Genomic DNA, 227,460 nt, shown 5'->3' with positions numbered 1-227,460 from the left:
ACCATGTCTTCAACGAACTTGCCAAGCGCAACGGCGCGGTAACCCGGATCACAGCCATAGCCGCGAACCAAGGCGTCGGCGCTGGTCCGGCCAGTCGATTCACAGTCCGAAATTCGTCACCTATTTCAGAAATTGTTGCCGGAAGCATTTCAGGAGGAGATGCAGACGCGGCACAAGCACCCGAATGGAAAAAGATATGACCGTTGTGCCGCTACCCGCGCCACCGTCCCCGATGCCGAAGCCGATACCCTTGCGTATCGCGGGCGTGACGTGGGCCGGATTTGCCATCATGTTCCTGTTCTTCGGCATGGCCGGAGGTTGGGCGGCACTGGCGCCGTTGGACAGCGCCGCAGTGGCACCGGGCGTTGTCAAGGTCGCCGGCGACCGCAAGCTCATCCAGCACCTTGAGGGCGGCATCATCGCGGAGTTGAACGCCGCCAACGGTGACATCGTCAAGGCTGGCAAGGTTCTGATCCGGCTCGACGACACGCAAGCCAAAGCACAACTGGACCTGGTTCAGAACCGGATCACAACGCGCGAGGCGCTGGCCGCGCGGCTCAGGGCGGAGCGTGACGACAAGGCCGAGATCGACTTTGATCCGGCGCTGCTCGCAAACCGTGCGACCGCTGCCAAGGACGCGGTGGCCACGCAGCGCGACGTGTTCGCGGCAAAGCGCCACAACTTGAACGACGAGCGGACCATTCTCGGACAACGCCGCCACCAGGCCGAGGAGGAGATAACCGGACTGGAGAGACTCGTTGCGACCGAGGACAAGCAGATCGAGGCTCTCGAAGGGGAGACCAAGGATCTTGAAACTCTGCTCAAGAAAGCACTCACCACCCGCGCACGGAACCTGCTGCTCAGACAACAACAGCGCGAGATCGAGGGGGAGCGCGCTACCAATATCGCGGCGATCGCTCGTGCCAGAAGCGCCATGGCCGAAATTGACGCGCAGATTTTGAACCTTAACACCGTGCGGCTGAAAGATGCTGTCGAGGAATTGAGCAAGGTCGAGGCGGATTTGTTCGACCTCAAACAGCAGGAGCGTTCCGCCAACGACGTGCTTGCCCGCACCGACATCGTCGCACCGGTTGACGGTATCATCATGGACCTGAAGGTCCACACGGACGGCGGTGTCGTGAAGCCCGGCGAAACGTTAATGACCATGGTGCCTCTCGGACAGCAACTCGTGGTCGAGGCTATGGTCAGGCCGGAGGATGTCGAGACGATCGCCCCCGGACAGGCGGCGCGTGTCAGCTTTCCAGCCTTCGCACGCTACAACCTGCCGCCACTCGACGGCGTCGTGGAGATCGTATCGGCTGACCGCATGGTAGAGGAACGCAGCGGGGTGCCATACTTCACCGCAACCGTGTTGATTGACAGACACGAACTCGCCAAGCTCGAGGGTCGCAAACTGTTGCCCGGCATGTCGAGCGAGGCAATGATCCGGACGGGTGTCCGTACCGTGCTTGCCTACCTTGCAGAACCAATCACGCAGAACTTCCGCCGGGCGCTACGGGAAAAATAGGGAGCCAGCCCGGTTGCGGTAGAAGAGCGACGAACGGGTTCGTTTGGCTTTGGGCGAGCAAGAAGGCACGTGATGAGCCTCTGGTCGTTTCAACCGAGCGGATGATGCGCGGATAGATTTGCTCCTCAAATGCAATGCGACGCCCGACATCACGGTCCACCATCTGCCAAGAAAGCCCACGCCACGCGCGTCGTTGCCCGATAGTCGTTCCGACCTCAATTCTCCCGCATAGCCCTACGAAACGTTCGTGTTCGACCGACCGAGCTCAGAGGTCTGTCCCTTATTCCGATGGGGAGCCCAACGGGTGCACTTGATTGGCGCAGTGGTCGATTTTCGGGGGGGCATTTCTTTGAGATCTTATCAGACCTAGGTCTGGTGCGCTCTGGCAAAGGTCCTAGCGGCGTTGCTCATTCCGAATCCGCTCGCCATGCTGTTTAAGCGCCAAAGAGCCAAGGACTGCCCTCCGTCATTGGCGCTAGTGATCCCAGAGCGCTCGCCCCAGTCCCATTCGACTAAGCGCTCTGGGATCCCCCCACTCCTCGTTCCGGCACAAACGCGTTTGGTCATTGGAGGGCCGAGACGCGGCTGTCGAGCGAGTGACCTCGGCAACATCACTCTTGACGCTACTGATCTCACTGGTCGGATTGAGGGTTTCCATCTCGCGGTCCTGCCGCGCTCAATTGCCGCTACAGAGCCTGCACGGTCATATTCATGTTGCTACCCCTCGGATTGTGGAGGACACTGGCCTTCAGGCGTTACCTGAAGGCGGAAACGATGGATTTTGAGAAGATCGGACGGGCACGCCTGATGATGCGGTTGCCGAGGCATCGGCAACAGCTTGCGGAGCTAAGGTTCCTTTCCCTGAGTACCCTGTTAGAGGCTTATGGCATCGCGGTGATCACCCGGGATGAACTCCGAGAACACGCGATCTCAGGCGAACCTCTGACCGCCCGATACGAGAACGACTGTCAGGCGATCGAAGACAAAGTCGTGAGTTTGCTTACCAATGTTAGTCCTCGCTTTGTCAATTGATTGCTCGCCTCTTGGCTCCTGAAGGGATCGAACGGTCGCAATTTCTGGGTGCCGGCTAAAAGCCACCGCCCCAAGGTCCGTGATGGCTGTCGGCGCCATCGATGCGGTCGAAGCCGTGGGCGCCGAAGAAGTCGCGCTGCGCCTGGATGACGTTGGCCGTGCCGCGGCCACGGCGGTAGCTGTCGAAGTAGCCGAGTGCCGAGGCAAGCGCCGGTACCGGCAGACCACCGAGAACGGCAGCCGAGACGACGCGGCGCAGGGCGGCGTCGGTTTCCTTGACCATGGCGGCAAAGGCCGGGGTGACGATCAGGTTGGCGGCATCCGGCGCCTTGGTAAACGCGGTGGTGATCTCGTCGAGGAACTGCGAGCGGATGATGCAGCCGGCACGCCAGATCTTGGCAATGGTCGGCATCGGCAGGTTCCAGTTGAACTCCTTTGATGCCGCCGACATCACGGCGAAGCCTTGCGCATAGGCGCCGATCTTGGCGGCCAGCAGCGCGCTTTCGAGATCCCTGATGAAGGCTGCCCTGTCGGCTACCTTGAACTCGCCGACCTCAGGCAGCCCGAGGATCTTTTCGGCCGCTTCGCGTTCGTCCTTCATCGAGGAGATGCTGCGCGCCGCAACCGCCGCCTCAATGCCGGTTGCCGGCACGCCCATGTTCTGCGCTTCGATCACCGACCACTTGCCGGTGCCCTTCTGGCCGGCCTTGTCGAGGATCAAATCGACGATCGGCTTGCCGGTCAAAGGATCGGCCGCCTTCAGCACCTTCTCGGTGATCTCGATCAGGTAGGAGTTGAGGCGACCCTTGTTCCAGGTGCCGAAGACCTCGCCGATTTCGGTCGCCGACATCTTCAGGCCGTCGCGCAGGATGCCGTAGATTTCGGCGATCATCTGCATGTCGGCATATTCGATGCCGTTGTGGATGGTCTTGACGAAATGGCCGGCGCCGTTTTCGCCGAGCCAGGCAACGCAAGGATCGTTGTCGTATTTCGCGGCAATCGAGGTCAAAACGCTCTCGACGCGCTTCCAGGATTCTTCCTTGCCGCCGACCATGATCGACGGGCCGTGGCGCGCGCCTTCCTCACCGCCGGAAACGCCCATGCCGATGAAGGTCAAGCCACTGTCCTTCAGCGCCTCGAAGCGGCGCATCGTGTCGCGGAAGTTGGCGTTGCCGGCGTCGATCATGATGTCGCCCTTGGAAAGGTAGGGCTCGAGGATCTTCATCTGCTGATCGACCGGCTCGCCGGCCTTGATCATGATGATGATCGGGCGCGGCGGACGGATGGCGGCGACGAACGCTTCAATGGTGTCGCAGGGCACGATCTGGCCCTTCAGTTCACCGGCTTCCGCGTAGAACTTGTGCGTCGCCTCGACGGTGCGGTTGAACACCGCGATCTTGTTGCCCTTTTCAGCGATGTTGAGCGCCAGGTTCGAGCCCATGACGCCGAGACCGATTAGGCCGATTTCCGCCTGTGACACGTGATTGCTCCTCAGGAGATTGAACGCGAGCTGACGTTTTCGCGCGCTCGACGTGGAGGCTCCATCGATCGGGGGACCGGTCGACCGATGAAGCAATGGCGACTAGAAGGCGAGTTGCACCTTCATCGAACGACTGCGGTCGCCAGCAGTCTCGAAGGCGCGCACCGCGTCTTCCAGGGGGAAGATCCCGGTCAACAGTGGGGTTAGGTCCACCCGGCCGGCGTTGATGAGATCGACGGCCAGCCCGAACTCCTCGTGGAACCGGAACGTGCCGCGCATCTCGATCTCCTTTGCCACCACGAGGTTTTGCGGGATGGCGACGTCGCCGCCAAGCCCGAGCTGGACGAGCACCGATCGGGGTTTGAGGACGTCGAGACCGGAGCGCACCGCCTGCGCATTGCCCGAGGCCTCGAACTGAACGTCAAAGGTACCCTTGTTGGCGCCGTAGGCGGCAAGCTGATTGGGATTGCTGGCAACGTTGATCACTCGGTCCGCGCCGATCGATAGCGCCTTGTCGAGCACACCGTCCATGACGTCGGTCGCGACGATCTCACGCGCGCCGTGCGCTCGGGCGGCGATGATCGCCAGCGCTCCGATCGGCCCGCAGCCGGTGACCAGGACCCGCTTGCCGAGTAGCGAGCCTGCACGCGCCACGGCGTGAAGCGTCACGGCAAAGGGCTCGGCCATTGCCGCTTCGTTGCTCGAGACACCGTTAGAAATCTTGTGGCACTGCCACGCCTCGGCAACCAGCCGCTGCCGGAACGCCCCCTGGATGTGCGGCATCGGCATGGCGCTGCCGTAGAAGCGCATGTTCAGGCAATGGTTCTGCTGACCGCGCTGGCAATAGTCGCAGGACCCGCAGGGGCGGCTCGGTGACACCGCCACCCGGTCGCCGACGGCCAACGTCGAGACACCGTCGCCGAGCGCCTTGACGGTGCCGGCGACCTCGTGGCCGAGGATCATCGGTTCGCGCAGCCGCACCGTGCCGAAGCCGCCATGGTTGTAGTAGTGGAGATCCGACCCGCAGATGCCGCCGGCCTCGATCTGAACCTCGACCTGGCCCTTTCCAGGCGCCTGCGTCTCCCGATCCTCGATCCGCAAATCCTTGGCGGCGTGAATGACAACGGCTTTCATTTCAGGACCTCAAGCGACAGGGGTGGGCAGTGGCTCGCCGGCAAAATGCGCGGCGAGATTGTCGCGTACCAGCTTGCCCATCGCCTTGCGGGTCTCGATTGTGCCGGAGGCGTGGTGGGGCTGCAGTAGGACATTGTCGAGCTTCAGGAAGCGGGGATTGAGCATCGGTTCACCCTCAAAGACATCGAGAGCCGCCGAGCCCAGCGCACCGCGCTCGAGCGCATCAAGCAGCGCATCCTCATCGATGTTGGAGGCCCGCGAGATGTTGATCAGCATGCCCTCGGGGCCGAGCGCCTCGATCACCTGCCTCGAGACGATGTGGCGGGTCGCGGCAGAGGCCGCGAGCGTCACGAACAGGACATCGGATCGGGCGGCAAGAGCAACCGGATCGGCGACGAAGGCCATGCCATCCGCATAGGGTTTTTCGGAGACGTCGCTATAGGCGATGTCCATATCGAAGCCCTTGAGGCGCTTGGCCACCTCGAAGCCTATACGGCCAAGGCCGAGCACACCGGCGCGCTGCCCCCAGACCCGCCGCTTCAGCGGATAGAGACCCTTGGCTGCCCAGCTGCCGTCCTTCACCCAGCTTTCCGCGCCGATCATGCCCCGCGACTGGCAAAGCATCATGGCGACGCCGAGATCGGCAACGTCGTTGGTCAGCACGTCAGGGGTGTTGGTGACGTGGATTCCGCGCTCCCGGCAGGCCGCGAGATCAACGGCATCATAGCCGACACCATAGACGGAGACGATTTCGACCTGCGGCAGCTTGCCGATCAAATCCGCCGATGCACCGAGTTCGCCTCGGGTGGCGATCGCCTGGATCTTCGGCCCATGCGCTGTTAGGAAAGCGTCCCGATCCTCGGCCTCGTAGATCTTGTGGACCGCGTAGCGCGCTTCCAGTTCCACCAGGTCCCAATCCGGATAGGGGCCCATCAGCAGGATGTCCGGTTTCGTCATCAGTTCTCTCCCGTGGGTTGTTCACTGGTCGCGCGATCGGCGCGGATCGCCAGCGTGTTCATCGCCAACGCAACGATGCGCTCCAGCGACTGATCGATTTCGATGGTAACGACGTCCGCCTCCCCCGAGGGCAGTTCGAGGGTGGCAAGCTGGCTATCGAGCAGCGACAGCGGCATGTAATGGCCCTTTCGCTCTCCGAGCCGCGCCGCGAGCAGTGCCCGGGTGCCCTGCAGAAAGACGAAGGTGATCGGCTGCCAGGCGACTTCCCTCAGCCGTTCGCGATAGGCTCGCTTCAACGCCGAGCACGACACGACGGTCGCGGCCGGACTGGCCAGCCGGCCGCCGATCTCGTCGAGCCAGGGCCAGCGGTCAGCATCGGTCAGCGGGGTGCCGCTGCGCATCTTCTCGACATTGGCGGCCGAATGCAGGCTGTCGCCCTCAATGAAGCGCGCGCCGAGATAGCTGGCGAGCCGTTCGCCGACCGCGGACTTGCCGCAGCCGGATACGCCCATGACGACGACCGGACCAAGGCCGCGACGGAGTTCAGAGACTGGTCGTGATGCCGCCATCGACATAGAGCGTGTGTCCGTTGACAAAGGAGGAGGCGTTGCTCGCCAGGAAGATCGCTGCACCCACCAGTTCTTCGACATCGCCCCAGCGGGCCGCCGGCGTGCGCTTTTCCAGCCAGGAAGAAAACTCGGCGCTGTCGACCAGCGCCTGGTTCAAGGGCGTCTTGAAGTAGCCGGGCGCGATAGCATTCACCTGCAATCCATACTTTGCCCAGTCGGTGCACATGCCGCGCGTCAGGTTCCTGACTGCACCCTTGGTCGCCGTGTAGGGCGCGATCGATGGGCGCGCGAGTTCGCTCTGTACCGAAGCGATGTTGATGATCTTGCCGGCGCCGCGACCGATCATGTGTCGTGCGACCGCCTGGCCGACATAGAAGACGCTGGAGACATTCGTCTTCAGCAATTGCTCCCAGCGCTCGGCGGGAAAGTCTTCAAGCGGCGCGCGAAACTGCATGCCGGCATTGTTGACGAGGATGTCGATGGCGCCGATATCCTGCTCGATCTGATCGACGCCGCGCTTTACCGCGTCCGCGTCCGTGACGTCGAAATCCGCGACATCGACAGTGTAGCCGGCATCCTTCAATGCGGCAGCGGCCGCCTCCAGCTTTGAACGGTCGCGACCGTTGAGGACAAGTGCTGCGCCGTGTTCGGCAAGACCACGCGCCAACGCCAAGCCTATCCCTTGCGACGAGCCCGTCACCAAGGCGCGCCGCCCTTTGAGGTCAAAAAGTGGAAATGACAAACCTACTCTCCTTTACCGCCGGGCGCTCGCACGAGACGTCCCGGCCCTTGGTCAGCCTTCAACCACGAGCCCTTTTGCCTTCAGCACCGGCTCGAGCTTGCTGACTTCGATGACCGATTTTCCTGCCTTGTATGCGGCAATGTACTCGGCTTCGGCATCCTCGCGCGCCTGAGACAGCTTCGCGACCTCAAATGCTTCTTCCCGCTGCACCACCACCAGGCCATCAGCGTCGCCGACGATGATGTCGCCGGGATGGACAACCTCTCCACCGATGATGATCGGGTCGTTGGTCGAGGTCAGGGTTTCCTTGACCGTGCCCTTGATGCAGACGCTGAGCGAAAACACCGGGAAACCGAGTTCGCGCAGTTGCAGCGTGTCGCGCACGCCGCTGTCGGTCACAAGACCGCCAATTCCCTTGGCGAGGCAGGCGTTGGCTAGCACGTCGCCAAACGATCCGGCCTCTTCGTATTCGCCCGCCGAAACGACGATGATGTCGCCTGGCTGAGCGTAGTTGATTGCAAGCTGCAGCATGATGTTGTCGCGCGGTGCGCAACGGACCGTGAAGGCCGGACCGCAGAGCTTCATGCGGTAGTCGACGGGCTTGATGCGGGAGGACAATGCCCCCCGGCGTCCCTGCGCCTCATGGATCGTTGCCGGCGAGAATTTGGCCACCGCTTCCACTTCGGCGGCACTCGGACGAACGGGCATTTTCTTGATATGCGTCATGATTTTTCCCATGGGTGGTCGCGGCGGGCGCGACGCCCGCCGTTTGCGTTGTTCAAGACATTTGGAAAAACGGGGGTCGCTTACGCGCGACCCGGCCCCATCAGGGGATCGGGTCGAATTTCAGTTCGGAGAGCGGTGCAACCTTGTCGGTGCGAGCCATCTTGTATTCGGTGTTCGGGCCGAGCCACTTGTCCCAAATCTGGTTGATCTCGCCGCTATCATCGAGCTTGTGCAGCACTTCGTTGATCTTGGCCGTCAGTGCCGGTTGATCCTTTGCCATGCCGACGCCGATCGGCTGGAACAGCATGGGGTCAGGGATCATACGCATTTCCTTGCCGCGGGTCTTCGATTCGTTGACCAGCTTGGTGGTCGTCATCGTGTTGGCGACCATGCCGCGGGCCTTGCCCTGCTGCACGGCGAGATAAGCCGACGCCGTGTCCTGGAAGGTGAGCGGCTCGGACTTGTTGAGCTTGATCGACATTTCGGAGGTCGAACCCTTGGTGGAGGCAAGGCGCTGGCCGGCATAATCGGTCTTTGCCTTGCCTGCATCGTCCGCCGGCACGATCAGCATTTCCTTGGCGAGGTAATAGGGATCGCTGAACTGGATCTGTTCGGCACGGCTCTGCGTATAGGCAAGATTGGCGACGGTGATATCGACCCGGCCGAGTTTCACCTCCGGTACGCGTGCTTCAACGGAAACCGGTTTGACCTCGGCCTTCACGCCGAGTTCACGGGCGATTGCGCCGCAGAGATCGACGTCGAAGCCGACCATTTCACGCGTCTTTGCGTCCGGAGCGGCGAAGGGCGGCACGTCTGCGAAAGTCGCGCACCGCAGTGTCTTGTTGGCGAGGATGTCTTCGAGTTGATCGGCCTTCGCCGGACCTGCGAGCGCTGCCGCCGCGGCGGTCATTCCAAGAAATAGATGGCTGCACTTCATTGCTGTTCTCCTTCGTTGTTGGTCTTGCTTGTTCTAGTGGCGCAGGTCGGCGAGAAACCGCTGCGCACGCGGATGCCTGGGGTTCTTGAAGAATTCCTCAGGCGTCGCGGTCTCGATGATCTGGCCTGCGTCGATGAACCAGATGCGGTCAGCGACATCGCGGGCGAAGCCCATTTCGTGCGTGACGCACATCATGGTCATGCCTTCGGCGGCGAGCGACTTCATGACGTTCAGCACTTCTCCGACCATTTCCGGGTCGAGCGCGCTGGTCGGCTCATCGAACAGCATCACGGGTGGCTCCATTGCGAGCGCGCGAGCTATCGCCACGCGCTGCTGCTGCCCGCCGGACAATTGGCCCGGATAGGAGTTTGCCTTTTCGCGAAGGCCGACACGGTCGAGCAGCTTTAACGCCTTCTCGTGTGCCTCTGCCGGGGCCACGCCCTTCACCCGGATCGGGGACATTGCGACATTGTCGACCGCGGAGAGGTGCGGGAAAAGATTGAAGCTCTGGAAGACGAAGCCGATGCGGCTGCGCAGGCGGTTGAGGTCTCGCCCGCTCATCTGTGCATGAACGTCCTGCCCTTCGAAGAAGATCGAACCACTGTTGATCTCCTCGAGCCGGTTCACCGTGCGGATCAAGGTCGACTTCCCCGAGCCGGAGGGACCGCAGATGACGACCACTTCGCCCCGCGCGACTGTCGCGTCGATGCCTTTCAAGACGTCATAGTCGCCATAGCTCTTGCGGACATCGGCGAGCCGGATTGCCTGATCCTTTGCAATAGTGGAGGTTGACGCGGTCATGGCTGCTCCGTGGCGTTCGGTGTCAGGGAAATCGGCAACTGCCCACGGCGTTTCGGGGCGATAAGGCCAGCGCGACGGCGTGTAATGCGCCGCTCGACGACATTGGTGAGCCAGGTGAGCGACCAGCAGATCACGTAGTAGGTCAGCGCCAGGATGAGGAAGACCTGGAAGGGTTGCGTGAGGAGCTGGTTGTTGACCTGGCTGGCAGCGAAGGTGAGATCCGGCACGTTGATGACGTAGCCGAGCGTCGTGTCCTTGATGGTTGCGACGAAGGTCGACAGCATGCTCGGGATCATGTTGTAGAGCGCCTGCGGCAGGATGACGTAGCGCATCGCGCTGAAATAGCTGTGACCGAGCGCACGAGCTGCATCCATCTGGCCCTGCCCCAAGGCAACGATGCCTGCCCGGATGATCTCGCTCAGGAACGCGCCCTGGTAGACAACCAGGGTCGTCAGCATGGTGAGGAAGCTCGGCACATCGGCGCCCGTGAGCAGCGGCACGAGGAAGTAGCTCCAGAGCACGAGCATCAGGAGCGGCACGCCGCGCGTCACGTAGACGAGTACGGTCACCGGCCAGCGCAGGACCCGGTATTTAGAGAGCCTGGCGAAAGCGAGAAGGATCGCGAACGGAAAGGCAATCGCGATGCTAAGCGCCGAAAGGATCAGCGTATTGGCAAGGCCGCCGAGCGGTCCGTTCGGGTACTGCCCGATAAGGAGCAGCAACCAGTATTGGTCGACGATGGCGATCAGGTCATGGATCATCGTCTCGCTCCATTCGCCGGATCAGCTCGCCAGGTGAGGTAGGCACCAGCGGCCATGATTATCAGGGTGAAGAAGAGATAGAGGACCGTACCGACCAGGTAGATTTCGAAGGTTCGGAAGGAGAGGTTCTCGATCTCCTTGACGGCATGGGTGAGCTCCGGCGCGCCGATCACGATGGCAAGGCTGCTGTTCTTGAAGAGCGAAACGCTGTGATTGACAAGCGCCGGCAAGGCATTGCGAACACCCTGCGGGATCAGCACGAAGCGCATCGCAGAGAGATAGCCATGACCCAGGGCACGTGCCGCCTCCATCTGGCCGGGATTGACGGAGCGCAGGCCGGAGCGCAGATCCTCGCTGAAGTAAGCCGCCTGGCAGAGGCCAAGGCCGACGACGGCGAAGATCATTTCGGCCGAATGCGCAGAGAGCCAGTCAGCCAGCCCGGAGGGCAGGATGGTGTAGATGCCGAAGTACCAGAGCATGAGCTGCACGAGCGTCGGCACATTTCGGTGATAGGAGACGTAAGCTGCGACCACCGCATTGCCGATGCGGCCGGGAGAAAAACGGACGGCGAGCAGGATGACCGCAAGTGTCATCGCCAGGGTCCACGAGCACACGGCGATGATGAAGGTCATCTCGATGCCATGCAGCAGCATGGCCACGTATTCCGGGTTCCCGAGGATCGCGGCGAGTTCGAAGCCCTTCACGACCGTGGTTCCTTCCGCTGCGGTTTGGCCGTCTGCAGTCCACCCATCACCTGAAGCGTCGGGGTGATTTCCATGTGCCCGATGTTGACAGCGACGGGTGCGGCGATCGCAAAGGCGATCGCATCGGCGATGTCGCTCGCCTGCGGCAGTTCGAAACCGTCGATGAAGCGCTCGCGGATGGAAGGATCGTTGCCGTGAACATGGTTGAAGATGTCGGTTGCGACCCGACCCGGGCAGATCTCGGTTACGCGCACGCGCTTGCCGAAGGTGTCGATGCGCAGCTGGTTGGACAGCATGCTGACGCCGGCCTTGGTTGCGTGATAGGTGGAGTTGCCATTGAAGTTGTAGTTGCCGGCAATCGAAGAAATGTTGATGACATGGCCGCGGTCGCGTTCAGCCATGCCAGGCACGATCAGCCGGCAGAGATGGAGGACGGCGCGCAGGTTGACATCGACGAGGAGATCGATGTCGCCATCCTCTGCTTCGAGAAATTTCTTCGGCCGGTCGACGCCGGCATTGTTCACCAGAATGTCGAACTCAACTTCACCGGCAAGCTTCGCCAGTGCGGCACGGTCGGTTACGTCGATTGCGTGAGAAATGCAGCCGGTGCGCTCGGCAAGTGCCTTCAGCGCATCGGCGCTACGGGCAACCGCATGCACTTCGAGGCCCTCGCGGCGGAGCCGCTCGACGACCGCAGCACCGATCCCGGAGGATGCGCCCGTCACGAGTGCGGTTCTGTAATCGGAAAAGGACATTTTGGTTCCCCTGTTGTTGAAAGAGAGAGTAGCGAAGCTTTCCGGCTCTGAATAAGACCGTTTGAATCTGGATGGATAAGGATGGCTTATGGACTTGCGGCGAGCCCGTTGCTCTGTAACATCTGGGGCGAACAGGCAGGCAGGGCATATGGATATCAGGCGTCTCAAATCCTTCATCGTCATCGTCGACACCGGTAGCATCACGCGGGCAGCCGACGTTCTCCACATCGCCCAACCGGCCCTCAGCCAGCAGCTTGCCGCGCTGGAAGACCATTTCCGCCAGAAGCTTCTGATCCGCAGCCAGCAGGGGGTCTCGATGACCGAGGCCGGCAAGGCCGTTTACCGTCACGCCCAAATCATCCTGCGGCAAATGGACCAGGCACAGGCGGACGTAAAGGCAGCCGGCGATACGCTTGTCGGGCGCGTCTCGGTTGGTCTCGTGCCCTTTTCGAGTGCGGCCACGCTCTCCGTCGAGCTGTTGACAGAAACGCGTAAGCGCCATCCCGGCATCTTACTGCATCTGACCGAAAGTGTGGGTCAGACCTACAGCCAGATGATCATGAATGGCCGGCTGGAAATGGCACTGATCCATGGTACCGGACCCATCAAGGGTGTTCGGTTCGAGCCTGTGTTCGTGGAAGAATTTCACCTTGTGGCGCACCGCGATTTCGGCATCGAACCGGGTGACGCGCCGCTGCCGTTGAGTGCTCTCAACGACGTTCCGCTGCTCCTGCCGCCGCCCTACAATTTCGTGCGCCGGGCGATCGACCTTGCCTTCACGCGCGCCCGCTTCTCGCTGAATGTCGTGGCCGAGGTCGAGATCGTCCGCACACTCGCGCGCGCCGTCAGCGGCGGGGTCGGGGCGACCATCATGCCACGCGCCATAGCTGAACGGATCATTGCAGAGTCGCCAGAACCTCTCGTCTCGCGCATGGTCACGCCGAAGATCGAAGAGACCCTTTCGCTCTGTGTTTCCGATCAGAGCGAACTGTCGGAGCCGGCACTGGCGGTGAGATCTATCCTCATGGAGCTCACCGCCCGCCTCAAGGTTTAACTGCTGAGCGTTTACTTCAAACCGGCGCAGAAATCAGCGATGCGGTCGCAGGCCTCGCTCAGCTGTTCCATGCTGGTGGCATAGGAAATGCGGAGGAACGGGCTCATGCCGTAGGCAGCCCCCTGCACGGTCGTCACGTGTTGTTCGTCGAGCAGCGCCAATACGAAATCCGTGTCGTTCTCGATCCTGCGACCCTTCTTGCTGGTCCGGCCGATGAGCTCGGAAATGTTCGGGAAAACGTAGAATGCACCTTCCGGCTTATGGCAGCGGATCCCTTCGATTGCACTCAGTCGCTCAACCACGAAGTCGCGCCGCTTCCGGTAGATGGCCGCCCGCTCCCTAAGGATGTCCTGCGGACCGTCGAGCACTGCGGCAACAGCGGCCTGCGTGATCGTCGACGTGCCGCCGCTGTTCTGGCCGTTGACGTTGCTGATCGCCTTGATCAGGTCCTTCGGGCCGCCGCAGAAGCCGAGGCGCCAGCCGGTCATCGCATAGGCCTTCGATGCACCGTTGACCGTCAGCACGCGATCCTTAAGGCGCGGTTCGACCTCGGCAATCGTGCAGAATTCGAAGTCGTCGTAGATCAGGTGCTCGTACATGTCGTCGGTCATGATCCAGACATCCGGGTGCCTGAGCATCACCTCGGTAATCGCTTTCATCTCGGCGCGTGAGCAGGCAGCACCGGTCGGGTTGTTTGGGAAGTTCAGAAACAGCCACTTAGTGCGCGGCGTGATCGCGGCTTCGAGGTCTTCGGCCCTGAGTTTGAAGCCGTTCTGTTGCGGGCAATCGACCGGAACCGGTACCGCGCCGGCGAATTTCACGATATCCGCATAGCTGATCCATGAGGGCGAAGGGATGACGACCTCGTCGCCGGGATTGCAGGTGGCAAGGACGGCGTTGAAGATGATCTGCTTGCCGCCGCCGGCCACAACGATCTCGGAGGGATCGTAGTCGAGGTTGTTGTCCCGCTTGAACTTGCGGGCGATGGCCTGCCGAAGTGGCGGCGTTCCGTCGAGTGGTGGATACTTCGTGTCGCCTGCAAGAGCTGCTGCATGGGCCGCCTCGACGGCGTTGGCGGGCGTCGGAAAATCCGGCTCGCCTGAGGAGAGGCTGATAACCTTGATGCCGTTTGCTGCAAGGTCGCGGGCGCGCTGGCTCATGGCGGCAGAAGCGGAAACGGAAACGTTCTTCAAGCGGTCGGCAATAGCGGGCATGATCGTTGCTTTCGATAGGGACGGATAAGGTTTTGCAGTGTGCGAGGGCTCAACCCAGAAGCTTGGAGACGGGCGTGACCACGCCGCCAGCCGCCTCGATTTCGCTGCGGACGGTACGGGCAAGTTCGAGCGAACCCGGCGTATCGCTGTGCACGAGGATGGAACGAGCCAGCATGGGGATCACGGTCCCGTCGATGGCGGTCACGGTCCCCTCGATCAGAAACTTCCGCACCCTCGCGCGCACCAGGGCCTCCTCCTTGACGAGGGCACCGGGCTTGCCACGCGGCACGAGTTTGCCTTCGGCGTCATAGGCGCGGTCCGCAAGGAAGAGGGTCAGCGTCTTGAGCCCGGCATCGAGCGCCGCGCGTTCAATGGTGCTGCCGGACGTGCCAAAGACAATCAATTCGGGATCGACCGCACGGATCGCCGCCATCACCGCAGCCGCCAGGGTCGGGTCGCGATTGACCATGTTGCCCATTGCAGCATGAAAACTGACATGGGAGACGCGCACATCTTCCGCGCGGGCGATCGCAATCAGTGCGCCCAGCTGGTAGAGCATCTGCTGGCGCAGCTCATCAGGTCCGAAGGGCAGTTCGCGGCGACCGAAACCTTGCCGGTCCGGCAAGCCCGGATGCGCACCGACATCAACTCCCCTCGCCCGTGCGAGACGCACCATCCGGGCCATCGTCTCGGGGTCGCCGGCATGAAAACCGCAGGCGACGTTGGCGGAGGTCACGACATCCATCATCGCCTCATCGTCGCAAAGCGAATAGGGTCCGAAGCCCTCGCCCATATCGGAATTGAGATCCACCTTCATGAATGTCTCCTAAGCCATGGCGGCGAGCGCCTTGCGGACGAGGCGCGCGGTATTTCTGATGTCTTCGACATAGGCGGCGAGCGCCTTCTCAATGGCCCGAGCCTCAGCGTGCGTGGCCGGCACGAAACGCAGCGTCGAACCGATGCGAGCCTGCCCCATCCGCCAGAGATCCGCCTCGATGACGCCGGCGATCTTCGGATAGCCTCCGGCCGTGTTGGCATCGCTCATCTGGACGATCGGTTCGCCTGCAGGCGGCACCTGGATGACACCGGGCACGACGCCGTGCGAACGCATCTCCACCACCTCTACCGGATGGATCGGATCTCCGCTGAGACGGTAGCCGGTGCGGTCGCTGCGCGACGAGATCTTCCACGGCTGGCGCCAGAACCGGTCCGCGTCGGCTCCGAAGAGGTCGTGTTCGCCGGCCGGGAGTGCGCGAATGAGAAGCGCACCATGTTCGTCGACAGGAAACACATCCTTCAAAGCAACCGCTGGCGGCACAACGCCGAAACCACCTTTCGGCAGGACAGCGGGTTCAACCGGACCGGTCGCGATGCCGTCGCCGGCGGCGAGGGTCCTGCCCGCAAGCCCGCCGAAGCTTCCACGCAACGACGTGCTGCGCGATCCCATCACCTGCGCCACGTCGACCCCGCCAGCCAGGCTTACATAGGCCCGCGCATGGCGAAGCGGCGGGAAGAGCTCCAGCACCTGACCGGCCTCAGCTTCCGCAGCCCACCAGGGCGGCAGGGCGACACCATCGAGCTTCGCCCTGCAATCGGCACCCGTGAGCGCGTATGCGCCACCCTTGGCAAAACATAGCCGGAAGGGGAAAGTCTGGACCTCGATGACGGCGGCACCCTGCGGATTGCCAAGGAGAATGTTGCCGATCTCCAGTGCCACGGGATCCATTGCTCCTGAGGCCGTGACCCCGATATTTCGATAGCCCGGACGCCCCCGATCCTGGACAGTGTTCAGCGGGCCGGTTTCGAGGATTTCGATCACAAGTCGATCCTTTCAGGGCGGAAGCGCACGGTATCGCCAGGCGCCATCAAGGCGGGCACTGCAGCCAGCGGATCGAACATCTGAAGTTCGGCAAAGCCGATCGAATTCCATCCGTTCGGGCCGGTCAGCACGGCAACACCGGTTTGCATGCCGCCGATCGTGACGCAGCCCCGCGCCATCTTGAGCGAGGGCACGGTCTTTCGCGGCATGTGGATGCGTGGATCAAGCCCGTGCAGGTACCCGAAGCCCGGCGCACTGCCGAGGGCGAAGACGCGATAGATGCCTTCGTGGTGAATGCGCACGACTTCCCGGTCGCAGAGACCGCTGAGGTCACAGAGCGCCGGCAGGTCGGTGGCATGTTCGCCGCCATAGGTGACGGAGATTTCAATTTGCCGACCGGCAAGTTCGATGCCCTGCGAACGCTGCCATTCGTCCTGCAGGTGCCGGACGACAGCTTGCGGATCGTCCGGGGTCTCCTTCAAGAGGACCAACAGGTTGGTCATGCCAGGAACGATTTCGGCGACGTCTTCGTGCGTCTCGAGCGCGCGGGAGAGCGCCCAGATGCGCCTCTGGTTCGGCAGGTCGAAGGCCCCGGGTGCTTCGAGCAGAAAGGCACGCGTGCCGATGAAGGAAATCTTCGCCAGCGCCTCGGTATTCGGGACGATTGAGGCAGGCGACGGGAACGGGGCCTGTTGCAGGAGGCTCATTGGGCGTGTTCCATGGTCAAAACGGGATCTCCGTAGCCGATCAACTCTCCGGCACGGGCATGAACGCCTGCGACGATCGCGGTTGCCGGCGCGACCACCGGGACGAGGATGGGCCCGACCTCGACAAAACCGGCGATATCGCCGGCTTCGAGCGCTCGGCCCTCACCGGCAAGCGGTGAAGCGTCCGATCCAGCGGGATGCCGGTCGCGAAAAACCCCGGCAAGCGGCGCCTTGACGGCCCGGCCTTCGGGCACCAACGAGGTCACATCCTGAGCCTCTTGACGACGCTCGACCGGGCTGGCGTCGGGGGCCAGCACGATCTTCAAGGCGTGACCGTCCTTCGTGCTGATCTCCAACTCGCTCGCGCCGGAAGCGCCAAGCCAGGTGGTTAGAGTGGAGATGAGGGCCGGATCGGAGAAGTCACCGATCCCGGATCTGCCTGACGAGCGGTCACGCCTTGACACCGGCTTCCTCCCTCAAACTTTTTTCAAGATGATGGATATCGACGCAGCCCTGCATGAAATCCGGATCTGCAAAGATCCTTTCGTGCAGCGGGAGGTTGGTGGAGATGCCTTCGATCCTGGTTTCCGAAAGCGCGACCTGCATGCGCCGGATCGCCTCGTCGCGGGTCGGGGCGTGGACGATCAGCTTGGCAATCAGGGAATCATAGTATGGGGAAACCCGGTATCCGGCCGAGATGTGGGTATCGACGCGAATGCCCGGTCCGCTTGGAAAACGAACCGCTGAAATGCGGCCGGGAGCGGCCACGAAAGTGGTCGGGTCCTCTGCATTGATACGGCATTCGAAGGCGTGTCCTTGCGCCTCTCCGTGGAAACGGCGCGTGTCGAGCACGTCGCCCTGGGCCGAACGCAGCTGCTCGTGCACGAGATCGACGCCCGCTGTCGCCTCCGTCACGGGATGTTCGACCTGCAGCCGGGTGTTCATTTCGATGAAGTAGAACTCGCCGTGCTCGTAAAGGAACTCGAAGGTCCCAACCCCACGATAGCCGATCTGCCGGCAGGCCTCTGCGCAGCGCGCGCCGATCCTCTCTGCGAGTTCCGGTGCGATACCGGGTGCCGGCGCCTCCTCGACGACCTTCTGGTGCCGTCGCTGAACGGAGCAATCGCGATGACCAACCCAGACTGCATTGCCGTGATTGTCGCAGAGCACCTGGAATTCGACATGGCGGGGGTGCTCCAGAAACTTTTCCACGTAGAGCTCAGGCTTGCCGAAAGCGCGGCGCGCCTCCTCGCGCGTGATCACGACCGCATCGGCTATATCGGCGCCATCGCGCACAACGCGCATGCCCCGCCCGCCGCCGCCGCCGGCCGCCTTGACGATGACCGGGTAACCAATGGCCTCAGCGGTGGCGCGCACGGCATCTATGTTATCAGGTAGCGGCTCGCCCGGTCCCGGCACGCAAGGGACGCCGGCCGCCATCATCGCGCGCTTGGCAGCGATCTTGTCGCCCATGATGCGGATTGCCGAGGCCGGCGGGCCAACGAAAACCAGTCCGGCCCTTTCGACCGCTTCGGCGAATTCCGCATTCTCCGAGAGAAACCCATAACCCGGATGGATCGCCTCCGCGCCGGTCACACGCGCTGCAAGCAGGATCGCCGCCTGGTTGAGGTAACTCCTTGTTGGTGTCGACGGCCCGATCGAGAGTGGACCACCTTCGCCCGGTGCTGCCGCGCCGGCCCTATCCGCCTCGGATGCAACACGGATCGCGCGAAGGCCGAGTTCCTTGCAGGCCCGTTCGATCCGGACGGCGATTTCTCCTCGATTGGCGATGAGGACGGAGTGAAATGGATGACCGGTTTTCCGGCCGGGCTCGAAAGACGCATCCATCACCCGATCTCCACGAGCAGGTCGCCGAAGGCGACCTCCTGGCCGTCCGCAAAGAAGATGCGCTTGACGATGCCGCCGAACGGAGCCGATATAGTCGTGAAGACCTTCATCGCCTCCACGATGCAGAGAGCCTGACCCACCTCTACCGGATCGCCTTCCGCCACGATTGGAGCGGATCCCGGGCTGTTTGACTGATGTACGATGCCTGAGGTCGAAGCACGAACAAGCTGCGTTTGCGGCTGGTCGTCCAACCTTGGCGGCTCGACCGTCGATGGCGTTGCCTGCACTGTGGTTGGGATTTCCAGGTTGGCTACACGAGCCGGATTGCGAATGACGACAGTCGTGTCCGCATCGCTGACTGTCAGCTCCGAGACACGCGAACGCCCGACAAAGTCGAGAAGCGTCTTGATCTTTTGCAGATCCATTGTTTTCCCCACGGAACGAAGATCACCGGGGTGCGGCCCTGAGAGCCTTGATCCGTCCGGTGCAGTTGGGGAAATCTTACACAGCATCCCGTTTGATGGGGGCAGACAAACTTTGAATAGAGAGAACCACCGCCCCCTCTCCCGCTGCTCCACGAGGACTCTTGGACGAATGGCCGGCACGAGTTGGTCTCGAACATCACAGATAATCCGGGCCGCTGTCACAACATCGTCACGAAACACACGAACAACTCGCTGCGTATTGATGGCGGAGGCTCAGATGGACTACTTCAGGCGCTTCACCTTTTTATTCGCGACACCCGCCTTCAACAGCGAGGACCTGGAGGGGGCCCGCTATAACCAAATCGTCGAGGAGATCGAACGATCCGGTTTCGAGGTGGTGCGCGCGCGCAATCTTGAAGACGCCGAAATCGCCGTCCAGACGGACGCGGCCATCGGTTGCATGATGGTCGATTGGGGCAAGAAGGGCATGGAGGGCAAGACAGCCTCCCTTATCAATCTGATGCGCCGTCGCGGCCTCGAATTCCCCATCATTCTCTTGATCCGCCGCAAGCGCTTCGAGGATGTGCCGGTAGAAGTGCTCGACTTCATCGACGGTTATGTCTTCCTGTCCGAGGAGACCCCCGCCTTCATCGCAAAGAACCTCATCAGCCGCCTCAAGCAGTATGCCGAGACGATGAAGACACCTTTCTTCGGCGCGCTGGTGGATTACGCCGAGGAAGGCAACCAGCTCTGGACATGTCCCGGCCATAATGGCGGCGTGTTCTATAGCCGCAGCCCGGTCGGCCGCGTGTTTATGGAGCATCTGGGCGAAGCGGTGTTCCGCGACGATCTCGACAATTCGGTGCTCGACCTTGGCGATCTCCTGACCCATGAGGGCCCGGCGCTCGCGGCGCAGAAGGAAGCCGCCAAGATTTTTGGCGCGGAGAAGACCTATTTCGTCCTCAACGGCACCTCGACCTCCAACAAGGTCGCGCTCTCCGCCCTCGTCACCGATGGCGACCTGGTTCTGTTCGACCGCAACAATCACAAAGCGGCGCATCACGGCGCGCTGATGATCTCCGGCGGTATCCCGGTCTATGTGCCGACCGCGCGAAACGCCCATGGTCTGATAGGCCCCATGGATTTTGGCTCCCTGAACGAGGAGGCGCTGCGGGAACGCATCCGCACCCACCCATTGGTCAAAGACCCTAACGCCTGGCAGAAACCGCGCCCGTTTCGGGTGGCGGTGGTGGAACAGTGCACCTATGACGGCACGATCCACAATGCGGAGATGATCCTGAAGGCCATCGGGCATCTGTGCGACTACATCCTGTTCGACGAGGCCTGGGCGGGCTTCATGAAGTTTCATCCGCTCTATGCCGGACGTTTTGCCATGGGCCTTGCCGAACTCGGACCCGATGCGCCGGGCATCATCGCCACGCAATCCACTCACAAGCAGCTTGCGAGCTTTTCACAGGCTTCGCAGATCCACATGAGGGATCGGCACATCACCGGCCAGAAGCGCCGGGTCGAGCACCGGCGCTTCAACGAGAGTTTCATGCAGCACGCTTCGACCTCACCCTTCTATCCCCTCTTCGCCTCCCTGGACGTCGGCGCGCAGATGATGAAGGGCCGCTCTGGCGAAGTGCTGTGGGACGATACGATCCGCCTCGGCATCGAACTGCGCAAGAAGATACGGGCTGTGCGCCGGGAGTTCGAGGAGAAGGAGCGTCGGCCTGAGCGCCGCTGGTTTTTCGAGCCCTTCGTGCCGGACCGTGTGGCGATGCCGGATGTGGCAAGCCCTGGAGCGGTGCACGACGTGCCCTGGGAGAGTGTTGCCACCGATCAACTCGCCACCAACCCGGCCTTCTGGCACCTAGCCCCAGGTGCTGCGTGGCACGGCTTTTCCGATATGGCGCCGGGCTTCGCAATGACCGATCCCAACAAACTCACGCTGCTCACGCCCGGATTCGACAGGGCGACCGGCGCATATGCCGAGCACGGCATTCCGGCGCCGATTGTCGCGCAATATCTGCGTGAGAACCGGATCGTCGCGGAAAAGAACGACCTGAATTCCCTGCTGTTCCTGCTCACACCCGGCGTCGAGGCAAGCAAAGCGGGCACGTTGATCAGTGGTCTCGTAGCATTCAAGCGGCTTCATGATGACAATGCGCCTCTGGAAGAGGCAATCCCGGAATTTTATCGCCGCCGACCCGGTCGTTACGCTGGCGTGCGGTTGCGCGACCTGTGCGGCGATATGCATCGCTTCTTCCGCGACGCCAATGTCAGCGCGCTGCAGGCGAAGCAATTTTCCGAAGCGCACCTGCCTGATATCGCCCTTTCGCCCCACGACGCGGCGCGCTGCCTCGTGCGCAACGATGTGGACTATCTTCCGATCGACGCCATCGCCGGGCGGATCGCAACGACGCCTTTCGTCGTCTATCCGCCGGGGATCGCCACCATCGTGCCGGGCGAGCGGTTGACCGAGCGAGCGCAGCCGATGATCGACTATCTCAAGATGTTCGAAGCCTGTTTCAACGCGTTTCCCGGCTTTGACGTCGAGATCCAAGGTCTCTACCGTGAAACGGACGCATCGGGCCGCGTACGACTTCATACCTACGTCGTCGCCGAATAGGATTTAGGAATTTCGGATCCCTCATGCAGCAGGACAAGTCAATCGTCATTCGCCCGTCGCGGGACGGCGACGTGGACGCGATGCTGGCGATCTATCGCCGCCACATTCGCCGCGGCATCGAGGAGGGTGTGGACGAGGGCGACACGCCGCAGCCGGACGATCTGCGCGAGCGGCGGAAGAACTTGAAGAGCCGCCGCTTCCCGCACCTTGTCGCGATCAAGGAGGGCGCAGTGGTCGGCTACGCCTATGTCGTACTGTTTCGCAAGCGACCTGCCTACCGCTATACCGTCAAGCACTCGATCTATGTTCATCATGAACATCTCGGCCAGGGCATCGGAGGTCTGCTCATGCGCGGCCTGATCGACGCTTGTGCTGCAGCCGGCTTCCGGCAGATGATCGGCTATATCGATGCCGAGAATGTTGCCTCGCTGTCGCTGCACGAACGGTTCAACTTCGTTCGCGTTGGCCTCCTGCAGGGGGTAGCCTATCGCTACGGGCGCTGGGCGGACAGCGTCATGGTCCAACGCTCGCTCGGCACCGGCGCGACGACGCCACCGCCTCCCCCGCCCCTCTCCACCCGTTGACGATCGAAGTTGGAAAACCCGGGTGGGCTGCGCCCGCTCAAGCCTCCCCGAGAGGCGGCCGCGACTCCCTGGCCTTCATTCAGCACTCGATCTCTGACGCCGGCTAAAGGCCTTTGCGTAAACTGAGGGTGTCTTTCCGACATAACCAAAGAACGCACTTGAAAATGCGGAGCTCGAAGAGAAACCGGCTTCGAAAGCAGTCTCCGTTATGCAATGTCCCTCTTTGCGCAGAAGTTCCATCGCCCGGTTCATCCGCTGTTCACGGATGAGTTGTAACGGATCCGGAAATCGAGAGGGCCGCATAGCCGGGTCATGCGCGGCGCCGCCCAAACAAGTCTGACTACCGGATGGGCTGTTCCCCGATCGCCAGCTCGCACCTCTCAAAACCTTCGCGTGCGCAAGCTAGTTGGCCTAAGCGGTGCTCAAGGTGGCCGCCCCTTAGTCCCGCCGTTCTGTCGCTCGAAGCATGATATCACGCCGCTCGCCCTCCGGACCTGGTTCGACGAGTTCGATCAGCACGTTGTCCGGGCCCTTTAGATAGACAACCCGCCGCCCCGCCCAGTGCCCGTTTGCCACGACCTGCGGCGCGCCGAAGGCGCTCCACCCGTAGGGCGCTGCCATGCGCAGAGTAGCATCAACGTCCCGCACCATGAGTCCGATGTGCGATGCCCCGCTGTCGCATGCCTGGAAGGCAAGCGCCTTTCGCCCTAAAGCCGTCTTGTACTCCAGAAGTTCGACGATATGCGGCCCCTTTGCTAGCATGGCAAGCTCAATGGACCCGTCACGAACTCCCGTCACGTCGCGAACGAAATCACGGTCCTCCAAAACATCCCTTCCAATGAGCTCGAAGCCGAGAACGTTGATCCAGAAATTCAGCGACGTTTTTAGGGACGAGACCGTAATCCCGAAATGATGGACCACTATGCCTGATACATCCTCAGGCATAGCGGTCCTCCCGAAACAGATACAGCGCCTGTTGAACGGGCCGATCCGAGAAGGAGAAGAGCACACTGTCCTCGTCGCTCTCATGGCGTACGTCGTGCCACGAGGGCACGACGAAGATGTCGCGCTTGCCCCATTCGACCACGGTATCGCCGATATGTGATCGCCCGCGCCCTTCGATCGGTACGAAAACGGTGGCATCGGTCGAGCGGTAACGGGCGGTTGTAAACCCCTTTGGCAAGAGCTGGATGAAGGTGCCGATGGTCGCCATGGCGTGGTTTCCGGTGATCGGATTGGTGTAGCGCATCTTCAGTCCGTGACACGGATCCCAGGCATCGTGGCGGCGCATGCGTTCCAGTGCGCCGCGTGTGCGCTCGTAAGGGTAGTTGAAGACGGGGGACGTGCCTCCGCCAACACCATGGTCGACTGGCAGGAGGTTGGCGCCGTAGCGGGCGTCGCTGTCGCCGATCGGGCGGTCCAGCGGCTGCTCGTCCTGGTCTAGATGTTCCGCGAACGAGGCGTCGAGGAACTGCACGATGGGGATGTCGAGCCCGTCGAGCCAGAAGATCGGCTCGGAACTCTGGTTGCCGTGATCGTGCCAGGCCATCGGCGGGGTGATGATGAAATCGCCCTCGTGCATGATAGTCTTTTCGCCGTTGACCGTCGTATGGGCACCGCTGCCTTCCAGCACGAAGCGGAGCGCGCTTTGCGTATGGCGGTGGGCCGGCGCCACCTCGCCGGGCAGTACGAGCTGCACCCCGGCGTAAAGATCGGTGGTGATTTTCGATTGCCCGCGCAGGCCGGGATTTTCGAGCACGAGGACGCGCCGCTCGGCTTCCTTGGCGGTGATCAGGCCGCCGGCTTCGAGGATCGCCTCGCGGATCGTCGGAAAGCTCCAGTGCGCCGGACGGCAATGGCTGCGTGGCGTTGGTGTGACGAGATCGGCCAGTGACGTCCACAGCGGCGTCATGTTGCTCCGGCCAATCCGGTCGTAGAAGTCCTGGCGCAAGGCCTCCGTCGAGGCGGTCGCTCGATGATCAGCTGACATTGACGCCTCCTGTCGCGATGGATTCGACCACAGCCTTGGCGCGAAGACGGACGGGAGCGGTTTCCTTGAGAAGCAGGATGACGACGATGCCAAGGCCGAGGGCATAGAGTGGGACCGCCGCGGCATGCTCGATGCCGTAGTGTTTTGCGATGGTGCCGGCGATGGCGGGCGCAAAACCGCCGCCGAAGATTTCACCGATGCCGATGACCATCCCGGAGCCCGTGGCCATCAGTCGAGCGGGCACGGATTCGGCCGTGATCGGACCGACCGTCAGCGTGAGGAGCGCATAGAGGCTGCCCATCGTCACCATCATGCAGAGGAAGAGCACGGTGACGTTCGCGCCTGCTCCGCCGAAAATCCAGAAGGCGCCGAAGGCCAGCACGGCCGACAGGAGCATGACGGGCTTGCGACCGACCCGGTCGGACAGCGCTGGCAGCAGCAACGCGCCGATTGCCCCGCCAAAACCCATGGAGGAGAGGATGAAGCCCATCTGGTCCATGTTGAGGTGCAGATGGTCGACAAGGTAGCTCGGGAACAGGGCGGCGACGACGATGATGCAGGTCAGCCAGAACAGCTGGCAGAGAATCGCGAGCGGCACGTTGCGGTAGGAGAACACCTCGTACCAGCGGTGCGTTCCGGCATCATGCGTCGTACTATGGGTTGCGATTTCCGAAGGCGCCGGCTGCTCCAGGGTCCGGTGCAGGAGGTAGGCGACGACCAGCCCCGGAATAGCGACCATCAGGAAGATCCACGGCCAATCGACGACCTTGAGCAACTGCGTCACCGCGAGCGGCGCGAGGCCGAGGCCGAGCAGTGCCGGCATGGTCTGCTGAATGCCCACGTTCAGTCCGTGCCGCTTGGGAGGCGAGGCATCCATCGTCGCGATGATGCTGGCCGGCGTGAACGCGCCTTCTGCCAGACCCATCAAGACGCGGGCAAGCACCAGCGATGCGAGGCCCGTCGCAAGGCCGCTGAAGCCTGCGATCAGCGAGAAGATGAAGAGGGCCGGCACGATGATCTTCTTGAAACCGAAGCGATCGGAGAGGTTACCGGTGAAGAGCGAGGACAGACCCCAGGCCACCGCGAGCGCCCCGGTGATAATGCCGAGGTCCTGGTAATCGAGGCCGAGATCGCGGGCGAGAACCGGCATCATCGGCACGATGATGAAACGGTCGACACCGACGAGACCGAGGCCGAGCGACAACAGCGTCACCGCCTTCCACTCGTAGCCCTTCGGCCGCCCGGATCGGTCGACCGTATCGGTTGCATTCGTTACGACGGGTATCATTCTACGTCCTCCTGGTTGGCTGGCAAAGCGCGTTCGAAAGCGGGCAGCAAGAGCGCCGCATCCGCGATGCGTTTGACTGTGGGAAAGGGAGAGAGGTCCAAGGCGTAGGTCTTCGCGTTGATGATCTGCGGCACGAGGCAGACATCGGCGATCGAGACTGTGTCGCCATGGCAGAACCGTCCGGTATGGCGGCTCTTCGAAAGCAGGGCCTCGAGCGCTTGAAATCCTTCGCCGATCCAATGGTTGTACCAACGGGCGACGGCCTCGTCCGGCTGACCGAGTGGCCCGCGCAAGTAGTTAAGCACCCGCAGATTGTCGATCGGATGCACATCACTGGCGATGATCTGCGAGAGCGCGCGCACGCGAGCACGGCCAGCGGCATCTTCGGGCAGCAGCGGCGGATCGCGCCGCGTCTCGTCCAGATACTCGATGATCGCCAGCGACTGCGTGAAGATCTGGCCGTCGATCTCCGCTGCCGGAACCAGCCCTTGCGGATTGATGTGGCGGTAGTCCGGTAGATTCTGTTCACCGCGCCTCAGGTGATGGGGCACGGTCCGGTAGGCCACCCCCTTGAGATTGAAAGCGATGCGGACCCGGAACGAAGCCGAAGAGCGGTAATAGCCGTGGAGGGTGACGGGCGCGCTCATGTGATCGACACCCGAAGCGGAGGCAGGCCGTTGATGCGGGCCTCGAGCCTGTCGCCGCTCACCACGGCACCGACGCCCTCGGGCGTGCCGGAATAGATGAGGTCGCCGGGGGCGAGGTCCATGTAGCGCGACAGCCAGTGGATGATCTCGTCGACCGACCAGATCAGCTTGGAGAGCCGGCTTTCCTGCCGGCGCTCGCCGTTGACGTCGAGCGTCACCATCGCCTCCGCAACCGCATCCCATCTTGCGACGGGAACGATTTCGCCGATCGGTGCGGAGCGGTCGAACGCCTTGCCCATGTCCCAGGGCCGGCCTTTTTCACGGGCGGCGATCTGCACGTCGCGGCGCGTCATGTCGAGGCCGACGGCATAGCCGAAGATATGCGACGCGGCGTCCTCGATCGGAATGTCAGCGCCTGCCTTGCCGATGGCGACGACAAGCTCGACCTCGTAGTGATAGTTGCCGGTCATGCGCGGATAGGGAATGCGCGCACCGTCGAGCTCCACCGTGTCGGCAGGCTTCAGGAAGAAGAACGGCTCCTCGCGGTCGACCGCAAAACCCATTTCCCGCGCATGGGCCTCGTAGTTCCGGCCGACGCAATAGATGCGCCGGACCGGAAAGGTGCCCCCGCCGACGATCGGGACTGCCGGAACGGCCGGGGGCTGGAAGACATGGCTGTTTGTCATGACGCGCTCCGTCGAGATCGGGGTCTCACCAGGCCGTGAGGCCGCCATCCACCTTGATGTCCGTGCCGGTGACCCAGCTCGCTTCGTCGGAGACGAGGTAGACGATGGCCCAGGCAACATCCTCGGGCTTGCCGTGGCGGCCGATCATCGTGTTGGCTTTCATCGAGTCCTCGAAGCCCGGAAGGTTGTCGAAGGCGAACTGGGCGGCGGGCGTGTGGATGATGCCGGGCGAGACAGAGTTGGCGCGGATGCCGTGCGGCGCGCCCTCATAGGCCATCTGGCGCGTCATCGAGAGCACGCCGCCCTTGCCGGTGGAATGGGCAATGGCGCCCATGTTGCGGGTCGCGCCCCAGGCGGAGATCGAAGCGAAGTTGACGATGCTGCCGCCGCCGCGCTTGATCATGTGCGGCCAGGCAGCACGCACGGGCAGAAACACGATGTCGAGTTCGCCCTTCAGCGTCTTGTGCCACTGCGCCAGCGTCATCTCGGGCACGGATGCGAACTCGACGAACCCCGCCGCCGTCACCAGCGTGTCGATGCCGCCGTATTTTTGCGCGACATAGTCCATGAGGGCCGCCGCGCCCTCTTCGCTGGTGAGGTCATAGGAGACGTCGTCGATCTCGAAACCGTCGGCCTTAGCGGTGGCGACGGTGCCGGCCAGCGCCTCCTGATTGACATCGACGCCGATGACGGTCGCGCCTTCCCTGGCGAACAGCAGCGCGGTTCCCTGGCCGATGCCGCTGGCGGCACCCGTGACAATTGCGACTTTTCCCTTGAGACGATTGGGCATGTCCTGCTCCCTGAATGGTTGGTGATGGGGTCCCTGCCCCCGTTTTCGGGCGCAGGCATTCGCCGCCGCCGCTTTCGCGGCGGGATCGATGTCTTGAAGATCGTTCGGTATTCGCCTGTGGCGGTCAGGCCGCGACGGGCTGTCCGGCCTTATCCGTCAGGAAATCGAGGAGAAGATCGCCCACGATGTCCGGCCGTTCGATGTTAGCGCAATGGCCGCAACCCGTAATGACGGCAACCTTGCTGTCGGCAATGCGCTTTGCAACGTCAGTGGCGTACCCGGGCAGACGCAGCTTATCTTCGGCGCCGGCGATCAGCAGCGTCGGGACGCCGATCGCTTCGTAGTTGGTCGCGTCCGCCTGGCCAAACTCCTTGCGCTCCGGCGCATTTGGCGACCGGAATCGGGCGGCGGCCACCGCCTCCCAGGCACCCGGCGCGATGCTCAGGGCATGGCGGCGGCGCACATAATCCTCGTCGGCGTGCCAGACACTGCCCTCGAACAGAGACTGTAGGATGCCGACCATACCGTCCAGGCTGCCGTCGTAATCCGTGAGACGTTTGCGTGCCGCATTCTCCGGCATCCAGCCGCCGCCGCTGATTGCAACAAGCCGGTCGATGGCAAAGCCGGGATGCCGTTCCGCCGCGATCTGCAACAGGAAGGTCGCGCCCATGGAATTGCCGACGAATGAGGCCCGGCCGATCGCCAGCACCGCCAGGAAGCGCGCTATATGCGCGATCATGCGCGCCCGCTTGCCCTCGAAATCATGGAGCTTCGCCGTCTTTCCGAAACCCATCCAATCCGGGGCGATCACCCGGTAGCGTTCCGCAAGCCTCGGGATCAGATACTCCCAGCTCAGCTCCGCGCAGCCGCCGAATTCGCCGCTGTGCAGTAGGACGACGATGGGTCCCTCGCCGGCCTCCAGGTAATGTGTGCGGATCCCGTCGACATCGACGAAACGGCTTCGATAGGCCTTTTCGACTGGCGGAACTTTTTCGGCGGCGTTCACGGCCGAGCCTCCGGCAAGGGGCGCAGGCGGCGCAGGCGGGCCGTCGCGTCCGGGTGCATCATGTCGGGCATCCACTGCGCCCGGCCGTTCAGCGCGCAGACCACGCTGTCGACCTCCGGCAGCGCACCGACCGCCTTCTCGACGATGGCGATGATGTTGGCCGCCTGCCAGCAGACGGGGCTTGTCAGCCGGAGCGTCACCCGCACCGCGCCGCCATCGATGTCGATTGCCTCGATCATGCCCATTTCCCGAAGGGTGATCGGCGCGCCGGTCGCGATCGAGCACGGGTCGACGACCCTTTCGAGGGCGCCATAGATTGCTGCCTCGTCAAGCATGGGTCGGCTCCTTCATGGTCGAGAAGGGTGCTGCGACGCCGGCACGCCGGCGCTTGGCGAATTCGTCGTCCTTCGTCGCGGCAATGCGCGATTCCAGGTCGAGGCCGGTCATGCGGGCGTAGTTGTCGAAGAGGATCTTTTTCTTCGCCGCCCGGTCGATCTGCGGCAGGCCCGCGCCGGAGACGAGTTCGTCCGGGAAGGCGAACTTGTGCACGAAGGCTTCCAGAAGAGGCTGCGGATGGAAGGCCATCGCGCCCGTTCCCCATAAAATTCGGTCGATCGCATTTGGTCCGCCGGGGCCGACGAGCGACGCCATGATGTGCTGGAAGGCGGCGGGCCGGGTCGCGGCGAGCGCGCAGGTGATTTCAAGATTTACGTAGACATTGGGGAAGCGCGCGAGCTGCCAGGCGGTTTCTTCCGCAAAAGCCATGCCGCCGTGGATGATCTCGAAATTGAGGTCCGGGAAGGCCATGCAGGCGCGGTCGATGTCACTGACACGATAATGGTCGATGGCGACCGGGCCGAGCGGCAGCGCCTTGTGGATCGCCACCACCTTGATGCCGAGTTCCTGGGCACGCTCGAACAGCGGGAATGCCACCTCCGGATCGTCCATCTTCCAGCCCTGGATTTCCTGTCCGACCCAGCTATTTGGGTAGAGCTTCAGGCCGACGGGCTTCAGGATCTCAACCTGGCGTTCGAGTTCGTCGAGCGCGGCGGCACCCATCAGCGGATCAACGCCACAGTAGGTAATCATCCGGTTCGGCCACCGCTCCTTCGCCTCGACGGCCTTTTCGAAACTACAGAGGCCATCGTGGAAGGAGTAGATCGGCAGGGCGTGGTAAACTGCCAGATCGGTGTCGCTTTCGACGAAAACCTGGTCGACCGTCTCCTCGATACTCCAGTCCCGGTAGAATTGCTTCTTCGTCGGCGCATAACCGGGAAGCGCGGATGCTATGACCGAGTCATAGACAAGATCGCACAAAGGTTTTGCGAAGCGATTGGCAAAATTTTTCTCATCCATATTGTAGGCATGGATGACCGCGTCTATCACGTTCAGACCGTCTATCATTGGAATCCTCCCATCTCAATTTTGCGTTGCTTGAAGTCTTCTTGGTATTGCGATCGCCGTCCAACGAGGATTAATGACCTCGTGATCAGGATTTGAGATCAGGGCCTGCCAGTTCGCGACGTACCGCTGAGGATCATCTGCACGACATCACGCGCCACCTCACGGAAAGTGACGGCGGACGGGTTCGATTCGTCGTCCTTCCAGGCAAGCAGCAGTTCGTAGGGCGTGGAAAAATCGGCGAGGTCGCGGAAGACGACTCCGGGCTGGGGAAGCTGCGCCACCCATTTTGGCACCAGCGTCACGCCGAGCCCGGCGCTGACGAGGGAGAGCAGCGTGTGCAACTGTCCCCCTTCTTGAGCGATGCGCGGAGCAAAACCCGCCCCCGCGCAAGCCGTCTTGAGCAGGTCGAGAATGCGGCTGTTCATCTGCAGGGGAAAGGTCACGAAGGGCTCGGCGGCGAGCTCGGCCATCTCGACTTTCGCCTTCAACGCCAGCACGTTCGCGGATGGAAGGGCGACCATCAGCGGCGCGGAGATTAGAACCTCGGTCCTGACGGCCGCGGCAAGATGGGAGGGCGCCGGGATAATGCCGATATCGACCGTGCCGGCGGCGATGGCCTCCACCTGAACGTCCCGGTCCATTGGGATCAGCTTGAGATCGACATGCGGCCAACGCTCGCGAAAGTCGCGGATGATCGGCGACAGCAGCGTCCACAGCACGTTGTCGACGAAGCCGATGGACAGGCGCCCGACAATGCCGCTGGCCGATGCCTTCAGCCGGCGCACGGCCTCTTCCGTGCGCTGCAGGATCTCGCGCGCCTCGGGAAGAAAGACCTCGCCGAGCAAAGTGAGGCTGACATCCTGGCGCGAGCGCCGGATCAGGGTGAAGCCGAGTTCGTCTTCCAGAAGTTTCAGTTGCTGGCTGACGGCCGATTGCACGACATGCACCCGCTCGGCGGCCCGGCCGAAATGAAGCTCCTCGGCCACGGCAACGAAATAGCGAAGTCTGCGCAAATCCATGTCCGCCTTCCCTTCCCAAGCACACTCGCTTGCTTCCCGCAGAACGCTACACGTCTGAAATTTCGGCAAAAGCGGCAAAGATTCGAGGATTACGGTCGAAGAAATCGAACGGTCTGGCCAACGCATCTTGCGCTATATCGTTCGATTTTCTCGACCGTAACCAATCATTTTATTCGACTATTCCCTCAAGCTATTTGATGCGAGCCTTTTCCCAAGCCGCAAGGGCGACTGCTTCAAACCAACGGAGAACAACAATGGCGAAAGTACTGGTCCTGTATTATTCAGCCTACGGACACATCGAGACGATGGCCTATGCCGTTGCGGAGGGAGCCCGAAAGTCGGGAGCCCAAGTCGACGTCAAGCGCGTTCCGGAGACCGTTCCGGAAGAGATCGCGCGCAACAATCATTTCAAGCTCGATCAGGTAGCTCCGGTCGCCACCATTGCCGAGCTTGCGGGCTATGATGCAATCGTGGTTGGGACCGGCACGCGCTTTGGCCGTATGTCCTCGCAGATGGCTGCGTTTCTCGATCAGGCGGGCGGCCTGTGGGTCAAGGGGGCCTTGCATGGAAAGATTGGTGCGGCCTTTTCTTCCAGTGCAACCCAGCATGGCGGACAGGAAACCACCCTGTTCTCCATCATCACCAACCTCCTACATTTCGGCATGATGATCGTCGGGCTTCCTTACAGCCACCAGGGCCAGATGAGCGTCGACGAAATCGTCGGCGGCGCTCCGTACGGCGCAACCACGGTGGCCGGCGGCGACGGATCGCGCCGGCCGACCGCAATCGACCTCGCCGGTGCCCGCCACCAGGGCGAACTGGTAGCCGTTGCTGCCATCAAGGTCTTCGGCTAGGCCGATCCGTCGGAGGCTGGTGCCTTCGACTTCGGATCACAACCCCGACAATTCCAAGGAAACATCGTCCCGCGCGCGGGCGAGGAGCGAAGCCATGTCAGCGGATTTCGACGGCAAAGTGGTCCTGGTCACCGGTGCAGGCTCGGGGATCGGCCGGGAGGCGGCAAGGCTGTTTGCCGAGCGCGGTGCCCGTGTTTTCGCGGCCGACCTCAATCAGAGCGGCCTTGAGGAAACGAAGGACCTCGCGCCGGCAGGAAAGATCGAGGCCACCCGTGTTGACGTTTCGAGCGAAGAGCAGGTGAAAGCCCTCCTCGTCCGCATCGAAAAGGATGCCGGTCGGCTGGATGCGGCGTTCAACAATGCCGGCATCACCGGCGGCACCCACCGGATCGAGGACTACCCGACCGACGATTTCGACCGGGTGCTGACCGTCAACCTGCGCAGCGTGTTCCTCGGCATGAAATACGAGATCCCGCTGATCGCAAAAACAGGTGCGGGCGCGATCACCAACACGGCTTCCGTCGCGGCGCTGACCGGGCCGGGCGGCATGAGCGCCTATGCCGCCTCCAAACACGGCATCCATGGCCTGACCCGCGTCGCGGCGATGGAGAACGCCAGCCGCAACATCCGCGTCAACGCGCTTGCCCCCGGCTGGACCGAAACACCGATGGTGGTGGCCAACAGCGCCCAGAACCCGGCTTTTGCCGACCTTGCCCGAAAAGCCATCCCCGCCAAGCGGGGCGGCCAGCCGCGCGAACTCGCCGAAGTGGCCGTGTGGCTCAGTTCTCCGGCCGCAAGCTACGTCTTCGGCCAGATGATCGTCGTCGATGGCGGCATGACCATCGGCGGTTTCGAACTTTAACCCCTGACATCGAAGGATACGATCATGACCAGAAGTGCAGAAAGCGAAGCCGCGATCGCAGTGGTTCGCCGGAACACCGAGGAAGTACAGGGAAAGGGCAATTTCGCCGTCTTCGACGAAGTGTTTTCCGAAGATTTTCTCGACCACACGCCGCAACCGAACATGGTGCCAGACAAGGAGGGTGTGCGCGGCCTTTATGCCGGCCTGCGCAAGGCTTTCCCGGATTTCCATGCGGTCATCCACTGGCAGACGGCCGACGGCAACCTCGTGACGACCTTCAAGACCTATTACGGCACGCACAAGGGAGCCTTCCTCGGCATCGAGCCCACCGGCAAGACGATCCAGTTCGAGACGGTCGATGCCATGCGCGTCGTCGACGGCAAGATCACCGAACACTGGGGCGTCGCCAACCTCTATTCGCTCGTCGGCCAACTCGGCCTCCAGCTTCAGCCGAAGAGCTGAGCCATCCCATCTTGCCGAAGGAAACGTGCCATGAGTGACATTCTGAAGAACAAGGTGGTCGTCGTGACCGGCGCTTCGAGCGGCATCGGCCGCGCCATCGCCATCCGCGCCGCCGAACATGGGGCGAAAGCCGTGATCGTCGCCGATATCACCGAGGCGCCGCGCGAAGGCGGCCGACTGACGGTCGCGGAAATCGAGGCGATCGGATCGGCCGCCCGCTTCGTCAAAACCGACGTCAGCAAACGCGCCGACAATGACGCCCTCATCGAAGCGTCGGCCGAATTCGGCGGCGTCGATGTCATGGTCGCCAATGCCGGCATCACGCTGCGCACCGACGGCGCGGACGTACCGGAGGAAGATTACCACCGGTTGCTGTCGATCAATCTCGATGGCCCGCTGTTCGGCGCGCAGGCCGCCGCCCGCCAGATGAAGGCGAACGGCAAGGGCGGCAGCATCGTGCTGATGGCCAGCATGGGCGGGATATCGGGTGCCGGCATCACGGTTGCCTATTCCACCAGCAAGGGCGGCGTCGTTCTCATGGCGAAATCGCTTGCCGACGCGCTCGGCCCCGACGGCATCCGCGTCAACGCGGTCGCACCGGGCACCATCGACACTGAGCTTTTGCGCACCAGCCCCGGCATTGCCGAGGCATCGGAAGGGTTTCGCAAGCGCACGCCGTTACGCCGCCTCGGCCAGCCCTCCGAGGTGGGCGACGCGGTCGCCTATCTCGGCTCGGATCTCTCCAGCTACGTCTCGGGCATCGCGCTTCTCGTGGACGGCGGCCTGCTGGCAGTCCTCTGACCCCTAAAGGAACTCGACAATGAAAGCCCTTCGTTTCGAACAATGCGGCACGCCGGATGTGCTTGTTCACCGGGATATCCCCACCCCCGCCCTCAATGCCGGCGAGGTTCTCGTCAAGATCCACGCTGCGGCGATCAATCCGAGCGACGTCAAGATCGTCAGCGGATTGTTTGGCGGCGCGGTTCCGCGCACACCTGGGCGGGATTTCGCCGGCGTGGTCGTCGAAGGCAACGCACTTGTCGGCAAACATGTCTGGGGCAGCGGCGCCGGCTTCGGGTTTCGGCGGGACGGTGCGCATGCCGACTATGTCGTCCTGCCGGCAAGCTGGTTGTCGGAGAAGCCCGCGAGCCTGTCGATGGCCGAGGCGGCCGCGGTGGGAGCCCCCTTCGTCACGGCCTGGCATGCACTCGTCGATGTCGGCTCGCTGAAGAAGCGCGAGACGCTTCTGATTACCGGAGGTCTCGGAGCCGTCGGTCGGGCCGCCACACAGGTCGCTCGTCATCTTGGCGCCCGCGTCATCGTGGCCGCCAGAAGCGAAGCTGCAAACGACGCCGATGATCTCATCGACCTATCGAAAGCGAACCTGCCAGACGCCGTCCGCAAAGCGACCTGGGGCAAGGGAACCGATCTGGTTCTGGATGCGGTGGGCGGCGCCATGTTCGAGCCGTCGCTCAAATCACTGGCTGTGGGCGGCCGCCATCTTGCCATCACCAGCGTCGGCCAGAAGCGCGTCGAGTTCGATCTCGCCGATTTCTACCACAACCGTTCGGCGCTCTTGGGGGTCGACACCGCAAAGCTGTCGGGTGAAGAGGTCGCAGGCATCCTCGACCGGCTAAGGGCCGCGTTCGACGATGGTTCCTTCAAGAAACCAGCCTTGCGGCAATGGGCATTCGACCAGGCGGTCGATGCCTATCGCAGCACCGCTTCGGGTGAAGCCGCAGCCAAGAATGTCCTCATCATGAATTGACCGTGGTGGCCGGTGCGCTCAGCGGTAGTCGGTTCACTTCTCGTCGACCGATGCCCTGACCCGCCCGGTTGACTGCCAGGCTCAGCTCTGCGTGAAGAACGCTCGAAGTGCGACGGCTACCAACGGTTGGAATAGACCATGTCGTCGCCTTCGGCTTGGCCTTCGAAATGAGATATCAGGAAGCGGCCGGCGGGACCGGGAGGGACATCCGTGCGGTGGACCGCCTGGAGCCGATAGGGACCGCCCTTGCAGTCCGGTAGGTCGAGATGAACCAGGCGGCCGGTTCGAATGTCTTCTCTGACCATCGGCTCGGGCATGTTTCCCCAACCCATCCCCTCTTTCAAGAGCATATGCTTGGAGCCGAGATCGGCCAGACGCCATGTTCTGGCGCCGACAACGCCCAGCTCAAACCCTTCTGTCAATTTCGAACGATCGGTGAGAACGAGCTGGACGTGCTCGCGCCCGGCGCCCGGAAGGTTCCTGCCCGCCTTTGCCAACGGATGGGATGGTGCTGCCACGGGAATAAGCTGGACGAAGCCGGCGCCGATCCGCTCAATGCCATCAATCTCGATATCGAGCGGCCCGCTGACGCCGATCACCGCCTTGCGATCCAGCACCATCTGCGCGACCGCGCCCAACGCTTCCACATAGAGATGGAGCGTGACAGACGGAAACTCTTCGCTGAACGCCTTCAATGCATCGGTAACGCGTGCAGCGGGCAGCATGACGTCCAGCGCCACATGAATCTCGGGCTCAACGCCCTCGAGCATTGCCCTTACCTTCGCCCGCAGACCGCTGACGCCGTTCGACACGATCCTCGCCTCGGCGAGCACCGTGCGTCCTTCGGTCGTCAGCTGCGGCTTCTTCGTCGTGTCGCGATCGAACAGGGAAATTCCGAGCTGTGCCTCAAGGTTCGCGATCGAGTAGCTGATGACCGATGTGGCCCTGCCCAGCTTGCGCGCGGCCCCCGCGAAACTGCCGACATCCACCACGGTGAGAAACACCTTGAGTTGATCAAGGGTCGGCATGCCCGGATTCTGCATATCTATTTCCTCGAACGTTTGCCTTGATTTTATGTCAGTTTTTTCCACAAGCGACCAGCGGTAATTTCGAACTCGACAGCAACGTCCCCCTCGCCTCCCGGCTGAGACTGGATCGTTGAAGGAGCGAAAATGACTTATGCCTCGAATACACGAATAGAACAGATCATCCTCCCGGCGACGCGCGACCTTGGCGGGTTCTCGGTCAAGCGTGCGCTTCCGTCACCGCTGCGACGCACGGTTGGTCCCTTCATATTTCTGGACAGCTTCGGACCCGTGACGTTCGGTCCCGGCGCCGGGATCGACTCGCGACCGCACCCGCATATCGGGCTGTCGACGATCAGCTATCTGATCAACGGAGAAATCATCCATCGCGACAGCGAGAACTATGTCCAGAAGATAAGGCCGGGTGAAGTCAATGTGATGACCGCAGGTAGGGGGATTGTCCATTCCGAGCGCAGCAGCGACACGCTACGCCAGACAGGAGGACGTCTGTTCGGCTTCCAAAGCTGGGTGGCGCTGCCGACCACGCACGAGGAAACGGACCCTGGCTTCCAGCATATTGCGGCGGATGCGCTTCCGCGCATCGAGGGGGAAGGCGTCGACATGCGCCTGATCGCAGGCTCGCTTCATGGCGAGCGCGCGCCGGCAAGAATGTTCTCCGACATGTTCAATGCCGACGTGGCCCTTGCGGCCGGGGCGCGCTTCCGTCTCGACGGCGAGCACATCGAGCGGGCCGTCTTCGTCATCAGTGGAACGATCGAAGTCACCGGACAGCAAGAGCGGTTCATGCAGGATCAACTGGTTGTCTTCAAACCCGGCTCCGAAATCGTCCTCAAGGCGATTGGCCCAGCGCGGCTCATGGTGCTCGGCGGCGAACCGCTCGCCGAGAAACGGCACATTTTCTGGAACTTCGTGTCGAGCCGCCGCGACCGCATCGAGCAGGCGGCCCTCGACTGGCAAGACCGGGTGTTCCCAGGTGTGCCGGGAGAAACGGAGTTTACGCCGCTGCCCGATGGGCCCAGAAACATCACCTAGCCCCATCCCAAACAAGGAAACTGAAGGAAATCGAAATGACCTACGCAATCATCGGATCCGGTGCCATCGGCTCGGCGCTCATCGCACATTTCGCGTCAAAGGGCATACCTGTCAAAGTGGCCAACAGCCGAGGACCCGCATCGCTTGCCGCCGCCAGGAAGTCCGGCGACACGACAATCCCCGTCGAGATCGACGAAGCCGTGGCGCAGGATATCGTCATCCTCGCCCTGCCGTTCACGGCGGTGCCCGACCTGGCAAAGGTTCGCAAGGACTGGACGGGGACGATCGTCATCGACGCCACCAATGCGATCACCTTCCCCGAATTCCGCCCCGCCGACCTCGGCGGCAGGCTATCGAGCGAGATCGTCGCGGAGACGCTTCCAGGCGCAAAAGTGGTCAAAGCCTTCAATACGCTTCCGGCCGCCGTGCTGGCCGCAAATCCCGCCGAGGCGTCGGGGCGCAGGGTGGTGCTGCTGTCCGGCAACGATGAGGGCGCCAATGCCAGCGTCGCAGGTCTTATTGAGAACCTGGGCTTTGCAGCGCTCGATGTCGGTGGCCTCAAGGCCGCCGCGCCCATGCAACAGTTCGGCGGTCCGCTGGTGGCGGTCAATCTGATCAAGAAGGGCTGACGGAGCCCTTTCACGGCCCGCCCATACTCAGCGTCAACGCCCTCATCGCGCCAGCGATGGGGGTTTTCGCATGGGAATCCGTGGCTGGAACGCAGCCCAAAACGTTCGAAATTGTAGAGCGTTATCGTCTATTTTATTCGGCTTTTACGATGAGTTCGATCGCGGCATAGTTGTTTCCACAGAGCGGCCATGGTGGCTGCCGATTTCAAAGGAAACCAGTATGTCGCATATCGCAACCGCTCGTCAGAACGAAGACCTGACGTCCTCCGCCGCCGTTCAGGCCGTTCTGCCGGCCGTCGGCCGCGTCCTCATCAGCCTGATCTTTCTGCTGTCAGGCTTCAGCAAGCTCACCGCCCCGGCGATGACGATCGGCTATATCGAATCTGTCGGCCTGCCGTTCCCGACGCTGGCCTATGGCGCAGCACTCGCCGTGGAACTCATCGGCGGCGCCGCCCTTGTCCTTGGCTACCAGACGCGCCTCGTCGCAGCGGGTCTTGCCGTGTTCTCCGTCGCCACAGCAGTCAGCTTCCACAACGATCTCGCAGACCTGAACCAGTTCGTTCACTTCTTCAAGAACGTCGCCATGGCCGGCGGGCTCCTGCATGTCGTCGCTTTCGGCGGCGGCAAGTTCAGCATCGATGGCTGGCGCCGCTAGGCGGAAGGACCGCGCCGGCTTTCGAGCCGGCGCTCCTTTGGCAGCTTCCACTCCAAGCAAGAAAGGCAGATCCCATGCGCGTCCTGAAGATCCTTCCGTTGGTCGCTTCGCTGCTTGCCGGCGGCTGGGCAATGGCAGCACCGCAGAACGATGAAACGGCAATCGCCGTCAAATGGTACGAAGCCTTCGACAGAGCAAGCCGGAGATCCTTGAAGCCATTCTCGCCGACGGTTGGCGTGACATTCCCGATGCACCCGACGCCCCTCGGGGAGCGCAAGCCGCGAAGGCTGTCCTGAAAATGCTTCACACCGCCTTCCCGGACTTTCAGATCACGGTCGAGGACATCATCTCCGACGGAAACAAGGTCGTCGTCCGATCGACAATCTCGGGTACCCACAAGGGATCATTTGCCGGGCTCCCGGCATCCGGGCGGAAACTGCTCATCCAGGCCGTCGATATTCACCTTGTCGAAGACGGCAGGATCCAAAAGACCTGGCACACCGAGGATTGGATGTCCGGTCTCACCCAGCTCGGTGCGTTCAAGCGCTGACGCTGTAAGCCGAAATACCAGCAAACGCATTTTTGCGACCGCACTCACCCCGAAGTCCGATCAACAGGTCGGCAGGCCCCGCCTGCCCATGGAGAAAGCCATGACCTACGTCGTCAAATACAGCCAGTGGGGCGGTCCATCCGTCCTGCGCGTCGAACAGGAAAATGCCCGCGCACCCGGCGCCGGCGAAGTGCTGATCAGGCAGGAAGCAATCGGCGTGAACTTCGTTGACACCATGTTTCGCGACGGCACGTTCAAGGCCGGCCTGCCTGCGGTGGCGGGAGTGGAAGGCGCCGGCATAGTCGAAACTGTCGGTCCGGGCGTCACCCGCTTTGCCGCCGGCGACCGGGTCGCCTATTTCTTCGCACCCGGCAGCTACGCCGCAGAGCGCGTTGTCAGCCAGGACCTACTCGTGAAACTGCCCGACGACGTCTCGGTCGAAACGGCAGCGACCATCCTCACCAAGGGCCTGACCGCCTGGATGGCGATCAACGCCATGGCGAAACCCGGCGAAGGCGACCACGCGCTCGTTCAGGGTGCGACCGGCGGCGTCGGAAACCTGCTTGCCCGCTGGCTGCGGGCGCGGGGGATCACGGTGATCGGAACCGGGTCGCAACGTAAGCTCGCCGATCTGGAACAGGCGGTCGACCACGCATTTGCATATGAGACCGTCGCGCTCGACGAGCACATCCGCACCCTCGCCCCCAATGGCGTCGATATCGTCTATGAACTGGTCGGCGCAACGACCTTCGCCACGACGCTCGGCGTGATCCGCGATGGCGGAACGATTGCTGTGATCGGCGCGGCATCGGGTGGCGCCGCCATCGATGAGACGGGACTCAGCCGCCGCGGCATCCGCCTGGTGCGTGGCAGCACCGGCCAGCATGTGACGAAGGACAACCTTCAGGCCGCCGCAGACGAAGTGTTCGATGCCTGGCGGAACGGAGTGTTCGGCACGGTCAGCGCCCGGAAATATCCTCTGCCGGAAGCGCAGCGCGCGCATGCCGACATTCTCGAACGCCGCGGCGACGGCCCCATGGTGCTCGTCCCCTGATCGGCTTAGAAGGAAACCGTCATGTCCGGGCTCGCGCCGCAGCGGTCGTCCTGCTGCTCGTGTTTGCGGTCAACTTCGATCGGTGGACGGGCAATGCCAATGCCCTAGCGCCCTCGGCGCTAGCCGCTTTCGACGAGACCGGGCCGGAACTCGACCATTGCCGAGGGGCTTTCCAGCCCGGCGACTGCTAAGACGGCGATGGCGTCACCTTGGAAGGTGACGCCATTTCACCATATGCTCGCTGAGATCGAGCACATCGCCATCGGCGGCAAAATGACCGTCGCCGCGATGATGCAGGGTCCGCCGCTCCTTGCGGTCCGAGTCGATCCACAGCCGTTCGGCCTGCAGGATGAAGAGGCTATAGGCCTCGACGGTATCGACCACCCTGCATTCGATGTTGGCAAGGCACTCGCCGATCAGTGGCGCCGCGACACTGCGTGCCGGCTGCGGCGTCAGGCCGAAACGCTTGAACTTGTCGACGGTGTCGCCCGAGCAATTGCCGATATCGACGACCGCCCTTGTAAGATCGATGGTCGGGATGGCGATGACGCATTCGCCGGTCCCCCTCAGAGCGCGGTAGCTATGATCCCAGGGACCGATGACACAGCCGATCAGCGGCGGCGCATGCTGGATCATCATGTGGAAACCCATCGTCATGACGTTGGGCGTTCCTTCATAGCTGGTCGTCACCAGCACGATCGGACCCGGTTCGAGCTGACGAAAGGCCCCAGAGGCCGGTACTTCCTTCATAGGAAATCTCCTTGATCGTCGGCCTCCCCATCCCGGACGGGAAGGCCGATGGTTCACGACTACCAGCCCTGTTCAACCGGCAGGACGAAGAGCTCGGCCACATTGACGTGCGCGGGTGCCTGGGCCGCAAACACGATCGTGTCGGCCACGTCGGCGCTTTGCAGGAAGGTCATCTGCTTGGCGAGATCGTCCATCTGCTGGCGGTAGCCCGGATCCGTGATCTGGTCATAAAGTTCGGTCGCGACCGCGCCGGGCTGAATACAGGTGACGCGGATGTTGTGCTTCTGGCCGACCTCCATGCGCAGACCGTCGGAGAAGGCGGTCACGGCATGCTTCGTGGCGCAATAGACCGACAGTCCCTTGAAGACCTTGCGGCCGGCGATCGAGGAGGTGTTGAAGATATGGCCGGAATGCTGCTTGATCATCTGCGGCAGCACGGTCGCCGTCGTGTTCAAGAGGCCCTTCACGTTGACGTCGACCATGCGAAGCCATTCGGCCGTCTTGAACTGGTCGATGTCGGAAAGCGGCATCAGGCCGGCATTGTTGAAGAGAATGTCGATCGCACCATAGGCATCGATCAGCTTCTTCACACCGGCTTCGACGGAAGCCGGATCGACCACGTCCATCTCGATGACCAGGGCTTCACCACCCTTCTCAGTGATTTCGGCCTTCAGCTCTTCCAGACGATCGGTGCGCCGTGCCGCGATGCCAACCTTTACGCCGGCTCCGGCAAGCGCAAGCGCCGTTGCTGCACCAATGCCGCTAGAAGCACCGGTGACCAGTGCGACTTTGCCGTTGATATTCGTCATGATGATATCTCCTTGTTGCTTGCAAACCCGCTCCGGAAGCGGAGAGGTGTTTGCTTTCGGCAAGGAGAACCCTATGAAATCCGGGATTTTTCCTCTCCCGGTGGCTTGCCTAGGCTATTGGGATTTTGCTCCATTCTGTGTGCCGAATGAGCCTAGCCCCTGCGATAGTCGCTCGGCGTAAGCCCCGTTTCACGGCGGAAAATCTGGGCGAAGTGGCTGGGACTGGAATAGCCGACCATGAGGCCGATCTCGATGATGCTGGTGTCGGTTTCCTGCAGCAGCTGCTGGGCCTTGGCCACCCGCTGCCGGATGAAATAATGCGAGGGAGGAAGACCCGTCGCCTTCTTGAACAGCCGGCTGAAATGGAATTCGCTGATGCCGACCTCCTGTGCCAGGCGGCCGAGATCGAACGGTTCCTCGAGATGTTTCTCCATGAAGGCGATCGCTCTCCTGAGCTTTGCGCCGGGCAAGGCGTTCTGCGCACGCATCTCGGCATTGGCGACCGCATAGCGGCGCACGAGATGGACGGCAAGGCTTTGCGCCAACCCTTCGACATAAAGCGGGCTGCCACCGCCATCCGCTGCCAGTTCCTCGTTAAGGAGAGTGAGGATATGCGAGAGCGTCGCGTCGCGGCCGCCGGAGACGTCCTTCAGCGTCACGTTTCCGCCGTCCTTGCCGAACATCGCCTCGACCACCCGCTCGAACAGGGGCACGGAAACGTAAAGGTGCATGACGCGGAAGGGCTGGTTGCCCTCGGCCTGCCAGCGCATTTCATAGGGCACCGGCGAACAGGTCAGGAAAAAATCGCCGACCTCGACGCGGTTTGCCATCCATTTTCCGCCGAGATCCCGTTCCTCGACAACGGCACTCCCAGACATGATCCAGACGATAAGAGGCTCGGCGACGGCGGGCACCAGGAAGGGATGTTGAGCGCGATGGCGCGAAAGCACCTGCACGAAGACATCTCTCCACGCCGGACCGTCGCCGCTGACCAGCGTGTTTCCGCTGATGTAACTTTCAAGACCGACCGGGGAGGTTCGCTCAGGGATGGGCAGACACGCGGATGGTTCGTCCAAAGCCATGATCGTCTCCCTCCCCATGGATCGCTCAAGCAAATGTGGCGCCGGGATCAAGGATATCCGGCGCCAGGGAAAAGGGAAGAACGAAGACTTCGCCGCTTAGTCCGGTTTCTTTCCGTCGCGATAGAGGATCATGCCGGCATGGTGCAGCATTCCGTCGATGAAGTCGCCATCGGCGGTAAATCCGGTATCGTCCCAGTAGTCGATGTGATTGCCGCGGACTTCGTATCGTCCCTGATAGGCGCTCTCCCGACGGCCGCGCGCCTCGTCGTAGCGGCCACTCGGCATCAGGTTGTGACGAATACGGCCATCCGCGGTGATCCACATACCGACATAGGGATGCGTCTGGTCTGGTGGAGTTGGGTTCCGGATCATTTTCATCTGGGAATATCCTTCCTGGGCGGAGGCCATGCAGAACAGCATCGCGGCAAGGCCCGCCGTTGCAAGTCCAGATCGGTTCGACATCCCGTCCTCCGATCACATGCTTGCAGTGGGCCGAATGACGATGTCGCTGGTATCGACATCCGCGGGTTGGCCGATCACATGCACGATCGCGTCAGCGATGGCCTCCGGCTTCAGGGCTATCTGGCGATAGGCGACCATCGCTTCGGCGGCAGTCGGATCAGTGATGCTATCGGCGAGTTCCGATTCCACGACGCCCGGATAGACGCAGGTCACGCGGATCCGATCGTTCTCCTGCCGCAACCCGTCGGAAATGGCCCGCACGGCATATTTGGTGGCGCAGTAGACGGCGGCCGTCGGCGATACCGAAAGGCCTCCGACGGACGAGACGTTGATCACCTGCCCGGCGCCCTGCCGGTTCATGGCGGGCAGCACGGAGGCGATGCCGTAAAGCACGCCCTTGATGTTGACGTCGACCATCCGGTCCCATTCATCCACTTTCAGCGAAGCCATCGGCGAAAGCGGCATGACGCCGGCATTGTTGACGATCACGTCGATGCGCCCAAAGGCATCGAGCGCGGTATCGGCGAAGGCCTGGACATCCGCGCGGGATGTGACGTCGAGGCTCCGGTAGAGTGCCTTGCCGCCTGTGGCAGTGATCTCGGCGGCCAGGGTTTCGAGGCGATCGATGCGTCGTGCCCCAAGCACGACCACGGCGCCGGCCTTGGCAAGGGCACGCGCCGTCGCCTCGCCGATGCCGCTGCTGGCACCGGTGACGAGAACGATCTTGTTTGTGATGTTGCTCATAGGAATGTCCTTTCTTGAGGTGTGATGGTCATGTTGCGGCTTCGCACCAACGATCGTCACGCCGGCTCGAAGCCGCGCAGGGCGATGATCCGCGAGCCCGCCGCAGACTGTCTTTGTCTTGCGAGAGGCGCATAGGCCGGCGACGCGAAAAGATCGCGGATCGCCTGCATGTCGGGGAATTCGATGATCAGCATGTTGCTCGCCTCCCAGCCTTCGAGCTGGAGCGGGGCATCATCAAGGGCAATGAGCCGGCCGCCGGCTTCGGCGACGAGCGGCAGGGCCTTGGAACGGTAATCGGCAATCGCGTCATGGTCTTGAATGTGGAGATCGACAACGAGGTAGGCTGACATGGGTGGCTCCTGTTTGCTCCGGCCTCATCCAATCCGGATGGCTCGACTGAACCTAGGCCGTCACCGGCAGAACTCTCTTGCCGGCTTGCGCGAGCGGTCGGGATCTTGCGCAAGGCGCTTCTCTGGCTATGCCGCAGGCGCCTGTCTGGCAACGAACAGCGACATGCGCTCCTGCGCGACCAGCAGAGCTTTTTCCTCCAGCGGATAACCGGCATGGCGAATGACGTTGGAAAAGCGTTTCGACGATTTCTTTCCGGGAAGCCCCAAGGGACGCTTTGTGGCCATCCTGCGGGCAAGCGGCATCCTGAGCGGCAACCTGGCCGGCAAGTGCGCCGACGATTGCCCCGGTGGCAAACATGATCTTCAAAGAGGTCATCGTACTTCCTTTCATCGCGGGTGCCGTTTCGATCCCCATTCGCCGTCTGAGCCGTGGGATGAAGGAAGAATAGATGCGGTTGATTGTCGTCGGTACTCCGCTATAACTAATCAGATTGGTTAGCATGGTGCGACAATGAATCTGGATCTGAACCTGCTGCCGCTTTTCCTCGCGGTGGCCGAGGAGGCGAATTTCGCGGCCGCCGCCGCCCGCCTCGGCGTCACGCGCTCGGCCGTCAGCCAGGGCATCCGGCGGCTGGAAGACGGCTGCGGGATAGCGCTCGTCACCCGCACCACGCGCAGCGTCCGACTCACCGAAGCGGGTGAGCGCCTGCGCGACACGCTTTCGCGTCCAATGGCCGACGTACTGTCTGCGCTCGAAGATGTCGGCGGCAACGCCAACCCCCACGGTGTGCTTCGCATCGCGGTGACCTCGATTGCCGAAGATTTTCTCTCCGGGCCGCTTGTCGCCTCCTTTGCCGAGGCCTACCCCAATATCATCGTCGACGTGACGGTGACGGACGATACGTTCGATATCGTCGCCGGGGGCTTCGATGCAGGGGTGCGGCTGGGGGATGTCATCGAGCAGGATATGGTGGCCGTTCCGCTGTCGGGCGAACAAAAGGAAGTCGTCGTGGCGAGCCCCGCCTATTTCGAAGCCCACGGGTTTCCGACACATCCGAGGGACCTGATCCATCACCGCTGCATCGGATGGCGTCCGTCACCGGACACGGCACCCTACCGGTGGGAATTCGCCCAGGAAGGGGAAGCCTTCGACGTTTCAGTCGAACCCCAGATCACCACGAATGACCTGCGCCTTATGATACGGACGGCGCTGGCCGGCGGCGGCATTACATTCGCGCTAGAGGAGACCTTTCGCCCCTATCTCGAACGAGGCGAGTTGGTTTCATTCCTGGAAGACTATCTGCCGCCCTTCCCTGGCTTCTTTCTCTATTTCCCCAGCCGGCACAATATGGCGCCCAAGTTGCGCGCCCTGGTCGACCACGTCCAGCGTTTCAGACGCGAACGCCTTATGACCAAAACAAGTCCTACGCCCTTGGCATGAGCCATCCGGTTTCCAGCAAGATCGGCATTACCAGGCGGACGAAGAAGCATCGGACCACTCCACTCGTTCCACACCGCGAGTAGCGGCGCTCGTCTTCCCGAGACGCAAATTCCCGCGCATGAGACGGATCTGGGTGACGACCTGAGGCGTATCAGGCGGGAAACCCGCAAATCCGTATTTGCCTCACCTTTCGCAATGCACCATATAGTGGGGCCGTTTTTTAGCGGTTCGATCCAGGAGACCTCATGCCCACCTCGCATAGCGAAGCTTTCGAACCTCAAACGGAGATGCGAAGCTTTCTTGTTCTCCTTATTGGCTGCGTTGGCGTGGTCTATGGCGACATCGGTACGAGCCCGCTCTACGCCTTTCGGGAGGCACTTCGTCCCTTTTTGAATGAAGGCGTGCAAGCAGACAAGGTTATCGGCCTCATTTCACTGATGGTCTGGACGCTGACAATTATCGTCACATTCAAATACGTGCTCTTCCTGCTTCGCGCCGACAACGACGGGGAAGGCGGAACCTTGTCGCTTCTCGCGCTTCTGATGAAGAAGACGGGCAGCTTCATGCCGGTTTTGTTCTTCGCCGGCTTGATCGGGGCCGCACTTTTCATCGGCGACGCCATGATTACCCCTGCCCTTTCGGTCATGTCGGCGCTTGAGGGTATGAAGCTCGTCACGCCCACCTTTGACGACTACGTACTCCCTCTGGCCGCGGCCGTCATGGTCGCGCTCTTCGCGGTCCAGTCAAAGGGTACTCAAGCGGTCGCAAAGTTCTTCGGGCCGATCACGGTGGTATGGTTCCTCGCGATGGCCTGGGGCGGTCTCATCCACATCGGCGATGACTGGACGATCCTGCAGGCTCTCAACCCGATCAATGCCTTTTGGTTCATCACCCACGCGGGCTGGGCAGGCCTGATCGTGCTCGGCGCCGTCTTCCTGACGGTCACGGGAGCAGAAGCCCTATACGCGGATCTCGGTCACTTCGGGCGCAAGCCGATCAGCACCGCATGGTTTGCGCTTGTGTTCCCCGCATTGGCGGTGAACTACCTCGGACAGGGCGCGCTCGTGCTCAGTCACCCCGAGGCGGTGCACAATCCTTTTTACCTTCTCTATCCGGACTGGGCTCTGCTGCCGATGGTCATCCTCGCCACCATGGCCACAATCATTGCCAGCCAGGCGGTCATCACGGGGGCGTTCTCGCTCGCACGGCAGGCGGTTCATTTGGGCTTCCTCCCTCGGCTGCTGATCAAGTTCACCTCCGAGACCAACACCGGGCAGATTTATGTGCCTGCCGTAAACGTGCTCCTGTTTGTTGGCGTCATCGTGCTCATCTTCTCGTTCGGCGACTCGGAGTCCCTTGCCACCGCCTACGGGATCTCGGTCACCGGCGCGATGGTCGTCACCACGTTGATGGCATTCCAGTTCCTTCGCTCCGTCTGGGGCTACTCCACGGTTGTCGCAGCATTGCTGCTTGCGCCCTTGCTTGTCATCGAGACCGTCTTCCTGCTTGCCAACTTGCTGAAGATCCATGATGGTGGCTGGGTACCGGTGGCGCTGGCATTGTCCATCATGATCGTGATGTGGACCTGGACGCGCGGGTCACAAATGCTGCGCGAGAAGACCGCGCGAAACGACATCCCACTGGAGACATTTATCCGTTCCATCGAGAAATCGACCCATGCGCCCCAGACGGTTCGAGGAACCGCCGTCTTTCTGACAAGCGTGGGCGACAAGACTCCCGCCGTCCTCCTTCACAACATCAAGCACAATCACGTCCTTCATGAGCAAAACGTCATTCTGACCGTTCGGACGTCCGAGCACCCGTATGTCGCGGAGAAAGAGCGCGTTACGTTGACGGAACTTTCGGACCGGTTTGCAAGGCTCGAACTTTGCTTTGGCTTCATGGACGAGCCGAACGTCTCGAAATCGCTCTCGCTCTGCAAGAAGGCAGGGTTCAAGTTCGAGATCATGCAGACGTCGTTCTATCTGGGGCGCAGGACCCTTATCAGTGATCCAAACTCCGGTCTGCCGGGCTGGCAGGACAAGCTCTACATCGCGCTCGCGGGGCTCGGCATTGATCCGTCGTCATACTTCAAGCTGCCCGCCAATCGCGTCGTCGAGATCGGCGAGCAGGTCACGATTTAGTCGTCTCCGCTCAGACGCTGAACGCGCGACCAACGCAATTTCGGAAAGCTTAAATGACAGTCGTCGCCTCCTATCTGTATCGTTTGGGCAAGCGCGCCGAAGAAGTGCCCCTTGCTGCCCAGCCATTCGAAGCGCCAGACGGCGAATTTGCGTGGATTGGGCTGACGGATCCCTCCATAGACGAAATGGCGAGCCTTCAGGCAATGTTCGGCCTTCATCCCTTGGCGGTTGAGGACGCCCTCAATGGCAATCAAGTGCCGAAGGTGGACGTCTACGGAGACCAGTTGTTCGTCGTCGCCAAGACGGCGCATCTGGAGGGTGACAAGATTGCCTACGGCGAAACCTGCATCTTTGTCGGGAAGCACCACCTGATTTCCGTTCGCCATGGTTCAGCCCGCTCCCACAAGGAACTGCGCCTGCAACTCGAGCAGTCCCCACGGCTACTTGAACACGGTCCCGACTACGTCCTTCACGGCATCATTGACTTCGTTGTCGACGGCTACTTGCCGGTGGTCGAGACACTCGAGGACAAAGTTTTGGAGCTCGAGAAACACGTGCTCGTGTCGCTGCTGCAGCCCGAGCAAATCCGGCGCATCTTCCGCATGCGTCGCCAAGTGATCCGCTTTCAGCGAGTTCTCGGACCCATGGGGGAAGTGGCGGGAAAGCTCAGCCACCTCGAACTCCCCTGCATCGACGACAATGCGAAACCCTTCTTCAAAGATGTGTATGACCATGTGAGGCGCGTTGAGGGGTCGGTCGGCGGCCTTCGCGAGGTGATGACGTCCGTGTTCGAGGCCTCCAATCTCTTGGAGCAGCAGCGCCAGGGCACCATTACTCGGCAGCTTGCGGCCTGGGCGGCAATCCTCGCCGTGCCGACAGCCATCGCCGGCATCTACGGGATGAACTTCGAAAACATGCCCGAGCTTGCGACGCGCTACGGCTACTTTGCCGTCCTCGGCGTTATCGTCACGCTTTGCGCCATCCTGTACTGGCGTTTCAAAAGGTCTGGCTGGCTTTAGGAAGTCTGTTGGCGATCGAGTGCCAACGCCAAGATGCTACTGATCGATCAATGTCTCCGGTATGTCGGGCGCCGGTCGGGATCGAACGCGAGCCCAATCACGGCGCGCTGCCCGGACGCCGTTGCAACAGGCCAAAAGTCAAAACGCGACTCCGGATGGACCTCGGCAAGTTGAACGGTTCCCGGAGCCGCTGACGACAGCGCCGCGTCGAACTTTGCCTCTTACAGCGAAATGTCCCCAACGCTCTCGAAGAAAGCCGCCTTATCCTCCGCAACGAGAATAACGACCGCAGGAACGTCGAAGAGCGCGGCAAGCGCCCGGAGGTTATCGTGACTGAGGCCTTTGTATTTCGCGCCATTACGATTTCGCGGCTATAGTCCTTGCGTGGCCGACGAGGTGTCGAATCCGATATACGACCACAACGAGCCATTGGAGAAGAAGTAGTCGATCGTCTTTGGCACTCATATGTTCCTGTTTGCGAGGCCTCATCTCGGAGGACCCTCGTTTCTAGGCCGCTTTCTGGTCGGCGGGCTGCCACCCGAGCTGCGGAGCAATGCGAGCAACAAAGTCATGGACGATCTGGCGGTAGTCCTCGTCCTCGAATTCGTAAGGGAGCTCGAGCCTGAGTTCGCGGACATGCGGCAGGATCGGGTCTGCAAACAACCGTTCAAGGATTTCATCCGAACTACCGACGAGGTCGCGGGCGTAAAGCGTGCGCCGATCGCCCTGCGGCGCCAGCGTTCGCTCGGTGCGTCCGGCCGCGTAGTCGAGATAGCGCTTGCGCGTTCTTGCGTCCGCACCATCCAGCGGAACAATGACCCGGCCAAGCGCGACCCTCCTCTCCGTACCGCCCGCCGCGCGATAGGTCTCGAGCTGGCGCTGCTGCGCGAGGAAGAAATCGTCGGTGCCTTCCCCGGTCGTAACATTGCCGATCAGGAGATTGAGATCACTGCGCCCTGCCCATCCGGCAGATTTCAACGAGCCGCCGCCGTACCAGATCCGGTCTGTCAGTCCCTTGGCATGGGGCTGGAGCCGGGGGCGCTGCGGGCCAAACGGCGTCTTGATGAAGGTGTTTTCATCGCCGATCGGGCGACTGCGTAGATTTTCGACAAAGCGCAGCACACGTGCGTGCGTGAAGTCGAAACCTTCCCAGCCATCGTCGAAGACAAGCCGGCCGATCAGATCGGCATGCAGTGGACGTCCGGCGCTGAGGCCGATGTTCAGACGACCCCGCGAGAATACATCGACGGTCGAGAGATCCTCTGCTAGCCGGTACGGGCTTTCGTAGCCAATTGGAATAACCGCAGTGCCGAGTTCGATGCGGCTTGTCCTTTGGGTCGCCGCCGCAAGAAAGGCGGCGGCCGACGATATCCCGGGTTCGAGGTGTCGCTGGCGAACCCAGGCGCTGGCAAAACCGAGCGCCTCGCCATATTGCAGCAACGCCAAGGTCTTCTCCAGCCCATCCAACGGGTCGTCCGCCGGGTAGTTGCCTGGGCTCAGGAAGCCGATATGGCTGATCGATATCTTGTTCCGCGTCACGCCAAGGCTCCTTAGAATTTCGGAAGACCGGGTGGGTTGGTCTCGGACTTCGGTAACGCCTCCTCCCGGAGGTGCCAGCGTTCCAGAACCTTGCCATAGGTGCCATCCGCAATCAGACCGTTGGTGGCGATCGTCAGAGCGTTGGCGAGCCCACTGCCCTTGCGCGTTGTGATCGCCACGTCCGAACGCTCCGGCCAGCCGGCGCTCAGCGTACCGACACGCTTGATGTTGTTGTCTCGGGCGGCAATGAAGACGAGCTGCGCATGCGGCTGTACGATGACGTCGGCCCGCCCGGAAGCGAGCGCCACGAGGCTCGTCGCCTCGTCGTCGTAATATTGCAGCTCCAGCGGCTTCAGGCCGGCGGCGACATCCTCGTCGCTCCATTTCAGGAGGATGCGCTCCTGGTTGGTGCCGGCGCCGACGATGATCCTCAAGCCCGCCGCATCCTTCGGTTCCTTGATCGAAGTTATGCCGCTATCGGATTTGACGAAGAAGCCGTGCAGCCCCTGCCGATAGGTCGAGAAGTCGAACTTCTCCTTGCGCTGCTCGGTGACCCCGACATTGGAGATCACGGCATCGTACTTGCCGGACGTCAGCCCCAGTGGCCAGTCGATCCAAGCAGTGGGCACGAGCTCAAGCTCGAGCCCCAAGCTGTTGGCGATCGCACCGGCATATTCCGGATCGGCCCCAATGACCGTACGCGCGTCGGTAGCGTAGGTGGCAAGCGGCGGCCCGCCCGGACTGACGGCGACCGTGAACTTGCCTGGCGTGACGAATTTGAAGTCCGCTGGGATGGCCGCAATTGCGGTTTCGTTGCGAACGGCTTGGACGCGGCCGGGCTGTTCGGGGCTGAGATCAAAGGCAGTGTCGGCCTGCGTCGAGCCGACATGAAGAAGGGCCGCCGCGGCGGCAAGAAGAGTGCGAAATCGGGTCGTGCCGTTCATGCTGTTAGTCTCCGGGTGAAATGCAGGAGCTGAACCGGCGGCGCCGCCGCCGATCCAGCGAGGCCAGATCAGGAACCACTCTTAGGCAGGCCGGGCGGGTTGGTCTGGGCCTTGTCGACCGCCTCGGCACCCAGGCTCCAGCGCTTCAGCACCTCGCCATATTTGCCGCTCTTGATCAGATCGTTGAGCGCGACAGTGACGGCATCGGCGAGACCGCCGCCCTTGCGCGTCGTGACGGCGATCTCGGCCGTCAGCGGCCAGCCGCCGCTGGCGATGCCGACCACCTTGGTGTCATTCTTGATCGACGCGGCATAGGCTCTGGTGGCATTCGGGTTGAACTCGACGTCGGCGCGGCCCGACTGCAGCGCGAGATCGCCGGCGGCGCGGTCGTCGTAATATTGCACCTCGATTGGCTTTAGCCCGGCGGCGACGTTCTGCCGGTCCCATTCCAGAATGATCTTCTCCTGGTTGGTGCCGGCACCGGTGATCACCTTCAATCCGGCGACGTCCTTCGGTTCCTTGATCTCATTGATCTTGCTGTCGGACTTGACGAAGAAGCCGAGCACATCCTTGCGATAGGTGGAGAAATCGAACTTCTCCTTACGCTCCTCGGTCACCGTCACGTTGCTGATCACGGCGTCGTACTTGCCGGAGCTGACGCCGAGCGGCCAATCCGCCCAGGCGACGGGCACGAGTTCAAGCTCAAGGCCGAAGCTGTCGGCGAGCAGCGAAGCGATATCCGGATCGGCGCCGACAACGGTCTTGGAGTCCGATGCGTAAGTGGCAATCGGCGGGTCCCACGGGTTGACGGCAACGGTAAACTTGCCCGGATTGACGAACTTGAAGTCAGCAGCGATCGCCTTGATCGCCGCTTCGTTCTTTTCCGCGCGGATGCGGTTGGAGGTGTCGGGGCTGAGATCGAATTTCTCCTCGGCCTGGACGGGACCCAAGCCGAGGGTCACGGCTGTGACGGCACCGGCGAGAAGCAACTTTGCAGTGTCGAATATTGTCATAGTGCTCTCCTTTTCAATCATTGAGTGTTGATGATGGCAAAGCTTCCCCATCGGGAAAGGCGGACAGCTTTTTCAGAGAACGCGCGCGAGGAATTCGCGGGTGCGCGGATGGCTTGCTTCGGCGAAGATCTGCGCCGGCGGTCCGGCCTCGAGCAGGCGCCCCGCCTCCATGAAGATCACGGTGTCGGCGACCTCGCGGGCAAAGCCGACTTCGTGGGTGACGATGACAAGCGTCGTGCCGGTGCGGGCCAATTCCTTGATGACGTCGAGCACTTCGCCGACGAGCTCCGGATCGAGAGCCGACGTCGGCTCATCGAAGAGCAGCACTTTCGGGCGTAGCGCCAGCGCACGGGCAATCGCGACGCGCTGCTGCTGTCCGCCGGAGAGCTGACGCGGATAGGCGTTGATCTTGTCGCTCAAGCCGACGCGGTCCAGCAGATCCCGAGCGAGGCGCACCGCGTCATCCCGGCTGAGACCACGCACGTGGATGGGCGCCTCAATCAGGTTTTCAAGCACGGTCAGGTGCGGGAAAAGATTGAAGTTCTGGAACACCATGCCGATGTCGGCACGCCGTTTCAGGATTTCCTTTTCCTTCAGTTCGTAGAGCGTGTCGCCCTTCTGGCTGTAGCCGACAAGCTCGTCATCGATCGCGATGAAACCATCGTCGACGCGCTCGAGATGATTGATGGCGCGCAGGAGCGTGGACTTGCCCGAACCGGACGGCCCGAGGATCGCCGTGACGCTGCCGGCCGGCAGGTTCAGCTCGACCCGATCGAGCACCTTCAGCGGCCCGAAGTTCTTGGAAATGCCGTGCACATGCACGGCGCCGCCGGAGCGCAGGACCTGGGCGTCGCGAAAGCCCACTCTTGCGGCTGCACCAGAAGGGCCAGCGACCGCGGGCAAGGGCCGGCGGAAGCGCGCGACGAGTGCCTGAAACGGCAGCGGCACCGGATTGCGCACCGCGCCTCTCGAATAGTAGCGCTCGATGTAGTGCTGGGCGATCGAGAGCCCGGTCATGATCACCAGATACCAGACGGTCGCGACCATCAGGAGTGGGATGACCTCGAGATTGCGGCGATAGATGACCTGAACCGTGTAGAAGAGCTCGGGCAGCGCCAGCACGTAGACCATCGAGGTGCCCTTGGCGAGACCGATGATCTCGTTGAAGCCGGTGGGCAGGATCGAGCGCATGGCCTGTGGCAGCACGATGCGGAAGGCTTGGCGGCGGCGCGGCAGGCCCAGCGCCGCGGCCGCCTCGTGTTGCCCCTGATCGACGGCGAGAATGCCGCCACGCACGATCTCGGCGAAGAAGGCCGACTGATTGAGCGTAAGGCCAAGGAAGGCGGCGGCAAAGGGCGTCAGCAGCTGGGTCGTCGGATAGTTCAGCCAGACGGTGTCGGTGAAGGGCACGCCGATCGCGATCGTCTCGTAGAGGTAGCCGAGATTGTTGAGCACCAATAGCAGAACAATCAGCGGGATCGAGCGCAGCAGCCAGATATAGCCGAAGGAGAGGCTGGCAAGCAGCGGCGACTTCGACACGCGGGCAAGCGCCAAAGCGGTACCGAGAAGTGAACCCGAGACGGTGGCAAGCGCCGTCAATAGCAAGGTTCGACCGAGGCCCGCGATCACCGGTTCTGCGAAGAACCATTCGGCAAAAACCGGCCAGCCCCAACGCGGGTTGGTCAGCACCGAATAGAGCACGCTGGCAATCACGAGCGCCGCAAACAGCGTGCCGAGCGCGCGGCCCGGATGGCGAGCCGGTACGATGCGGTAGTGCGCATAGGCCGGATTGGGCTCACTGGTCCGGCTGACACCGGGCGCGCCGGCGAGATCGCTCAGAACTGCCATGTTGGATCCTCTCTTGAAAGTCGGTTGGCGGCCGGACTCGCGACCGGCGCGATCGCTCGGGGTCAGGCGTGGCTTGCGGTCTGGGGATGGGAAGGCGGCACTTCGCCGAGAAACGCAAGCGTCGTGACGAGGTGGGTGACGTCCTTCTCGAAGGGCAGCGTCTTGTAGACCTCCGGGTCGGCCTCGACGTCGAAGAGCGCGGTATAGCCGTTGGCGAGATAGAGGCCGACCGCTTCCGGTTGACGGAAGCCGGTGGTCAGATAGATGCGCGAATAGCCTTGCCGCGCCGCCTGCGCCTCGAGCTCGAACAGCACCTTGCGCGCCAGGCCTTGGCGCCGCAGATCGGAGCGGGTCCAGATGCGCTTGAACTCGGCGGTGTGGTCGTCATAGTACTTGAAGGCGCCGCCGCCGATGGTTTCGCCGTTGCGGATCAGGAGCACGAAATTGCCGTGCGGCGGCGCAAAGGCCTCTGCCGGATAGCGGTTCATCTCCGCCGCCGCCCCTTCTTCGCTGAAGTAGTTGCCGTAGCGGCTGTCGTATTCCACGATCAGTTCGTCGATCAGCGGCTTGGCGCGCGGGTCGAGGGGCGTGGTGTAGAGAAACGTGTCGCTCATGTCTTTCGCCATCCCATGGTCGTCATGCGAGAAAGGTTTCCACCAGCCGGATCCAGTAGCGGGCGGCCGGTGCGATGATCGCGTCGTTGAAATCGTATTCGGCGCTGTGAAGAGGCGCGCTGTCGCCGTTGCCGACGAAGGCGTAGTTGCCCGCCTTCTCCTCCAGGAAGAATGCGAAGTCCTCGCTGGCGGTGCGCGGCTTGAAGTCAGCAACGACCGCTTCGGGGCCAAAGGCCCTAAGCGCGACATTGCGGGCGAAATCCGTTTCACGCCGGTGGTTGACCAGCGCCGGGAAGCCGAGCCTGTAGTCGACCTCGGCCCTCGCGCCAAAACTTTCGGCCTGCGCCCGGGCCAGCGCCTGGACACGTTCGCCGAGCAGGCGACGGACCTCGCCATTGAAGGCACGCAAGGTCAGCTTCAGCGAGACGCTCTCGGGAATGACGTTCGACGCCTGGCCGCCGTGGATGGAGCCGACCGTAACGACGGCCATGTCCTGCGGGTCGACATTGCGCGAAACCAGGCTTTGCAACGCGGTGATCAGCGACGCCGTCGCCAGCACCGGATCGACGGTCAGATGCGGCTCAGCCCCATGCCCGCCCTTGCCGACGACCGTGATGTTGGCCTGATCGACCGAGGCCATGGCTGGACCGGCGACGAAGCCGAAGCGTCCGGCGGGCACGCCCGGCCAATTGTGCAGGCCGAAGACGGCGTCCACGGGGAAGCGCTCGAACAAGCCCTCCGACAGCATCTTGCGTGCGCCGGCACCGATTTCCTCGGCGGGCTGGAAGATCAGCCGCAGCGTGCCGTCGAAACGGCCCTCGACCGCCAGAAAGTGCGCGGCGGCGAGCAGGATCGCCGTGTGCCCGTCATGACCGCAGGCGTGCATGACGCCCTTGTGGCGGCTGGCATAGGCAAGCCCGGTCGCCTCCTCGATCGGCAGCGCATCCATGTCGGCGCGAAGGCCGATCACCTTCTCGCCGCTTCCGCGCCGAAGTGTTGCGACGATACCCGTGCCGGCGATGCCGCGGCTCACCTCATAGCCCCAGGCGGCGAGCAGATCGCCGACGAGACCGCTCGTCCGCTTCTCCTGAAAGGCTAGCTCCGGATGCTGATGCAGGTCGTGGCGAATGGCGACGATCTCATCGAGAAAGGCGGCAAGGCCTCGCTCCACGGCGGCGGACCTCTGGGTGTCGGTGAGAATGAGGTTCATGTGCGCAGCTCCGCCGATGCCATCAGGCCCCGACGGCCCTTCCTCGTTCGACATCCGCTGCCGGCGCGGCGTAGCGGCTCTCGCGGTAGGAGAGCCCGAGGTGGTCGCGCAGCGTTTCGCCTTCGAGCTCGCGCTTGAAGTAGCCGCGGCGCTCAAGCAGCGGCAGGACATGTTCGGCGAAATCGGCGAGCCCTTCGGCGATCACCGGGAAGCCGAGAATGAAGCCGTCTGCCGCATCCTCTTCGGTCCAGCGGATGATCTCGTCGGCGATATGCCCGGCCGTGCCGATGAAGGCGGTCCTTGGCGTTGCGACATCGAGCGCGATCTCGCGCAGGGTCGCCCCGGTTTCGCGCGCCGTCTTCTTGATGCGGTCGGTCGTTGCCCGGAAACTGTTCTTGCCGATGTCGCCGATATCGGGGAACGGCGCGTCCAGCGGATAGGCGCTGAAGTCGTGGTGGTCGAAGAAGCGGCCGAGATAGAGAAGCGCCTCTTCGATCGTCACCAGATCGCGAATGGCACGGTACTTCGCCTCGGCTTCCTCGGCAGTCGCGCCTACGATTGGGCCGATGCCGGGGAAGATGCCGATCTCGGCGGCGCGGCGCCCTTGAGCCACCGCACTTTGCTTGACCTGCTTGTAGAACGCTTTCGCATCCTCGATCGGGCCGCCGTTGGTGAACACCGCATCGGCGTGCTTGCCGGCAAGCCGAATACCGGAATCGGAGGCTCCCGCCTGGAACACCACCGGCTGTCCCTGTCTGGAGCGTTCGATATTGAGCGGCCCCTCGATCCGGAAGAACCGTCCCTTGTGGTTGAGCCGGCGCAGCTTCGACTTGTCGGCATACACGCCGGACGCGCGGTCACGCACGAAGGCGTCGTCGTCCCAACTGTCCCAGAGCCCCTTGATGGCGTCGAGATATTCGTCGGCAATCTCGTAGCGCAGCTCGTGCTCCGGATGTTCGCGCCCGTAGTTGCGGCCGGAACCTTCAAGCGGCGATGTCACGGCATTCCAGCCGGCGCGGCCACCACTGATCAGGTCGAGTGAAGCGAACTGGCGGGCAGTGGTGAACGGATCGCTGTAGGAGGTCGATACCGTGCCAACGAGACCGATCTTCGACGTCGAAGCGGCAAGGGCAGACAGGATCGTCAGCGGTTCAAAGCGATTGAGAAAATGCGGGATCGACTGCTCGTTGATGTAGAGGCCGTCAGCGACGAAGGCGAAGGCGATGCCGGCGGCTTCGGCCTTGCGCGCCGTTTCGACGAAGAAGCCGAAATTGACGCTGGCATCGGCCGGCCCGCTCGGGTGTTTCCAGGCATTCATGTGCCCGCCCGGCCCCTGCAACATGATACCGAAAGTCACATTCTTCTTGGTCATGACAGTTCCTTCCCGGAATGATTAGGCGGCGAGAGACAGTCGTTCTCGTGCAATGAGTTCGATCGAGGCGAAGCGTTCGGAAGCAGCAACCGAAGGCGTATCGATGATGAATTCCTGGACGCCGTAGCGACGATGCAAGTCGTCGAGCTCCCGGCGCACCTGCCGAGGCGTTCCGGTGAGCACGCTCGGCGTCTTTTTCTCGACGCGGTAGTCCGTGATGCCGGCCTGGCGGGCGTATTCGGCTGCCTGCTCCTCGCTGCCGACATTGACGCTCTGGCCGTTTGCAAGCAGCACCTTGAAGATCTTCAGATCGGCAACGCGTTCGCGCGCCCGCTGTTCGCTTTCAGCCGCGAAAGCTGCGAGAGCGAGGAGCGGCCGCTCGCCCTTCGTTGCGCGATCATAGGCGTCGAAGGTTCTTTGCAGATTGTCCGGATCGCCGTTGAGATGGCCGGCAAAGACAAGCTTCCAGCCTTTTTCGGCAGCCAGCAACGCGCTGTCGACGCTCGCTCCCAGCAGAAAGCGTTCCGGTGCGACGGGCGGCAGCGGCGTCGCCAACAGCTCCGAATCCGCGCCGCCCTCCGCCAGGAAATAACGGTTGAGATCGCTCAATTGCTCCGGGAAACTCGGCCGCAATGCCGGGTCAACTCCGACCTGCAACGCTTTGGTGGAGAACGGAAAACCACCAGGTGCCTTGCCGACGCCGAGATCGACCCGGGATGGTGCGAGACTGGCAAGCAGGTTGAAGGTCTCGGCGACCTTGTAAGCACTATAGTGCTGCAGCATGACGCCCCCGGAACCGATGCGGATCTTCGACGTCTTCGCCAGGAGGTACGCGATCAAGGTTTCCGGCGCGGAGCTTGCGAGGCCGGCTATGTTATGGTGCTCCGCGACCCAGAAGCGATGGTAGCCCCATTCCTCGGCCTTCACGGCAAGGTTGGCCGTCGCATGCAGGGCGTGTGTCGGCGTGCCTCCGGGATCGACGGGACTCTTGTCGAGAAGGCTGAGCAGATAGGACATGGGTTCTGAGTTCCGGCACAGTGGACAACATAACATCATTAAATACATAATTTTTATAGATTATAGGAATGACGTTCTCTTTCGCTGCCCAAAACAAGAAAAGTTGCCGCTTTCGTTGACGTCCCAAGAGGCGCCTTTCTCCAATCGTGGATCGGGCCCGGATGACTGCCGATGTTCAGGGCATCTCAAGCGTCCGTTGTTAGACGAGGGGACACCTTATAGATTGGAACGCCACCCTGGAGATTGGAAACATGGCGCTCAAGCGGATGGACAACGTAGGAATCGTCGTCGAAGACCTGGCAGCGGCGATTGATTTCTTTCGCGAGCTCGGCCTCGAGCTCGAAGGCCAGGCAACGATCGAAGGAGAATGGGCCGGACGCGTCACTGGACTGGGTGATCAGCGTGTCGAGATTGCCATGATGCGCACACCGGACGGCCACAGCCGGCTCGAGCTCTCCCGCTTCCTCACGCCACTTGTGGTCGCAGATCACCGGAACGCCCCGGTCAACGCCCTGGGCTACCTCCGCGTCATGTTCGCCGTGGACGACATCGACGAGACGCTTGAAAGGCTCTTCAAGCGCGGCGCGCAGCTGGTAGGCGAAGTAGTCCAGTATAAGGATGCGTATCGGCTCTGCTACATCCGTGGACCTGAAGGGCTTCTCATCGGACTCGCCCAAGAACTCAGCTGAGCTCAATACCAAGACGAATGGTAAAAAGTGTGCAATGTCAGCGGGCGCGTCTTGGGCCGACCCGCCTGTTCAAAGAGAGGACAAGGGCCATTGCGTACGACCTTCAAATAGCACATGCTCTCATCTTCAGTAGCCATTTTCAGGGCGCTGCTGCTTCGGGGCGTTAGTGTCCTGGCCCCAACGAAAGGAGGACCGCGTGTCTTCCGAGCTTCACCTTCACATTACCGCGCGTAATCTCGTCAACGTTAGCGGGTTTGGATACCGCGAACGCGGTCGGCTTCAGCAAATATGCAAAGGTGAAACTACGGCCGCACTCCGTATCAAGCGGTTCAGTTCGGCAGCACGAGGCCCCAGGCTTTCCTGCCTTCGTGGCGGAACGTTCCGTCCTTGCTGAGTGGACACAAAGGCACGGTCATGTCGCAGCATTGAAATACTGCAACCCACAATCAACCGAAAATCCAGGAGGATCAGATGGCCAAAGGCCAGGTAAGAAGCAATCGCGAAGTTCGAAAGCCGAAAAAGGACAAGTCCGTGGCACCGGCCGCCGCCGCCGCGCCGGGCAATCAGGTCAAGTTCGCCACGAGCGCGCCCAGCGTAGGCAAGAAGCAGAAATAGCTCTAGTGGAGCAGAGGCGACTTGCATGCCGCCTCTGCCACAGCTGATGACGCCAAGGTTATCGGCTTATCGACGGCGAGCGGTGGGCAGCTTTGATTAAGGCGGTGGCTCATCTATGGAGCTTCCGTTTTCATCCGTTCGGCTCCCTGATCCGGCCGGCACGCGCGGGGGTGCGTGGCGATCCCGGATTCGCAAGCTTTTCGAACGCCGCCCTGCAGGAGATAATTGCGGTCAACGCTATTGCATTGCGCATCCACTTCGTAGGATACGTTCCGGCACGCAGCGCCCGAAGGTTCAATGCTGCCAAGCTATGGCACCCTCCCGCGACATTCACCTTGCCACCAGAAGCGCACCCATGACGACATTTTGACCGACGAGGCCGAGCGCGATCGCCGTTATGCGGCGCGCATGGCTCGTCGGGCCCGACACTCTCCACCATTGCGCTTGAAACTCCGGCGCAAGCCATAGGCCTGGCAGGTTATTTGCGAGGCTAGGAAATACGGACCAGTTTTGATGAACACACATGTCTACTCACCGGCATCACTTGTGGAAAATGATGCCCGAGCGTGGTTGAAGATCCTCGCGAAATACCGTCAGCCCCGCATTGGGCGCAGCGCCTTGGAGCTCCTTGTCACAGTCGTGCCGTTCGCCGGCTTCTGGGCCATCGCCTATTTTGCCCTCGCGTATGGGTTCTGGTACGGGCTGATCGCAATCATTCCCGCCGCAGCCTTCCTCCTGCGCCTTTTCATGATCCAGCACGATTGCGGCCACGGTTCGTTCTTCGCCCGTCGCGGCCCCGACGATTGGACAGGTCGTGTCATCGGTGTGCTTACGTTGACGCCTTACGACTACTGGCGCCGGGCGCACGCCGCTCATCACGCCTCGGCTGGCAATCTGGACGAGCGGGGTACCGGCGACATCACCACGCTCACGATCTCGGAATACCGTGCACTTTCACCCGTGAAACGCCTGGGCTATCGCCTGTACCGGCACCCGCTTGTGATGTTCGGCATCGGCCCTGCCTGGCTCTTTCTCCTTAAGCAGCGTATGCCTTTCGGGATGATGAAGGAAGGTGCCCTGCCCTGGGTCTCCACCATGGCGACGAACGCTGCGATCCTGGTGTGCGCCGCCTTGGTGGCTTGGATGGTTGGGCTCCTGCCTTTCCTTGTGATCCACCTGCCGATCGTGCTGTTGGCCGGCGCCGCCGGCATCTGGCTCTTCTACGTGCAGCACCAGTTTGAGGAGACGCACTGGTCGGCCGGCGAGGATTGGCAGTTTCCCCAGGCAGCCCTCCATGGCGCATCCCACTATGACCTGCCGCTGGTGCTGAGATGGCTGACCGGCAATATCGGCATTCATCACGTGCATCACCTGTCGAGCAGGATCCCTTACTACAGATTGCCGGAAGTTCTGCGCGACCACCCCCAACTCGCGGATATCGGCCGCATCACTTTTTGGGAAAGCTTGCGCTGCGTTAGGCTCGTCTTGTGGGATGACGGACGCAAGAGACTCGTCTCATTCCGCGATGCCGCCAACAAGGCCATTCACCCTTGACAGGTGGGTTCCGGTTTCGTCTGGGCGTTGTTCACCCGCAAAGGATCCCGCGATGATCTCGGCATTCGCCGTAAAGCACAGAGCTGGAAGGAGCAGCTTGTCCACAGCCGCCGTTTCGTGAGAGAATCGAGAAATCGGAAGTACCGAAGCGCTCAACGGGTAAGCTGGGCCAAGTCCAGTCGTGTTTCAGCCTGTTGACTAGTTGGCCGCGGAACATGGAACTTCTCTTCGCCCTTGGCCTGATCGCCATCAAGATCGCGTTGCTGATCGCAATGCTGCTTCTTTTGCCTTTGCCGCTGACCTGGCTGGAACGCAAAATTGCCGGCCATATGCAGCAGCGGATGGGTCCCATGCGCGTGGGGTGGCACGGGTTGTTGCAGCCCGTGGCGGACGGTATCAAGCTTCTGACGAAAGAAGACCACATCCCTGCAGAGGCTGACCGCTTTCTGTTTAAGCTGGCGCCGATCCTGGCGCTCGCTCCGCCCTTTGTCGTATTCGTCGCGATCCCCTTCGGGGAGACAGTTTCAGTGCTCAATGCCGAGATCACGCTCTACGTTTCCAACCTGAACGTGGCACTGCTTTTCGTCTTCGCGGTGATCGGGTTGGAGGTCTATGGCGTCATCTTCGGCGGCTGGGCCGCCAACAGCAAATACGCGGTTCTAGGCAGTCTCAGGACCTGCGCGCAGATGATCAGCTACGAAATCCCCATGGGTTTCGCGGTCATCGGCGTCGTCATGCTGGCACAGTCGATGAGCCTCGTGGACATCGTGCGCGCCCAGAGCGATCTCTGGAACATCGTCTATCAGCCGATCGGGTTCTTCGTGTTCTTCGTCGCGGGCTTGGCCGAAGCGCAGCGCATTCCCTTCGACCTGGCCGAGGCGGAAGGGGATCTCGGCGCCGGGTTCCACACCGAGTACAGCGGAATCCGTTTCGCGCTCTTCATGGTCAGCGAATACGTCATCGTGCTCTTGGTATCGGTTCTCTCCGTCATCCTGTTTTTCGGCGGCTGGAACGGTATTCTGATTCCGCTGCCACCGCTTCTCTGGTTTGCGCTCAAGGTGGCATTCTTCATTTATGTTTTTATGTGGTTCCGCTTCACTTTGCCTCGCTATCGCTATGACCAACTGATGGCGATCGGATGGAAGGTCTTGCTTCCTTTGTCGATGGCGAACATAATTATCACTGGTATTGCTTTCACTTAGGGGCCATGGCGGCTCCTCCGCGTGCGTTCCTGGATCGGTGTCGATCCGAGGAAGGTACGTACAGCGATCGAAGGGACTACAGCGACCCTCCTGCGTCGGAATAAACGCACGCCGCTGTAGAATGGCGCGACGATGTCACGCGTAGTCGACAGAGCTGGAACATGGATCGGCTGGGCGCTTTTTGCGGATCTGCTAAGCGCCTTCACGCTGACCTTTGGCTATATGTTCTCCAAGCCGGTGACCATGCAGTATCCGGACAAGGAGAAATGGCTCCCCTACTCGCGCTATCGCGGGCATCACTTCCTGAAACGGGACGAAGAGGGCGAAATCAAATGCGTCGCGTGCGAACTCTGCGCTCGCATCTGCCCCTGCGATTGCATCGAAGTCGTTCCTTATGAGGACGAGAAGGGCAACCGCCACCCAGCAAAATTCGAGATCGACACGGCCCGGTGCCTGTTCTGCGGCCTGTGCGAGGACGCCTGCCCTGCGGACGCCATCGCACTTGGCCAGCAGTACGAGTTCTCGAGTTTCTCGTCACGTGACCTGGTGATCGGACGTGACGATCTGCTTGGCAAACCTGGAAAGGCAATGACCGGCGGTGGCGTCGTCGCCGCACGCCTGAACACGGAACAGGACGTGCTGGTCGAGACGAGCGAGCCGCATGGCTATAACTGGTGGCGCAACATCCGGCGAACGTGAGGAGCAACGATCAAACCGGCGCGCGCAGATAGGAGGCTCAGATGCTTGTCGGTGAAATCGTGAAAGACAAGGGCGCTGGAGTGATCGCGGTCGCTCCCGACCAGACGATGGTGGAGATCCTGCGGCTCTTTCGTGACAACAATATCGGCTTCGTGGTCGTCAGCCACGCGCCCGGAAGGTATCTGGGCACGCTGTCGGAACGGGACTGCTGCAACGCACTTGCGGAATACGGGCCCGAGGCGGCGCTGATGCCGGTCGCCGATATTATGAACCGCAACGTGGCGATTTGCTCGGCTGTCGACGGGCTACCCCTGGTGATGTCGATCATGACCCAGAGACGGACACGTCACGTGCTGGTCATAGAGGAGGAGGCCATTGTGGGCGTCGTCAGCATCGGCGATGTGGTCAAGCATCGGCTGGACGAAGCGCAGCGCACGGAGCGGCACCTGCACGAATACATTGCCGGGGCCGGTTACCACTGATGAGGTCCGCGCCGGCCGAATGGCGAGAATGCAGGGAACAGTGCCTCGCGCCCAACCTCACGCTCCACGCCAGATTCGATTCGTACCCTTGATTTCGTGGGCGGCTTGCGCCTTTTGAACCTCGACCGGACACGGGTATTCACCCCGCTGCATCAAGCTGTTGAGGCGCAGAGACCGATAGTTTTCGGGGATAAAGACGAGGCCCTTGGGAAACGGCTTCTCGACCTTAAGCTGCGCGCTCAGTTCGCCACGGGTTGACCGAACGACAACCTGATCACCATCTGCAAGGCCAAGCTGCGCAGCATCCTCGGCGCTCATCGCGACATAGGGGTCGTTGGCGACCGTATTCAGAATCTCCGAGCGCTCCGAAAGATAGCCATTGTGGAACAAACAGTTGCCAGTGACGAGCATGAGCCCGTCGCTCGCCCGGGAAACAGCCGGCGGTGCATAGAAGGCGCCCAAGGGTGGCGTCGGGCTCGCCTTGGTGAAGGCACCGTCGGCGCCAAGCCCGGCCCAGGTCAACGCCTGATAGGCCGGAAGCAGCCGGGCGATCTCATCGAAAATCTCGACGTGTGTCGAATGCTGCAATGTTTGGCCGCGCAGTGCTGCGACAAAATCGAAGATAGCGAGATTGCCCCGCGCCTCGAAGACCGGTTCCCGGAACTTGCGGACCTGCTGGATGCGACCCTCGTTGTTAGTAAAGCTGCCGTGCTCTTCACCGTAGCCCGCCGCTGGCAAAACGACCTCGGCCAGTGCGGCCGTCTCCGTAAGGAAACTGTCCTGCACGATCAGCAGATCAGCAGCCCCAAGGGCCCGTGCCACGAACTCCCTGTCCGGATAGGCGATCAGCGGGTCGGTTCCGACAAGGTAGAGGGCGCCCATCTGCCCAGCGACGCACAGATCCAGCATCGCGTCGAGATCAGAACCCGGCTCGTGAGGGATTTCGGTGCCCCAGTTCCGGGCAAGAGCGCTGCGCACCGTATCGTCGGCGGCCAAAGCCCCCATATCCCACGCGCCCATCTGGTTGGCGCGGTCGAAAAGGATCTGCAATGTTGGGGTCTTGCCGAGGAGGCGGAGCAGTTGCAAGAGGTTGTTGAGCTGGTGCAACACCACCCGCGCTTCGGACGATCTCAGGAGGTCGACACCGACGAGCACGGTGACGGTGTCGCCTTCGTTGAGCGCGGCGGCCAGGCGATCTGGTCCGCTGCCAATGCGAGCTGCCGGGCCGCCGATCGTTGCCCCGATCTCTGCAAGAACGTCACCCGACAGTTTCTCGCCGGCTGCCACCGCCAGTGCGGCGACAACGGACGCAAGGCTCGTCGCCTCGCCACCGGGCGGTACGCGAACCACAGCCTCGGCATCGGCGTCGAGGCGGGACGGTCGCGTTGTGAGGATGAGCAATCGGGTGCCGCGCCGCCGGGCGGCATCCCGCAGCAGATATTCTGTGACCGGGTTCTCCTCGGTCACGTTGCCACCGATGACAAGCACGCGGTCGACACCGATCACCTCCTGCAGCGGCGCACGCGTGTAGCTCGCCATCAGAGGGGCGAGTGCATCGAAGGGCGTAGACCAGCGCGACGAGCAGTCGATGTTGTTGGTCCGGAAGACCGTACGCATGAGCTTCTGGAACTGATAGAGCACCTCATTGGGCAGGCGCGGCGAGACAACTCCGCCAGAAGCCTTGCTTTCGACCGCCGCCAGCCGCCGGCGCAGATAGTCTCCTGCTTCGTCCCAGGAAACCGGAACCAGCGCGCCATCGCGGCGGATCATTGGTCGTTTGATCCGGTCGTGGCCTTCGATGAAGTCAAGGCCGAACCGGCCGCGTGCGCATAGCGTTTCGCGGTTGACGCCGTGCTCCTCCTTGGAGCGAACCCGCATGAACTCGCCCTTGCGCGCGCCGACCGTCAGCTGACATCCGGTGCCGCAATGCGGGCAGATCGTGTCGACCTCGGCGAGATCCCAGGGCCGCGCCTTGTAGCGATAGGGAAAGCTCATCAGCGCGCCGACCGGGCAGACTTCGATGCAGTTGCCGCATTGGTCGCAACTGGCGAGACTGCCCTCGAAGCCGGTGACGGCCGTATCCATGCCCTTCTCGACGGTGCCGAGGGCGACCGCGCCGACGACCTCCTCACACATCCGCACGCAGCGCTGGCACTGGATACAGCGGTTGACGTTCATGATGACGACGGGGCTGAGGCGAATATCGCGAGAATGGAAGACGCGCTTGGGATCATGAAAGCGGCTTCTCCCCGGACCATAGGCCATCACCATGTCCTGAAGCTCGCATTCGCCACCCTTGTCGCAGATCGGACAGTCGAGCGGGTGGTTGGCGAGCAGCATGTCCAGCATGGAAGAACGCGTTTCATCAATCAGCGGCGTGTCTGTTCGCACGACCATGCCTTCAGTGACAGCTGTGGCGCAGGACGGCTGTAGCCGACGCAGCCCCTCAATCTCGATGAGACACATGCGGCAGGAGGCAAGCGGCGGCAGGCGCTTCAGGTAGCAGAAGGTCGGAATTTCGATGCCCAATCGCTGGGCGGCCTGCAACACAGTCGAGCCGGCCTCGACTTCCAGTGTTTGCCCATTGATCGTAACGCTAACCATGGCCTACTCGCCCGCGCTAGAGCGCTCCTCAGTGGAACGGACACTTCCGCTCCTCGATATGGGCGACGAACTCCTCGCGGAAATGCGCCAGCGAGGCCCGCAATCCCATCGCCGCGCCGTCACCCAAAGCACAAAACGTATTGCCGAAAATGCCTTTGCAGAGCATATCCAGCTGCTCCATGTCGCCGGGGGCGCCCTCGCCCGCTTCGATCCGGCGCAGCACTTTCACCACCCAGTTCAGCCCCTCGCGGCAGGGTGTGCACTTGCCACAGGACTCGTGGTGAAAGAACTCGATGATGCGGGTGGCGACCTTGACCATGCAGGTCGTGTCGTCGACGACGATCACCCCGGCCGAGCCCAGCATCGTGCCGGCGGCAGCAAGCGAGTCAAAGTCCATCCCGACGTCCAGGCCAGGCTCAGGGATCACCGGCGCGGAAACACCACCTGGGATCACCGCCTTGATCTTGCGACCGGCCGGCGGCCCGCCGGCATGGTCCTCGATGAGTTCGCGAAGCGGAATTCCCATCGGCAGTTCGTAAAGCCCGGGTTTGCGCACCTGCCCGCTGACGCAATAGAGCTTCGGTCCGGGGCTCTTCTCCGGTCCGATGCTGCGGAACCAATCGGCGCCCCGAGCCACGATATGCGGCACGCAGACCAGCGTCTCGACATTGTTGATGACAGTCGGGCTGGCATAGAGCCCGGCAACCGCCGGGAAAGGCGGCTTCAGGCGCGGCTGCGCCCTCTTGCCCTCCAGCGAGTCGAGCATCGCGGTCTCCTCGCCACAGATATAGGCACCCGCGCCGCAATGGACGTGGACGACGAAATTGAAATCCGAGCCCAGTATCCGGGTTCCGAGATACCCTTTGGCCTTGGCCTCCGCGATCGCCTGTTCCAGCCGCCGGATCGCCAGCACATACTCTCCGCGAATATAGACATAGGCGACCTCAGCCCCGATCGCGTAGGCACTGATCGCCATGCCCTCGATCAGCTGGTGCGGGTCGCGCTCCATGACGATACGGTCCTTGAAGGTGCCGGGCTCCCCTTCGTCTGCGTTGCAGCAGAGATATTTCGGTTTGTCGGCCCGCTTCGGCACGAAACTCCACTTCATGCCGGTCGGAAACCCGGCTCCGCCGCGGCCGCGCAGGTTCGATCTTTTTATGAGCTCGATGATCTCGTCGGGCGTGTATTCCTTGAGGGCTTTGGCAAGCCCTCGGTAGCCACCGCCGGCCTCATAGGTGGAGAGGAGATGTCCATCCGGCACGTGCACGTTCTTCAAAAGAACCGGTTCGTACATGGCGCTATTCCCCCGGTGGTTCGGCGGCAGCAAGATCGGCGCCGGTCGTCTCAGGCACCGTCGCGCGCAGCCGGGCGAGGAGCGCATCGATCCGCTCGACGTCGAGATTGCCGTGATAGTCGTCGCCGACCTGCATCACCGGGGCCATCTCGCAGGCACCGAGGCATTCGACGGTCGAGAGCGTGAACAGCCCGTCGGGGGTCGTGCCGCCCTTCTTGATCCTAAGGACCTCCTCCAGATGCGTCAGCAGATCCTCGGATCGCCGCAACATGCAGGAGACGTTGTCGCAGAGCTGTAGATGGAACGTCCCCACCGGCTCGGTATGGAAAAGCGTATAGAAGGTCGCCAGCTCGTAGACCCAAATCCGCTCGACGCCGAGGAGGTCGGCGACCTCTTCCAGCACCGGCCCGGGCAGATGGCCATGTTCCCGCTGCGCGATCAGAAGCGCGGGCATGATCGCCGAGCGCTGGTCGGGGTACCGCGCTGCCGCCTGTTCGATCTTTTCACGCAACGTCATCACGTCCAAATCCCTGCTACTTGTCCACCTCCGCCATCACAGGATCGAGGCTGCCGAGCACGGCGATCATGTCCGCCAGATAGCGAGCGTTCGTCACTCCGAAGATCGCCTGGAGGTTGACGAACGAGGGTGCCCTGACCTTCATGCGAAACGGTTTCGGCGACCCGTCGCTGATGATGTAGAACCCCAGCTCACCCTTGGGTGCCTCGATTGCCGAATAGACCTCCCCCTTCGGCACGTTGAAGCCGTAGGCCGACAGGTCGAAATGCTGGATCAACGCCTCCATCGAGCAATGCACGCGCTCCTTGTCGACGGGGAAGGCGATCGTCGGCATGTCGACCTGGAACGGCCCCTCGGGCATCTGGTCGATGCATTGTTCGATGATCCGCATGCTTTCGCGCATCTCGTCGACCCGGCACCGCCAACGCGCATAACAATCGCCCTCGGTGCGGGTGATGACATTGAAATCGAGCCGGTCGTAGATCTCGTAAGGCTCGTCACGGCGGATGTCCCAGTCGACGCCGGAGGCCCGCAGGTTCGGACCGCTGAGGCCCAGATCAATGGCGTCTTCGGCAGAGATCACGCCAATCCCCTGAGTGCGTTTGAGGAACACCCGGTTGTCTTCGAGCAGCCGCTCATAGTCGCGGATCCGGTTCGGGAAGATCTCGCAAAACTCCCGGATCTTCGGGAAGAATTCGTCAGGAAGGTCCTCGCGCACGCCACCAACCCGGCAGAAGGAAGTGTGCATACGCGCACCGGTGATCATTTCCATGAGATCCATGATCATTTCGCGTTCGCGCATCACGTAAAGCAGCGCGGTCATGGCGCCAAGATCCATCGGCAGTGCGCCGGTGATCAGCAGATGACCGGATATGCGCGCGAGTTCCGCCATCATCACGCGGATATATTGCGCCCGGATCGGGGCCTCGATGCCAAGGAGCTTCTCAACCGCAAGCGCGAAGGCCAGGTTGTTCGAAGGTGGGCAGAGATAGTCGAGCCGGTCGGTCAGCGGGAAGATCTGCGTATAGGTGAAGCTTTCCGCCAGTTTTTCGGTGCCGCGATGCAGGTACCCGATGTGGGGGTCCACACGCTTGACATATTCGCCGTCCAGTTCGAGGACGAGCCGGAGGACCCCATGGGTGCTGGGGTGCTGGGGCCCGAGATTGAGAAGCACTTCCTTGCTGTTGAGCGCTTCTCCTTCCGGCCTCGTGAGCTCGGTGACTTCGGTCATCTCAACTCTCCAGCGTCGATCGGTCTCCGTAGTTCATGATGATTTCGGATCGGTCCCAGCGGAAATCCGCCCGCACCTTTCCTCCCTCCCTATGGAATCTCCCGCGTGGCGAGGTCTGGCTGTGTCGGCGGCGGGCCTTCGGCACCAAACGGGTTCAGCTTGTCCTTGTAACCCCTGAGCGGGAAATCCTTGCGCTGAGGAAAGCCCTCAAAGCCCTCCCACATATAGATCCGGCGCAAATCGGGATGCCCCTGGAACCGGATGCCATACATGTCCCAGGCCTCGCGCTCATGCCAGTTGGCGGTGCGCCAGACCGGGGTGACCGAGGGGACCTCGGGCGGATCGCCAAGCCGACACTTGATGCGGACCCGCCAGCGGTTGGGCAGCGAATAGAGATGATAGACCGCCTCGAAGCGCGGCGTTTCGGGATAGTGGTCGACGCCGCAGATGTCGGAAAGGAAATTGAACCTGAGCTCCGGATCGTCTTTCAGGAACCGGCAGAACTCGACGATCTTTTCGGGCGGAACCACAAAGACATCGATGCCATGCGCAGTGCCGAGATCCTCGATCGTTTCCCCGAAGCGCTCCAGGATCGGAGCGCGATTGAGAGACGGTTCGACACTCATGATGCCGCAGCCCGATCGAGAGGCGTTCCGGCCAGCGCGCGGGACCTCTTGATCTTTTCTTGCAGCAGCAGGAAGCCATGCATCAGCGCCTCGGGGCGCGGTGGGCATCCGGGGACGTGCACGTCAACCGGAACGAAGGTTTCAGACCCTTGCACCACGGCATAGGTGTTGTAGACGCCGCCCGATATGGCGCAGGTACCCATGGCGATCACCCAGCGCGGTTCCGGCATCTGGTCGTAGAGCCGGCGCACGACGGGCGCGAACTTCCGGGTCACGGTGCCGGCGATGATCATCACATCGGACTGCCGCGGCGAAGGGCGGAACACCACACCGAACCGGTCGAGGTCGTAGCGCGCGCAACCGGCCGAGATCATTTCGATGGCACAACAGGCGATACCGAAGGTCTCGGGCCACAAGGCCGAGCTTCGGCTCCAATTGATGACGCTCTCGGCCGTGGTGAACAGCACGCTGTCCTGGATCGTGTTTCCTACTCCTCCCATTCCAGCGCTCCCTTCAGCCAGGCGTAGGCGAAGCCCACGAGAAGCAGGACGATGAAGACGAACATCTCAAGATAGCCGACGATACCGATCTCTTTGAGGACGACCGCCCAGGGAAAGAGAAACATCGCCTCGACATCGAAGACGACCAGGAGGATCGCGAGGATGAAGAACTGCACCCTGAAGCGCCCCCCGGCGGCTTCGCCTGCCGGGTCCATGCCGCATTCATAGGGCATGTTCTTTTCGAGATAAGGATTGGACGGCCGCAAGAGCGAGGAAACAAAAAGCGTCGCCCCCACCACCAGAACAATTCCGGCGATCATGAAAAGAACCGGGAGGAATTCCGCTGCAGACATATTGCGCAGCCCGGTCACCCATCGGGGACGTTGCTCAAGCCGCGATCGGCTCCTTCGGGCCGGTAACGCGGTCGCCCCGGGAAGCGACTAAGGGCATTCCTTTCCTAAACCGCTAGTTTATTCCGTCGCATAGGCCAATGCAAATCCGATCGCTCAGCCGCCGAAGGCCGACTGCTGAGCGAGCTTCAGAAACCATGCTGGAAACAGACCGATGCCGACCGTGCCGGCGGCAGTGACGGCGAGAGCGGCGCCGACCAGAGGCGTCAGCGCCGGCTCGAACACCCGTTCCGGCTCGCGCATGAACATCACCATGACGATGCGGATGTAGAAATAGGCGGCGACAGCGCTCAAGAGTACTGCGATCACGGCGAGCAGGACAAAACCACGCTCGACGAGCGCGACCAGCACGTAGAACTTGGCAAAAAAGCCGGCCGTTGGCGGAATACCCGCGAGCGAGAACAGATAGAGCAACATCAGTAAAGCCAGCCCCGGATGCAGCTTGGCGAAACCGGCATAGTCCTCGATAACCTCGCCCGAGAAATTGCCGTTTCGCATCATGATGACGGCGCCGAAGATGCCGAGATTCATGAAGGTGTAGATCAAGAGGTAGAGCATCACGCTGGCGACCCCGTCGGCACCGCCGGCCACAATGCCGAAAATGGCAAAGCCGGCATGGGCGATGCTGGAATAGGCGAGCAGACGCTTGAAATTGTCCTGCACCAGCGCCACGAAACTGCCGAGCGCCATCGTCACCACCGCGATGACGGCCAATATGATCCAGACGTTGGAGCCGGCGACCAGCGGGTTGAGAAACACCCTGAGGATCACCGCGAAGCCCGCCGCCTTCGGCCCGACGGACATGAAGGCGGTAATCGTCGTCGGTGCACCCTCGTAGACATCCGGCACCCACATGTGGAACGGCACCGCGCCAATCTTGAAGACCAGTCCGGCGACGATGAAGACCACCGCCAAAAGCAAGCCCGGATCGAGCGGATCACCGGTGACTGCCGCCGCCATCCGGTCCAGTTGCGTCGTGCCGGTGAGGCCGTAGACCAGCGAGACGCCATAAAGGAATATCCCGGTCGAGACTGCGCCGAGGATCACATATTTCAGCGCCGCCTCGTTTGACCGTTGCTCACGCCGCAGGAAGCCGGTCAGCACGTAGGTGCAGAGCACCATCAGTTCGAGACCGACATAGATCGACAGGAGATCGGTCGCCGAGGCCATGATCATCATGCCGGAAAGCGCAAGGAGCAGCAGGACGTAATATTCACTGCCGCCAATCCCTTCGATGTCGGCATAGTTTCGCGAGAGCAGGAACGTCAGGACGATCGCCAGGTAGAACACGGACTTGAAGAAGACAGAGAACGGGTCGGCGACGAACATGCCCGCATAGGCCGGCTGCGCCCCACCCGACAGTGTGAATGTCCCCAGGGCGGCAAGCAGCACGATTGCGACCGAGGACCAGACAAGGACCGCGTCCCGCCCCTTCGGTACGAACTGTCCGGCGATCAGCAGGATGCAGGCCCCCGTAACCACGATGATTTCGGGCAGGCTCGCGAGGATCGACGGAAGGAGCGCTACGGCTGTCATGGGCCGTTCCCCTTGTCGTAGACCTGCTGCAAGAGATGCGTGACCGAGCTATCGATGATGGCGAGAAAGGGTTTTGGGTAGAGCCCGACCCAAAACACGAAGACGGCGAGCGGCAGGATCGCCACCATCTCGCGGCCGTTGACATCGCGGACCTTGAAGCGCGCACCGACGCTCGCCGGACCAAGCGCGACCTTCCGGTACATGCCGAGCAGATAGGCTGCGCCCAGCAATGCGCCCAAAACCGCGACCGCGCCGAGGGCAAGGTTGGCCGCAAACCCGCCCGACAGCACCAGCAACTCACCCACGAACGCGTTCGTTCCCGGTAGCGCCATCGAGGACAGCACGAACAGCGCCAGAAACCCGGTGTAGACAGGCGCGACCTTCATCAAGCCGCCATAGTCGGCGATGCTGCGGGTGTGGGTGCGCTCGTAGATCAGGCCGACGAACAGAAACAGGGCGCCGGTCGTCACGCCATGATTGAACATCTGCAGGATGCTGCCCTGGAGCCCGAGCGGGTTGAGGGCAAAAATCCCAAGCGTCACGAATCCCATATGGCTGATGCTGGAATAGGCGACGAGCTTCTTCAGGTCGTCCTGCGCCAGCGCCAGCAGGCCGCCATAGACGATCGCGAGCGCCGAAAGCGCCATCATCAGGGTCGAATAATGGACCGAGGCCTCCGGCAGCATCGGCAGCGAGAACCTCAGGAACCCGTAGGCGCCCATCTTCAGGAGCACGCCGGCAAGGATGATGCTGCCTGCCGTTGGAGCCTGCACATGGGCGTCCGGCAGCCAGGTATGGAGCGGGACCATCGGCACCTTGACCGCGAATGCGACAAGGAAGGCAAAGAACAGCCAGGACTGAACCTCGAATGGTAGGTCGAGTTCCATCAAGACAAGGATGTCGAAGGTCCTGCCGCCCTCGAAATACAGCACGATGATGCCGATCAGGAACAGGAGGCTGCCCGCCAGGGTGTAGAGGAAGAACTTGAACGCCGCATAGACCCGGCCGTCGCCGCCCCAGATACCGATGATCAGATACATCGGGATCAACATCGCCTCCCAGCAGACATAGAACAGAAACAGGTCGAGCGCCGAGAACACACCCAACATCAGGGCCTGCATGGTGAGCAGGCTGACCATGAACTGCTTCACTTTGCGGTCGATGGCGATCCATGAGGCGAGCACCGAGATCCAGCCCAACAGCGCAGTCAGGAACACGAAGAGCGCACTGATTCCGTCGACACCGAGCGCAAAGGTAATGCCGAGCGCCGGCACCCACGGGCGCTTCTCGACGAACTGCATCTCGGAGGTCCCGGTGTCAAAACCGGCGAGCATCGCGATGGCGAGCGTTAAGTCGAGCACGGTGAAGCCGAGCGCCACCCACCGCACGAGATCGTCGCTGCGCAAGAACATCACGACCGCTGCCCCGGCGGCAGGTACGAAGACGATGAGGCTGAGCAGCGGGAACGCCATCACTCCTCCTCTACTGCCACACGACGGCAAAAACGGCGATCGCCGCGATCACACCGGCGATCATCGCCAGCGCGTAGTGAGTGACGACACCGGTCTGCAGACGCCGCAGCGCACCGCCGCCAACAAGGATGGCACGCGCGAAGCCATTCACGGCGGCATCGACGCCGTTGAGGTCGACCCGCAGCCCGGCGCGCGCCGTCCCGTGCAGAAGCGGCAGCGCTAAGGTGTCGGACACGTTGCTCACCGCCTTTTCATAGCGCGCCAGCGGCTTCTCTGCGAGCCACAGGAAGGCACGCGCACCCTTGCGGTAGAACCAGTCCGTGTCGATGCTGATTGTGTTTTCCGGATCGAGCGCTTTCAAGAACAGGACGAAGCCCAGCGCGGTAAACATCAGCAAGCCCAGGCTCTCGGTGACATGGACGCCCGTATAGGGCTCAAAAGCGACCGGATAGGGAAGCAGCGCGTAAAGCGGTTCCGGGAACACGCCGATCACGATGCAAAACACCGCCGCTATCCCCATGGCAACCAGCATGTTGCGGGGCGGCTCCCGCGCCTCCAGCTTTCGGTCCGTGCCGAAAAACATGTAGTAGGGCAGCTTGAGTCCGGTGTGCAGGAACGTCCCTGACGATGCCATCGTGAGCGCCAGAACCACGAGCGCCCGGTGGTCCTGCCCGGCGGCGGCTATCACCATCGACTTGGTGACGAAACCCGAGAAGAACGGAAAGGCCGAGATCGCGAAAGCGCCGACCATGTAGAGGGCAACCGTCAGCGGCATGATTTTATAGAGGCCGCCCAACTCGGTGAGCTTACGCCGCCCGGTGACCTCAATCACCGCCCCCGCGCCCATGAAGAGAAGCGCCTTGTAGAGGATATGGGCAAACGCGTGGCTGGTGGCTCCGTTCACGGCCATCTCGGTGCCGATGCCGATACCCGCCACCATGTAACCCACCTGGCTGACGATGTGATAGGCAAGCAGCCGCCGACAGTCGTTCTCAAGCACCGCGTAGATGACGCCGTAGAGCGCCATCACAGCGCCGAGCCAGACGAGAAGCTCGGTTCCAGGAAATGCGCGCGCCAGCACGTAGACGGCCGTCTTGGTGGTGAAGGCGCTCATGAACACCGCCCCCGTGACGGTCGCCTCGGGGTAGGCATCAGTCAGCCAGGCATTGAGCGGCGGCACCGCGGCATTGAGCAGGAACCCTGCCAGGATCAGATAGCCGCCCGTATCCATTGTTCCCGCGAGAGCGCCGCCCCCGATCGGGCCAAAGAGCAGCGAGCCGGCCGCGAGCCCGTGAAGCACGATACCGCCGAGCAGAGCGACGCCACCCGTGAGATGCACCATCAGATAGCGGAACGCGGCACGGATTGCCCGTTCACCCCCTTGCGCGAAGACCAGATAGGCCGACGCAAACGCCATGCCCTCCCAGAAGAGGTAAAGGGTGAGGTAGTCGCCGGCGAAGACAACACCGAGCGCGCTGCCGACATAGACGAAGGCGGCCACATGCTGGCCAGCTTGCGACAGATGCAGCGCGTAGACCATGCCGATCAGCGCCATGATGGTGAAAACGGTGGCGAAAACGATGCTGAGCTTGTCAACCTTTGCAAACAGGATTTCCTGTCCGATGAAGCGCCCCGCGCCATAGCTGCCCGGCTCCATCGCGAGGACCGCGGCGATCGCCAGAGCCGGGATTAGCACCAGGTAGGTCTTGCGGATGGATCCCTTCAGGAACGGGATCGGCACGGCACCGAGAATGAACAGAAGGGCGGGATGGACGAACTCAATCATAATAGTCCTCGCGCCGCATGAGCCCGCCCTGATGGCCGAGGAACTTGGAAACGAAGATGAGCAGCAGGCAGGAGCCGAAGCCATAGACGGCAGACCAGCCAGGCAAACGGTCCCAGAGATATTCGGCGTGTTCGCGCGGAACCAGAAAATCGGCGACGACGATGAGAGCGAGCACGATATAGAACAACCGGCGGCGCGACCGCGCATAGCCCTCGTCACCAAAGAAATCGACGAGCCGCTTGATCATCTGACCACTCCTTCCGCCAAGGCGAGGAAATAACCGGGGAAGATGCCCATCAACACCGACAAGGCAGCGGTCGCGACCAGTGGGATCGTCACCAGCGGAATTTCACGGACAGGTTCCGCCGCTCCCGGCGCCTCCGCTTTGAAAAAGGCGATATAGCTGACGGGCAGGAAGTAGGCGGCGTTGAGGACCGAGCTCGCCAAGAGGACGGCCAGGAACGCCATCTCGCCTGCTTCGACCGAGCCGAGCGTCAGATACCACTTGCTGATGAAACCGGCGGTTGGCGGCACGCCGATCATGCTGAGTGAAGCGACGAAGAATGCCCCCATCGTCCAGGGCAGCCGGCGGCCGATGCCGGCCATGTCGCTGATGTTTCGTTTTCCCGAGGCGCAGTAGATCGACCCGGCGCAGAAGAACAGCGTGATCTTGGAGAAGGCGTGCACTGCGATATGAAGGATGCCGCCAATCATCGCCACGGGAGACAAAAGCACCGCGCCCAGCACCACGTAGGAGAGCTGGCTGACCGTCGAATAGGCGAGCCGCGCCTTGAGGTCGTCCCGGGTCAGGGCATAGATCGACGCCATCAGGATGGTGAAGGAGACGAGGTAGGCCGTCGCAATGCCGAGACCCAGCCTGCCCACCAGTTCCACGCCGAAGACATGGAACACCACCCGCAACACGCAGAATACGCCCATCTTGACCACCGCCACGGCATGCAAGAGCGCGCTGACCGGCGTCGGTGCAACCATTGCAGCAGGCAGCCAGGCATGCATCGGCATCACTGCGGCCTTGGCGAAGCCGAACAGGTAGCAGAAATAGATAACCGTCAGCAGCGGCGCCGAGGCATCGACCCTCGCCAGCAACCCTCCGGGTACAAAGTCGAGGGACCCGGCAATTTGATAGGTCAGCGCCAGCGCGGCGAGAAGCACGCTTTTCGACGCGCCCATCAGGTAGACGAGGTACTTGCGGCTGCCCGACCAGGCCTCTTCGTCCTCATGGTGGTAGACGAGCGGATAGGTCACGAGGCTCAGCACCTCGTAGAAGATCACCAGCGTGAACAGATTGGCAGCAAAAGCACCACCGACGGCGGCGGCGAGACTAGTGGCAAAGCAGGCGAAGAAGCGGGTCTGCGCGTGCTCGTTCAGGTGCCGCATGTAGCCGATCGAATAGACCGCTGCGACGATCCACAACAGCGACGAGACGGTGGCAAACACCATGCCGAGCGCGTCGACCCGGAAAACGAAGTCGATCCCCGGCAGGATCTCGAACAGGCGCAGTTCGACGGTGCCGCCCGCCAGCACGATGGGCGCCATCGAGATGACGATCGCGAACATGGCGACCGCAGCCAGAGGCGAGACGGCATCCCGGATTTTCTCGTGCTTGTTCAGGAGGAGAACTGCAAGTGCCGCCAGCCCGGCGATGGCGACGGCAAGTAGCGGCCGGACTGATAGCACCGGTTCCAAGCCGCTATCCTTTCATCGCCGTCACGTCGTCGATCTTGAGGGTGGACTTGTTCCTCACGAGGGCGACCAGAATGCCGAGGGCGACGGCAACCTCCGCCGCGGTGATGGCGATGACGAAGATCGCGAAGATCTGCCCGCGAAAATCATCGTAGTAACGTCCGAACGCGATGAAATTGATGTTGACCGAGTTGAGCAGCAGTTCGAGCGACATCAGCACGACCAGGATATTGCGCCTGAGCAGCACACCCGCGGCTCCGATCACGAACAGGACCACTGCGAGTGAAATGTACCACCAGAGCGGAACCATCACCCGGACTCCTTTCGTGCCAGCACAATGGCGCCGACAAGTGCCGCGAGAAGGATGATCGAAGCGACTTCAAACGGCAGGAGATAGTCGGCGAAAAGTGTCGTGCTGAGCTGCCTGACTTGATCACCGGCGCGCCGTGCTATCGGCTCAACCGCCGAGAAGCGGCCGCTCCAGAGCACCAGTGCCAGCATCTCGACCCCAAGCAGGACGAGCAGGGTCAAAGCAGGCAGATTTCGCCCCGGCATAAACCGCTGCAGCACCGCCTCGCGCACGTCGATCATCATGATCACGAACAGGAAGAGGACCATGATGGCGCCGACATAGACGAAGATCTGCACGACCGCGAGCAGCGGCGCCTCGAGCAGGACGAAGATTGCCGAAATCTGCAGGAAACATGCCATCAGCGCCAATGCGCTGTGAACAGGGTTGCGCGCCAGGACGACTGTCAGGGCGGTGATCACGGCCCCCGCAGCAAACAGAAGGAAGAACCCCTGGCCCATTGACGCAGCCTCTCCCGCGCGAACCGTTCCGCGGCGCGTGACGGCCGGAATTCAGATAGCGCCGCACTTCGGTTGCGTTCATAAATTGTGCCTGAGGGAAGGATTTTTCACAAGAATATTGTCGGCAACATAATCGAATGAGGCCGCGCGGAGCCCAAACCGGCTTCGTATGGGCGACTTGCCAGTGCGCGACCCTCAGGGTGGCTCCCTTCTTGGCAGTCTGCGCACATTCCGGAACAGATGATTTCATGAGCCCGCAAACAAACTTGCGGCCCCGTCGCCGGCTTTAAAGCGAGCAATGTCAGTAGATTCATTGAAGAACTGGGATGCTTCGGCGGGACACCACTCACCGCGTAACGGCTGGCTTGCGTCGCAATCCCATCCCCTTCTGCAGTCCTCGTGAGAATTCACGCACCAGTGTAGAGGAAGACTGAATGCTACTCGCTCTGGCGGAAATTGCGGATACGATCGAAAAGAACTGCGAGGATAGTCGCGCTGCCGATGAACGTACCCTGCCAGAAGGCGTTGATGCCGAGAAGCCCGAGGCTATTGCGGATCACCTCGATCAGTGCTGCGCCGACGAGCGCGCCGAAGGCAGTGCCGACGCCGCCAGCGAGATTCGCGCCCCCGATCACGGCCGCGGCGATGACCTGCAGTTCCATGCCGGCGCCGATATTGGTCGTCACCGCACCGAGCCAGCCGGTTTGGATGATGCCGGCGACGCCGGCCGAGAGCGCCGAGATCATGTAGACACAGACCTTGATCGGCCGCACGGGGAGGCCCGTGGCCGTGGCCGCCTTCTCGTTGCCGCCGATGGCGTAAATGTAGCGGCCAATCCGGGTCCAGCGCAGCACGAAACCGGTGAGCAGTGCCAACATGATCATGTAGATCACCGGGTTGGCGATACCGAAGACGGATCCGCCGCCGAGCGACAGCAGCTTGTCGTGGTCCGGGCCGAACTCGAAAACCACCGTATTGTTGGACGCGACCATGGCCAGGCTTCGGGCAATCGAGAGCATGCCGAGGGTCACGACAAAGGGCGGAAAGCCGAGATAGGCAATGAGGATGCCATTGAACGCACCGATCACCAACGCAGTCGCGATTGAGACGGCAATACCTGTCTCGATGCTGTATCCCGCGTGCATCGTGACGGCGAGCACCATGCTGCACAGGCACAGCACCGAGCCCACCGAGAGGTCGATCCCGCCGGTGATGATGACGAGCGTCATGCCGAGGGCGATGATTGCGACGAAGGTGACGTTGCGGGTGATGTTGTAAAGATTCTTTGCGGTCGCGAAGCTGTCGGTGGCAAAGGACAGAAAGATGCAGGCAAGGATGACAGCGATCAGAACCCAGAAGGTCTGGTTGCCGAGGATCGTTCCTCCGAGCGTGCGCTGCCTGCGCTCGATCGTCTGGTCCAGCGTCGTTGCCATCGTTCCTCCCATTCCTCCGGTGCAGAAGATCGAGCTCGCTTGTCCCTCATCCAACCTCGATGGCGCCAGTAATCAGCCCCGTCACCTCCTCCGGCGAGGTCTCCGAGATCGGCTTGTCCGCCACCTTGCGGCCCCGGCGCATGACGACGACGCGATCGGCGACATCGAAGACATCGGGCATACGATGGCTGATGAGCACAACCAGGATGCCGCGATCGCGCAACTGCCGGATCAGATGCAGCACTTCGGCCACCTGGCGCACGGAAATTGCCGCCGTCGGCTCGTCCATCAAGACGATCTTCGCCTGCGAGATCATCGTACGCGCAATCGCCACCGCTTGCCGTTGGCCACCCGACATCTGCCGCACGAGGTCGCGTGGCCTGGTCTCCGAGCGGAGTTCTTTGAAGATCTCCCCGGCGCGGCGGTACATAGCCTTGTAGTCTAGCACGCGCAGGGGGCCGATACCGCGCCTCAGTTCGCGGCCGAGGAAGACATTCGCGGCCGCGGAGAGGTTGTCACAAAGGGCCAGATCCTGGTGAACAATCTCGATGCCGAACTGCCTTGCCTCGATGGGGCGATGCAGCACGATATCGCTGCCGTTAAGGCGAATGGTTCCGTGGCTCGGACGGAAATTGCCTGCGATCATTTTGACAAGCGTCGATTTGCCGGCGCCGTTGTCGCCCATCAGGCCGACAACCTGACCGGCCTCTAACGACAGCGAAATGTCATTCACTGCCTGTATGGCCCCGAAATGCTTGGAAATATTGCTGAGCTCTAGCAGCACGATCAGCCTTCCAGACTCGCCAACACGCGCCAATCCGCCAGGACGCCTCGCCGCATGTCCGCCCCCTCGCGATCCAGCGACTGCTTATTTACGCAAATCGTCATGAACGCGTCAATGATCTCTCACCCGATAAACCTGTTTTGTATGACAAATAGACATTGAGGCGAAGCGATCATATATTAGCTAATTCTTGGGAGATAAGCATGCTTATCCTTGTCACCGGGGCAACTGGCAAGGTCGGGCGGCACCTCATAGCAACGCTGCTTGATCGGCCACGTTTTTCGCAAGCGCGCGTTCGCGCGCTCTGCCATAACCGTGTGCTCGATCCAGCCGAGCGGCTTGATATCATCCGCGGCTCTATCGCCGATCGTGCGGTCGCGGAAGACGCGATTGCCGGTGTCAGCCACGTCGTGCATCTGGCGACTTGCAAGGAAACACCGGCCGACGTCATGGACGTGACAGTCAAGGGCCTCTTCTGGCTGCTCGAAGCGTTCAGAACGAGCCCCACGGCACGGCAGTTCATCCTGATCGGCGGCGACGCCGCGGTCGGGCATTTCTTCTATTCTCATGACGGACCGATAACGGAGTCGACACCGCACCGCGCCTATCCCGGCTGCTACGCGCTCTCGAAAGTGCTCGAGGAAGTGGTCGTCGAGCAGTACGCGATCCAATACGGGTTGAACGTCTGTTGCCTCCGGGCTCCGTGGATCATGGAGAAGGACGACTTCAAATATTCGCTTTCCTTCGGTGACGACGTGTTCGGTGGACCCGACTGGAAAACGCTTTTTGCGCCCGACGAAGCCAGGCGCTACGCAGAGGCCGGAACGGTTCCGTTGCTGCGCGATGCCGACGGAAGGCCGCTCAAGCGCAACTTCGTTCACGTCAGCGACCTCGTCTCGGCAATACTCAACACGATCGACAATCCGCGCGCAGAACGCCAGCGCTTCAACGTCGCCATGGATCGCCCGGTCGACTACGGCGAGGTCGCAAGCTACCTCAGGCGCACGCGCGGTCTGCCGTCCGTCGACGTTCCAAGCCACTTCCACTCGAACTGGTTGGACAACAGCAAGGCGAAGTACCTGCTGGGCTGGCAGCCGGAATACGATCTTAAAAAGCTTATCGACCAGGCCTGGCAATACGAGCGGCCGTCAAGCGACCCTCGCATCGTCTGGTATCCGGGTTGATTTGTGCCGCGGACAGATAGTGTCCGCTTGTTCAACGGGAGGATAGAATGAGGAAAGCATTGGTGCTTGCAGTTGCAGCGCTCGCGCTGGCCGCCGGCTCCGCCGGCGCCCAGACGAAGAAGCAGCTCGTCATTGTCGTCAAAGGCCTCGACAATCCGTTCTTCGAGGCAATCAACCAGGGATGCCAGAAGTGGAACAAGGAAAACACAAGCTCGGAATATGAGTGCTTCTATACCGGCCCGGCGTCGACCTCCGACGAAGCCGGCGAGGCGCAGATCGTCCAGGACATGCTCGGCAAGCCCAGCACGGCTGCGATCGCCATTTCGCCATCCAACGCCAAGCTGATTGCCCAGACACTGAAAACCGCCAATCCGACGGTTCCGGTCATGACGCTCGACGCCGATCTCGCCAAGGAAGACGCGGGTCTGCGCAAGACCTATCTCGGCACCGACAACTACACGATGGGGGCGCGGATCGCCGATTACATCAAGAAGGCCAAGCCGAACGGTGGCAAGATCTGCACGATCGAGGGCAACCCTGGTGCCGACAACATCCTGCGGCGGGCCCAGGGCATGCGTGACGTGCTCACCGGGAAAGACGGGCTTGCCGAACTGAAGGGTGAAGGCGGGTGGACGGAGGTCGCAGGTTGCCCGGTCTTTACCAATGACGACGGCGCCAAGGGCGTACAGGCGATGACGGATATCCTCGCTGCCAATCCCGACCTCGACGCCTTCGGCATCATGGGCGGTTGGCCGCTTTTCGGCGCGCCGCAACCCTATCGCGACCTGTTCAAGCCGATGGCGGACAAGATCGCGAAAAATGAATTCGTCATCGGCGCGGCGGACACGATCGGCGACGAGGTGGCGATTGCCAAGGAAGGTCTCGTAACTGCGCTCGTCGGCCAGCGCCCGTTCGAAATGGGCTACAAGGCGCCGTCGGTCATGCTGGACCTGATCGCCGGCAAGCCGGTGGAGGATCCGGTATTCACGGGTCTCGACGAATGCACCAAGGACACGGCGGATACCTGCATTCAGAAGTAAAACCGCCGCCGGGGCGCCCTTTACCGAGCGTCCCGGCCTTCGCCCTATCCGCGACAACCGGGGTCAGCGCGCACTCTTGCCGGCTGGCCGCGGCAACCTGCAACGACCCCGCTTGGAAGATCTCCCTTACGAACTATCATCGATAGGGATCATCCCCCAATCTTGCAGGACATGGAGAACACAATGACCAAGCGGATCATCTTCACCGGAGGGAGCGGCAAGGCCGGCCGCCATGTCGTGCAATACCTCGTCGAACAGGGCCACCAGGTGCTCAACCTCGACACGAAGCCCCTCGACAACCCGAAAGTGCGCACGCTGATCACCGACATCACGGACAGCGGCCAAGTGTTCAATGCACTGTCAAGCTACACGGGCCTGCACGAATTCGACCCTTCGCTCGCGCCGCAGCCGATCGATGCCGTTGTCCACTTTGCCGCGATCCCGCGCATCCTGATCGCCCCCGACAACGAGCTCTTTCGCGTCAATGCGATCGGCACCTACAATGTCATCGAGGCGGCGGTGAAGCTTGGCATCCGCAAGATCGTCATCGCATCGAGTGAGACGACCTACGGCCTCGTCTTCGCCAACGAGCCGCGAAACCCACGCTATTTCCCGCTCGACGAGGACTATGACGTCGACCCGATGGATAGCTACGCACTCTCCAAAGTCGTCAATGAAAAGACCGCGCGCGCCTTTGCACTCAGAAGCGGCGCCGACATCTATGCCCTGCGCATTGGCAATGTGATCGAGCCCAACGAATACCATCTCTTCCCCGGCTGGTTTGCCGATCCGGGCTTTCGCAAGCGCATTGCCTGGAGCTATGTCGATGCGCGCGACCTCGGCCAGATCACACTGAGGGCCGTGGAGACGGACGGTCTTGGGTTCCAGGTCTTCAACGCAGCAAGCGACGATACGTCCTCCGACATTCCAACCCGCGAACTGATCGACCGGTTCTACCAAGGCGTTCCTGTCAAGGGGCAGATCGGCGAATACGAGACGCTCTTATCAAACCGCAAAGCCCGCGCGATGCTCGACTTTGAGCCGCAACACAGCTGGCGGAAATATGTTGACGTCGGGTGACGCTCTGCGCGGCTGAGCGTTACAGACGCGAGAAAAGACGAAAATGGCTGAACGACAATCAGAAAAAGTCTCCGCCGGTTCGACCACGGCAGAGGCGAAGCGTGCGAGCCGACGCCTCGATGCGCCGCGTATGTCGGGACCCAGCGTCCACATGTCGCTTGCCGATGACATCGGGCTCAGTATCGTGCGTGGCGACTATCCGCCCGGAACGATCCTGCCGAACGAGACGCAATGGACGGAAATCTTCAACGTCAGTCGCACTGCGGTGAGAGAGGCGATCAAGATATTGATGGCCAAGGGCTTGCTCGCCTCGCGCCCGAAAGTCGGCAGCTGGGTGGAGCCGAGGGAGCGTTGGAACCTGCTCGATCGCGACGTTCTGAGCTGGTATGCGGTCTCACCGGACCATCTCCAGTTCCTCAAGACCGTGCAGGAATTTCGCCACATCCTGGAGCCGGAGGCGACGGCGCTCGCCGCCACCCGCCGGAACGAAAAGCAGATGACCGAAATCAGCGCCGCATTGGAAGACATGCAACAGGCGACAACGCTGCAGACCCGCATCCAGGCCGACACACGCTTCCACCTTGCAATCCTGCGCGCGTCGGGAAACGATCTCCTGGTGCCGCTGGGCGCGCTGATCGAATCTGCACTCAACCACCTTTTCCTGCTGGTGACCCGGGAGGACAGCAGCTCCGTCCACGCGCTGAAGCTCCACGAGAACATCGAGAAAAGCATCCGCCTCGGACGCCCGAACGCGGCTCGCAATGCCGTGCGGCGACTTCTAGCCAATACCGATGAGCTCATAGCGCAATCGGGGCGCAATGTATGATCGTCAGGTCGGATGGCATGAGGCCCCCGAGCGCACCTCCGCTTGTGTGAGAGTTCACTGCCCCGCCGCGCGATATCGTGCGCGAAAAGTCGCAGCGTTCGCCTTCAATCATTAGGCACCGTCTACGACGGGCACGGCAGTGGCCGCAGGCGGCCTTCGCCAACACGACACGAAAGAGCTCGACCGCGCGCCGTCCGAGCCGCGAATCGCGTGAATGCGCGGTTGCGGGAGGGGGCAGCCTTGAATAAGCTGCAGTGGCAATTTGCAGGCCACTCAGCTGACGAGGATAATCATGGCAATCGGTACCGTTAAGTTTTTCAATCAGGACAAGGGCTTTGGCTTCATCACACCGGACAACGGTGGAGCGGACGTCTTTGTCCATGTGTCAGCGGTGGAAGGCGGAAGCCCACTTCGAGAGGGTCAAAAGGTCAGCTACGAACTTGGCCAGGACCGCAAGACAGGAAAATCGAAAGCCGAAAACGTCAGGCCAGCTTGAACGTCTCGACCTACCGGACTTCTTTTGGTCGGGCGATCTCGGTAATGGCAAGCTGAGCCATCAAAGCGGAAAGCAGATCACCGCTTTAGGTTGGTTTAAAGCCAAGCACGAAATCGACGACCTTCGACGAGGACATTTCGCAGGGCTTGAGCGTGGTGCTCGCACCAGAAAGCACATAAAAGTTGAAGCTGACGACATCCGCTCCGCCCAGTTCCTCGCCATATAACCAGATCCGCCTGCCATCGGCCGAGCGCCTGACGGTCACGCCCCATGGGCGACCTGCGAAGCTTCCCTGTCCATAGCCGTCGGGAAGCTGCGCAAGCGCCTTCTCAAACTTGACCAGCACCTCAGACGATAGCTCTGGCACCGACGGCGTCATGGCGCGAGGCACTCGTCACAATTGCAGCGACCGTCGGCGTCCATTCGCGAGGCCGACCGCTTCTTTTGACAACAGAGGCCTATCATCGCGTTTCCGGACTGGCCTCCGTCGCGCTCTGGCGGGATGACTTCGATGTCGATGTCGATGTCGATGTCGATGTCGAAGTCGGAAAGGACATTCGGGGCAAACTGATCCATCTCGAGGTTCCCATGTCGGGGACGGCAATCTTAGCAGGATCATCATCTGTCCGAGATCGATATGGCCCGGAGATCCGGATCAGCGCTTCACGTCGTGTTCCTGAAAGAGCCGGATCGTCAGGTGCTGAAGCAGAATGATCGTTTTGGCGTCGCGAATCTCACCACGGTCGATCATCTGGATCGCGTCGGACAACGAAATTTCCAGTACGTCTATGTCTTCTCCCTCGTCAGGAGCGCCGCCGCCAGTTCCCACCCTGTGTTTCTCGGTATATTCGCCGTAGAAAAATGCCAGGTATTCCGTGACCGATCCGGGGCTCATGTAGATGTCGAAAAGATGCGTCAGCTCGGAGACATCATAACCAGTTTCTTCAATCAGTTCTGCACGCATCCGCGTTGCCGGCTCGGCACCATCAAGCAGTCCCGCCGGGGTTTCGATCAGTGACTCCAGACCACCATTCAAGAAAACCGGCAAACGAAACTGACGGGTCAGCAGAACACGGCCACTTCCGGGATTGTACAACAGACATGTCGCCCCGTTGCCACGATCGTAAGTCTCTCGGGTCTGCCGCTGCCAACCTCCATCCCTGAGCCGAAGTTCAAATTCGTACTTGGTCAGCCGTCCCCAATCATCCGCCAATACACGCTCCGCGATCGGCCGGAAAACACTCTCGTCCATCAAGTCACCACTCTCTTGTTTGCCGCTTCAATGGCCATGCAATTGGCCTCATACAGTCTGTCTAAGGCTACAAATGCCTCTGCTCGCTGATCTTGAACCAGGCTTTGGCAATCTTGCCGTTTTCAACTTCGTAGATACAAACGACATCGACCTCGCCCTTCCCTTCCGGAAAAGTTCGCGCAACCGTTTCGTGGTCGATGACGACATTGCCGACCACGATACGTGTCAGCACCGTTCCGTGTAGATCAGGCTCTTTGAACCGCTCGATATGTCGCTCTCGAATTTCGACAGCACCCCCTGCCAGAAGCGTGGAGGGAAATGCGTAGTACTGGCAATCATCAGCCCACCAGGGCATGAATGCCTCAATGTCTCGGGCGTTGTAGGCTTCGAGCTGTCTTTGGACGGGGAGCTCAATTTCTGCCCTATCGATTGTACCCAATGAAACACCTCTTCTTTCCCTTTTCAAAGGCCGTGTAGCCGGCCTTCGACATGCGTGCGCGTTTCGCCACCTACCCAAATTCGGCCAACATCATCGCGGCCCACATGAATTCGGCCATGGCGCCCAAGACGGGTCCCCTGGGCGGCGACATAGTCCTCCTCAACCACACTTCCAGCGAACAACCACTGTGCGATCGAGGCATTGAGGCTTCCGGTGACGGGGTCTTCGACGATTGCACCCAGATGGTCGCTGAAGAACGCACGAACCTCGAAGGCTGCATCGCCACCCTTTGCACGCGGACCAACCACACCAACGTCGATCCGACCGGCCCAGTTTCGGAGCGGATTGAGCGAAAGCACTTTCTCCGCCGATGCCAATCTGATCCCCAACCATCCAGGCCCATTGTCGATCCAGGCGGCATCAAGGATATCGCAAGGTTCAATGCCCAACAGTTGACGGGCCCCATCCAATTCACCCTGTGTTGGCGCGCCGGAACGGATCAGCGGCGGGGCGGCAAACGAAATCCGCCCATGCGCACGCCGGATCGTGACCAGACCGGCGCGGCATTCCTGAATGATTTCCGTCGCCTTCTTCGGCACCCGACCCGTCGAGAGCCAGACATGACAGCTTCCAAGCGTCGGGTGCCCGGCAAAAGGCATCTCCCTGTCCAGCGTGAATATCCTGACCCGGTAGTCAGCATCTGGATGCGTGGGCGATAAGAGGAAGGCGGTCTCCGACAAATTGAACCACCGCGTCAACTGCTGCATTTCATCCGTCGACATGGCATCTGCGCCGATGACGACCGCCAGCGGGTTACCAGAAAACGGCCCGGCGCCAAACACATCGACCATATGGACGGCAAGGGTCATGACATCGCGCTTTCAATTTGGGTCACTTCATTGGGGCATCGACGGACCGGATATCAGCTCTGCGAAACAAGCAGTTTAAGTCCCGCCCCCGCGAACACCGCCGAGAGCACACCTTCAATCCAGCGCCGCAATCTGGCGTATAGGGCAATCATGGAGGCCGTCGAAAAGACGATGGCGTAACCACCGAACACCAGGACGCCGAGGATGGCGCAACCGCCAATGATCACCGGTAGCGTGCCTGCGGGAGCATCCTGACGGAACCCCAACGACATGATCGCTATCCAGGCCAGAATCGCCTTCGGGTTTCCGATATGCATGAGAATGCCCTGCCGATAGAGCGATCGATAACAAGGCGTGGCAGGCCTTGCGTCCTTCTTCGTGATGTCGGAGATCGGCTTCAGAGCCGACTTGCCCGCACGAAAAGCCAGATAGAGCAAATAGACACCGCCAACGATCTTGATGACGAAAAGCGCCTCTGCATAGGCGGCCAACGCGGCGGAAATGCCCGTCGCCGCCAGTACTGCCCAGAAGAGTGAGCCCGTGATAACGCCCGCCGCCAAGACGAGCGCGGGCAGGCGACCGTCGCGCATCGCCGTTCCCATGATCGCCATGTTGCTCGGCCCAGGACTGGCGGTGGCGACGAGATAGGTGCCGTAGACGAGTGCTATCTGACTGCCGATCATTCGAAATTCTCCAGAAACAGGAGGCTTCTCCAGCACTAATGCTGGAGGTCTCCGCGGTGGACGATGTGGACCTTGTTTCCATCGGGGTCGCGCAGATACGCACCGAAGTAACCGTCGCCGTAGTGTGGGCGCGGGCCTGGTGCGCCTTCGTCCGTCCCGCCGTGCGTGAGACCCTCCGTGTAGGCCGTCCTCACGGCCTCCTGCGAGGGGGACAGAAAGGCGGCCATGCAGCCATTGCCGGCCGTCGCCAGCTCGCCATCGAAGGGGATGTAGACATAGAAGCGCGGCAGTGGCGCTTGAATAGCCACCCAGCAAAGCGCCGGAGGCCCGCCATCGGAGGCAACGACGCGGCGTTTCAGGCCGAGCGGAGCGAGCACGGCGTCATAGAAACGACCCGCCCGCTCAAGATCGCGCGCCCCGACGGTAACATGACTGAACATCTGGCTCTCCATGCGCCCGTCATCGCGGTCAGGCGCCTCCTGCAAGTGTGTATTTCGTTCAGCGTCGTCATAGCGTATGTTACACTTGCTGTTTATCTGAATAGTGTCATGTGACACTTTTATCGAGGTGGCGAACATGCTCCTTCAATCGCCATGGGCACCACGTCTCGCCGACATAGAGGCGAATGCCGCCGAGCGGCTGGTCCTCGCTCTCGCCGACGACATCATCGAAGGGCGGCTGACGGGAGGCGACCGCCTGCCGGCGCATCGCGATGTCGCATGGAAACTGGGGATTGGCCTCGGCACGGTGACGAAAGCCTATGCCGCTCTGGAACGTCGAGGTCTGACGCGTAGCGTCAAGGGCCGGGGAACGTTCGTGGCGATCCGCCACGCACACAAGGATCGGCAGATCGATCTCTCATCCAACGCCCCGCCAGCAACGCTCAACGCACGCCTGCTGGCGCGGACATTGACCGGGATCGCGCGCAAGATCGATGCGGATCATCTCAATCTCTACGCCCCACCCGCCGGACATCTGGAGCACCGCCGCGTTCTGGCCCGCTGGCTCGAAACACTGGGTCTCATCGTCGATCCGTCGCATCTGGTGCTGACGAGCGGCGCCCGCCAGGCGCTCTCACTGGCCTTCGACCTCGCCTGCGGTCCGCAGGGACTGCTTCTGACCGAACGGATCACCTATCCCGGCGCGATCGCGCTGGCCCGGCGCAAGGGATATCGGATGCAGGGTGTCAGGATCGACGCAGAAGGGATGGTGCCAGAGGCACTGGCAGAGGCGCTCGACAGGGCCGCATCGGCCGGCAGAAAGGCAGTTTACCTCACTCCGACGCTTCACAATCCGACCACCGCCACGATGGGCGGGGAGCGAAGGCAGGCCATCGCGGAAATTTGCCGTCTGGCGGGCGCATGGATCATCGAGGACGGCGTCTATGCGCCGGCCGAGCCGGCTTTGCCTCCGCTGACGGCATTGGCGCCCGAGATCGCCTTTCATGTGAACGGGCTGTCCAAGTCGCTTGGCCCCGGATTGCAGATCGGCGTGCTCGCGCTGCCGGCTGGTTTTAACGAAGCAGCGGAAGACGCCTTGCAAGACATGCCTCTGGCCCCCTCGCCGCTCTCCTGTGCAGTGGTCGAGGAATGGCTGATCACCGGCGTCATCCCTTCGATCCAGCGCGATCTGCGCCATGAGGCGCGGCGTCGATCCAGTCTGGCTGTCTCGCTTCTCGGTACGGCCGAACTTGTCTCTGATCCCGATGCGTATAACGCCTGGCTGCCGATGCCGCGCGACGCTGCCAACCGCTTCGTATCCGCCGCTGCGGAGGCCGGCATCAAACTGACCCCACCGGATTCCATGATGGTGGACCGAGAGGATCGGGCGAGCGGAATTCGGCTTTGCCTTGGCGGCGCATCGTTCGAAGATCTGACCGAGGCACTGACACTTCTGGCGCAGTGGCTAATCGAGATGCCAAGGCAATCTGCGAAATAGGACCCGCGAACGCCCCACCTCACGCAACCGCCTGGGCGCCCGTTATTTCGACAAGCGGGCCACAAATGAACGCGGCTTCCTCCAACACGACGACTTTAGAACAGATAACTTCCGATTTGCCGTTGCGAGCCTAAAGCAAACAGATTGCTTTGGGCGGGCCTAAGTTGCGATTACGACTTCAGAGGTGCTTCAACATCCGAATAGGCCTGGACAGCGTCTGGCAGCCTCGCGCCACGGATTTCGATCACTGATACGGAGGCGTTCAGTTCGGCGATTTCGGCGGGCGAAAACTGGATTGCCGGCGCGCCGATGTTCTCGATCATATGCGCCATCTGCGTCGTTCCGGGGATCGGCACGATCCATGGCTTTTGAGACAGCAGCCAGGCCAGAGCGATTTGCCCCGGTCTGGTCTGTTTGCGTTCGGCCCAAACTTTCAGGAGCTCGACGATTGCCAGGTTGTGGGGCAGGTTTTCAGGGGCAAAGCGGGTCTCGATGCCGCGGATATCGCCGGGGGCAAACCGCGTCTCCGCGTCGATCGCACCGTTGAGGAAACCCACACCAAGAGGGCTCCACGGCACGAACCCTATGCCGAGTTCCTCGCAAACCGGGATCGCACCGGTCTCCGGGCCGCGCCAAAGCATCGAATATTCACTCTGAACCGCGGTCAGGGGCAGCGCCGCATGTGCGCGACGAAGCGTGTTCAGGCCCATTTCCGAGAGCCCCCAATGCAGGACCTTGCCTTCGGACATCAGGTCCTTGACGGTCCCGGCGACGTCCTCGATCGGCACCTGCGGATCAACCCGGTGCTGGTACAGAAGATCGATGCGATCGGTACGCAGCCGCTTCAGCATGCCCTCGACGACAAGCCTGATGTGCTCGGGGCGGCTGTTAAGGCCGGGCTTCCGTTCCCCGGTCTCCTGATCGATGTTCCAGCCGAACTTCGTGGCGATGACGACCTGGTCGCGGAAAGGCTCCACGCCCTCGCCCAGGATCCTTTCCACCTCGTGCGGGCCATAGGCTTCGGCGGCGTCATAGAAAGTGAGGCCACGGTCGAAGGCGGTTCGGATGATATTGTGCATCTCCGCGCGCGTCGGAACGATGCGCTGGTAGGTCCGGCTCATGTTCTGGACGCCGAGCCCGACGCTCGAAACTTCGAGGGAGCCGAGTTTCCTCCGTCCGATTTCCGACACAGCCGTGCTGGTTGGGACGCGCTCCCGTGTGGCGGTCTGCGCCTCAGCGACACCGGCGTTCGTCACGGCGGCCAGGGTGCCCGCTGCCAAAAGCAGGTCTCGACGATTAAGCTCCATGTTCTCGTATCCTCTCTCGTTTTGATTTGAAGGGGGTGGGCGAACTGGTCAGGAGATGGAGATGGATTTGGCTCGGTCCTCTCCGAGCGCATCGGCGTCGGCGGACCGACGACGGGGAGCCTGGATGGCCGAGATGCCGTAGTACCCCGCAGCGACGTATAGTCCGGCGATGGAGGCGATGCGGAGGAAGAACCCAGCGGCGCCTTCGTTGAAATCCCAGAACTGCATGGTGGGGATCAGGAGAAGTCTCGATCCGATATCGAGTTCGAGGGAACTGTAGACGCCGCAGGCCGCGATTCCACAGGAGGCAAGCCTGAGGACTGCCGTACGGCCGAGGTGGTTTCGATGGAGTCCGAGCAGGCTTCGGACGACGTTCATGACGATCGACCAGTGAAGACCGAGGTGGATCGAGACGATGATCAAGGCCCAATAGGCGGCCAGGATATGGGCGTCTCTGGCGGAGGGGCCGCCGACGGCGAAAAACCCGAAAAGCGACTGCGAAATCAGGATGCTCGTGGTCAGCAAGGTCAGCATCGTGACCAGCAGCGTGAGGTTCAACCCGACGGTTACCAGCGGCCTCGCCTGACGCCGCGTTCGGGCTATGCCCCCGTACCAGCGGCGATTGAAGACGTTGTGGAAGAGGAGCAGCGCGAACATGCTCGTGCCGATCAGTTCATGCGAACGGTTGTCCATCCACCAATAGGCCATGGCGACCACAAACAGACCGACGGCGAGGAAGTCCAACCCGAGGCGCATCAGGAAAACGGGGGGCATCGCCAACCCTCCGTCATTCGATCACCGTGCCGTCGAATGCGCCAAGCGCGTCGAACGTGTAGAGGAAGTTCTCCCCAGAACGGGAGGAATGGCAGGACTGGCAGCGGGCGGTGTTCTCGTCCATGTTGACGGACTTGTCGGCCCAGAACCATTGGAACTGCCAGTCGTCCGTCCGCCGGCTCTCGGGATAGTCGTTGCCCCAACCTTCCCCCTTCTGCATGACAAAGTAGCGGCGGACCTTTCCGTCTCGGTGGTCGACCAGCACGAAGTGCGTGCCATCAGGGATGGGTTGCCCGTTCTTGACCGCGTCGACCGCCTCGCGCGTGGTCATGATGTGCTCCGCCACCTCGCTCCGGCGGACGGTCGTGTAGTGCACAAGGTCGTCCAGATCTTTCGGGAACTGGACGCGGTTCGCTTCGGCGTAGACCTGGGTGTCAACGGCTGCGGCGGAAAATGCCAGCGCGCCCAGCCAGAGTTTAGTGCGTGTCATCGGTTTCTCTCACGAATTGGACAAGCGAACGGTACGTGAGAGCGGGCCGCGGCATTAGACGCCGAAACCGGGATGAGCTTATTAGGCCTGCTTCTTAATCACGGTCAGTTGATAAGCCGTGATTGAAAAAACAGTCTTCAGCCCCGAAACCGAAGGGCGTCTACAAAGACGGCAAAGGCAGGCGAAGCATGTCTTCGGTTCGGATAATAGAGATGATAGCCGGGGAACGGTTCGCACCAGTCCTCGAGGACGCGCTCAAGGCGACCAGTTGCAAGGTGCTCGGTCGCCTGGTCTTCGGGTAGGTAGGCAAGGCCCAGGCCGGAAAGTGCTGCGTCGATCCGCATTGCGAGATTGTTGAAGACAAGTTGGCCATCGACCCTGACCCGGATTTCACGACCGTCGCGTTCGAACTCCCAAGGATAGATGCCACCGCGGGTCGGCAGCCGCATGTTGATGCAGTTGTGACCGGTCAGGTCCTGGGGCGTCTCCGGCCGCCCATGGCGCCCGAAGTATGCCGGGGACCCGACGACCGCCATGCGCATGTCGCCGCTCACCTTAACCGCAATCATGTCCTTGGCGACCTGCTCGCCAAGCCGGATGCCCGCGTCGTAGCGCTCCGCGACGATGTCCGTCAGACTGTAATCGACGGTCACCTCGACGTTGATGTCGGGATACTCGATGGCAAGTTTCCGGATCGCGGGCGCGAGAACGGAAATCGCCGGGTGCTCGCCGGCCGTTATCCGGATCGTGCCCGAGGGCTTGTCCTTGAGTTCGCTGAGCGCGCCGAGTTCCGCCTCGATCTCTTCGAAGCGCGGGCCGACCGTCTTGAGCAGGCGCTCTCCCGCTTCTGTCGGCGCGACGCTCCGCGTCGTGCGCGTGAGCAGCCGGATGCCGAGGCGGGCCTCCAGTCCCCGCACGGTCTGGCTGAGCGCAGACTGCGAGACGCCGAGTTTTGCTGCCGCCTTGGTGAAGCTCCGTTCTCTCGCGACGGTCAGGAACGCGACGAGGTCGTTGTAATTTTCCTGGGGCATTCAGTAGTCCAGCTAATAGGTTCATGCCGATTATAGCGACTAATCGAAAACAGTCTCAATCGCTAGATTCCGGACAAGTACAGCGCGGTCGGGCGCCGCCATCATGAGGCATGAACTGCCCGGCGCCCCACAACGTTTGTCACCGATGTGTCGTCGCCACAAACACAAGGAAAAAGAGAAATGGAAACGCGCAAACTAGGAGCACTCGAAGTCTCTGCCATCGGGCTCGGATGCATGGGTATGAGCGCGGCCTACGGTCCTCCGGCCGACAAAGCGGAGATGATAAAGCTTATCCGCGGTGCCTATGAACGTGGGGTCACGTTTTTCGACACTGCCGAAGCTTATGGGCCCTTCGTGAACGAGGGGCTCGTCGGAGAAGCGCTCGCACCAATCCGGGACCAGGTCGTGATCGGGACGAAGTTCGGCTTCGACATTGATCTCAAGACAGGCAAGCGTGGCGGGGGAACGAACAGCCGCCCCGCGCACATCAAGGCGGTCGCCGACGCCAGCCTCAAGCGGCTCAAGACCGATCGTATCGACATCTTCTATCAACACCGCGTCGATCCGGACGTGCCGATCGAGGACGTTGCCGGAGCCATCAAGGACCTCGTCGCGGCAGGGAAGGTGAGACATTACGGACTTTCGGAAGCAGGTGTCGGTACAGTCCGTCGCGCCCATGCGGTCCATCCGCTTGCCGCCGTGCAGAGTGAATACTCGCTGTTCTGGCGTGGGCCTGAAGCCGAACTGCTTCCGGTACTCGAGGAACTGAACGTCGGCTTCGTCCCCTTCAGCCCGCTCGGAGCCGGGTTCCTGACGGGCAAGATCGATGAGAACACCACGTTCGATCCGACGGATTTCCGGAACATGGTGCCGCGCTTCTCCCCCGACGCCCGCAAAGCCAACATGGCGCTGGTCGATATCGTGAAAGCGGTAGCGGATCACAAGGGAGCCACGCTCGCGCAGGTCGCCTTGGCTCGGCTTCTTGCCCAAAGGCCTTGGATCGTGCCGATCCCGGGCACCACGAAGTCGCACCGGCTCGAGGAAAATCTCGGCGCGGTTGACCTCGAACTGACCGCCGAAGACCGCTCCGAGATCGCCGCAGGCCTCTCCAAAATCGAGGTTCAGGGCGAGCGTCTTCCCGAAGCGGCGCTCAAGATGGTCGGCCACTGAGGACACCGGCCATATTCCCTCGGCAGATATCGCCTTGCGGTAATATCGGTTGGCGCGCGCGATCGGCCTGGCGCGCCAAGTGCTTGCAGCGACTAGGCCTTGATGCGGATGGCTTTCGGGTCATAGGCGGCCGTAACGTGAGGGGTGACAGCGAAACGAACGCCGGCGAGTTCGACCTCGAAGTTGCCGGACTTCACGAAGTCGGTATCCACGCCGGTTGCATGTTCGATCAGTGCCAGCGCGACCGAACGTCCAAGGGTATGTCCGTAGGCGGCCGAGCGCACCTCGCCAACGGGGTTCCCATCGCGAAGGATCAACTCGCCGCCCCAGAGCATTGGCCACGGATCGTTCACAGTAAACTGCACAATACGGCGAGAAGGAGCGCCCTTCGCCTTTGCGGCAAGATAGGCCTGCCGGCCGATGAAGCCGCCCGTCTTGTCGGCGGCGACTGCAAAGGAGAGACCCGCTTCGCAAGGATTGACGTCCGGCGTCAGCTCGCGGCTCCAGGCGCGATAGCCCTTTTCGAGCCTGAGGGCCTCAAGCGCATAGTAGCCGCAATCCGTCAGTCCGAAATCGCGGCCGACCTCGTGCAGCGCTTCGTAGACCCCGACGCCGAATTCCGTCGGCACGATCAGTTCCCAGCCGAGTTCGCCGACATAGGTCATGCGGTTTGCATAGGCCGTGGCGTAACCGACATCGATCTCCCGGATCGTTGCGAAGGGAAAGCCCTCATTCGAGAGATCCGCAGAGGTGACCCGAGAGAGGATGTCGCGCGACTTCGGCCCCATCAGCGCCAGGATCGCATAGGCGGAGGTAACGTCGGTCAGCGTCAAATGGGCGTCCGCGGGTACGTTCTTGCGGATCCAGTCCGCGTCGTGCACGGCTTGCGCCGATCCGGTAATCAGCAGGAAGCGGTCGGAGGCAAGGCGCATCACCGTCAGATCGCTTTCGTAGCCGCCACGTTTGTTCAAGATGCCCGTATAAACGGAACGGCCGATCTCGACGTCGATCTCCGCAGCGCAGATGCGATTGAGCTCTGCTGCGGCATCCCGACCCTGGACGAGCAGCTTGGCAAACGAGGTCTGGTCGAAGATACCGGCAGCCTCGCGCGTCGCCTGCATCTCGCGCTTGACCGCGTCGTGCCAATTCTGCCGGCCGAAGGCGTATTCCGTCACGGGACTCTCGCCTTCTGCGGCAAACCAGTTGGCGCGTTCCCATCCCATCTTCGAACCGAAGCACGCCCCCTTGGCGGCGAGGCGATCGTAGAGCGGCGAGCGGCGGAAGGGACGGGCCGTGTCCAGTTCCCGGTTCGGCCAGGGCATCGCGTAGTGGAGGCCCAGTGTCTCCTTGACACGGTCGTGCAGCCAGCGAGGATTGTTGTTGAAGCCGGCGAAGCGGCGGATATCAACCGGCCACAGATCCATGGTCGGCGCGCGGTTGACGATCCATTCGGCAAGTGCCCGCCCTGCTCCGCCGGCACTGGCGATCCCCATGGAATTGAAGCCCGCGCCGACAAAGAAGTTCTTCAGCTCCGGCGCCTCGCCGAGAATGAAATTGTTGTCTGCGGTAAAACTCTCCGGCCCGTTGTAGAATTTCTTCACCTCTGAGGTCGCAAGCTGTGGCACCCGCTGCAGGGCGTTGTGCATCAGGATCTCGAACTGGTCCCAGTCATCAGGCAAAAGAGCAAACTCGAAATCATCAGGAATGCCGGCCATGCCCCAGGGCTTCGCCTCCGGCTCGAAGCCGCCCATGACGAGACCACCGACTTCCTCCTTGAAATAGATGTAGCCGTCTGGATCGCGCATGACCGGCAGATCGGGATGCACGCCCTCGATCCGGCCGGTGACGATATACATGTGTTCAGCCGAGTGCAGCGGCACCGTGACGCCGCACATCTGGCCGACCTTGCGCGCCCATTGCCCGGCGCAGTTGACGACGATCTCGGCGGCAATGGCCCCGCGATCGGTTTCCACCCCGGTCCCGACGCCGTTCTTCGTCGAAATACCGGTGACCCGGACGCGCTCGATGACACGCGCACCGCGATTGCGCGCGCCTTTCGCGAGCGATTGCGTGAGGTCGGTCGGATTGGCCTTGCCATCGCCAGGCAGCCAGACGGCGCCGACGAGATCGTCGATGGCCATCACCGGCCAGAGGTCCTGTGCCTCCTTCGGCGAGATCACCTCGATCTCGACCCCCTGCGCACGGGCGGAGGCTGCCGTGCGCTTCAGCACGGTCATGCGGTCCTCTGTTCGGGCGACGGAAAGGGAACCGCAATTCTTCCAGCCCGTGGCAAGACCGGTCTCCGATTCCAGCTCGCTATAGAGCTTGGTCGAGTATTTGATGAGGCTCGTCATGTTGGCGTGGCTGCGCAACTGGCCGACGAGACCGGCCGCGTGCCATGTGGTGCCACCGCTCAGCTGCCCCTGCTCCAGAAGAACGACATCGTTCCAGCCGAGCTTGGTCAAATGATAGGCGACCGAACAACCGATGATACCGCCACCGACGATGACGACCTGGGCCTGCGTTGGAAATTCCTGCGCCATGAAACGACCTCCCGAAACCATGGAAGGCCACACGGTAACAAAACGCTGACAAAGAACAAGACAAAAAGTTACAAAATATTACATTTCATTGTTCGGCGACGATTAGAGTGGGACCTTTACGCGCCAGCGCCTCGCGGATCGCCTCCGGCGGGCGCCGATCGACGATCACCCCGGCGGCGACTTCGAAGCGCGGAATACGCAGCGGCGTCAGCCGTCCGAACTTGGAGCTGTCGAGCACGAAATAGGCTCTGGCCGCAGTCGTCACCATGCGGGATCGTTGCTCGGCGCCGCTGCGGGTAAAGTCGGTCACCTCGCCATCCGGCGAGAGCCCGCCGCCGCCGAGAAAGGCGACATCGACACGGAAATGGTTGATGGCCTCGAGCGCATCGATGCCGACGGCCGCTTCCTCGTCCGGATCGATCTCTCCGCCGAGCATATGAACCCGCACGAGTGGTTGCCGGCACATCAAAAGCGCGATCGACAGTGAAGTCGTGCAAATCGTTAGGTTTTTTCGCCCGGATAACGCGTGGGCCACGGCCAGCGTCGTGGTGCCGGAATCCAGGAAGATCACCATGCCGTCGCGCACCAGACCCGCCGCAGCACGGCCGATCGCCGCCTTCGCCCCGGCATTTTCCTCCCGTCGCTCGGTAAAAGCTGCCTCAGTGGGTTCGAACAGGGTGGCGCCGCCATGCACAAGATCAAGCTGGCCGCGATCGGCAAGCAGCTTCAGGTCGCGCCTTATCGTCTGGCGCGACACGTCGAAAAAGTCCGCCAGTTCGGTGATACCCACGGTACCGTTGGCAGCAAGACGTCTAAGGATTTCGCCATGGCGGCGTGGGGCAAGAGCGCGGGCGCTTTGAGAGTCAGACATGGAACCAACTGTGTTCATTTTTGTCCATTTGACAAGTCGCGCCACAGCCTCGCGGCTCGCCTAGCTGGAAAGTACCGGCATTTCACGCGAGATCGCGGAGAATTTTCCTCCGCAGCCGTCGAAACCGGCTTGGCAACGGTTAATTATGTTGCATAATGTAACTATTCTATCCAACTCGCAACACGTCGCGACCTTTCATTATCAGGAAGAGACAATGCAGCAGGCACGCGCGCTGGTCCGCCACTTCACCTTCTATCTGCTCGATGGCTTTGCCCTGCATGGCTTTTCCGCAGCGATCGAAGCGCTGCGCCTTGCCAATGACGTGGCCGAGCGCGCCGTTTACCACTGGCACATTGTAACGGCAGATGGCTCATCCGCCGTCTCTTCCTGCGGCACACGCCTTGCTGCGGCCGGACCGCTCGCGGATGAGCGCGGCCGGTTCCACCGGGGCGAACAGCCGGGGTTCGTCGTCATCTGCGGCAGCCGCACGAAGCCGCCCGCCGACCCGGCTCTGGAGGCCTGGCTTCGGCACTGCGCTCGCAGTCAGGTGCGCCTCGCCGGACTTGCCGGCGGCGTCTACTGTCTGGCCCGCGCGGGCCTGCTCGACGAGCGTCGATGCGCGGTGCACTGGGAGCATTTTCCGGATTTCTCAGAACGGTTCTTCATTGCCGGTGCGCGCCAGACCGCCTTCGAGATCGACGGCAGCCTTTACACCTGCGCCGGCGGCAATGCGCCCTTCGACATGTTCCTGCGTATCATCAAAGCAGACCTCGGCCCGGACGTGGTCAACCGCATCTGCGAGGCGGCGCTCTGCGAACGTCTTCGCGAGACAGGCGAGCGCCAGCGCCTTCCGCTGCAGGCACGCCTTGGCATCGACAACCCATTTCTGATCCGGATCATCGAGCAGATGGAGGCCAATCTTGCTGAGCCGCTGAAGCTTGCCAACATGTCGCCGGCGACCGGCCTTTCGCGGCGGCAGACGGAGCGGCTGTTTCGAAAGGAAATGGGCCGCACGCCGGCGCGTTATTATCTCGACCTACGGCTGGAGCGCGCCCATCTTCTGCTGCTCACCTCATCTCTCCAGGTCATCGAGATCGCGGTCGCCTGCGGCTTTACCACCGCCTCGCACTTTTCCCGCACCTACCGCGAGCGCTATGGACTTACGCCACAGCGCACGCGTCTCGCCGAAATGGAACGCCTGCGCGCGGGAAACGACCGTAGAGCGGTGATGGCAGAGATTCGGGTGGCTTAGGTTGACGCGGCAAAGGCGTCGCCCCCCTTCGGCGACGAAGGAAGGCGAGACGAATTGCGGGGCGGAAGCGGGCTAGCGCCACGCCTGAGTACGGGCGAGCAGGCCGCGCGCGATCAGCGCATGGACGAGCTTGGCCGCGACATTGGTGTAGAAGATCATCATGCCCATGGCCGCAGCCGGCGCAATGTCACCCGCATCGTCCATGTTGAGCACCGCGACCGACGCAAGCTTGGTGTCCGTCGAATAGAGGAACACCACCGCTGAGACCGTCGTCATCGCGTTGACGAAGAGATAGATCGCGATGTTGAGGATCGCCGGGAGGCAGACGGGCACCGTGACCCGGAAGAACAGCCGGTGGAAGGGCTGCTTCAGCGAGGCGGCGACGGATTCGAACTCCGGATCCATCTGCTTCAGCGCCGTCAGCGCCGTCAGATGCGCGACCGTGTAGAAGTGCGTCACCGTCGAGACGACGAGGATCGTCATCGTGCCATAGATTGGGTGCAGCGGATTGGTCGGATTGTTGAAGAAGAAGATGTAGGCGAGGCCGAGCACCATGCCGGGCACGGCCATCGGCATCATCGCCAGGAAATGGAAGACACCGCGGCCGAAGCGGAAACCGTCGGCCTTCTCGACCATGTAGGCGCCGGCAAAGACGACGAGCGAACCGAAGAGAGCTGTCAAAAGCGCAAGCCGGATCGAGTTTCCATAGGCCGCCCAGCCGCCGCCGTCCATCAGGTCGAAGGCGAAGTTCTTGCTCGTGAGCGTCAGGTCATAGGGCCAGAACTTCACCACCGCTGCGATCTGGCACATGGCGATCATGCCGAGGATGAAGAGGCTGACGAGGCAGGCGAAGGCGAAGCACAGCCCGTCCAAACGCGCGTTGGGCTTCGGCGCGTAGGGCACGGCGCGCGCCGACAGCAGTGCTACCTGTCGCTTCTGCATGTGCCGGTCGACGGCAAAGGCAAGCACGGCTGGGACAAGCAGGATGACGGAGACGACCGCGCCCATCTCGAAGTTCTGCTGGCCGATCACCTGCTTGTAGATGTCGACGGCCAGCATGCCGTATTGCCCGCCGATCACCTTGGGCAAGCCGAAGTCGGTGATGACCAGCGTGAAGACGACGAAGGCGGCCGAGACAATGCCAAAGCGCGCACCGGGGACCGTAACGGTCGTGAAGGTGCGCCACTTGCTGGCTTTGAGCGACGCGGCAGCCTCATAGTGCCGGGCATCGGCAATGGAGAGCGCCGTCAGGATGATCAGAAAGGCATGTGGCAGGGTGAAGAAGATCGAGCCGATGACGATGCCGATCGGCCCGTAGATCGAATAGCCGAGAAGCCAATCCCTTAAGATGCCCTGGTTGCCGAAGAGGTAGACGAGTGCGATGCCCGGCAGCAGCGACGGCACCAGGATCGGTATCGTCAGGATGCCGCGGAACAGACCCTTGAGCGGCATGCAGCTTCGCGTCAGACCGTAGGCAAGCGCAAAGGCGATCGAGATCGTGAACACCGTGCTGATTACCGCCATCAGCACGGAATTGTAGATCGACTGCGCCAACGCGGGCGTCGAGAAATAGGCCGTGAAGTTCGTAAAACCCAAGGCACGTGCGGGCCGCAGCACCACGCGCCGGAAGGTACCGGAATCGTATTCGCGCCACTCCGTCCCCTTTTCCAGGGTGGAGCCGACAAGGAAGGCCGCATCATCCGTGGTGCCGCGAATGCGGTAATGGACCGGGCTGCGGAACTTGAATTCCGGAAAGAATTTTGTGGCCGCCAGCCGTCCGTCTGAACTGCTGGAAAGCTCGCCCTCCGTCACCGCTCCGAGTTCCCGGTTCAGGTCTGCGGCACTGACGATCGGCCCCCAGTTCGCGCCGGTCTCATCGCTCATCTTGAATTCGAAAGCTGCAAGGTCGAACCGATAAGTCGAAAGCGACTTCGACAGCATGACAAAGAGCGGCGCGCCGAGCGCCACGATCAGGTAAAGCCCGATGACCGCCATGAAGCCGAGCTTGATGCGATCGTCGCGGGAGGCGTCCTGCCGGAGCCGTTTGCCGATCATGGGGAGGTGAGGCGCTTCGAGGACCATGTTCATCGTTAGGCACCCCTTGGATAGAGCAGAAGACGTTCCCGCGGGATTTCCACCTGGATGGCGCCGCCCGTCTCGATCCTGAGGCGCCTGACGGCATTGACGGAGAAGTCGGCGACAAGCGTGCGTTCGCCAAGGCGCGGTGCCGTCAAGCGCGTGCGCCAGAACATGCCGAGGAACTCCATCTCCTGCACTTCGGCATCGATCAGGTTCTGCGGCGTCGCCGGCCGGTCGATGGCGTTGGCGGCATGGGCATCGGCACCGTGCGGGATGATATCAACCGGGCGGACGACGGCCGTTGCCGCATGGCCCGCCGAAAAATCCAGGGTCGAGCAACAGAAAGCCGAGTGGCCGATCTCGACCTCGCCGTCCCCGGTGACACGCGCTGGGAATTGGTTGGTCTCACCGATGAAATCGGCGACGAACAGCGTTTCGGGGTGACGGTAGATCTCGGTGGGCGAGCCGACTTGCTCGATGACGCCGTGGTTCATGACGACGATCCGGTCGGCCATGGCAAGCGCCTCCTCCTGGTCGTGCGTGACCATGATGGTGGTGACGCCGAGTTTGCGCTGCAGTGCCTTTATCTCATGGCGAAGATGCACGCGGACCTTGGCATCGAGTGCCGAAAGCGGCTCGTCAAGCAACAACAGCCCCGGGGAGATTGCGATGGCGCGGGCAAGCGCAATGCGCTGCTGCTGGCCACCGGAAAGCTGAGCCGGATACTTCTTGCCGTGAGCCGACAGGCCGACTGTTTCCAGCAATTCGGCGACGCGGGAGGCGACCCCCGCCTTCGATCGGCCGGTGTTTTCCAGGCCGAAGGCGATGTTCTGCTCGATCGTCAGGTTGGGAAAGAGCGCGTAGGACTGGAAGACGATGCCATAGTCGCGCCTGGAGGCCGGCAGCGTCGAGATGTTGCGGCCATCCTGCAGGATGGTGCCCTGCGTCTGCAGATCGAGACCGGCGATGGCTCTCAGCAATGTTGTCTTGCCGCAGCCGGAGGGACCGAGGAAACAGACGAACTCGCCTCTGGCAATGCTCAGCGAAATGTCGCGCAGCGCAACGAAATCGCCATAGGTCTTCCAGAGATCCGAGATCTGCAAATAGGGAGCCGGCTCCGCGGCCGCGTCATCGGCGAAGTGCTGACGGCTGGTGGGCGTCGGTTCGATCGACAGGGCATGCCTCATCTGCAAGCTCCGCTGGCTTGAGGGATTTCCAAGAGAAATGCGAACGGGCGCAGCGCGGTAGTGCTACGCCCGGCCATCAGGCTCAGCTCTTCGGCTCAGACTTGGCGTCGTAGCGCTTCTGCCATTCCTTGAGGATTTCCGCGCGGTTGTTGGCGGCCCATTCGAAGTCGTTGACGATCATCCGGGAAGCGATGTCGTCGGGCAGGTGCTCGACCTGCTTGGCGACACCCGGATAGGCAACGACGGCATAGCCGGAATTGTACATCTCGTTGGCTTCCTTGGTGACCGACCAGTCGACCAGCGTCTTTGCGGCTTCGAGATTTGCCGTGCCGGCGATGATCGCGGTTGCCTCCGCCTCCCAGCCTGAACCCTCCGCGGGGAAGATGATGTCGATCGGTGCGCCGGCACTCTTGGCCTTGGCACCCGGAAACTCGAAGGACACGCCGATGACGGCTTCACCGGCACCCGCCATCTTGCACGGCTTGGAGCCGGAATGGGTGTAGGCGGAGATGTTCTGGTGGAGCTTGTCCATGAAGTCCCAGGCCTTCTCCTCACCCCACATCTGCATCCAGCCCGAGACGTCGAGGAAACCGGTGCCCGAGGATGCCGGGTTCGGCATCACCACGTGGCCCTTGTATTCGGGCTTCGTCAGGTCTTTCCAGCTCGCCGGCGGTGTGAGACCGAGCTTTTCACCCTCGACCGTGTTGTAGCAAAGGGCTGCGACATAGGCGTCCATGCCGACCCAGCTCGGCGGCGTGTCCTTGTCGACGAACTTCGGATCGAGCGCCTCGACACCCTTCGGCTGGTAAGGCTCCAGCATGCCTTCGGTCTTCAGGAGCAGCAGCGAGGTTGCAGCGAGCCCCCAGACGACGTCGGCCTGCGGATTGTCCTTCTCGGCGAGCAGCTTGGCGGTCATGACGCCGGTGGAATCGCGCACCCAGTTGATTTTGATGTCCGGGTGGGCCTTCTCGAAGGTCGCCTTGTAGCGGTCGAGGTCTACGGCTTCGACGGCGGTGTAGACGGTGAGCTGGGTTTCAGCGGCAGCGATGGCAGGAAGCACAGCGGAAGCGGCGCCGGCAAGCACGAAGAGCATGCGTCTGTTCATGATTGAAGTTCTCCTCTGAGGTCCTGGTAAAACCGGGGAAGCGCGGCGGGCAATCTTGTCGTTGCCCTCTTGTGATCGGCTTCGGGAAACATTCTGCGCAGCGGTTTCCTGTAAGTAAAATTTATTATTCTTATCGTTCAGAAGATTAAAACTATGGATGATCCGCCGCAGAACTGGGCATGACAAGCCACGATTGATCAAGGCGGCGGCAAGTTTCGATACAACTTCGCACGACCTGCCGAAAGAAGGGGCAGATCTACGATTGTGCACCGAAGACGATGCAGTGAGACGCTCCGAACCATAAAAAGGGAGCCGCCAAGGCGGCTCCCAGAGGGGTGAGTCAGCGGGGGGAAACGCTTGAGATCACCATGGCAAGGAGAATGTCTTGACGTTGGTAAAGCTCTTCATCGCCTCGATGACGCCTTCCTTGTAGCCGTTGCCGGAATCCTTAATGCCGCCGAAGGGGCTCATCTCGATCCGGTAACCCGGCACTTCCCAGATGTTGACCGTGCCGACCTTCAGCCCGGCGATGTATTTCTGCATTCGCCGGAACTCATTGGTGCAGACGCCGGAAGAAAGGCCGAAGGCCGTCGAGTTCGAGAGCGCGATCAGCGCGTCGTCGTTGTCGGGGGCGCGCACGATCGGGATGATCGGCGCGAAGGTTTCCTCCATCACCAGCTCGCTGGAATGCGCTACCCGGTCGACCACAATCGGTGGCAACAAGGCACCCTTTCGACCGGGGTGATAGAGGATCTCCGCTCCCTCTTCCGCAGCCTTCAACACACGCTGTTCGAAGACTTCCGCCGCGCGAGCATGCACGACCGTGCCGAGCTCGGTCGCCCGGTCCATCGGATCGCCGAACCTCAGCTTTTTCGCTCGCTCCAGCACCAGCGGCACGAAGCGGTCGGCAACGCTCTCCTGGCAGAGGATGCGTTTGACCGCAGTGCAGCGTTGGCCGGAGTTCTTGGTGGCGCCGGCAACGGCAAGATCCGCCGCTCTTGCGAGATCGTCGTCCGACAGATCGTTGAGGATGATCAGCGGATCATTGCCGCCGAGCTCCAGCACCTGACGCTTGTAATGGGCGTGTGCTGCGATCAGCTTGCCGACCGGAACGCTGCCGGTAAAGGTGATGAGGTCGAAGTTCGGATTGGTGATCATCTCCATGCCGATATCGGCGGGCCAGCCGGTCACGACCGAGAGCATCTCCGGCGGCAGGCCGGCCTCATAGAGGATGTCGGCGAAGACCAGCGCCGTCATCGGCGTCAGTTCGGTCGGCTTCAGCACCACGCAATTGTTGGTCGCGACCGCCGGCGCCACCTTATGCGCCACCATGTTGAGAGGATGGTTGAAGGGCGTGATCGCCGAAATGGCGTTGAGCGGTTCGCGGGTGGTGAAGATCTTGCGCGCCTTGCCGTGCGGGGTAAGGTCGCAGGAGAAGATCTCGCCATCGTCATGGATGCACATCTGCCCCGACAGCGTCAGCACGTCGAAGGCGCGGCCGACTTCATAGAGCGAATCCTGCTTGGAGATGCCGAGCTCCAGCGTGATCAGGTCGGAAATCTCCTCCTTGCGGGCGACGAGTAGGTCGGCGGCCTTGAGCAGGATGCGCTGACGCTCATAGCGTGTCAGCTTCGGCTGGTATGCCCCCGCGATCTCGAAGGCCTTGCGGGCGTGCTCGGCGTTACCCGCCGGCACGGTGCCGATGACGGCATCGTTGAAGGGATAGCGCACCTCGATGCGCCCTTCGGTATCGACCGCCTTGCCGGCGATCCGCATCGGCTCGTGGCGAATGGCGAACGTCGTTTCCACCTTGGTCATCGAGCCCTCCCTAGTGCGCCGTTTGTGCCGCTGCGACGAGCGCGTAGAAGAACGCGTCGAAATTGCGTAGCGTGCCGGCCGTCAGAAGTTCCGGAAGCTTGCGGTTGGCGATGAAGGGCACCTCCTGTTCGGTGAGCCCGCCATGCGAACGCAGCGGCTCGTTGAGTGCTGCGAGATCGTGCCGGTGCTCGCTGGTGCCGAGCGTCTTGTTTTCGGTTGAGATCAGCACGAGATCGCCGATGCGGTCATCGGGCAGTTCGAAACGCACGCAGGCTTCCGGGCGTGTAAGGACGACATCGATACCCTCGATCACCTTCAGGCGCTCGATGATCTCCTCCTTGTCGGCGCCTTCCGGCAGATAGGCCGTGGCAAAGGAGCCGAGCGCGCCGTGGTGCACGACATAGGGGTCGGTGATCGGCAGGATGACGCGGGCGGCGTCCTTGCCGAGCCACTCGTCGAGCAGGTCCTGGACGTAGACGACATCCGGCGACCCATCGTTCTTGTGCTTCGGCTTCATGCCGTGGTCGGCGGTGACGATAATCGCGGCGCCAAGCGCATCGAGTTCGGTCAGGTATTTGTCGAACATCTCATAGAAGGAATTCGCCTGCGGCACGCCGGGCGCATACTTGTGCTGCACGTAGTCGGTCGTCGTCAGATACATGACGTCGGGCCGGAACTCCTTGAGCAGCTTGACGCCGGCGGCAAAGACGAACTCGGAAAGGTCAGCCGAATAGACTTCCGGCACAGGGCGGCCGAGCCAGGCCGAGGCATTGTCGAGGCCGTTTTCCGCCTTGCTCGTCTTGTCGGACTTTTCCGAGGAGAAGCAGATCGCCCTGCCCTCGTCGAACTTGAGGCCGTGGCCGAGAAGTGCCCGCAGCTTGTCCTTCGCCGTTACCACCGCCACCTTCGCGCCGGCATCGTAGAATGCCCTAAAGATGGTCGGCGCGCGCAGGAAGCGCGGGTCGTTCATCATCACTTCGTTGCCGGTCTGCGGTTCATAGAGATAGTTGCCGCAGATGCCGTGGATCGCCGGCGGGCGGCCGGTGGCGATGGAGAGGTTGTTCGGGTTGGTGAAGCTCGGGATGACGCTGAGCGCCGTGCGCTCCGTTCCTGTCTTGCGGATGCGCTCGAGCGTCGGCATAAGCCCGGCCTTGATGGCCTCGTCGAGATAGGCCGGCTCGCAGCCGTCAAGGCAGATGGCGATGGCCGGAACCTTCGGCCAGGGATAGGTGCGGCGGTTGGCGGTGACGGTAATCTTGGACATCTGGTTCATTGGAATTTCCTTCGTTCAGGCAGCGAGACGGCGGCGTTCCTCAAGGGCGACGGCCGGCGGGGCGGCGCTATCGACGCCCATTTCATTGAGGGATTCACGAGCGGCTGCGACCACGCGGCGCATGACATGCTCGTCCATGCGGCCGATGCAGCCGACGCGGAAACTGTCGACCACGGTCAGCTTGCCCGGATAGATGATGAAGCCCGTGTCCTTCATCAGGTCGTAGAAACGATCGAAGGCGAAGGCGGGATGGGCCGGGCTGAAGAAGGTGACGATGATCGGCGACAGCCACTGGTCGGCAAGCAGCGTCTCGAAGCCTGCCTCCCGCATGCCGGCGACCATGACATCACGGTTGCGGGCGTAGCGCGCGCCGCGACCGGCGACGCCTCCCTCCTCGCGGTGCAGCCGCAGTGCTTCGAGGAAGGCCGCGACCACATGGGTCGGCGGCGTGAAGCGCCACTGGCCCGTCTTGTTCATGTAGTCCCACTGGGCATGCACATCGAGGCTCAGCGAATGGCTGCGACCCTTGGCAGCCTCCAGCTCGCTCTTGCGGGCAATGACGAAGCCGAAGCCGGGCACGCCCTCGATGCACTTGTTGGCGGACGAGACGATCGCCTCGTAGCGGAAGTCGTTGACGCCGGCCGGCACGGCGCCGAAGGCGCTCATGGAATCGACCAGCAGCTTGCGGCCGCGGGAATAGACGGTGTCGGAGATCTCCTTCAGTGGGTTCAGGATGCCGGAGCTGGTCTCGCTATGGACGACGACGACATGGGTGATGGCAGGGTCGGCATCGAGAACGGCTGCGACTTCCGGACCGCGCGGCGGCATGTAATCGCCCTTGTCGATCGTCACATGGTCGCGACCGAGATAGGAGAGCGTCTGGGCGATGCGCTTGCCATAGGCGCCGTTCATCAGCACCAGCACCTTGCCGTCCTTCGGAACGAAGCTGCCAAGCATCGCCTCCACCGAAAACGAGCCGCTGCCCTGCATCGGCACGCAATCGAACTCGCCCTTGTTATCACCGGCAATGTCGAGCAGTTCGCGGCGCAGCCTGGCGGTCATTGCCCGGAAGTCGCCATCCCAGGAGCCCCAGTCCCTCAGCATGGCTTCCTTGACCTCGTAGGCCGTCGTCAGTGGGCCGGGCGTGAGCAGATAGGGCTCGCCGAGCCTCGGCGTTTCCAGGGGCGCGATGGTTCTGTCAGAAGCTGTGTTTGGCATTGTCCGTCCTCGCGGTTGGCGTGTTCGAGAACGACAATGGGGCGGAAACATCTATCTGTAAAATCGTTCTTTTGTATCAATCTATCGATCTGATTTATACTTCCTATACGGCGGGAACCAACCGGCTTTCCAGCAGGTCACCGCTCTCGCGCAGGCGCGGATAGGCCATGTTGGTCACCAGCGAATTGACCTCCTTCAGGGCCCGAACGATCTCCAGGTGCATGTCGCTCGACAGGATGCTGGCCGCCACACCTTGGCGAAGCCGCTCCAGGTGGCTCTTGCTGCTTTCCTCGACGAGGCGGCGCACATGTTCCTTTTGCCGGACCATCTCGCGGGCGATCACCGGGTCGGGCGAAACGAGAAGACTGGCCGCAAGCCTGACGTTGGACGACACGGCCGCGTGTAGCAGGGTGAGTTCGCGCCACCCGTCGTGCGAGAACGCACCCGCCCCCTCCAGCCGCTCCTCGGCCATTTGCAGCAGGCTTTTTGCGACCACGTCGCCGGCATATTCGAGATGGATTGCCGCCTCGGTGAGTTCGATGCCGCGCCTGGATTGGTCTTGGGTGAGGAAACCTCGGTTGACGGCGGCGATGTAAAGTTTGATCTCGCTATGCGCCCGATGGATCTCCCCGTCGATGCTTCGCAGCGTCTTTACGGCCTCCGGCGTTGGCGCGTGGATGACCGTCATCACCGGCTCCAGCATTCGGGCGATGAGATTGCCCATATGCAATACCTCGCGCGCCGCAGCGGCAAGCGCCTGCGGCGGCTTGTCGATCAGCGTGCGGTCGAGTGCGCTGACATGGACCGATCGGTCGCCGGCGCCGGCGGCATCCGGCATGAACAACTGGACAAGACGCGCCATCAGACCGCAGGAGGCCATCCCGACGAGAACGAGGGCGGCATTGAAATGCACATGCAGGTTGACGAGCTTTGCGGCCGCCGTCTCTCCCGGAAGCCAGTCGAAGGGGGCATGCAACGAGAATGCGCCGAAGACGGTTGCGCCGAACAGGGCGCGAAAGAGAAGGTTGCCGAGCGGCAGCCGTCTCCCCTCGACCGGCAGGCCGCGCGTCAGCCAGAGCGCGATCAGCCCACCACCGATATTGACCCCGAGAACCAGCGGAATGCCGACATCAACAGGCACGATGTCCTTCGCGGCGAAAGTCAGGATCAGCAGGATCGCCGCCACGCTCGAATGCAGCGCCCAGGTGAAAAACGCAGCGAGGATCATAACCGTCAGCGCATCCTTGCCGACGAAGGCGACGACGGAGGGCAGGACCGGGCTTTGGGCGAGCGGCTGCGTCGCATGGCCGATCATCTGCAGCGACAGAAGTAACAGGCCGATGCCAAGCACGGCGCGTCCGGCTTCGACCGCCTTGCGGCTTGATGCCTTCAGATGCACGAGGCCACCGGCCGCGACCAGGAGCGGCGCCAGCCAATGCAGATCGAAGGACAGGATCTTAACGACGAGCGCCGAGCCGAGATCGGCGCCAAGCAGCACCGCGAGACCGGTATCGAGCCCCAGCGCGCCGCTGACGGCAAAGCCGGCGGCAAGCATGGCGACGGCTGTCGAACTCTGTAGAGCAATCGCCACCACGCAGCCGCAGACGGCGGCGCGCGGCCGGCCGCCAGCACCGCCGACCGTTCGCGCGACGATGTCGCCGGCAGCTGCTTCGACGCCTTTTTTCACGAGACTGACGGCATAGAGCAACAGGACGGTGGCAGCAGCAAGTTCGAGGGCGACAGCCGGGAGGTTCATGGGCGCGCTCCGGAAAGAGGATGGAATCCGAAAACTATCCTTTGCCGCTTTACATAAATCAAATCGTTCGTTTTAATGAATCCATAGATCAAATCTATCCTGAAAGGCGTCGCACGCATGCGCTATGTCCAGCTTCGCGCCTTCCACAACGTGGCCATCCACGGCGGCTTCTCACGCGCGGCGGAAGCGCTGTTCCTCACCCAGCCTGCGGTCTCCGACCAGGTGCGCAAGCTCGAGGAGGAATACGACGTCCTGCTCTTCAACCGAAACAAGAAGCAGGTGACGCTGACCCAGTCGGGCCAGCAGCTTCTCGAAGTCACGCGCCGGATGTTCGATGTCGAACAGCAGGCGCTGGATCTTCTTTCGGAATCGCGGGCACTGAGGGCTGGAAAGCTGCGCATCGTGGCGGACGCCGCCCACCACCTGCTGCACATTCTCGCCGCCTTCCGGCGCACCTATCCGACGGTGCAGGTCTCGATCGATTCCGGCAACACCGAGACGGTCATCACCAGCCTGCACGCCTACGAGGCGGATATCGGCGTACTCGGCGAGATCCCGCAATCGAGCGATTTCGACATCCTGAAACTGAACTCGACGCCGATCATCGCTTTTGCCAGCAGCGACTATCCCCTCGCCGGTCAAAAGACCGTCACCTTCTCCGACCTTGCCAAACACCCGCTCGTCATGCGCGAACAGGGCTCCAAGACCCGGCAGAAACTGGAAGCGATGGCCGAACAATGCGGCGTGCCTCTGACGCCGCTCATCGAAGCCGAGGGCCGCGAGGCCGTGCGCGAGATCGTTGCTGCGGGCGGCGGCGTTGGCTTCGTCTCCTCGGCCGAGTTCGGCCAGGACAATCGCCTCGTTCCGATCCGGATCGAGGCGCCGGAAATGCTGATGGATGAAGCACTGATCTGCTTGCGCGAACGTAGCAACGGCAAGCTTGTCAGCGCCTTCTTCGACATCGCGCGCAGTCTTTCAAAAGCGGTAACGTGAGCTGTCGGCTTTCATCCGCCTACCCACTCGATTTCCCGCCTGAGGCCTGAACGACGGTGACGGCGATCATGTGGAAGACATCCTCGACATTGCAGCCGCGCGAAAGATCGTTGGCCGGTTTTGCGAGCCCCTGCAGGATCGGGCCGATCGCCGTCGCACCGCCGATCCGCTGCGCGATCTTGTAGCCGATATTCGCCGCATCAAGGTTCGGGAAGACGAAGACATTGGCCTCGCCGTTGAGCGCCGAGTTGGGGGCCTTGGCGGCACTGACGGCCTCGACGAAGGCGCTGTCGAACTGCAGCTCGCCGTCGATGACCAGACCGGGTGCTGCGGCATGGGCGAGCCTCGTCGCCTCCACCACCTTGGAAACGCGCTCATGCGCAGCGCTGCCGGCGGTCGAGAAGGAAAGCATCGCCACCTTCGCGGGCTTGCCGGCAAGCTGCTCGAAGGAGCGCGCCGACGTCACCGCGATGTCGGCGAGACCCGCAGCATCGGGATCCACGACGAGGCCGCAATCGGCAAAGACGAAAGCGCCCTTCTTTGCGTGATGCGGCGCGCACAGCATCATCAGAAAGAAGCTCGACACCAGGCCAACGTCCGGCGCGCGACCGATGGTCTGGAGCGCGGCGCGCACCGTATCGGCGGTGGTCGCAACCGCCCCGCCAACCGTGCCGTCGGCGGCATCCTCGCGCACCATCATCGCGGCAAAGACGAGCGGCGAACGCACAGCCTCGGCTGCCGCCGCCGCGTCGACGCCCTTGTTGCGGCGCAATTCATGGTAGGCCGCAGCAAGGCGCGGGGTGAGCGGCGACAACGCCGGATCCTCGATGCGGATTTCGCCCGGGCGCGCGCCGGCGGCCGCCAACCGTTCCTCGACGATGTTCCGGCTGCCGACGAGGGTTGTCTCGGCAACGCCCTCGCGCACGGCGCGCAAGGCCCCCTCGACGATGCGTGGGTCTTCCCCTTCGGCAAGCACGATATGGCGAGGTGCTGATTTCGCGGCTTCGAGAATGCGATCGAGCGGTTTCATCAGGCGTGTCCCAAATAGTGAATGCCGACGAGAATGAAGAGGGCGATGAAGACGGTTTCGGCGACGATAAGCGCGACCGCATCTCCGCCGACGTCGAGAACGCGCCTGAGCGAGGTGCGCATGCCGACGGCGACGATGCCGGCAATCAGCGCCCAACGGGAGGTTTCCATGCCGGCTTTGGCCACCAGTTCGGGCACGAGGCCGAAGGAGTTGAACGCCGCAAAGATCAGAAAGGCGACGACGAAACCGGGCAAAAGCGGCGGACGCTTGCCGGTCTCGCCCTCGGGCTGCGGCACCTTGCGCAGCGACAGCGAGAAGATAAGCACGACCGGCGCCAGCATGGTGACGCGGATCAGCTTGACGAGCGTCGCCGTCTCCCCCGCCTCCGGCGAGACCGAGAAGCCGGCGCCGACGACCTGCGCGACATCGTGGATGGTGCCGCCGAAGAAGATGCCAGTCGCGCGGGCATCGAGCCCCATGGTCTGGGCAATGATCGGATAGGCGATCATGGCAAGGGTGGAGAGCACCGTGACCGAGAGCACAGTGAAGATCAGGTTGCGCTCGGAAAACTCGTTCTTCGGCAAGACGGCGGCGATCGCCATCGCCGCCGACGCGCCACAGATGGCGACCGAACCGCTGGTGATGAGCGCCAGCCGCCAGCCGCGGCCGAGCAATTTCGCGGCGAGCAGGCCAAAGCCGATGGTGGCCGCGATCGCCGAGACGAGCAGCAGGATGGTGCCGGCGCCGAGTCCGATCAGGAGGTCGACGCTGATCCGCATGCCGAGCAGCGCCACACCGATGCGCAGCACCTTCTTGGCGCAGAAATCAATCCCGGCGACACAACGCCCCTCCTCGGACAGAAAGTGGAAGGCGATGCCGAGCAAAAGCGCCATCAGCATGGCCGGCGCGCCGTAGTGATCGGAGAGGAACTGGGCGGCGACGGCGACGGCCGCTGTGACGGCGAAGCCCGGCCAGTAGGTCGCAAAGCCGGAGGGCACGCTGCGGAAACGTTCGTGGACAGATGCGATAAAGGTCATGATGTCATTCCGGTCGCTCGCGGGACGCTGCGCCCGCCCGGAAAAGCCGGGCGGGCATCGTGCAATCGGGTCGGCTCAGGCCCGCTTCTGCGGACGCATGTCGGCACGATCAATGCCGGCAACCGGCACCGGCTTCTTCATCGCGTCGCGCCGGAAAGGCTCGCCGAGCTCCTGGTTGAGGATGACTTCGACGAAGGTGGTGACACCCCTCTTCTGGTCGGCGATCGCGTTTGACAGCGCCTCGGTGAGTGCTGCCGTCGTATTGACGGTCACGCCCCTCAGCCCGCAGCCTTCGGCCACCTTGGCGTAAGAGAGGTTGGGGTTGAGCTCGGTGCCGACGAAATTGTTGGCGTACCAGAGCGTCGTGTTGCGCTTTTCAGCACCCCATTGGTAGTTGCGGAAGATCACCATGGTGATCGCCGGCCAGCCCTCACGGCCGATCGAGCCCATCTCGTTCATCGAGATGCCGAAGGCGCCGTCGCCGGCAAAGCCGACCACCGGCACATCCGGGCAACCGATCTTGGCGCCGACGATCGACGGGAAACCGTAGCCGCAGGGGCCGAACATGCCCGGTGCCAGATATTTCCGGCCAGCCTCGAAGGTTGGATAGGCGTTGCCGATCGCGCAATTGTTGCCGATGTCGGTGGAGATGATCGCCTCTTTCGGCAGAGCCGCCTGGATCGCCCGCCAGGCCTGGCGCGGCGACATGCGGTTCGGCTCGCGCGAGCGTGCGCTCTCGTTCCATTCCGTGCCCGGATCGTCGTCCTCATGATCCATCGAGGAGAGCTGCTGCTGCCAGGCCGAACGGGTCTGGTGGATCGCCGCCTTGCGCTCCTCACGGCCGGCATCGCCGGCCGAGGGCGAGAGCTGCTCGAGGATCTGGCGGGCGACCTGCTTGGCATCGCCACAGATGCCGACCGACACCTTCTTGGTCAGCCCGATCCGGTCGGCGTTGATATCGACCTGGATGATCGAAGCGTTCTTCGGCCAGTAGTCGATGCCATAACCCGGAAGCGTCGAGAAGGGATTGAGCCGGGTGCCGAGTGCCAGCACGACGTCGGCTTTGGAGATCAGCTCCATCGCTGCCTTCGAGCCGTTATAGCCGAGCGGGCCGACCGAGAGGCGATGGCTGCCGGGGAAGGCATCATTGTGCTGGTAGCCGCAGCAGACCGGCGCGTCGAGGCGTTCGGCAAGCTTCATGGAATCGGAAATGGCATTGCCGATGACGACGCCGGCACCATTGAGGATAACAGGGAATTTCGCCTCCGACAGCAGCTTTGCGGCTTCCGCAATCGCCTGCGGTCCGCCGGCCGGACGCTCGAAGCGGACGATCGCCGGCAGGTCGACGTCGATCACCTGGGTCCAGTAGTCGCGCGGGATGTTGATCTGCGCAGGCGCACAACCGCGCCAGGCCTTTTCGATGACGCGGTTCAGGACTTCAGGTATACGCGAGGGATCGCGTACCTCTTCCTGGTAGCACACCATTTCCTCGAACATCGCCATCTGGTCGACTTCCTGGAAGCCGCCCTGACCGATCGTCTTGTTGGCCGCCTGGGGCGTCACCATCAGGAGCGGCGTGTGGTTCCAGTAGGCCGTCTTGATCGCGGTGATGAACCCGGTGACGCCAGGGCCGTTCTGGCCGATCGCAACCGACATCGTGCCCGTCGCGCGGCTGAAGCCATCCGCCATCATGCCGGCATTGGTCTCATGGGCGCAGTCCCAGAACTTGATGCCGGCCTTCGGGAAAAGGTCCGACACCGGCATCATGGCCGAGCCGATGATGCCGAAGGCATGTTCGAGGCCATGCATCTGAAGAACTTTGACGAAGGCTTCCTCGGTGGTCATTTTCATGGGGTGGTTCCTTTCCTGGTATTATTTCAAAGAGTTAGAGGATCTCGTCACGGAGGTAGTACCAGCGGTACATTCCCCATTGGCCGAGCCGTCGGAACGGCGTCAGAAGCCCGTGGCCCGGCAGAGGCGAAGTGAAGATGGGGAGGTCGAGGCCGCCGCCTTTGCCGGCGACCATCTGGGCCATGCGACGGCCGGCCTGGGCGGAATACATCACGCCGTTGCCGCCATAGCCCATGGCGTAGAACAGCCTCTGCCCCGGATCCGGCTGGAAGATGCGCGGCATCATGTCGTGGCTGACATCCACCCAACCCCACCAGGAGTAGTCGATGTCGATGCCGCGGAGCGCCGGGAACTTGCGGTAGAGGCCGGCAAGCAGGATCTCGAGATGCTTCGGATTGCTCGCGTCGCGTCCGGTGATGGCGCTGCGGCTGCCGATCTGCACCCGGCCATCCGGCAGCATGCGATAGTAGTGACGCAGCGTCCGCGTATCGGTGAGCGGGATGCGCGCCTTGAAGTTCAGCGCCTTCTGCTCGCTTTCCGTCAGCGGTCGAGTGACGATCGAGTTCGACAGGATCGGCATCAGTCGGTGGCGGGTGAGCGCGTTCATGCCGGGTGACGTGTAACCGGCCGTCGCGATGCAGACGGCACGCGCCCGCACCGTTCCGCCAGGCGTCGTCAGGTAATGCATGCCGCCCTTGGCAGTGCAATCAAGCACCGGGCTCGACGTATGCACCTTTGCCCCCAGCTTGCGGGCAAGCCTGAGGTAGCCGAAGGCTAGCTTGGCGGCATGGATGCCCATGCCATCGGGCTCATACATCGCCCCGCGTGCTTCCTCGTCGCGAACGAAATCGCGGTGGATCTCGTCGCGCGAGACCATGCGGGCGCGATAGCCGAACGTATCGTTGAGAACACGGACCTCGCTTTGCAGCGCCGGCAGCATCTTGTCGCGGTGGGCGATATAGAGATGGCCGCCATCCTGCGGATCGCAGTCGATTTCGGGCTCGCGGACGAGAGTGCGAAAGAGGTCGAATCCCTCGGAAATCTCCTCGTGCATCTTGCGGGCGACGTCGACGCCCCAGCGGGCAATCCACTGCGAGCGCTTAAGACGGCCAGCCGAAATCTGCGCCTGCCCGCCATTGCGGGTGCTGCAGCCCCAGGCAACGCCGTTTGCCTCCAGCACCGTCGCCTTGATGCCGTGCTCACGCGCCAGATGAATGGCGCAGGAGAGGCCCGTATAGCCCGAGCCGATGATGGCGACTTCGACGTCGATGTCGCTTGTGACTGGGCCGTCATCCTCCGGTTCAGGCCCGGCAGTGCCGATCCAATAGGTCGGCGCGTAGTCCTTGCCTCTGCCGGGGCTGCGGGCATGGTTGGGGTCATAGGCCGGATCGAACGGCTCTCTTGCAGGCTTCAAGGGAGTGGCGCGCAGTTGCATTGCTTTCGCTCCAGCCGTCAGTAGCGGGGTTGCAGGACCGGGCGGTTCTTGCGGAACGCCTGCTTGCGCACGATCTTGCCGTTGCGGAAGGTGAAGAGGTCGCAGCCCTCGGCCTCAGTGCGGCTGCCATCGGCGGCCGTGCCGGAGAAGGTCCATTCGGACACGCCGCGGTCGCCTTCGACGAAATGGCTGTGATTGCCCCATTCGGCATCCGGCATCGATGTCCAGACGCCGCTGAAGGCGTCGGCGATCGCCGCTCTACCCGTGAAGCGGGCGCCGTAGACCTCGGGTCCGCCGACCGCGTTAAAAACGCAGTCCTCGGCAAAGAAGCGCATGACCCCATCGATGTCGTGCCGGTTGAAGGCATCGAACAAGGTTTTGAGATCGGTTGCAGTCAGTGTCATCGTCCTGTCCTTTGGCTTAGTCGTCAGGCATGGCTTCGCCGGAGACGGGAGACGCCGTCTTCAAAGGCCGCCAGGCCGGGTACGAATGATTTGTCGAAGCTGTCGCCTAGAGCGCCGTGCGTTCAATTGAACGCGCAAAGGAACGCTCTAGCACTTTGATTCTAGGCAATCTTTCCGTCTCCAGTGATTCGACTTGAGAGCGGGATTCTCTGGTTAAAGGCGGCCCTTCCAGGGGATCAGCACCTTTTCTAGGTAGCGGATCAGAAGATCGAAGGCGAAGGCGAAGATGCCGATGATGAAGATGCCCATGATCACCGTGTCGCTTTCGAGGTTTTCAGCTGCATTCAGAACCATGAAGCCGAGCCCTCGGTTGGCAGCCACCATTTCCGCCGCCACCAGGGTCGTCCAGCCGACACCGATGCCGATGCGCATGCCGGTGAAGATCTCGGGCAAGGCGGCCTTCATGATGACCTGGCTGATGACCTGCCCGCGGGTGGCCCCCATCGCATAGGCCGCGTGGATCTGTTCGGTAGAGACCGAACGCACCCCTGCTCTGGCGGCAATCGCCATCGGCGCGAAGATTGCCAGATAGATGAGGAACACCTTCGGGAACTCACCGATGCCGAGCCAGATGATGACAAGCGGCAGGTAGGCAAGTGGCGGCAGCGGCCGATAGAATTCGATGATGGGGTCGAACAGACCGCGCACGAAGCGGTTGACGCCCATCAGGATGCCGATCGGAACCGCCGTCACCAGCGCCAGCAGAAAGGCACCGAAGACGCGACTGATGCTGGCGAGCGTGTGCTCGATCAGGGTCGAGTTCGAAACACCGTCCGTCAGCGCCAGCATGAACTTGTCCCAGACCGCCAGCGGCGACGGCAGGAACAGCGGCTTGACCCAACCGGATTCGGTTACGAAGAACCAGAGGGCGACGAGCACGAGTGTCGTTGAAAAACTGATGAGACCGCTGCTTCCGTCACCCGGAGCGCCGAAGATCTTGCCGGCCTTTACGGGCTTGGCGCGTGTCACTCTGTCAAGCATGGGCCACCTCCGGGTTGCCGGACGCACGTTCGTCGCCATAGATGATGCCGAGCACCTCCTCGCGCATGCGGATGAATTCCGGGCTGGATTTGATCGCCCGGGCATTGCCCTCGGCGAGGAAACGCTTGTTGAAGTTGAGTTCGTAGGTGTGGGTGATGCGGCCCGGGCGCGGCGACATGACGATCAGCCGCGAGCCGAGGAACAGCGCCTCCTCGACGCTATGGGTGATGAAGAAGAACATCTTGTTGGTGAGCTGCCAGACTTTCAGAAGCAACTCCTGGATCGTCTCGCGCGTCAGCGCGTCGAGTGCCGCCATCGGCTCGTCCATCAAGAGCATGGCGGGATCGCAGGTCAGCGCCCGTGCGATGCCGACGCGCTGCTGCATCCCACCCGACAGGTGGTAGATCATATGCCGGTGGAAGTCCTGCAGGCCGACCAAGGCTAGGTTCTTGGTGGCGAGATCCCGCCTGGTCGCCTTGTCGACGCCGCGCAGCTTGAGGCCGAATTCGGTGTTCTCGATGACGTTCAGCCACGGCAGCAATGCGTGCTTCTGGAAGACCACGCCGCGCTCGGCGCCCGGTCCGTTGACCTGGTGATTGCCAAGCGTGATGTCGCCCTCTGAGGGGGCCATGAAGCCCGCCATCAGGTTGAGCAAGGTGGTTTTCCCGCAGCCCGAAGCCCCGAGGGCGACGACAAAGTCGCCGCTGTTGATGGTAAGGTTGACACCTTTCAGGGCGATGATCGCCTGGTCCGAGTACAGGCCCGGATAGGTCAGACTGATGTTCCTGACGCTCAATGTTTCCATGAGAAATGCCTCCCTGCACCTCGGTCACGGTCTTGAAGATGGACGCGCCGGCCGCTCCTCAGGACCGGCGCAATCAGCAGATCAAATTATTGCGCGGCCACCTTGGCAAAGTCGGCGTTCACATAGGGCGCGTAATCGTCGAGCGAATTGCCGATCTGCTTTTGCTCGACGAGGAACTTGGCGCTTTCGGTGAGCGCGCGCGTGGCGCCACCGCCGAGCCAAACCTCGGAGGCCTGCTCATCCGCATTCGGGAAGGAAAGAAGACGCAAGGCTTCGACCGTGCTCGGGCCATCGCCGCCGATCAGCTTGACGATGCCCTGGACTTGCTCAGACTCCTCCGTCCACGCCGCCTTGTCGGCATTGTAGTCGGCATAAGCTTTCGCCAGAACCTTGGTGAAGGCCTCCATGAGCTTCGGATTTTCCGCGGCCCAGGCCTTATCAACCACCAGCCCGTCGAAGGTCGGCACGCTCGCAGCACCGATCACTTCGGAATCGGAGATCGTCTTGCCAGTCTTCTGAATTTCAGAAAGCGCCGGCGGCCAGACATAGGCGGCATCGATATCGCCGCGCTGCCAGGCGGCGACGATCTGCGGCGGCTTCAGATTGAGGATTTCCACTTCGCGCGGGTCGACGTTCCAGACCTTGTTCATGCCGACCAAAAGATGGAAATGCGAGGTCGAGACGAAGGGCACGGCGACCTTCTTGCCCTTGAGGTCCGCGGGCGTTTCGATGCCGGAACCGTCGCGGGCGACCAGCGCCTCCGATTGACCGATATTGTCGAGGATCCAGAAGAGTTGCAGTTCGACACCGCGCGTGGCGGCAGCCGCGGTGCCAGTCGAACCGAGAACGCCGATCGGCACGTCGCCCGAGGCGAGCGCCGTCGTGATGTCGCCGGCCGAGCTGAATTGGCGCCAGTCGATCGAGTAGCCGGCCTCTTTGGCGGCGGCGTCGAAGCGCCCGTCGGCGATCGCAGCCACAAACGGGCCGACGATCTGCTGATAGCCGACGACGAGCTTCGTCTCGGCATAAGCCACGCCGGATGCGGCCAGGCTCGCCACAATGCTGGCTGCTGCAGCCAGTCGTCTGAAATGTCCATGTAGCATGCTTCGTCCTCCTCTTTGTTTATTCACTGACCGGTTTTTCCGATCTTGCTCATGACGATAAGGCCGAGATCCGGCTTGCGTTATATCCAGTATGGAAGTTGAATAGATCCAGATTAACGTCATTGGAGGCCGGCGTCGTGCGGACGAATGTTTCCGAAACCATCTTCTTCATCGATCGCGACAGCGGGATTGGCCTGCAGGCACAGCTGCGCGAAACGATCGTTTCGGCCGTGCTTGCCGGGCGGGTGCAGCCGCACGCGCACCTGCCTTCCACGCGCAAACTCGCGGACTATCTCCGGATCTCGCGCATCACGGTAACGCTCGCCTATCAGGAACTGATCAGCCAAGGCTATGTCGAGGCCGTCAACCGCAGTTCCTATCGTATCGCCGGCAATCCGCCAGGCATGGATGTGGAAGGGGAACGCCCATCGGGCGGCGCCGATCCGGTCGATTGGAGCCGCAAGATCAAGATGAGCTTCGATGTCGTGCGCCAGGTCCACAAACCGCTGGACTGGCGACGCTATCCTTTCCCCTTCCTCTACGGCCAGATGGACCCCACGCTGTTTGACCTTAACGCCTGGCGTGATTGCGCCCGCCGGGCGCTTGCGCGCGAGGACTTCGTGCTGATGGCGAGCGACTTTGCCGCTGCCGACGACGTGCGGCTCGTCAACTACATCTGCTCGCGCACGCTGCCGCGGCGCGGCATTCACGCCACTCCGGACGAAATCCTCGTTACCGTCGGCGCGCAGAATGCGCTCTGGATCGTCACCCGACTGATCCTGGAAAAGGGCTCAGCCGCCGTCTGCGAAAACCCCTGCCACCCGGATATCAGCGCCTCGCTCCTGCTCAGCGGTGCTGACGTCACGACCGTCGATGTCGATCGCGAGGGCCTGTCGCCGGATGCGCTACCGGAGAAAGTCGACGCCGTCTTCGTGACCCCGAGCCACCATTCGCCGACAGGCGCGACCATGCCGGTCGACCGGCGAACGCAACTGCTTGTGGCTGCGGAGGAGAAAGACTTCGTCATTGTCGAGGACGATTACGAGTTCGAGATCAGCTACCTCGCTCCGCCCTCGCCGGCGCTGAAAGCGCTCGATCCGACGGGCCGGGTGCTCTACATCGGCAGCTTCTCAAAATCCCTGTTTCCCGGGCTTCGGCTCGGCTATCTCGTGGCGCCTGCACCCTTCATTCGCGAGGCGCGCGCGCTTCGCTCGCTGATGCTGCGTCACCCGCCCGGCCACCTGCAGCGCACCGCTGCCTATTTCCTGGCGCTTGGGCATTATGACGCCGTACTGCACCGCATGCGGACCGAGTATCACAAGCGCCACGTGCTGATGGCCGAGGCGCTGCGTCGGGAGAATTTGACCGTCGCCGGGTCCTCGACCTTCGGCGGCACGTCCTTCTGGATGGAGGGGCCGGAAGGGCTCGACGCCGACCGTCTGGTCAGCGAGTTGCGCCAGGATGGCGTTCTGGTCGAATCCGGCTCGCCCTTCTTCCCTAGAAGCGACCGGCCCTGCCGCTTTTTCCGCATGGGATATTCGTCCATTCCAGGCACCAGTATTGCCGAGGGCGTCGCCCGCGTTCGCGCCCGCATCGACGCCCTTGCTTGCAGCAGCAACGACAAGACCTCCACTGCGAAGTAGAGGGGCTGGACCACTGTCGGCCATTTCCCGTCGAGCGGGCTGGTGCGCGCGACGACCTAACGCAGCTTTTTCCTTTGCTTCGAACGCTGCGGGCTCGCCGCAACCGCCATCTTGTTGTCGCTTTGGATTGTCGCCGCGATCGTATTCAATATTGTCGACAAAGTCGTTGACAAAAACTTTTGGCGTGCGATGGTGCCGATCAGCAGCAACGAGCTAGGGAGGAGCAGGTTGATGCAAGGGCTTCAGAAGACCGCCGCGATAGCGAGTTCATGCAACTTTTGGCGGCGCCGCACATACGAGCCCGCACCGCCCGGCCGGCTCGCCTGACATCCCCTCATTCGATCGCCATTCCAGCTTCTAACACTGAACCTTGGGTTTCTGTGCCGCATCTATAAAGCGGTGCGGAGATTACCCCTGTTCGAGGTGACCTTTGGCGCTGGCCATCGAATGACAGCCATATCGACGACAGGACTTGGCGCTTCAGCATCGCCGGGAGGCTTTCGCTTGAATGCCTCGCTGCCCAGGGACGCCAGTTAATCAAGATCCCCAGGGGGCCGTCGACGGCCTTTGCGGTGATCGACACAACCGAGCAGGCCATGCCCGCGCCAACAACGGACCACGCCACTAGCCGCCCCCTAGCGGGCGGCGAGACGGACAGCCTGTGAGCCGTCCTTGCCTCTCAAGAAGAAGATTCCCGTTCAAGGGGACCGGTGACCTTAACAAAGGAGAACAGCAGAATGCTCAAGAAATTGATTCTCGCAGCCGTCATGTCGGCTGCGCTTTCCGCGCCGGGCCATGCGGAAACGCTCAAATGGGGCGCCTCGCGCGACATCTATTCGCTCGACCCCTATTCTTATGGCGACAGCTACACGCTGTCCTTCCTCAACCACGTCTATGAGGGGCTTGTCCGTTTTGACGCCGAATTGAAGATCGAGCCGGCGCTGGCAACGTCCTGGGAGGCGGTATCAGACACGGTCTGGCGGTTTCATCTGCGCGAGGGCGTCAAGTTCCACGATGGCGCCGATTTCACCGCGGACGACGTGATCGCCTCTCTCACTCGGGTCAGCGATCCGGTGTCTCCACTCCGCGGCAACCTTCCCGCCTACAAGTCGGCGAAGAAGGTGGACGACCACACTGTCGATATCGAACTGGTCGGACCCTATCCGCTGCTGCTGAACGACTTGACGAACATCCACATTTTCGACGCTACCTGGCTCACCGACAACAACTCGCTGAAGCCGACCGACGTCGGCAAGAAGATCGAAGGCTACGCCACCTACCACACCAACGGCACGGGTCCGTTCAAGCTCGAGAGCCGCGCGCCCGACAGCAAGACCGTTCTCGTCAAGAATGACAAGTGGTGGGACAAGTCGCAATCCAACATAGATCGTATCGAGTTTACACCGATCGTCTCGGCCGCGACGCGCGTCGCCGCACTGCTGTCGGGTGAGATCAACTTCACCGAGAATGCGCCTGCGCAGGATCTACCGCGCCTTCTCGCGCAGCCGGATCTGAAGGTCATGGAGCGCACCGACCTGCGCACCATCATGATGGGCTTCAACCGCAAGCCGAAACTGGCCGACGGCGTCGACAACAAGTTCAACGACCTGCGTGTTCGCCAGGCCGTCGCACACGCGCTCGACAAGGAGCTCATCCAGAAACGGGTCATGCGCGGCAAGTCGAGGACGGCGGGCGCGATCATTGCGCCGGAGATTCCCGGATATAGCGAAGCACTGGACAAGGTGGTGCCGTTCAATCCCGACCTGTCGAAGAAGCTGCTGGCAGAAGCCGGCGCAACCGACCTCCCCTTCACACTCGTCTGCACGAACGAGGCCTATGTCAACGAGGAGGAGCTTTGCCAGAGCATCGTCAACATGCTGAGCCGCGCCGGCTTCAAGCCGCAACTCGACATCGGCCCGACGGCCGCACAGGCGCCCAAGCGCACGGGTGGTCTCTCCGACGTCTACATCATCGGCTGGGCGAACGAGCCGATGCTCGACAGCTACTCGATCCTGCTCCAGATGATCGAGACGAAGAGCGACAAGGCGGGCGTGTTCAACTGGGGTGGCTGGAGCTATCCGGAGATTGACAAGCTCGTCATCCAGGCATCGACCGAAATGGATCGGACGAAACGGCTCGAGCTGCAGACCAAGGCACTCCAGATGGTCAAGGACGAAATGATCATGTTGCCGTTGCACCAGCAGCCCATGGCCTGGGTGATGAGCAACAGGATCGACCGGGTCGCTCAGCTGGCGGACAACAAGCCACGCCACTGGCTGACTCATTTCGCGGAGTAACCCTCGCGCGGAGCTGGAACGGCAAGGCGTTCGGGCTCCCGCTCAACATGCGAGGCGGACCGATAAATCCCCGCCCCTCACCTGCCCGGCCGCGCCAGCGACCGGGCAATGTCGATAATGTCGTCTCTCGCTGCGGTCCGAAGCTTTCGAACAGTTGGAGGCGGGTGTTGTTTTGCCGGCCGGTCTGAACTCGCCGAAGAATGGTAGCGTGGTTCATTGCAAAGTCTGTGCGGTCCGGCGAAAATCGCGCAGTTGCCAACCTGAAAGGTTGGCAACTCACTGGTGCAGGCCGTGAGCTCCCGAGGATAAAAGGGCGCGCCCGTCAGTCGCGTTGCCGCTGTGGGGCCAACGCCATCGTCTGCGCATAGGCGAGCGGCGACCGGTTGCCTGGCAGGTTTTCGTCCAGCACCAACGTCTTGAGGTTGTCGGCGCGGATGTCGAGAGATATGGCCCGCTCGAGTTTGTCGATCGACCAAACAGCGTAGCCGAATTTCGCGTCAAATCCACAATCGCAGCCGCAATCGCCGTCGGCGATTGCCGTCGGCCTTTCAGATAGACACATGATCTGCGGTTTTGGCAGCTTGTAGCAGTGCCCCTCATAGGCATAACCATAAATCACGCCAATGCTCTTTAGATACTCTACTTCACCCCCAAAACTAACGGGAAGGAAGCTATAGTATTTTCCATCAAATAATGCGATCGTTACTCCATCGCCAACAATTCCAGAGCTTTTCTTTATGTAATCCAAAATCTCCTCTATCATCCTGTTTATATCATCAATTATCCCCGTTTCTCCAATGGCTCTTAGCTTCTTCTCAATCCCATCGAGAGCTTCTCTAATATTTTTATCTTTATTCTTCCTTTCATAAAACCTTGTCGGCCGTCCATATAATCTAATATCTCCTGGTCGATACGACTTATATTCAATTACATCTTCTAGATCCTTTGGATCTAGTGGATATCCAACAACAGGATTCGCGCAACAACCACTCATTTTTTCCTCCCTTGACTTACCTTGAAGCGATGATTTCGCGCCAAGCGAAATTCTCTTCGAGCAATTCGGCGGCCGGCCCGTCCGCCGAGGCGACGATGGCCTCTGCCGCCTGCTCAAGGCGCAGTGTGTTCAGATCGAGTGTGCTCAATGACGTCGCGAGTGCCGCACCCACCGCGTCTCGCGCGGCGGTCAATGCCAGCTTGAAATATAATGGCTTGGTGCCGAAGGCCTCCGCCGTCGCCTGCCGAAAAGTATCAAATTCGTCCCGCGCCAGTTCCCGGATATCGACATCCAGAAGCCGCCTGTCGGCGCAACCGTTCGCGACCAGATCGCGATGATAAAGTGCAACGATGCTGTCAAAGATGGCGCCAACGAACGGCAGCGCGCGGTCGTGCACCTCGCGGGTAGTTGCGGACATTCGCCGGAAATTGGTGGCCAAGCGAATCTGCGTTTCGGGGCTCGTCTCCGCAAAGCGGTTCAGTTCGTTGTAGAGCAGCAGATTGCCTCTCGTTCGCCGCAAAAGCCGGTCAATCGCGGAATCAAAGTGCAAGAACGAGATCAGTGAAACACAGTCCGAAAAGGCTTCGGAGAACGAAAAGAAGTCGCCATCAGGCGATGTCACAGTCGGTACACCCGTCTCCGAGAGCATGATCAGATGCCCGACCTCGTGCGCGATCGTGTCGAAATTCAACGCGTAAGGTCTCAGGATGCCGTCGACGTCGGACCAACCCAGTTCCAGAAAACCGTAGCCCGCTTGAGCATTGTCCCAATCGACAAATGGAACGATTTCTAGCCTTGGAAAGGTCTGATCGAAGAACCAGTGGACCCGCCGCCCCAAATAGCTCTGCCAAATGTCGAGAACGAAACGCACGCAGGCGTAGGCGTGAACAGCAAGAAATGGCCGGGAGGTCGGATCGATGTTGTCGAAGTGACGATCCGGACCCGGCCTCACCGGCGCGCGCTTCGCCCCGCCGAATGGCGGCAAGCTCGCGAGGCCATAGGGCTGCTTGTCATAGAGCGGATCCGCGACATACATGGAGAGGTCACTGGGGCCCTCGCCTAATTCGTCGCGTGGTATCGATAGCCACACACGATCGGGCTGTTCGTATCCGGGAATGAAGGGGGGCTGCGGATAAATCCAAAACCGCGTGCCGACACGCGCATTTCCAGAGTCGAGGGCATCGTCCCGAAGCAGACGCATCGCACAATTGCCCCCCTCGATTGAAAAATCTGGGATTAAGGATTCAATTTATAAGTGTTTGCTAATGTTGAGTCAATGCCGCCCGCCTCAAGATCCCGGACAAAGGTGTTCGTTGCAACCCACGCACAGCTCACAGGCCCCGTATTTTCCTGCATCACGAGGGACCGCGCGTTTCGCAGCGCAAGCAGAGCGTCCCGTTTTTTTTGCCACACCATCTCCTTCTGCAATTGCTTGAGCCCCTCCTCCTGCCATCCTGCATCCCGTAAAATCGCTTCGAACCGGCGCTCTCGAAAGTTCATGTTTCGCGCAGTTGTTGTGAGCAAGTCGCGATCGGCTGCCGTTATGAAATCCCGGCGTGTCAGGCTGGCGAACGTCCGCTGGAGATCGACCAAGGCGTCTGTCAAAGGAAGAAAGCCAAGCTCCGGCGGCCCCGAAAGAACGGCGACCGCATCATCGGGAGCAAGCCGCCAGCGCCGATACCACCTGTAGATCAGGCCGACACCGATCATGCCGAACTCACTGAGTTCCGCCGCCCTGAGCGCGCCCATGCTTGCCGCGCCGATCACGACGATCCCCTGTGCCATTGCCCAGAGGATTTCCTTGTGTCGGACAGCCGGCCTGTCCTCGAATTGCCCGTCGATCAGGACCATCGCCCGCGGGCGGAATGCGTGGGCGGCAAGCAGAATGTCGCCTTGCGCGGCGGGCTGCAGGTAGGTGGCGTCGAGAACCGGCTCCGCCTCGGTCAACCGAAGCGTCGGACCAAGAAACACCAGGATCGGACCTTTCTCGCTCGCATCGACCATGTGAACACTCACCGCAGGATGGAAAAGGGAATGGCTCCGGGAAGGATGGTTCTCACGCACTGAACGCCTGTTTCGACGTCCGTTCCCACCGGCACGGCCAATATGGGCCCCATGCCGGCGGATAGGACCCTGTCGATCAGCGCGCCGAGATCCGAAACGGCGCGTGCTTCGATTGCCTGACGCGGCAACCCGGACGTACCCATAAGAATAAGCTGGCGGGCCTTGGCGACGACCGAGTCGGTGCTACGTCTGTAATGCTCCCGGGTTTGATCGTCGCGCGCCCCCGATATCGCCCCGGCCCGCGCTGACAGCGCTTCGAGCATCGCGCTCTCCGCTGCCGCGGCGATGCTCGGTCCTGCCGCGTAGCCCTCGGTCGGAAGAGCAAGGATCGGTTCGCCGGGGCCTGTCTCGATCGTCTGGCACCAGACCACTGGGACATCTGCCGGCGAAGGAGCTAGCCAAAGGCCGAAGGAAATATGATGCTCGCCCACAACGGACAGTATGTGATCAACTCCGTCACCCAGCCCGAACGGGGAAATGCGCATTCGATCGAAGAAGCCGTGGGTGGCGAAGGCGCGCGCGAGGGCGTCGCGCTCGATACATTCGAACAATCCATGCGCAAATGCACCGAAGACGGTCATATGACAGGCGAGACCCGTGGTCGTGCGCATGAACAGGCCATCATGAGCGGGCGGCGGGTCCGTGTAGCAGGTGTGAACAAGTTCCAGGGGGACCGATTGTGGGAAACCAGCCGTGATGTCGACGCCGGTGATCCAGGGTATCGCCCGTATCCGCCAGTTCCCCTGGCGATCAGGTGCCAGAAGATTTTCAAACAGGCCGTCGGCGATCTTGAGTTCATCCGCCGTGGTGGAAAATACCCGCCCCGAGGGAATGGCTTCGGCGTAAAACCGCTCAAGCGATTCCATGATCGCCCCCACCGCCGCTCCCGCCATGGAAAGGCCGCGCCCGAGCGACGTGACTTCAGAAAGAGCGGCGGGTCGAACGGCTTGAGCCACCGGCAGGCCGATCCGGTCAAGTCCGGTCAGATCACCAAGCCGGGTTATGCCCGCACGACGACAGAGCCGTAAAATCGCGCGCAAGCATTGCTCGGCTTCTAGGTCCGCGGGAGGAGAGAGCGGGTTGCTTAAGCCGGCAAGTATGGCGTCGCGAAAACGCGCAAGCATCCCCTCAAGGTTTGACGGATCGTCGGTTTTCTGCCTCGTTCGTTCAATGTTGACCGGCAACGCCAAGCTCCTGCATTGAATGTCTCGCCCGTCGCAGAAGTGCCTTTGCTCCTTGACGTTCGGCGATATCTACGGCTGAGCGCAGGTCGAGGATGATGGGATCCTTGGTGGTGTTGCCCCGCGCCTGAAGAACGGCGCGGAGACGGTAGAGCTCCGCGAGCCAATAGGCATGACCGGTTTCCTTCGCCTTTTCGATCGCGTCATTCGTGACCTCGAGCGCTGACTCATAGTTGCCAGCTTGCCCGAGCAGCGTGGCGTGCATGTAGAGATAAATCGGGAGATCTGCGACGACACCGAGGCTTCTCAAGAGCGACAGCCCTTCGCGAAACATCGCATGTCCCCTCGTGAGGCTTTCCCCATGCGCTAGAGCCCATCCAGCAAACAGCAGCGACAGGCCGGACAGCGACTGCATTTCATGCGATCTCGCGAAGTCTGCCATTCTCTTGGAAATTTCGGTGAGACGCCCATAGTCGTCCCGATAGAACGCAGACACCGCTTCCGTATCAAGCGAATGCGCCTTGCTGGGCGCGTGTGATATCCGGTCAACGAACGCGACCATCTTCGAAAGAGCCGAATCCGATGCTTTCGATTGTCCTGTCAGCCACAGCGAAAGGGCCAGTTGCCCTAGACCGCACACCTTGGCGTCATGGCCGCCAAATAACGTTCGGTTGGTTTTCGCCGATTGCTCGTCATAAAGCGCCAGTCCGGCCTTAATCGCATCCTGGGCCTCTCGATGGTGGCCAAGGTTAAAAGCAATGGCCCAGATGCAATGGTTAACCTGGAGCTTGATCTCCGGATCTTCCGTCCCAGCCTGCATGGCCCGCACTTGCAGAGCGCGTTCGCGCATAACGCGAAAGTCTGTTCCCGTGAGCCACCACCCCCAATAGATCGGAAACCATCTGGATTGCTCTTCCATCGGTTGCCGGCGGGCGATGGCTACGCCATCCTCATATAACTTGCGAGCCGGAGGTGAGTTCAGTCCGACAAGACCGGTCAAAACTGGGCCGAGCGAAATCAGCGCGGATAGCTGCAGTGTTTCGATCGCATGTCCCGCGCCGAACCGGTCGCAAATCTCCACGGCGTGCTCCAGGTAGTTGCGCGCCTCTACCATCGCCGATCGGCTCGAGCTTTCCTTCCCTGCCGCAGTGTACAATTCGATTGCGTTTTCGATGAAGCCCGCTCGTTCCGCATGTTCGGCGAGCGTTCCGGTGTCCATCCAAGCGGCCATTTGGCGGTTTTGACTGACAGCAATGAACAGCCGCCGATGCAATGCCTGCCGCTGCCTGCGCAAGAGCCCATTGTAGATCGTTTCCTGAATCAAAACGTGCCGGAAGCCGTAGGCGATATGCCCTCGCGTCCTGATCCGCATCAGGAACCCTGAATCACTCAGGGTATCGGCGGCCTTGACCAAAGACTTTTTGCCCAGCCCTGGCAGCAGTTCGCGAAGCAACGATAGCGTGAACCGGCTGCCCGCAACTGCTCCCGCTCGCGCCACGTCTCTGGCCGTGCCCAGGTGGTTGAGGCGTGCGTCCAGTATTTCCTCGAATGCCGACACATGGCTGGGTTTGACGTTTTCCGACAGGCTCATAGTGTCTGCAGCAACGTTCTCCGAGACCCATTGGCAGATCTGCTCGATGAAGAGTGGGACGCCGCCGGATATCCTCTCGATAACGTCATAGAGCTCAGGAAGCATGCCCTGCCTCTGCTCCGGCCATCTTGCCTCTATCGCCCGTCGTGTTTCGTCACGATCAAGCGGGAGCAGCGTCAGCCGCGTGGGGTTGGCCGCGTCCAGCCAATCCGACGCAAACCCGAGACGTGAGGTCGCGACGAGGAAAATCGGAAGTTGGTGTGCAACCCGAGCGGCCTCCGCCAGCAAATCCCGGGAGGTTGGATCGATCCAGTGGATGTCTTCGACAGCCAGGACGATCGGGCCGTTCGCGCACAACGCCGCGAGTGCGCGAAACACGGCGCGATGAGCCTTTTCCCGGATGGCTTTTGGGTCGTTGTCGGCGAGCCGTTGATTTCGTCCCAGCGCACCCAGCAAATACGCGAATGTTTCAATCGTTTCTGCGTCGCGAATGCCGTTTCGTTCAAAGGGGTTTGCTACAGCGGAGGCGGACAGGCCCAGTTGATCGTCTTGTCCCGACGTTGCGCCCATAAGACTGTTCAACAGGGGATGCAGCGTCGAGCGATGCCCGCCTGGCAGGCACTGAAAGAAGTACAGCCCTGATCGCCGGTCGCGCGTCATCTTGCGGACTTCCCGCAGAAGCCGCGATTTTCCGATGCCTGCATCTCCTTCGAGCAGGAGGATTTCGCCACCTTGCGCGGTGACCTTTTCCCAACAGGCGGCGATCGTGTTCAACTCGCTTTCGCGGCCAATGAAGGGGCCGCCAAGGCTCCCGAAAGCGTAGAACCTGTCGACATCAATCTTGTGACCGAGTGCGCGCCATACCTTCTCGGGCACAGTGAAGCCCTTGAGCGTCCTGGCGCCTTCGAACACGAAAGCATGCGACCTACCGGCCAGGTCGCGCGTGTCCTCCGAAACGAAAACGCTGTCTGGGTCGGCAATCTCTTCCAGACGGGTGGCTATGGCCAGTGCAGCACCCGTAACCGGTTCCCCCTTCTCCTCCTGCGTCTCTTGAATGAGCGCAACGGATGTCGCGATCCCGACTCGAACGTGCAAGTCGTTGCGCCCGGCTTCTCGGGCAACGCCCGCGCAGCCCTCGACGATCGCGAGACCCGCGCGAATGGCGAGCGAAGCCGCATCCTTCGCACCCAACTCGATCGGAAAGAGCGCCACGCCGCCATCTCCAGCCTCAAGCTGCATGACGCCGGAATGAGAGATTATCGCGTGTTTCGCTGCATTCTGAAACGCAACGATCAGTTCCTGATAGTCTTCTATGTCGAGCAGGTGGAGAAGTCTCGTCGACCCGACGAGATCATAGCAGATGGCGGTGACGATCCGCCGCTCACCTCCAAATTCGGAGAGGCGTCCCTTGCGTCCCGAAGGTTTCGTCGGTTGTCGTGGGTTGTTGACCCGACTTTCGAGCATCCGCCACCCCCACCGCTCGCATGTATGATGGATTAGGAATATATAGCATAAGCGAGCGGCGTTCGCGTAGGAGCAGCAATTCTATCGGGCCGCCGCATGCCCCCAAAGCTGTATTCGTCGAGCGCCTTGCCTGGCTTAACGCTTGAGGTTCCAGCCATCGCTGACCTTTGGTTTGCGGAAGGATGCAGTATAGCCCGTGTGCATCCGCTGGTGATCGGCCCATTCAATAAGTGAAACTTCCGCCTAAACCGGCGAAGCCCGTTTCAGTCCAGCATTGAGGACAGTCACATAGGACGAGCAATCGCTCAAAGACGACACCGCCGGCACTCTCAGAAGCCAGCTTCTTTCTGATGGCGCACGGCGAGGATTGTCAAAATGTCCCCATCAATACGGTAGCGCATGATGTATCCGCTATCTCCAAAATCAATGAGCCACTCTCGATATTGGTCAGGCAGATCATCAATGAGGCGCCGCATTTTAGGATGTGCGCCAAGGGCTTGCACACCCTTCAGAATGGCTTCACCTGCTCGCTTGGCTGCCAATGGGCTTTTGGCCTGCAAGAATTTGCGAAGGCGTTCAAGATCACGAACAGCTGCTGGCGAGAAGACTATTTGTGGCATTCAGGTGCGGCGCTCTCGTCGTCCGTTCCCCACGTGGATAGCCATTTTTCGACCTCGTCCTCAGTGGCATGTAGGCCGGTCGCTTGATACTCCTCCCACGCTCTGAGCGTGGCGTGTCGCAATGCCTCTCGCTTCTCTTCTCGCTCCACGTATTGTGCAATCGCTTCACGCATGATCCAGTGAGAAGACCGGCGGCGGATTTCGGCCAAGTGTTGAACGCGGCCCTTGAGCTCATCATCGAGCTTGAGCGAGGTCGGGGATGCCATGGCAACCCTCCTTAGTTAAAGGTAATACCAGGCGCTAAATATAAGCGCTGTCGTTTCACTTGTCTATGATCCAGCTGAGACTTGCACGCCCCGCGACTAAAAATTCCCTTGCTCTTGACCAGGTTTGAACCGCGTACTTATGCGATCGTTGAAGCACACTTCCTGTACAGCGAGGATAGTGCGCACAGGGCATCGTAGACGTGCCTAAGCCGCAATCGGCGTTTCATGCAGATGCCGCCACCGGAGCGAGCCATCCGCTGAAGCTTCCAAAACGACGGTCGAGCGTCTTGCTGTTTCAACCCCGCCCGCATCCGCGTGCGTCTCGCGATAAGTGACGCAGGCTCCGCCCGACCATTCCTGACTGATCTGCATCTCGTCGACCGTGATCCGCAGCTCCGGGCGCTTCCCGTGCAGACGTGCGAACAATTCACCCACGCCCTCTTTTCCGAGAGCCGTCCCTTGCACGGAAATCATGCGAAACTCAGGCGAGAAGCGTTCGAGCAGTTGCACCAGATCGTTGGGGTGGGCTGTCCCGGTGAACCAGCGCTCGATCTCAATGTGGAGATCGACAATTTCACGGAAGAATTTTTCAATGTCGGTCATGTTCGGCTCCTTGTCGGACAGCTTGAAAGAATGGGTTACGCGCGCTGACTGGCTCGCGGCAGCCGCAGAACGAAGGGCAGCGGCAACAAAATCAGAACGGCAGCGATCACAAAGCAGTAGCGGTAGGGCAGGACGTCGGCCACGCCGCCGCTGGTCGCCAGGAAAAGCCCCAGCAGGCCTCCCAGCACACTCGCACCGAGCGAGAAACTGAGCTGACGGTTGATGTTCCACAGCGCACTTGCCTCTGCCATCCGTTCCGTCCGAACCGACGTAAAGGCTGCCGTCTGGGCGGTGGACGTGCAAAGGCTTGCCCCGAAGCCCATTGCAGCAAAGGACGCGATGATGAACTTTCCGGCGAATGGCGTGGCCAGCAGCAGCACGCCGGCGCAGGTGACCGTCATGCCGACGAGAAAGAGCGGGCGCGGGCCGCGGGACGCGAACAGCCGCCGCGTCGACATGATGGCGACGAAGGATGCTGCTGCCCATGGAAGCATGAGCATGCCGGTCTGTGTGGCCGTCAGACCAAGGCGGTCCTGCAAGTACAGGGAGGCGACCAGGTTTACGCCCGTGAAAACGCCCGGCACACACAGGTAGATGATGCTGCCAGTCCTGAGCATCGGATCGGAAAGCAGATGCAGATCAAGCAGCGGATTGCGCGAGCGCAACGCATGGCGGACATAGGCAGCGCCCGCGACGATCGCCAAGGCAAGGACAATTGCGGCATGAACGCCGTTTCCCGTCTGACTAATGAGCGTCAGACCAAGGGGAAGGCAAAACAGGGTGATGGCGCTCAGCAGGAAGCCGGGAATGTCGAGCGCCGGCTTCGCTTCCGCCAATCGATCGACGGGAGCCCAGGCAAGGGCCAACGCAGCTATCGCCGCTGCCAGTGGCGCAACGCCGATAAATACCCAGCGCCAGGACACATGATCGGCCGCGAGCCCGCCGATGGCGGGTGAAAGTGCCGGCACCAACAGCGCGACCGTCATGACCACGGCCGTCAGATGGGCGCGGTCTTCCGGAAGATAGGCGCGATAGGCCATGCTCTGGCCGACCGGCACGAGCAGTCCTCCGCCGAGACCTTGAACGAGGCGCCAGGCAAGAAGCGTCTCAATCCCAGTGGCGCTGCCTCCGCCGATACCGCCCACCGCAACAATGAGCAGGGAGGCAATGAACACGCGGCGTTCGCCGATCCGGCGCGCAAGCCAACTCCCCAGCGGAATGGCGACAGTCAGGCCAAGCATGTAGATCGTGCCGACCCAGGCGAGCTGCACGACCGATGCGCTCAACTCGCGTTGCAACGCCGGCAGGGCGGCGTTGAAGATGAACATATTCGCGAGATCGACGGCGAATCCGAGAAGGTAGAGGGTGGCAATTCGGGAGCGGGCGGACAACGGGAAAACCTTCGATGGGAATGACGTCCGCAGGGATATTCCCTTTCATGCCGTCGAATAAGTCGATACAATTAGACATCACCTGTCGTATATTTTTACCAATTGGAGTGCTGCATGGCGGTGAGTCTGGATCGCCTGACTGTTTTCCGAGCCGTCGTGGAAACAGGATCGTTCACAGCGGCTGCCAAGCAACTCAATCAGGCCAGAGCCGCCATCAGTTTCAACCTCAAGCAGCTCGAAAGCGAATTGGGCGTCACACTCCTTCATCGCACCACGCGCAGCCTTGGTCTGACCGATGCCGGCGAACGGTTTTATGCGCGCTGCCTGCGCATTCTCACGGAAGCCGATGAGGCGATTGCCGAAGCGCGCATGGAGCAAACGGTGCTGAGCGGCAGCTTGCGGCTGACATCGACCGTTGAATATGGCGTCGCGGTGATTGCTCCGGCCCTTCAGGAATTCGCCGCGCTGCATCCAGACCTCGACATCCAGTTCGAGGCCTATCCGACGAATGTCGACCTCGTGCGCGATCGCTTCGACGTCGCCATCCGGCTGGGGCGCAACGAGCAATTCCAGACCTCGCCATATGCCGGTGTGCATTTGGGGACGTATCAGATCAGGCTGGTCGCGTCGCCGGACATCATCGCCGGCGTCGAAGAAACTGCTATTGGTACGCCGGAGATGCTGAGCGCGTTGCCGTACATCAGCAATGCCACCGTCGACCGTGTGAAAAGCTGGAAAATGTACGACGAAGACGGCCGCGAATGCACATTCGAGGTGCCTCGTCAGTCCCGGCTGCTTGCCAACAACGCGTCGGTCGTCAAGGCGCTGGCGGTTGCCGGCGCAGGCGTAGCACTTCTGCCTGACTGGTTCGTGGCGCCAGAACTCGCCGAGGGCAAGTTGGCCGACGCCCTGCCGTCCTATCGCTTCCCCGATCACCAGATTTACGCGATGCACCTGCCCATGCAGATGGTCCCGCAGAAAATCCACGCCTGGCTCCGTTTCCTCAGGGATTATGTCCGTCGTTGAACTTCCTGGCACGGCACGGCGGACTTCTGCTCGGAAGGTGTCAGCGCGCCTGATTTCCGACCTCCCCATCACGTAGTGGCTCACAATTTTCGTTGCTGGTTGGTCTGAAAACCGCTTTCGTCGAACGGAGAAACGTTTTTCAGCGTTGAACGCTTACCGTCAACCCAGCCGAGATAGAGCGCTTAGGTTGCAGCCACGCCTCTGCGCCGGCCGCGCAGTGGCGGCGAGCGCAATGGCGTTCCTCTCCTGTCACCTCGGCTGGATGCGCCGCCAATAACGCTCGAAGTTATTAATGTCTTGTGTGATGAATTGCCGTTATATTATTGTTTTACAGCAATATTTTGATTGCTTTGTTTGATCCAAGCCATGTAACCCATGACGATGCGCACGAATGGTTCGCAGCGATTGGCCAGCTCGCCGAGGCGACCTGCCCAATGACCGAAAATGGCTTCATCCGGATTGTGGGCAACCCCAAATATCCCAATTCTCCCGGTTCTCCGTACCTCGTAATGGAGATGATGGGAAAACTGCGGTCGCTCCCCGGCCACAATTTTTGGCCTGCCGACGTGAGCCCGTTGGGTCCGGTGATATTGATCCCACAAAAATTCTGACTGCTGGATAGGTCACTTCGTCCGACAGGCGCGCTTACCTGCCATGTTGAACTGCATCCTGTAATTGCCTGACGAGTTCTGCGGTCCGTGGATCGTTCGGCTGGAGACGAGCGAGTGCCTCCGCAAACTCGAGCGTCTCGGCATGGCGGCCAAGTTTGAGGCCAAACTGAATGGCAGTGCCGAGCAGATTGGCGTCTGTTGCACCACCTGCGACAGCCGGATCGAATAACGCGAAAGCGGCATCCGTCCGGCCAACCGCATCGAGCGCGATCGCCGCCGTCGTCCTGTATCGGGAGTTGGCAGGGGCCAGGCGCACGGCAGCCTCCAGTTCCCGGATCGCGTCCGGCATTGCCTTTTGACGAACGAGCGACAAACCATGCCCGTAGCGGAGCTCGGGCCGATCCGGGTTGGCCGCGACCGCCTCGGCGTAGGTCTGTTCGGATTTCTCATTGTCACCGCTGGCTCGATAGAGCTCGGCGAGATTGATGCGCGCACCCGAAAGCGTCGGATCGAGAATAATCGCCTGGCGGAACGCCTTTTCCGCGTCGTCCGTGCGCCCCTGTTCGAACAGGAAGGTCCCATGGTTGTTCTGTACCTCGGCGACGTCCGCGTTGGCCTCGACATAGGCGCGCAAATCGTCGACGGCCGCATCGAAGACCCGGCGTTGGTCGCCGAGAAGGTCCAGTGACGGGGTGCTGCCAAGAGCCCTGGCTGCGGCCACCCGGACTGCTCGGGTTTCGTCGCCAAGAAGAACGCCGATCGCGGCCAATCGAAGTTCAGCCGGCAAGCTGGCAGCCGCTTCTGCTGCCCCCAGTCGGACGAGCGGATCGGAGTCTTTCGCTGCAACTTCGACGTCTGCGGCCGTGGCTACTCCGTCGAGCCTCGTCATTTCGGCAATCGCACTGCCCCTGACGATGCCTGGTTGTTCGCGGTCGGCCAAAAACCTGCGCAGATCATCGATCGCTGCACGATCGTCCTGCGCCGCTGCCGCGAAGGCGTGCGCTATCGTCGGGCGATTGCGCCAGTGCTTGCCGTACCATTTGTCCATGGTCTCCGCTGACCATGCGTTTGTCCTGCCTTCATGACACGAGGTGCAGGCATTCGGGACGCCGTAGGCTTCGGAAAGGTCTGGGCGCGGGATCACGAAGGAGTGGTCGCGTCGCGGATCCGCCTTCATGTAGGTGCGCTGGGGCATGTGGCAGTTGGCGCATTGCGCGCCGGGCGACCCCGTCGGGTGATGGGTATGTGCCGTCGTGTCGAACACTCCGCTGGGATCGTATTTTTCAAAACGCTCCGGTGCCGTTTCAGTGTGGCATTGCGTGCATAGGGCGTTGCCGACGGCCTTGACCGTACCTTCATGTGGCTTGTGGCAATCAAAGCAGGTGACGCCCGCTCTCGCCATCTTGCTCTGCTGGAAGGAGCCGTACTCGAACACCTCGTCGAGAATCTGTCCGTCCGGAAAATAGAGGTCCCGGCGGAGCAGTGCCGGCGAAAAATGGTCGAGGAAGGCGTTTCCGGGTCGATAGCCATCGACAAGCTTGGTCCGCCGCGCGTGACAGGCAAAACAGGTGCCTGCATCGACCTTCGACAGGCCCAGACCGGGCGCCGCCGTCGGGGCATCTTTGGATTTGGCCTTGGCCCACTCGACATGCTTCGCACCGCCGCCGTGACAGGACTGGCAGCCGATGCTGGTCGCGACGTAGGACGACTTGTATTCGTTCGTCTCCGGCCGAAAATTGACCTGAGGGTTGGTGGAATGGCAGTCGATGCAGGTGCGGTTCCAGCGATAGAAAGGCCCTGTCCAATGATAGGTGGATGCTGGCCGTGCCGGTTTGCTTTCGCCGAGCCAGAACCACGCCTGCTTGTCTGTGTCCCAGGCGACGTCGAAAGCCTGCAATCGCCCGTGACCGAGATCGATCAGATATTGCTGCAAGGGTTCGTAGGCAAAAGTGTATTTAACCTCGAAGTCCGCTTGCCGGCCGTCCGGTCCTTCCGTGCGGACGAAGAAGCGACCGTCGCGGCGGAAGAACTCTGCCGCAATGCCATCGCGCTCGAACCGGGTGTTGTTGAAATCGGCACGCACGGTTTTGTCGTCGGCAAGGGCCATCGCCTTGGCGTGATGCGACGTGGCGAATGCGGCCGCCTCATCGGCGTGGCAGGACGAACATGTCGTCTCGGCCACGAACCCGTCATGAATCGCGATCAGCGGATCGGCGGCAGGCGGAACCGTCTCGGCCGCAACGGTCTGTGCGGCGAACGCAAGCAAGGCGCCAAACAATAGGGCTGCCCGAATAAATGCCGCTGAGAGAACAAACCCCGTCAATCGAACGCTCCGTATCGTTCTGGAACAAAGGTCTCGCTGCACCCGGCAGCGTGACCAAAGCATCGGGCAGAAAAGCAACTGAGAGAACCCAATCAGCCGAGCTTTCCATTTTTTGTTCGTGGCGGCTGTGTTCGTGCTGACTACAACAACCTGCCAGGTTAGTAGCAAGGCGGGTACGGATAGTAGCCGCATTGCGGCGGGTAGTAATACGGATTGGCTGCTGCAGCGCCGACGGCGGCACCAGCCACCACCCCCGCGGCAACCGGAGCGCCGCGATACCAAGCCCCGTGATAGACGGGCGCGTGCCAATAGGCACCTCCGACATGGGCGAAACTGGCGTCCCCGACACGCGCATAGCTTCCATGAAACCCGCCGGCACCAAAGTCCCCACCGCGGAAGCCACCTCCGCCAAAATCACCGCCGCCAAAACCACCGGCGAAATGATCAATGAAAACCGCAGCGGGTCCGGCCGCACCACTCAGACTTCCTTCCAGAACGGCAATATCGAATGTGAGCGTAGTACCTTCCAGTTTTGGAGATTTCAGAGTGACCACGACGTCACTGACGTCCGAGCCGCCACCTCCCAGCACCGACACCGTTGCGTTTGGAGGGTCGACAGCGAAGTTGTCCTTGCCCTCATCCCACTGCATGATGAACTGTTCGGTGGTTACATGTCCGGCGGCCCGCACCGGTCGATCGGCAAAGACGATCGAATTTGCCGACACACCAGTCAGAACCAATTTGTCACCATCGATCTTGGCGCCATCCGAATTGATGACCGCAAGTGACGGCACCGGACCGGTGGGCGCGACCGTTCCGATCGCCTTGCCCAGCGGCACATGCTGCTTCTTCGTGGAATCCTGGGCGAGTGCAGCGGTTGCCGCCAGTGCCAGGCCTCCGACAACGGCTATCAAGCCGGCGACATGATTGATTTTCATCATGGATGTCCTTCGAGTTTGGGATAAGCGGCAGGGCCGCCTGTCCTGATGGCCTCACGAACGTGGATGGACATTGACTGCACAAGAGGGTCGCATACGATGCACGCAACGCAGTCTACTTCTTCGGAAAGATCTCTTTCCAATCTGCCTTCATGTCGACCACGGTCCATTTGTTTATCGCCGCTGCATCGAGCGCCTCGTCGAGGCGGCCGAATTCCGTGTCGCGATCGTAGGCGTATTCACGTTCGGCATCGGTGTGATGAATGAGCATGGCGAAACGGACGCTCCCACCCGTCATTGTCGTCCATTGCAGCATTTCCAGGTCGCCGTCGGAATTGCCGAAGGCGGCGATCGGGCGGCGGCCGATATGCTCGTTGATGCCGACCGGCTTGCCGCTCTTGTCATCGATGAAGTTGACCTGCGGCAGGCGAAACAGGGTCGGCATCCCGTCACGCATCTCGAACTGGGTTTTGATCGACGAGCCTACGACCTGCTCGGGCGGGACGCCATAGACCTGTTCCGACCACGGCCGCATGAACTCGATGCCGCCGCCGGATACGATGAAGGTCTTGAAGCCGTTGGCGCGCAGATAGGCCAGCAGTTCAAGCATCGGCTGGTAGACGAGCTCGGTGTAGGGACGCTTGAAGTGCGGATCGCGTGCGGTGGCAAGCCAATCGGAAACGACCTTCTGGAACTCGTCGCTGGTCATTCCGCTATGGGTTGTCATGATGAGCTCGATGAGGCCCTTTTCGCCGGATGCGGCAAGGGTCTTCATGTCGCCTTCGAGCACTGCCTTGAACGGCTGCGTGTCCTTCCATTCCGGATGGGACGGAGCCTCGGCCTTCACACGGTCGAGCGCGAAGGCGAGTTGGGTATACATCGGATGCTCGACCCACAGCGTGCCGTCATTGTCGAAGACGGCGATGCGCTCAGGCTCCGGAACGAAATCGGGCGTGTTCTCCGTCGTCACCTTCTCGACAAAGGCGACGATGGCCGCCTTCGGGGCGGTATCGTTCCACGACGGCAGCGGATCGGTCTGGGCCTGTGAAGGATCGCCGGAGCAGGCGACAGCGATCGGAACCAAGATTGCCGCGAGCGTTACGAACAGTCGACGACGGCCGCGCTCGAAATGATGGAACACTCCCATGTCGTGTCTCCTGTTGTTGGCGAGCAGTTGCCGCGGTAACGGCAAGCGCCTTGGGGGTCGTTCCGCTACTTTCCCATGAAAAATACAGAGCGATCCGCAGCGCGTCCGGTTGGCAGGCGGCCGTCCTGGGCCGCCCCGCCATGTCGTACGCCCATTGGCGCGTCAGTCGTGACCGGTCTTCATTTCCCGGACCTGCTGCATGACCTGCTCCAGATTGTAGCTTGCCGGATCCTGCATCGGCGGGAAGTCGACGTAGGTCTGGAGGTGCTTCAGCCACAACTGCTGCCCGATGGGTAGCATGTTCCAATCGTAGACGTAGGCGGTGGACGGTGATGCGATGGCTCCGCCCGTACCGAAGAGCGTCTTCAACTGTTGTCCTACCGAAGTCTCGAAAGGATCGCGCTTGATGTTGACGACCTGCGTCCAGGCGTAGGGGACCACGCCCGTGATAAAGCCAGCCGGGTCGTCCGACACCATCGCGAAGTACATCTTCCAGTTCTTGTATCGCACTGCCGACGGCTCCTTACCGGAGTAGTACAAGAAGTGGTCGCGCGCGGATTTTTCCGACTTGCCTTCCAGGTAGTCGCGCTGGTTGACCCCGTCGAGCGTGGTCTTGGCGATGCCAGGATACTCGCCCTTCTCGATCCGCGCCTTCAGCTCGTTGCCCTTGGGGCCGCCGGCAATGTCGACCAAGGTGGGCAGCCAGTCGAGAGCGGCGAACATCTCGTTCTTCACCGTTCTGGGCTCGATATGCCCGGGCCAGCGTACAACCAGCGGCGCGCGCATGCCGCCTTCCCAGGTGGACAGCTTGCCGCCCTTGAAGGGGGTGGTGCCGCCGTCGGGGAAGGTGATCGTCTCGGCGCCGTTATCGGTGGTGAAGACGATGATGGTATTGTCGAGCTCACCCATCTCCTCAAGCTTTTTCAGCACGTAGCCGATGTTGTCGTCCATCTGCTTCATGCCGGCTTCGTTGACGCCCCAGTCCTTGCCGCCAGGCTCGCCGACCATGGCCAGGTACTTGTCCGGGAGCACGGTCGTGATGTGCATACGGGCCGGGTTGTACCAGACAAAGAACGGCTTCTTCGTCTTCTCGGGATCGTTGCGGTCGAGGAAGTCGATAACCTTGGCCGAGATCTCCTCGTCCACGGTCTTCGATCGCTCCAGCGTCAGCGGGCCCTGATCCTTGCAGCTTTGGTTCGCCGCAGTCCCGTCGGACGATGTGCACGCGAGCATCGGACGCGGTGGCGTCAGGCAAGTTGTCGTCTTGGGATCAACGGCCGCGGGATCCTCTGCAAGTCCTGGGATCGGCGTGTTCTTGCAAGGCGGCGCGAGTGTCTGCTCGGTCGGTGTCCTGTTGATATCAGGGAAGCTTACTCCCTGCATGGCGTCGAGGTGATACAGATACCCCCAGAACTCCTGGAAGCCGTGCGCGGTCGGCAGGGATTCAGTGTGATCTCCGAGATGGTTCTTGCCAAACTCGCCGGTGTTGTAGCCGAGATCGAATAGGAACTTGGCGAGCGAAGGCGTGCCGGTCCGCAAGTAGGACGGGCTTCCGGGAATTTCCGGTAGGACCATGCCGACGCGCACCGGCTGCATGCCGGTGAGGAAGGCAGTGCGTCCGGCCGTGCAGCTCTGCTCGGCGTAGTACGTCATGAACTTCGCACCCTCATTGCCGATGCGGTCAATGTTGGGCGTTTCTCCCACCGCAATGCCTTGATGATAGATGCTCGGCTGCATCCAGCCGATGTCGTCGCCCATGATGAACAGGATGTTCGGCTTTCTCGTCTCCTGAGCTTGCGCCGGGGCGATCGCGCCCCAGAGAAACGCCACAGTCGTCAACGCACCGAGACTGTAACTAAGGCTTTTGCGGATCATTTTCAGCTCCTCCGGTGAATACACATCTCCCGTTCGGAAGATATCCGTTGCGGTGGCCTTCGCGCTGGAGCGCCGCGCGTTCAAGGGGGAGCGCACAAAGGACACTCTGGACGCATGGACGACAATCCATCGAAATTCGGCGACCGCATGTAAAACCTTGCATTGACGGATGCGCCGGAAGCACGCCGGAGCATTCGCGTCTGCTGTCCGTTGAAATTGGAATTATGCCCAGTTCACGTAATCGCTACCTATGCGAACGCCACCCATCGCATCGAAGCCTAGTCAGGATTGCGCCTCAGCGATATTGTCCTTTGGGGCAGCGCATGAACGGCTGCGTGTCCGTCCATTCGGGATGGGAAGCTGCCTCGGCCTTCACGCGGTCGAGTGCGAAGGCGAGTTGGGTGTACATCGGATGCTCGACCCACAGCGTGGCGTCATTGTCGAAAACGGCGATGCGCTCCGGTTCGGGAGCGAAGTCGGGCGAGTTTTCCTTGGTCACCTTCTCGACGAAGGCGACGATGGCCGCCTTCGGGACGGTGTCATTCCACGACGGCAGCGGAGCGGTCTGGGCCTGCGCCGAGGCAACAACAAACAACGTTGCCAGGCCAAGCACGACTCCGCCGGCCAGTCTGAGGAAGTTACGTCCCAAAGTCATAACGACCCCTCCATCGGTAAGGTGTCCAGATTCCCGCATCGTCCCTTGAGACATGCGGAGGACTGTGCCTTGAAACCAGACGGGCGGCCCTGGAAAACCGCCCGTCGTGTTGAGCGGGCCTTCTAGTTACCTGGCTTGTTCTTAATTGCGGCGTCGATCTGCTTCTTGACAGCATCAAGATTGAACGAAGCCGGGTCTTGCATCGGCGGATAGTCAATCGCCGTGAGCGCCAGTTTTGCGACCTCCTGCTGGACGCTGACGAACCGCCAGAACTCGCGTGCGAAGAAGTCATTCATATAGCCTCCGCCGAGGTCATTGAGGCTTTGGCCGCCGATCGATGGTGTCCGCTCGAATGGGTCCTGGCGGATATTCACCATAGTGGGCATGTCCGTTGTGACCTTCCCACCGGGCCAGCCCTGCGGCTGTTGGAAGAACTGGAACTTGAAGTTGTCGATGCGAACCGCCCCCAGAGAAGGGCCGCCGAAGTAGAAAAATTCATGCCGTGCGGATGGGGATTTGCCCACCAGCAGGTCCAACTGATTGTAGCCATCAAGGTGATTCTTGTAGGTCCTGTCGCCCAGCTTCACACCCTTGAGCAACTGCTCAGTGATCTCGGTGTTGCCAGCTGCCGCCGCCAGCGTGGGGAACCAATCCAGAGCGGAGAAGATGCCGTTCTCGACAGTGCCCGGCCTGACTTTACCCGGCCAGCGGATGATTGCCGGTGCCCGAAAGCCGCCTTCCATCACCGTACCCTTGGTGCCCTTGAACGGGGTCATGCCACCGTCGGGCCAGGTAAACACCTCCGCCCCATTGTCAGTTGTAAAGATGACGATGGTGTTGTCGGTCTCGCCCGCATCCTCCACACACTTCATGATGGCGCCGACGCTGTCATCCAGTTGCGCCATGCCGGCTTCTTCGAGGCCGTAATTGCTGTCGCTGTTCATGAGCGCCTGGTATTTTGGCGACAGAAACGTCCAGACGTGCATGCGCGTCGTGTTGTGCCAGACAAAGAACGGTTTGCCGTCAGTCTTGGCCTTGTCCATGAAGTCGCACGAGGCCTTGACCAGCACTTCGTCGAACGTCCCCATGTCGTACTTTGCCTTGGGCGTGATGTCATGCATGTTCGGCACGTTGGTCATGTCGGCGAATGGCGCCAGAGGTCCCTCGTCGACGATCCGCTGCTTGCCGATCTTGCCCCAACGCGGCTGCTCGGTCGTGTCGTCCGTGTCCGTTGCAAAGCTGTGGACCAAATTGCGCGGCCCCACTTTGTCCCGGTACGATTGGTCATTCGGGAACGAATACCAGTAGGGGTCTGACATCGCATCGAGGTGATACAGGTACCCGAAGAACTCATCGAAGCCATGCAGCGTTGGCAGGAACTTGTTCAAATCGCCGAGATGGTTCTTACCGAATTGACCGGTGGCGTAGCCCTCGGTCTTGAGGGCGGCGGCAATGGTTGCGGCCTTGTCCGGCATGCCGACGTCTGCCCCCGCTTGTCCGACCGTCGTCAAGCCGGTGCGCAACGGGATTTCACCTGTGATGAAGCTTGCTCGGCCCGCAGTGCAGCTCGCTTCCGCGTAGTAGTCGGTAAATAGCATGCCCTCGGAGGCAAGCTTGTCGAGGTTCGGCGTCTTCCCGGACATGATGCCCCGGTGATAGGCGCCAATGTTGAACCAGCCAACATCATCGCCCATGATGACGACAATGTTGGGTTTTTGCTGATCTTGCGCGGCTGCCGGCATGATTGCTGCTGAGGCAACAAAAGTGGAAGCCAGCAGACCAAACCAGATGTTTTTCATCTTGCTCATGGTCTCGATTCCCTCCCTGGCTGCCCGAAATGGGCCGGCAGCCTGCGCCCCATATGGCAACGCCTCATGCCGCATCTTCCAGTTATCGCAGGCGGGTCGATTGTTATCGTCGACACAGCGGAGCAGTTTCCTCGAAGGGACTTCTCAGCGTGCGTGTCCGACACTTCTCCTCAACGCACCAAGACCATAATTTATGGTTGTGCGACTCATTGCCGGTCCCCCCGACGAACGTGTGATGACGCACTCTGCCAGCCGAAGATAGCTGACGGTGGCCTGACCACATGCAGACCTTGCATTGATGGATGCACCGAAGCACGCCGCGCGTCTGTTGTCGTCGAAACTGGAACTACGCCGAGTTCACGCAATTGCTACTTACGCGAAAGCTATTCATCGCATCGCAGCCTAGTCAGGAACGCGCCTCGGCGGTATTGTCCTTTGGGGCAGCGCGCACGAGTTGGCGCGGTATGGATCGGTCAGCAATCGCATTGGGTGTGGAAGCCGTACGCAGGGCAGGAAGGTTTCGGCGCGGGGGCCGGACTAATTTTTGAAATAGTTGAACGCCGACGGGCAGTCGCCCCGGCCGCATCGTCACCTCCGAACGCATTGACGGAGAATGGCGCAAAGGACGTTCAATATGGCTCGTGCATCGACGAAACCATCGAGCCCGTTCACCCGGATCGTATCCGCATTTCGTTGCCTTCTGTTGCTCTTGATCGTTGTGATGGCCGAGCCCTTGTCGGCGGAGATCGTGGACCAGGTGCCACGCATCCTCATCCTCTATCCCTATGACGAGAAAATCCCGGCAACGACCATTGCTGGCGAGACCCTGAGACATCGACTGCAGCAGGCGACAATGGGCAAGGTCGATCTGTTCTCGGAATTTCTCGATCTTTCCAGATTCCCCGAGAAGGTTCACATCGACCGGATGGCGCGATATCTCAGTGAGAAATACGCCGACCGACGTCCGGATGTAGTGATTGCGCTTGGTGAGGAGGCAACGGGCTTCATCGTCAAGTACCGGCATGCGATCGCCCCGGATGCGAAGATCGTGTTCTGCGGCTTCAGCAGCGCGGACGCCGTGAAGTTGAGTCTGCCGAGCGACGTCGTCGGGGCTTTCAGCGAGTATGACATCGCAAAAACCCTTCTCATGGCGCGCGGTCTCCAGCCGGAAGCCCGCGATCTCGTCATCATCGGCGGGTCCTCGGATTTCGACCGCTCCTGGCTTGCGACGGCGCGCTCGGATCTCCCCGGCCCCGCAAGCGGTCTTAAAACGACCTACGTCGAGGATTTGACCATCGATGAATTCGCAGACCGCGCCTCGCGTGTGCCGGAAGGGAGCATCATTCTGGTTCTGACCGTCTTTACCGATCGCAGCGGCAGGAACTTCATTCCGCGCAACGCGCTCGAACGGATTGCCGCCAAGGCGAGCGCTCCCGTCTACGGTCCCTATTCCACGTATATCGGCCATGGCGCCGTCGGCGGTAATACCGTCACCTTCGAGTCGGTCGGAACGGCGGTCGCCGAACTCGCCCTCGACGCGATCGCGGGAAAACCGATCGCCAGCGTCAACGTGCCGAAAACCTTTGTCGCCGATGCGAGAGAGTTGACGCGCTGGGGCTTGCCGGAGAGCGGGCTTCCTGCCGGAACCGTCCTGAGCTTCAAGGAGAAGAGCCTCTGGGAGGAATACTGGGCGGCGATCATCGGCATCGTTGCAGCGCTTGCGCTTCAGGGGGCGATCATCACGGTGCTTCTGGTCGAGCGGCAGCGCCGGCTGGCCGCGGAGCAGGAAGCGCGGCTTCGTCTGCTCGAACTCGTGCATCTCAACCAGTCGGCAACGGCGGGAGCCCTGTCGGCATCGATCGCCCATGAACTGAACCAGCCGCTCGGAGCGATCCGCAGCAATGTCGATGCCCTCGAAATCCTGCTTCGGAAAGAGCAGCCGGATCTCGACCTCGTCCGGCAGATTCTCATCGACATCCGCGAGGACGACCAGCGCGCCAGCGATATCATTGTTCGACTGCGGGGACTGCTGAAGAAGCGAAGCGAGATCGACTGGCAGGAATTCGACCTGAATGAGGTGGTCAACAGCGCGATCCATATCCTCCACGCCGAGGCGGGACAAAAAAGCATCGTCGTCAGCTCCAGCGACCCGACCCGGGCGCTGCCGGTGCGGGCCGACAAGGTACATCTCCAGCAAGTCATTCTCAACCTCGCCACCAATGCGATGGACGCCATGGTCGATGCGGCGACGACCGAGCGGAAGCTGGTCTTTCGGACGGCGCTGATCGAGAATTCCGAGGTCGAGCTGTCGATCTCCGATACCGGCCGCGGCATCCCGAGCGACCAGCTCGACCATGTTTTCCATGCGTTCTACACGACCAAGCCGACAGGCACCGGGCTGGGTCTCTCGATCGCCCGCGCGATTATCGAAACCTATGGCGGCAAGATATGGGCGGACAATCGTGCCGAAGGCGGCGCCGTGTTTCGTTTCGTCCTGCCGCTTGCTCAGCACGGATGACCCAATTGGAACCCATCATTCATATCGTCGACGACGACAACTCCTATCGCACCGCGCTGGCACGGTTGATGGAGGCATCCGGCTATCGCGTCGTCACCTACGGCTCGGGCGAAGAGCTTTTGGCCAACCTGTCGGGCTCCGACCCCGGATGCATCCTCCTCGACCTGCAGATGCCAGGTCTGAGCGGGCTCGAGTTGCAGGACCGGCTCACCGAGAAAGCACCACTGCTGCCGATCGTGTTTCTGACGGGGCGAGGCGACATCAAGGCGAGCGTCCGGGCGATGAAGGCCGGCGCCGAAGATTTCCTGGAGAAACCGGCCTCGAGGGAGGCGTTGCTGGGGGCCGTCGAGCGGGCGCTGCTTCGCTCAGAGATACGGCGCGCCGAACACGATCGCGTCCATACACTCCAGGCGCGTCTGGACGCCCTGACGCCACGCGAGTTCGACGTTTTCGGCCTGATCGTCCGCGGCAAGCTCAATAAGCAGATCGCTTACGAACTCGGCACCTCCGAACGAACCGTCAAGGCGCACCGGCACAACGTCATGGAAAAGCTTGGCGTGCATTCGCTGGCCGAGGCCGTGTCGATCGCAGAGAGACTGGGACTTCTCGACCTGACAGCAAAACCGTCTGATGATGCGCACGGTGCTGTTCGCCGCGCTTCCCCATAGGACAATATCCAGCCTTCGACGTTGGTCATACGATCGTCATGATCGGGGCTAGACATGCCTTTCCGCATGGGCCTCAGAAAGGCATCCCTTGGAAAGCCAACCACGCAAAGTGGCCGTCGTGGAAGACGATCCGAGCATGCGCAAGAGCGTCGCGCGGCTGTTGAACGCGCATGGTTTCGCGACGGAAGGATATGCCTCGGCCGAGGCCTTTCTGAACCGCGCCACGTCGAGCGAGATCGGCTGCATCGTGCTCGATGTCCATCTCGGCGGCATATCCGGCATCGAACTCTGGCACCGGCTGAAGGACGGCGGCTCGAAGATAAAGGTCATCTTCATCACCGCCGTCGACGATCAGGCGCTCGAACAGGAGGCGGTCAAAGCGGGCTGCGTCGCCTATCTGCACAAGCCGTTCCCGGCCGAATCCCTGATCGACGCCATCGAAAGGGCGATGACGGTTTCGCCCGACGATTGAAGGGTGGGCCCCCTTCCCCAAGGGGGGATAGGCAGGGGTTGTATTTTGGCGCATGACATGAGCGCAGCGGAGAGCCGCTCCGAAGCAGGCACTCGCGGACGCGTTGCGGCGTTTCGAATTGATAGCCAACACGGGGAGACGAAACATGAAGTGGCTCGGACCGTGGCGGGGAATGTGCTTTGTATTGGCGATCGGCTCCTGTCTCGTTGCCAATGCGTTGCCTGTCGGAACAGCATCTGCGCAGCAATCGACGCCAAACATCCTCTTCGTTCTCGCCGACAACATCGGCTACGGCGACATCGGCGTCTACGGCGGCGGGGAGCTGCGCGGGTCGCCGACGCCGCGCATCGACCAGCTCGCCGCAGAGGGCCTGCGGCTGACGCAGTTCCTGGTCGAGCCATCCTGCACGCCGTCGCGCGCCGCTTTGATGACAGGTCGCTATTCCATCCGCTCCGGGCTATCGCTGGTCGCGGTCGCAGGCACGCCTTTCTCGCTGCCGGACAAGGAAATCACCATGGCGGAAATGCTGCACGACGCCGGCTACGCCACGGCGATCTTCGGCAAGTGGCATCTTGGCGCCCAGGTCTATAGCCAGCCGCAGAACCAGGGCTTCGACGAGTTTTACGGAATCCCTCCTGGTGACACCTGGGACGCGTTCGGGATGATCCGCCAGGGCCATCAGACCAAGTCCATCGACGTCCCGCTCGACAAGGGGCCGCACATCGTCGAGGCCAAACGGGGAGAGCCGGTGAAGCTGGTGAAACCCTATACCGAGGAAGTGCGTCGCGGGATCGACTGGGAACTGGTGGACCGCGGCGTCGATTTCATGAGGCGCCAAAAGGCGGCAGGCAAGCCGTTCTTCTTGTATCTGCCGATTTCCCGGACGCACTTTCCGAACCTCCCCTCGAAGCGCTTCGAAGGAGCTTCCCGCATCGGCCAGTTCGGCGACTCCCTGATGGAGGGCGACGCGATCGTCGGCACGATCCTCGACGCATTGAAGGATCTTGGCATTGAGGAAGACACCATCGTGGTCTTCGCCTCCGACAATGGACCAGACGGCCCCGGTGCGAGCCGGTTCGGCACCGACATGCCGGATATGGGAACGACAGGACCCTATCGTGGCGCGCTGGGCGACGTCAGCGAGGGCGCGATCCGCACCGCCGCGGTGATCCGCTGGCCGCAACGGATCAAGCCGCGATCCTCCTCTGCGATGTTCTCGATCATGGATTTCTTCCCGACATTCGCGAAGCTTGCGGGCGGCAAGGTGCCGGACGACCGGCCGTTCGATGGGATCGACCAGAGCGACCTGCTGCTCGGCGACAATGACAGCGGACATCGCCAGCATTTGCTGACCTTCGTCGGCTCCGACCTGGTCGCCGTCCGCTGGAAACAGTTCCGGGCCTATTTTGCCGACGTAGCACCTGGCCGCAGCGGCGCAGGCGGTGCAATCTTGATGGGCGGTGTCGGATCAAGCGCTGCGCCGATGAATGGCTACCCAAAGGTGTTCAATATCGAGTCGGATCCGCACGAGGAGCACAATATCGGCGAGATGTATAACTGGGTCCTCGGGCCGTTGTTGAAGACGGTAGAGGAATACAAGGCGAGCCTCGCGCGGTCACCCAATCCGCCCGCCGCAAACATGACGAGGTTCTGAACGTCAATACGTTGTGAAGGCGGGCCTTTTGGTTTGAACGCGATCATATTGCCACCGACGGCGTCACGCCGATGTAGGTCGAGGGCCGACTAAGGACCATAGGTCGGTTCAGCCGCTCACCGCTACCAATGGATCGGATTGGAAAAGAGGCCGCCGCCACCTGAGAAATGATAGCACCGCGCCAGGGACGATAAGTATGCCGACGGACGCCAGATCGAAAGAATCGCGTGCTGAAGGGAGACGCAAGGACTCCCGGCTCGAAAAATTGCTCTTCCGCCTGGAGGCCCAGCGCATCTGCCTCGAATGGGCCTTCAAGAGAGATAGCCGTCCGTCCGGGCATTGTGTTCGAGATGGGTCTGGGTCACGGTCGCACCTACGACCACTTGCGCATCCATCTCCCGGAGCGCGAGATCTATGTGCTGGATCGCGAGACCGACTGTTTCGCCGACTGCACGCCGCCACAGAACTATTTGCTGCTCGGCGACATCGAGGACACGCTTGCTTCCGGAGCCACCCGCTTTGGCGGACAGGTCATCCTGGCACATGCGGATATGGGTTCGTATGTCGAAGCGAACAATATTGCGACAAGCGCCAAACTGAGCCGATGCCTCCCGGCGGTCCTTTCGCCACATGCCATCATCCTGTCCGATTTGCCGCTCGAACTTGCGGGGACCCGTTCGCTACCGCATCCACCGGGCGCGCCCCAAGACACGTATTTTCTCTACGTCAATGGGCCCCGGTGATCCGCTGGCCGCAACGGATCAAGCCGCGATCCTCCTACGCGATGTTCTCGATCATCGACTTCTTCCCGACATTCGCAAAGCTTGCGGGCGGCAACGTGCCGGGGCGACCGGCCGTTCGACGGGATCGACCTGAACGACCTGCTGCTCGGCGACAATGACGCGGACGTCGCGAACATTTGCTGACATTGGTCGGTTCCGATCTGGTCGCCGTCCGCTGAAAACAGTTCCGGGCCTTTTTCGCCGACGTGGCGCCCGGCCGCAGCGGCCCTGGCGGCGCAACGCTGCTGGGCGGCGTGGGAAGCAGCGCCGCACCGATGAAAGGCTATCCTAAGGTGTTCAACATCGAACCGGATCCGCATGAGGAGCACAATATCGCTGAGATGTACAACTGGGTCCTCGGGCCGGTGTTGGAGACGGTGGAGGCCCTGGATGATCCTAAGACGCACCGACCTTAGCCGGTCAGTGAAACTTGCAGAGTATCGGCCGTCGATCCTACCAGCGGCCGGCAAGTTCAGACGACTTCCCCTAAGGACAATATCGCTCAGTGGAGTTTCGCGTAATCTCAGTTGGGACGAGTTGCTTGAGCAGCCGCGCTTGGTTGCCCCCCGTCACAAGCGCAAAACCTAGGAAGGAGCATGACAATGAACCGCATTGCGACTTTTTCTATGATTGCCAGCCTCTCCGCCCTTAGCTTCGTTGGAATCGTGCACGGTCAAGGTGCCGCAATGGACTGGCCTAAAGAGATTGAGCAAACTGTGCGTAGCTACAGCGGCGACAAGATCAATGTCGTCGATGTAAGCACACTTGCGGAGCAGAACCAAACGCGCATGTGGGTCGAGCATGCCACGCCGGAACAACGTGCGGCGCTTCTCGAGGCGGTCAAAGCGAACAAGTCCTTGGCTGAAAAGCTGAAGGCGCAGAACGTCGAGATGGACAACATTGGCGGCGCTGAACAGGCGACTGACGGCGGGCTGACGATCTACGTTCGCTAACCCTCCCCGGGGTCAGTAAAGCGGGGTGCGGAACACCGATGGTACTCGCGCCGCATCCCGCTCCATCCGCGAGCATACCGCGGCAGGCGTTCGGTACTCGTTATCTTTATAGGACGCCCCACGCGCGAGACCTCCCCCTCCCGTCATTTCCCGCAAGCCAAGCTCGCCGACGATCCGGCGGGCTGCTTCGGCCCAACGTCGAACGCCTTGGTGGACCATACCGGCCGATACCAGCGGCATGGCCATGACCAACTCACTCAGTTCCGGCAGTTTCGACGAGGTGCGTCGGCCGGACAGCTTCCGCTCCATCATCTGCCGCACCAACGCCAGCCGGTCACTTCGAAGCGCTTCGTGCTCGCGTCACTGAACGGCCCGCCAACGAATCTCCGTTCATCGCGCCAACCAGCCGCCATCAGCCGGGATGACGGCACCATGCAGGTAGCGTGAAGCCGGCGTCAGCAGGAAAACGGCAGCCTCGCCGATATCCTCGGGGGTGCCCCAGCGGCGAGCAGGAATGCGATCGATGATCGCAGCGCTGCGATCGACGTCCGTGCGAAGCGCCTCTGTGTTGTTGGCGGCGGTTGGATGTCGTGGCAATTATCCCTCTAGCGGGTCCGACTATTTCCGTTGCCCCGTCGGGCGGCAATCACGCGCACTTCCATAGCAGCGGCCGGGGTGCGAAGCCGAGTTTTTCCTTCGCTCGCGTGTTCGCGGCGCCGGTCAGACGGGTGTGATAGTAGACCGCTTCCTCGCCGGCCGACTTCAGCGCGTCCTCCACACTGACCCGCCCCGGCTCCGATGCATCAACCCATCGAGCGAAAGCCGGGAGCCATTTGGCGACGGGCATCGGGTCGTCGTCGACGATATTGTAGACCCCCGGTTCGGCCGTAAGCGCGGCGACGGTCGCAGCGATCGCGTCATCGATATGGACGAACGACCAAACGGCATTTCCTTCGCCGATAATCACCGCCTCGCCATTGCGAACCTGATCGGCAATCGCTCCGTCCGGCCGGTACCAGGTACCGGGCCCATAGAAGAAGCCGTAGCGCAGGACGACGCCATCGAGCGACGGCGAGGCGAGCACACGGTCCTCATAGGCGCCGATGGTGCGCGTGCTCTCGCCGATCTCCCCGGGCGCGTCGTAGCTGAGCCTCGCGGTCTCGTCGGCGAGTTGTCCTGCCGGGGCATCGAGGTAGAAGCCACGAGACTGCATGATGTAGCGGCGAACGCCCAGCTTCTCCGCCGAAGCGAGCAGGTTGGCGCCGCCCTCGCGATGAAGGCGCGTATCGTCCGGCATGGCCTTGATGATGTCGGCGGGGTTGGCCGGAAGCCAGGTAAGTTGATCGATCACGACGTCCGGCGCTGCTGCCGCGATTGCCTCATGGACCGCCTCGGGGTCGAAGGCATCGGCGGTCGACGCCTCGGCCCCGAGTTCGCGGAGACGATCCACGCCTGGGCCGGGGCGCGTCATGCCGGTCACCTGATGGCCAAGGGTCAAGAGCGCCCGCACCAGCGGCGAGCCGACGGCGCCTGTGGCGCCCGCGATGAATATCTTCATAGCCAACTCCTCAATTTGAGCGTTTCGGGCGTGCGCCCGCCTTTACTTTTCAAGTGCTGCCTGCGGCGTATTGCGGAAGCTGATCGCCATGCGGTTGTAGGCGTTCATCAGGCTGATCGCGATCGTGAGATCGGTGAGTTCACGCTCGTTGAACTCGGCGTGCGCAGCTTCATAGGCTTCGTCCGGCACACCCGTCTCGGCGACGCGTGTGACGGTTTCGGCCCAGGCAAGGGCCGCCCGCTCGCGCGCGTCGAAGAGGTTGCCGGCTTCCCTCCACGCCTGGACCAATGCGATCTTTTCGATCGGTTGGCCCTTTTTCAGGAGGTCGCGGGTGTGCATGTCGAGACAATAGGCGCAATTGTTGATCTGTGAGATGCGAAGATAAACCAGATCCACCAGCACTGGCGCCAGGCCACTTTGCAGGACGTAGCCGTAGACACCGCCAAGGGCCTTGGCGCCGGCCGGTGCAATCTGGTTGTAGTCGAGACGCTTGCTCATTGTTCTGCTCCTTGGGTTCGGGTCTACTTGATCGGGGTGGTGAGTTCTTTTTCATCGCTGTCGGCGACGAACACCGCCAGCAGCTTTGCCGGCGTCGTCTGGCTCGCGTTGCGGCTGACGAGGTGGGTGGACGCCGGCGGCTCGTACCAGCTCTCGCCGGCGCGGTAGGTCTGCGTCGGGCCGTCATTGACCTTGGAGACGATTTCTCCGGAGAGAACGTAGGCGAAGATGAAGGACGACTTTGCATGCGTGTGCGGAACCGAGGCACCGCCTGGGGGATAGTCGACGATCAGGGCGGTCAAGGTCTTGCCCGGAATATTGGGTATCGCCTTTTCGAAGTGCGGCGTGACAACGTCGCCGGGATCATGCGCAGCGGCCGGCAGCGTGGTGACGATTGCAAGGGCGGCGGCAGCAGCGCCAATGAAGAATCGTAAGGTCATGCCAGGGATCTCCTTTCCGTGTGGTCCTGATGACGTTTCTTCCTGCCCCTAGAAATGACGACTTCCTGGTTCTAAAAAAAGCACCAAGAACCGACAAACAACGTGTACCAGGAAAGCATGGATCAGCTGCTGGAACTGAACCTCGATCGGTCGGCGCGGACGCCACTGGCCGAGCAGATACGAAAGGGCATCAGCGCCGCGATCGAAAGCGGGGTGCTTGCCCCAGGCGCGCGTCTGCCGTCCTGGCTGGATCTCGCCGCTCAGCTTGGTGTTGCACGCGGCACTGTGCGTACGGCCTACGACAAGCTTTCCGCGGCCCAGCTCATCGTCGCCTCACGCTCGACCGGGACCCGCGTCGCCGCTCGTCCTGCAGCGGTTGCGCGGATCGAGCCGCCGCCGGATCCCGGCTCGTTCATGGAGCGCTATCGGGAGATGACAGCCGGCCCGGCGATCTTCCAGATGGGCGTACCGGCGCAGGAAACCTTTCCCGCAACGCTCTTCGCGAGGATCCGCGCGCACGCCGTACGCGTGGAGACGAGCGCTCCGGCGATCTATCCCGACCCACGCGGCGAACTGGAACTGCGCCGGGAAATTGCCGCCTATCTTGCCGTCGCACGTCGCATCGAGTGCTCGCCCTCCGAAATCATCATCACCGGGGGATACGCCAGCGGGCTTGGAATGGCGCTCCGCGTCCTCGGTCTCGAAGGGCAAAAGGTCTGGATGGAGGAGCCAGGGTTCCCATTCACCCGGCGCGGGCTGGAGCTTGCGCGACTGGAGATTGTGCCGGTCCCCGTCGATGCCGATGGCGTCAACGTCGAGCATGGCATACGCCGTGCCCCGGATGCAGCGCTGGTTGTCGCGACCCCGGGGCAACAGGCGCCGCTCGGGTCCACCCTATCGCTGGCACGCCGACTGCGTCTTCTCGACTGGGCGGCCGGGGCGCAGGCCTGGGTGATCGAAGACGACTATCTCAGCGAGTTGCAGCTCGACGGCCGCGCCGCACCGGCGCTCGCCTCCCTCGACCGCGGTGGACGCGTCATTCACATCGGCTCCTTCAGCAAGACCATCAGCCCGGCCCTCCGGCTCGGCTTTCTCGTCGCGCCGCCGGCGCTCGCCTCCCGTTTTGCGGAAGTCGCAGCCTGTCTCGCACCGCCCCCCGGGCCGTCCGTGCAGCTTGCAGCCACTGAGTTCATGCGCGAGGGGCATTATTTGCGGCATCTCCGGCGGACGAAGCGGGTCTACTCCGCCCAACGCGACGCCTTGCTGAAATCCCTGCGGCCAGAGGAAGCGACAGTTGCCGGATTGGCCGTGCTGTTGCGTTTGCCGGACGGGGCGCCGGATCTCGCTATTGCCAGAGAAACGTTGGCTTTCGGCATGTCGCCCGCACCGCTTTCGGCCTGGTACGCGTCGCCGGATTCTGCAAAATCCGGCTTGCTTCTAGGCCTTGCCACGGCGCCGCCACGGCAGCTTGCGAGATCCTGCGACCGCCTGCTTGAGATTGTAAGACGGTTTGCTTGACGTGTTGCATGTGCAAGCAAAGTGCGAACTCTCAAGCGACGGAGCCGTTCTGTGCGCCTTCGGACTTCCCCAGCCAATGGCAAGAAAATCCTGTTCCGGTCGATACACCGTGCGACCCTTCTGCTTGTCGTGCGAAACCACGAACCTGATTAAGCGGGATACGAGACTCACCTGCCAGCCGTCGCAGATGACACATCAATGGAACTTAACTGGGAGACTTTTTTCAAATTATATCAATCGTGCGCGCCTGCCGAAACAGGCGCGCAGAAACCCAACGTGTTGGGATTATTCCTCGATATCGACCTTGTCGAATCGATGCGAACCCAAGGGTTCCATCACGTAGTTCTTCACCTTTTTCAACATCGGCAGCACAACGGTGGAATGAGCAATCGGAACCCAAGGTGCCTGGTCGCTGATCATGGCCTGCGCTTCTTCGTACAGTTTCGTCCGCTCGCTCTGATCCGAGCTGGTACGCGCCTTCTGGAAGATCTCGTCGAGCGGCTTGTCGCACCAGTTGGCATTGTTGCTGCCGCCAACGCCCGAGCAGCTGAAGAAGTAGCTGAGCAGATTGTCGGGATCGCCGTTGTCGCTCGTGCCGCCCAGGATGACGGCGCCATCGCGCGCTTCGTCGCGCACCTTCTTCAGGTACTCGCCCCATTCATAGGAAACGATCTCGACGCCGATGCCGACCTTGGCAAGGTCCGCCTGCATCAGCTCGGCCGCGCGACGAGCATTCGGCATGTATGGACGGCTGACGGGCATCGCCCAGATTTTCATCTTCAGATCTTTGACGCCGGCTCCGTCGAGAAGCTTCTTTGCCGCTTCCGGATCGTAGCTGTAGCCCTCGATGCTGCCGTTATAGCCCCACATCGTCGGCGGCAGGACGCTTTTGGCGACCTGGCCCATGCCCTGATAGACGGAATCAACGATCGCCTTGCGGTCGATCGCCATGTTGATGGCGCGGCGCACCTCCAGCTTGTCGAACGGCGCGACCAAGGTGTTCATCGCGAGATAGGAGACGTTGAGACCCGGTTGTTCCAATACCGTCAGGTCCGGATTTGCCTTCAGCCCGGCAACATCGGCCGGCGCCGGGTACGGCGCGATATGGCATTCGCCCGCCTGAAGTTTCTGCATGCGTGTCGTCGGGTCGGTGGTGATCGCGAAGATGAGATTGTCGATCTTCGGCGCGCCGGCCCAATAGTCTGCATTGGCTGCAAAGCGGATCGCCGCATCTTGCTGGTAGTCGACAAACCGGAACGGCCCGGTGCCGACAGGCTTGCGGTCGAGGTCCTCGCGCCGTCCCTCAGCCGCCAGCTTGTCGGCATACTCTTTCGACATGATCGAGCCGAAGTTCAGGGCAAGCTTCGCCGGAAGCGACGCATCCGGTTGCTTCAGCACGAACTTGACGGTCTTTTCATCGACCTTGACGATGTCCTTGATGACCGTTGGCATGTCCATCGCGTTGAACATTTCCCAGTTCGCACCAGGAAAGTAGCTGTTCCACGGGTCGTCCTTGTCCAACTGGCGAATGTAGGTGAAGAGCACGTCGTCTGCGTTGAAATCCCGTGTCGGGGTGAAATCATCCGTCGTCTGGAACTTCACGCCTTCCCGCAGTTTCAGCATGTATTCGAGATTGTCCTCGGAAATGGTCCAGCTTTCGGCGAGGCCCGGGGCGACGTTGGTGGTGCCGGGCTCGAATTCAGTGAGGCGATCGTAGATCGTCTCGGCCGAAGCATCCCACGTGCTGTTGGCCGAGTAGAGCGCTGCGTCGAACCCCTCTGGCGCGCCCTCCGAGCAATAGACGAGCGTCTTCGCCATGGCAGGCGTCAGCGCCACGCCCGAAAGCATGGTTGCTGCAAACAGGGAAACAAGGGTTTTGCGCGTCCGCGCGAATTTCAAAGTCATTGGCGTGTCCTCCCTTGGGAATGGAATGCGAAATGCCCGGCGGATGTCTCGCCGGCTGAGGTCAATCGGCTTTGCCGGCCGTCGTGCTGAGGCCACGGCCTGGCGTCCAGACCGGGTCTGGCGCGGTCCAAAGCACGTCGTTGCGGATCAGCTTCACCAACTCGTTCGCCTGCAGGTCGAGGAAGCGCTCGCCCTTTTCGGCGGTTGCGCTGCGAGGATCGCCCCAGGTGCCGGTGACCGGCGCCCGCTCGGCGAAGGAATAGAAGCGCGACACGTCCGCAGGTACGTCAACGGGATGCTGCTGGTTGCCGAAGGCCTGGCCGAACATCTCGGTCTTTACCGCATCCGGAACGATCGCCAGCATGACCGACGCTTCGCCCTCACAGGCATGGTGCGCACCGGTGTCGACCTCGAAGATCTTGCTGGCCTCCTCTGGCGCCAGCATCCACGGCGTTGTGGCGACGATCGGCATGGCGAACTCGACCGCCAGTTCGCGCACGGCAACCGCGAGCGGGTCCATGTTGCCGCCGTGACCGTTGACGATGAACAGCCGCGAGAAACCGAGCGTCTTCAGCGATCGGACGATGCAGCGAATGACGCGGCTCAGCGTATCGTAGTCCAGCGTGATGGTGCCGCCGAAAGGCAGGTGGTGTTCGCTCATGCCGAGCCACAGGCCGGGAAGAACGGCGACCGGGATGTCGTCGGCCACGAGACGGGCGGCACGGATGGCCGCGGCCGATGCGCTGGCTGTGTCGGTAATGACCGGCAGGTGCGGCCCATGCTGTTCCAGCGAACCGATCGGCAGGACGGCAAGCGCGCCCGGCTTTCCGGCGAGTTCACGCAGGCTGGGTGCGGTCATGCGCGCCCATTCGACTTCCTTCTTCATCTTAGGCCTCTTTCATCAGATCAAATTCATTTCGGCTCGTAGCCGCGTGGACTGCCGCACGCGCGACGGCGTCCGCCGACATGGGGAAAGATGCGGAAGCGGCAGCTGACAGGGGCACCGATCGGCATCGGTCAGGTCAATGTAGTCTCCGGCGGCGTAGGTCGCGCTTCGTTCGAGTGCAGTGGTGGGATCCGCTCCAAATATGCACAGTCGGAAATATCAATCAAATTATTTTTCCGATACGAAAATTATCTTTCTTAAAATATCGGAACAGCGCATCAAATGATATGGAGCGGCCACCCCGCCAGCCGTGCCAACGGTCGGCGGAGTGTGTCTATAACGCTCGTCTGCGCCTCACCCCTGCGCCAGATGACACCTTGCACAGCGTGCGCCCTCGCCTAGGTGCTGGAGAACCTGCGGCGCCTCGCAGCCGGCTGCAGCCTTGCCGCAGCGTTCCTTGTAGAAGCAACCGGTTGGCAGTTTTCGGTTGTTTGGAAGCTCGGCGGTCCGCACCTCCGCAATGGTCGGCAAGGGACTTGCGAAACTCGGAGCCGCGGCCAGAAGCGTCTGCGTATATGGGTGCCGAGGATCGCCCAGCACCACGTCGGCCGGGCCTGATTCAACTATCTGGCCGAGATACATCACCGCGACATCGTCGCAGAAGTGGCGCACCAGTGCGACATCGTGCGAGATCATGAGGTAGGCGAGCCCCCGCTCCCGCTGCAGTTTCAGAAGCAGGTTGATGATCTGCGCCTGGACCGACACGTCGAGCGCCGATGTCGGTTCGTCCAACACCATGAGGTCGGGGTCCGTGCTGATGGCGCGGGCGATGGCAATGCGCTGGCGCTGTCCGCCTGAAAACTCGTGTGGCAGACGATCGAGATGTTCCGGCCTAAGACCGACAGCGGTCGCCAGTTGTTCCGCCTTCGCATGCAGCTCGGCGTTGCTATGCCCGCCGCGAATATGCAGCGGCTCGCTGATGAGCCGCCAGACCGGCAGGCGCCGATCGAGCGAGGATTGCGGATCCTGGAAAACGATCTGCATCTTCTGCCGCAGCTGGCGCTTCTCTCTGCCCTGCGCTGCCTGAAAATCCTGACCGTCAATCGCCACCCTACCCTGCTCGTAAGGCGCAAGTCCGATGATCGCCTGGGCGAGCGTACTCTTGCCGCAACCGGATTCGCCGACAATGCCGAGGCTTCTGCCGGCACGAACTCTAAGGGTGACGCCGTTGACGGCGTGCACATGCGAGGTGGGGCGCCCGAGCCAGTTGCGGGACGCCGGGAAGCGGACATGGAGATCGGAAACCTCCAGAACCGGCCGCGCCATCGTTTCAACGCCTGCGGTCATTTCCGGCTCCCTTGCTCTGACAGTTCTCGCGCGTCACCGCGCCGCCAGCACGCCACCTGTTGGCGATCGGCCCCAGCCAATTGCGGAGACTGGGATCGACAGAGATCAACCGCTTCCTTGCATCGCGGCTGGAAATAGCAGCCCGCCGGTGGATGCAGGAGATTAGGCACCGCGCCTGGGATCGCTTCGAGCTCCTGTTTTGGCGCCACCCGATCCGGCAGACAGCGCAATAGCGCCTGGGTATAGGGGTGCTGCGGCGCCTCGAGCACGGTGCGGGTCGCACCATGCTCAACGATCCGTCCGGCATACATCACGTAGAGCCGGTCGCAGAGCTGCGACACGACGGCGACGTTGTGCGAGATGAAGATGACCGATGTGCCGGTGCGGCGCGCGCGGTTCTGGATCAGCCTCAGGATCACCGCCTGCACGGTGACATCGAGCGCGGTCGTCGGCTCGTCGGCGATGATGAGGCCGGGATTGCATGAGAACGCCATGGCGATCAGCACGCGCTGCCGCATGCCGCCGGAGAGTTCGAACGGGTAGAGCTTCATGACCCGCTCTGGCTCGCCGATCAGCATGTCGGCGAGAATATCCCGCGCAATGCGCCTGGCATCCGGCAAGCTTGTCTCCTCGTGACGCATGATGACGTCAGTCAGCTGCTTGCCGATGCGGATCGTCGGGTTCAGCGCGTTCATCGGCTCTTGAAAGATGGTCGAGAACACCTTGCCGCGCACATCCTGCAACTGACTGTCGTCCATGGCGAGGGTGCTATGGCCAAAGAGCCTGACCGAGCCGCCGGTGATCCTGTAGCGCCCCCTGGGCAGCAGCCCAGTCGCGGCCATGGTCGTCACCGATTTGCCGCAGCCTGACTCGCCGACGATCCCGACGATCTCAGCCTTTCCGACATTGATCGACACATTGTCGAGCGCCTTGATCGCGCCGCTGAAGGTGGGAAACTCCAGAGACAGGTTGTGAATGGCCAGCGCCTGGCCGCGTCGTTCTGCCGTGCCTGTCATCATCTGCCCCTCAAGCGCGGGTCGAGCATATCGCGAATGCCGTCGCCAACCAGATTGCACCCCATCGCCGTGACCAGAATGGCGAGACCCGGGAAGGTCGCGTACCACCACTGATCGAGCATGTAGCTGCGGCCGCTGCTAACCAGGGCGCCCCATTCGGAGGTCGGCGGCTGGGCACCGAGGCCGATGAAACTAAGCGCGGCTGCGATCAGCACGACGCCGCCAAGATCGAGCGTCGCCTGCACGATGATCGGCGACATCGCGTTTGGCAGGATATGCCAGCGAAGGATGTAGAACGGCGAAGCGCCGAAGGTGCGCGACGCCTTCACGAAGACCTGCTCGCGCAAGGAAAGCGTTTGACCGCGGGCCAAACGCACATAGGCGGGAATACGCACGATCGCCACGGCCAGCATGGAGTTGAACAGGCTCGGGCCAAGGGCTGCGGCCAGCGCCATGGCCAGCACCAGCGCCGGCAGAGCAAGAACGACGTCCATGAGCCGCATGATGGCGGTGTCGACCGGTCCGCCGACCACGCCGGAGAAACAACCGATCAGCACCCCGACCGACATCGAAATCAGGACGATCATGAAGGCGGCGCCGCAGGACGCCCTCGCCCCATAGATCACGCGTGAGAACAGGTCGCGGCCAACCTCGTCCGTGCCGAACCAATGCGCGGCACTTGGCGGCAACAGGCGCGCCGTCAGGGAAACCTTGTCGGGATTGTACGGTGCGACCACCGGTGCGGCAATGATCATGATGAGAACGAGCAGGATGATGGCAGCGCCAACGAGGGTCAGCGGGCTGCGGCGGCTGAGGTACCACAGATAGTGCAGCCGCTCGGAGATGGACTTGGTCCTGCGCATCGCGGCACTCGACGCAGCAGGTTCTGTCGGCATGACGGCGGACATGATCAGACCTCCCTGATTTGCGGGTCGGCGAGCATGTAGGCGAGATCGACCAGGAGGTTGATCAGCACATAGCCGATGGATGCGACGATCGTGAAACCCATGATGGCGGGAAAATCGAGCGTCTGAATGGAGGTCACGACATAGGTGCCCATGCCCGGCCAGGCAAAGATCGTCTCGGTCAGCACTGCTCCATAGAGAAGGTCGCCAAGCGCCAGTCCCAACAGGGTGATCGAAGGGATCAGCGCGTTTCTGAGTGCGTAGTTGAAGACGATCATGCCCTTGCGCAGGCCGCTCGCGCGGGCGGTGCGGATATAATCTTCCTGCAGCACATCCAGCATCGAGGCGCGGATCTGGCGGGTGATCACGCCCATATTGGCGAAGGCCAGCACGAAGCCCGGCAGGATGATGTGGTAGATGGCGCTGCAAAAGGCATCGAAGCGGCCTTGCAGCAGCGAGTCGATCAGCAGGAACCCGGTGATGCGTTCGGGTGCAACGATGCCCATGGCCAGGCGCCCGCTGCCGGGCAGTATCTGGAACTTGGCGTAGAAGAGGTAGATCAGGATCAGGCCGAACCAGAACACCGGCATTGAGATGCCGCAGACGGAGACCGTCCGCGCGATCTGGTCGATCGGGCCGTCCTTGTAGACGGCCGACAGCACGCCGAGTGGTACGCCCAGACAGATCGCAATGAAGAGCGCGACCGTTCCGAGTTCCAGTGTTGCCGGCAAGAAGGTACGAATATCGGCTGCAACCGGGCGGTTGGTCCGCAAGGACGTTCCCAGATCGCCTTGCAGGAGATTGCCGATATAGATGGTGAATTGTTCGACGACCGGGCGATCCAGACCCAGGTTGCGCCTGACGTTCTCAAGCGTTTCGGCGCTTGCCCTATCGCCCGCAATCATGCGCGCGGGATCTCCCGGAATGAGGTGAGAGATCGTGAAGGTGATGACCGCGACCCCGAGCACCACAAAAAGCAGCAATATCAGACGCGGAATGATGATGCGGGTGATTGCCATGGACGTCAGCCTTTCCAGCAGGAAAACCTTGCTTGGGAAACGATGAAACCCTGCCGTCACAGCCGTTGGGGCCGGCGGCAGGTGTTCCGTGGATTGAGGCCTGTTGAACGAGAGGATCGCTTCAATCCGGCCCCTCACTCCGTCTTCGACATCGTCCCGAAGTTGTAGACCTGGATCAGCATGGGATTGTAGACATAGCCTTTCACCACGGCGCGACGGGCGAAGATGTCATTCTTCTCCATGATGTAGAGATAGGGCGCGTCCTCGGTCGAAAGCTTCTGCGCCTCGATGTAAAGAGCCTTGCGCTTGACCTCGTCGACGATCGATCCCGCCTCACGCACGAGATCGGTCACCTGCTTGTTGCTGTAGAAGGAACGGTTGCCCGGGCCGCCCATTTTGTCGGCGTCGAACCAATAGTTCATGAACATGTAGGGGTCGGCAAAGTCAGGCGTCCAGGCACCGGGAGCCATATCGAATTTGCCGTTGGCCACCAGTTCGCGTTTGGTCGTGTCGGCGACCGCCTGCAGATCGAGCTTGATGCCGACTTCAGCCAGTGACGCCTGCAGCGCCAGCCCAACCGGCTCCCAGGCAGGGTCCGCCTGAGAGAAGGTATAGGTCAGGTGAATATCGCTCTTGCCGGAGTCGGCAAGCAGAGCCTTGGCCTTCTCGATGTCGTATGTGTACTGGAAGCCCTGCGGGTCGTGTCCCCACATGCCGCTCGGCACCGCGCCGCGCATTTGCTTGGCCTGGCCGAGCATGATGCCGTCGATGATGCCTTGATAGTCGACCGCATAGGAAATCGCCTTGCGAACCTTGGCGTCGTCGAGCGGCGGCTGGCGGTTGTTCATGTAGATGTAGTTCACATACATGCTGGGATTGCTCTCGACCACGACGGAAGCGTCCTTTTGCAGCGCCTCCGCCTGATCGAGCGGGATCTGTTCGATGATGTCGGCATCGCCGTTGGTCAACTGAAGGCGGCGGGCCGACACGTCGCCGACGATGCGAATGACGACCTGTTTCAGCGCCGGCTCAGTGCCTGCGTAATGTTCGTTGCGGTCGAGCACGATGCTCTGGTTCCGCTCCCAGGAGGCGATACGGTAGGGCCCGCTGCCGGCGGAGTGCTCGGCAAGCCAGGCCTTCGCCATGTCGCCGTCCTTTTCATGCTCCATCACCTTGGGATTGATGATCGCTGCCCCGGAGACGGCCAGCGTCGAAATGAACGGCGCGAACGGCGCCGTCAGATGAAATCTGACAGTCTGCGGATCGACGACCTCGACCTCCTTCAGCACCGGGAACGCGTCGGACGGTCCGGCCTTCAGCTTCATCAGCCGGTCGAAGCTGAATTTGACGGCCGCGGCATCGACCGGTGAACCGTCATCGAACTTGTGGCCGCTGGCGAGCTTGAAGGTCCACACGAGGCCGGCATCGTCGGCGGTCCAGCTTTCAGCCAGTTCGGGCCCGACCTCCGTTGAGCCGCCCTTGTAGGCGACGAGCCTTTCGTAGGCGGCATAAATCAGTGTGTAGCCGCTGTTGCTGATTTCAACTCCAGGATCGGCGGTCGGCGGATCTTCCGCTCGCGCCAGCACCAGCACGTCCTGCGCTGCGATCGCGCCGGAAAGAGGCGTCGATGCCAGAAGCAATGCAACGCCGATCGATTTCCACTTGGAACCGTTCATCTCGTAGTCCTCCCCAGAACTGCAGTGCCGATGCCCTCCCGGCATTCACCGCAGCTCTAGAGTAGGAAACGATTTTCCTAAGTGCAATATTTTTTCTTATCGTATTTGTTTTTTAGTTTCGATCAGCTTTTGAGCTTGATCGTCTGCGTATTCGCGAGCGTGGAGACCAATTCGGTTTCCGGAGTCGAACAAACGCACAGGATTTGCGCAGGTTCTTCGCTGACGCTGAGATAGGCGTGGCCCATTATTGCGTCGAAATAGCAGGAATCGCCCTTCTTGAGGCGCAAAGGCGCATAGATCTCGGTGTGAAGCTCCAGTTCCCCTTCGAGTACGTAGAAGAACTCTTCGCCCTTGTGGCGGATCAGTGGCCCGAACTCCTCAAGCGTGCGTGCCCGGGCCACCGCCACGATCGGAACCATCGACTTTTTGGAAATCTCCGTACAAACATAGAGATAATCGTAGTTCTGCGTGATGATCGCCCGCCCGTCGCCCGACTTGGTGTAGGTGCGGCGCCCCAGCATGTTGGGCGCGTCTTCAGCGCCGGTCATCGTCCCGAAAAGCTCGACGATGTCGACCTTCAGGCCCTGGGCGAGCTGGATCAGCCGGTCGTAGGTGAGCTGCATCTGGTTGTTTTCGACCTTGGAAAGGGTCGAGACCGCAAGCCCGGTCATGGAACTCACCTCTGCCAAAGTCCAGCGATTGCGGTTGCGAATCTCCTTCAGGATATCGCCGAGGCTGGATTTCGCATCGGTCATCGTTGGCGTCTCCAATTTGCCTGCAGCCGTTCCGGACCGCGTGCCGATCTCGGCTCAGCCCGCGACGCGGCAGAATCCGACTGGCATGATAGGAAAACCATTTCCTATAATACGTGGCCGAAATCAACATTGCCTCGAAGGCAATGCGTGCCGGCGACAACCCTGCCCGCGATCGTCTTCGGATCGATACCGCCCTTGCCCTACCCCTCGAATGGGTTGGCGACCCTGGGCCAATAGGGTCGCTTCAGCTTGGTAAAGGCCAGTTTCTCGAATGAGGGCTGCAAGGCACCGGGCGCGCTTACGTAGAGAATTTCGCGCGCGATGGGTTCGAAGCCTGCGCGGAAGTGGTTGCTGGATTTCACCACGACGATCTTCTTCTGCGCCGGGTCCAGGCCGAGCGCGGTCATGCATTCCGGGTGGAAGGTTTGTGTGCGCACGGTGTTCAGCACGATGTCGACGTTGCCGACACTGACCCAGACGGCATCGCCGATGCCGAGCGGCGTCGGCCCGAAGCGCTGTGTGATGCCCGAAGCGACACGCCTGACCGTCACCGTCAGATCGAGCGGATCGCCGGAAGCCGGCCCGACCTTGCCGCCGATCCGCAGCGCCAATGTGGCCCCCTCTCCCGCCTCGCGGCACATGCGCACCGCAATCGGGTCCCAATAGAGGCAGGTCGCCACGTCTTCGATGCCGCGCTCGATGATGCGACGCAGGATGAAGGTCGAGTCTCCAGGCGCTCCGCCGCCTGCATTGTCGGAGACGTCGGCAAGCACGATCGGACCGCTCTTCGCGGCAATGGCCCGATCCAGCGCCGCGTCGATACCGAGATAGTCTCCGCGCATTTCTTCGCGCGCATCGAATATCTCCCGACCGAAGGACCGGGCGGTGCGCGCAGCCTTTTCCGGGTCATTGTCGGTGACGACGAGCATCTTGGCGCCGACATCCTCGACATCGCCCCAGGGGAAGCCGTGGCCGAAGGAGACCGACAGCACGCCATCCTGCCCCTCCACGGCTTTCATGCGATCGACAATGCCGCGCAACGGGGCGCGATGCGGGTGGAAGGTGTTGATCATGCGGCAGTCATAAACGCCCATGGCTGGTCGCACTTCGCCCGCGAGGGTCCGCTCCACCAGCCGGAACAACTGGCCGGCTACCTCCTCGATGTCCGTATGCGGATATTCCTTGTAGGTAGCGATCATGGTCGCATTGGCGAGCATGCGGTCGGTGATATGGCAATGGAGATCAAGTTCGGCGGCAACCGGCACATTCGCCCCGACCAGCCCGCGCACATGCTCGAGCAGATCCCCCTCGACATCGTCATAGCCTTCGGCGACGCAGGCGCCGTGCAGGGCAAGCATGACGGCATCGACCGGCATGGCCGCCTTGAGGTCGCCAAGGATGGTGGCGCGGAAGCTCTCGTAGACCGCCCGCGTGGTCCTGCCGCCTGGCTCGGCCACCGCGCACAGGCTCTCCACCACGCACCAGGCCTTTTCTTGAGCGGCCTTGCGCCAGACAGACAACTGCGACGAGCAGCAGGTGAGCGGCCTGCTGGTGGCATCGCCGTAGGCGATCAGGTTTTCCCGGAAGGCCTCAACGCCCGTCTGCATCGGCGAAAATGTGTTGGTCTCGGTGTCCAGCCCAGCGATGAACAGTTTCATTTTTACCTCTTGCCTATCAAGAAAGATATTTTCTAATCATAAAACTATGTTTATCGTCGGAAAGTCAAATGCATTATCCGCGCCTTCGCGCGGCTGACTGGGGAGGCAGGAATGCGCGTCTATATTTCCGCGGATATCGAGGGCATCGTTGGGGTCGTCAGCCGCGACCAGCTGATGCCCGAAGGTTTCGAGTATGAGAACGCCCGGCGCTGGATGACGGACACAGTGGTCCATGCCTGCGAGGCTGCGCGTGAAGAAGGCGTGGAGGAAGTCATCCTCAGCGATTCTCATGGAAATGGCGAGAGCATCCTGATCGACCGCCTGCCCGACTATGTGCAGGTCGTGCGTAGCTGGCCGCGGCCGCTGATGATGATGCAGGGCATCGAGCTCGGGTCCTTCGTCGGCGCCATGCTTCTCGGCTATCACGCCGGGGCAAGCCACTCGGGGGGCGTGCTGTCGCACACCATCGGCGGCACAGCCTTCGCCGAGGTGCGGATCAACGGCGTCGTCATGCCGGAGGCCGGCATCAATGCGGCCATCGCCGGGCATTTCAATGTCCCGGTGCTGCTCGCCTCGGGCGACAACATTGCCTTGGACGAGATCAGGGAGCGCATCGGCGACGTCGTGACGGTGCCGGTGAAGCAGGTCTACAGCACGCAATCGGCGATCACGCTGACGCCGGCCGTCGCGCATCGCCGCATCCGCGAGGGCGTCAAGGCGGCGCTGGCAAGAGCAGGCTCGGCAAAACCGTTCAGACTGGAAAACCCTGTCCTGGAGATCGTGTTCCGAAATCGCCTGCCGGCCGAGTATCTCTCCTATCTCAAGGGCGTCGAGCGCACTGATGGTTACACGATCCGCTACCAGGGCGACGACATGGTCGACGTATCGCGCTTCATCCAATTCGTGGTCGGCTACAATTCGCGCCTGACATTCTGACGAGTCCTTCTGCGGAATCAAACAATGACTACCTCCATCGTCCTCGGCGCCGGCATGGTCGGCGTTTCAACCGCGCTCGCATTGCAGGAGAGCGGGCATCAGGTGGTGCTGCTGGATCGCAAGGCGCCGGGCCGGGAAACCAGCTATGGCAACGCCGGCATCATCCAGACCGAGGCCGTCGAGCCCTATGCCTTCCCTCGCTCCGTGACCGAGATCGCCAGGGTTGCGCTCAAGCGCGGCAACGACGTCGATTGGCGGCTGCGCGATATGCCACGCTTGGTGGGCCCGCTCTGGCGCTATTTCGCGCAGTCGGCGCCCGCGCCTTACGCGAGAACCATCGCGGCCTATTCACAACTGGCGCTGCGTGCGAGTGACGATCACGCGCGTTTCATCGAACCCGCCGGCGCTGGGGAACTGATCGTCCGGCAGGGCTGGCGCGCGGTCTATCGTACACCCGCGACATTCGAAGCGGCTGCTGCCACCGCGGAGCGGCTGAAGCGTGTCTACGGCGTGCCGTCAGCGGTGCTTGGTGCATCCGAACTCGCAGCAAGCGAGCCGGCGCTGCAACCTCGGCTCGCGGGTGCGGTCCATTGGACCTCTCCCTGGACCTGCCGTGACCCGGGTGAACTGGTCGCGCGCTATGCCGCTCTGTTCGTCGCGCGCGGTGGAACGCTGGCCCGCGGCGACGCCATGAGCCTGCAGCAGAATGGCGCCGGCTGGCAGGTGTTGTCCGAGGGCGGCACTTTTACGGCACAGAACGCGGTCATCGCCTTGGGTCCATGGTCGCCGACACTCGCGAAGACGTTCGGCTATCGCATCCCCATGGTGTTCAAGCGCGGTTATCACAGGCATTTCGCAGGTTCGAACGGACCGCGCATTTCGATGCTGGATGTCGACCGTTCCACGCTGGTTGCACCGATGAACGCAGGGTGGCGGGTATTGACCGGTGCGCATATGGCACCGCCGGGCACAGCGCCGGCATCGCGACAGATACTGCACGCCGCCAACGCCGCGCGCGAGCTTTTTGGCTTGGGCGAGGCCGTCGAAGCAACGCCCTGGTCGGGCACCCGGCCCTGCATGCCCGACATGCTGCCCGTCGTCGGTCCGACCCGGTATAAGGGCCTGTGGTTCCATTTTGGCCACGGCCATCAGGGCTTCACATTGGGCCCGACGACCGCCTTCATTCTGGCGGAGCAAATCGAGGGGGGACACGGCAATCCGCTCGCCCAGCCCCTGACGCCATCCGCGCGAGGCTGGGCATAAGGCGCGGCTTTGCGCCGTTCGGTATGGACGCTGGATAGGATTACGAGAACGAGTACTTGCGGACTGGCGAGACTTTCAGCGTCTCGCCAGTCGAAGCGGTGCGGTCCCTTGGCACACCGGCAACGCTCATAGCGCGCCGCAGCCTTACTTATTTTCTCTTCAACGGACCGTTCGGTTCCGTCCCGGTACAGCCTTCATGCGGCTGCATCCCGGAAGTTGCCAGTTCGGCCGGGCGCTTAGCGCTTGAGAAACTGTCCCCCTCGCCGGTTCCTCCGTGCCAGCGGCGATCGTTTTGTTCCTCGCGGCCGCTGACTTCCAATCCTCCAGCGCATTCAGCGCGAATATGCACAGGCGGAAATATTCTCCGGTCGCCAGCTTGACTCCGTTTCGGCGTGCTTCTATTAAGTTGTAGGCCTAACCCTACAATTGGATGCCATGCACCACTCTCACTCATCTTCAACGTCCGCGCTGTCACTCGCAGACCTTCCCGGTCCGGATGTCGCCATCCGCCCACTGCACCACCCCTGGCGGTGGATCAGTGGCGGTCTCGTCATCCTGCTGCTTGCCGTGATCGGCCGCGCCTTCGCAGTCGGGCAAATCCAGTGGACGGTGGTCGGCGAGTTCCTGACGGCTGGCGTCATCATCACCGGCTTCGGTTGGACGCTGCTGATCTCGGCCTGTGCGCTGGTGCTCGGCGTCTTGCTTGGTTTCGCTTTCGGCATCATGCGGCTTTCGGAAAATCCGATCCTGCGCTTTGCAGCATGGCTCTATGTCTGGGTGTTCCGCGGCACGCCGGTGCTGCTGCAGCTGCTCATCTGGTTCAACATCGCTCTGGTCTTCCCGCGCCTCTATATCCCTGGGCTCATCGATGCCCGCATGGTCGATGTGGTGACGCCCTTCGTCGCGGCTGTCCTCGGTCTCGGCGTGAACGAAGGCTCCTATCTGACGGAAGTGGTGCGCGGCGGCATCTCTTCGGTCGACAAGGGCCAGAAGGAAGCTGCCCATACGCTCGGCATGACGCCGGGCCAGACGATGCGGCGTATCATCCTGCCACAGACCCTGCGGCTGATCCTGCCCGTACTCGGCAACAGCGCCATCGGTATGCTGAAGTTCTCCTCGCTCGCCGCCACCATCGCCATGGGCGAGATGCTGAACGCTGCACAACGCATCTACTTCATCAATGGCGCTGTGATCGAACTGTTGTTCGTCTGCGCCGTCTGGTATCTGGCGGGAACCACCGTTCTATCCATCGGCCAATACTATCTCGAACGCCATTTCGGCCGCGATGGCGCAGCCGCAACCCGCGAGCGCCGCTGGTTCAAAGGATGGGCGCGTCGTCCCGTCGCCCCGGGGGAAGCATGACACTCGCAGTCAAGGCAGTCGGTATCCGCAAGAGTTTTGGCAGCCACGAGGTCCTGAAGGGTCTCGATCTGGAAGTCGCCTATGGCGAGGTGCTCTGCATCCTCGGACCCTCGGGCAGCGGCAAGAGCACCTTCCTGCGCTGCATCAACCATCTGGAAACGCCGAATGGCGGCTATGTCTGGGTCGACGGCGCGATCATGGGCTACGAGCTCAGCCGCGGCGCGCTTGAGGGATTGCCGGTCAAGCGGCTCAGGGCGCAGCAGAGCCAGCTCGGCATGGTGTTCCAGCATTTCAATCTTTTCGCGCACCGAACGGTGCTCGGCAACGTCATCGAGGGACCGATGGTTGTACGCGGCTTGAGCCGCGCCGAGGCCGAAGCCCGTGCCATGGGCCTGCTCGAGCAGGTCGGCATGGCGGCCAAGGCATCGAGTTATCCGTCGCAGCTTTCCGGCGGCCAGAAGCAGCGCGTGGCAATCGCCCGGGCGCTCGCCATGGAGCCACGTGTCATGCTCTTCGACGAGCCGACCAGCGCGCTCGATCCGGAACTCGTCGGCGAGGTTCTGGAAGTCATGCGCAATCTCGCGCGTGGCGGCACGACGATGATCGTCGTCACCCACGAGATCGGCTTTGCCCGGGAGGTCGCCGACCGCGTCGTGGTGATGATCGACGGCGAGATCCGCGAGATGGGCGTGCCCACGCACGTTCTGAGCAACCCCGGCGACCCGCGCGTGCGGAGTTTCCTCAGCCGCGTGCTGGCCTGAAGAAAAGAGTTCAAAAAGAGGGAGAACTGAAAATGAAACAACTGCTACCAATGGTTCTGGGGCTAGCCTCCGCAACAATCATCAGCCTGGCCGCAGGCGGCCTGGCGCACGCCGCCGACGAGAAGCTCGCAGCCGCTCTGCCGGACGCGGTGCGCGATACCGGAAAGCTGAACGTCACGATCAGCCTTGCCTATCCGCCAATGGAATACAGCGACGCCGGCTCGACGGAACTGAAGGGCTTCGACATCGATCTTGCCAAGGCAATCGCCGAACGCCTCGGCCTGACGGCCGAGTTCCAGAACGTCGAGTTCCCGCAATTGATCCCGCAGGTCGTCACCGGCCGTTCGGACCTGATCATGACCGCCTTCTCCGACAAGGTGGAGCGCCAGACGCAGCTCGATTTCATCGACTACTTCAAGACCGGCAACGTCTTCTATTCGGCTGCCGATCATCAGGGTGAAATTAAGAGCGAAGCCGACCTCTGCGGCAAGACTGTCGCGGTCGCAACGGGAACCAGCTGGGTTACCTGGGCGGAAAATGTCGGCAAGGCTAAATGCGCAGCCGACAAGCTGATCACCGTCATCCAGATCCCGACCCAGGCCGAGCACATCATGCAGATCCGCCAGGGCCGCGCCCAGGCTTCAGTCATCGGCCTGGAAGGTCTTCTCGACCTGATGAAGCAGGAGCCGGGCAAGTTCTACCAGATCGGCGAGGTCGGCGATGTCAACCACTACGGCATCGCCTTTGCCAAGGCGAACGGTCAGCTGCGTGATGCCGTAAAGGGCGCGCTCGACGCCATGAAGGCCGATGGCACTTATGCACAGATCCTCGACCGCTACGGCTTGAAACAGGCCGCCGTCGAAGAGTTCAAGATAAACGGAGCCACGAAGTAACCGAACCGCGCCGGAGCCTGCCTTGACCCATCCTTCCATGCCAGACGCCTCCACCATCGCAGCAAACGGAAACCCGGACGACCGGCTGGCCCGGCTGCGCCTCGATCTCTATTCGAGCGAGCAGCTCTACCGGCAGCTCTATCGGGCGCTCCGCGCCGCGATTCTCAGCGGCGACTTCTCCGAAGGGGAAGCGATTCCCTCGGAGAACCAGTTGCGCGACCAGTTCGGCATCGCCCGAACAACGGTGCGCAATGCGATGGCGCTTTTGGTTTCGGAAGGTCTAGTTCAGCAGATTCGCGGCCGCGGCACGATCGTCTCGCACCGGCCGATCAGCCACAACATCTGGAATTTCGGCAGCTTCACGGAGCTTGCCCGCCGCCAGGGCCAGCGCCCAGTGACGCGCGTGCTGGAGCACCGGGTCGAGAATGGCGAACTCTTACTGGTGCGCGCCCGCGGGCTTGCCAATGGCGATACGGTGAGTTGGCTGAACGTCGACACATCTCAGCTTGATCTTGCCCTCTATCCGGGCATCGACCGCTACGATTTCGCGGCGCAATCGCTCTACGAGGTTTTGCGCCGCGACTATGACCGCCACCCCTTGCGTTCGGAATTGCTGCTCAGCGTCGTGCCGCCTTCCGACCGCCTCAGGGAGGTCTTTGCTCCGGCGCCTGACGTGCCGGGCTACCTTTGCGCCAGCGGGGATGTGCTCGATGCCGACGACCGGTTGGTCGAGCGCACGTCGATCGTCTACTCGCCGGCCGTCCAGATGAAATTTGCAACGCGCTGGGGGCGCGAGACCGCGCCGCACGGTGCGCAGGAGAGCAAGACATGAGCCGCTTCGGCGACACTTTCACGACCCCAAAACCCATTCTTGGCATGCTGCACCTGGCCGGTGACGGCCCCGCGGCCAAGCTTGCCCAGGCCGAGGAAGAGGCCCGCATCATGGCCGGCGAAGGCGTGGACGGGGTCGTGGTCGAGAACTACTTCGGTGGTGCAGAAGACGTCGAGCGGGTGTTGGACCGGCTGTTCGGGTTCGACCTCGGCACCCGCATCGGCGTCAACGTGCTCAGAGACGATGCGCGCGCCTTTGCCCTTGCCAAAACGTACCCCGTTTCCTTTGTCCAGGTGGATTCTGTCGCCGGCCATCTGCCGCCGGGAGCGGACGAAGCCTTCGAAGCCGAACTCGCGACACGCCGCGAGGACGTTTCGGCACTGTTGTTCGGTGGCGTTCGCTTCAAGTACCAGCCCGTTCTGTCCGGGCGACCGGAATCGGAAGATGTGCGCATCGGCGCTTCGCGCTGCGACGGGCTGGTGGTCACCTCCGACGCCACCGGCCAGCCGACAGACATGGAAAAGGTGGCGCGCTTCCGCGCCGCGACCGGTGGCGCGATGCCGCTCCTGATCGGCGCCGGTCTCACCGAGGCCAATGCCGCCGAGCAACTGGCCAAGGCCGATGGCGCCGTGGTCGGGAGCTGGTTCAAGCACGACCATAAGGACACAGGCCGTGTCGAGGCAGCCCATGTCGCCGGACTGATGCGCGTCGTGCGCGCCATCAGGAGCGACGCATGAGTGCGGCCGACTCCGTTTTCGCCCGCCCGGTGACCCCGGACAATTTCTCGCGATACGGCAAGGTCTATGACCTGACCGGCGACACCGATCCCAAGGTGGTCTGGACCGCCGGTGATGGATGGAGCGACGGCTTCACGAAAACATCGTTGATCGATGGTGCCGGCCATCTCGGCGTCACGCGCGGCGGCAGCGCACCGTGGCACTGCGGCGCTATGGAGCGGCATCCGCAAACGGAGGAGGCGATCTTCTGCTTCGCCCAACCGGTTGTCCTCGCCGTCGCTCCCGCATCTGACGCCAGGGCGCCGGACCGGAATGAGATCGAAGCCTTCGTGATCGCGCCCGGGCAGACCGTGGTGATGGACCGCAACGTCTGGCACGACGCCTGCCGAGGTGTGTCGGGACCAACCCCCTATTACTGGATGGCCGTCTGCGGTCTCGGCGAAAGCCCTTGGGTGCCGGTTGCCGGTGGCCCGAAGCTGGTGCAAGCCATTCCAGGCGAAGGACCAACCGCATGACATGCTTCTTCATCGGCGACGTCGCACTCGACGAATACTACACCGCCGATCGCTGGCCGGGCCGAGCCGACAAGGGTATGGTCAAGGAACTCCCGGCCGAGGCCGGTGGCTCCATTGCCAACGCCGCCGTGGTGCACGCTGGCCTTGGCGGTGAAACGCAGTTCATCTCCCTGCTCAACGACAGTCCCCTGTCGCAACGATTGATCGCCGATTTGAAGGACAACGGCGTCGGCGTTGATCATATGCTGATCGATCCCGCCATTCCGGAATCGCGCAATTTCATCTTCCTCGTCGACGGCGAGCATGTCGTTCTGACGGTCGAGATGGGCGAGCAGCCGATGTGGCTCGGCGCCGCTGCCCTCGATGCGTTGCGCCAACCAGGCTTTCTCTACACGACGCTCTATCGCGCCCGTCGTCTGCATGCGCGAACGGATCAAGGCGTGGTCAAGCAAGCCGACCTTCTTGCCGATCTCCGCCAGCACGGCCGCCGCGTCATCTTCGATCTCGACGTCGGTGGATGCACGCCGCAGGATATGCCTTATCTCACCGGTGCTACCGTCGTTATCTTCAACCAGGTCGGTTTCCGCGCTGCCTTCGGCCACAATGAAATCACGATGATCAGCGACTGGATGCAGGCGCACGATATCGACTGGGTCGTACGCACCCTCGCTGCGGATGGCGCCGAGGCGCGCAACGGCGACACGATCCTTCGCGTTCCCGGCCTTCCGGTTGACGTCGTTGACGTCACCGGTGCAGGCGACACGTTCGGCGGCACATTGACCTGGTGTTTGTCGCAAGGTCAGACCATCGAAGAGGCGCTGGACTTCTCCGTCGCAGCCGCCTCCCGCTCCGTCACCATCCACGGCCCGCGGGCGGGCAAGGCAGGCCCGGACGATATCCGCCGCTGGCGTGACGACGAGCGCCGGCCGAGAGCTCGGTGAACCGCAGCACAAGATCGGATCGCCGGGGGTTGTAGCTGAGCCCTTCCTTTCCGCACGAATTAAAGGGACGGCTGGACGTCACGACCGCCGGCGAGGGGCTGAACCTTACTCAGATCCCAAGCATGCGCCGGTTGGCGGCCTCGTCGGTGCCGCCGCCGGCAAAGTCGTCAAACGCCTTCTCAGTCACGCGGATGATGTGGTGCTTGACGAAGTCGGCACCCTCGCGGGCACCATCCTCCGGGTGTTTCAGCGCGCATTCCCATTCGACCACGGCCCAGCCGGAAAAATCATTGGCCGCCATCTTCGAGAACACCGCGCCGAAATCCACCTGGCCGTCACCGAGCGAGCGGAAGCGCCCGGCGCGGTTGACCCAGCCCTGATAGCCGCCGTAGACGCCCTGGCGTCCGGTCGGATTGAACTCCGCATCCTTGACGTGGAACATGCGGATGCGGTCCTTGTAGATGTCGATGTTGTCGAGATAGTCGAGGCACTGCAGCACGTAGTGCGAGGGGTCGTAGAGCATGCAGGCGCGGGCGTGGTTGCCGGTGCGCTCCAGGAACATCTCGTAGGTGATGCCGTCGTGCAGGTCCTCGCCCGGATGGATCTCGTAGCAGACGTCGACACCACAGTCCTCGGCATGGTCGAGGATCGGTTTCCAGCGCTTCGCCAGTTCGTCAAAGGCGGTCTCGACGAGGCCGGCCGGCCGCTGCGGCCAGGGATAGACGAAGGGCCAGGCAAGCGCGCCGGAAAAACTCGCCATGGCGTTCAGCCCGAGGTTCTTCGAGGCGGTCAGCGCCAGCTTCACCTGTTCCACCGCCCATTGCTGCCTTGCCTTGGGATTGCCGCGCACTTCCGGTGCCGCAAAACCATCGAAGGCCTCGTCATAGGCCGGATGCACGGCGACGAGCTGGCCCTGCAGATGGGTGGAAAGCTCGGTCACCTCGACGCCGTTATCGCGGGCCTTTCCGGCAAACTCGTCGCAATAGGTCTTCGAGGTCGCTGCCTTCTGAAGATCGATCAGCCGCGCGTCCCAGCTCGGGACCTGCACGCCTTTGTAGCCGCAGTCCGCCGCCCATTTGGTGATCGCATCCCAGGAATTGAACGGTGCCGCATCGCCGGCAAACTGCGCAAGAAAGAGCCCTGGCCCCTTGATCGTCTTCATCTCTCGTCTCCTCCGTTGGAAAATGTGCCGGGCAATCGAAAGGCGCCGGCGATGCCCGCCTGGGGCTCAAGACGACACGACCTGTGATTTCAGGTGATCGTTGTGGGATGGCAACCCGCGCCGACCGCGGGCCGCCTTTCAGTCAAGCCTGGATCAGAACGGCGAATCCGGGAAATAGAAGTCCTTGGCATTGTCCTTGGTCACGAGCGTTGCATCGATCGTGTAGACGCCACGGACCGGAACCTGGCCGTAGAAGTTGGCCACGGTCATCTCAAGCGCCGTACCGACCATTGCCGGCGGGTAGAGCACGTCGACCGGGATCATCTTGTCGCCGTCCATGACCTTCTTGATCATTTCCTTCGAGCCGGCGCCGGCAACGACGTATTGGATGTCGGTGCGCTTCGCCTGCTCGATGGCCTGCAGCACGCCGACGGCCATGTCGTCGTCCTGGCACCAGACGACGTCGATCTTCGGGTACTTCGTCAGGTAGTCCTGCATGACCTTGAAGGCATCGTCGCGGTTCCAGTTGCCGTACTGGCGGTCGAGAACCTTGACTTTCGAGCCTTCGATGCCCTTGTCGAAGCCGTCCTGGCGCTGCTGGTCGATCGGGATCGGCAGGCCGCGAATGACGACGACTTCAGCTTCCGGCGTCGTGGCCTTGATGTATTCGCCCGCGACCTGGCCGAGCGCCGGGTTGTTGCCGGCGACGTAGAGATCGCGCACGGAGTTGTCGTTGACGCTCGGCGCACGGTCGACGAGCGCGACGAAGGTTCCCTTGCCCTTTACTTCCTTGATTGCGTTGACCAGCGGATCCGGATCGGTCGGCAGGATGACGAGAGCGTCGATGCCCTGTGTCTCGAGGTCCTGCACGGCGTTGGCCTGGCTTGCCGGATCGGGTGAGGTCTTGACGATGACGTTCAGGCCCGGATTGCGTTCCATCAGGATCTTGGCGACGCGCTCGGCATGGAAGACCACGCCGGCCGTCCAGCCATGATCGGCAGCCGGGATCGAGACGCCGATCGTCACTTTCTTTTCTTCCTGCGCGTGCGACACGCCAGCGAGTGCGGTCATGGCCGCGAGGGTCAGGCCGAATAGCTTATTACGCATTAAGTTCCTCCCAAATATCAGGTCAGCCTGTTTGAGGCCGGGAGACCTGTGGACCCGGCCGTCTCACGATTTCCGAACCAGCGAGCGCTGGACGAGCATCGCAATGATGATGATCGCACCCTGGATGGCGCCGATCAGGTATTCGCTGATGAAGTTGGAGAGCAGCATGATGTTGCCGACCAGTTCGAGGATGAACGCACCACAGATCGTGCCCCAGACGCGACCCGCGCCGCCTTTGAGCGCGGTGCCGCCGACGACAACGGCGGTGATTGCCTGTAGTTCCCAGAGAATGCCAGTCGTTGCCGACGTCGAGCCGAGGCGCGGCACATAGAGGAGGACGGCGGCTGCCACGCAGAGCCCCTGGATCACGAAGGCGACGGTGCGGACGCGGTTGACGGAAATGCCGGAGTAACGCGCAACGTCACGATTGGAGCCGACGGCGACGACGTGGCGACCGTAGCGCGTGCGATAGAGGATGAAGGCCGCCACGGCCGTCACCGCGAGGATGACGACGATCGGTACCGGCAGGCCGAAGATCGTGCCGAAATAGGCGGGACGATAGATTTCCTGGAGCTCTGGCTCCTTAAGCGTGATCGCGCCGCCCTGCGACAACCAGGTCGTCAGTCCCCTATAGATGCCCATGGTGCCGAGCGTCGCGATGAAGGGTTCGATCTTGCCGACTGTGGTGATCAGACCATTGGCAAGACCACAGAGTGCGCCGGCGACAATAGTAAACAGGACCGCCGCCAGAAGCATGAGCACCGGATCGGCGATGACCCCGGAGTTCATGAACAGGATCATCAGACTGGCGATGAAGGCGACCATCGCCCCGACGGAGAGATCGAGATCGCCCGACGAAATCACGAAGGTCGCTCCGACCGCGATAATGGCGATGAAGGCGCTGCGGGTAGCGACGTTGGCGAGGTTGTTGATGCTGATGAAGTTGGGATTGACCAGCGCCCCTACCAGCAGCAGCAACGCCAGTGCGACGAATGGCGCCACGGCCCTCAGATCGATGTCGCGCCAGCTGCGGCGACGAATTGCGCCCTGACTGCCTTCCTCGTTTACGCTCATATCCAATTGAACCTCCGTCCCACCTGTCGGGAATCTTGTTGTTCTCGGCATCTGCGCAGGATGCGCCGCGGCCGCCTCAGGCCGCCGTCTTCCTCTTCAATCCTGCGGCGTAGCGCATGATCTCCTGCTCGGAGATCTCGTCCCCCTCGAGAATGCCGGCGATATGGCCTTCGCGCATGACCACCACGCGACTGCATAGGCCTATGACCTCGGGCATCTCCGATGAGACGACAATGATCGAGCGACCGTCCCGGGCGAGCGCCGAGATGAAGTGGTAGATCTGCTGCTTGGTGCCGACGTCGATGCCGCGGGTCGGCTCGTCGATGATGATGATACCAGGGTCGGTTTCCATTACCTTGGCGAGAAGCAGCTTCTGTTGGTTGCCACCGGACATGCGTCCGGCGACAATCTTGTCATCCCTGACGCGGATGTCGAAGCGGCGGCGCGCCTTGACCAGAGCCGCCTCCTCGCTTCCCGGATCGAGATAGCCGAGGCGGCTATGGCGACCGAGCGACTGCAGCGTCAGGTTCGCCATCATCCCGGCATTGAGCAACAGCCCCTTGGCTTTCCGGTCCTTGGTCATGTATGCGAGACCGGCCTTGTTGACCGCGTGCACGTCACCGGATGAAACCGGCTGGCCACGAACGAGAACCTCGCCGGACACACGCGGGCGCAATCCGACGATCGCCTCCATCAACTCCGTCCGACCCGAACCGATCATCCCGGAAAAACCGAGGATTTCGCCGCGGCGGACCTCGAAGCTTGCGTCCCTAACGTAGCCTGTTGAGACCGAACTGACGCGCAGCACGACCTCCTCGTCGAAGTCGGGTTCGCTTTTGGCGGGATAGAGGCTCGAAAGCTCACGGCCAACCATCAACTGGGCGATCGCCTCGCCGTCGAGGATGGAGGTCGGCGATGTCTTGATCCATTGGCCGTCGCGCAACACCGTCACGCGATCGGTGAGTTCCATGACCTCGTCGAGCTTGTGCGACACGAAGACGAAACTCGTTCCCTTGCCGCGCAGCTTGCGCACCAAGCGGAACAGAAAGTTCGTTTCTTCGCGAGAAAGGACGGCGGTCGGCTCGTCCATGAAGACGACACGCGCGTCACGGCTGATAGCCTTGGCAATCTCCACCATCTGCTTTTCGGCGATCGACAGCGAGCCGATCATCGCGTTCTCGTCGACATGGGAGCCGAGGAGATCGAGAACGCGGCGCGTTTCCGCGCGCATGAACTTGCGGTCGAGCACGCCGAAGCTGGTCACTTCGCGGCCGAGAAACAGGCTCTCGGTGACGGTGAGATGTTCGGCCAGATTGAATTCCTGATGGATGATGACGATTCCGAGCGCTTCGGCCGCACCGTTTGCTGGGAGCTTCACCGACTGGCCGTCGAGCAGGATCTCGCCCGAGGTCGGTTGCTCGAAGCCGGACAATATCTTGACGAGCGTGGATTTGCCGGCGCCGTTCTCGCCCATCAGCGCGTGAATCTCGCCCTGGCGCAGCTCGAAATCGACGCTGAAAAGCACCTGCACGCCGCTGAAGGATTTACTGATGCGGCGCGCAGACAGCACGACGGGAGCCCCGTCGACAACCTCCGTGGTCATATTCCCCTCCCTGCGGCCTCCACCGCTTTTTCAATGATGTAAACCTTTACACTGCGCGATGTAAAGGTTTACATCTTGCTTGTAAGACAATTTTTTCGGCCTGCGCGTTTGACCGTCAGGCAAGTCTGTGTAGTGTCTCGCAACAAAGCCCGAGGCCAAGCGAGTGTCCGATTCCACCCCCGCAACCATCGAAGATGTCGCACGGATCGCCGAAGTGTCGATCGCGACAGTTTCGCGGGCCATTCACATGCCCGAGAAGGTTGCCAAGTCCACGCGGCTGAAGGTCAACCAGGCCATCGCGCTGACGGGCTACACCACCAATGCGATGGCGCGCAGCCTTAGGCTGGGGCGCTCGAACATGATACTCGTGGTCGCGCCCGATATCGGCGATCCGAACTTCTCCAGCATTCTGGTTGGCCTTGAAAATGAAGCGCGTGCCCATGGCTACGGCGTGCTGATCGGGCATACCCAGAATGATGCCCAACGCGGGTTGGAATATCTGAAATTCTTCAACTCGAACCAGGCGGCCGGCCTGATCCTGTTTACCGGCATTCTTCCTTTCGGCCATCAGGAGGTGACGCCGCGCCTGCCGCCGACCGTCGGTGTTTTCGAGCCCGTCTTCAACGGAGGCATTCCCTATGTCGGCGTCGACGACGTCGAGGGCGCGCGCAAGGCCGTTGATCTTCTCATTTCCGAAGGGCATCGGCGGATCGCATTCATCGGAGACTCCCATACGCGCCTTGCCTATGGCCGTCGTCGGTCGGGGTACGAGGCCGGACTTGCCGCGGCCGGCATCCCCCCGAACCGCCGCCTTATCCTCGAAGGCGACGGAACGGTGGAAAGCGGCAGGCTGGCGCTGGAGCAGCTCTTCATGCGCGACGACCTTCCGACCGCCTTCATGTGTGTCAACGATCAGACTGCTCTTGGTGTCGCGCTTGGCCTCAAAGCGCGCGGCTATGAGATACCGGATCAGTTTTCGGTCACCGGCTTCGATGACGTCCCGCAAGCCAGTTTCATGACCCCTTCCCTGACCACGATCCGCCAACCACGGACCGCGATCGGCAAGCACGCGATGGCACTGCTTCTAGAGATGCTTTCGGACCGCACCCCTTCAGAAACGGAGATCCTGCTGAGGCCCGACCTGGTGGTCCGCAACTCTGTTGGGCCGCCGCCGACACGGCGATGAAGGATTGGGCGCGACTGTCCGGTTACTCCGAGAGCAGCCACTTCGTTCCGAAATCTAGCTGATGATCCTGTTGCGCGCTTGCATGATGATCTCGCGCAGCCACCGGTGCATCGGCGAATGATGCGAGCGGTCATGCCATAGCATGTGGAAGACCATCTGCGGGAACTCGATCGGCGGCTGGCGCACGACGAGAGGCAGAAGCCCCGCAAAGTAGCTGGCAAAATGACGGCTGGTCGAGAAGATCAGGTCCGACTGCAGCAAGAGGTACGGTGCGGTCGTAAAATAGGAAAGCGCCACGGTGCGCGCCCGGCTGACCCGAAGGCTTGACAAGTGGGTTTCGACGACACCGCGATGGGCCATCGAATAGGCCACCGGCACGATATGGGCCGCCGCCAGGTAATCGGCTTCGCTGAATTCGCCCTGCGCTAGAGAATGGCTATCCCGCATCAGGCAAACGATGTCGTCCTGCAGGAGGATCGAGCGCTTGAGATAGGCGGGCGGAGACGGCCAGTTGCCGATGACGACATCGACGTCACCCCGGGCAAGCGCTCCCTCGAAGTCGAAGTCGGGACCGAGCGCCCGGATCACGAGGCTCGCATTCGGCGCCTTGCGCCTGATCTGATCGACAATTTCCGACAGGAACACCGGCGCCATGTAGTCCGGCGAGGCGATCGTGAAGCTGTGATTGCTTGATGGGGCGTCAAACGGCGCCGTGGCGTCGACCAAGCCGGTGAGATCGGCCAACAGGGCCTGAGCGCGTGGCAAAATCGCCAGAGCGCGCTCCGTCGGAACCATTCCGTCACGGCCGCGCACAAGCAGTTGGTCGGAAAAGATCTCGCGCAGCTTGCCAAGCGCCAGGCTGACCGCCGGTTGGGATTGCTCCAGCTTGACAGCGGCACGCGTCACACTGCCCTCGGCCATAAGCGCGCAGAACACCTTTAGGAGATGTGCGTCAACGGTATCTTCTTTCGACATCTGATTTTCAGAATAGCCAACAAAATCCGGCAGGGCGAGCCGGCCAATAGGTCAACACCACCTTTTATTCGTCTGGCTAATAATGGGTATTTGCCTGCCCGCGTTGACCAAATCGCCCCCACCGAGCACCGTTTGCATAGGAAACGCCCCGATGCGGCGGCTCAACTTCAGGGCAAGTCATGCTTGATATCGACGCGATCAACCAAATGGACTGCGACGCCTTCGTCGCCTACCTCGGTCCTGTCTTCGAGAATTCGCCTTGGGTCGCGCAGCGCAGCTGGCAGAAGCGGCCGTTCGCCGACGTCGAGGCATTGCATGGTGCGATGTTCGGCCAGATCCTGGCCCGTGACACGGCGTCCAAGGTCGAATTCCTGGGCGCGCATCCGGACCTTGCCGGCAAGGAGGCCAAGCAAGGCCGGATGACCGCGGAATCGACCGTCGAACAGGGAACGGCCGGGCTCGACAGCCTGGCGGGCCACGAGATGGCGCTGATCGACGATCTGAACCGCCGCTATCGCGCCCGGCACGGCTTTCCCTTCATCGTTTGCGTTCGCCACTACACCAAGGCCGGCATCTTTGCCGAGTTCAAGCATCGCATCGGACGGGAGACCGACGCCGAGCTTGCGGAAGCACTGCGGCAGATCGCCAACATCAGCCGCTATCGACTGGGCGCCCTCGTAAAAGAGGCGCAGGAGGTTATCACGCCGGCCGCATAGCGGCTGGTATCCTGAAATGGACTTATACGGGAGGTAGTCCACAATGGCATCGGCAGCACATGCGGGGAACAGAGGCGGCTCACCCGCCGCGAACCCCGAAAATCTCGAGTCGGTCTACCGCAAGGTGACATGGCGGCTCCTTCCCTTTCTGATGTTCCTGTGGATCCTGGCATGGATCGACCGGGTGAATGTCGGTTTCGCGAAGCTCACCATGCTGCAGGACCTGCAGTTCAGCGAAACCGTTTACGGTCTCGGTGCCGGCATCTTCTTCCTCGGCTATTTCTTCTTCGAGGTGCCGAGCAACATGTGGCTTGAACGGATCGGCGCCCGCGCCACGATCGCCCGCATCACCATCGGCTGGGGTATCATCTGCGTGCTGATGATGTTCGTCACCCAGCCCTGGCAGTTCTATACGCTGCGGTTCCTGCTCGGCGTGTTCGAGGCCGGCTTCTATCCCGGCATCATCCTCTACCTGACCTATTGGTATCCATCGCTGCGTCGCGCCAGGGCCTTCGGCCTCTTCATGTCGGCCTCGGCTCTTGCCGGCGTCATCGGCGGCCCGCTGGCAGGCACGATCATGACGCAGCTCGGCGGCGCCAACGGCTGGGCCGGCTGGCAATGGGTGTTCCTGCTCGAAGGCATCCCGTCGATATTCGCCGGCATCGCCACCATCTTCTATCTGACCGACAAGCCTGAAAAGGCGCATTGGCTGACCTCGGAGGAAAAGGCCCTGCTCATCCAGGACATCGAGCAGGACAAGAAGGCTCTCGGCCATCGTGAGCACAGCGTGCTCAAGGCGCTGAAGAACCCGACCGTATGGAAATTCATCGCCATCTATTTCTGCATCATCATGGCGAACTCGACGCTGACTTTCTTCGGCCCCTCCGTGGTACGCGAAATCGGCTTCTCCAGCCCTGCAACGGTCGGCTGGATCATGGCAGCCATCTATCTCGGCGGTGCGGCGGGCATGATCCTGAACGGCATTCATTCCGATCGTACTTCGGAGGTGCGCTACCACTGCGCCTTTGCAGCACTCGCAGGTGCCACCGGCCTGATGGCCCTGGGTTTTGTCCTGCCGGCCAGCGCTGCCCTGTCGCTCGCTGCCCTGGCGCTTGCGATCGTCGGCACCATGTCCGCAATCCCGGTCTTCTGGCAGATGCCGAACCATTGCCTGGCGGGTTCGGCTGCGGCGGTCGGTATCGCGCTCATCAACTCGGTGGCGAACCTCGCCGGCTTCGGCGCCCCCTACCTCATGGGCTACCTGAAGGACACGACCGGCGTCATGACCCACGGGCTGTGGCTGGTGGCTGCCGTCGAGGCGTTGACCTTCGTGCTGATCGTCGGTTTCGTCAGCAAGGTCAGCCGGCAAACGCAGCAGCCTGCGTAGAACAAATCCGACAAGACCTCGCGCGTTGCGGGTTCTGACCGGACGAGAAATTGTATCGGATCATCGTGGCTTTGCTCGATGGTCCGATATTGCATCTGCGGCGTGCACAGCGCGTGAGAGGCCGACACGGCCAAGGATTTCGGCAGGCCCAATCTGCCTGCGGCCGGCAGGTCCGGTGCCCGGTCTCGACGGTAATTCTCAGATTTTTTCATATTTTTTTCTGCGCAGTGGATGAGAAACCGCGCTCGCTCCGTATATGCGGGTATGGATTCGAAGAAAGGCGCCTTTGATATTATTGGGCAGTTGGCTGCGCTGCGGCGCTATGCCCGCTCGCTTGCGCGCAATTCGCCGGACGCCGAGGATCTCGTTCATGACGCTCTCCTGAGAGCCTACGAACGACGCTCGACTTTCCGGTCTGGAGCGAACCTTAGAAACTGGCTTTTCGCGATCGTTCGCAACACGCATATCGACCGCTTGCGATCCACGATCTCTCGTGGCCAGCGTGACGACCAGACGGCGCAGGAAGCCGGATCGTCTTACCCCGCCCACCAGGAGCACAGCGTGCGGCTGGCTCAGGTCCGCGAAGCGTTCATGCTGCTTCCGCAGGAGCAGCGCGAGGCCTTGCATCTCGTTGCCGTCGAGGACCTCTCCTATCAAGAGGCTGCCGACATACTCGACATTCCCGTCGGGACTTTGATGTCGCGCGTCTCCCGCGCAAGGGCGAGCCTGAGAGACTTCGAAAACGGAACGAAAAAGCCCAACCACCTGAGGCTTGTCGGAGGCGATAATGACTGACGTCGACACGATTATCGATACCGATCTCGATGCCTATGTGGACAATCAACTCGATGCGGCCGGTCGGCTTCGGGTTGAGACCTGGCTTGCCAGGAATCCTGATGCGGCCGCCCGTGTCATGGCCGATCTCGGAATGCGGACCACGCTCAAGCTGGCGATGACATCGGATGTCGTTGCCGGACGCCCCGAGACGCGCGAGGCGGCTCGCCGCCTTTCCTCGGGACTGGCGAATGCGCGCGTGTGGAACGCCCTGCAGAAGGTGGCGGCGGTCGGCTTGATGATTTCGGTAGGGTGGATTGCCCATTCGTCCGTCGGTCCGAGCGAAGTCAATGCCTCGGCCCATCCGCCGGCTTTCGTGGAATACGCTATCCGCGCGCATCAGACTTCGCTCGTCAGGGCGGGAATGCCGTCACAGCCGGAAGTGCAAACCTACGACCGGGACGACATTCGTGCCGCGACCGCCATCGTCATGCCGGAGCTTCCGAAGGACTGGAACGTCGTCGACGTCCAGGTATTCCCCTCGGATTTCGGGCCTAGCGTCGAGACGAGCGTCAAGACCGATGCAGGCACACTCATATCACTCTTCGCCGGCAGGCCGGGGCACTTCGCGGTCGAGCCCGTGAAGGACCTCAATCTTTCCAACGCCGAGGCTGCCTGGTGGCAGGTCGGCGAGGTCGCCTATGCCGTCGTCTCAACCACGCCGGGCATCGGCCTCAGCGATGAGGCCGAGCTTCTCAAGAACTCACTTTACTGAGGAAACCTTCATGCATTCGAACCAGAACCGCTTCGGCGGCATGAGCCAAGCTTCTGCCGCGGCCCTCGACGAAGGCCTTCGCCAGCACATGCAGCGCGTTTACAACTATATGGGCCTCGGCCTTGTCGTGACGGGACTTGTGGCCTTCATCGTCGGCACCACGCCGGCACTTTACGTGCCGATCTTCTCCACGCCGCTGAAATGGGTGGTGATGCTGGCTCCGCTCGCCTTCGTCTTCTTCTTCTCCTTCAAGATGCATTCGATGTCGGCGTCGTCAGCGCAGATGACCTTCTGGGCCTTCTGCGCCGTCATGGGTCTATCGCTGGCCTCCATCTTCCTGGTCTTCACCGGAGCCAGCATCGCCCGCACCTTCTTCATCGCCGCCACCATGTTCGGTGCGACGAGCCTCTACGGCTATGTAACGAAACGCGACCTGGCGAAATTCGGCTCGTTCCTGATCATGGGCCTGATCGGCGTGATGATCGCCTCGATCGTCAACATCTTCCTTGGTTCGAGCGCTCTTCAGTTTGCCGTCTCGGTGATCGGTATCGTCGTCTTCGTCGGCCTGACTGCCTGGGACACGCAGAACATCAAGGAACAGTATGCCGACAATTTCGACCAGGAATCCCAGCAGAAGCTCGCGGTTTTCGGTGCCCTGTCGCTCTATCTGAACTTCGTCAACATCTTCCAGCTGCTGCTCAACTTCACAGGTCAGCGTGAAGAGTAATACCCGCAGATAGCAAGGAACATATCTCATGGATCGCAACGACCAGCAGGCCATTGACGGCCTGTTCTCTAAGCTCGCCCATGTCGAGCGCCAGTCTGGCCCGCGCGACGCTCAATCCGACCGCTTCATCCAGGAACGGATCAGCGCGCAGCCGGGTGCACCCTATTACATGGCACAGACCATCGTCGTGCAGGAGCAGGCGCTGGAGGCGGCTCAACGCCGCATCGAGGAACTGGAGGCGCAGACCGCGCAGAGCCAACAGCGCGGCGGCTTCTTCTCCTCGATGTTCGGCAGCAACGCCGCCCCTCAGCGCCAGGCGCCGAAACAGCCCGGATATGGCCGTGCCGCACCCAGCTCGCCATGGGGCAACCAGAACCAGGCCTACGGCCAGCCGATGCAACAGCGTGCCGGCAGCGGCTTCCTCGCCGGCGCAGCGCAGACCGCAATGGGCGTCGCCGGCGGCGTTCTGCTCGGCAACGCGATCGCAGGCATGTTCGGCGGAATCGAGACTCAGGCTGCTCAGCCCAGCGCCACGGCTGCGGAGCCGGAAGAGCCTGCGGACGATATGGATTTCGGCGGCGACGAAGACATTTGACGCCGCTTTCGGCTTCCGGGGACCATCCCCCTCCCCCGGAAGCCGGCCCACTCAGAGACAACCTTTTCTCATGACCCCACCTGCGCCCAAGCTACAGCCTACCCCCTGTCCGGTTCCGATGACCCTCCATCTTCCCGGATGTGGAGAATGCGCAGATCTCGGCTTGCTGTCTGCCTAACTTTCCCTGAGATGGCCGCAACATCGATAAGGTCACGATCAGGGCGCTACACATGGTTACTTGAGCATGGCAACCTGCCGATGTTCAGCAACGGTCAACGCTGCCCTTCGTCCGGGAATGCCGAAGAGTAACGCCGGCGTCGCCCGGGGGCCGCTCGCAGCGTTGCTTCGAGATGAGAGGCTCGGCAAGCCTGTGGATGATCGCGCCCGTGGGCCGGCAAGCGGAGCTTGAGGCCAGCGCTTGCGCTTCAGAACGATCGCGGCGCTGGATCCATTAGTTTCACGCTGCCGGAGGTGACCTGGTAGATCGCGCAGGTTCGCTCGACGGAACCACTCTTTTCGAAGCGGAAGGCTGCGGCCGCGCCGATGAAGCCGTTTGGAGACCGAAGGCTCTCCTGCGTGATGGCGGTTTCGCCCTGGCTGCGCACCAGGCCGGCGGCAAGCGCGATCACGTCGAAGCCATAGGCCGCATCCGTGCCTGCGGCCCGCTCGTATCGATCGAGATAGCGCGAGGTCATCCGGGAACCATTTTCAGGACCAAACAGACAGAGATGGCTGCCCGCGAGCTCGGGGCGCTTGTAAGCGGCATTTGCCCAGCCAGAACTTCCGACGACCATCGCGTTCGGTTTCAGATAGCCGTTGGCCTTCAGTTGCGACAGAGCGCCGACATCCGGATCTCCCGATCCGACCAGGAGCACGCCATCGGTGTCTTTCAATGTGGTCTTGGAGGCCGCGTCGCCGGTGAATGCCGTGGTCCCCGTCACGGCGACGAGCGCCGGTTTGATGCCATAGCCGCCAAGTCCGCGATCGAGCCTTTGCCGCTCGGCGGCGGAGACGTCGCCCGGCAAGAGCACGACGAGCCGCTTGCGCCCGGACGCCACCGCATAGGACGCGCCCTCGACGGCGCTGTCGATGCGGTCGGACACGAAAGCGAAAGTGCCGGCCGGCCGCTCGGCGCCGTTGCCCCGCAGTACCAAGAGCGGCGCACGGGAAGAGCCGAGACCCTGGCGCACGGTGCTGACAGGCACGTCGGCGACCGACAGCGCGACGAGCGCGACGTTCTGGCTGGCAAGCCGCTTCGCCGCCTCTTGAATCTGCTGTGGCGAACCGTCGGTATTTTCGACTAGCACCGAGAGCTGGCCGCCACCCACCTCGTCGATGGCGAGCGACGCGCCGTCCCGGATATCGCGTTCGCGTACCGTTTCGCCTGACGGCGCCATCAACGCCGTGATGAGCGCGATCCGCGTTGCGCCCCCGCCGAAGGTTTCCTGCGGCTTTACCGCATGTTCGGCCGCGCGCCGCGCATGCCTCGCCTGCGGCGATTCCACGTCGAGAACGTCCTGGGGCGTGGGGGCGCCCTGACAGCCCGCAAGCGTACCGAGTGCGAGGACACCAAGGGCTAGCCACTGCCGACAGGACGACAGCCGCCTTGTCGGTGAAACGACAGCATCGGACATGACGATCAATCCGCCTGTCTCAATTCATGAAATTCCGCATCTTGGAATAGAAGCAATCGCACTTGGCGATGTAGTCCTCGTCGCGCCAGTTGGACTGCAGGTAGCCATAGGCCTTGCCGCAGGCAACCTTGGTCTCGGACGCCCAGACGAAAGTAGGCCGCGTCGAGGAGATCCAGTGCGGATCGTCGGCGACCGCGATTGCCTCGTCCATGCGCGACACGACCTCCTTGGTCAATGTCGCGACATCCTGGTCAACGGTGAGCGAGGATTGGCTGGCTTCAGCGCACTGCCGCGCGGCTGGCGCGTAGTCGACGATGAGATCGGCCGCGAAACCTGAAACGGGCATAAGAGCGACCATCGCCCCCACCAGCATGCTTCTGATCATGAAAAGATTCCCCCTGGAAAATGCGGTCCCCGGATGATTACCGAGAACCGCCGTACTGTCGAGATCGACGTAGCGTTTATGAAACGTCCTGTGTCTTCGGCGCACCGTTTTCGGTGAACAGGATCTTCACCACCTCGGTCGAAACCTGGAAGTCTTCCAGCACCGCGACCGTGTGCCAGGCGGAAGCATTGCCAGCGCTGCCATCAGTATCGACCTGTAGATTGGCGTTCAGTCCGTCCTGGACCACCTGGACGAAGTTGCCGTCGAGGTTCGTTCCCGTGGGCAGATTGCCAAGCAGAGCCGTCAGATCGACTGTATCGCCTTCGGCGTAGTTGTAGTCGGTGATGACGTCATCAATGCCGGGGAGTAAGGAGTCTGCGTCGATCACGAACGTGTCAACTCCTGCGTCACCGCTAATATGGTCGGAGCCGGTCCCACCATAAAGGATGTCATCGCCCCCATTACCATAAAGAAAATCGGTTCCGGCATTCCCATCGAGCGCGTTGTCAGATGAATTCCCGTTAAGTGTGTCGTCTAAATCCGAACCGATAATGTGCGGATTTGGTGACGTAGCGGTTGCAGTTTGCCCACTAGCAGCAAGCGAATAGTCTTGAATGCCCTGCCCCGCCGCCGTGAGTGTGACGTCTATGCTACTCGACGCCCTATCCCCGTCACCATCGACGACTTCGATCGGCACGTCAAAGGAGACTGGCTTGGTGGTTGGTACGGCAGCGCCGAATTGACCAAGTTTGAAGGGGTCCCCCGCAGCCCAAGTATATTCGACGCTATTGTAGCCGTTCGCAGTAAAGATACCAATCTGTGTTGACTGGCTATTGTCTCCGTACACGTTCCCGACGCTGACCGAACCGTCGAGATTTTCGCTAACCGTGAACGTGTGTCCGCCGACGGTGATCGTGTAGGTCTGCTGGAGTGCGGGTGTCAGGTCAACGATTTGGCTCGAGCCGTTGTAAGCTATGACAACGGCCGTGACAGCATCTTTACTGCCGTTACCTACTATCGTGTCACCGTCCGGGTCGTCAAATGCGGTAATCTTGACCGTGCTGCCATCTGAGATGAAGCTAGCGGTTGACCCGTTGACCGTGTAGTGAGCATCGAAAACATGGTCGCGCTTCAACAGAACATCGTAGTCGCCACCACCAGTGCCGCTTGGATCTCCCCTAAGGTCAGTCACGAAATCAATTCGGAATGTCTCGCCATTACCGACGCTTCCTCCCCCACTGACACCCCCAGAGTTGGCCGAGGTGTTGATGGTACCAGCCGGAAGACCGTTGATCGCGGGCGTGAGCAGCAGATCCGGGCTGTTATTGTCAATTGGATGCGAGACGGTCTCGCCTGCAGCGATGAAACCGGCCCACGGAGCGTTGCCACCAACGAAATCGTAACTGCTGCCACTGAATGAAACATTTGTGGTGCTGTCAACTTTCCCGTTCATGTCGACTGAATAAGTGGCATTGGTGGGATTGAGATTGATAACGAAGATTGAAGTCGCACCGGCGAAGCCCGTGAGGGTGAGCCCGTCTGGAGAGACGTGATACACAATCGGAACGCCATTAGCCGTTAGGCCGCTAGCTTGGCTTCCAAGTGAACTGGGGAACCGCACAGTACCAGCGCCGTCAGCGCCATAGTTGTTGTTGAGCGTTCCGTCCTGATCCAGTTCAAAGATAACGGGACTTCCTGCCGCATTGGTGACGATCGCGTGGTCGGGTAAGACGGCCAAAGGCGCATCGTCATTGAAGGCGACAGTCAGTGTGCCATTGGCAACCGAGTTGTCTGCGTCGGTGACGGTGTAGCCGAGACCGACCGAGACATTGTCCTCGCCGTTCGGGCCGGCCGTATGCAGCACGTTATCCTTGAGCTCGACCGTATAGGCACCTGTAGCCGCGTTCGTCACGGTGACCGTGAACAGCACGCCGCGCGGGCCCGTTGCCGTCAGCGTGTTGCCGCTCCAGCTGTAGTTTACCGTCTCCTGGCCGACCGTGCCGCTCGTGCCATGCAAACCGGCAAACGAGAAGCCGTTCGTGCCCGCACCGTCACCACCGACAGCGCCACCGAGCGTGCCGGAGAAGATCGCTGCACCGGCAACCGGAGCCGGGTTGGCGCCAGCCAGACCGTCATCGTCGACATTCGCAGACGCCGAGCCGCCCGTCGGCTGGTTGGCATCCGTTACCGAGAAGCCAAAGTTTGCCGTCGACGTATCACCGTCGCTGTCCGTCACCGTGTAAGTACCGTTGACCGGCAGAGATGCTCCGACCGTCGGCGTGTCCGCCTGGAACTCGTAGCTGCCGTCGGCCGTGACCCGGATCGAGCCCGCGCCGACGTCGATCCAGCCGGACCAGCCGGTGACCGCATCGAAAGCACCGACCGGAGCGCCATTGATCTGCGTCAGCGTTGCGCCATCCGCGCCAGCCGCAAAGTCGAACGAGCCACTGATCGTCGTGCCTTCCGGCACAGCCCCGCCGGCTTCATTCGCCGCCGAAGGCACGTCGTCGTTGAAGCTGACGGTCAGTGTGCCGTTGGCAACCGAGTTGTCCGCGTCGGTGACCGTGTAGCCGAGGCCGACCGAGACATTGTCCTCGCCATTCGGACCAGCCGTATGCAGCACGTTATCCTTGAGCTCGACCGTATAGGCACCCGTGGCCGCGTTCGTCACGGTCACCGTGAACAGCACGCCGCGCGGGCCCGTTGCCGTCAGCGTGTTGCCGCTCCAGCTGTAGTTTACCGTCTCCTGTCCGATCGTACCGCTCGTGCCATGCAAACCGGCAAACGAGAAGCCATTCGTGCCCGCACCGTCCACACCGACATTGCCGCCGAGCGTGCCGGAGAAGGTCGCTGCACCGGCAACCGGAGCCGGGTTGGCGCCAGCCAGACCGTCATCGTCGACATTCGCAGACGCCACGCCGCCCGTCGGCGTGTTGGCATCCGTTACCGAGAAGCCAAAGTTTGCCGTCGACGTATCACCGTCGCTGTCCGTCACCGTGTAAGTACCGTTGACCGGCAGAGATGCTCCGACCGTCGGAGCATCCGCCTGGAACTCGTAGCTGCCGTCGGCCTTGACCCGGATCGAGCCCGCGCCGACGTCGATCCAGCCGGACCAGCCGGTGACCGCATCGAAAGCACCGACCGGAGCGCCATTGATCTGCGTCAGCGTTGCGCCATCCGCACCAGATGCAAAGTCGAACGTGCCGCTGATCGTCGTGCCTTCCGGCACAGCCCCGCCGGCTTCATTCGCCGCCGAAGGCACGTCGTCGTTGAAGCTGACGGTCAGTGTGCCGTTGGCAACCGAGTTGTCCGCGTCGGTGACGGTGTAGCCGAGACCGACCGAGACATTGTCCTCGCCATTCGGACCAGCCGTATGCAGCACGTTGTCCTTGAGCTCGACCGTATAGGCACCTGTAGCCGCGTTCGTCACCGTGACCGTGAACAGCACGCCGCGCGGACCCGTTGCCGTCAGCGTGTTGCCGCTCCAGCTGTAGTTCACCGTCTCCTGGCCGACCGTGCCGCTCGTGCCATGCAGACCGGCAAAGGAGAAGCCATTCGTGCCCGCACCGTCCACACCGACATTGCCGCCGAGCGTGCCGGAGAAGGTCGCTGCACCGGCAACCGGAGCCGGGTTGGCGCCAGCCAGACCGTCATCGTCGACATTCGCAGACGCCACGCCGCCCGTCGGCGTGTTGGCATCCGTTACCGAGAAGCCAAAGTTTGCCGTCGACGTATCACCGTCGCCGTCCGTCACCGTGTAAGTACCGTTGACCGGCAGAGATGCTCCGACCGTCGGCGTGTCCGCCTGGAACTCGTAGCTGCCGTCGGCCTTGACCCGGATCGAGCCTGCGCCGACGTCGATCCAGCCGGACCAACCGGTGACCGCATCGAAAGCACCGACCGAGGTGCCGTTGATCTGCGTCAGCGTTGCTCCATCCGCACCAGATGCAAAGTCGAACGAGCCGCTGATCGTCGTGCCTTCCGGCACAGCCCCGCCGGCTTCATTCGCCGCCGAAGGCACGTCGTCGTTGAAGCTGACGGTCAGTGTGCCGTTGGCAACCGAGTTGTCCGCGTCGGTGACCGTGTAGCCGAGGCCGACCGAGACATTGTCCTCGCCATTCGGGCCGGCCGTATGCAGCACGTTGTCCTTGAGCTCGACCGTATAGGCACCTGTAGCCGCGTTCGTCACGGTGACCGTGAACAGCACGCCGCGCGGGCCCGTTGCCGTCAGCGTGTTGCCGCTCCAGCTGTAGTTTACCGTCTCCTGGCCGACCGTGCCGCTCGTGCCATGCAAACCGGCAAACGAGAAGCCGTTCGTGCCCGCACCGTCACCACCGACAGCGCCACCGAGCGTGCCGGAGAAGATCGCTGCACCGGCAACCGGAGCCGGGTTGGCGCCAGCCAGACCGTCATCGTCGACATTCGCAGACGCCGAGCCGCCCGTCGGCTGGTTGGCATCCGTTACCGAGAAGCCAAAGTTTGCCGTCGACGTATCACCGTCGCTGTCCGTCACCGTGTAAGTACCGTTGACCGGCAGAGATGCTCCGACCGTCGGCGTGTCCGCCTGGAACTCGTAGCTGCCGTCGGCCTTGACCCGGATCGAGCCCGCGCCGACGTCGATCCAGCCGGACCAGCCGGTGACCGCATCGAAAGCACCGACCGGAGCGCCATTGATCTGCGTCAGCGTTGCGCCATCCGCACCAGATGCAAAGTCGAACGTGCCGCTGATCGTCGTGCCTTCCGGCACAGCCCCGCCGGCTTCATTCGCCGCCGAAGGCACGTCGTCGTTGAAGCTGACGGTCAGTGTGCCGTTGGCAACCGAGTTGTCCGCGTCGGTGACCGTGTAGCCGAGGCCGACCGAGACATTGTCCTCGCCATTCGGACCAGCCGTATGCAGCACGTTATCCTTGAGCTCGACCGTATAGGCACCCGTGGCCGCGTTCGTCACGGTCACCGTGAACAGCACGCCGCGCGGGCCCGTTGCCGTCAGCGTGTTGCCGCTCCAGCTGTAGTTTACCGTCTCCTGTCCGATCGTACCGCTCGTGCCATGCAAACCGGCAAACGAGAAGCCGTTCGTGCCCGCACCGTCACCACCGACAGCGCCACCGAGCGTGCCGGAGAAGATCGCTGCACCGGCAACCGGAGCCGGGTTGGCGCCAGCCAGACCGTCATCGTCGACATTCGCAGACGCCGAGCCACCGGTCGGCTGGTTGGCATCCGTCACCGAGAAGCCGAAGTTTGCCGTCGACGTGTCGCCGTCACCGTCCGTCACCGTGTAGGTGCCATTGACCGGCAGAGACGCTCCGACCGTCGGAGCATCCGCCTGGAACTCGTAGCTGCCGTCTGCCTTGACCCGGATCGAGCCCGCGCCGACGTCGATCCAGCCGGACCAGCCGGTGACCGCATCGAAAGCACCGACCGGAGCGCCATTGATCTGCGTCAGCGTTGCGCCATCCGCGCCAGCCGCAAAGTCGAACGAGCCACTGATCGTCGTGCCTTCCGGCACAGCCCCGCCGGCTTCATTCGCCGCCGAAGGCACGTCGTCGTTGAAGCTGACGGTCAGTGTGCCGTTGGCAACCGAGTTGTCCGCGTCGGTGACCGTGTAGCCGAGGCCGACCGAGACATTGTCCTCGCCATTCGGACCAGCCGTATGCAGCACGTTGTCCTTGAGCTCGACCGTATAGGCACCTGTAGCCGCGTTCGTCACCGTGACCGTGAACAGCACGCCGCGCGGGCCCGTTGCCGTCAGCGTGTTGCCGCTCCAGCTGTAGTTTACCGTCTCCTGTCCGATCGTACCGCTCGTGCCATGCAAACCGGCAAACGAGAAGCCGTTCGTGCCCGCACCGTCACCACCGACAGCGCCACCGAGCGTGCCGGAGAAGATCGCTGCACCGGCAACCGGAGCCGGGTTGGCGCCAGCCAGACCGTCATCGTCGACATTCGCAGACGCCACGCCACCGGTCGGCTGGTTGGCATCCGTCACCGAGAAGCCGAAGTTTGCCGTCGACGTGTCGCCGTCACCGTCCGTCACCGTGTAGGTGCCATTGACCGGCAGAGACGCTCCGACCGTCGGAGCATCCGCCTGGAACTCGTAGCTGCCGTCGGCCTTGACCCGGATCGAGCCCGCGCCGACGTCGATCCAGCCGGACCAGCCGGTGACCGCATCGAAAGCACCGACCGGAGCGCCATTGATCTGCGTCAGCGTTGCGCCATCCGCACCAGATGCAAAGTCGAACGTGCCGCTGATCGTCGTGCCTTCCGGCACAGCCCCGCCGGCTTCATTCGCCGCCGAAGGCACGTCGTCGTTGAAGCTGACGGTCAGTGTGCCGTTGGCAACCGAGTTGTCCGCGTCGGTGACGGTGTAGCCGAGACCGACCGAGACATTGTCCTCGCCATTCGGACCAGCCGTATGCAGCACGTTGTCCTTGAGCTCGACCGTATAGGCACCTGTAGCCGCGTTCGTCACCGTGACCGTGAACAGCACGCCGCGCGGACCCGTTGCCGTCAGCGTGTTGCCGCTCCAGCTGTAGTTCACCGTCTCCTGGCCGACCGTGCCGCTCGTGCCATGCAGACCGGCAAAGGAGAAGCCATTCGTGCCCGCACCGTCCACACCGACATTGCCGCCGAGCGTGCCGGAGAAGGTCGCTGCACCGGCAACCGGAGCCGGGTTGGCGCCAGCCAGACCGTCATCGTCGACATTCGCAGACGCCACGCCGCCCGTCGGCGTGTTGGCATCCGTTACCGAGAAGCCAAAGTTTGCCGTCGACGTATCACCGTCGCCGTCCGTCACCGTGTAAGTACCGTTGACCGGCAGAGATGCTCCGACCGTCGGCGTGTCCGCCTGGAACTCGTAGCTGCCGTCGGCCTTGACCCGGATCGAGCCTGCGCCGACGTCGATCCAGCCGGACCAACCGGTGACCGCATCGAAAGCACCGACCGAGGTGCCGTTGATCTGCGTCAGCGTTGCTCCATCCGCACCAGATGCAAAGTCGAACGAGCCGCTGATCGTCGTGCCTTCCGGCACAGCCCCGCCGGCTTCATTCGCCGCCGAAGGCACGTCGTCGTTGAAGCTGACGGTCAGTGTGCCGTTGGCAACCGAGTTGTCCGCGTCGGTGACCGTGTAGCCGAGGCCGACCGAGACATTGTCCTCGCCATTCGGACCAGCCGTATGCAGCACGTTATCCTTGAGCTCGACCGTATAGGCACCCGTGGCCGCGTTCGTCACGGTCACCGTGAACAGCACGCCGCGCGGGCCCGTTGCCGTCAGCGTGTTGCCGCTCCAGCTGTAGTTTACCGTCTCCTGTCCGATCGTACCGCTCGTGCCATGCAAACCGGCAAACGAGAAGCCGTTCGTGCCCGCACCGTCACCACCGACAGCGCCACCGAGCATGCCGGAGAAGATCGCTGCAACGGCAACCGGAGCCGGGTTGGCGCCAGCCAGACCGTCATCGTCGACATTCGCAGACGCCACGCCACCGGTCGGCGTGTTGGCATCCGTCACCGAGAAGCCGAAGTTTGCCGTCGACGTGTCGCCGTCGCCGTCCGTCACCGTGTAGGTACCGTTGACCGGCAGAGATGCTCCGACCGTCGGAGCATCCGCCTGGAACTCGTAGCTGCCGTCGGCCTTGACCCGGATCGAGCCTGCACCGACATCGATCCATGCGGACCAACCGGTGACTGCATCGAAAGCACCGACCGAGGTGCCGTTGATCTGTGTCAGCGTTGCGCCATCCGCGCCAGCCGCAAAGTCGAACGAGCCACTGATCGTCGTGCCTTCCGAGACGTTCCCACCGGCTTCGCTCGACGCCAAAGGTACGTCGTCGGAGACGGAGACCGAGACAGTGCCTTCGGCCGTATCGCCATCGGTATCGGCAGCGATCACCTTGACCGAGCCGAGGCTCGCAAGGTCGTCGGCGTTGATGCCGGGGTGGCTGGCATAGTTATCGTTCAGGGTCGCCGTCACCGTCGCGCTGTCGCCGTTGCGCACCAGGTCGAGGGTGACGATCGCAGCACCACCGGCACGGCCGATAATCTGCGTGTCTGAGACGCGATCCCAGGTCAGTGCCCCGGTCAGGCCGCTGGTGTTGCCGAACGCGATCGTCGCGATCGCATCCGAACCGGCCGTAAAGCCGATCGTGCCGCTGCTCGTGTCCGAACCGGCCGGCGTCGAGCCGTCCGCAAGGTTCTGGTCGTCAAGCGTCAGCGAGGCGGAGGCGGCAAGCGGATCGACCGCCGGGCCAGCACCATCCGTCACCGTGATCGTCTGGCTGTCGCTTGTCGTGTCACCGTCGGCATCCGTGGCCGACAGCGAGAAGGTGACATTGACGCCACCAGCATTGTTGAGGTTGCTGGCCGCATCGAACGACCAGGTCTTGTCGGCATTGACCGTCAGCGTGCCTTCGGCAAGCGTGAACACCACCGACTGACCTGCCGTCAGCGCCAGGGTGTGGGTGGTGTTGCCGACCGTGACGTCCACGGTGCTGACACCGTCAGCGCCGGCCGAAAGCGTCCAGTTGCCGGCAAGCGCCTGGCCCTCGACCACGTTGGACGAGGCCGGATCCGTGATGCCGATTACCGGAACGTCGTCGGAGACCGACACGTTCACCGCGCCCTCGGCCGTGTCGCCGTCCGTGTCGGAGGCGATCACCTTGACCGAGCCGAGGCTCGCAAGGTCGTCAGCGTTGATGCCGGGATGGCTGGCGTAGTTGTCGTTCAGCGTCGCCGTCACCGTCGCGCTGTCGCCGTTGCGCACCAGGTCGAGCGTGATGATCGCCACACCGCCGGCGCGGCCGACGATCTGCGTGTCGGAGACGCGATCCCAGGTCAGCGCCCCGGTCAGGCCGCTGGTGTCGCCGAACGCGATCGTCGCGATCGCATCCGAACCGGCCGCAAAGCCGATTGTGCCGGCGCTCGTGTTCGAACCCGGCGTCGAGCCGTCCGCAAGGGTCTGGTCGTCGAGTGTCAGCGATGCGGTTCCCGCCTCCGCTTCGATCGACGGACCACTACCATCGGTGACGGTGATTGTCTGGCTGTCGCTCGTCGTGTCACCGTCGGGGTCCGTGGCCGACAGCGAGAAGGTGACGTTGACGCCACCGGCATTGTTGAGGTTGCTGGCCGCAGCGAACGACCAGGTCTTGTCAGCATTGACCGTCAGTGTGCCTTCGGAAAGCGCGAACACCACCGACTGACCTGCCGTCAGCGCCAGGGTCTGGGTGGTGTTGCCGACCGTGACATTCACGGTGCTGACACCGTCAGCGCCGGCCGCAAGCGTCCAGTTGCCGGCAAGCGCCTGGCCCTCGACCACGTTGGACGAGGCCGGATCCGTGATGCCGATAACCGGAACGTCGTCGGAGACCGACACGTTCACCGTGCCCTCGGCCGTGTCGCCATCCGTGTCGGAGGCGATCACCTTGACCGAGCCGAGGCTCGCAAGGTCGTCGGCGTTGATGCCGGGATGGCTGGCGTAGTTGTCGTTCAGCGTCGCCGTCACCGTGGCGCTGGCGCCGCTGCGCACCAGGTCAAGTGTGACGATCGCCACGCCGCCGGCGCGGCCGATAATCTGCGTGTCGGAGACGCGATCCCAGGTCAGTGCCCCGGTCAGGCCGCTGGTGTCGCCAAACGCGATCGTCGCGATCGCATCCGTACCGGCCGCAAAGCCGATCGTGCCGGCGCTCGTGTTTGAACCCGGCGTCGAGCCGTCCGCAAGGGTCTGGTCGTCGAGCGTCAGCGATGCGGAGGCCGCAAGCGGATCGACCGTCGGGCCAGCACCGTCGGTGATGCTGATCGTCTGGCTGTCGCTCGTCGTGTCACCGTCGGCATCCGCGGCCGACAGCGAGAAGGTGACGTTGACGCCACCGGCATTGTTGAGGTTGCTGGCCGCAGCGAACGACCAGGTCTTGTCGGCATTGACCGTCAGTGTGCCTTCGGCAAGCGCGAACACCACCGACTGACCTGCCGTCAGCGCCAGGGTCTGGGTGGTGTTGCCGACCGTGACATTCACGGTGCTGACACCGTCAGCGCCAGTCGAAAGCGTCCAGTTGCCGGCAAGCGCCTGGCCCTCGACCACGTTGGACGAGGCCGGATCCGTGATGCCGATCGAGGGAACGTCGTCGACGATATCCACGCGCAGCGTCGCCGTACCGATCGCGCCGTCAACGTCGGTGACCCTCAGATTGAAGGTATCCCGGTCCTGCTCGACATTTGCGCCCGGGCCGGAGCCAGTAACGGGGCTCGTCAGTTCATAGGTATACTGCGCCGCGCCAGTGGCGGGGTTGTACGCGGTGATGGTCAGCACGCCGAACAGGCCCACGACCGATTGGCCGACGAGTCCGCCGATTGTGAAAGTCTGGTCGTTGATCGTCAGGCTGGCGACATCGCCCAGGCCGTCCGGATCGGAGATCGTGAAGATGCCATTGACCGAAGCGCTGCCATCGCCTGCGCGCGATCCGCTGGCGAGGCCAGCTTCGTCGACCTGCCGGTCGCTCACGAGGATACCGCTGGGATCGCTGCTGCCGCCATCGGGGATGATCGACGGGTTGTCATTTGGGTCAAGCGTAAAGGGAAGAAGCTCGGTCGCCTCGAGGGTCGGAAATTCCAGGGCGGTCGGCGGCAACAGACCGATAACCGGTCCGGCCTGGCCAATGTCCGCGTTGGCGTCACCAAAACCGCCGCCGCTGCTCTGGTTCGAGACGACGCTGATGCTGCCGTCCGGACCCGCTGCAACGTTGATGCCGTTTTCGCCGAGCACGGCCACCAGGGTTTCGCGCGGGATTTCAGCATCGCCGATGACGAAGGTCGGAACCTTCAATGCGGCGTTGTGAATGGTGATCGTCGAGCCGTCCGGCTGTTCCAAAACGATATCGGTACCGACGACCTTGATTTTCTCGATCGACGCGCCTGCGGGCAGGTGCACCACGTTCGAAGCATCGGCTGTGACCGTCGCGGGCATGGGCGGCGTCTGTGGCGCTGTCTCGGCGCCTTTCACCGGCGCTCCGGTTGCCGGGTCGACGAGCTGGGGTTCTCCCTCAGCTCCCGTCGCCGCCTGCGCCACCAGTCGGTCAGCCTTGCCATCCGGCGCGTTGCGGAACTCGATTGCCTCTGCCTGCGTAGCGGCGGCTTCGTTCGAAATTGTGGTGCCTTCGGTTGCCATAGAAATACCCCTCGACCTTTGCGAGCAAGAAAACACCAAGCTTTTTGGAGCGCAATCGGGGGCTGAGGGATTAGCGAAAAACAGCATAATATATTATGCTAACACCCAAAATTGGTGAGCTTAGTACAAATTTAGTATTTCTGGTCATTGGTCCATAACCATCTTCCGCGCGGGCACGGCGACTCGAAAGAGTGGCCCCGAAATCGTGCTCGGCGACACCTAAGCCCTTCCATTGGTTCGACGTGCAGGCTTATCGCTTAGGGAACCTCAAGAAGAACTGCGAAACAAACGGTCGCGGTTTGCAATCCACGCGACATGCCGCCAATGACGATGTTATTGGTGTGTCTACAAGGTGGGCTGGCGACCTGATCCGAAAGAATACACAAGTATAAAATTTGAATAAAATTTTACACAAAACGTATTGTTCCGAAGCACACTAAATAATACATACCGCTTTACCGGCATTTTTCTTTTCATTCGTACAGTGTCCTCACGAAACCGAGAGACACGGCAATGAACAAGAACAGCTGGATGCACTGCGGAAAATACCTGAAGACTTCGGTGTTCGCGATCGGCCTGGTGTCGCTATCTGCGACATCATCCGTTCAGGCGGGCCAGTCCGGTATGCTCCACGCTGGTCTCTTCCAGCAGCTGCTGAGCATGGCAAGCCCCCTGGCAGCCGTCGCCACGGAGACGATCAACACCTTGTCGAAGCAGGCTTCCGAGGCTCTGAAGAGCCGGCAGGTGCAGAAGGTGGCGGTGACTGCGCGCCCGAGCCTCGGCGGCCAGGCAGCGGCAGAGTCGGAACCCTCCGCCGTGTTCCATTCGGTCGCCTTCCGCGTCTCTTCAATCCCAGTGGCGCGCAAATGGAAGACCGTCTATCCGGCAGTCGTGGCGGCGGACTTCAACGGCTGCGCACAGGAGAGTGGTTGTGCCGCCCGCGGCATTCTCGGCAAGGCGATCGAAAACGCCAACGGTCTTGCATTCCGCCAGAAAATCAGCGGCATCAACCGCACGGTGAACCGGATCGTGCGCTACCAGCCGGACGCGGAGAACTACGGCTCCAAGGACTACTGGGCAAAGCCGGATGAAATTCTTGCCCGCGGCAAGGGTGACTGCGAAGACTATGCCATCCTGAAGATGGCTGCCCTGAAGGCGGCCGGTCTGCCGTCAGAGGCCATGTCGATCGTTGTACTTCGCGATGTCCGGCGCAACCTCTATCACGCGGTGCTCGCAATCACGACGAGCCAGGGCCACTTCATTCTCGACAACCTGAGTGACGAGGTGAAGCTTGACCGCGCGCTTCCGAGCTATCAGGCGCTCTTTTCGGTCAGCGCCGATCGCTCCTGGATCCATGGCATTAAAACGACCGGTGATAAGGTTGCGTCTGCCGCACCTCTCGCGGATGTCATGCCCGGCGAGGGCATTGCGGTTCGCTGAATGTCGGCTCCAACGTCGATGCCTTCCCTAAGCAGGCTATGAATGCCGCCCAGCCGTCATCGCGGCAGGCAGCACTTCCGAGCGCTCAGGCCAGGATGAAGCCGATGATTACATCCTGGTCGGCCAGCGGGGCCAGTGCGGCGTTGAGTTTGCCGCGCGTCACCTGCCCCTGCACGCCGATGGTGAAGCCCGCGGGCTGCGGCTCGCCTGGAGCTGCCTTCAAACGACGGACAAGATCGACGAACTGAACATCGAATGCGAGCCTCAAGCCGCGCGCCGGCTGCGGTTGCTGCGACCGCAGCACCCGCGACTGGACGAAGGAGAGGAACGCGGGGTTGAAGGCGACGATGTTCTTGTTTCCCGTGAGGGCAAAGGCAGGCGTTGGGCTGGCGCGCACCTGACCGGCGACGATCGCCAGATTGCTGCGTTGCCTCGCACCGATAAGCTGGTCGCGCATGTAGCGCGTGGCGACATAGCGCAGTCGCGCCGTCAAATTCCCCTCGCCTTCAAGCTGTCGTTCACAAGCTGCAACGATATCCGCAAGTCTTCGTCCCTGCCGCGCGGCAAGCTCGCCAAGACACTGCCAATAGATTTCCTCGAGCTTGATCCCGCGGCGCTGACCGCCAACGGTGACGACGCGGAACCGCAGCGCGCTCAGGTCCTCATCGGACGGTGGAGGCTGCGTTTCGTTCATTCATCAGCGCTCCCGCAGGGCTTCCTCACGCGCCTTGTTGATCGGCTTCATCAGATAGGCAAGGATCGTCTTCTTGCCCGTCATGATATCGACCGAAGCGATCATGCCCGGCATGATGGCGTATTCCCGCCCGTCCTTCACCAGCGCAGCCGTGTCGGTTTTAACGCGCACGAGATAATAGGTCTCGCCATTGTTCTGGTCGACGAGACTGTCGGCGCTGACGGTTTCGACGATGCCGCCGAGGCCGCCATAAATCGAGAAGTCATAGGCGGAGACCTTGATCAAGGCCGGTTGGCCCGGACGCACGAAGGCGACGTCGCGCGGCGAAAGCCGCGCCTCGACGAGCAGCGTCTCCGACGTCGGCACGACGCCGCCGATCACTGCGCCCGGCGTCACATAGGCACCGACCGTGTTGACATCCAACGTATTGATGATGCCGTCGACCGGGGAACGGATGTCGGTGTTGGCGACCCGGCTGGTCGCCCCGCGGATCGTTTCGTCGATCACGGAAAGCTGCGAGAGGGCCTCCGTTTTTTCGGCCAGGGCCTCCTGCTTCAGTTGCAGGGAGAGTTCGGTGACCTGCAGCGACGCCTCCTCGAGCGCCGCCTCCAGCTTGCCGACCGATTGCTTCCAGAGGGCGAGCTGTCCCCGGGTGTCGGTCAATTCCTTTTCGACCCGCAGCAGCTCCGTTTGAGCGATGAGCTTGCGTTTGGCCATCGGCTCGATAAGTCCCTGTTCCCGTTCCGTGACCTGCAGGCTCTCGGTCAGCCGGGTGATGTTGGCTTGCGCCTCCGCCAGTTCCTTCTGACGCTGGCCCTCGCGCGCCTGCATGACCGACAGCTTGTTATTGAAGTTTCCAGCCTTCGCCTGGAGCAGTTGCTCCTCGTTGGCGCAGATAGCCGGTGCGACCTTGGCGATATTCTCGGGGCAATTGTACTTGGCGTCGTAGGCCCCACTCTCTTCGAGTTCCAGCCGCGCTATCTGCGCGCGTAGCGACCGCGCCTTTGCTTCGAGCTCGCCAAGCGAGGAGCCGCTGGCCGTATCGTCGAGCCGCAGGATCAGATCGCCGCGACGGACGACCTGCCCGAGCTGCACGGCGATCTCGCGCACGATGCCGGGCTCGCTCGACTGGATGATCTGCGTCTTCGAGACGGGAATGACCTTGCCTTCACCACGTGCGATTTCGTCCACTTCGGCAATCGCCGCCCAGGCGACGAAACAACTGATCAGCAGGCCAATGACAAGCAGTCCGGCGCGAGCGGCGAGCGGCGGTTTCTCAGTCATGCTGTCCCCTCCCGCCGCTTGCGGACAGGCATTGCTTCGTCGTCATGTCGAGAGCGTGGATCATAGCGCCGCCCCCTCGGCCGGTCCGGCAGGACCGGAGCGTCGTTGCAACTGTTCGATGACCGCGGCCTTCGGGCCATCGGCGACGAGGCGCCCGCGGTCGAGAACAAGCAGGCGATCGACGAGGCTCAGCATGCTGTGACGGTGCGTGGAGATCAAAAGGGTGACATCGCTGCTGAACACATTGGAGAGCTTATTGATCAGCTCACGCTCGCTGGCGAGATCCATTGCCCCGGAAGGCTCGTCCAGGAACACCACCTTCGGCTTGCGCAACAACAGCCGGGCAATGGCGACCGCCTGGCGCTGCCCGCCCGAAAGCTGGGAACCGCGCTCACCGACCGGCATGTCATAGCCACGCGGATGATGGGAGACGAAGTCGTCGACGCCGGCAAGCCGCGCTGCCGCGACCACCTCTTCATCGCTGGCTGTCGGGTTCGCCATCAGCAGGTTTTCCTTGATGGTGCCGGAAAACAGGTCGGAATTCTGCGACACGAAGGAGACGGCCGAGCGGACGACGGAGGGATGCAACTGCCGGATATCGACGCCATCGAGCAGAATACGGCCGGCGCTGGGCGCGTAGAGACCTGCGAGAAGCCGGCCGAGCGTGGTCTTTCCCGAACCGATACGGCCAATGATGCCAACACGCTCGCCCGCCTTGAACGTAACGTTCATGCCGCTGACCACTTTGTAGTCGGTCCCCGGATAGGCGAAATCGAGATTGGTGAAAGTGATGCTACCGTTGCGGATCTCGCGGTTGACGAAACCGATCGTGTCCGGCCGATCCTCCGGCTGCTCCATCACCGCATTCAGGATGCGCAGCGACAAAATCGCCTGACGCAGCCGTGCCAGCGTCATCGCAATCTGCCCCAGCGGCGCGACGGCGCGGCCGGAAAGCATGCTGGCCGCAATGATCGCGCCCGAGGAGATGTTGCCTTCAGTGAATTCGTAAGCGCCGGCGACGACAATGCAGACCGTCACCAATTGCTGCACGAATTGCGTCGCGTGCGAGGCCCAGGAGGAGATCTCCTTGATTTGCTCGGCCGTGTTCGAAGAGTGCTTGGCCAGTTCGTTCCAGCGGCGCAAAAGCTGCTTTTCCGAATGCAGCGTCTTCACCGTCTCGATGGCGCTGATCGTCTCTACCAATAGCGCCTGGCGCTGGGCCGATTCGTTCGAGGCGGCGGCGACGCGGTTGCCGATCTTGTACTGCGCGACATAGCCGATCAACACGCTCAAGAGGAACGCGACCGCCGGGATGAGCGCGATCCAGCCTGCGACCGCGTAGACCGCTGCGATGAAAACAAAGACGAAAAGGCTGTCGATGAGGGTGCTGAGCGTATTCGAGGTGAAGAACTCGCGAACGAATTCATACTGCATCGCTCGGTTGGCGTATTCGCCTGTCGAAGGTGGCCGCGATGCCATCGTCGCATGCAGTATCTTCTCGAACAGCATGTAGGAGAGCTTCAGGTCAGCCTTCCGTCCGGCAAAGTCGATCAGCGCGGCACGAACCGTCTTGAGCAGGAAGTCGAACAGAATGGCGGTGCTGATGCCGAGCGCCAGCACCCAAAGTGTCGCCATCGCCTTGTTCGGCAGAATCCGGTCATAGACGTTCATCGTAAAGAGCGGCGCGGCCAGCGCCAGCACGTTGATGAAAAAGGCCGCGATCGCCACCTGCACATAGGCTTGCCAGAATGGCTTGACCGTGGCCGTCAGCCAATGCCGGCGGTCGATGTTACGGGCCTCACCGACGCCGCGGCCGGACGCCGTATTGAGATAGGTGGCTGAGAAGGACAAGGCATAGGCGAGACCGCCGAGCTGCAACTCAGACAGTTTCACCGCCGCTTCGCCGGGGGCAACTGCTCTGTTCGAAAGGTTCAACGTGCCGTCAGGCGCCTCTTCCAAAAGCGCCATGGCGCTGCCGTCACGAAAGACGAGCAGCAGCGGGTACACGAAATCACGATTGCTGATCGCGCGCCCGGAAACGATTTCCGTTTCCAGGCCGACCCGCTCCGCAATACGTGAGACGTCCTCGGCGCTCGGCAACCGCGCGTCAAAAGGAACGTCGGAATAAAGCACGCTGTCGGACGAGGGGCGGTTCAAGAAGATACAGATCTCCTTGAACGCCTCGGAAAAGCCAGTCAAAGACGGGCCGATCTGCACATGCCTGTCAATGCTTTGCACTACCACCGATTGTGTCCACCTTGACGAGGACTATCATTTCTGCCGGATCGGCGCCAACAAATCGAGCGGCAAGTCGTTCGTCTGGCGCGAAGGAACACGGCGATAGGTTTCCGTGGGCGGCGTATCCGGAACATTGAACTCGTTGCGGGCATAGGCTTCGGCCTGGGCCGGCGCCTTGATCTGCATCGTAGAAAGGAGCTGGCCGGTAGCCGCAAGCAAGCGGTACTCGGCAAACAGAGCGGCGTACTGCGAGGTTTTCGCGAGAACGCTGACATTGAAACGCGAATTCTGCGCGCCGAGCACGTCAAGCAGCGAACGCTGCCCGACCTTGAGCTGTTCGCGATAGGACTCGACGAGCTGTACGTTCATCTGAGCCTGCGCGTTCAGCGTGCGGGAGATCTCGTACTGGCTGTTGCGGCGTTCCCAGGAAATGCGAACGGCTTCCTCGACCTCGCGATGTGCCTGGTGGAAGACCAGCCGCTGTTCGCTTGCGCGGCGCATCTGCTCCTGCTCGTTGGCGATATCAATGCCGCCACGATAGAGGTTCCACTTCGCCACGATCCGCGCCTGGGCATCCCAGCTGTTGCCGGTCGCGCCGTCGATATCGTTGCCGGTGCGCACACGCCCTTCGGCGAAGACTTCCGGAAGCATGTTCGAGCGTGCCGCTTTGACCTGCGAATCCGCAGCGCTGATGTCGGAATCGGCGGCCTTGATGCGCGGATTGCTGCCGCGGGCGATACCGATTGCCGTCTCGAGCGTCTTCGGCAGAATGCCGGCCACCGACTTCGGCATGGACGGCTTCGTGAGCGGCTGGCCAACCAGGCGGTTGAAGCTGATCTTGACGGTTTCGAGCGATTCCTCTGCTTCCTGCAGACGGGCCTTGGCCGACAACAGGCGTTCACTCGCCTGCTGGCGATCCGCATCGGTAAGGGCGCCACCTGAAATCAGCGAGCTGATATCCGACAGGATCGACTGGTGCACGCCGACGTTCTTGCGCGCTTCCGCAACGATCTGCTGCTGGAGAATATATTCGAAATATTCGCGGACGATCTGCAGACCGATCGTCTCGGACCGTTCGAGGACCCGGAAGGAGGCGCTGTCGACGCGCGCCGCCTGACGCTCCAGTTCGGCGCGACGACCACCGCCATCGAAGAGCTTCTGCGTAATGGTCAGCCCGACGTCGGAAGGATAGAGCGGATCGTTCTCAATGGAACCAAGGCGACGGGCTTCGTCCTCAAGATGTTGAACGCCCGTCGAAGCTTCCATGTCGACGCTCGGCAGATAGAGACCGCGCGCCTGCCGCAGTTCGAACTCGATTGCCTCGCGGTTCTCGATCGACTGCCCGATTTCCGGGTTCGATTCCATCGCGATCTGAAGCGCTTCCCTCAGCGTCATCGCTTCGGCCGCGCCACCTGCAAATACGGTTGACGCGAGCAGAATGGAAAAAAGTCCGCCCTTAAAAGTTTTCCCCACTTTCAATATTATCCCCCTCGCAATCCGTACGTCATGCTGGCGAATCCGAGCGTGCGTTACAACTGCCGAAATTTACCGATAGATAATACAGAGGTAATATAACGCGGCCACCAATTTTGGGGTGGTTCTATGGCGCCCCAAGCTTTCGCACGGCTATGTTGCAAAAATGGAACATTCGTGTGGCGAGAAGAGTAACCGTTAACCTATTGAAATAAAATAAATCAGCCGCTTCTGCCCAAGGTAACAAGGCGCTTCGGCCCGTTGCAACGTCGCCGTCAACGCAACGGCAGCGCGAATTCCTCACTATGGCCTCAGCCGCTGCGAGCGGAGATTACCCGTCTTCCCGTCACTGGCGCCGGCACCCAGTAAATCACGCTGAAGGCAGCCGGACGAAATCGACGGTTTGCGTTCCCTCGCTGGCAACCAATACAGTTTCGGATGCTGCCGCACGGCGCAACCGTTCGAGATCTACGCTGCCGTCGAACAATGCGCCGCCGACGCTAATTGCCAGATCGACCTTGCTCCCGTCTGCCGAGAAGTGTGCCGAAGCCAATGCCTTCGTCAGGCGGATGGAAACGTGCTCGGCATCCGACTCGCTCGCGCCGACCAAAAGAACGTCGAAGCTTGCCGGGCCGGTTCGAGCGACGATGTCATCGCGCCGCACCGAGGTGCTGATCGTGGAGGCGACGAACTGGAGCAGTTCTTCGCTCCAGGCCGGACCGAAAGCCGCACCGACATCGTCGAGGTTGTTGATCCTGAGATGAATGAGTGCTCCGTGAAGCTCTTCGCCGGCGCGTTGCCGGCGACGCTCGAGGCCATTGACCTGCTGGACCAGCCCGCGGCCGGTTACGCAGCCCGTCGTGGCATCGTGGGCGACGACATGGTTGATCTGGTTGCGAAGGCGCTGGGCCCGGCGAAACTGCGTCGCCGCGAGGACGATCAGCGGCACGCCCATCAACAGGGATATCAACGCGGCGCCAACCACGGCCGCCGCATAGGGCCGATCGACGAGAGCCACCAGGCTGAGATAGACCAAAACCTGCGCGAGTACGGCAAAACCAATAATGCCACCGATGACATATCGCGCGATTCGCCAGTCCCTCTGCCCGTTGAACTGTACTTCTCTTCGCATCCACCGCTCCCGATTCACCAATAACGATCGGTCTAGCGCGAGTTTATGGATATTCCATTTCCAGGGTACCTACAACTTTATGCAGTATGCGGGCTTTCCAAGAAAAATGCTCCAAAACGGGATATCCGGTTCGCCGAAAGCAGCTTGCCGGTCCCTCCCGCGGGCTTGAACGCGCCGTCAACCTGCACCGACGAAAAGAAGCGATTCGATGCCGGATGTCACCTTACCGACCGGGCTCGCGCACAGCAACGCTGCGCAAAGCAGTCGCTGGCTGCCGTCGATCGCTTTGTTCTCAATACATGAGTGCACCGCCGACAACCGACGAAGCGCGCCTTGTCTTCGGCGCTTGATAGGGCCCATGCGTCCGTTCAACTGTGGCAAGGTCGGGAACCCTCCCCGTCTTTCGGCGTTTCTATTCCGCCGGGCGCCCTCGCCCGATGCTGAAGCGCCACGAAAGGAACCGATGATGTACGACAGGGAGCGTTGGCCAGAACAAAGGGCATCAACCGGACTGCCGGTCGGAATCATGCTTCTTTCAGCCCTCGCCATTACCGCCTATCTCGCCGTCGGCGGCGCATTTTCGGACGGTGGTGATCAGGCTGTCGTCTACATCCCACAGACAATCGGAAAGTAACCCACGCAGCGCGGAAGTGCACGGCTACGTTGACCGAAGCTGGCGGACATGAGACATCTCGCAGGCGTGAGACGGGGCGGCTCCTCCTCCGTCCCGTAATTCACGACAGGCCTAAAATGTCTCTACAAACAATGCCGTGAGTGACCGGCAATGAATCCGGCGAGCATACAGCCCGTCCGGTGGCCATTCACGAGCTATCAAGGTGACAGCGACGGCCATTAAAGGCAACGAATCAAAAGGGTGGCGAACTCCTCAATTCGGGCTAGGCGGTGCTGATCTCAGCGTCGGACTTTGCCTATCGCTCAACTGCGCGCGAGCGCCCGCCCGCCGTCCTTGAGACGATGGAGTGCCGACTGTCCGGGGGCCTTTCTCATCCGAAACGATCAGATCTAGGCGAGACGCATGTGGATCTTTCGAACGCGCCCCAGCGCGTGGCTCCAATATTTGCTAAATCGGCTATAAGCCACTCGGTCAAACCAATCAGGAGAATCATGGAAACCGTCGAGATCAGCGGCCGCAGCGACTTCGCACTTTGGGCAATCCAGCGCGCCCAGGAAATCGTCACGGCCGAGGGCGCCGCCTTTGCTATGGCCGCTCGCGACATGAATGAGGATACGCTGGGGGAAACTGCCGCCGCGCTCGGCAAAGCCATCAGCGATGCCATGCTCGAAGTCTTTGACGGTCTGACCGCGGAGTGACCTGAGCCGTCGGGAGGCACACCGGTCTCGCGATAGGGGCGAGCGCCGGATATCCAAATGGAGGGTGGCGGGTAGCGATCAGCCGCACATCTGGCTTGTGGTTCGCGGTCCGGAGGGCTCGCCGTTCGCCTGTCACCAGCCAGAACGCAATGGCGCGCGCCTGTCCTTCATCAACGCATCCAAGTTCTTGAGGAGGGTTCACTTCTGCCGCACGTCGAGGCCTAATGCCTCGGCGATTGTGATGGTTTGGTCGATCGTGATGATCGCGTCCTTGAGGTGCACGTTTTCCGGTTCGATCGCACTGAGGTCGCTGCCCCTGAGATCACAGGCTGTGAAATCGATGCCGTGCAGCCACGCGCCGGAGAGATCGACGTCTCTCAGCGAGCCACCCTTGCAGGAGGCACCGGTAAGGTCTGCCTCCCGCAAGCGGGTTTCCTTGAAGGATGCGCGGCCGAGACCGGCGCCGGGCAAGCTGACGAAGGACCAGTCGCCGCCTGAGACCTGCATCTGGTCGAAGTCGCATGTATCGAACATGCTGCCGACGAACTTGCACTCTGTGAACCGGCTGTCGAAGAATTTGCAGGACACGAAAGTGCAATTCACGAAGGCACCCGCCTGATGCGACGAGGCATTGAAGCGCGCCCGCCGGAAGGTGCATTCGTGGAAGACGACACCAACGGTCTGCGCCTCGGTCAGGTCGAGATCGACGAACAGAGTGTTCTGATGACGCTCGCGATCGATCTGCCGGCCATACCAGTCCGCACCGGCAATCGTGATATCTATCTTCGGCGGCGCTTCGCCATGTCGTCGTTCAGCCATCGTCATCCATCCATTGAGCTCTGTTAGACGGCGAACGCCTGCCGTTCGGTCATCCTGTTCGACCGGGCAACAATTGAGGACACCGGCAGCGACCTCGCTTCACGCGAGGGTCGACAGACTGTTCAACCTGACTAGCAGAGTCGACAGATTCTAGTAACCGGCAACTGCCGAAGACCCGCCCGGCCGCGCGTCAGTCGTCGATCCGGAAACCGACCTTCATGACCACCTGATAGTGCGCCACTTCGCCGTCCTTGATGTGGCCCCGGATCTGATCGACCTCGAACCACTGGAGATTTCTCATGGTTTTCGACGCCCGCGCGATCGCCGTTTCGATCGCCTCCGTAACGGAAGACTTCGAACTGCCGACAAGTTCTACCTTCTTGTAGACATGGCCACTCATGACACCCTCCCGGTTGCCTCTAGAAGCGATCAACAAGCCTACAGGCAAATCACGAAAACAGCACCTGCCCCACGCATCGAAAGCGACGCGCGCGAGTTGCGGGCATCGCCACGGCTTGCTTCGACTACCCGTCGTCCTGGAAAGCGAGCGTGACCTCAAAGCGGATCATGCCCATGCCTCAGCGACCGCGTGATTTGCACAAGGAACGTGCAGTTTGCCTGGCACTGGCCGGTTTTTCCCGCAAATCGGACGCGCGGTCGTGCAAATGCAACACCGTTTCAGGTGGCCCAACTCTTGCTTCACTCTGTCTGAAACATCCAACCAAGGGATTGTCGGATGATGTGGAGTGGGTTGCTGCTGTCGCTGCTGCTGAGCGTTTCAATGGCCTTCAGCCTGACGGAGTTGAGTTTCGTGCGCAATGGCCGCGCCCAGCAATCGCGCGGCGATGCGGTGCGAACAACGCTCGCGATGTCAGCTGGATTGACCGCTTTGGGATTGGCGTTCAGTCATCAGGGGCCATCACTGGGGGTAATGGCAGTCGTCGCCGGCATAGCGCTCTCATGGCTGGCGGCGCGGTTCGCCTCACGTACCGTTGCGCTCGCGGTCACCATCCTGTCGCTCGGCTTCTATCTGCAGTTCGCGGAACTCGCACCCTTGCGCCCTTGACCGACGGTGCATGAAAGCGTTCGCCCTTCGGTCACGATCGCATCCATCGCGATGTCGTGCCATTGTGGCCTGATGCTCTCCATTCTCTGCTGTTCGAACCCAACGCCGATCACGAATGGCTTCGGTTGAAGCACGGCGAGTGTACGATCGTAATAGCCCCCACCATAACCCAAGCGATAACCGCTCTCGTCGAAACCGACGAGCGGGGCGATGACGATGGTCGGCTGAACATCCCGCCCCTCGGTCGGAATTGGGATCCCCCAAACACCCCTCTCGAGCGCCTCGCCAGCGCGCCAGGATCGAAAGCCGAGAGGTTTTGCCTTGGCGAGCACCACCGGTAATGCGCAGTCGGCGCCGCGGGCAATGAGCGTGTTCATCCAGGAGCGCAGATCCGGTTCACCACGGAACGGCCAATACAGCGAAATCGTTTCGCCTCGAACGTTGGACAGAAGTTGGTCGAGCGCAGAAACGATCGCGTCTGTCCGTGCGGTCCGTTCTGCAATCGGAATGCCCTGTCGCGCGGATATCAGCCTTTTTCTCTCTTGCTCCCGCCATTGCACAATCGAGATCGCCTCTGGAGATTCCATGCCCATATAGGCCGGATCCACCTCGTGCATCAGGCAAGGCGGTGATGAAAAGCGCGGCGGAAGATCGTCCTCATCAGGCGTGCACATGGTCGATGGCCTTTCTCCGTTTCCGGGAATGTTTCGAACGCAGTTTCACGAGATCACCTTGATTATCATTTCCCATTCGAGAACAATAAAGCGGCTTCATTCCCTTCGTAGATAAAATGGACTTCACGACCCTTGAGATTTTTCTGCTGGTAGCCGAGCGCACCAGCGTGACCCGCGCCGCCACCGAGATTGGCCGTGCGCCATCCAACGTCACCAACCGTATTCGCGCACTCGAGGAAGAATTGGGCGTCGGCCTGTTCAGCCGCGACGGCAAGAAGATGACGCTGACGCGCGAGGGGCGTCTTTTTCGCTCCTACGCCACACGGCTGGTGGCGCTCGGTGACGAGGCGCGCAACGCGCTGAAGCCGACGGCAATGCCGGACGTCTTGCGGCTGGGCAGCATGGAGAGTACCGCTGCCAGCCGCCTGCCGACGGTTCTGCAGACGATCAACCGAACGCACCCGGATTTGGCGCTGAGGCTCACAATGGGCTCGACGGAGGAACTGACCCGAGCCGTGCTCGCTGAAGAAATCGACTGTGCGCTGATCGCACGTTTGCCAAGCGATATCGCGATGCCGAGACCCGACCCGCTCGAGGACCTCGATGGAGATCCGATCTACCGCGAAGACGTATTGATCGTCTTGCCCGCGTCGCATCCGCCGATCAAAACCGCCCTGGACGTGCGTGTGAGCTGGTTGGCGGCGCTCGAACCCGGATGCACGTACCGCCGTGTCGCGGAACAATGGGCACGTCCGTCGCCGACGATTGCGACCAAGGAGGTTTCCTCCTATCACGCCATACTGGCGAGCGTTGCAGCCGGTGACGCGATCGGTGTAGTGCCACGATCCGTATTCGAACTGATGGACTGGCCAGGCGACGCTCGAACCCATTCATTGCGTGAAATTCAGACACTGCTCATCTATCGTAGGGAGGCCAGCTCCCCTGCGATCGAAATCCTGCGCCGCGCATTGCATACCGACGCTGGCGCCCACTGAAATATTCAACCTACGCGCTGCCATTTACAGGTGACTGCATGACCAATTCGCCCAACCAGACGCCCTCGCAACCGCCGGGCCGTCGTTTCTTCGCGCCGATCCTAGCGGGTGCGACATTGAGGGAGCGCCTGATTGCGTGTCTCGGAGCGCTGGTTGGTATCCTCCTGACCGGTATGATCAGCGGCAGTATCTTTGGTGGCGGTGCCAGCCTTCCCTTGATCGTGGCGCCGATGGGCGCATCCGCGGTTCTGCTGTTTGCGGTTCCCACAAGCCCGCTTGCCCAGCCGTGGTCGATCGTCGGCGGCAACACGATCTCCGCCTTCGTGGGGGTTCTGTCAGCTATGTTCGTGCCGGATCCGCTGATCGCAACTGGTATTGCCGTGGGGATCGCGATCGCGGCGATGTCCTTTACGCGCTGCCTGCATCCGCCCGGCGGCGCCGCTGCGTTGACGGCAGTGCTTGGCGGCCCTGTCGTGGCGAGCTGGGGCCTCCTGTTCCCGCTGGTGCCCGTCGCGCTCAACTCGTGCCTGCTGGTGGCTCTCGGGATCCTGTTTCACAAGCTGGCGAGACGCAACTACCCGCACGTCGTCGCTCCGCCCGCAAATATGCACGCGACCATTGATCCGCCCGCCAATCGCCGGGTCGGCTTTACCGGCGCGGATGTCGATGCCGCGCTCGAGGCGTTGGACGAAACGTTTGACATCAGCCGGGAAGATCTTGATCGGGTGCTGCGCCAGGTGGAATTGCAGGCGGCAATTCGGGCGACACCTCACATCCTGTGCCGGGACATCATGTCGCGCGACGTCATCTGCGTCCATCAAGACGACAGCAGCGAGGCCGCGCGCTCGTTGCTTCTCAGACACAATATCCGGACCATCCCCGTAAAGGATGGAAACGAGCGGCTTGTCGGTACAGTCGGACTGAGGGAGCTGACCGAGCCCGGCGCCACCGTCGGCAGCAACATTGCGACGCCAGTAGTCGCGCGCCAGGACGACCGGGCGATGAGCTTGCTTCCGGCGCTCAGCAGCGGAACAATTCACGCGGTCATCATCGTCGATGACGACCATCATGTGCTTGGACTGATTTCGCAAACGGATCTGCTGGCGGCAGCAGCGCGGACGTTGTTCGATCACAACGCAGGTCGCGAACAGGCTGCGTAGGATTTGCCTTCGGTTGTCCACGCGGATCAATCCACTGTGCCCGTCGGCAGATTGGCGAGATCAGCAGGCTCAGTGCAGCGAAATCTGTCGCGTCGGTTGCCTCACGTGATGCACGAGCGGTGTTTCGCTCGATATCAGTCGCGCAACCAGACGCCCTGACGCCGTAACCACATCGATGACGGCGTCGCAATAGTCGTCGTCCTTGGTCAGTTCATCGACAATCCTTTGACCATAGGCAACTGCGGGTCCATCCGATGGGTATTTCCGGCCAACTTCGTCGCGGCTGACGACGCCTGCTGCATAGATGTTGAACAAATAGCGGCGCATGATATTCCACTCCATACGGGATGCCGCTTCGGCGCTGGCCATGCTGAAGGAACCGAAAGCGCTATGAGCGGCATTGCAGGGTTTGAATTGACCCTGCAACCTATCGCGACATCGTCTCCTTGTCGCGTGACCCGAGCGTGACATTTACTCTACATTAACCATCGTCAGCTTCACCGTGCTCGACGGACAAGGTGGGATCGGCGTGTCGACCTCGCGGATGCGTCTGACGCTTTCCTGGCTCGGGACATATTACCGGTCAAAAAACGGCTCGCGGTCGAAGTCGATTCCTGGGCGGACGACGCCCCGCACCTAAGAGGAACCGGTAGGTCGAAGACGAGACGCACGCGCGGTTCTGGCGTTTGCGCAGGCACAAAGACGAAGCTCCTCACCTCGCGTAGTTAAGGATGCTCTCTGCGCCGCGCGGCAGCCCGGAAGTCCCCGGCGCCGGAGGGGTCGATACACATTGCCTCAACCCCAGACGACTTCGATGCGTCCGAGCGCTGCTCGGAATCCGTCTGCAAAATCCAACAAGGAACAGATGATGATCGATCTCAGCCTCGAAAGCACAGTCGCAACGATCGCAGCCGAATTGCCGGGGGCCGCGGAACTCTTCCGCCGTTACGGCATCAGCTTCTGTTGCGGCGGCAAGATGTTGTTGTCGGAAGCTGCGCTCAAGGCCGGTATCGCCCCTTCGGCATTGCTTACAGAACTGGAAACGCTCAAGCGTTCCGCAAGTCGAGATGCCCCGGAGGAGACCGCCGATCTCATCGCTCACCTCCTCCACAGGTACCACCAAACGCACCGTGCTGAGCTCGCATGGTTGATTCCGCTTGCTCAGAAGGTGGAACGGGTACACGTCGGCCATCCGTCGGCGCCTGTCGGGCTTTCCCAAGCCCTGGAGGCGCTGCGCGACGAGCTCGAAAGCCACATGATGAAGGAAGAGCTCGTGCTGTTCCCGATGATGCAGCGCGGTGATGGCGCTACGATTTCCTATCCGATCGCCCAGATGCGGCGCGAGCACGACGACGAGGTGGAGCATCTGCGAACGATCGAGCACGTCACCCACGGGCTTTCCTTGCCGGACGGCGCCTGCGGTTCGTGGGCTGCGCTTTATACCGGGTTGCGTAAGCTCACCGACGACCTCGTCACTCATATGCATCTCGAAAATGCCGTGCTGTTTCCGCGCTTCGAGGCCGGCCTCCAGACGATTTGATGATCGCGGCGCCAAAGGCGTGGACATCGATCTGGCAGGCGCCGCACCGACCCCTGTTCTTTCTGGCGGGTCTATGGGCGTTTGTCGCGCCTGCGGTCTGGCTTCTGCCCGAGGGTATTGGACCGGACAAAGCCGCCTGGCACAGCCATGAGCTTCTCTTCGGCATGGCCGGTGCGGCGGCAGGTGGTTACCTGTTGACCGCCCTGCCTGCCTGGACAAAGAAGGGCCCGGTCTCGCGTGATGTCACCGTGCTCGCGACCGTTCTCTGGTGCGTGGCCCGCCTGACGACGGCTCTTTCGGCGCACCTCTCGGTCGTTGCTGCAGCGGTCGGGATGTCAGCCTACTTCGTCTTTCTCGCGGTCGTTCTCGCCCGGGGGGGTGTATCGAGCAGAGCGGGACGCCGCTTCTGGGCACCGTTCGCCATGGCGCTGATTGGCATGCTCAGCTCGCTGTGGCTTGACGGAGAGGCAAGCTATCTCGTCGCAGAGGCAGTGCCGCGGATCTTCCTCGCCTTGATCACCCTGATCGGCGGCCGTGCGGTGCCCGCTTTCACACGCTCCTGGCTCGGACGAACTGGTGAGGCAGATCTCGTTCGGGACCAGCCCGAGCTTTCCTACCTGGCGATCGGCGGCATAGTTGCCGCCGCCTGGCTCAACGCTTCCGAACAATCGAATGCAGAGGGCATCTTCCTCGTACTGTCCGGCTTGGCGCTCGTGTTACGAATGAGCGGCTGGCAATGCCTGAGAACCCGGCGCTACCCGGCGCTCTTCATTCTGCATCTTGCTTTTTCCTGGACGCCGGCGGCTCTTCTGCTCATTGGCTTCGCCACCATTTTTCCAGACCAGATGTCACCCGCGACCGCCGTGCATGCGGCGACCATGGGGGCAATGGGAACAATGATGGCGGCCCTCATGATGCGTGCTGCGATGGCACGCAACGAAGGCGTACTCGTGCTCAACGGGAAGATGGCATGTGCTTTCGCTCTTATCTGCCTCGCCGCAATGATTCGCATTCTGGCCGAATGGATCGGTAGCGCGTATTTCAATCCCGTCGTCGCCGCGGCCGCATGCTGGATGTTGGCATGGGGGCTGTTCCTTCTTGCCTATCTACTGGCGCTAAGAGGACCTGTTCCGAGACCAGTCCTGAGCGCTGACAGGGCGCTAGCACCGCTGACCGAACCCGAACGATAGGCTTTGCGCGGTCCTTTCGGACCCGCCATGTGCACCGCCGCGAGAGCGAGTTCTGTTGCCGGAAACACCCGCCTGCCGGCCAATTGCACATTGCATCATGAACATTGTCAGGTCACAAGGTCGCGCTATCTTCCGGAAGATCCATTTAGCGGTAGCCGATGCCACGCCCTCCCAAGACCTCAACCCAGATTGCAAACACCACCAGCAAGGGTGCCGATCGCCCGGAAAGCTCGGAATCGACTGTCGAGCATGTCGTGCTCCAGACGGGCGCTTCAAACCCATCCGACGGGCCGGATCAATCCACGAAAGCCACCCCCTCCCCGACACTCTTCGGCCAAAGCGGACAGGCAGCTCGCCATCTGCTGGTTGCGCTCGGCCACGACTTGAAGGTGGGTGCAACCTTGGTCCGCGCGAAGACCAAGCATGCGGCTTCGTACCTGAAAACGAAATTCAGCCCTTCGAATGCAGACGAAGCCGCATCAACTGCCGACGATCCCCGTGGGTGGTTCGTGGCTGCTCTGGCGAAGTTCGGGAACCGGCTGGGTGCGCTGCGTAAGAAGCCCTCCGAAGATCGCGCACACACCTTCGTCAGGCCAAGCTGGTGGAAGGTTGCCATCGGCTTGGCCCTCCTCGCCTGCCTCCTTCTTCCCGGTACTGTACTCGTGTGGGCGCTGAAGGATGTTCCCTGGAGCGAGATCCGGGACGGAACTTTGAAGCCTGTCGTGGTGCTGGAAACGGCGGACGGAGGACCGCTGGTCAGACAAGGCCCTTATCAGGGACCCTACGCACAGTACGACCAATTCCCTCCGCGGCTGATTGATGCCGTGCTGTCAATCGAGGACCGCCGGTTCATGGACCATTTCGGCATCGATGTCAGAGGGATCGGACGGGCGCTTGTGCGGAACTTCGAAGCTGGCTCGGTGGTCGAGGGCGGCAGCACCATCACCCAACAGCTCATCAAGCTGCAATATCTCGACAGCGACCGAACAATGAAACGAAAGATCCAGGAGTTCGTGATCGCCCTGTGGCTGGAGTGGAAGCTGGGCAAGCAGGAAATTCTGACGCGTTACCTCAACAGCGCCTATCTCGGCGCCGGCGCCACCGGCATGCCCGCAGCCGCAAGGATCTACTTCAACAAGGACATCGGCGCACTCAACCTACCGGAATCGGCGATGCTGGCTGGCCTGTTGCGGGCGCCGAGCCAGTGGAATCCGATCGACAATTTTGAGGGTGCGCGCCAACGCACATCGGTCGTCCTCGACACGATGGTAGCCAATGGCAAGATCACCGCACCCGAGGCTGCACAAGTCAAGGCGAGCTTCGCCACGCTCCATCCGACGACGCCGACGCCGCGATCCGGAAGCTGGTTCGCCGACTGGATCTCGCCGCAGGCGAGCGAAATCGCCGGCGCATCGCCGGGTTCGACGACGGTACGCACGACACTGTCCCCACAGCTGCAACGGATCGCCGAAAGGGTTCTGGCAAACGCGCTGGATACGGAAGGAAAGGCGGCCGGGGTATCCCAGGCCGCGTTGGTTGCGATGACGCCCGACGGAGCGGTCGTCGCCATGGTCGGCGGTCGCGACTATAAGCAAAGCCAATTCAATCGCGCGGTGACCGCCATGCGGCAACCGGGTTCCACCTTCAAGCTGTTCGTCTACTATGCGGCCCTGAAGGCCGGGTTCACTCTGTCCGACCAGGTCCTGGATGCGCCGATCGACATTAACGGCTGGTCGCCCGAGAATTCCGGTGGCCGCTATCGCGGCTGGGTCACGCTTGCCGAGGCCTTTGCCCGCTCGCTGAATGCGCCAACGGTGGCGCTTGCCCAGGAGGTCGGGCTCGACAATGTGATCGCCGCAGCGCGCGAGCTCGGCATAAACGCGCCGCTTGCCAATACGCCGTCCTTGGCCCTCGGCACTTCCGAGGTCAGCTTGCTTGACCTCACCAGCGCCTATGCCTCCGTCCATCTCGGAAAGGCGCCCGTAGAACCCTGGGGCATCATCGACTTTCAGGCGGCCGGGCAGCCTGAGGCGTTCCGTGTCGGCTCACAGGTCGCGCCGACCATTGATCTCTCCGCTTACCAGCCGGATCTCGTTGGCCTTTTACAGTTGGTGGTCGAGCGCGGAACCGGACGCGGGGCCGCTCCCGGCGCGTTCGCGGCCGGCAAGACCGGCACCAGCCAAAACAATCGCGACGCCTGGTTCGTCGGCTTCACGGAGCCACTCGTCGCCGGCGTATGGGTTGGCAATGACGACGATACGCCGATGAAGGGGGTCACGGGTGGCGCCTTGCCAGCGCATATTTGGCGCGACTTCATGCGGGAAGCGATGGCGGCGCCTGCGGCGGGAGCGCTTGTCGAAAGCCCGGCCGCGCCGCAGTCCTGCAACATCACGGCCTGCTCCCGCAGCTATCGTTCCTTCAGGCCGTCGGACTGCACCTATCAGCCCTATTATGGCGGACGGCGACTCTGTGAAAAATGAGCCTTGCTTGGGCACGATGCCAGCTGACTGGAGCACGGCCTTTGACGTTGGACGGCGGCGATCAATCCAGTTCTTCAGGAATAAAGCCGCCGGTCTGTCGCTTCCAAAGACGGGCATAGAGCCCGTCTCGCTCCAGGAGCGCATCCGGTGTGCCCTCCTCGATGATCCGGCCGCGATCCAGAACGATGATCCTGGCCATCCTAGCAATCGTCGAAAGGCGGTGGGCAATGGCAATCACTGTCTTGCCGCCCATCAGCAGGTTGAGCTTATCCTGGATCGCCGCCTCGGCCTCGCTGTCCAGTGCTGACGTCGCTTCGTCGAGGATCAGGATTGGCGCATTCTTCAGCAGCACCCGCGCGATCGAAACACGCTGTCGCTGACCTCCCGATAGCTTGATGCCGCGATCGCCTACAAAGGCTTCGTAGCCCTTGCGACCCTCGCCGTCGGTCAGTTCAGCGATGAAGGCATCGGCTTGCGCTGCCCTTGCGGCCTGCTCGATCTCCGGCCGGGTTGCTTTGGGATGACCATACCGGATGTTGTCGCCGACCGACCGGTGCAAGAGCGCGACATCCTGGGCGATGACACCAATGTTTCGCCGCAGGCTCGCCTGGCTCACGGCGCGAATGTCCTGCCCGTCAATGTGGATGGTGCCCCCCTGGATGTCATAAAAACGCAGTAGCAGGCTGACCAGCGTCGTCTTGCCCGCACCGGACAGGCCGACCAAACCCACCTTCTCGCCCGGGCGAACCGTCAGCGACAGATCATCGATGACCGGCCGGTCCACCTTGTAGGCGAAGCGAACATTCTCGAACCGAATTTCGCCGCGCGGAACGGTGAGCTTCGTTGCGTCCGGTCGATCGGTCACAGTCGGCGGCGTGGTCATGACCGGCATGGCATCCTTGATCGTGCCCAGCGCCTTGAATATCTGCTGTCCCATCTGCAGGAAGGTGAAGGAGCTCGCCGAAAGCCGTTGGAGGATATAGACGGTCGCAACGAAATCGCCGACCGTCAAAAAGCTGTCGAACAGCCCCCAGAAGCCGATGCCCAGCATGACGAGCCAGAGCAGCATGTTGAGGCTGATGACGACGAGTTCCGTCGTCCGGTAGATGCGCTGCTCGTGGTGCAGCGTACCGACCGCCTTTGACATGATCTTCCGCAGCGCACCCGCCTCGCTGTCTTCGGCAGCGAACTGCTTGACCAACTGGATGTTGCCGTAGATGTCGGTCATTGCGCCGGAAACCAGACTGTTCTGCTTTGCCGAGCGCCGTGCGCGCTCTGTGAAATCCGGCACGACCTTGATGGTGAAGAGCACATTGACGACCACCCAAAGGACGACCGGCAACGCCAACTGCCAGGAGAGCGCAAACAGGAGCAGAACCGAGCCGACGATCTGAAGCAGGAAGCGCGGCGCCGTCTGAAAGGCAATCAGGATCTGCTGCTGAACGGCAGTTGCGACCTGGCCGAGTCGCGATGCCACCTGCCCAGCAAACAGATCATGGAAGAAGGCGAGATCCTGCCCTTCGATGGCCTTGTGCCCCTGCCACTGTATGGCGATCGGCAGACTGATGCCGATCGTATGCGAGTTCAGGATGTTGGTGATGTAGAAGAAGGCCGGCATCACCGGAAAGATTAGAAAGGCCAGGAACGCCAACAGCCAGAACCGGTTCTCGACGAAGACCTCGACGCCCTGTGTCGCTACACCATCGACGATCACCGATAGCCCCCAGATGATCGTCAGGTTGATGGCCTCCACGGCCATAGACGTCAGCGCCATGGCAATGACGACGCCACGAAACATCCGGATGAAATGCAGAAAGACCGCGACGGGTCCGCTTGTGGGAAGTGGTTGGTATGGGATGTCGAGCGGTCGGATCAGCGTTTCGAAGGGGCGGTAGATCGCATCTGAAATCGACATTGGCCGCTCGGTTCGATCGTCGGGAGAGAATGGTCTAGCTACACGCCGGGCATTGCACCACCGTCGCGCCGCAATCTCAACTAGAAAAACCTTCTGGCTGGCCACAGGGATAGAAGCCAGAGCGCGTTCGCACCGTCATTTGTCGGTTGGGGAGCCCGCCGGATCAACGACAGTTTGGCTGACGCCTGTTGGTAGTCGTCGTTCAGGCTTTGCGGTCACGCGAAGCAGATTTGAGATCCACCGCGTCACGTCCTCCATGTAGAGGTAGATCACGGGCGTCACGAAGAGGGTCACGAACTGCGATACCATGAGTCCGCCGACCACCGCGACACCTAGCGGCTGGCGCAGTTCGGCGCTCGCGCCACTGCCGACCGCGATCGGTAATGTGCTCACTATCGCGGCGGCGGAGGTCATCATGATCGGGCGGAAGCGCATAAGGCAGGCGCGGTGGATTGCCTCGCGGGCCGAACTGCCAGAACGCTGCAGCGCCAGCGCCACATCGATCATCATGATCGCGTTTTTCTTGACAATGCCGATCAGCATCAGAACCCCGACGATAGCGATGATCGAGAGGTCGAAGCCGCAGAAGTAGATCGCAAGAAGCGCCCCGGAAATCGCCGACGGCAGGCCGGAGAGCACGGTCAGCGGATGGATGAGGCTTTCATAGAGAACTCCGAGCACCAGATAGATCGTCACAATCGCCGCGAGGATCAGCAGCCCCTGATTGGCGGCGGCATCCTCGAAGAGCTGCGTGGTGCCGTAGTTTCGGGTGGCGATCTCCGAGGGCATACCAATCTCCCTCTTGAGGCGCGCGACCTCCGCAAGTGCGTTGCCAAGAGCAACCTGCGCCGGCAAGTTGAAGGAGATCGTGACTGCCGGCAGTTGGCCCAGCTGATTGATGGTGAGTGGCCCGGACACCGTTTCGACGCGGGCGAAGGCGCCGAGGGGCACAAGCGCACCATTCGCGCCGCCGACGCGCAGTTCGGAAAACCTGTCGGCAGACCACTCTATGCTCGGATCGAGTTCCATGATGACTTCATAGCTGTCGCCAGCCGTATAGATCGTTGAGATCTGCTCGGCGCCGAAGCCGCCGTAGAGTGTCGAACGCACTTGACTGGCATCGACTCCCAGCGTTGCCGCCTTGTCGAGGTCGACGACCAGGCGCGTTTGCGGGGCGTTGATCTGAAGGTCGCTGTTGACGTCGGTGAAGAAAGCGCGATCAGAGCTCATCGCATCGCGGAGCTTTTGTGCCCACTCGTTCATCAGCGGCTGATCGAGGCTCTGGAGGACCAGCTGGTACTGACTCGCGGAAGCGCGCGACCCTACGGAGAGGTTCTGGATCGGTGACATATACGCCTGGATGCCGGGAATGGCCGCAAGCTCGCGGCGTAATTCGGCGAGAACGGTTTCGAGCGGAGGGCGGTCGCGTTTGGGCTTGAGTTCCACGAACAGCCGCCCGGTGTTGAGCGCCGTCGACGCGCCGCCCGAGCCGATCGTGCTTGCCACATGCGCGACATAGGGCGACTTGGCAAAGACCGCCTCTACCTTGGACTGAAGATCCGACATCGCGGCAAAGGAGATATCCTCTCGCGCCTGGGTGGTGACCTGGAGCTGGCCTATATCCTCTTGCGGGAAAAAGCCCTTGGGGATCGTCGTGATCTGATAGGCCGTGATTGCGACGGTGAACAGGAAGAAAAGAAGCACCAGGCCACGCTGCCGGATGCAGATGAAAAGCAGCCATTCATAGATATTCACGACGCGAGCGAAGCCGCGCTCGAACGCAAGGTCCAGCCGCGCAAGCACGCCGGTCGCTGGCGCGTTGTCCTTGTTGGCAGGCAGTCGCGCGGCGAGCATCGGCGTCAGCGTGAGCGAAACGAAGGCGGAGGCGAGTATCGCCACGGTGACGACCACCGCGAACTCGTGGAGGATGCGGCCGATGACGCCGCCCATCAACAGGACCGGGATGAACACTGCGACCAGCGAAAGGGAGATTGCGACGATGGTGAAGCCGATTTCTTTCGAACCGGCAAGCGCGGCGGAAAAGGCGTCGGCGCCTTCTTCCTCCATGTGACGAACGATGTTTTCCAGCATCACGATCGCATCATCCACCACGAGCCCGACAGACAGCGTCAGCGCCATCAGCGAGATATTGTCGATCGAGAAGCCGAGTGGATACATTGCGGCGAACGTGGCGATGATGGAGATCGGCACGGCTAACGCTGGGATAAGTGTTGCCCAGAGACGGCGGACAAACACGAAGATAACGAGGATCACCAGTCCAACGGTCAGCGCGAGGGTAAATTGAACGTCGCGCACCGCGCCGCGCACCGAGGTCGAACGATCGTTGAGCGTTTCGATGAAGGCGGACGCGGGAAGCGACTGGCGCAGCGACGGCAGGAGCGCCTGCACCCGGTCGACGACTTGTACCGTGTTCGCATCCGGCTGGCGCAGGATTGCCAGGATAATGGCGCGCGATCCGTCATGCCAGCTCGCCGTCTGATCGTTGGCAATGGAATCGACCACCGTCGCAACATCGCCAAGCCGCACAGGCCTGCCGTTGTCGCTCTTGATGATGATGTTTGCGAAGCTCGCAGCGTTCATCCGCTGCGTATCGGCAACGATCGCGACCTGGCGGTCTTTCGTCTGCGCGGTGCCGAGCGGGGAATTGTCGTTGGCCGCAACGACCGCGGTTTTCAGCGCATCCACGGGGATACCACGCGCCGTGAGCGCATCCGGGTGCATCTGAATGCGCACGGCGAATTGTTGGCTGCCGAAGATGGACACTTCGGCAACCCCGTCGAGCACCGACAAGGTGGGAGAAATCACCTGTTGTGCGATTGCATCGAGGTCGGTGAGAGGCACCGTATCGCTCTTCAGCGCCAGCAGCAGAACCGGGGCATCGGCCGGGTTGACCTTACGATAGCTTGGCGGCGCCGGCATATCCTGCGGCAGGAGCCGCAGCGTTCTGGTGATGGCCGCCTGCACATCGGCGGCGGCGGCATCGATGCTGCGCCCGAGCACGAACTCGATGGAGATCGACGTGGAGCCAAGGGCATTGGTCGTCGAGATCGTGTCGATCCCCGCTATCGTCGCGAACTGCTTGATAAGCGGCGTTGCAACCGAGGTCGCCATGGTGTCCGGTGAAGCGCCCGGCAGTGAGGCCGAGACGTTGATGACCGGGAAGTCGGTGCGCGGCAGGGCCGCAATCGGCAGGACGAGATAGCTGAAGGCACCCGCCAGGATGAGCGCGACCGACAACAGCGTGGTGGCGATCGGACGGCGAATGCTGAACTCGGACAGTGGCATCTTCGTTCACTCCCGAAATATCGCAGAAACTCAATCCGTCAGCGGTTGTTTGCCATGAGGCACCGCCTTTACGATGTCGCCTGGTTTCACGCGGGCTTGTCCCTCGACCACGACCCTTTCGCCCGGGGTGAGGCCCGAAGCGATCACGGCCAGCTTGCCGTCATCGAACAGAGGCTTCACGGCCAGCGTTTCCACCGTGTTGTCATCCTTCACATGGAAGACGAAGGGGCCGTTCTGGCCTGGTTGCACGGCAACGCTCGGGATCACCGGCGCCTGATGCAATTGCTCCTGTTCGATATCGACATCGACGAACTGACCCGGCCATAGTTTTTGCGCGCCATTGGGAAAGGTCGCCCGCATGGTGATCGTGCCGGAGGCGGAATCGACCGAGGAATCGATGAAGTCGAGCACGCCCTCGCCTATGGCCGTTTCCGAACCGCTGAGCCTGGCCCGCACGCGCGGCGGTTTGCCCTGATCGAGCAGCGCCTTGAACGTCTGCAATTGCTCTTCCGGCAAATGGAAGGCAACCTCGATCGGGTCTATCGCCGTAATCGTCACCAGATTGGTGGAGGTAGCGCCCGTCTGACCGACAAGATCACCGAGAGCGACCTGAACGACCCCGAGGCGGCCACTGATAGGCGCCGTGATCCGGGTCAGGCTCAGCGCGACCTGATCGGCGTCGACCGATGCCCGGTCAGCATCAAGCGTTGCTTGCGCCGACTGTTGCAGTGCGAAAGCGGTGTCATAGGTCTGCTGCGTGCCCGTCTTGTCGTCGCGCAGGGTTTTTGCGCGCTCCAGCTCTATTTTCGCGTCCGAGAGCTGCGCAGCGTCCTTGGCAACGATCGCCGTGTCACGCGCGAGCTGCGCCTGCGTTGCCCGGTCATCCAGCGTGAATAGCAGATCCCCCGCCTTGACCATCTGCCCGTCCTTCACGTGGATGGCGGTGATCTGGCTTGCGACGCGGGCACCGACCTCCACGGTTTCGGGCGCCTGGACATTGCCCAAGGCATGGACAATGACGGGCACGTCCTGAAGCGCGACCGTGGCCGTTTCGACGGACACGCTGCCTCCATGTCTGGAGTTGGCTGCAACACCATTTGCGGGCTTTGCCTCGCTCAGTACGGCCGTCCGCGTCACACTGAACCCAACGGCGGCCACACAGAGGAAACCCGCGGCGACGAGGATCGCGATACTTGATCGACTGGCCATCAGCGCCTCCGCGATCCCTGATATGCTCCGGACGTCCGCCTCAAGAGGGACCGCGACGTTGGAGCCAGAAGACGGTATCCGCACAGCCAGCGTGGTCCGTTTGCGGGTGAACGCACATGCAGCGGATCCTTGCTGATCTGTTCGGCCAATTGGGGCGGCGGAGGCGAATCGTGGGAAAGAGCGCGCGTCGTGCCAACGCTTCCGAAATTGGGCGCGAATCTGGCCGCTTCAATGGCGCAACACGCTGAAAAACAATTAAAAATTGTTCATGTTTAGAGATCTACACGTGGTGGCGCTTGGCGGCAGCTCCAGCCGCACGAGACGCTTCTCCTGGCGGGTCGTCAGGCGAGAGTGATGGTCGGATTTTAGAAAACCTGGCCAAGTGCTTGATGAAATCGCTGTTTTGGCAGTGGCACTGTAGTGCCAACTGATTGCCAGGAATGCAGCAATCGAGCAGAGCACGTCGGCGATGTGGCGCACTACGCCCGAGCTTGCGTGGGTTGGTAGGAGCGCATCATCCTCATCGCGCCTGGATCGGCCCGTCCTGCCCAGTCTCCTTCGATCACTCCAGGCGGAGAGCGTGGCGGCGCTGTGTTGCGGGGACATTGCGGCCCGGGATCGGATTGGGCTCGGACGACTCTGGTAGCGGACGGGTAGAGGTCGGTAAGGGACAGCGACACCCTCGCGGGTGCGTCGACGGAGACGGAGCACTGCATGGATTCGCAGTCGGCGCGAAGCTTGCTGTTGCATCGATGCCTGGGCAATGCTTGCAGCTCGATGGATTGACAGCGCGCATTTCACCGGCGAGATGATCGAGGCGAACACGATCGCGCCTGACCTGCGACCGCTCTCTGCTGAAGGCAGCGCATAACTACAAGACCGCCGAACCGATGATGCACAGCAATCGCTCGATCTTCGAACGCCCCTTCTATCTGGTCGTCCTTTGGTGTCTCCTCCTGATTGTCGGTGGAGGCATGCTGGCGGTCTGGGAACGCCAGGCGCTGGTTGCCGAACTTGAGCAAGAGAGCACGCTTCTCCATAGCCTGGCCTCCCAGCGGGCCGATCAGCACGATGCGCACCTGACCGCGCTGTCGGCCGTTGCCGTCGCCTCCGAAGGGCGCAGGCACGACCTGTTCCTCGAGGTCGCCCGCACGATTGCGCGCTTCTATCCGCGGATCGACGAGGTTCAGCTCGTCCCCCTGGATCCAAATGCGGAGACCGTCGGGACCGATTCACTCGACGCCAAGGCCGCCGAGCTCATCCGGACAGCTGCCAGAGCTTCGGACGGGCGCATCGCTCTCCTGCCCCATCCGCAACGCCCCGACCACTACATCATGGTCAAGCGCAGCCCGAACACCGACGAGGCGCGCTATGGTTTGATGCTTGGTATCGATGCAGCAAAGTTGATCGGAGACGGCGGGCCATTCTGGTCTCGCCCGGGGGTCGCGGTGCGGTTATC

General features: G+C 61.8%; 207 protein-coding genes and 4 pseudogenes (2 of these 211 running past the window's edge). 72 read left to right on the top strand and 139 right to left on the bottom strand.

Annotated elements, in window-relative coordinates; all coding sequences use genetic code 11:
* The 3 genes from ACN9MO_RS22490 to ACN9MO_RS22480 form a co-directional block, all read left to right on the top strand.
* Positions 1 to 200: the 3' portion of a type I secretion system permease/ATPase gene (locus ACN9MO_RS22490; RefSeq protein WP_246806086.1), read on the top strand. Its footprint begins 1,654 nt before the window's first position; only the last 200 of its 1,854 coding nucleotides appear in the window; its start codon lies beyond the left edge, outside the window; it ends in the stop codon at positions 198 to 200.
* Positions 197 to 1,528 carry an HlyD family type I secretion periplasmic adaptor subunit gene (locus ACN9MO_RS22485; protein ID WP_425987838.1) on the top strand — a complete coding sequence of 444 codons (1,332 nt, stop codon included), beginning with the start codon at positions 197 to 199 and terminating at the stop codon, positions 1,526 to 1,528. The genes ACN9MO_RS22490 and ACN9MO_RS22485 overlap by 4 nt, the downstream gene beginning before the upstream one ends.
* Before the next feature lie 774 nt (positions 1,529 to 2,302).
* Entirely contained in the window at positions 2,303 to 2,560 is a 258-nt protein-coding gene (locus tag ACN9MO_RS22480; protein ID WP_058324660.1) for a hypothetical protein, read from the top strand.
* 55 nt (positions 2,561 to 2,615) lie between these two features.
* Here the strand turns inward: ACN9MO_RS22480 and gndA are convergent, their stop codons facing one another.
* The 11 genes from gndA to ACN9MO_RS22425 form a co-directional block, all read right to left on the bottom strand.
* Positions 2,616 to 4,040 (bottom strand): NADP-dependent phosphogluconate dehydrogenase, encoded by a 1,425-nt coding sequence (gene gndA, locus ACN9MO_RS22475; RefSeq protein ID WP_425987835.1) that lies wholly within the window; start codon positions 4,038 to 4,040, stop codon positions 2,616 to 2,618.
* A gap of 102 nt (positions 4,041 to 4,142) precedes the next feature.
* The gene (locus ACN9MO_RS22470; protein ID WP_113131817.1) at positions 4,143 to 5,174 is read right to left on the bottom strand and encodes an L-idonate 5-dehydrogenase; all 1,032 of its coding nucleotides are present in this window, start codon (positions 5,172 to 5,174) and stop codon (positions 4,143 to 4,145) included.
* A 9-nt stretch (positions 5,175 to 5,183) separates the two neighbouring features.
* Positions 5,184 to 6,131 carry a 2-hydroxyacid dehydrogenase gene (locus ACN9MO_RS22465; protein ID WP_113131818.1) on the bottom strand — a complete coding sequence of 316 codons (948 nt, stop codon included), beginning with the start codon at positions 6,129 to 6,131 and terminating at the stop codon, positions 5,184 to 5,186.
* Positions 6,131 to 6,706 (bottom strand): gluconokinase, encoded by a 576-nt coding sequence (locus tag ACN9MO_RS22460; protein WP_425987830.1) that lies wholly within the window; start codon positions 6,704 to 6,706, stop codon positions 6,131 to 6,133. The genes ACN9MO_RS22465 and ACN9MO_RS22460 overlap by 1 nt, the downstream gene beginning before the upstream one ends.
* Complete coding sequence (locus ACN9MO_RS22455; protein ID WP_113131820.1) at positions 6,675 to 7,442, bottom strand: SDR family oxidoreductase; 768 nt, start codon at positions 7,440 to 7,442, stop codon at positions 6,675 to 6,677. Before ACN9MO_RS22455 ends, ACN9MO_RS22460 begins: the two co-directional genes overlap by 32 nt.
* 51 nt (positions 7,443 to 7,493) lie before the next feature.
* Complete coding sequence (locus tag ACN9MO_RS22450; RefSeq protein ID WP_113131821.1) at positions 7,494 to 8,168, bottom strand: 4-carboxy-4-hydroxy-2-oxoadipate aldolase/oxaloacetate decarboxylase; 675 nt, start codon at positions 8,166 to 8,168, stop codon at positions 7,494 to 7,496.
* A 100-nt stretch (positions 8,169 to 8,268) separates the two neighbouring features.
* Positions 8,269 to 9,105: an ABC transporter substrate-binding protein gene (locus ACN9MO_RS22445; RefSeq protein ID WP_113131822.1), complete on the bottom strand. Its 837-nt coding sequence runs from the start codon at positions 9,103 to 9,105 to the stop codon at positions 8,269 to 8,271.
* Positions 9,106 to 9,138: 33 nt separating this feature from the next.
* Positions 9,139 to 9,906, bottom strand: a complete 768-nt coding sequence (locus ACN9MO_RS22440) for an amino acid ABC transporter ATP-binding protein (RefSeq protein ID WP_058329530.1) — start codon at positions 9,904 to 9,906, stop codon at positions 9,139 to 9,141.
* Complete coding sequence (locus tag ACN9MO_RS22435) at positions 9,903 to 10,667, bottom strand: amino acid ABC transporter permease (RefSeq protein ID WP_065376070.1); 765 nt, start codon at positions 10,665 to 10,667, stop codon at positions 9,903 to 9,905. Before ACN9MO_RS22435 ends, ACN9MO_RS22440 begins: the two co-directional genes overlap by 4 nt.
* Complete coding sequence (locus tag ACN9MO_RS22430; RefSeq protein ID WP_093233868.1) at positions 10,664 to 11,371, bottom strand: amino acid ABC transporter permease; 708 nt, start codon at positions 11,369 to 11,371, stop codon at positions 10,664 to 10,666. The genes ACN9MO_RS22435 and ACN9MO_RS22430 overlap by 4 nt, the downstream gene beginning before the upstream one ends.
* On the bottom strand, positions 11,368 to 12,126 hold the full coding sequence (locus tag ACN9MO_RS22425; RefSeq protein WP_113131823.1) for an SDR family oxidoreductase: 759 nt from the start codon (positions 12,124 to 12,126) through the stop codon (positions 11,368 to 11,370). The genes ACN9MO_RS22430 and ACN9MO_RS22425 overlap by 4 nt, the downstream gene beginning before the upstream one ends.
* A gap of 148 nt (positions 12,127 to 12,274) precedes the next feature.
* On the opposite strand from ACN9MO_RS22425, the gene nac reads away from it, so the two are divergent.
* A complete protein-coding gene (gene nac, locus ACN9MO_RS22420; protein ID WP_093233866.1) occupies positions 12,275 to 13,180 on the top strand; it encodes a nitrogen assimilation transcriptional regulator NAC in 906 nt (301 codons plus the stop codon).
* A gap of 11 nt (positions 13,181 to 13,191) precedes the next feature.
* Here the strand turns inward: nac and ACN9MO_RS22415 are convergent, their stop codons facing one another.
* Genes ACN9MO_RS22415 through ACN9MO_RS22385 form a run of 7 tightly spaced genes read right to left on the bottom strand, consistent with a single transcriptional unit; the run spans position 13,192 to position 19,193 of the window.
* Positions 13,192 to 14,394, bottom strand: coding sequence for a pyridoxal phosphate-dependent aminotransferase (locus ACN9MO_RS22415; RefSeq protein WP_113131824.1), 1,203 nt, complete (start codon positions 14,392 to 14,394; stop codon positions 13,192 to 13,194).
* 49 nt (positions 14,395 to 14,443) lie between these two features.
* Positions 14,444 to 15,211 (bottom strand): LamB/YcsF family protein, encoded by a 768-nt coding sequence (locus tag ACN9MO_RS22410; protein WP_113131825.1) that lies wholly within the window; start codon positions 15,209 to 15,211, stop codon positions 14,444 to 14,446.
* Positions 15,212 to 15,220: 9 nt separating this feature from the next.
* Complete coding sequence (locus ACN9MO_RS22405; protein ID WP_113131826.1) at positions 15,221 to 16,213, bottom strand: biotin-dependent carboxyltransferase family protein; 993 nt, start codon at positions 16,211 to 16,213, stop codon at positions 15,221 to 15,223.
* Positions 16,210 to 16,920: a 5-oxoprolinase subunit PxpB gene (gene pxpB, locus ACN9MO_RS22400; RefSeq protein WP_113131827.1), complete on the bottom strand. Its 711-nt coding sequence runs from the start codon at positions 16,918 to 16,920 to the stop codon at positions 16,210 to 16,212. The genes ACN9MO_RS22405 and pxpB overlap by 4 nt, the downstream gene beginning before the upstream one ends.
* Positions 16,917 to 17,384 carry a hypothetical protein gene (locus ACN9MO_RS22395; protein WP_113131828.1) on the bottom strand — a complete coding sequence of 156 codons (468 nt, stop codon included), beginning with the start codon at positions 17,382 to 17,384 and terminating at the stop codon, positions 16,917 to 16,919. The genes pxpB and ACN9MO_RS22395 overlap by 4 nt, the downstream gene beginning before the upstream one ends.
* Positions 17,371 to 18,768: an acetyl-CoA carboxylase biotin carboxylase subunit gene (locus tag ACN9MO_RS22390; protein WP_113131829.1), complete on the bottom strand. Its 1,398-nt coding sequence runs from the start codon at positions 18,766 to 18,768 to the stop codon at positions 17,371 to 17,373. Before ACN9MO_RS22390 ends, ACN9MO_RS22395 begins: the two co-directional genes overlap by 14 nt.
* Positions 18,768 to 19,193, bottom strand: coding sequence for an acetyl-CoA carboxylase biotin carboxyl carrier protein (locus ACN9MO_RS22385; protein WP_113131830.1), 426 nt, complete (start codon positions 19,191 to 19,193; stop codon positions 18,768 to 18,770). The genes ACN9MO_RS22390 and ACN9MO_RS22385 overlap by 1 nt, the downstream gene beginning before the upstream one ends.
* Before the next feature lie 277 nt (positions 19,194 to 19,470).
* On the opposite strand from ACN9MO_RS22385, the gene ACN9MO_RS22380 reads away from it, so the two are divergent.
* Both ACN9MO_RS22380 and ACN9MO_RS22375 read left to right on the top strand, forming a co-directional pair.
* Positions 19,471 to 21,828, top strand: coding sequence for an Orn/Lys/Arg decarboxylase N-terminal domain-containing protein (locus ACN9MO_RS22380; protein ID WP_113131831.1), 2,358 nt, complete (start codon positions 19,471 to 19,473; stop codon positions 21,826 to 21,828).
* A 23-nt stretch (positions 21,829 to 21,851) separates the two neighbouring features.
* Entirely contained in the window at positions 21,852 to 22,412 is a 561-nt protein-coding gene (locus ACN9MO_RS22375) for a GNAT family N-acetyltransferase (protein ID WP_113131832.1), read from the top strand.
* Between the two features lie 75 nt (positions 22,413 to 22,487).
* Here the strand turns inward: ACN9MO_RS22375 and ACN9MO_RS22370 are convergent, their stop codons facing one another.
* The 11 genes from ACN9MO_RS22370 to ACN9MO_RS22320 form a co-directional block, all read right to left on the bottom strand.
* Positions 22,488 to 22,715 carry a helix-turn-helix domain-containing protein gene (locus ACN9MO_RS22370; protein WP_373419862.1) on the bottom strand — a complete coding sequence of 76 codons (228 nt, stop codon included), beginning with the start codon at positions 22,713 to 22,715 and terminating at the stop codon, positions 22,488 to 22,490.
* Positions 22,716 to 22,850: 135 nt separating this feature from the next.
* Positions 22,851 to 23,357: a VOC family protein gene (locus ACN9MO_RS22365; protein ID WP_162733541.1), complete on the bottom strand. Its 507-nt coding sequence runs from the start codon at positions 23,355 to 23,357 to the stop codon at positions 22,851 to 22,853.
* Positions 23,350 to 24,402, bottom strand: coding sequence for a gentisate 1,2-dioxygenase (gene gtdA, locus ACN9MO_RS22360; RefSeq protein WP_112995801.1), 1,053 nt, complete (start codon positions 24,400 to 24,402; stop codon positions 23,350 to 23,352). The genes ACN9MO_RS22365 and gtdA overlap by 8 nt, the downstream gene beginning before the upstream one ends.
* Positions 24,392 to 25,690: an MFS transporter gene (locus ACN9MO_RS22355; protein WP_113131834.1), complete on the bottom strand. Its 1,299-nt coding sequence runs from the start codon at positions 25,688 to 25,690 to the stop codon at positions 24,392 to 24,394. The genes gtdA and ACN9MO_RS22355 overlap by 11 nt, the downstream gene beginning before the upstream one ends.
* Positions 25,687 to 26,337, bottom strand: coding sequence for a maleylacetoacetate isomerase (gene maiA / locus ACN9MO_RS22350; protein WP_113131835.1), 651 nt, complete (start codon positions 26,335 to 26,337; stop codon positions 25,687 to 25,689). The genes ACN9MO_RS22355 and maiA overlap by 4 nt, the downstream gene beginning before the upstream one ends.
* Positions 26,334 to 27,023 carry a fumarylacetoacetate hydrolase family protein gene (locus ACN9MO_RS22345; RefSeq protein WP_113131882.1) on the bottom strand — a complete coding sequence of 230 codons (690 nt, stop codon included), beginning with the start codon at positions 27,021 to 27,023 and terminating at the stop codon, positions 26,334 to 26,336. The genes maiA and ACN9MO_RS22345 overlap by 4 nt, the downstream gene beginning before the upstream one ends.
* 25 nt (positions 27,024 to 27,048) lie before the next feature.
* Entirely contained in the window at positions 27,049 to 27,813 is a 765-nt protein-coding gene (locus ACN9MO_RS22340) for an SDR family NAD(P)-dependent oxidoreductase (RefSeq protein WP_113131836.1), read from the bottom strand.
* A 124-nt stretch (positions 27,814 to 27,937) separates the two neighbouring features.
* Positions 27,938 to 28,819 carry an alpha/beta fold hydrolase gene (locus ACN9MO_RS22335; RefSeq protein ID WP_113131837.1) on the bottom strand — a complete coding sequence of 294 codons (882 nt, stop codon included), beginning with the start codon at positions 28,817 to 28,819 and terminating at the stop codon, positions 27,938 to 27,940.
* Positions 28,816 to 29,154 carry a metal-sulfur cluster assembly factor gene (locus ACN9MO_RS22330; protein WP_113131838.1) on the bottom strand — a complete coding sequence of 113 codons (339 nt, stop codon included), beginning with the start codon at positions 29,152 to 29,154 and terminating at the stop codon, positions 28,816 to 28,818. The genes ACN9MO_RS22335 and ACN9MO_RS22330 overlap by 4 nt, the downstream gene beginning before the upstream one ends.
* The gene (locus tag ACN9MO_RS22325) at positions 29,147 to 30,223 is read right to left on the bottom strand and encodes an amidohydrolase family protein (protein WP_113131839.1); all 1,077 of its coding nucleotides are present in this window, start codon (positions 30,221 to 30,223) and stop codon (positions 29,147 to 29,149) included. Before ACN9MO_RS22325 ends, ACN9MO_RS22330 begins: the two co-directional genes overlap by 8 nt.
* Before the next feature lie 98 nt (positions 30,224 to 30,321).
* Positions 30,322 to 31,242 carry a LysR family transcriptional regulator gene (locus ACN9MO_RS22320; protein ID WP_162728092.1) on the bottom strand — a complete coding sequence of 307 codons (921 nt, stop codon included), beginning with the start codon at positions 31,240 to 31,242 and terminating at the stop codon, positions 30,322 to 30,324.
* A gap of 254 nt (positions 31,243 to 31,496) precedes the next feature.
* Here ACN9MO_RS22320 and wrbA point away from each other — a divergent pair, with 254 nt between their 5' ends.
* The 5 genes from wrbA (at position 31,497) to ACN9MO_RS22295 (ending at position 35,188) form a co-directional block, all read left to right on the top strand.
* Entirely contained in the window at positions 31,497 to 32,096 is a 600-nt protein-coding gene (gene wrbA / locus ACN9MO_RS22315; RefSeq protein WP_113131840.1) for an NAD(P)H:quinone oxidoreductase, read from the top strand.
* Between the two features lie 94 nt (positions 32,097 to 32,190).
* Positions 32,191 to 32,958, top strand: a complete 768-nt coding sequence (locus ACN9MO_RS22310; protein WP_112995811.1) for an SDR family NAD(P)-dependent oxidoreductase — start codon at positions 32,191 to 32,193, stop codon at positions 32,956 to 32,958.
* A gap of 24 nt (positions 32,959 to 32,982) precedes the next feature.
* Positions 32,983 to 33,420 carry an ester cyclase gene (locus tag ACN9MO_RS22305; protein WP_112995812.1) on the top strand — a complete coding sequence of 146 codons (438 nt, stop codon included), beginning with the start codon at positions 32,983 to 32,985 and terminating at the stop codon, positions 33,418 to 33,420.
* Positions 33,421 to 33,450: 30 nt separating this feature from the next.
* Positions 33,451 to 34,221 (top strand): SDR family oxidoreductase, encoded by a 771-nt coding sequence (locus ACN9MO_RS22300; protein WP_112995813.1) that lies wholly within the window; start codon positions 33,451 to 33,453, stop codon positions 34,219 to 34,221.
* Positions 34,222 to 34,240: 19 nt separating this feature from the next.
* Entirely contained in the window at positions 34,241 to 35,188 is a 948-nt protein-coding gene (locus ACN9MO_RS22295) for a quinone oxidoreductase family protein (RefSeq protein WP_113131841.1), read from the top strand.
* A 116-nt stretch (positions 35,189 to 35,304) separates the two neighbouring features.
* On the opposite strand, the gene ACN9MO_RS22290 is transcribed toward ACN9MO_RS22295, so the two are convergent.
* On the bottom strand, positions 35,305 to 36,231 hold the full coding sequence (locus tag ACN9MO_RS22290; protein ID WP_112947740.1) for a LysR family transcriptional regulator: 927 nt from the start codon (positions 36,229 to 36,231) through the stop codon (positions 35,305 to 35,307).
* A gap of 129 nt (positions 36,232 to 36,360) precedes the next feature.
* Between ACN9MO_RS22290 and ACN9MO_RS22285 the strand changes: the two genes are divergently transcribed.
* From ACN9MO_RS22285 to ACN9MO_RS22260, 6 genes are all read left to right on the top strand, one after another.
* Positions 36,361 to 37,266, top strand: coding sequence for a pirin family protein (locus tag ACN9MO_RS22285; RefSeq protein ID WP_113131842.1), 906 nt, complete (start codon positions 36,361 to 36,363; stop codon positions 37,264 to 37,266).
* A 35-nt stretch (positions 37,267 to 37,301) separates the two neighbouring features.
* Entirely contained in the window at positions 37,302 to 37,895 is a 594-nt protein-coding gene (locus tag ACN9MO_RS22280; RefSeq protein WP_113131843.1) for an NADPH-dependent F420 reductase, read from the top strand.
* Between the two features lie 220 nt (positions 37,896 to 38,115).
* On the top strand, positions 38,116 to 38,550 hold the full coding sequence (locus ACN9MO_RS22275) for a DoxX family protein (protein WP_112995817.1): 435 nt from the start codon (positions 38,116 to 38,118) through the stop codon (positions 38,548 to 38,550).
* Between the two features lie 74 nt (positions 38,551 to 38,624).
* The gene (locus ACN9MO_RS22270; RefSeq protein WP_425988313.1) at positions 38,625 to 38,846 is read left to right on the top strand and encodes a hypothetical protein; all 222 of its coding nucleotides are present in this window, start codon (positions 38,625 to 38,627) and stop codon (positions 38,844 to 38,846) included.
* Positions 38,756 to 39,100 (top strand): ester cyclase, encoded by a 345-nt coding sequence (locus ACN9MO_RS22265; protein WP_425988186.1) that lies wholly within the window; start codon positions 38,756 to 38,758, stop codon positions 39,098 to 39,100. Before ACN9MO_RS22270 ends, ACN9MO_RS22265 begins: the two co-directional genes overlap by 91 nt.
* A 100-nt stretch (positions 39,101 to 39,200) precedes the next feature.
* Positions 39,201 to 40,154 carry a zinc-binding dehydrogenase gene (locus ACN9MO_RS22260; protein ID WP_162733542.1) on the top strand — a complete coding sequence of 318 codons (954 nt, stop codon included), beginning with the start codon at positions 39,201 to 39,203 and terminating at the stop codon, positions 40,152 to 40,154.
* A 204-nt stretch (positions 40,155 to 40,358) separates the two neighbouring features.
* On the opposite strand, the gene ACN9MO_RS22255 is transcribed toward ACN9MO_RS22260, so the two are convergent.
* The 7 genes from ACN9MO_RS22255 to ACN9MO_RS22225 form a co-directional block, all read right to left on the bottom strand.
* Positions 40,359 to 40,904, bottom strand: a complete 546-nt coding sequence (locus ACN9MO_RS22255; protein WP_057248708.1) for a flavin reductase family protein — start codon at positions 40,902 to 40,904, stop codon at positions 40,359 to 40,361.
* Positions 40,905 to 40,963: 59 nt separating this feature from the next.
* Entirely contained in the window at positions 40,964 to 41,713 is a 750-nt protein-coding gene (locus tag ACN9MO_RS22250) for an SDR family oxidoreductase (RefSeq protein WP_057248709.1), read from the bottom strand.
* Positions 41,714 to 41,865: 152 nt separating this feature from the next.
* On the bottom strand, positions 41,866 to 42,795 hold the full coding sequence (locus tag ACN9MO_RS22245; protein WP_309140517.1) for an AraC family transcriptional regulator: 930 nt from the start codon (positions 42,793 to 42,795) through the stop codon (positions 41,866 to 41,868).
* A 96-nt stretch (positions 42,796 to 42,891) separates the two neighbouring features.
* Positions 42,892 to 43,257 carry an Atu4866 domain-containing protein gene (locus ACN9MO_RS22240; RefSeq protein WP_112995821.1) on the bottom strand — a complete coding sequence of 122 codons (366 nt, stop codon included), beginning with the start codon at positions 43,255 to 43,257 and terminating at the stop codon, positions 42,892 to 42,894.
* Between the two features lie 12 nt (positions 43,258 to 43,269).
* Positions 43,270 to 44,001 carry an SDR family oxidoreductase gene (locus ACN9MO_RS22235; RefSeq protein ID WP_057248711.1) on the bottom strand — a complete coding sequence of 244 codons (732 nt, stop codon included), beginning with the start codon at positions 43,999 to 44,001 and terminating at the stop codon, positions 43,270 to 43,272.
* A 56-nt stretch (positions 44,002 to 44,057) separates the two neighbouring features.
* On the bottom strand, positions 44,058 to 44,351 hold the full coding sequence (locus tag ACN9MO_RS22230) for a DUF1330 domain-containing protein (protein ID WP_057248712.1): 294 nt from the start codon (positions 44,349 to 44,351) through the stop codon (positions 44,058 to 44,060).
* A gap of 126 nt (positions 44,352 to 44,477) precedes the next feature.
* Entirely contained in the window at positions 44,478 to 44,654 is a 177-nt protein-coding gene (locus ACN9MO_RS22225) for a hypothetical protein (protein ID WP_156414585.1), read from the bottom strand.
* A 208-nt stretch (positions 44,655 to 44,862) separates the two neighbouring features.
* On the opposite strand from ACN9MO_RS22225, the gene ACN9MO_RS22220 reads away from it, so the two are divergent.
* The 3 genes from ACN9MO_RS22220 to ACN9MO_RS22210 all read left to right on the top strand — a co-directional run bounded on the left by ACN9MO_RS22220 (position 44,863) and on the right by ACN9MO_RS22210 (position 48,955).
* Positions 44,863 to 45,792 (top strand): LysR family transcriptional regulator, encoded by a 930-nt coding sequence (locus ACN9MO_RS22220; protein ID WP_057248713.1) that lies wholly within the window; start codon positions 44,863 to 44,865, stop codon positions 45,790 to 45,792.
* A gap of 245 nt (positions 45,793 to 46,037) precedes the next feature.
* A complete protein-coding gene (locus ACN9MO_RS22215) occupies positions 46,038 to 47,936 on the top strand; it encodes a potassium transporter Kup (RefSeq protein ID WP_112995825.1) in 1,899 nt (632 codons plus the stop codon).
* A gap of 53 nt (positions 47,937 to 47,989) precedes the next feature.
* Positions 47,990 to 48,955, top strand: coding sequence for a magnesium and cobalt transport protein CorA (locus ACN9MO_RS22210; RefSeq protein WP_057248715.1), 966 nt, complete (start codon positions 47,990 to 47,992; stop codon positions 48,953 to 48,955).
* Positions 48,956 to 49,462: 507 nt separating this feature from the next.
* On the opposite strand, the gene ACN9MO_RS22205 is transcribed toward ACN9MO_RS22210, so the two are convergent.
* The 8 genes from ACN9MO_RS22205 to ACN9MO_RS22170 form a co-directional block, all read right to left on the bottom strand.
* A complete protein-coding gene (locus tag ACN9MO_RS22205) occupies positions 49,463 to 50,494 on the bottom strand; it encodes an LLM class flavin-dependent oxidoreductase (RefSeq protein WP_113131847.1) in 1,032 nt (343 codons plus the stop codon).
* Positions 50,495 to 50,505: 11 nt separating this feature from the next.
* The gene (locus ACN9MO_RS22200) at positions 50,506 to 51,438 is read right to left on the bottom strand and encodes an ABC transporter substrate-binding protein (RefSeq protein WP_113131848.1); all 933 of its coding nucleotides are present in this window, start codon (positions 51,436 to 51,438) and stop codon (positions 50,506 to 50,508) included.
* Positions 51,439 to 51,506: 68 nt separating this feature from the next.
* Complete coding sequence (locus tag ACN9MO_RS22195; RefSeq protein WP_057248718.1) at positions 51,507 to 52,451, bottom strand: ABC transporter substrate-binding protein; 945 nt, start codon at positions 52,449 to 52,451, stop codon at positions 51,507 to 51,509.
* 72 nt (positions 52,452 to 52,523) lie between these two features.
* On the bottom strand, positions 52,524 to 54,299 hold the full coding sequence (locus tag ACN9MO_RS22190) for an amino acid ABC transporter permease/ATP-binding protein (RefSeq protein ID WP_113131849.1): 1,776 nt from the start codon (positions 54,297 to 54,299) through the stop codon (positions 52,524 to 52,526).
* 62 nt (positions 54,300 to 54,361) lie between these two features.
* Positions 54,362 to 54,913, bottom strand: coding sequence for a GNAT family N-acetyltransferase (locus ACN9MO_RS22185; RefSeq protein WP_082615748.1), 552 nt, complete (start codon positions 54,911 to 54,913; stop codon positions 54,362 to 54,364).
* Between the two features lie 22 nt (positions 54,914 to 54,935).
* Positions 54,936 to 56,123 (bottom strand): M20 aminoacylase family protein, encoded by a 1,188-nt coding sequence (locus ACN9MO_RS22180; RefSeq protein WP_112995856.1) that lies wholly within the window; start codon positions 56,121 to 56,123, stop codon positions 54,936 to 54,938.
* 22 nt (positions 56,124 to 56,145) lie between these two features.
* Entirely contained in the window at positions 56,146 to 57,495 is a 1,350-nt protein-coding gene (locus ACN9MO_RS22175) for an LLM class flavin-dependent oxidoreductase (RefSeq protein WP_112995828.1), read from the bottom strand.
* Between the two features lie 21 nt (positions 57,496 to 57,516).
* A complete protein-coding gene (locus ACN9MO_RS22170) occupies positions 57,517 to 58,512 on the bottom strand; it encodes an MsnO8 family LLM class oxidoreductase (RefSeq protein ID WP_112995829.1) in 996 nt (331 codons plus the stop codon).
* A 251-nt stretch (positions 58,513 to 58,763) separates the two neighbouring features.
* Between ACN9MO_RS22170 and ACN9MO_RS22165 the strand changes: the two genes are divergently transcribed.
* The 6 genes from ACN9MO_RS22165 to ACN9MO_RS22140 all read left to right on the top strand — a co-directional run bounded on the left by ACN9MO_RS22165 (position 58,764) and on the right by ACN9MO_RS22140 (position 63,753).
* Positions 58,764 to 59,201, top strand: a complete 438-nt coding sequence (locus ACN9MO_RS22165) for a VOC family protein (protein ID WP_113131850.1) — start codon at positions 58,764 to 58,766, stop codon at positions 59,199 to 59,201.
* A gap of 471 nt (positions 59,202 to 59,672) precedes the next feature.
* A complete protein-coding gene (locus tag ACN9MO_RS22160) occupies positions 59,673 to 59,816 on the top strand; it encodes a hypothetical protein (RefSeq protein ID WP_192495581.1) in 144 nt (47 codons plus the stop codon).
* A gap of 513 nt (positions 59,817 to 60,329) precedes the next feature.
* Complete coding sequence (locus tag ACN9MO_RS22155) at positions 60,330 to 61,370, top strand: fatty acid desaturase family protein (RefSeq protein WP_112995830.1); 1,041 nt, start codon at positions 60,330 to 60,332, stop codon at positions 61,368 to 61,370.
* 215 nt (positions 61,371 to 61,585) lie between these two features.
* A complete protein-coding gene (gene nuoH, locus ACN9MO_RS22150; RefSeq protein WP_057248724.1) occupies positions 61,586 to 62,572 on the top strand; it encodes an NADH-quinone oxidoreductase subunit NuoH in 987 nt (328 codons plus the stop codon).
* 132 nt (positions 62,573 to 62,704) lie between these two features.
* Complete coding sequence (locus ACN9MO_RS22145) at positions 62,705 to 63,271, top strand: NADH-quinone oxidoreductase subunit I (protein WP_057248725.1); 567 nt, start codon at positions 62,705 to 62,707, stop codon at positions 63,269 to 63,271.
* Positions 63,272 to 63,312: 41 nt separating this feature from the next.
* Complete coding sequence (locus ACN9MO_RS22140; protein ID WP_057248726.1) at positions 63,313 to 63,753, top strand: CBS domain-containing protein; 441 nt, start codon at positions 63,313 to 63,315, stop codon at positions 63,751 to 63,753.
* 57 nt (positions 63,754 to 63,810) lie between these two features.
* Here ACN9MO_RS22140 and nuoG read toward each other — a convergent pair whose 3' ends face one another.
* From nuoG to ACN9MO_RS22060, 16 genes are all read right to left on the bottom strand, one after another.
* Positions 63,811 to 66,357, bottom strand: coding sequence for an NADH-quinone oxidoreductase subunit NuoG (nuoG, locus tag ACN9MO_RS22135; protein ID WP_112995831.1), 2,547 nt, complete (start codon positions 66,355 to 66,357; stop codon positions 63,811 to 63,813).
* A gap of 28 nt (positions 66,358 to 66,385) precedes the next feature.
* Positions 66,386 to 67,651, bottom strand: coding sequence for an NADH-quinone oxidoreductase subunit NuoF (nuoF, locus tag ACN9MO_RS22130; protein WP_113131851.1), 1,266 nt, complete (start codon positions 67,649 to 67,651; stop codon positions 66,386 to 66,388).
* A 4-nt stretch (positions 67,652 to 67,655) separates the two neighbouring features.
* The gene (gene nuoE, locus ACN9MO_RS22125) at positions 67,656 to 68,168 is read right to left on the bottom strand and encodes an NADH-quinone oxidoreductase subunit NuoE (protein ID WP_425987785.1); all 513 of its coding nucleotides are present in this window, start codon (positions 68,166 to 68,168) and stop codon (positions 67,656 to 67,658) included.
* 16 nt (positions 68,169 to 68,184) lie between these two features.
* Complete coding sequence (nuoD, locus tag ACN9MO_RS22120) at positions 68,185 to 69,399, bottom strand: NADH dehydrogenase (quinone) subunit D (RefSeq protein ID WP_113131852.1); 1,215 nt, start codon at positions 69,397 to 69,399, stop codon at positions 68,185 to 68,187.
* An 89-nt stretch (positions 69,400 to 69,488) separates the two neighbouring features.
* Positions 69,489 to 70,025: an NADH-quinone oxidoreductase subunit C gene (locus ACN9MO_RS22115; protein ID WP_112995834.1), complete on the bottom strand. Its 537-nt coding sequence runs from the start codon at positions 70,023 to 70,025 to the stop codon at positions 69,489 to 69,491.
* Entirely contained in the window at positions 70,022 to 70,525 is a 504-nt protein-coding gene (locus ACN9MO_RS22110; RefSeq protein ID WP_057248732.1) for a NuoB/complex I 20 kDa subunit family protein, read from the bottom strand. The genes ACN9MO_RS22115 and ACN9MO_RS22110 overlap by 4 nt, the downstream gene beginning before the upstream one ends.
* A complete protein-coding gene (locus tag ACN9MO_RS22105) occupies positions 70,513 to 70,878 on the bottom strand; it encodes an NADH-quinone oxidoreductase subunit A (protein WP_057248733.1) in 366 nt (121 codons plus the stop codon). Before ACN9MO_RS22105 ends, ACN9MO_RS22110 begins: the two co-directional genes overlap by 13 nt.
* Positions 70,879 to 71,031: 153 nt before the next feature.
* On the bottom strand, positions 71,032 to 72,471 hold the full coding sequence (locus tag ACN9MO_RS22100; RefSeq protein WP_057248734.1) for an NADH-quinone oxidoreductase subunit N: 1,440 nt from the start codon (positions 72,469 to 72,471) through the stop codon (positions 71,032 to 71,034).
* Positions 72,468 to 73,943, bottom strand: coding sequence for a complex I subunit 4 family protein (locus ACN9MO_RS22095; RefSeq protein ID WP_112995835.1), 1,476 nt, complete (start codon positions 73,941 to 73,943; stop codon positions 72,468 to 72,470). Before ACN9MO_RS22095 ends, ACN9MO_RS22100 begins: the two co-directional genes overlap by 4 nt.
* A gap of 10 nt (positions 73,944 to 73,953) precedes the next feature.
* A complete protein-coding gene (locus ACN9MO_RS22090) occupies positions 73,954 to 75,729 on the bottom strand; it encodes a Na(+)/H(+) antiporter subunit D (RefSeq protein WP_113131853.1) in 1,776 nt (591 codons plus the stop codon).
* A complete protein-coding gene (locus ACN9MO_RS22085; protein WP_057248737.1) occupies positions 75,722 to 75,976 on the bottom strand; it encodes a hypothetical protein in 255 nt (84 codons plus the stop codon). Before ACN9MO_RS22085 ends, ACN9MO_RS22090 begins: the two co-directional genes overlap by 8 nt.
* Positions 75,973 to 77,436: a monovalent cation/H+ antiporter subunit D family protein gene (locus ACN9MO_RS22080; RefSeq protein ID WP_113131854.1), complete on the bottom strand. Its 1,464-nt coding sequence runs from the start codon at positions 77,434 to 77,436 to the stop codon at positions 75,973 to 75,975. Before ACN9MO_RS22080 ends, ACN9MO_RS22085 begins: the two co-directional genes overlap by 4 nt.
* Positions 77,437 to 77,440: 4 nt before the next feature.
* Positions 77,441 to 77,743, bottom strand: coding sequence for an NADH-quinone oxidoreductase subunit NuoK (gene nuoK, locus ACN9MO_RS22075; RefSeq protein WP_057248739.1), 303 nt, complete (start codon positions 77,741 to 77,743; stop codon positions 77,441 to 77,443).
* Entirely contained in the window at positions 77,743 to 78,243 is a 501-nt protein-coding gene (locus ACN9MO_RS22070; protein ID WP_057248740.1) for an NADH-quinone oxidoreductase subunit J family protein, read from the bottom strand. Before ACN9MO_RS22070 ends, nuoK begins: the two co-directional genes overlap by 1 nt.
* Before the next feature lie 437 nt (positions 78,244 to 78,680).
* Positions 78,681 to 79,676 carry an ABC transporter permease gene (locus ACN9MO_RS22065; RefSeq protein WP_057248741.1) on the bottom strand — a complete coding sequence of 332 codons (996 nt, stop codon included), beginning with the start codon at positions 79,674 to 79,676 and terminating at the stop codon, positions 78,681 to 78,683.
* Between the two features lie 46 nt (positions 79,677 to 79,722).
* Complete coding sequence (locus ACN9MO_RS22060; protein WP_057248742.1) at positions 79,723 to 80,493, bottom strand: ATP-binding cassette domain-containing protein; 771 nt, start codon at positions 80,491 to 80,493, stop codon at positions 79,723 to 79,725.
* A 170-nt stretch (positions 80,494 to 80,663) separates the two neighbouring features.
* Here ACN9MO_RS22060 and ACN9MO_RS22055 point away from each other — a divergent pair, with 170 nt between their 5' ends.
* The 5 genes from ACN9MO_RS22055 to ACN9MO_RS22035 all read left to right on the top strand — a co-directional run bounded on the left by ACN9MO_RS22055 (position 80,664) and on the right by ACN9MO_RS22035 (position 85,086).
* Positions 80,664 to 81,644: an NAD-dependent epimerase/dehydratase family protein gene (locus ACN9MO_RS22055; RefSeq protein WP_112995837.1), complete on the top strand. Its 981-nt coding sequence runs from the start codon at positions 80,664 to 80,666 to the stop codon at positions 81,642 to 81,644.
* A gap of 47 nt (positions 81,645 to 81,691) precedes the next feature.
* Positions 81,692 to 82,684 carry a sugar-binding protein gene (locus tag ACN9MO_RS22050; protein ID WP_057248744.1) on the top strand — a complete coding sequence of 331 codons (993 nt, stop codon included), beginning with the start codon at positions 81,692 to 81,694 and terminating at the stop codon, positions 82,682 to 82,684.
* 183 nt (positions 82,685 to 82,867) lie between these two features.
* Complete coding sequence (locus ACN9MO_RS22045) at positions 82,868 to 83,764, top strand: NAD-dependent epimerase/dehydratase family protein (protein ID WP_057248745.1); 897 nt, start codon at positions 82,868 to 82,870, stop codon at positions 83,762 to 83,764.
* 43 nt (positions 83,765 to 83,807) lie between these two features.
* Entirely contained in the window at positions 83,808 to 84,590 is a 783-nt protein-coding gene (locus tag ACN9MO_RS22040; RefSeq protein WP_112995838.1) for a FadR/GntR family transcriptional regulator, read from the top strand.
* A 292-nt stretch (positions 84,591 to 84,882) separates the two neighbouring features.
* Positions 84,883 to 85,086, top strand: coding sequence for a cold-shock protein (locus ACN9MO_RS22035; protein ID WP_057248747.1), 204 nt, complete (start codon positions 84,883 to 84,885; stop codon positions 85,084 to 85,086).
* A gap of 85 nt (positions 85,087 to 85,171) precedes the next feature.
* On the opposite strand, the gene ACN9MO_RS22030 is transcribed toward ACN9MO_RS22035, so the two are convergent.
* The 7 genes from ACN9MO_RS22030 to ACN9MO_RS22000 form a co-directional block, all read right to left on the bottom strand.
* The gene (locus ACN9MO_RS22030; RefSeq protein ID WP_375293094.1) at positions 85,172 to 85,477 is read right to left on the bottom strand and encodes a hypothetical protein; all 306 of its coding nucleotides are present in this window, start codon (positions 85,475 to 85,477) and stop codon (positions 85,172 to 85,174) included.
* Positions 85,462 to 85,662 (bottom strand): hypothetical protein, encoded by a 201-nt coding sequence (locus ACN9MO_RS22025; protein ID WP_113479807.1) that lies wholly within the window; start codon positions 85,660 to 85,662, stop codon positions 85,462 to 85,464. The genes ACN9MO_RS22030 and ACN9MO_RS22025 overlap by 16 nt, the downstream gene beginning before the upstream one ends.
* Positions 85,663 to 85,741: 79 nt before the next feature.
* On the bottom strand, positions 85,742 to 86,338 hold the full coding sequence (locus tag ACN9MO_RS22020; RefSeq protein ID WP_112995840.1) for an NUDIX domain-containing protein: 597 nt from the start codon (positions 86,336 to 86,338) through the stop codon (positions 85,742 to 85,744).
* Positions 86,339 to 86,405: 67 nt separating this feature from the next.
* Positions 86,406 to 86,777, bottom strand: a complete 372-nt coding sequence (locus ACN9MO_RS22015) for a nuclear transport factor 2 family protein (RefSeq protein ID WP_192495587.1) — start codon at positions 86,775 to 86,777, stop codon at positions 86,406 to 86,408.
* Between the two features lie 23 nt (positions 86,778 to 86,800).
* The gene (locus ACN9MO_RS22010; protein ID WP_057248752.1) at positions 86,801 to 87,646 is read right to left on the bottom strand and encodes a PhzF family phenazine biosynthesis protein; all 846 of its coding nucleotides are present in this window, start codon (positions 87,644 to 87,646) and stop codon (positions 86,801 to 86,803) included.
* A gap of 53 nt (positions 87,647 to 87,699) precedes the next feature.
* A complete protein-coding gene (locus tag ACN9MO_RS22005; RefSeq protein WP_113131856.1) occupies positions 87,700 to 88,329 on the bottom strand; it encodes a LysE family translocator in 630 nt (209 codons plus the stop codon).
* A 35-nt stretch (positions 88,330 to 88,364) separates the two neighbouring features.
* Complete coding sequence (locus tag ACN9MO_RS22000) at positions 88,365 to 88,769, bottom strand: VOC family protein (RefSeq protein WP_057248754.1); 405 nt, start codon at positions 88,767 to 88,769, stop codon at positions 88,365 to 88,367.
* 136 nt (positions 88,770 to 88,905) lie between these two features.
* Between ACN9MO_RS22000 and ACN9MO_RS21995 the strand changes: the two genes are divergently transcribed.
* The gene (locus ACN9MO_RS21995; protein WP_113479806.1) at positions 88,906 to 90,267 is read left to right on the top strand and encodes a PLP-dependent aminotransferase family protein; all 1,362 of its coding nucleotides are present in this window, start codon (positions 88,906 to 88,908) and stop codon (positions 90,265 to 90,267) included.
* A 170-nt stretch (positions 90,268 to 90,437) separates the two neighbouring features.
* Here the strand turns inward: ACN9MO_RS21995 and ACN9MO_RS21990 are convergent, their stop codons facing one another.
* The 4 genes from ACN9MO_RS21990 to ACN9MO_RS21975 form a co-directional block, all read right to left on the bottom strand.
* On the bottom strand, positions 90,438 to 91,574 hold the full coding sequence (locus tag ACN9MO_RS21990) for an aldo/keto reductase (RefSeq protein ID WP_113131858.1): 1,137 nt from the start codon (positions 91,572 to 91,574) through the stop codon (positions 90,438 to 90,440).
* A gap of 48 nt (positions 91,575 to 91,622) precedes the next feature.
* Complete coding sequence (locus ACN9MO_RS21985) at positions 91,623 to 92,348, bottom strand: DUF4405 domain-containing protein (RefSeq protein WP_113131859.1); 726 nt, start codon at positions 92,346 to 92,348, stop codon at positions 91,623 to 91,625.
* A gap of 13 nt (positions 92,349 to 92,361) precedes the next feature.
* Positions 92,362 to 92,838, bottom strand: coding sequence for a cytochrome P460 family protein (locus ACN9MO_RS21980; RefSeq protein WP_113131860.1), 477 nt, complete (start codon positions 92,836 to 92,838; stop codon positions 92,362 to 92,364).
* Between the two features lie 137 nt (positions 92,839 to 92,975).
* Positions 92,976 to 93,869, bottom strand: coding sequence for a LysR family transcriptional regulator (locus ACN9MO_RS21975; protein ID WP_113131861.1), 894 nt, complete (start codon positions 93,867 to 93,869; stop codon positions 92,976 to 92,978).
* 180 nt (positions 93,870 to 94,049) lie between these two features.
* On the opposite strand from ACN9MO_RS21975, the gene ACN9MO_RS21970 reads away from it, so the two are divergent.
* A complete protein-coding gene (locus ACN9MO_RS21970) occupies positions 94,050 to 95,039 on the top strand; it encodes an aldo/keto reductase (protein WP_113131862.1) in 990 nt (329 codons plus the stop codon).
* A 92-nt stretch (positions 95,040 to 95,131) separates the two neighbouring features.
* Here the strand turns inward: ACN9MO_RS21970 and ACN9MO_RS21965 are convergent, their stop codons facing one another.
* On the bottom strand, positions 95,132 to 97,582 hold the full coding sequence (locus ACN9MO_RS21965; RefSeq protein ID WP_425987761.1) for a GcvT family protein: 2,451 nt from the start codon (positions 97,580 to 97,582) through the stop codon (positions 95,132 to 95,134).
* A gap of 85 nt (positions 97,583 to 97,667) precedes the next feature.
* Complete coding sequence (locus ACN9MO_RS21960; protein ID WP_113131864.1) at positions 97,668 to 98,453, bottom strand: DeoR/GlpR family DNA-binding transcription regulator; 786 nt, start codon at positions 98,451 to 98,453, stop codon at positions 97,668 to 97,670.
* A gap of 214 nt (positions 98,454 to 98,667) precedes the next feature.
* Here ACN9MO_RS21960 and ACN9MO_RS21955 point away from each other — a divergent pair, with 214 nt between their 5' ends.
* Positions 98,668 to 99,705, top strand: a complete 1,038-nt coding sequence (locus tag ACN9MO_RS21955; RefSeq protein WP_113131865.1) for a GlxA family transcriptional regulator — start codon at positions 98,668 to 98,670, stop codon at positions 99,703 to 99,705.
* 72 nt (positions 99,706 to 99,777) lie between these two features.
* On the opposite strand, the gene ACN9MO_RS21950 is transcribed toward ACN9MO_RS21955, so the two are convergent.
* From ACN9MO_RS21950 to ACN9MO_RS21920, 7 genes are all read right to left on the bottom strand, one after another.
* Positions 99,778 to 101,787, bottom strand: a complete 2,010-nt coding sequence (locus tag ACN9MO_RS21950; RefSeq protein WP_113131884.1) for a putative 2-aminoethylphosphonate ABC transporter permease subunit — start codon at positions 101,785 to 101,787, stop codon at positions 99,778 to 99,780.
* An 8-nt stretch (positions 101,788 to 101,795) separates the two neighbouring features.
* The gene (locus tag ACN9MO_RS21945; protein WP_113131866.1) at positions 101,796 to 102,971 is read right to left on the bottom strand and encodes a putative 2-aminoethylphosphonate ABC transporter ATP-binding protein; all 1,176 of its coding nucleotides are present in this window, start codon (positions 102,969 to 102,971) and stop codon (positions 101,796 to 101,798) included.
* A gap of 82 nt (positions 102,972 to 103,053) precedes the next feature.
* On the bottom strand, positions 103,054 to 104,076 hold the full coding sequence (locus ACN9MO_RS21940; protein ID WP_162733543.1) for a putative 2-aminoethylphosphonate ABC transporter substrate-binding protein: 1,023 nt from the start codon (positions 104,074 to 104,076) through the stop codon (positions 103,054 to 103,056).
* A 363-nt stretch (positions 104,077 to 104,439) separates the two neighbouring features.
* A complete protein-coding gene (gene phnY, locus ACN9MO_RS21935; RefSeq protein ID WP_113131867.1) occupies positions 104,440 to 105,894 on the bottom strand; it encodes a phosphonoacetaldehyde dehydrogenase in 1,455 nt (484 codons plus the stop codon).
* 10 nt (positions 105,895 to 105,904) lie between these two features.
* The gene (gene phnA / locus ACN9MO_RS21930; RefSeq protein WP_113131868.1) at positions 105,905 to 107,167 is read right to left on the bottom strand and encodes a phosphonoacetate hydrolase; all 1,263 of its coding nucleotides are present in this window, start codon (positions 107,165 to 107,167) and stop codon (positions 105,905 to 105,907) included.
* A 15-nt stretch (positions 107,168 to 107,182) separates the two neighbouring features.
* Positions 107,183 to 108,385: a 2-aminoethylphosphonate--pyruvate transaminase gene (locus ACN9MO_RS21925; RefSeq protein WP_113131869.1), complete on the bottom strand. Its 1,203-nt coding sequence runs from the start codon at positions 108,383 to 108,385 to the stop codon at positions 107,183 to 107,185.
* 103 nt (positions 108,386 to 108,488) lie between these two features.
* The gene (locus tag ACN9MO_RS21920) at positions 108,489 to 110,141 is read right to left on the bottom strand and encodes a Na/Pi cotransporter family protein (protein WP_113131870.1); all 1,653 of its coding nucleotides are present in this window, start codon (positions 110,139 to 110,141) and stop codon (positions 108,489 to 108,491) included.
* Positions 110,142 to 110,258: 117 nt separating this feature from the next.
* Between ACN9MO_RS21920 and ACN9MO_RS21915 the strand changes: the two genes are divergently transcribed.
* Entirely contained in the window at positions 110,259 to 111,134 is an 876-nt protein-coding gene (locus ACN9MO_RS21915; RefSeq protein ID WP_113131871.1) for a LysR substrate-binding domain-containing protein, read from the top strand.
* Positions 111,135 to 111,153: 19 nt separating this feature from the next.
* Here the strand turns inward: ACN9MO_RS21915 and pta are convergent, their stop codons facing one another.
* From pta to tauA, 8 genes are all read right to left on the bottom strand, one after another.
* Positions 111,154 to 112,164, bottom strand: coding sequence for a phosphate acetyltransferase (pta, locus tag ACN9MO_RS21910; RefSeq protein WP_113131872.1), 1,011 nt, complete (start codon positions 112,162 to 112,164; stop codon positions 111,154 to 111,156).
* Positions 112,164 to 113,201, bottom strand: coding sequence for a YeiH family protein (locus tag ACN9MO_RS21905; protein ID WP_113131873.1), 1,038 nt, complete (start codon positions 113,199 to 113,201; stop codon positions 112,164 to 112,166). Before ACN9MO_RS21905 ends, pta begins: the two co-directional genes overlap by 1 nt.
* Positions 113,202 to 113,276: 75 nt before the next feature.
* Positions 113,277 to 115,052 carry a sulfoacetaldehyde acetyltransferase gene (gene xsc / locus ACN9MO_RS21900; RefSeq protein ID WP_057248759.1) on the bottom strand — a complete coding sequence of 592 codons (1,776 nt, stop codon included), beginning with the start codon at positions 115,050 to 115,052 and terminating at the stop codon, positions 113,277 to 113,279.
* Positions 115,053 to 115,086: 34 nt separating this feature from the next.
* The gene (locus ACN9MO_RS21895; protein ID WP_113131874.1) at positions 115,087 to 116,487 is read right to left on the bottom strand and encodes an NAD(P)/FAD-dependent oxidoreductase; all 1,401 of its coding nucleotides are present in this window, start codon (positions 116,485 to 116,487) and stop codon (positions 115,087 to 115,089) included.
* A 17-nt stretch (positions 116,488 to 116,504) separates the two neighbouring features.
* The gene (locus tag ACN9MO_RS21890; protein WP_112995857.1) at positions 116,505 to 116,885 is read right to left on the bottom strand and encodes a nuclear transport factor 2 family protein; all 381 of its coding nucleotides are present in this window, start codon (positions 116,883 to 116,885) and stop codon (positions 116,505 to 116,507) included.
* Between the two features lie 219 nt (positions 116,886 to 117,104).
* A complete protein-coding gene (locus ACN9MO_RS21885; protein WP_113131875.1) occupies positions 117,105 to 117,932 on the bottom strand; it encodes an ABC transporter permease subunit in 828 nt (275 codons plus the stop codon).
* Positions 117,925 to 118,737, bottom strand: coding sequence for a taurine ABC transporter ATP-binding protein (locus ACN9MO_RS21880; RefSeq protein ID WP_034790429.1), 813 nt, complete (start codon positions 118,735 to 118,737; stop codon positions 117,925 to 117,927). Before ACN9MO_RS21880 ends, ACN9MO_RS21885 begins: the two co-directional genes overlap by 8 nt.
* 86 nt (positions 118,738 to 118,823) lie before the next feature.
* Positions 118,824 to 119,840: a taurine ABC transporter substrate-binding protein gene (gene tauA, locus ACN9MO_RS21875; RefSeq protein ID WP_112995845.1), complete on the bottom strand. Its 1,017-nt coding sequence runs from the start codon at positions 119,838 to 119,840 to the stop codon at positions 118,824 to 118,826.
* Positions 119,841 to 119,977: 137 nt separating this feature from the next.
* On the opposite strand from tauA, the gene ACN9MO_RS21870 reads away from it, so the two are divergent.
* Together ACN9MO_RS21870 and ACN9MO_RS21865 are read left to right on the top strand one after the other, a co-directional pair.
* Positions 119,978 to 121,483 carry a PLP-dependent aminotransferase family protein gene (locus tag ACN9MO_RS21870; RefSeq protein ID WP_309140519.1) on the top strand — a complete coding sequence of 502 codons (1,506 nt, stop codon included), beginning with the start codon at positions 119,978 to 119,980 and terminating at the stop codon, positions 121,481 to 121,483.
* A 737-nt stretch (positions 121,484 to 122,220) separates the two neighbouring features.
* The gene (locus tag ACN9MO_RS21865; RefSeq protein WP_057248764.1) at positions 122,221 to 123,780 is read left to right on the top strand and encodes an ABC transporter substrate-binding protein; all 1,560 of its coding nucleotides are present in this window, start codon (positions 122,221 to 122,223) and stop codon (positions 123,778 to 123,780) included.
* 322 nt (positions 123,781 to 124,102) lie between these two features.
* Here the strand turns inward: ACN9MO_RS21865 and ACN9MO_RS21860 are convergent, their stop codons facing one another.
* From ACN9MO_RS21860 to ACN9MO_RS21820, 9 genes are all read right to left on the bottom strand, one after another.
* The gene (locus ACN9MO_RS21860) at positions 124,103 to 124,774 is read right to left on the bottom strand and encodes a hypothetical protein (protein ID WP_112995847.1); all 672 of its coding nucleotides are present in this window, start codon (positions 124,772 to 124,774) and stop codon (positions 124,103 to 124,105) included.
* Between the two features lie 16 nt (positions 124,775 to 124,790).
* Complete coding sequence (locus tag ACN9MO_RS21855) at positions 124,791 to 125,975, bottom strand: hypothetical protein (RefSeq protein ID WP_057248766.1); 1,185 nt, start codon at positions 125,973 to 125,975, stop codon at positions 124,791 to 124,793.
* Positions 125,976 to 126,010: 35 nt separating this feature from the next.
* Complete coding sequence (locus ACN9MO_RS21850; RefSeq protein ID WP_112995849.1) at positions 126,011 to 126,778, bottom strand: TfuA-like protein; 768 nt, start codon at positions 126,776 to 126,778, stop codon at positions 126,011 to 126,013.
* Positions 126,779 to 126,786: 8 nt separating this feature from the next.
* Positions 126,787 to 127,962 (bottom strand): YcaO-like family protein, encoded by a 1,176-nt coding sequence (locus ACN9MO_RS21845; protein WP_112995850.1) that lies wholly within the window; start codon positions 127,960 to 127,962, stop codon positions 126,787 to 126,789.
* Between the two features lie 43 nt (positions 127,963 to 128,005).
* Entirely contained in the window at positions 128,006 to 131,074 is a 3,069-nt protein-coding gene (locus tag ACN9MO_RS21840; RefSeq protein WP_113736437.1) for an AAA family ATPase, read from the bottom strand.
* A gap of 329 nt (positions 131,075 to 131,403) precedes the next feature.
* Positions 131,404 to 131,694, bottom strand: coding sequence for a type II toxin-antitoxin system RelE/ParE family toxin (locus ACN9MO_RS21835; RefSeq protein WP_113736438.1), 291 nt, complete (start codon positions 131,692 to 131,694; stop codon positions 131,404 to 131,406).
* A complete protein-coding gene (locus tag ACN9MO_RS21830; protein WP_057248771.1) occupies positions 131,682 to 131,960 on the bottom strand; it encodes a CopG family ribbon-helix-helix protein in 279 nt (92 codons plus the stop codon). Before ACN9MO_RS21830 ends, ACN9MO_RS21835 begins: the two co-directional genes overlap by 13 nt.
* A gap of 204 nt (positions 131,961 to 132,164) precedes the next feature.
* A complete protein-coding gene (locus ACN9MO_RS21825; protein ID WP_057248772.1) occupies positions 132,165 to 132,563 on the bottom strand; it encodes a DUF4440 domain-containing protein in 399 nt (132 codons plus the stop codon).
* A 35-nt stretch (positions 132,564 to 132,598) separates the two neighbouring features.
* Positions 132,599 to 133,954 carry an MFS transporter gene (locus ACN9MO_RS21820; RefSeq protein WP_112995852.1) on the bottom strand — a complete coding sequence of 452 codons (1,356 nt, stop codon included), beginning with the start codon at positions 133,952 to 133,954 and terminating at the stop codon, positions 132,599 to 132,601.
* 114 nt (positions 133,955 to 134,068) lie between these two features.
* Between ACN9MO_RS21820 and ACN9MO_RS21815 the strand changes: the two genes are divergently transcribed.
* Complete coding sequence (locus ACN9MO_RS21815) at positions 134,069 to 134,980, top strand: LysR family transcriptional regulator (RefSeq protein ID WP_057248774.1); 912 nt, start codon at positions 134,069 to 134,071, stop codon at positions 134,978 to 134,980.
* Between the two features lie 317 nt (positions 134,981 to 135,297).
* Positions 135,298 to 135,599: pseudogene (locus ACN9MO_RS21810) on the top strand (TA system VapC family ribonuclease toxin); the annotation flags it as partial.
* Positions 135,600 to 135,625: 26 nt separating this feature from the next.
* On the opposite strand, the gene ACN9MO_RS21805 reads toward ACN9MO_RS21810, so the two are convergent.
* The 6 genes and pseudogenes from ACN9MO_RS21805 to ACN9MO_RS21780 form a co-directional block, all read right to left on the bottom strand.
* A complete protein-coding gene (locus ACN9MO_RS21805; RefSeq protein ID WP_425988181.1) occupies positions 135,626 to 137,977 on the bottom strand; it encodes a tetratricopeptide repeat protein in 2,352 nt (783 codons plus the stop codon).
* 95 nt (positions 137,978 to 138,072) lie between these two features.
* Entirely contained in the window at positions 138,073 to 138,855 is a 783-nt protein-coding gene (locus ACN9MO_RS21800) for a hypothetical protein (protein WP_425987743.1), read from the bottom strand.
* 112 nt (positions 138,856 to 138,967) lie between these two features.
* Positions 138,968 to 139,999: an HAD family hydrolase gene (locus ACN9MO_RS21795; RefSeq protein ID WP_057248776.1), complete on the bottom strand. Its 1,032-nt coding sequence runs from the start codon at positions 139,997 to 139,999 to the stop codon at positions 138,968 to 138,970.
* Positions 140,000 to 140,161: 162 nt separating this feature from the next.
* Positions 140,162 to 141,757: an arylsulfatase gene (locus ACN9MO_RS21790; protein WP_244495556.1), complete on the bottom strand. Its 1,596-nt coding sequence runs from the start codon at positions 141,755 to 141,757 to the stop codon at positions 140,162 to 140,164.
* Positions 141,758 to 142,172: 415 nt separating this feature from the next.
* Positions 142,173 to 142,529, bottom strand: a pseudogene (locus ACN9MO_RS21785) (haloacid dehalogenase-like hydrolase); the annotation flags it as partial.
* A 122-nt stretch (positions 142,530 to 142,651) separates the two neighbouring features.
* A complete protein-coding gene (locus ACN9MO_RS21780) occupies positions 142,652 to 144,337 on the bottom strand; it encodes an arylsulfatase (protein ID WP_057252242.1) in 1,686 nt (561 codons plus the stop codon).
* A gap of 634 nt (positions 144,338 to 144,971) precedes the next feature.
* Between ACN9MO_RS21780 and ACN9MO_RS21775 the strand changes: the two genes are divergently transcribed.
* From ACN9MO_RS21775 to ACN9MO_RS21745, 7 genes are all read left to right on the top strand, one after another.
* Positions 144,972 to 146,855 carry a sensor histidine kinase gene (locus ACN9MO_RS21775; RefSeq protein WP_425987739.1) on the top strand — a complete coding sequence of 628 codons (1,884 nt, stop codon included), beginning with the start codon at positions 144,972 to 144,974 and terminating at the stop codon, positions 146,853 to 146,855.
* Positions 146,852 to 147,523 carry a response regulator transcription factor gene (locus ACN9MO_RS21770; RefSeq protein WP_057252240.1) on the top strand — a complete coding sequence of 224 codons (672 nt, stop codon included), beginning with the start codon at positions 146,852 to 146,854 and terminating at the stop codon, positions 147,521 to 147,523. The genes ACN9MO_RS21775 and ACN9MO_RS21770 overlap by 4 nt, the downstream gene beginning before the upstream one ends.
* Positions 147,524 to 147,611: 88 nt before the next feature.
* Entirely contained in the window at positions 147,612 to 147,995 is a 384-nt protein-coding gene (locus ACN9MO_RS21765) for a response regulator transcription factor (RefSeq protein ID WP_057252239.1), read from the top strand.
* Between the two features lie 145 nt (positions 147,996 to 148,140).
* Positions 148,141 to 149,649: an arylsulfatase gene (locus ACN9MO_RS21760; RefSeq protein ID WP_425987734.1), complete on the top strand. Its 1,509-nt coding sequence runs from the start codon at positions 148,141 to 148,143 to the stop codon at positions 149,647 to 149,649.
* Between the two features lie 227 nt (positions 149,650 to 149,876).
* Positions 149,877 to 150,392: a class I SAM-dependent methyltransferase gene (locus ACN9MO_RS21755; protein ID WP_425987731.1), complete on the top strand. Its 516-nt coding sequence runs from the start codon at positions 149,877 to 149,879 to the stop codon at positions 150,390 to 150,392.
* A gap of 314 nt (positions 150,393 to 150,706) precedes the next feature.
* Positions 150,707 to 150,847, top strand: a complete 141-nt coding sequence (locus tag ACN9MO_RS21750; RefSeq protein WP_156414704.1) for a hypothetical protein — start codon at positions 150,707 to 150,709, stop codon at positions 150,845 to 150,847.
* 186 nt (positions 150,848 to 151,033) lie between these two features.
* Complete coding sequence (locus ACN9MO_RS21745; RefSeq protein ID WP_058328599.1) at positions 151,034 to 151,384, top strand: hypothetical protein; 351 nt, start codon at positions 151,034 to 151,036, stop codon at positions 151,382 to 151,384.
* Positions 151,385 to 151,490: 106 nt separating this feature from the next.
* Here the strand turns inward: ACN9MO_RS21745 and ACN9MO_RS21740 are convergent.
* The 5 genes and pseudogenes from ACN9MO_RS21740 to ACN9MO_RS21720 all read right to left on the bottom strand — a co-directional run.
* Positions 151,491 to 151,720 (bottom strand): annotated as a pseudogene (locus tag ACN9MO_RS21740) (helix-turn-helix domain-containing protein); the annotation flags it as partial.
* 54 nt (positions 151,721 to 151,774) lie between these two features.
* Positions 151,775 to 151,957, bottom strand: a pseudogene (locus ACN9MO_RS21735) (SDR family oxidoreductase); the annotation flags it as partial.
* Between the two features lie 73 nt (positions 151,958 to 152,030).
* Entirely contained in the window at positions 152,031 to 152,942 is a 912-nt protein-coding gene (locus ACN9MO_RS21730; RefSeq protein WP_113738010.1) for an NAD-dependent epimerase/dehydratase family protein, read from the bottom strand.
* Between the two features lie 42 nt (positions 152,943 to 152,984).
* On the bottom strand, positions 152,985 to 153,440 hold the full coding sequence (locus tag ACN9MO_RS21725; RefSeq protein ID WP_112996007.1) for a carboxymuconolactone decarboxylase family protein: 456 nt from the start codon (positions 153,438 to 153,440) through the stop codon (positions 152,985 to 152,987).
* Between the two features lie 23 nt (positions 153,441 to 153,463).
* On the bottom strand, positions 153,464 to 153,880 hold the full coding sequence (locus ACN9MO_RS21720) for a cupin domain-containing protein (protein WP_112996009.1): 417 nt from the start codon (positions 153,878 to 153,880) through the stop codon (positions 153,464 to 153,466).
* A 117-nt stretch (positions 153,881 to 153,997) separates the two neighbouring features.
* On the opposite strand from ACN9MO_RS21720, the gene ACN9MO_RS21715 reads away from it, so the two are divergent.
* Positions 153,998 to 155,398, top strand: coding sequence for a PLP-dependent aminotransferase family protein (locus ACN9MO_RS21715; protein ID WP_057249692.1), 1,401 nt, complete (start codon positions 153,998 to 154,000; stop codon positions 155,396 to 155,398).
* Positions 155,399 to 155,683: 285 nt separating this feature from the next.
* On the opposite strand, the gene ACN9MO_RS21710 is transcribed toward ACN9MO_RS21715, so the two are convergent.
* The 9 genes from ACN9MO_RS21710 to ACN9MO_RS21670 all read right to left on the bottom strand — a co-directional run bounded on the left by ACN9MO_RS21710 (position 155,684) and on the right by ACN9MO_RS21670 (position 166,565).
* Positions 155,684 to 157,303, bottom strand: coding sequence for an ABC transporter substrate-binding protein (locus ACN9MO_RS21710; RefSeq protein ID WP_112996010.1), 1,620 nt, complete (start codon positions 157,301 to 157,303; stop codon positions 155,684 to 155,686).
* Positions 157,304 to 157,364: 61 nt separating this feature from the next.
* Complete coding sequence (locus ACN9MO_RS21705) at positions 157,365 to 158,189, bottom strand: creatininase family protein (protein ID WP_113737885.1); 825 nt, start codon at positions 158,187 to 158,189, stop codon at positions 157,365 to 157,367.
* Between the two features lie 354 nt (positions 158,190 to 158,543).
* The gene (locus ACN9MO_RS21700) at positions 158,544 to 159,536 is read right to left on the bottom strand and encodes an oligopeptide/dipeptide ABC transporter ATP-binding protein (protein WP_255571386.1); all 993 of its coding nucleotides are present in this window, start codon (positions 159,534 to 159,536) and stop codon (positions 158,544 to 158,546) included.
* On the bottom strand, positions 159,533 to 160,555 hold the full coding sequence (locus tag ACN9MO_RS21695; protein ID WP_112996012.1) for an ABC transporter ATP-binding protein: 1,023 nt from the start codon (positions 160,553 to 160,555) through the stop codon (positions 159,533 to 159,535). Before ACN9MO_RS21695 ends, ACN9MO_RS21700 begins: the two co-directional genes overlap by 4 nt.
* On the bottom strand, positions 160,552 to 161,460 hold the full coding sequence (gene ddpC / locus ACN9MO_RS21690; RefSeq protein ID WP_057249686.1) for a D,D-dipeptide ABC transporter permease: 909 nt from the start codon (positions 161,458 to 161,460) through the stop codon (positions 160,552 to 160,554). The genes ACN9MO_RS21695 and ddpC overlap by 4 nt, the downstream gene beginning before the upstream one ends.
* Positions 161,461 to 161,462: 2 nt before the next feature.
* Positions 161,463 to 162,476 carry an ABC transporter permease gene (locus ACN9MO_RS21685; RefSeq protein ID WP_112996013.1) on the bottom strand — a complete coding sequence of 338 codons (1,014 nt, stop codon included), beginning with the start codon at positions 162,474 to 162,476 and terminating at the stop codon, positions 161,463 to 161,465.
* A 134-nt stretch (positions 162,477 to 162,610) separates the two neighbouring features.
* On the bottom strand, positions 162,611 to 164,152 hold the full coding sequence (locus ACN9MO_RS21680; protein WP_113737884.1) for an ABC transporter substrate-binding protein: 1,542 nt from the start codon (positions 164,150 to 164,152) through the stop codon (positions 162,611 to 162,613).
* Between the two features lie 122 nt (positions 164,153 to 164,274).
* Positions 164,275 to 164,907 carry an XRE family transcriptional regulator gene (locus ACN9MO_RS21675; protein WP_113737883.1) on the bottom strand — a complete coding sequence of 211 codons (633 nt, stop codon included), beginning with the start codon at positions 164,905 to 164,907 and terminating at the stop codon, positions 164,275 to 164,277.
* A gap of 200 nt (positions 164,908 to 165,107) precedes the next feature.
* Complete coding sequence (locus ACN9MO_RS21670; RefSeq protein WP_113737882.1) at positions 165,108 to 166,565, bottom strand: M81 family metallopeptidase; 1,458 nt, start codon at positions 166,563 to 166,565, stop codon at positions 165,108 to 165,110.
* A 111-nt stretch (positions 166,566 to 166,676) separates the two neighbouring features.
* On the opposite strand from ACN9MO_RS21670, the gene ACN9MO_RS21665 reads away from it, so the two are divergent.
* The 9 genes from ACN9MO_RS21665 (at position 166,677) to ACN9MO_RS21625 (ending at position 174,805) form a co-directional block, all read left to right on the top strand.
* The gene (locus ACN9MO_RS21665) at positions 166,677 to 167,501 is read left to right on the top strand and encodes a M55 family metallopeptidase (protein WP_113737881.1); all 825 of its coding nucleotides are present in this window, start codon (positions 166,677 to 166,679) and stop codon (positions 167,499 to 167,501) included.
* A gap of 24 nt (positions 167,502 to 167,525) precedes the next feature.
* On the top strand, positions 167,526 to 168,764 hold the full coding sequence (locus ACN9MO_RS21660; RefSeq protein WP_113737880.1) for an FAD-dependent oxidoreductase: 1,239 nt from the start codon (positions 167,526 to 167,528) through the stop codon (positions 168,762 to 168,764).
* A 435-nt stretch (positions 168,765 to 169,199) separates the two neighbouring features.
* Positions 169,200 to 170,126, top strand: coding sequence for an amino acid ABC transporter permease (locus ACN9MO_RS21655; protein WP_082615790.1), 927 nt, complete (start codon positions 169,200 to 169,202; stop codon positions 170,124 to 170,126).
* Entirely contained in the window at positions 170,123 to 170,887 is a 765-nt protein-coding gene (locus ACN9MO_RS21650; protein WP_057249673.1) for an amino acid ABC transporter ATP-binding protein, read from the top strand. The genes ACN9MO_RS21655 and ACN9MO_RS21650 overlap by 4 nt, the downstream gene beginning before the upstream one ends.
* 32 nt (positions 170,888 to 170,919) lie before the next feature.
* Positions 170,920 to 171,780: an ABC transporter substrate-binding protein gene (locus ACN9MO_RS21645; protein WP_082615789.1), complete on the top strand. Its 861-nt coding sequence runs from the start codon at positions 170,920 to 170,922 to the stop codon at positions 171,778 to 171,780.
* A gap of 22 nt (positions 171,781 to 171,802) precedes the next feature.
* Positions 171,803 to 172,612, top strand: a complete 810-nt coding sequence (locus ACN9MO_RS21640) for a GntR family transcriptional regulator (protein WP_156414619.1) — start codon at positions 171,803 to 171,805, stop codon at positions 172,610 to 172,612.
* The gene (locus tag ACN9MO_RS21635) at positions 172,609 to 173,349 is read left to right on the top strand and encodes a BtpA/SgcQ family protein (protein ID WP_057249667.1); all 741 of its coding nucleotides are present in this window, start codon (positions 172,609 to 172,611) and stop codon (positions 173,347 to 173,349) included. Before ACN9MO_RS21640 ends, ACN9MO_RS21635 begins: the two co-directional genes overlap by 4 nt.
* On the top strand, positions 173,346 to 173,864 hold the full coding sequence (locus ACN9MO_RS21630) for an ureidoglycolate lyase (RefSeq protein WP_057249666.1): 519 nt from the start codon (positions 173,346 to 173,348) through the stop codon (positions 173,862 to 173,864). Before ACN9MO_RS21635 ends, ACN9MO_RS21630 begins: the two co-directional genes overlap by 4 nt.
* Positions 173,861 to 174,805 carry a carbohydrate kinase family protein gene (locus ACN9MO_RS21625; protein ID WP_113737879.1) on the top strand — a complete coding sequence of 315 codons (945 nt, stop codon included), beginning with the start codon at positions 173,861 to 173,863 and terminating at the stop codon, positions 174,803 to 174,805. Before ACN9MO_RS21630 ends, ACN9MO_RS21625 begins: the two co-directional genes overlap by 4 nt.
* Positions 174,806 to 174,914: 109 nt before the next feature.
* On the opposite strand, the gene ACN9MO_RS21620 is transcribed toward ACN9MO_RS21625, so the two are convergent.
* The 4 genes from ACN9MO_RS21620 to ACN9MO_RS21605 all read right to left on the bottom strand — a co-directional run bounded on the left by ACN9MO_RS21620 (position 174,915) and on the right by ACN9MO_RS21605 (position 179,751).
* The gene (locus tag ACN9MO_RS21620; protein ID WP_425987712.1) at positions 174,915 to 175,967 is read right to left on the bottom strand and encodes a sugar phosphate isomerase/epimerase family protein; all 1,053 of its coding nucleotides are present in this window, start codon (positions 175,965 to 175,967) and stop codon (positions 174,915 to 174,917) included.
* Positions 175,968 to 176,120: 153 nt separating this feature from the next.
* Entirely contained in the window at positions 176,121 to 177,074 is a 954-nt protein-coding gene (locus ACN9MO_RS21615) for a substrate-binding domain-containing protein (RefSeq protein ID WP_057249660.1), read from the bottom strand.
* A gap of 63 nt (positions 177,075 to 177,137) precedes the next feature.
* Positions 177,138 to 178,148, bottom strand: coding sequence for an ABC transporter permease (locus tag ACN9MO_RS21610; RefSeq protein ID WP_057249658.1), 1,011 nt, complete (start codon positions 178,146 to 178,148; stop codon positions 177,138 to 177,140).
* A gap of 76 nt (positions 178,149 to 178,224) precedes the next feature.
* The gene (locus ACN9MO_RS21605) at positions 178,225 to 179,751 is read right to left on the bottom strand and encodes a sugar ABC transporter ATP-binding protein (protein WP_113737696.1); all 1,527 of its coding nucleotides are present in this window, start codon (positions 179,749 to 179,751) and stop codon (positions 178,225 to 178,227) included.
* 163 nt (positions 179,752 to 179,914) lie between these two features.
* Here ACN9MO_RS21605 and ACN9MO_RS21600 point away from each other — a divergent pair, with 163 nt between their 5' ends.
* Entirely contained in the window at positions 179,915 to 180,937 is a 1,023-nt protein-coding gene (locus ACN9MO_RS21600) for a LacI family DNA-binding transcriptional regulator (RefSeq protein WP_058324310.1), read from the top strand.
* A 54-nt stretch (positions 180,938 to 180,991) separates the two neighbouring features.
* On the opposite strand, the gene ACN9MO_RS21595 is transcribed toward ACN9MO_RS21600, so the two are convergent.
* On the bottom strand, positions 180,992 to 181,912 hold the full coding sequence (locus ACN9MO_RS21595; RefSeq protein ID WP_057249653.1) for a LysR family transcriptional regulator: 921 nt from the start codon (positions 181,910 to 181,912) through the stop codon (positions 180,992 to 180,994).
* Between the two features lie 179 nt (positions 181,913 to 182,091).
* On the opposite strand from ACN9MO_RS21595, the gene uraD reads away from it, so the two are divergent.
* Positions 182,092 to 182,628 carry a 2-oxo-4-hydroxy-4-carboxy-5-ureidoimidazoline decarboxylase gene (gene uraD / locus ACN9MO_RS21590; protein ID WP_057249651.1) on the top strand — a complete coding sequence of 179 codons (537 nt, stop codon included), beginning with the start codon at positions 182,092 to 182,094 and terminating at the stop codon, positions 182,626 to 182,628.
* A gap of 43 nt (positions 182,629 to 182,671) precedes the next feature.
* The gene (locus ACN9MO_RS21585; protein WP_057249649.1) at positions 182,672 to 184,015 is read left to right on the top strand and encodes an MFS transporter; all 1,344 of its coding nucleotides are present in this window, start codon (positions 182,672 to 182,674) and stop codon (positions 184,013 to 184,015) included.
* A 198-nt stretch (positions 184,016 to 184,213) separates the two neighbouring features.
* Here the strand turns inward: ACN9MO_RS21585 and ACN9MO_RS21580 are convergent, their stop codons facing one another.
* Positions 184,214 to 184,387 carry a hypothetical protein gene (locus ACN9MO_RS21580; RefSeq protein ID WP_425988310.1) on the bottom strand — a complete coding sequence of 58 codons (174 nt, stop codon included), beginning with the start codon at positions 184,385 to 184,387 and terminating at the stop codon, positions 184,214 to 184,216.
* On the opposite strand from ACN9MO_RS21580, the gene ACN9MO_RS21575 reads away from it, so the two are divergent.
* Genes ACN9MO_RS21575 through ACN9MO_RS21560 form a run of 4 tightly spaced genes read left to right on the top strand, consistent with a single transcriptional unit; the run spans position 184,319 to position 186,886 of the window.
* The gene (locus tag ACN9MO_RS21575; protein WP_425988177.1) at positions 184,319 to 184,810 is read left to right on the top strand and encodes a sigma-70 family RNA polymerase sigma factor; all 492 of its coding nucleotides are present in this window, start codon (positions 184,319 to 184,321) and stop codon (positions 184,808 to 184,810) included. The genes ACN9MO_RS21580 and ACN9MO_RS21575 overlap by 69 nt on opposite strands.
* The gene (locus tag ACN9MO_RS21570) at positions 184,803 to 185,564 is read left to right on the top strand and encodes an anti-sigma factor family protein (protein ID WP_057249645.1); all 762 of its coding nucleotides are present in this window, start codon (positions 184,803 to 184,805) and stop codon (positions 185,562 to 185,564) included. Before ACN9MO_RS21575 ends, ACN9MO_RS21570 begins: the two co-directional genes overlap by 8 nt.
* A gap of 10 nt (positions 185,565 to 185,574) precedes the next feature.
* On the top strand, positions 185,575 to 186,291 hold the full coding sequence (locus ACN9MO_RS21565) for a Bax inhibitor-1/YccA family protein (RefSeq protein WP_057249643.1): 717 nt from the start codon (positions 185,575 to 185,577) through the stop codon (positions 186,289 to 186,291).
* Between the two features lie 28 nt (positions 186,292 to 186,319).
* Positions 186,320 to 186,886, top strand: a complete 567-nt coding sequence (locus ACN9MO_RS21560) for a DUF2076 domain-containing protein (RefSeq protein ID WP_057249641.1) — start codon at positions 186,320 to 186,322, stop codon at positions 186,884 to 186,886.
* Positions 186,887 to 187,311: 425 nt separating this feature from the next.
* Here the strand turns inward: ACN9MO_RS21560 and ACN9MO_RS21555 are convergent, their stop codons facing one another.
* The 3 genes from ACN9MO_RS21555 to ACN9MO_RS21545 form a co-directional block, all read right to left on the bottom strand.
* Positions 187,312 to 188,520: an ABC transporter substrate-binding protein gene (locus tag ACN9MO_RS21555; RefSeq protein ID WP_162771015.1), complete on the bottom strand. Its 1,209-nt coding sequence runs from the start codon at positions 188,518 to 188,520 to the stop codon at positions 187,312 to 187,314.
* A gap of 19 nt (positions 188,521 to 188,539) precedes the next feature.
* Positions 188,540 to 188,905, bottom strand: a complete 366-nt coding sequence (locus ACN9MO_RS21550) for a hypothetical protein (protein ID WP_057249636.1) — start codon at positions 188,903 to 188,905, stop codon at positions 188,540 to 188,542.
* 76 nt (positions 188,906 to 188,981) lie between these two features.
* Positions 188,982 to 200,054: a type I secretion C-terminal target domain-containing protein gene (locus tag ACN9MO_RS21545; protein ID WP_425987702.1), complete on the bottom strand. Its 11,073-nt coding sequence runs from the start codon at positions 200,052 to 200,054 to the stop codon at positions 188,982 to 188,984.
* 513 nt (positions 200,055 to 200,567) lie between these two features.
* On the opposite strand from ACN9MO_RS21545, the gene ACN9MO_RS21540 reads away from it, so the two are divergent.
* Complete coding sequence (locus tag ACN9MO_RS21540; RefSeq protein ID WP_244495581.1) at positions 200,568 to 201,494, top strand: transglutaminase-like cysteine peptidase; 927 nt, start codon at positions 200,568 to 200,570, stop codon at positions 201,492 to 201,494.
* 85 nt (positions 201,495 to 201,579) lie between these two features.
* Here the strand turns inward: ACN9MO_RS21540 and ACN9MO_RS21535 are convergent, their stop codons facing one another.
* From ACN9MO_RS21535 to ACN9MO_RS21515, 5 genes are all read right to left on the bottom strand, one after another.
* Complete coding sequence (locus ACN9MO_RS21535; RefSeq protein WP_113737202.1) at positions 201,580 to 202,188, bottom strand: ribbon-helix-helix domain-containing protein; 609 nt, start codon at positions 202,186 to 202,188, stop codon at positions 201,580 to 201,582.
* A gap of 3 nt (positions 202,189 to 202,191) precedes the next feature.
* On the bottom strand, positions 202,192 to 203,472 hold the full coding sequence (locus ACN9MO_RS21530; protein WP_057249622.1) for an HlyD family type I secretion periplasmic adaptor subunit: 1,281 nt from the start codon (positions 203,470 to 203,472) through the stop codon (positions 202,192 to 202,194).
* Between the two features lie 60 nt (positions 203,473 to 203,532).
* Positions 203,533 to 205,710, bottom strand: coding sequence for a type I secretion system permease/ATPase (locus ACN9MO_RS21525; protein ID WP_113737201.1), 2,178 nt, complete (start codon positions 205,708 to 205,710; stop codon positions 203,533 to 203,535).
* 33 nt (positions 205,711 to 205,743) lie between these two features.
* Entirely contained in the window at positions 205,744 to 207,192 is a 1,449-nt protein-coding gene (locus ACN9MO_RS21520) for a TolC family outer membrane protein (protein WP_425988173.1), read from the bottom strand.
* A gap of 361 nt (positions 207,193 to 207,553) precedes the next feature.
* Positions 207,554 to 208,315, bottom strand: coding sequence for a diguanylate cyclase domain-containing protein (locus ACN9MO_RS21515; RefSeq protein ID WP_113737200.1), 762 nt, complete (start codon positions 208,313 to 208,315; stop codon positions 207,554 to 207,556).
* A 1,125-nt stretch (positions 208,316 to 209,440) separates the two neighbouring features.
* Between ACN9MO_RS21515 and ACN9MO_RS21510 the strand changes: the two genes are divergently transcribed.
* Entirely contained in the window at positions 209,441 to 209,647 is a 207-nt protein-coding gene (locus ACN9MO_RS21510) for a hypothetical protein (RefSeq protein WP_057249614.1), read from the top strand.
* 198 nt (positions 209,648 to 209,845) lie between these two features.
* Here ACN9MO_RS21510 and ACN9MO_RS21505 read toward each other — a convergent pair whose 3' ends face one another.
* Entirely contained in the window at positions 209,846 to 210,466 is a 621-nt protein-coding gene (locus tag ACN9MO_RS21505; protein ID WP_057249718.1) for a pentapeptide repeat-containing protein, read from the bottom strand.
* Between the two features lie 190 nt (positions 210,467 to 210,656).
* Positions 210,657 to 210,866 (bottom strand): dodecin, encoded by a 210-nt coding sequence (locus tag ACN9MO_RS21500; protein WP_425987695.1) that lies wholly within the window; start codon positions 210,864 to 210,866, stop codon positions 210,657 to 210,659.
* Between the two features lie 336 nt (positions 210,867 to 211,202).
* Here ACN9MO_RS21500 and ACN9MO_RS21495 point away from each other — a divergent pair, with 336 nt between their 5' ends.
* A complete protein-coding gene (locus ACN9MO_RS21495; protein ID WP_113737199.1) occupies positions 211,203 to 211,532 on the top strand; it encodes a hypothetical protein in 330 nt (109 codons plus the stop codon).
* Here ACN9MO_RS21495 and ACN9MO_RS21490 read toward each other — a convergent pair.
* A complete protein-coding gene (locus ACN9MO_RS21490) occupies positions 211,493 to 212,206 on the bottom strand; it encodes a 5-formyltetrahydrofolate cyclo-ligase (protein WP_113737198.1) in 714 nt (237 codons plus the stop codon). The genes ACN9MO_RS21495 and ACN9MO_RS21490 overlap by 40 nt on opposite strands.
* Before the next feature lie 116 nt (positions 212,207 to 212,322).
* Between ACN9MO_RS21490 and ACN9MO_RS21485 the strand changes: the two genes are divergently transcribed.
* Both ACN9MO_RS21485 and ACN9MO_RS21480 read left to right on the top strand, forming a co-directional pair.
* Positions 212,323 to 213,201 (top strand): LysR family transcriptional regulator, encoded by an 879-nt coding sequence (locus ACN9MO_RS21485; protein WP_113737197.1) that lies wholly within the window; start codon positions 212,323 to 212,325, stop codon positions 213,199 to 213,201.
* A 38-nt stretch (positions 213,202 to 213,239) separates the two neighbouring features.
* Positions 213,240 to 214,361, top strand: a complete 1,122-nt coding sequence (locus ACN9MO_RS21480) for a CBS domain-containing protein (protein WP_113737196.1) — start codon at positions 213,240 to 213,242, stop codon at positions 214,359 to 214,361.
* A 69-nt stretch (positions 214,362 to 214,430) separates the two neighbouring features.
* Here the strand turns inward: ACN9MO_RS21480 and ACN9MO_RS21475 are convergent, their stop codons facing one another.
* Positions 214,431 to 214,688 carry a DUF6894 family protein gene (locus ACN9MO_RS21475; protein ID WP_141679501.1) on the bottom strand — a complete coding sequence of 86 codons (258 nt, stop codon included), beginning with the start codon at positions 214,686 to 214,688 and terminating at the stop codon, positions 214,431 to 214,433.
* 541 nt (positions 214,689 to 215,229) lie between these two features.
* Here ACN9MO_RS21475 and ric point away from each other — a divergent pair.
* The 3 genes from ric (at position 215,230) to ACN9MO_RS21460 (ending at position 219,571) form a co-directional block, all read left to right on the top strand.
* A complete protein-coding gene (gene ric / locus ACN9MO_RS21470; protein WP_113737195.1) occupies positions 215,230 to 215,901 on the top strand; it encodes an iron-sulfur cluster repair di-iron protein in 672 nt (223 codons plus the stop codon).
* A complete protein-coding gene (locus tag ACN9MO_RS21465; RefSeq protein WP_113737194.1) occupies positions 215,901 to 217,091 on the top strand; it encodes an NnrS family protein in 1,191 nt (396 codons plus the stop codon). Before ric ends, ACN9MO_RS21465 begins: the two co-directional genes overlap by 1 nt.
* A 158-nt stretch (positions 217,092 to 217,249) precedes the next feature.
* Positions 217,250 to 219,571 (top strand): PBP1A family penicillin-binding protein, encoded by a 2,322-nt coding sequence (locus ACN9MO_RS21460; protein WP_113737193.1) that lies wholly within the window; start codon positions 217,250 to 217,252, stop codon positions 219,569 to 219,571.
* A gap of 61 nt (positions 219,572 to 219,632) precedes the next feature.
* Here ACN9MO_RS21460 and ACN9MO_RS21455 read toward each other — a convergent pair whose 3' ends face one another.
* The 3 genes from ACN9MO_RS21455 to ACN9MO_RS21445 all read right to left on the bottom strand — a co-directional run bounded on the left by ACN9MO_RS21455 (position 219,633) and on the right by ACN9MO_RS21445 (position 225,854).
* Positions 219,633 to 221,486 carry an ABC transporter ATP-binding protein gene (locus ACN9MO_RS21455; protein WP_113737192.1) on the bottom strand — a complete coding sequence of 618 codons (1,854 nt, stop codon included), beginning with the start codon at positions 221,484 to 221,486 and terminating at the stop codon, positions 219,633 to 219,635.
* A gap of 135 nt (positions 221,487 to 221,621) precedes the next feature.
* Positions 221,622 to 224,792 (bottom strand): efflux RND transporter permease subunit, encoded by a 3,171-nt coding sequence (locus tag ACN9MO_RS21450; protein ID WP_425987685.1) that lies wholly within the window; start codon positions 224,790 to 224,792, stop codon positions 221,622 to 221,624.
* Positions 224,793 to 224,822: 30 nt separating this feature from the next.
* Complete coding sequence (locus ACN9MO_RS21445) at positions 224,823 to 225,854, bottom strand: efflux RND transporter periplasmic adaptor subunit (RefSeq protein ID WP_425987682.1); 1,032 nt, start codon at positions 225,852 to 225,854, stop codon at positions 224,823 to 224,825.
* 1,121 nt (positions 225,855 to 226,975) lie between these two features.
* Here ACN9MO_RS21445 and ACN9MO_RS21440 point away from each other — a divergent pair.
* A protein-coding gene (locus ACN9MO_RS21440) for a sensor histidine kinase (RefSeq protein ID WP_425987679.1) crosses the window boundary here: on the top strand, positions 226,976 to 227,460 show its 5' end (the start). The gene runs 973 nt beyond the window's last position; the window shows 485 of its 1,458 coding nt (coding positions 1-485); it begins with the start codon at positions 226,976 to 226,978; its stop codon lies beyond the right edge, outside the window.

Source organism: Ensifer sp. R-19 (assembly GCF_049905105.1).
Lineage (GTDB): Bacteria > Pseudomonadota > Alphaproteobacteria > Rhizobiales > Rhizobiaceae > Ensifer.
This window is presented reverse-complemented; position numbering and strand designations above follow the sequence as displayed.

Excerpts from the sequence above, each read along its gene's own strand:
- ACN9MO_RS22485 (WP_425987838.1), top strand. The coding sequence starts at position 197 with ATGACCGTTGTGCCGCTACCCGCGCCACCGTCCCCGATGCCGAAGCCG.
- ACN9MO_RS22480 (WP_058324660.1), top strand. The coding sequence starts at position 2,303 with ATGGATTTTGAGAAGATCGGACGGGCACGCCTGATGATGCGGTTGCCG.
- ACN9MO_RS22470 (WP_113131817.1), bottom strand. The coding sequence starts at position 5,174 with ATGAAAGCCGTTGTCATTCACGCCGCCAAGGATTTGCGGATCGAGGAT.
- ACN9MO_RS22465 (WP_113131818.1), bottom strand. The coding sequence starts at position 6,131 with ATGACGAAACCGGACATCCTGCTGATGGGCCCCTATCCGGATTGGGAC.
- ACN9MO_RS22460 (WP_425987830.1), bottom strand. The coding sequence starts at position 6,706 with ATGTCGATGGCGGCATCACGACCAGTCTCTGAACTCCGTCGCGGCCTT.
- ACN9MO_RS22450 (WP_113131821.1), bottom strand. The coding sequence starts at position 8,168 with ATGACGCATATCAAGAAAATGCCCGTTCGTCCGAGTGCCGCCGAAGTG.
- ACN9MO_RS22445 (WP_113131822.1), bottom strand. The coding sequence starts at position 9,105 with ATGAAGTGCAGCCATCTATTTCTTGGAATGACCGCCGCGGCGGCAGCG.
- ACN9MO_RS22440 (WP_058329530.1), bottom strand. The coding sequence starts at position 9,906 with ATGACCGCGTCAACCTCCACTATTGCAAAGGATCAGGCAATCCGGCTC.
- ACN9MO_RS22435 (WP_065376070.1), bottom strand. The coding sequence starts at position 10,667 with ATGATCCATGACCTGATCGCCATCGTCGACCAATACTGGTTGCTGCTC.
- ACN9MO_RS22425 (WP_113131823.1), bottom strand. The coding sequence starts at position 12,126 with ATGTCCTTTTCCGATTACAGAACCGCACTCGTGACGGGCGCATCCTCC.
- nac (WP_093233866.1), top strand. The coding sequence starts at position 12,275 with ATGGATATCAGGCGTCTCAAATCCTTCATCGTCATCGTCGACACCGGT.
- ACN9MO_RS22415 (WP_113131824.1), bottom strand. The coding sequence starts at position 14,394 with ATGCCCGCTATTGCCGACCGCTTGAAGAACGTTTCCGTTTCCGCTTCT.
- ACN9MO_RS22410 (WP_113131825.1), bottom strand. The coding sequence starts at position 15,211 with ATGAAGGTGGATCTCAATTCCGATATGGGCGAGGGCTTCGGACCCTAT.
- pxpB (WP_113131827.1), bottom strand. The coding sequence starts at position 16,920 with ATGAGCCTCCTGCAACAGGCCCCGTTCCCGTCGCCTGCCTCAATCGTC.
- ACN9MO_RS22390 (WP_113131829.1), bottom strand. The coding sequence starts at position 18,768 with ATGGATGCGTCTTTCGAGCCCGGCCGGAAAACCGGTCATCCATTTCAC.
- ACN9MO_RS22385 (WP_113131830.1), bottom strand. The coding sequence starts at position 19,193 with ATGGATCTGCAAAAGATCAAGACGCTTCTCGACTTTGTCGGGCGTTCG.
- ACN9MO_RS22380 (WP_113131831.1), top strand. The coding sequence starts at position 19,471 with ATGGACTACTTCAGGCGCTTCACCTTTTTATTCGCGACACCCGCCTTC.
- ACN9MO_RS22375 (WP_113131832.1), top strand. The coding sequence starts at position 21,852 with ATGCAGCAGGACAAGTCAATCGTCATTCGCCCGTCGCGGGACGGCGAC.
- ACN9MO_RS22370 (WP_373419862.1), bottom strand. The coding sequence starts at position 22,715 with ATGCGGCCCTCTCGATTTCCGGATCCGTTACAACTCATCCGTGAACAG.
- ACN9MO_RS22365 (WP_162733541.1), bottom strand. The coding sequence starts at position 23,357 with ATGCCTGAGGATGTATCAGGCATAGTGGTCCATCATTTCGGGATTACG.
- gtdA (WP_112995801.1), bottom strand. The coding sequence starts at position 24,402 with ATGTCAGCTGATCATCGAGCGACCGCCTCGACGGAGGCCTTGCGCCAG.
- ACN9MO_RS22355 (WP_113131834.1), bottom strand. The coding sequence starts at position 25,690 with ATGATACCCGTCGTAACGAATGCAACCGATACGGTCGACCGATCCGGG.
- maiA (WP_113131835.1), bottom strand. The coding sequence starts at position 26,337 with ATGAGCGCGCCCGTCACCCTCCACGGCTATTACCGCTCTTCGGCTTCG.
- ACN9MO_RS22345 (WP_113131882.1), bottom strand. The coding sequence starts at position 27,023 with ATGACAAACAGCCATGTCTTCCAGCCCCCGGCCGTTCCGGCAGTCCCG.
- ACN9MO_RS22340 (WP_113131836.1), bottom strand. The coding sequence starts at position 27,813 with ATGCCCAATCGTCTCAAGGGAAAAGTCGCAATTGTCACGGGTGCCGCC.
- ACN9MO_RS22330 (WP_113131838.1), bottom strand. The coding sequence starts at position 29,154 with ATGCTTGACGAGGCAGCAATCTATGGCGCCCTCGAAAGGGTCGTCGAC.
- ACN9MO_RS22325 (WP_113131839.1), bottom strand. The coding sequence starts at position 30,223 with ATGATAGACGGTCTGAACGTGATAGACGCGGTCATCCATGCCTACAAT.
- ACN9MO_RS22320 (WP_162728092.1), bottom strand. The coding sequence starts at position 31,242 with ATGGATTTGCGCAGACTTCGCTATTTCGTTGCCGTGGCCGAGGAGCTT.
- wrbA (WP_113131840.1), top strand. The coding sequence starts at position 31,497 with ATGGCGAAAGTACTGGTCCTGTATTATTCAGCCTACGGACACATCGAG.
- ACN9MO_RS22310 (WP_112995811.1), top strand. The coding sequence starts at position 32,191 with ATGTCAGCGGATTTCGACGGCAAAGTGGTCCTGGTCACCGGTGCAGGC.
- ACN9MO_RS22305 (WP_112995812.1), top strand. The coding sequence starts at position 32,983 with ATGACCAGAAGTGCAGAAAGCGAAGCCGCGATCGCAGTGGTTCGCCGG.
- ACN9MO_RS22300 (WP_112995813.1), top strand. The coding sequence starts at position 33,451 with ATGAGTGACATTCTGAAGAACAAGGTGGTCGTCGTGACCGGCGCTTCG.
- ACN9MO_RS22295 (WP_113131841.1), top strand. The coding sequence starts at position 34,241 with ATGAAAGCCCTTCGTTTCGAACAATGCGGCACGCCGGATGTGCTTGTT.
- ACN9MO_RS22290 (WP_112947740.1), bottom strand. The coding sequence starts at position 36,231 with ATGCAGAATCCGGGCATGCCGACCCTTGATCAACTCAAGGTGTTTCTC.
- ACN9MO_RS22285 (WP_113131842.1), top strand. The coding sequence starts at position 36,361 with ATGACTTATGCCTCGAATACACGAATAGAACAGATCATCCTCCCGGCG.
- ACN9MO_RS22280 (WP_113131843.1), top strand. The coding sequence starts at position 37,302 with ATGACCTACGCAATCATCGGATCCGGTGCCATCGGCTCGGCGCTCATC.
- ACN9MO_RS22275 (WP_112995817.1), top strand. The coding sequence starts at position 38,116 with ATGTCGCATATCGCAACCGCTCGTCAGAACGAAGACCTGACGTCCTCC.
- ACN9MO_RS22270 (WP_425988313.1), top strand. The coding sequence starts at position 38,625 with ATGCGCGTCCTGAAGATCCTTCCGTTGGTCGCTTCGCTGCTTGCCGGC.
- ACN9MO_RS22260 (WP_162733542.1), top strand. The coding sequence starts at position 39,201 with ATGACCTACGTCGTCAAATACAGCCAGTGGGGCGGTCCATCCGTCCTG.
- ACN9MO_RS22255 (WP_057248708.1), bottom strand. The coding sequence starts at position 40,904 with ATGAAGGAAGTACCGGCCTCTGGGGCCTTTCGTCAGCTCGAACCGGGT.
- ACN9MO_RS22250 (WP_057248709.1), bottom strand. The coding sequence starts at position 41,713 with ATGACGAATATCAACGGCAAAGTCGCACTGGTCACCGGTGCTTCTAGC.
- ACN9MO_RS22245 (WP_309140517.1), bottom strand. The coding sequence starts at position 42,795 with ATGGCTTTGGACGAACCATCCGCGTGTCTGCCCATCCCTGAGCGAACC.
- ACN9MO_RS22240 (WP_112995821.1), bottom strand. The coding sequence starts at position 43,257 with ATGTCGAACCGATCTGGACTTGCAACGGCGGGCCTTGCCGCGATGCTG.
- ACN9MO_RS22235 (WP_057248711.1), bottom strand. The coding sequence starts at position 44,001 with ATGAGCAACATCACAAACAAGATCGTTCTCGTCACCGGTGCCAGCAGC.
- ACN9MO_RS22230 (WP_057248712.1), bottom strand. The coding sequence starts at position 44,351 with ATGTCAGCCTACCTCGTTGTCGATCTCCACATTCAAGACCATGACGCG.
- ACN9MO_RS22225 (WP_156414585.1), bottom strand. The coding sequence starts at position 44,654 with ATGCCGCTTGCCCGCAGGATGGCCACAAAGCGTCCCTTGGGGCTTCCC.
- ACN9MO_RS22220 (WP_057248713.1), top strand. The coding sequence starts at position 44,863 with ATGAATCTGGATCTGAACCTGCTGCCGCTTTTCCTCGCGGTGGCCGAG.
- ACN9MO_RS22215 (WP_112995825.1), top strand. The coding sequence starts at position 46,038 with ATGCCCACCTCGCATAGCGAAGCTTTCGAACCTCAAACGGAGATGCGA.
- ACN9MO_RS22210 (WP_057248715.1), top strand. The coding sequence starts at position 47,990 with ATGACAGTCGTCGCCTCCTATCTGTATCGTTTGGGCAAGCGCGCCGAA.
- ACN9MO_RS22200 (WP_113131848.1), bottom strand. The coding sequence starts at position 51,438 with ATGAACGGCACGACCCGATTTCGCACTCTTCTTGCCGCCGCGGCGGCC.
- ACN9MO_RS22195 (WP_057248718.1), bottom strand. The coding sequence starts at position 52,451 with ATGACAATATTCGACACTGCAAAGTTGCTTCTCGCCGGTGCCGTCACA.
- ACN9MO_RS22190 (WP_113131849.1), bottom strand. The coding sequence starts at position 54,299 with ATGGCAGTTCTGAGCGATCTCGCCGGCGCGCCCGGTGTCAGCCGGACC.
- ACN9MO_RS22185 (WP_082615748.1), bottom strand. The coding sequence starts at position 54,913 with ATGAGCGACACGTTTCTCTACACCACGCCCCTCGACCCGCGCGCCAAG.
- ACN9MO_RS22180 (WP_112995856.1), bottom strand. The coding sequence starts at position 56,123 with ATGAACCTCATTCTCACCGACACCCAGAGGTCCGCCGCCGTGGAGCGA.
- ACN9MO_RS22175 (WP_112995828.1), bottom strand. The coding sequence starts at position 57,495 with ATGACCAAGAAGAATGTGACTTTCGGTATCATGTTGCAGGGGCCGGGC.
- ACN9MO_RS22170 (WP_112995829.1), bottom strand. The coding sequence starts at position 58,512 with ATGTCCTATCTGCTCAGCCTTCTCGACAAGAGTCCCGTCGATCCCGGA.
- ACN9MO_RS22165 (WP_113131850.1), top strand. The coding sequence starts at position 58,764 with ATGGCGCTCAAGCGGATGGACAACGTAGGAATCGTCGTCGAAGACCTG.
- ACN9MO_RS22160 (WP_192495581.1), top strand. The coding sequence starts at position 59,673 with ATGGCCAAAGGCCAGGTAAGAAGCAATCGCGAAGTTCGAAAGCCGAAA.
- ACN9MO_RS22155 (WP_112995830.1), top strand. The coding sequence starts at position 60,330 with ATGAACACACATGTCTACTCACCGGCATCACTTGTGGAAAATGATGCC.
- nuoH (WP_057248724.1), top strand. The coding sequence starts at position 61,586 with ATGGAACTTCTCTTCGCCCTTGGCCTGATCGCCATCAAGATCGCGTTG.
- ACN9MO_RS22145 (WP_057248725.1), top strand. The coding sequence starts at position 62,705 with ATGTCACGCGTAGTCGACAGAGCTGGAACATGGATCGGCTGGGCGCTT.
- ACN9MO_RS22140 (WP_057248726.1), top strand. The coding sequence starts at position 63,313 with ATGCTTGTCGGTGAAATCGTGAAAGACAAGGGCGCTGGAGTGATCGCG.
- nuoG (WP_112995831.1), bottom strand. The coding sequence starts at position 66,357 with ATGGTTAGCGTTACGATCAATGGGCAAACACTGGAAGTCGAGGCCGGC.
- nuoF (WP_113131851.1), bottom strand. The coding sequence starts at position 67,651 with ATGTACGAACCGGTTCTTTTGAAGAACGTGCACGTGCCGGATGGACAT.
- nuoE (WP_425987785.1), bottom strand. The coding sequence starts at position 68,168 with ATGACGTTGCGTGAAAAGATCGAACAGGCGGCAGCGCGGTACCCCGAC.
- nuoD (WP_113131852.1), bottom strand. The coding sequence starts at position 69,399 with ATGACCGAAGTCACCGAGCTCACGAGGCCGGAAGGAGAAGCGCTCAAC.
- ACN9MO_RS22115 (WP_112995834.1), bottom strand. The coding sequence starts at position 70,025 with ATGAGTGTCGAACCGTCTCTCAATCGCGCTCCGATCCTGGAGCGCTTC.
- ACN9MO_RS22110 (WP_057248732.1), bottom strand. The coding sequence starts at position 70,525 with ATGGGAGGAGTAGGAAACACGATCCAGGACAGCGTGCTGTTCACCACG.
- ACN9MO_RS22105 (WP_057248733.1), bottom strand. The coding sequence starts at position 70,878 with ATGTCTGCAGCGGAATTCCTCCCGGTTCTTTTCATGATCGCCGGAATT.
- ACN9MO_RS22100 (WP_057248734.1), bottom strand. The coding sequence starts at position 72,471 with ATGACAGCCGTAGCGCTCCTTCCGTCGATCCTCGCGAGCCTGCCCGAA.
- ACN9MO_RS22095 (WP_112995835.1), bottom strand. The coding sequence starts at position 73,943 with ATGGCGTTCCCGCTGCTCAGCCTCATCGTCTTCGTACCTGCCGCCGGG.
- ACN9MO_RS22090 (WP_113131853.1), bottom strand. The coding sequence starts at position 75,729 with ATGATTGAGTTCGTCCATCCCGCCCTTCTGTTCATTCTCGGTGCCGTG.
- ACN9MO_RS22085 (WP_057248737.1), bottom strand. The coding sequence starts at position 75,976 with ATGATCAAGCGGCTCGTCGATTTCTTTGGTGACGAGGGCTATGCGCGG.
- nuoK (WP_057248739.1), bottom strand. The coding sequence starts at position 77,743 with ATGGTTCCGCTCTGGTGGTACATTTCACTCGCAGTGGTCCTGTTCGTG.
- ACN9MO_RS22070 (WP_057248740.1), bottom strand. The coding sequence starts at position 78,243 with ATGGGCCAGGGGTTCTTCCTTCTGTTTGCTGCGGGGGCCGTGATCACC.
- ACN9MO_RS22065 (WP_057248741.1), bottom strand. The coding sequence starts at position 79,676 with ATGGCAACGACGCTGGACCAGACGATCGAGCGCAGGCAGCGCACGCTC.
- ACN9MO_RS22055 (WP_112995837.1), top strand. The coding sequence starts at position 80,664 with ATGCTTATCCTTGTCACCGGGGCAACTGGCAAGGTCGGGCGGCACCTC.
- ACN9MO_RS22050 (WP_057248744.1), top strand. The coding sequence starts at position 81,692 with ATGAGGAAAGCATTGGTGCTTGCAGTTGCAGCGCTCGCGCTGGCCGCC.
- ACN9MO_RS22045 (WP_057248745.1), top strand. The coding sequence starts at position 82,868 with ATGACCAAGCGGATCATCTTCACCGGAGGGAGCGGCAAGGCCGGCCGC.
- ACN9MO_RS22040 (WP_112995838.1), top strand. The coding sequence starts at position 83,808 with ATGGCTGAACGACAATCAGAAAAAGTCTCCGCCGGTTCGACCACGGCA.
- ACN9MO_RS22035 (WP_057248747.1), top strand. The coding sequence starts at position 84,883 with ATGGCAATCGGTACCGTTAAGTTTTTCAATCAGGACAAGGGCTTTGGC.
- ACN9MO_RS22025 (WP_113479807.1), bottom strand. The coding sequence starts at position 85,662 with ATGGATCAGTTTGCCCCGAATGTCCTTTCCGACTTCGACATCGACATC.
- ACN9MO_RS22020 (WP_112995840.1), bottom strand. The coding sequence starts at position 86,338 with ATGGACGAGAGTGTTTTCCGGCCGATCGCGGAGCGTGTATTGGCGGAT.
- ACN9MO_RS22010 (WP_057248752.1), bottom strand. The coding sequence starts at position 87,646 with ATGACCCTTGCCGTCCATATGGTCGATGTGTTTGGCGCCGGGCCGTTT.
- ACN9MO_RS22005 (WP_113131856.1), bottom strand. The coding sequence starts at position 88,329 with ATGATCGGCAGTCAGATAGCACTCGTCTACGGCACCTATCTCGTCGCC.
- ACN9MO_RS22000 (WP_057248754.1), bottom strand. The coding sequence starts at position 88,769 with ATGTTCAGTCATGTTACCGTCGGGGCGCGCGATCTTGAGCGGGCGGGT.
- ACN9MO_RS21995 (WP_113479806.1), top strand. The coding sequence starts at position 88,906 with ATGCTCCTTCAATCGCCATGGGCACCACGTCTCGCCGACATAGAGGCG.
- ACN9MO_RS21990 (WP_113131858.1), bottom strand. The coding sequence starts at position 91,574 with ATGGAGCTTAATCGTCGAGACCTGCTTTTGGCAGCGGGCACCCTGGCC.
- ACN9MO_RS21985 (WP_113131859.1), bottom strand. The coding sequence starts at position 92,348 with ATGCCCCCCGTTTTCCTGATGCGCCTCGGGTTGGACTTCCTCGCCGTC.
- ACN9MO_RS21980 (WP_113131860.1), bottom strand. The coding sequence starts at position 92,838 with ATGACACGCACTAAACTCTGGCTGGGCGCGCTGGCATTTTCCGCCGCA.
- ACN9MO_RS21975 (WP_113131861.1), bottom strand. The coding sequence starts at position 93,869 with ATGCCCCAGGAAAATTACAACGACCTCGTCGCGTTCCTGACCGTCGCG.
- ACN9MO_RS21970 (WP_113131862.1), top strand. The coding sequence starts at position 94,050 with ATGGAAACGCGCAAACTAGGAGCACTCGAAGTCTCTGCCATCGGGCTC.
- ACN9MO_RS21965 (WP_425987761.1), bottom strand. The coding sequence starts at position 97,582 with ATGGCGCAGGAATTTCCAACGCAGGCCCAGGTCGTCATCGTCGGTGGC.
- ACN9MO_RS21960 (WP_113131864.1), bottom strand. The coding sequence starts at position 98,453 with ATGTCTGACTCTCAAAGCGCCCGCGCTCTTGCCCCACGCCGCCATGGC.
- ACN9MO_RS21955 (WP_113131865.1), top strand. The coding sequence starts at position 98,668 with ATGCAGCAGGCACGCGCGCTGGTCCGCCACTTCACCTTCTATCTGCTC.
- ACN9MO_RS21950 (WP_113131884.1), bottom strand. The coding sequence starts at position 101,787 with ATGGTCCTCGAAGCGCCTCACCTCCCCATGATCGGCAAACGGCTCCGG.
- ACN9MO_RS21945 (WP_113131866.1), bottom strand. The coding sequence starts at position 102,971 with ATGAGGCATGCCCTGTCGATCGAACCGACGCCCACCAGCCGTCAGCAC.
- ACN9MO_RS21940 (WP_162733543.1), bottom strand. The coding sequence starts at position 104,076 with ATGAACAGACGCATGCTCTTCGTGCTTGCCGGCGCCGCTTCCGCTGTG.
- phnY (WP_113131867.1), bottom strand. The coding sequence starts at position 105,894 with ATGACCAAGGTGGAAACGACGTTCGCCATTCGCCACGAGCCGATGCGG.
- phnA (WP_113131868.1), bottom strand. The coding sequence starts at position 107,167 with ATGAACCAGATGTCCAAGATTACCGTCACCGCCAACCGCCGCACCTAT.
- ACN9MO_RS21925 (WP_113131869.1), bottom strand. The coding sequence starts at position 108,385 with ATGCCAAACACAGCTTCTGACAGAACCATCGCGCCCCTGGAAACGCCG.
- ACN9MO_RS21920 (WP_113131870.1), bottom strand. The coding sequence starts at position 110,141 with ATGAACCTCCCGGCTGTCGCCCTCGAACTTGCTGCTGCCACCGTCCTG.
- ACN9MO_RS21915 (WP_113131871.1), top strand. The coding sequence starts at position 110,259 with ATGCGCTATGTCCAGCTTCGCGCCTTCCACAACGTGGCCATCCACGGC.
- pta (WP_113131872.1), bottom strand. The coding sequence starts at position 112,164 with ATGAAACCGCTCGATCGCATTCTCGAAGCCGCGAAATCAGCACCTCGC.
- ACN9MO_RS21905 (WP_113131873.1), bottom strand. The coding sequence starts at position 113,201 with ATGACCTTTATCGCATCTGTCCACGAACGTTTCCGCAGCGTGCCCTCC.
- xsc (WP_057248759.1), bottom strand. The coding sequence starts at position 115,052 with ATGAAAATGACCACCGAGGAAGCCTTCGTCAAAGTTCTTCAGATGCAT.
- ACN9MO_RS21895 (WP_113131874.1), bottom strand. The coding sequence starts at position 116,487 with ATGCAACTGCGCGCCACTCCCTTGAAGCCTGCAAGAGAGCCGTTCGAT.
- ACN9MO_RS21885 (WP_113131875.1), bottom strand. The coding sequence starts at position 117,932 with ATGCTTGACAGAGTGACACGCGCCAAGCCCGTAAAGGCCGGCAAGATC.
- ACN9MO_RS21880 (WP_034790429.1), bottom strand. The coding sequence starts at position 118,737 with ATGGAAACATTGAGCGTCAGGAACATCAGTCTGACCTATCCGGGCCTG.
- tauA (WP_112995845.1), bottom strand. The coding sequence starts at position 119,840 with ATGCTACATGGACATTTCAGACGACTGGCTGCAGCAGCCAGCATTGTG.
- ACN9MO_RS21865 (WP_057248764.1), top strand. The coding sequence starts at position 122,221 with ATGCTCAAGAAATTGATTCTCGCAGCCGTCATGTCGGCTGCGCTTTCC.
- ACN9MO_RS21860 (WP_112995847.1), bottom strand. The coding sequence starts at position 124,774 with ATGAGTGGTTGTTGCGCGAATCCTGTTGTTGGATATCCACTAGATCCA.
- ACN9MO_RS21855 (WP_057248766.1), bottom strand. The coding sequence starts at position 125,975 with ATGCGTCTGCTTCGGGACGATGCCCTCGACTCTGGAAATGCGCGTGTC.
- ACN9MO_RS21850 (WP_112995849.1), bottom strand. The coding sequence starts at position 126,778 with ATGGTCGATGCGAGCGAGAAAGGTCCGATCCTGGTGTTTCTTGGTCCG.
- ACN9MO_RS21845 (WP_112995850.1), bottom strand. The coding sequence starts at position 127,962 with ATGCTTGCGCGTTTTCGCGACGCCATACTTGCCGGCTTAAGCAACCCG.
- ACN9MO_RS21840 (WP_113736437.1), bottom strand. The coding sequence starts at position 131,074 with ATGCTCGAAAGTCGGGTCAACAACCCACGACAACCGACGAAACCTTCG.
- ACN9MO_RS21835 (WP_113736438.1), bottom strand. The coding sequence starts at position 131,694 with ATGCCACAAATAGTCTTCTCGCCAGCAGCTGTTCGTGATCTTGAACGC.
- ACN9MO_RS21830 (WP_057248771.1), bottom strand. The coding sequence starts at position 131,960 with ATGGCATCCCCGACCTCGCTCAAGCTCGATGATGAGCTCAAGGGCCGC.
- ACN9MO_RS21825 (WP_057248772.1), bottom strand. The coding sequence starts at position 132,563 with ATGACCGACATTGAAAAATTCTTCCGTGAAATTGTCGATCTCCACATT.
- ACN9MO_RS21815 (WP_057248774.1), top strand. The coding sequence starts at position 134,069 with ATGGCGGTGAGTCTGGATCGCCTGACTGTTTTCCGAGCCGTCGTGGAA.
- ACN9MO_RS21805 (WP_425988181.1), bottom strand. The coding sequence starts at position 137,977 with ATGCTTTGGTCACGCTGCCGGGTGCAGCGAGACCTTTGTTCCAGAACG.
- ACN9MO_RS21800 (WP_425987743.1), bottom strand. The coding sequence starts at position 138,855 with ATGATGAAAATCAATCATGTCGCCGGCTTGATAGCCGTTGTCGGAGGC.
- ACN9MO_RS21795 (WP_057248776.1), bottom strand. The coding sequence starts at position 139,999 with ATGGGAGTGTTCCATCATTTCGAGCGCGGCCGTCGTCGACTGTTCGTA.
- ACN9MO_RS21790 (WP_244495556.1), bottom strand. The coding sequence starts at position 141,757 with ATGGGCGACGACATCGGCTGGATGCAGCCGAGCATCTATCATCAAGGC.
- ACN9MO_RS21780 (WP_057252242.1), bottom strand. The coding sequence starts at position 144,337 with ATGAGCAAGATGAAAAACATCTGGTTTGGTCTGCTGGCTTCCACTTTT.
- ACN9MO_RS21775 (WP_425987739.1), top strand. The coding sequence starts at position 144,972 with ATGGCTCGTGCATCGACGAAACCATCGAGCCCGTTCACCCGGATCGTA.
- ACN9MO_RS21770 (WP_057252240.1), top strand. The coding sequence starts at position 146,852 with ATGACCCAATTGGAACCCATCATTCATATCGTCGACGACGACAACTCC.
- ACN9MO_RS21760 (WP_425987734.1), top strand. The coding sequence starts at position 148,141 with ATGAAGTGGCTCGGACCGTGGCGGGGAATGTGCTTTGTATTGGCGATC.
- ACN9MO_RS21750 (WP_156414704.1), top strand. The coding sequence starts at position 150,707 with ATGAAAGGCTATCCTAAGGTGTTCAACATCGAACCGGATCCGCATGAG.
- ACN9MO_RS21745 (WP_058328599.1), top strand. The coding sequence starts at position 151,034 with ATGAACCGCATTGCGACTTTTTCTATGATTGCCAGCCTCTCCGCCCTT.
- ACN9MO_RS21730 (WP_113738010.1), bottom strand. The coding sequence starts at position 152,942 with ATGAAGATATTCATCGCGGGCGCCACAGGCGCCGTCGGCTCGCCGCTG.
- ACN9MO_RS21725 (WP_112996007.1), bottom strand. The coding sequence starts at position 153,440 with ATGAGCAAGCGTCTCGACTACAACCAGATTGCACCGGCCGGCGCCAAG.
- ACN9MO_RS21720 (WP_112996009.1), bottom strand. The coding sequence starts at position 153,880 with ATGACCTTACGATTCTTCATTGGCGCTGCTGCCGCCGCCCTTGCAATC.
- ACN9MO_RS21715 (WP_057249692.1), top strand. The coding sequence starts at position 153,998 with ATGGATCAGCTGCTGGAACTGAACCTCGATCGGTCGGCGCGGACGCCA.
- ACN9MO_RS21710 (WP_112996010.1), bottom strand. The coding sequence starts at position 157,303 with ATGACTTTGAAATTCGCGCGGACGCGCAAAACCCTTGTTTCCCTGTTT.
- ACN9MO_RS21705 (WP_113737885.1), bottom strand. The coding sequence starts at position 158,189 with ATGAAGAAGGAAGTCGAATGGGCGCGCATGACCGCACCCAGCCTGCGT.
- ACN9MO_RS21700 (WP_255571386.1), bottom strand. The coding sequence starts at position 159,536 with ATGACCGCAGGCGTTGAAACGATGGCGCGGCCGGTTCTGGAGGTTTCC.
- ACN9MO_RS21695 (WP_112996012.1), bottom strand. The coding sequence starts at position 160,555 with ATGATGACAGGCACGGCAGAACGACGCGGCCAGGCGCTGGCCATTCAC.
- ddpC (WP_057249686.1), bottom strand. The coding sequence starts at position 161,460 with ATGTCCGCCGTCATGCCGACAGAACCTGCTGCGTCGAGTGCCGCGATG.
- ACN9MO_RS21685 (WP_112996013.1), bottom strand. The coding sequence starts at position 162,476 with ATGGCAATCACCCGCATCATCATTCCGCGTCTGATATTGCTGCTTTTT.
- ACN9MO_RS21680 (WP_113737884.1), bottom strand. The coding sequence starts at position 164,152 with ATGAACGGTTCCAAGTGGAAATCGATCGGCGTTGCATTGCTTCTGGCA.
- ACN9MO_RS21675 (WP_113737883.1), bottom strand. The coding sequence starts at position 164,907 with ATGACCGATGCGAAATCCAGCCTCGGCGATATCCTGAAGGAGATTCGC.
- ACN9MO_RS21670 (WP_113737882.1), bottom strand. The coding sequence starts at position 166,565 with ATGAAACTGTTCATCGCTGGGCTGGACACCGAGACCAACACATTTTCG.
- ACN9MO_RS21665 (WP_113737881.1), top strand. The coding sequence starts at position 166,677 with ATGCGCGTCTATATTTCCGCGGATATCGAGGGCATCGTTGGGGTCGTC.
- ACN9MO_RS21660 (WP_113737880.1), top strand. The coding sequence starts at position 167,526 with ATGACTACCTCCATCGTCCTCGGCGCCGGCATGGTCGGCGTTTCAACC.
- ACN9MO_RS21655 (WP_082615790.1), top strand. The coding sequence starts at position 169,200 with ATGCACCACTCTCACTCATCTTCAACGTCCGCGCTGTCACTCGCAGAC.
- ACN9MO_RS21650 (WP_057249673.1), top strand. The coding sequence starts at position 170,123 with ATGACACTCGCAGTCAAGGCAGTCGGTATCCGCAAGAGTTTTGGCAGC.
- ACN9MO_RS21645 (WP_082615789.1), top strand. The coding sequence starts at position 170,920 with ATGAAACAACTGCTACCAATGGTTCTGGGGCTAGCCTCCGCAACAATC.
- ACN9MO_RS21635 (WP_057249667.1), top strand. The coding sequence starts at position 172,609 with ATGAGCCGCTTCGGCGACACTTTCACGACCCCAAAACCCATTCTTGGC.
- ACN9MO_RS21630 (WP_057249666.1), top strand. The coding sequence starts at position 173,346 with ATGAGTGCGGCCGACTCCGTTTTCGCCCGCCCGGTGACCCCGGACAAT.
- ACN9MO_RS21625 (WP_113737879.1), top strand. The coding sequence starts at position 173,861 with ATGACATGCTTCTTCATCGGCGACGTCGCACTCGACGAATACTACACC.
- ACN9MO_RS21620 (WP_425987712.1), bottom strand. The coding sequence starts at position 175,967 with ATGAAGACGATCAAGGGGCCAGGGCTCTTTCTTGCGCAGTTTGCCGGC.
- ACN9MO_RS21615 (WP_057249660.1), bottom strand. The coding sequence starts at position 177,074 with ATGCGTAATAAGCTATTCGGCCTGACCCTCGCGGCCATGACCGCACTC.
- ACN9MO_RS21610 (WP_057249658.1), bottom strand. The coding sequence starts at position 178,148 with ATGAGCGTAAACGAGGAAGGCAGTCAGGGCGCAATTCGTCGCCGCAGC.
- ACN9MO_RS21605 (WP_113737696.1), bottom strand. The coding sequence starts at position 179,751 with ATGACCACGGAGGTTGTCGACGGGGCTCCCGTCGTGCTGTCTGCGCGC.
- ACN9MO_RS21595 (WP_057249653.1), bottom strand. The coding sequence starts at position 181,912 with ATGTCGAAAGAAGATACCGTTGACGCACATCTCCTAAAGGTGTTCTGC.
- uraD (WP_057249651.1), top strand. The coding sequence starts at position 182,092 with ATGCTTGATATCGACGCGATCAACCAAATGGACTGCGACGCCTTCGTC.
- ACN9MO_RS21585 (WP_057249649.1), top strand. The coding sequence starts at position 182,672 with ATGGCATCGGCAGCACATGCGGGGAACAGAGGCGGCTCACCCGCCGCG.
- ACN9MO_RS21580 (WP_425988310.1), bottom strand. The coding sequence starts at position 184,387 with ATGAACGAGATCCTCGGCGTCCGGCGAATTGCGCGCAAGCGAGCGGGC.
- ACN9MO_RS21570 (WP_057249645.1), top strand. The coding sequence starts at position 184,803 with ATGACTGACGTCGACACGATTATCGATACCGATCTCGATGCCTATGTG.
- ACN9MO_RS21565 (WP_057249643.1), top strand. The coding sequence starts at position 185,575 with ATGCATTCGAACCAGAACCGCTTCGGCGGCATGAGCCAAGCTTCTGCC.
- ACN9MO_RS21560 (WP_057249641.1), top strand. The coding sequence starts at position 186,320 with ATGGATCGCAACGACCAGCAGGCCATTGACGGCCTGTTCTCTAAGCTC.
- ACN9MO_RS21555 (WP_162771015.1), bottom strand. The coding sequence starts at position 188,520 with ATGTCCGATGCTGTCGTTTCACCGACAAGGCGGCTGTCGTCCTGTCGG.
- ACN9MO_RS21550 (WP_057249636.1), bottom strand. The coding sequence starts at position 188,905 with ATGATCAGAAGCATGCTGGTGGGGGCGATGGTCGCTCTTATGCCCGTT.
- ACN9MO_RS21545 (WP_425987702.1), bottom strand. The coding sequence starts at position 200,054 with ATGGCAACCGAAGGCACCACAATTTCGAACGAAGCCGCCGCTACGCAG.
- ACN9MO_RS21540 (WP_244495581.1), top strand. The coding sequence starts at position 200,568 with ATGAACAAGAACAGCTGGATGCACTGCGGAAAATACCTGAAGACTTCG.
- ACN9MO_RS21535 (WP_113737202.1), bottom strand. The coding sequence starts at position 202,188 with ATGAACGAAACGCAGCCTCCACCGTCCGATGAGGACCTGAGCGCGCTG.
- ACN9MO_RS21530 (WP_057249622.1), bottom strand. The coding sequence starts at position 203,472 with ATGACTGAGAAACCGCCGCTCGCCGCTCGCGCCGGACTGCTTGTCATT.
- ACN9MO_RS21515 (WP_113737200.1), bottom strand. The coding sequence starts at position 208,315 with ATGCGAAGAGAAGTACAGTTCAACGGGCAGAGGGACTGGCGAATCGCG.
- ACN9MO_RS21510 (WP_057249614.1), top strand. The coding sequence starts at position 209,441 with ATGGAAACCGTCGAGATCAGCGGCCGCAGCGACTTCGCACTTTGGGCA.
- ACN9MO_RS21505 (WP_057249718.1), bottom strand. The coding sequence starts at position 210,466 with ATGGCTGAACGACGACATGGCGAAGCGCCGCCGAAGATAGATATCACG.
- ACN9MO_RS21500 (WP_425987695.1), bottom strand. The coding sequence starts at position 210,866 with ATGAGTGGCCATGTCTACAAGAAGGTAGAACTTGTCGGCAGTTCGAAG.
- ACN9MO_RS21495 (WP_113737199.1), top strand. The coding sequence starts at position 211,203 with ATGATGTGGAGTGGGTTGCTGCTGTCGCTGCTGCTGAGCGTTTCAATG.
- ACN9MO_RS21490 (WP_113737198.1), bottom strand. The coding sequence starts at position 212,206 with ATGTGCACGCCTGATGAGGACGATCTTCCGCCGCGCTTTTCATCACCG.
- ACN9MO_RS21485 (WP_113737197.1), top strand. The coding sequence starts at position 212,323 with ATGGACTTCACGACCCTTGAGATTTTTCTGCTGGTAGCCGAGCGCACC.
- ACN9MO_RS21480 (WP_113737196.1), top strand. The coding sequence starts at position 213,240 with ATGACCAATTCGCCCAACCAGACGCCCTCGCAACCGCCGGGCCGTCGT.
- ACN9MO_RS21475 (WP_141679501.1), bottom strand. The coding sequence starts at position 214,688 with ATGCGCCGCTATTTGTTCAACATCTATGCAGCAGGCGTCGTCAGCCGC.
- ric (WP_113737195.1), top strand. The coding sequence starts at position 215,230 with ATGATCGATCTCAGCCTCGAAAGCACAGTCGCAACGATCGCAGCCGAA.
- ACN9MO_RS21465 (WP_113737194.1), top strand. The coding sequence starts at position 215,901 with ATGATCGCGGCGCCAAAGGCGTGGACATCGATCTGGCAGGCGCCGCAC.
- ACN9MO_RS21460 (WP_113737193.1), top strand. The coding sequence starts at position 217,250 with ATGCCACGCCCTCCCAAGACCTCAACCCAGATTGCAAACACCACCAGC.
- ACN9MO_RS21455 (WP_113737192.1), bottom strand. The coding sequence starts at position 221,486 with ATGTCGATTTCAGATGCGATCTACCGCCCCTTCGAAACGCTGATCCGA.
- ACN9MO_RS21450 (WP_425987685.1), bottom strand. The coding sequence starts at position 224,792 with ATGCCACTGTCCGAGTTCAGCATTCGCCGTCCGATCGCCACCACGCTG.